Consider the following 191,932-nt stretch of genomic DNA (forward strand, 5'->3'; position numbering starts at 1 on the left):
GAGTTCTCTCGCAACGTAAACCCAAATTCATCGGCCCTCAAGGCCAAAAACCGAAAGGACGCCCATCATGGCGAAGCTCAGCAACGAAGAGCTGCTTTCCGCATTCAAGGAAATGACCATCATCGAACTGTCCGAGTTCGTTAAGGAATTCGAAGAGACCTTCGACGTAACCGCTGCTGCTGTTGCAGTTGCTGGTCCAGCTGGCGGCGGCGAAGCTGCTGCTGAAGAGAAGACCGAATTCGACGTAATCCTCGAATCGGCTGGCGACAAGAAGATCGCAGTCATCAAGGAAGTTCGCGGCATCACCTCCCTGGGTCTGAAGGAAGCTAAGGAGCTCGTTGACGGCGCTCCAAAGGCTCTGCTGGAAGGCGTTGCCAAGGACGCAGCCGAGAAGGCTAAGGAAGCTCTGGAAGCTGCCGGCGCAACCGTCACCGTTAAGTAAGTTCAGCGGTCACTCGCAACTTATTGCCAAAGGCCCACAGACGAAAGTCTGTGGGCCTTTGGCCGTTAAGTTGGGAAATTGATACCAATAGTTTTATAACGTTTCTATTAACAGGGTTCATTCAAGTTCATTGTTTACAGTGAAAATGTGCCAAAAACCGTCGCTACCCAGACCCAGAAGCCAGCACCGCGCCTAGGGCTCCTAGACGCCCTGAGAATCACTGCTGCGCTGATTGTCGTGCTCTACCACTACACCGCATGGGGACACGATCATTGGGGAACGCAAGCTGCCGAGTTCTGGCCGGTGCTTTCCGAATTCACCCGCTATGGACAGCTGGGCGTCCAGCTGTTCTTCCTGATATCGGGCTTCGTGATCCTGATGTCCCTCCAGGGGAAGAACGTCATTGGCTTCATCGGTTCGCGCGTCGGAAGGCTCTACCCGGCGTACTGGCTCGCGGTGATCGCAGCGGCAGTACTCTCCCTTCGCATCTGGCCCTCCGGTAACGAAGGCAGGTCAGCCAGCGATATTCTTCCCAACCTGACCATGATGCAGGCTGGATTCGGCATCACCGATATGGACGGCGTCTACTGGACACTGTGGGTCGAGTTGCGTTTCTACGTGCTGCTCGCCGTGCTCTTGTCCTTGGGCTTCGTGAAGAACAAGCACATCCTTGTGCTTTCGGCTGTTTGGCCAGCATTGGGCCTGTACCTGCATTTCACCAGCTTGGACAAGCTTCAGGAATGGATCGCAGGACAGTATGCGGCATTGTTCGCGGCCGGTATGGTGCTCTTCTTGATCTATCAAAGCGGCCATAGCCTTCTGCGGTGGTTCATGGTCGTTGCCAATACGGCCATCGCAGCATTCTTTACCGGCATCAAGGGGCGCAATGACGCGGACTTGCTCTCAGGCCTGGATATCCCCGCTTGGCATTTCCAGCTGCTGACCGTACTGTGCGTGGCCCTGCTGGCAGCGTGTACCCTGACCCCGCTCAAGAACGTCCAGGGCAAGTGGCTCGCAGTGGCAGGTTCCCTGACCTACCCGTTGTACCTGGTGCACCAGTTGTGGGGTTGGTGGCTGATCGACCAGCTGCACGGTGCCGTGAACAAGTACGTCCTGCTAGCCGGTGTGCTGGTGCTGATGCTGGTCATCGCCTACCTGGTGGCACGCTTCGTCGAGCAGCCATTGGGGCTGCCGCTGCGCAACGCAACGATCAGGGGATTGACTGCAGCGCAGGCTTCGACCAAGAAAATATTTGCCAAGCCTGGGCTGGTTATTCCGGAGTCGAAATATCAGCAATCGTGGCATCAAATCCGCTAACCAAATCCTTGGCGCGAACGAGTAGCCCATGAGCGCGGTCTCCGCTGCCCAATCCGATCTGTTCTGGAACAGGCTCTTCGAAGACGCTGGCATCGACGTATACCGGCAGTACCGTGTGGGAGCCGAAAGGAGTGATCGTTCCGCTCTCGTAGTGCGTGACATCCCAAGCGATATCGGAGGATGGCAGCGAGAGCTTGTTGACTCCCATGACGCCACGAAGCTTCGCCCAATCAAGTTTCCGTCCACCGGGAATGAGCGCGAAGACGAAGGTGCCATCCGCGCGTTTGATCACCAGTGTCTTGAGCAGTGCCGAGGTCGAGATACCCATGGCGTCCGCTGCCTCTTCCAGAGAACGGACCTTGTCGCGAGGGACAATCTCAATCGGGATGTTCCTGCGCGAGGCGTCGAGGGTGACTCGGGTCAGTGCTTCATCTGATTGCAGCTTATTCACTTCGTCTCCTAACCGTGGATGTTTGCTCGATCATAGCTAGTGGCCCTGGAAGAAGCCACCGGACACACGACGGCGTGGACGCTTCTTACCTGCTCGGGAAAAAGCGGTACAACGTTCCCGGATGACCAGGTAAGGTTCGCAGCGAAGCTTACCGGGACGCTGGAATCCCGGATCTTGATGGTTTTGGAACTCTTCGAACTTGGATGTGACAAAACGCATAGCGATGCCGGATGTCCGGAATATGAATCATGCTTTCAACGCATCCCGAGCCTCAGCTTTTCTGGGCAACCGGCGCAAACTCGCGCATCAGTTGGGAAAATGCGTGAGGTTCCCGTGGAACGATCACGCCAGGATTCGTGACGGAGCTGAGGCGAGGCGACGAAATGGGGGACTGGGCGAAAGTGGGGGCGAAAACTATAGCACGAATTTCTGCACCGAGTATCGACAACCGGATTTTCCTCCGGTAGAGTAGAAATTTGCGCCTTGCTGTTTGCGCGCGCGGCCTTCATATAGCGGTGGGTTCGTGCGGACGAAAAAGAGGAACTGTCCTATGGCAGGAACCTTAGCACGGTAAGCGTTCGGAAACCTGACGGTCTTTGGAAGGATCCATCTTGGTCGCCTCGAGCAACCCTAACAACCAAACCGCTAGTTCGGCTCGCGATGCTGCATACGCTGGCCGACTTTCTTTTGCAAAGATTCACGAACCCCTTGAAGTGCCTAACCTGCTGGCATTGCAGACCGAGAGCTTTGACCGCCTCGTCGGCAACCAGAACTGGGTAGAGCGCCTGGCCAAGGCAGAAGCCGCTGGCGACTTCAGCGTGCCCAACACCTCGGGCCTGGCAGAAATCTTCGAGGAAATCTCCCCGATCGAGGACTTCCAGGACACCATGTCCTTGAGCTTCTCGGATCCGGAGTTCGCTGATCCAAAGTACTCGATCGCTGAGTGCAAGGACCGCGACGCCACCTACGCGGCACCGCTGTATGTCAAGGCCGAATTCATGAACAATGAAACCGGCGAAATCAAGCAGCAGACCGTGTTCATGGGCGATTTCCCGCTGATGACCGAAAAGGGCACCTTCATCATCAACGGCACCGAGCGTGTCGTTGTTTCCCAGCTGGTTCGTTCCCCAGGCGCATACTTCGAGTCCGCGCCGGACAAGACCAGTGACAAGACGATCTTCTCGGCACGCATCATCCCATCGCGTGGTGCTTGGTTCGAGCTGGAAATCGACAAGCGCGACCAGATCGGCGTACGCCTTGACCGCAAGCGCAAGCAGTCGGTCACCGTCTTGCTCAAGGCCCTGGGCTGGAGCGAAGAGCAGATCCTGTCCGAGTTCGGCCAGTACGATTCGATGCGCGCTACCTTGGAAAAGGACAGCATCAAGGATCAGAACGAAGCCCTGCTGGACATCTACCGCAAGCTGCGTCCAGGCGAGCCTCCTACGGTTGAGGCTGCCCAGGCACTGCTGAAGAACATGTACTTCGAGCCAAAGCGCTACGACCTGGCAAAGGTCGGCCGCTACAAGCTCAACCGCAAGCTGGGCGTGGAGACTCCGGTCAACGCCGAGAACGCTTCGGTGCTGTCGCTGGACGACCTGGTGGCCATGATCCGCTACCTCGTTGCACTGCACGCAGGCGAGAAGACTGTCCAGGGTACCCGCAAGGGCGAGATCGTCGATATTCCTGTGAACGTCGACGACATCGACCACTTCGGCAACCGCCGCATCCGCGCTGTGGGCGAACTGATCGAGAACCAGGTCCGCACCGGCCTGTCCCGCATGGAGCGTGTTGTGCGCGAGCGCATGACCACGCAGGACGTCGAGGCGATCACACCGCAGACCCTGATCAACATCCGCCCTGTGGTGGCAGCGATCAAGGAGTTCTTCGGTACTTCGCAGCTCTCGCAGTTCATGGACCAGAACAACCCGCTGGCCGGCCTGACCCACAAGCGCCGCCTGTCGGCTCTGGGCCCGGGCGGCCTGTCCCGCGACCGCGCAGGCATGGAAGTCCGAGACGTGCACCCTTCGCACTACGGACGCATGTGCCCGATTGAAACCCCCGAAGGCCCGAACATCGGCCTGATCGGTTCGTTGGCTACCTACGGCCGCATCAACGCCTTCGGCTTCATCGAGACCCCGTACCGCAAGGTTTCCAACGGCCTGGTGTCCAATGAGGTCGAATACCTGACCGCGGACGACGAGCTGCAACACTACATCGCGCAGGCCAACGCGCCGCTGGATGAGAACGGCCGCTTCGTCGAAAACACCGTGCTGGTTCGCGAAAAGGGCGGTGGCGGCGAACCTGTCATCGTCGACGCCGATGAAGTGACCTTCATGGACGTTTCGCCTCGCCAGATGGTGTCGGTCGCTACCGCGCTGATTCCATTCCTCGAGCACGACGACGCCAACCGCGCACTGATGGGCGCCAACATGCAGCGCCAGGCTGTGCCGCTGCTGAAGTCCGAGCGCCCGCTGGTGGGTACCGGCATGGAGAAGTTCGCCGCAGTTGACGCCGGCGACTCCGTGGTCGCATCCAAGCCTGGCGTGGTCACCGAGGTTTCGGCTGACCTGGTTGTCGTCATGAACGATGACGGCACCGAGTCGATGTACCCGATCATGAAGTTCGCCCGCTCCAACCAGGGCAACGCCTACAACCAGCGCGTGCGCGTTTCGGAAGGCGACCGCCTGGAGTACCAGTCGATCATCGCCGACGGTCCGTCGACCGACTCGGGCGAGCTCTCGCTGGGCAAGAACCTGCTCGTGGCATTCATGTCCTGGGAAGGCTACAACTACGAGGATGCGATCATCCTCTCACAGCGCATGATCTTCGACGACGTGCTCACCTCGATCCACATCGAAGAGCACGAGGTCGACGCCCGCGATACCAAGCTGGGTGCCGAGGAAATCACCCGCGACATCCCGAATGTCTCGGAAGACATCCTCTCGCAGCTCGATGACCGCGGCATCGTCTACATCGGTGCAGAGGTCGAGGCCGGCGACGTGCTGGTTGGCCGTGTCACCCCTAAGGGCGAGACCGAGCTGACCCCGGAAGAACGCCTGCTGCGTGCCATCTTCGGCGAGAAGTCCCGCGAAGTGCGCGACACCTCGCTGAAGGTTCCGCACGGCGAGTCCGGCACCGTGATCGGCGTGCGCATCTTCGACCGCGACAACGACGACGACCTGTCGCCTGGTGTCAACCAGCTGGTCCGCGTTTACGTTGCGCAGAAGCGCAAGATCTCCATTGGCGACAAGCTTGCAGGCCGCCACGGCAACAAGGGCGTCATCTCGCGCATCATGCCGCTGGAGGACATGCCATTCCTCGAAGACGGCACCCCGCTGGATGTCATCCTGAACCCGCTGGGTGTTCCAGGCCGCATGAACGTCGGCCAGGTAATGGAAATCCACCTGGGCTGGGCTGCCAAGCAGGGCTGGAAGATCGAGGGCGAGCCTGAATGGGTCAGCGCGCTGCCGAACCTGCCTCGCGAAACCGGTTCCACCACCGTGGCAACCCCGGTCTTCGATGGCGCTTCGGAAGAAGAGATCCGCGGCATCCTGGATTCGACCAACAAGACCCGTGACGGCGTGCGCCTGATTGGCAACTCCGGCAAGGCGAAGCTGTTCGACGGCCGCTCCGGCGACCCGCTGCCGGATCCGGTATCCGTGGGCTACATGTACATCTTGAAGCTGCACCACCTGGTGGACGACAAGATCCACGCCCGTTCCACCGGTCCATACTCCATGATCACCCAGCAGCCGCTGGGCGGTAAGGCCCAGTTCGGTGGCCAGCGCTTCGGTGAAATGGAAGTTTGGGCACTGGAAGCATACGGTGCCGCTTACACGCTGCAGGAAATCCTGACCATCAAGTCGGATGACATCCACGGCCGCGTGAAGGTCTACGAAGCTATCGTCAAGGGCGAGAACGTTCCAGAGCCTGGTGTTCCAGAATCGTTCAAGGTGCTCATCAAGGAAATGCAGTCGCTGTGCTTGAACGTCGAGGTACTCGGTACCGACGGCAACACTATCGAAATGCGTGAGTCGGACGAGGAATCGTTCCGCGCCGCTGAAGAGCTGGGCATCGACCTTTCACGGTCGGAGCCGAACTCCGTAGAGGAAGTGTAATCTGGCGCCCTGCCTGCAGGACCTGCAGGCAGCGGCGGCACATTTCCAACCTCATTCGTATCGACTTCAGACACCACAGAAGAGAGAAAAGGACCATATGTCCAGCGATTCCTCATTCGGCCTCATGCGAATCAACCTTGCCACCGCGGATGAAATCCGTGGCTGGAGCTACGGCGAGGTCAAGAAGCCGGAAACCATCAACTACCGCACCCTGAAGCCGGAGAAGGACGGTCTTTTCTGCGAAAAGATCTTCGGCCCTTCCCGCGACTGGGAATGCTACTGCGGCAAGTACAAGCGCGTGCGCTTCAAGGGCATCATCTGCGAGCGTTGCGGCGTCGAGGTGACCCGCGCGAACGTACGCCGTGAGCGCATGGGCCACATCGAGCTTGCAGCCCCAGTGACCCACATCTGGTACTTCAAGGGCGTTCCATCGCGCTTGGGCTACCTGCTTGATCTGGCTCCGAAGGACCTCGAAAAGGTCATCTACTTCGCTGCCTACATGATCACCAGCGTGAACGAGGAACGTCGTCACGCCGAGATGCCGAACCTGCAGGCCCAGCACGACCTGGAGCTGCGCAACCTTGCGAACAACGCGGAAGCCGACAAGAAGGCTGTTGCAGCCGACCTGGAAGCCGAGCTGGAGCGCATGGAAGCAGAAGGCGCCAAGAACGCCGAGCTGAACAAGGCACGCACCCTGGCCGAGAAGACTGTTCTGCAGATCGACAAGCGCGCCAAGGCCGAGGCCGAGCGCCTGCGTGCGGTTTGGGAGCGCTTCAAGAACCTGAAGGTCGCCGACCTGGAAGGCGACGAGGGCCTGTACCGCACCATGCGTGAGAAGTACGGACTGTTCTTCGAGGGCTCCATGGGTGCAGAAGCCATCCAGAAGCGCCTGGAGAACTTCGACCTGGCGGCCGAAGCTGAAGAGCTGAAGACCGTGATCGAGAACGGCAAGGGCCAGAAGAAGGCCCGCGCCCTCAAGCGACTGAAGGTCGTCAACGCGTTCCTGGCCAACGGCAACTCGCCCAAGGGCATGGTCCTCGACGCTGTTCCGGTGATCCCGCCAGAACTGCGCCCAATGGTCCAGCTCGACGGTGGCCGTTTCGCCACCTCGGACCTGAACGACCTGTACCGCCGCGTGATCAACCGCAACAACCGCCTCAAGCGCCTGCTTGATCTCGGCGCGCCTGAGATCATCGTGAACAACGAAAAGCGCATGATGCAGGAAGCTGTTGACTCGCTGTTCGACAACGGCCGCCGCGGCCGTCCGGTCACCGGTCCAGGCAACCGTCCGCTGAAGTCCCTGAGCGACATGCTCAAGGGCAAGCAGGGCCGCTTCCGCCAGAACCTGCTGGGCAAGCGCGTCGACTACTCGGGCCGTTCGGTCATCGTGGTCGGCCCGCAGCTGAAGCTGCACCAGTGCGGCCTGCCGAAGCAGATGGCGCTGGAGCTGTTCAAGCCGTTCGTGATGAAGCGCCTGGTTGACCTCAACCACGCACAGAACATCAAGTCGGCTAAGCGCATGGTTGAGCGCTACCGTCCGCAGGTGTGGGATGTCCTTGAAGAGATCATCACCGAGCACCCGGTACTGCTGAACCGTGCACCGACCCTGCACCGCTTGGGCATCCAGGCCTTCGAACCACAGCTGATCGAAGGCAAGGCCCTGCAGCTGCACCCATTGGTCTGCGGCGCGTTCAACGCCGACTTCGACGGCGACCAGATGGCAGTGCACCTGCCGCTGAGCCCAGAAGCCCAGGCTGAAGCACGCATCTTGATGCTGTCCTCGCACAACATCTTGAAGCCTTCCGATGGCCGCCCAGTGGCACAGCCTTCGCAGGATATGATCATCGGCTTGCACCACTTGACCACCAAGCGTCCAAACGAAAAGGGCGCCGGCCGAGTATTCGCCACCGTTTCCGAGGCCATCATGGCCAAGGATCTGGGCGAGCTGCACCTGAACGCACCGATCAAGGTCCGCGTGGAGAACTTCGTTCCTTCCGCAGACCAGCCAGCCCCTGAGGGCTGGGAGCCAGGTACCCCGGCACTGCTGGAGACCTCGCTCGGCCAGGTGCTGTTCAACGACACCCTGCCTGCGGACTACCCATGGGTTGCCACCGTGGCCGGCAAGGATGCGCTTTCGGAGATCGTGAACGATCTGGCAGAGCGCTACCCGAAGATCGTTGCAGCTGCCACCCTGGACAACCTGAAGGACGCCGGTTTCTACTGGTCGACCCGTTCGGGTGTCACCGTGGCGATCTCGGACATCACCTCGAACATGGACAAGACCGCAATTCTTGCTCCATACGAGGAGAAGGCCGCCAAGGTCCAGGCTTCCTACGACAAGGGCCTGATTGCCGATACCGAACGCCGCCAAGACCTGATCGACATCTGGACCAAGGCTACCGACGAGGTTGCCGAGGCGATGAAGAACGGCATGGAAGAGCTGAACACCATTAACCGAATGGTGACTTCCAAGGCTCGCGGTAACTACCTGCAGCTGCGTCAGATCGCGGGTATCCGTGGTCTGGTGTCCAACCCCAAGGGCGAGATCATCCCGCGCCCGATCAAGTCCTCGTACCGCGAAGGCTTGTCGGTTCTGGAGTACTTCATCGCTACCCACGGCGCCCGCAAGGGCCTGGCGGATACGGCGCTGAAGACCGCGAACTCGGGCTACCTGACCCGTCGCCTGGTCGACGTTTCGCAGGATGTCATCGTTCGCGAAGAGGACTGCGGCACCAAGCGCGGCCTGACCGTTGCCATCGCGGACAACTCCGCCGGCATCCGTGTCAAGCACGAGACCGTGGAGAACTCGGCGTACACCCGTACGCTGGCTGCCGACGTGAAGGACGCCGAAGGCAACGTGCTGGCTACCGCCGGCTCGGATGTCGGAGACGTGCTGATCGACGAGCTGTACGCTGCAGGCGTGGACGAGATCCGCGTCCGCTCCGTGCTGACCTGCGACTCGGCTGTTGGAACGTGTGCGCTGTGCTACGGCCGTTCGCTGGCCAGCGGCAAGACCGTGGACATCGGCGAGGCTGTGGGCATCATCGCCGCGCAGTCCATCGGCGAGCCTGGTACCCAGCTGACCATGCGTACCTTCCACACCGGTGGTGTGGCATCGGCTGACGATATCACCCAGGGTCTGCCTCGTATCCAGGAATTGTTCGAAGCCCGTACCCCTAAGGGTGTGGCTCCGATGTCCGAGGTCGCCGGTCGCGTGTCGATCGAAGACGACGAGAAGCAGCTGCGTGTTGTGGTCACCCCGGACAACGGCGACGAGAAGCAGGCCTACCCGGTTCTGCGTCGAGCCCGCCTGCTGGTTGAAGAGGGCGAAAGCATTGCTGCCGGTACCCAGCTGACCAGCGGTACCCTGGATCCGAAGCAGGTTCTTCGAGTCCTCGGCCCGCGTGAGGCACAGAAGTTCCTGGTCCGCGAGGTCCAGGATGTGTACCAGTCGCAGGGTGTAGGCATCCACGATAAGCACGTGGAAGTCATCGTCCGCCAGATGCTGCGCCGCGTCACCGTCATCGAGTCCGGCGACACCGACCTGCTTCCAGCCGAGCTGGCCGATCGTTCGCGCTTCACCGCTGCGAACCGCAAGGCTGTCTCGGAAGGCAAGCGTCCTGCTGCCGGCCGTGACGAGATGATGGGCATTACCAAGGCCTCGCTGGCCACCGATTCGTGGCTGTCGGCTGCTTCCTTCCAGGAAACCACTCGCGTCCTGACCCAGGCCGCGATGGAAGGCAAGGAAGATCCGCTGCGCGGCCTGAAGGAGAACGTGATCATCGGTAAGCTGATCCCGGCCGGTACCGGTCTGGACCGCTACACCCAGGTCAACGTCGAGCCAACCGATGAAGCAAAGGCAACTTTGTTCACCGGCACCTCGGCCTTCTCCTCCGGCCTGTACGACGATGCACTGGAAGGCGGGCTGTCGCCTGAATTCCGTGCCATCTCGATGGACGACTACGACCACGGCTCGGACTTCCGCTAAGCCGGAAGCCGGGACGCCGTAAGGTAGCCTGAACCAATGCCTGCCCGCACACTGTGCGGGCAGGCATTGGGCGTTTAACCGGGACTGCAGCCGTCTACTGGGGGAGAAGTGGGCTGCGGGCAGCGCAGATAATGAGGTGATGAATCTTCTGGATGATTTGACTACCGGTTTACGGTGACGATAGAACCGGCGGCCGGTAGCAGGTGGTCAACAAGCAGTCGCCAGCGCCGGGTTCAGGTAGTTTTCACCTGGCGGCCCAGTGGCGTTCAGCTGCGGCAGATAGCGTGGTCACTACCCAAACCGGCTCGATGGCGGAAGGGCGAGCGGGGCCTTCGCGGTGAGTTAGCTTACTGTACATGGTGGCTCGGTGGATTAATGCTAGACTGAGATCAATTGTTTTATGTGTGGCAAAATGGACTCCGTCCGGGTTGCGGGTAGGTTGCGCAACGAATGCCACACTTTCGCACGCCTAGGGACTTTTGATTCTGAGTGCGCGGTAAAGCAAGCAGCTAGCTACATTGCGAAGCGCTAAAACTTTTCTAGGCTTAGGCGTTTTCGTCGTGTTGCCGAAGAACTTAGACAATGGAAGGACACGAAAGTGCCTACTATTCAGCAGCTGGTCCGCAAGGGCCGCTCGCCTAAGGTCGTCAAGACCAAGGCCCCTGCCCTTAAGGGCAACCCAATGCGCCGTGGCGTGTGCACCCGTGTGTACACCACCACCCCGAAGAAGCCAAACTCGGCTCTGCGTAAGGTCGCACGTGTGCGCCTTGCCGGTGGCGTCGAAGTTACCGCTTACATTCCAGGTGTCGGACACAACCTGCAGGAACACTCCATCGTGCTCGTTCGCGGTGGTCGTGTGAAGGACCTTCCAGGTGTCCGCTACAAGATTGTTCGTGGTGCTCTGGATACCCAGGGTGTGAAGGATCGTAAGCAGGCTCGTTCCCGCTACGGTGCAAAGAAGGATGGTAAGTAATGCCTCGTAAGGGTCCGGCGCCAAAGCGCCCACTAGTTTCTGATCCAGTCTTCGATTCCCCATTGGTCACCCAGCTGATCAACAAGGTTCTCGTAGACGGCAAGAAGTCCACTGCAGAGCGCATTGTTTATGGTGCACTCGAAGGTGCCGCGGCAAAGTCCGGCACCGATGCTGTTTCGACCCTCAAGAAGGCCATGGACAACATCCGTCCAGCCCTCGAGGTTCGTTCCCGCCGTGTCGGTGGCGCTACCTACCAGGTTCCTGTTGAGGTCAAGCCAGGCCGTGCAACCGCACTGGCTCTGCGCTGGCTGGTTGGCTACTCGAAGGCTCGCCGCGAGAAGACCATGATCGAACGTTTGATGAACGAGATCCTGGACGCATCGAACGGTCTGGGTGCCGCTGTGAAGCGTCGCGAAGACACTCACAAGATGGCTGAGTCCAACAAGGCCTTCGCCCACTACCGCTGGTAAGAACCGCTCGGAAAAGCTGGGCATCAACCGATGCCCAGCGATTCCGGCCTCACCTTATAGGGAGACAACGTGGCACAGGACGTGCTTACTGACCTTAACAAGGTCCGCAATATCGGCATCATGGCTCACATTGACGCCGGTAAGACCACTACTACTGAGCGCATCCTTTTCTACACGGGTGTGAACCACAAGCTCGGTGAAACCCACGACGGTGCTTCGACCACCGACTGGATGGAGCAGGAAAAGGAACGCGGTATCACCATTACCTCCGCGGCCGTGACCTGCTTCTGGAACAAGAACCAGATCAACATCATCGATACCCCGGGCCACGTTGACTTCACCGTTGAGGTGGAGCGCTCGCTGCGCGTGCTCGATGGCGCCGTTGCCGTCTTCGATGGCAAGGAAGGCGTTGAGCCTCAGTCCGAGACCGTTTGGCGCCAGGCTGACAAGTACAACGTTCCACGTATCTGCTTCGTCAACAAGATGGACAAGCTGGGTGCTGACTTCTACTTCACCGTAGACACCATCATCAACCGCCTGGGTGCCAAGCCGCTGGTCATGCAGCTGCCAATCGGTTCCGAGTCGGACTTCATCGGTGTTGTCGACCTGCTGACCATGAAGGCTTTCGTTTGGGAAGGCGACGCCAAGGGCGACGTTTCGCTGGGCGCCGCTTACGAGACCCGCGAAATCCCTGCAGACCTGCAGGAAAAGGCTGAAGAGTACCGCGCCAAGCTGGTTGAAGATGTCGCTGAGGCATCTGAAGAGCTCATGGAGAAGTACCTCGAAGGCGAAGAGATCTCCCTCGAGGAACTGAAGGCTGGCATCCGCAAGCTGACCGTGAACTCGGAAGCTTACCCGGTATTCTGTGGTTCGGCGTTCAAGAACCGCGGCGTGCAGCCAATGCTCGACGCTGTTGTCGACTTCCTGCCAAGCCCGCTCGACGTGGGCGCAATGGTCGGTCACGATCCAAAGAACGAAGAAATCGAGCTCACTCGCGAGCCTTCCGAGGATGCACCATTCTCGGCACTGGCATTCAAGATTGCCGCTCACCCATTCTTCGGCCAGTTGAACTTCATCCGCGTTTACTCCGGCAAGGTAGAGTCCGGCGCGCAGCTGCTGAACTCCACCAAGCAGAAGAAGGAACGCGTTGGCAAGCTCTTCCAGATGCACTCCAACAAGGAGCAGCCGGTAGATGAGATCCACGCAGGTCACATCTACGCTGTGATCGGCCTGAAGGACACCACCACCGGTGACACCCTGTGCGATCCGCAGAACCCAATCGTCCTCGAATCGATGACCTTCCCGGATCCAGTGATCTTCGTGGCCATCGAACCAAAGACCAAGGGTGACCAGGAAAAGCTGTCGACCGCTATCCAGAAGCTGTCCGCAGAAGACCCAACTTTCACCGTGTCCCTGAACGAAGACACCGGCCAGACCGAAATCGGCGGCATGGGCGAGCTTCACCTGGACATCCTCGTTGACCGCATGAAGCGCGAATTCCGCGTTGAGGCCAACGTTGGCAAGCCGCAGGTTGCATACCGCGAAACCATCAAGAAGGCTGTGGAGAAGGTCGACTTCACCCACAAGAAGCAGACCGGTGGTTCGGGCCAGTTCGCAAAGGTCCAGGTCTCGTTCGAGCCTCTGGAAGTTGTCGACGGCGTAACCTACGAGTTCAAGAACGCTGTTACCGGTGGTCGCGTTCCTCGCGAGTACATTCCTTCGGTCGACGCAGGTATCCAGGACGCAATGCAGTACGGTATCCTCGCAGGCTACCCACTGGTTGGTGTCAAGGCTACCCTCATCGATGGTGCTTACCACGATGTCGACTCCTCGGAAATGGCCTTCAAGATCGCTGGTTCCCAGGTATTCAAGGAAGGCGCACGCCGCGCTAACCCTGTTCTGCTTGAACCACTGATGAGCGTTGAAGTCCGTACCCCAGAAGAGTACATGGGCGACGTTATCGGTGACTTGAACTCCCGCCGTGGTTCCATCCAGGAGATGTCCGACGCTGCTGGCGTCAAGGTCATCCGCGCTGGTGTGCCGCTGTCCGAGATGTTCGGTTACATTGGTGACCTGCGTTCCAAGACCCAGGGTCGCGCAGTTTACTCGATGACCTTCGACAGCTACTCTGAGGTTCCGAAGGCAGTAGCCGACGAGATCATCCAGAAGTCCCGCGGCGAGTAATCGTCTCGGAATAAACCTGGCCGTGACCCCCATTGCGGGGAAGTGGCCGATCGCGGGCCGGTTCCGTTGGGAAACGGAGCCGGCGCCGCAAACGGCCAACGAGGGATTTGCATCACAATGCAGGTCCCGCAGAGGACCGGAATTTCCTAAATTATCCAAGCCCCCAGTAGACTATTTCTAGTTCGTTTGCGAACCGCGCAGACGAAGAATGTCTTCTGTAAATGTTTCTAGGAGGAACTTGTGGCAAAGGCAAAGTTCGAGCGCAACAAGCCGCACGTCAACATTGGTACCATCGGTCACGTTGACCACGGTAAGACCACTCTGACCGCGGCTATCTCCAAGGTTCTGGCTGACAAGTACCCAGACCTGAACGAACAGCGCGACTTCGCTAACATCGACTCGGCACCGGAAGAGCGCCAGCGCGGTATTACCATCAACATCTCGCACATCGAGTACCAGACCGAGAAGCGCCACTACGCACACGTAGACGCTCCAGGTCACGCTGACTATGTCAAGAACATGATCACCGGTGCTGCACAGATGGACGGCGCAATCCTCGTTGTTGCCGCCACCGATGGCCCAATGGCTCAGACCCGCGAGCACGTTCTGCTGGCCCGCCAGGTTGGTGTTCCAACCCTGATGGTCGCACTGAACAAGTCGGACATGGTTGAGGACGAAGAGCTGCTCGAGCTCGTGGAGATGGAAGTTCGCGAACTTCTGTCCTCGCAGGGCTTCGATGGCGACGACGCTCCAGTGATCCGCGTTTCGGGCCTGAAGGCTCTGGAAGGCGATCCAAAGTGGGTTGCAGCAGTTGAGGAACTGATGGACGCAGCTGACAGCTTCATCCCGGATCCAGTTCGCGACCGCGACAAGCCATTCCTGATGCCAATTGAAGATGTCTTCACCATCACCGGCCGCGGTACCGTTGTTACCGGTCGCGCCGAGCGTGGCACCCTGGCAATCAACTCGGAAGTTGAGATTGTCGGCATCCGCCCAATCCAGAAGACCACCGTTACCGGTATCGAGATGTTCCACAAGCAGCTCGACGAAGCATGGGCAGGCGAGAACTGTGGTCTGCTGCTTCGCGGTCTGAAGCGCGACGATGTTGAGCGCGGCCAGGTTGTCGTAGCCCCAGGCTCGATCACCCCGCACACCAACTTCGAAGCTAACGTCTACATCCTGTCGAAGGACGAAGGCGGACGTCACAACCCGTTCTACTCGAACTACCGTCCGCAGTTCTACTTCCGCACCACCGACGTTACCGGCGTTATCACCCTCCCAGAGGGCACCGAAATGGTTATGCCAGGCGACAACACCGAAATGTCGGTTGAGCTGATCCAGCCAATCGCTATGGAAGAGGGCCTCGGCTTCGCAATTCGCGAAGGCGGCCGCACCGTTGGTTCGGGCAAGGTTACCTCCATCACCAAGTAGTCATTACTTGACGGTGTAGTTCCCTAGCGGACTGAGAAAATCCCCCAGCACTTATGTGCTGGGGGATTTTTTTGGTTAATTGAGAGCGTCAGCTAGTGAATATATCTAGAAGGTGGTCTAATTGGAGAGCGCACCAATTCATTAACTGGGGGAGTGGCTTCAATGATCGGCTGGGTCATCGTATCTATCATCTTGATCCTGCTGGCCTTCGGCCTTGGCCGACGCCAAGGAAAACGGGCTGCTTCGCACAGCCCGCAACAGCTGGATGCTCTGGGTGAAGCCTGGCAGAGAGGCTACGACGAGGCCGTCAGATACTTGGGGCAATCCGGTGGGAAGGCTCCCGCGGAGCCAGCCGTCGACGAAGCCCTGGGGGCCCCAGGGGGCCCGGTACCGCCGGATAATGCGCAACCCGCGCAGCCGCAACAAGCAGCCGTCAACGACGCCGCGCCGGTCGTATCAGGGGCCGAGGCGGTTCGTGGCAGCCAGCCGTACCTCCAGCGAGTTCCTGCTAATGCAGCTTCCGCCTACCGCGCTCCTGCCCCCGCGGCGGCGACCGGGTCTGCGGTGCCGGCAAAGCCGATGAAGGCCCTGACCAAGCGCGAGCGCGAATTGCGCAATATCAATATCACGCTCTACGTCGCGGCTCTGATGATCGTTGCTGCCGGCGCGCTATTCCTGAGCTTCGCGTTGCCACCGCTCTCCAAGCTCATTGCCCTCTTCCTGCTCTCGGCTGCGTTCTACGGCGGCGGTCTGATCACCTATTCTGTAAAGCCTTCCTTGCGGCCAGCGGGTGCCGCTTTCGCCGGCACCGGTTTGGCCTTGCTGCCGTTGTGCGCCATCGCCACGCATAGCACGCTGGAGCTCTCCGGGCCAGCGACCTGGCTGATATTCTCGGCCATCGGCACGGTAGCAGTGGGCTATGCGACGCTGGCGCTCAAGTCCCGTGTTTTGGCCTGGGTGGCCGTGCTGATTCTGGTCAGCACCGCCATGGCAGGCGCGGCCACCATGCAGCGCGGAGTCCTCTACTACATGCTGATCCTTCTGGTGCTCTCGATCGTGCTGATGCTTCTCGCCGCACGCAGCGAAAGGATCCGCGCGTCGATCTTCTTCCAAGCGCTGATCGGCACCGCGCAGCTGCTGCCTGCGTTCGTCTTCGTGCTGGCGGCGATCCTTGTCGAGATGCTCACCAGCCGGGATCTGTTCTGGATCTTCGCCTTGCTCACCGCCCAGTTGCTGATCAGTGTCAGGCTGCTCGTCAACCGGCGTTTGCTTCGCACGTATGCTGCCCGCGCCTCGTTCATGGCCATGCTCGTGTCCGGCTGCAACTATCTTGGCTTGACCGCAACGAGCACCTGGCTGGTGCTTGCCTGCGCATTGGGACTCCAGGCCGTGGCAGTCCTGCGCTGGGCTACCGGCTATCGGCAGAGATTGGGATTGGCACTCAAGCACTTGCAAATTGAACGCGCGGTGCTGTGGAGCGCCGGGATTGCGTCCGTCTTCTTCGCGTACTTTGCCGCAGAGGGCTTCGAAGCCTTCATGCTCAGCTGCATCGCGGTCCCCGTCTTCATGGCGTTGGCAGTCCCGGGCCTGCTGCGCGGAACCAAGCTGGAAATTGGTGCCATTGCGGTACTTCCGCTCGTGACGCTGGTGGATCTGCAGAATTACAGCTGGCGTCCGCTGCCGGCTTTCGTGCTGGCACTGGTCGGTCTTTCGCTGGCGCATCGCCGCACTCGCAGCCTGCTTAAGGAAATCACCGGCCACGTGCGCTGGGTACTGGAGCTGATTGGCGCAGGAGTGCTCGGCGCGGCGCTCCAGGAGCTCACGACCGATGGTGACGGATCTGCGAATGGCACCGCCTCGTTGATTGCAGTGCTCCTGGTGATGTTCATCTTGTGGGTGGCGAATCTGGCGAGCCGATCCTTGCTGGAACGAGGATTGGCGCAGGCGCACCGGCTGGGGCGTGTGGGTGCTTCGGCGCTGCTCGGCGTGGTACTGCTGCTCGGCCTGAGAATCCTGTCAACCAGGGGCGAAGATGGCTACGGTGCAAGTTCCATGGCGTTCCTCGGGCTCAGCTCGCTGGCTTGGTTCATCGTCGGCTTGGTGGTTGCAGCGGGCCTGGTCATTGCCTCGGGGTGGCGGCTTCGAGACCTTGCTGTCCAGCGACCCGAGCTGGGACAGTCGATCAGCCTGGGGGCAGCCGGACTGCTGCTGGGGCTCTATGCGCTCAGCTTCGGCAGGCATTTCTGGCCGCTGGCGATTTTCATCGGGGCGGCTTCCTTGGGTTATTTCATCTGGTGCCTGCGCCGCAGCAGCAATCAGCGGTGGAAGGTCATCTACGCCGCGTTGGCCCAAGTGCTCTTCAGCTCCATGGTGTGGTGGCTTGCCTACAGCATGGAATTCGATATCCACGGCCGGTTCTGCCTGCTGCTGGTTTCGGTGGCCATCCCGCAATTGGTCCGGTTGCTGGCCAGCATCCGCAGAGGCAATGCGCTGCGTAGCGAATTGCGGTGGATGGCAGTTGGCCTGCTGGCGGGCATTCCAGCGGCAACGTTGGCTTACGGGCAGTTCGCCGGCGGCTTGGATCGGGGAGCGGTTCTCCTTGCCTGCTTGTTCTTCGGGCTGCACGGACTGGCTGCATTCAAGGCTGAGACCGGTCTGGCGATAGTGAAGCGGCAGCTCTATCTGCTGGCCCCGATTCTGTCGCTGATCCTGCTGATCAGCATTCCGGCGCTGGCGATGCCCGATGCGACCGGGTGGGTCCGCACCATCTGGTGGAGTTCGCAAGCTGCTTGCGCCATGCTGCTGGCGGTGGGCCTCGGCGCACTCATCCTTGAATGGCGTTTGCGTGCCAAGAAGCAGTATTCGCTGGCCGTGGCGCTGGCTATCTTCCTTCCTGCGGTATGGGCCGCCGCATGGCAGGCAGGTTCTTGGTGGGCAGTTGCTGCGCACTTGTTAATGGCTTGCGCGTTCATCCTCATGGTGCACACGCGTTCGAGTGCCTGGTATGCCGCCGGATCGAGCATCATGCTGGCTGTGGCAATCCTGCGTGCGGTCTTCGAAGTGCGGCAAGCTGGTGGCGCCTTGATGATGGAACTGATGGATGCCGCATGGGCGCTGGCGGGCACGGGCATGGTGCTGTATCTGCTTGCCATCTTCCATGGGCGAATGAAGGAACCAACACCGGGATATCCTCGCTTCGGCCGCCTTCATGCGGATCCGCCCGGTGCTGCTTCGCGATTGTATTTTGCTGGCATGCTCTTCGCGTTGCTGCTGGCAGGTGGGATCGGCCACCTCGACGCTGGCGCAACATGGCAGGTGGTCGGCGGTGGGCTGCTCATCTTCGGTGTTGCGGTGCTGGTGCGGCTCTACGAGCTTCCCCAGGCGCTGGTGACTTTCGGAGTGGACGGCTTCATTCTCCTCGGGGCCCTGCTCTCGCTCAGCAGCTATGCGCAGATCGCCGGCGCACCGCGGGCCAGCAGCGTGGCAGCCTATGCCTGCATTGTTGCAGTAGTGCTGGTGGTGTGGCGCAATGTCAGAGCCGATGCGCGATTGCAGAAGATCTACCTGCTGGCTGCATCGGCCGCCGGCAGCCTGGCTTTGCTGACGGCGCTGGTCGAATCCAATGGTGCAGCCCAGGTGATCGGCCTGGTCTTCTTCGGCGCACTGGTGGCGTGGGGGCTGAAGCTGGGGGAACGGCTGTTCATCTGGTGGGGTGCGGCAGCCATCACCCTGGCAGTCTTGTGGTTCCTGCGTGACCTGGCGTTCCTCTGGCTGGTGGTCATCGGCCTGGGGCTGATTGCCGCCGCGGTCTTCAAGCTGGTGAAGGTTGACAAGCAGGAATCCGTGCCGGCGAAGCAGGGGAGCCTGGCAGATCCACCGATGCCTGCGGGGCCGGAGCGGACCGGACAGGATGGGCCAGAGCCGTCGTGAGGTCAAGATCACGGGCACGGATAGGCATAAAAGATTTGCGCGATCGTGGCCGACCTGTCAGACTAGATAAGTTGCTTCAGTGCAACCCGGTCCCCATTTATAGGGTAACCGGATCTGGTTTGAACGACCGGGATCGACTCTCACGCAGGATAATGCCTGGGGTTCGGGATCGATACAACTGCTTCAAATTATAAGGCCCCTCGATAAGGTGAAAACTTTGTGGGTGTTTTGTGACTGAAATTTTCACGACACGCCCGAGCGCGGGGGTCGGAGCCTCCTGCGGGTGAGGAACCCGGATCTGATCCGGATTCAGCCGCAGAGCAAGGCGTGCCGGTCCGGAAGGACCCGTATATAGGCACAGAAACTTTAGATAGTGCTAACAGAAAGAGGCATGACGCCATGGCGGGACAGAAAATCCGCATCCGGCTGAAGTCGTATGACCACGAGGTCATTGACGTTTCGGCCCGGAAGATCGTTGAGACGGTCACGCGCGCAGGCGCAACCGTAGTCGGCCCAGTGCCGCTGCCAACGGAGAAGAACGTGTACTGCGTTATCCGTTCGCCACACAAGTACAAGGACAGCCGTGAGCACTTCGAAATGCGCACGCACAAGCGTCTGATCGACATCGTTGATCCGACCCCGAAGGCTGTTGATTCGCTGATGCGTCTCGACCTGCCAGCGGATGTCAACATCGAAATCAAGCTTTAAGGGGAGGTGGCGAGAAAACTATGACCGCAACCCGTAATTTCAAGGGCCTGCTGGGCACGAAGCTCGGCATGACCCAGGTTTGGGATTCGAACAACAACCTGATCCCTGTCACCGTCGTGCAGGCTGACAGCAACGTTGTCACCAAGCTCATCACTGAAGAGCGCGATGGCTACACCGCAGTTCAGATCGGCTACGGCCAGATCGATCCTCGCAAGGTCACCAAGCCAATGGCTGGCCACTTCGAGGCTGCTGGCGTTACCCCACGTCGCCACCTGGTAGAACTGCGCACCGCAGACGCTGCCGAGTACACCGCAGGCCAGGAGCTCTCCGTAGAGGTCTTCGAAGCCGGCCAGAAGGTCGACGTCGTAGGCACCTCGAAGGGTAAGGGCTTCGCCGGCGTTATGAAGCGCCACAACTTCTCCGGTGTTGGCGCATCGCACGGTGCTCACAAGAACCACCGTAAGCCAGGTTCCATCGGCGGCGCATCGACCCCAGGTCGCGTATTCCGCGGACAGAAGATGGCCGGTCGCATGGGTGCTGAGCGTGTTACCACTCAGAACCTGACCATTCACGCTATCGACGTTGAGAAGAACCTCCTGCTGATCAAGGGTGCCGTTCCAGGCGCCCGCGGCCGCGTCGTTCTCGTACGCAACGCCGTGAAGGGAGCATAAGTAAATGACTAAGGCACTTAACGTCGAACTGCCTGCAGAGATCTTCGACGTACAGACCAACGTCCCGCTGCTGCACCAGGTTGTCGTCGCACAGCTTGCTGCTGCCCGCCAGGGTACCCACAAGACCAAGGACCGCTCCGAGGTTTCGGGTGCAGGTCGCAAGCCGTTCAAGCAGAAGGGTACCGGCCGCGCCCGCCAGGGTTCGATCCGTGCTCCGCACATGACCGGCGGTGGCATTGTCCACGGTCCAACCCCACGTGACTACTCGCAGCGTACCCCGAAGAAGATGAAGGCTGCTGCACTGCGCGGCGCCCTGTCTGATCGCGCACGCTTCGATCGCGTCCACGTGATTGAGAACCTGGTTGCTGGCGAAACGCCTTCGACCAAGGAAGCTCTGGCTACCTTGCGTTCGCTCACCGAGCGCAAGAACCTGCTTGTCGTCATCGATCGCGCCAACGATGTTGCTGCCCTCTCGGTTCGCAACCTCGTCAATGTGCACGTTCTGTACGTCGACCAGCTGAACACCTATGATGTTCTGGTTTCGGATGACGTAGTCTTCACCAAGGCTGCCTTCGATGCCCTGGTCCAGAAGGAGGAAGCCAAGTGAGCGCGTTCTCAAAGGCTCCACACGACGTGGTCATCGCACCTGTCGTATCGGAAAAGAGCTACGGTCTGATCGACGAAGGTCAGTACACCTTCGAGGTGGCACCAGGCTCCAACAAGTCGGAAATCAAGTACGCCGTTGAAGCCATCTTCAACGTCAAGGTTGACTCCGTTAACACCATCAACCGAGCTGGCAAGCGCAAGCGCACCCGCTTCGGGTGGGGTGCGCGCAAGAACACCAAGCGCGCCATCGTCACCTTGAAGGACGGCTCGATTGACATCTTCGGCGGTCCGCTTTCCTAAGCGGAGACCACTTTAACGAGGAATATAAATAATGGGAATTCGTAAGTACAAGCCGACTACCCCGGGCCTTCGCGGCTCGTCGGTAGCCGACTTCGCAGAAATCACCCGATCGACTCCGGAAAAGTCGTTGGTTCGTCCACTGACCAAGTCAGGCGGCCGTAACAACTCCGGTAAGATCACCACCCGTCACAAGGGTGGCGGACACAAGCGCGCCTACCGCGTGATCGACTTCCGTCGTCACGACAAGGACGGCGTTCCGGCAAAGGTCGCTCACATCGAGTACGACCCGAACCGTACCGCACGCATCGCGCTGCTCCACTACGTGGACGGCACCAAGCGCTACATCATCGCACCGAACAACCTGAAGCAGGGCGATGCTATTGAGGCCGGCGCAAACGCCGACATCAAGCCAGGCAACAACCTGCCACTGCGTAACATCCCGGTTGGTACCGTGATCCACGCTGTTGAGCTCCGCCCAGGCGGCGGCGCCAAGATGGCTCGTTCCGCTGGTGCATCGATCCAGCTGGTAGCCCGCGAGGGCCGCTACGCTCAGCTGCGTTTGCCTTCGGGCGAAATCCGCAACGTTGATGTGCGCTGCCGCGCAACCATCGGCGAAGTTGGCAACGCTGAGCAGATCAACATCAACTGGGGCAAGGCCGGCCGTATGCGCTGGAAGGGCGTACGCCCAACCGTTCGCGGTGTTGTCATGAACCCAGTTGACCACCCACATGGTGGCGGTGAAGGCAAGACCTCCGGTGGTCGTCACCCGGTCAACCCTAACGGTAAGCGTGAGGGACGCACCCGTCGTCCAAACAAGGAAAGCGACAAGCTCATTGTGCGTCGCCGCAAGACCGGCAAGAACAAGCGATAGGAGCCTGGAAACATGCCACGCAGCCTGAAGAAAGGCCCCTTCGTCGATCAGCACCTGTTCCTGAAGGTCGTTGCTGAAAACGAAAAGGGCACCAAGAACGTCATCAAGACGTGGTCCCGCCGTTCGATGATCATCCCGGACATGCTGGGACACACCATCGCCGTACACGACGGTCGCAAGCACATCCCAGTGTTCGTCACCGAATCGATGGTTGGACACAAGCTCGGAGAGTTTGCCCCAACCCGTACGTTCCGTGGCCACGTGAAGGACGACAAGAAGGGCAAGCGCCGCTAGGCCCCGCGAGGGTACTAGTATCGCTTAGCACTTCTTCGATAGACGAGAGAAGGATAGCAATGGAAGCCAAGGCAATTGCGCGTCACATCCGCGTAACGCCTATGAAGGCCCGGCGCGTCGTCAACCTTGTTCGTGGTCTGCAGACCAACGAGGCACTGGCCATCTTGAAGTTTGCCCCACAGGCAGCTTCGGAGCCGGTATACAAGGTTGTCGCATCGGCAGTGGCTAACGCCCGTGCCGCCGCGGACCGCGCAGGTGAAGCATTCAATGAGGACGAGCTGTTTATCAGCGAAGCGTTTGTTGACGAAGGTCCGACCATGAAGCGGTTCCAGCCGCGTGCACAGGGTCGCGCATTCCAGATCAAGAAGCGCACCAGCCACGTGACTGTGGTTGTTTCAACCACGCAGAAGGGTGGGGAGAACTAAATGGGACAGAAGATTAACCCGAACGGTTTCCGTCTCGGCATCACCACCGATCACGTTTCCCACTGGTTCGCTGATTCCAGCAAGCCAGGCCAGCGCTACGCTGACTACGTGAAGGAAGATGTCCAGATCCGCGCCCTGCTGTCTAACGGCATGGACCGCGCTGGCATCGCCCGCGTCGAGATCGAGCGTACCCGTGACCGCGTACGTGTGGATATCCACACTGCACGTCCAGGTATCGTCATTGGTCGTCGCGGCGCAGAAGCTGACCGCATTCGCGGCGAGCTGGAAAAGCTCACCAAGAAGCAGGTTCAGCTGAACATCCTCGAGGTCAAGAACCCTGACATGGAGGCCATGCTGGTCGCCCAGGGCATTGCCGAGCAGCTTGCTTCCCGCGTGGCTTTCCGCCGTGCGATGAAGAAGGCAATGCAGTCGGCAATGCGCGCTGGTGCCAAGGGCATCCGCGTTCAGTGCTCCGGTCGACTTGGCGGCGCAGAAATGTCCCGCAAGGAGTTCTACCGCGAAGGCCGTGTGCCGCTGCACACCCTGCGCGCGAACATCGACTTCGGCAAGTTCGAAGCCAAGACCACCTTCGGCCGCATCGGCGTGAAGGTCTGGATCTACAAGGGTGACGTTACCGCCAAGGAACTGGCTGCACAGCAGGCTGCTGCTCCAGCTCGTGGAGGCCGTGGCGGCAACGACCGTCCACGTGGCGGCGAACGCCGTCGTCGCAACGATCGCAAGGGCGCTGCAGCTCCGGCTGCGGAAGGAGGACAGGCTTAAATGCTTATCCCACGTCGTGTGAAGTTCCGCAAGCAGCACCACCCGAAGCGTTCGGGCGCTGCTAAGGGCGGCACCACCGTAGCATTCGGTGAGTTCGGTATCCAGGCGTTGACCCCGGCTTACGTGACTAACCGTCAGATCGAAGCCGCTCGTATCGCCATGACCCGTTACATCAAGCGTGGCGGTAAGGTCTGGATCAACATCTACCCAGACCGTCCGCTGACCAAGAAGCCTGCCGAAACCCGCATGGGTTCCGGTAAGGGTTCGCCGGAGTGGTGGGTCGCCAACGTCAAGCCAGGACGAGTCATGTTTGAACTCGGTGGCGTCAGTGAAGAGGTAGCTAAAGAGGCATTGCGTCTTGCAATCCACAAGCTGCCAATGAAGGCACGCATCGTGCGTCGTGAAGGTGGTGAATAGGGATGTCTATCGGTTCGAAGGACCTTAGCATTGAGTCCCTGGACGGCTTCGATACCGCTCGTTTGAACGAGGAATTGAAGAAGGCCAAGGCAGAACTGTTCAACCTGCGTTTCCAGTCGGCTACCGGCCAGCTGGAATCCCACGGGAACCTGAAGGCAATCAAGCGCGATATCGCCCGCATCTACACTGTGCTGCGCGAGCGCGAGCTGGGCATTCGTGAGGATGTCGTTGTTCCGGTTGAAGAAACCAAGAAGGATTCCAAGTAATGAGCGAGAAGGAGAACGGTGTGGATAACGCTACCGAGCGTAACGACCGCAAGACCCTCCGTGGTTACGTGGTATCCGACAAGATGCAGAAGACCATCGTCGTAGACGTTGAGGACCGTGTGAAGCACGCCCTCTACGGCAAGGTTATGCGTCGCAACAAGAACGTAAAGGCTCACGACGAGAACAACGAAGCCGGCATCGGCGACTTGGTTGTCATCGCTGAGACCCGCCCGCTGTCCGCTGACAAGCGCTGGCGTCTCGTTGAGATCGTAGAGAAGGCTAAGTAAGCTTCCCCGCGATTTCACGGATCTCGTGATTGACGAAACGCCCCGGACTTTTCGCAAGAAGAGTCCGGGGCGTTTCTGTATTCAATGCCGTGAATGGCATCTGGCACCGACCCACAGAACGGGACGTGCACTAATTGACCGCAGCTGACGGCTACCTGACCGCCAATAGTAACTGCGGTGTTGGCAGGCTAGATTCTGCCCTGCCGATAAGTTCGAGGGGAATAACCCAGCACCTTCCGGAAATCGGCAGCGAGATGGGCTTGATCTGAATATCCCAGCTCCGCGGCAATGCCAGCGATGGAGGCCCCAGGGTCATCGCGCAGCCTACGGGCTGCTTCTTGCAAGCGATAGCGCCGAATCACTGCCAACGGTCCCAGACCCAAATACCGTTCCGACATCCGTTGCAGGCTGCGCGAACTGAGCGACAGGTGTTGGGCCAATTGGGAAACCCTCACGATCCCACGTTCCATGGCGACGGCGTCGAGCAATTCATTGGCACGCAGGCCTTCGCGCGACACGTGTGGAAGATGGGCGTTGAACCACGAGCTGAAGGCATCAGCACAGGCGGCCCCGTTGCTTTCGTGGGGGCCCCGCGTTTTGATCTCGGTGATCGCGGCCAGCAGCTCAGGCGCGTTGAACTGGATTTCCTGGTCCAGCAGCTGCACAGGCTCCACGCCCAGAGCCTGAGCAGCTGCGTGCCGGAGCAAGGCTGCAACGGCCCATCCGCTGCCGGACAAGTCGCGGTGCGATGCTCCGCTGGCCGGGCCGGAAAGCGTTACCCCCTCTGCCTGAACGACCAGATTCATTTGCGGAAAGGGCAGCAATTCCTGCCTTGAGGTGCGTCCCGGGGCAATATCCCATTCCACTAGCCAAAACCACGAGACCAACTGGCTGAGGCACGGATCGGGCGAGTAGCGCTCGATTGCCGGTAAGCGGGCGGGATACAAAACGCCGCGCGGATCTGCTGCAGCTTCCTCCATGGCCTACCACCCGTACAAGTTGTCGCATATTTACAAGATCCAGCGTGCCACACACTCCTAGGCTGAAGATATGGAAAATCTCGAAGAAGCCACGCACGGCGTGACAGGAAGGCATACCACTGCTGGCGTGCCGCATGGGGTCACCAGCTTGACGCCATTCTTGGCGGTACCCAACGCAAGGGCAGCCCTGGACTTCTATGCAGAAGTCTTTGGCGCCACCGTATTGGATTCGACCGAAATGGGCGGGGCAGTAGTCCACGCGGAGATAGATTTCGGCAATGGCCACTTGCAGATTGGCGAACCGTCACCTGCCTATGGATTGGTCGGGCCACCGGCCGTCCCGAACGCCTGCTATTCCTTGCGATACTACTGCGAAAATGCAGATGCGGTAGTGGCCAGGGCCAAAGCCGCAGGTGCCGCGATTCGAGAGCCACTGAGCAACTTCGTCTCGGGGGACCGCTTTGCATCAATCCTCGATCCCTTTGGCGTCCGCTGGTCCATCATGTCAAGGGTTCAGGATCTGTCGACGGAAGAGAGCGCACGGCGTGTAGCGCAGTGGGCATCGCAGCAATCGTGAATTGGACAAAGGCTTAGCTGGACGCGAACCGACCAGCAACGAACGGATGGGAAAGCGTCCTGACCGGAATCACAATTCGGATCGCGTAGGCTCGGGGCGTGATGATTCGACGACGAATGCCGTACTTTCGGTGGTCTGCCGGTGCGGTTCTGGTTCTCGCCCTGGCTATTGGAGCCCTTCCGTATCTGGGTTTCCTCAGCGGCGGATGGATTCCAAAGCTCCAGGCCTTCCAGCCTTACCTCCTGCTCCTTCTGGCAGCGGGCCTCGTTATGGGCCTGCTGCGCAAGACGTGGATGATCAGCGGATGCCTGTTCGTGCTCCTGCTTTGCGGGACAGTGCCCAACGTGCAACTGAACGCTGTCGAGGGGCAGTCGGGAAACGGCAACTCCGAGCTGGTCGTCTTATCGTTCAATGCGTTGAAAGCCGGAGCGGACCCTGAACAGCTCGCGGAAGTGATCAGCAGTACGAAACCGCAGATTCTCGTCCTGGTGGAAACCAGCGAACCATTGCACCGGCAGCTCGCAGGGCGCGGCGCCCTGGACGACCTCGGCTATCGGAGCCACGAGGCGCCCAGTGGGGGAGAACGGGATACCGTGATCTTTTCAAAGTATCCATTGCAGGAACGCGCCAGCGATCTGGATGCAGAAGCCACGGGTTGGTATTCCTTGCCTGTCGTCGATGTGCAGGCACCTGGCGGCCTCGTGAGCGTGGCCGGCATCCATATCTATCCGCCAGTCGGCGATGCGCAAAGGTGGGAGCGGGGCTTGGCTTCAGTCATCGACTGGTCGGAACAGCAGAAGAACAATCCGGTGATCCTTGCCGGCGACTTCAACTCCGTTCGCTCGCATCCTGCATTCCGTGCCCTGGGGGAAGGATTAGTGCAGGCTGGCGGCTTCTTGCCCCGCCCGACCTGGCCAGCTGGCCGGAGCTTCCCGCCGCTGATCGGCATTGACCATATATTGGCGAAGGAACTCACTGTTACGGGGTCTTCTTCCCATGCGGTCGGAGGTTCGGATCACCTGGCGGTAAGCGCAACGTTCGAGTTCTTGGATTGAACCGAAAAATAATCCCACTTATGGCAATCTGCCCGACTTTCGTCCGCGAGAGCGCTCGGAGGGAACTCGAAAGGCAGACGGAAGCCGCTGCAAGCGGCGAGCTGCCTCAACCGATGCCAGCACCAAAACCCCGGAATTCAGGGATTCTGGAGTGCCAACGGTGTGACGAACGACGCTCGCCTTTCTCATACCACACCATTTCGGATTCGCGCCACTCTAGGCTAGACTTAAGAATCTGTGCGCATGATGTTCGAGGACTATCCACCTTCGGCATAATGCAGTGCGGTCCAAATCCGTTTGGCCGCGCAAGCGCAGCCTCGATATTTTACGCCTCGGCCCTGCCGGCAATTGGGATCAGCATTCGGTGCGCCCGCGCCAGTGGGGGTAAGCGATACGTATCGTGGAGACCATATCCGTTCCGCAAGGCTCATTCATGAGAACCAGCGAGACGACAGGAGTAAGAAGTGATTCAGCAGGAGTCGCGACTGAAGGTTGCCGATAACACCGGTGCCAAGGAAATCCTTGCCATTCGTGTTCTTGGCGGCTCGAAGCGTCGCTACGCAAGCATTGGCGACACCATTGTCGCTACCGTCAAGGATGCAATTCCTGGCGGCAACGTGAAGAAGGGCGACGTCGTCAAGGCAGTCGTCGTTCGCACCAAGAAGGAAATCCGTCGTGCAGACGGTTCCTACATCAAGTTCGACGAGAACGCTGCAGTGATCCTCAAGGGTGACGCTGCCGATCCTCGTGGCACTCGTATTTTCGGCCCAGTGGGCCGCGAGCTTCGTGACAAGAAGTTCATGAAGATCGTTTCCCTGGCTCCGGAGGTGCTGTAACCATGGGCGCAAAGATCAAGAAGGGTGACCTGGTCCAGGTCATCGCTGGCAAGGATCGTGGCCTGCAGGGCAAGGTCCTGAAGGTCATCACCGAGACCAACCGCGTGCTGGTCGAAGGCGTCAACCGCGTCACCAAGCACACCAAGGCAGGTCAGACCGAATCCGGTTCGGCCACCGGCGGCATCGAGGTTGTCGAGGCTCCAGTGCACGTTTCCAACGTTGCAGTGGTTGACCCAGAGACCAAGAAGCCAACCCGCGTCGGCTTCCGCGAGGAAACCGTTGAAAAGAACGGCGTGTCCAAGACTGTACGCGTCCGTTACGCCAAGGCTTCCGGAAAGGATCTGTAATGACTGAAGCAGCCACCAAGATCCAGCCACGTCTGAAGGCTAAGTACGCAGCTGACATCCGCCCTGCCCTGCAGGAGCAGTTCAACTACGCCAACCCAATGCAGGTACCATCCCTGACCAAGGTTGTCGTGAACATGGGTGTTGGCGAAGCGGCCAAGGACTCGAAGCTCATTGAAGGCGCCGTACGCGACCTGACCGCAATTACCGGTCAGAAGCCAGTGGTTACCAAGGCCCGCAAGTCGATCGCTCAGTTCAAGCTGCGCGAAGGCATGCCAATCGGTACCCACACCACCCTGCGTAACGATCGCATGTGGGAATTCGTCGACCGCCTGATCACCCTGGCACTGCCTCGTATCCGCGACTTCCGCGGCCTGAGCGACCGCCAGTTCGATGGCAATGGCAACTACACTTTCGGTCTGACCGAACAGTCGATGTTCCATGAAATCGATGTGGACAAGGTTGACCGCGTACGTGGTATGGACATCACCGTCGTTACCACCGCCAAGACTGATGACGAAGGCCGTGCCTTGCTCAAGGCTCTGGGCTTCCCATTCAAGACCAACAACTAATCTCACTACGTTACAGGTCCGCTAAGGAAACCGTAACGAGGAAGGGCTGAAGCCCACATGTCTATGACAGATCCAGTCGCAGATATGCTGACTCGTCTGCGCAACGCCAACTCGGCTTACCACGACACTGTGTCGATGCCGTCGAGCAAGCTGAAAGTGCGCATTGCAAACATCCTCAAGGAACAGGGCTACATCGCCTCGTTCGAGGAAGTAGCAGCAGAAGTCGGCAAGACTCTGACTATCACTTTGAAGTATGGCCCATCGCGTGAGCGTTCGATCGCTGGCGTACGCCGTATCTCCAAGCCAGGTCTTCGCGTTTACGCAAAGTCCACCAACCTGCCTCACGTGCTCGGTGGCCTTGGCATCGCTATCCTGTCCACCTCCTCCGGTCTGCTTACCGACCGTCAGGCTGCAAAGAAGGGCGTGGGTGGGGAAGTCCTCGCCTACGTCTGGTAACGGGAAAGGGGAAACATACAATGTCACGTATTGGACGTCTTCCGATTTCCGTACCTGCCAACGTTGAGTTGAATGTCGACGGCCAGCTGGTCGCCGTCAAGGGTCCCAAGGGTGAACTTTCGATCACCGTCAAGGCTCCAATCACCGTTGCCAAGGACGAGAACACTGTTACCGTCAGCCGCCCGAACGACTCCCGCGAGGCTCGTTCGCTGCACGGTCTGACCCGCACCCTGATCAACAACATGATCGTTGGTGTGACCGAGGGTTACGAGAAGAAGCTCGAAATCCACGGTACCGGTTACCGCGTACAGGCTAAGGGTGCCGACCTGGAGCTTGCTCTGGGCTACTCGCACCCAGTGAAGGTTGCTGCCGTTGACGGCATCACCTTCTCGGTCGAGGGCAACAACAAGATCACCGTTGCTGGTATCGACAAGCAGCACGTCGGTGAGGTTGCCGCTAACATCCGCAAGCTGCGCAAGACCGAGCCTTACAAGGGCAAGGGCATTCGCTACGCTGGCGAGATCATCCGCCGCAAGGTCGGAAAGGCTGGTAAGTAAACATGGCTATCGGAATCAAGGGCAAGAGCAAGTCCGCTCAGCGCGGTCGTCGTCACCAGCGTTTGCGCAAGCACATCGTTGGTACCTCCGTTCGTCCACGCCTGGTTGTCAACCGCTCGGCTCGTCACATCTTCGTACAGATCGTAGACGACTCGCAGGGCATCACCCTGGCCAGCGCATCGACCATGGAAGCAGATCTTCGCGCAAGCGATGCCGACAAGACCGCAAAGTCCAAGCGCATTGGCGAGCTCGTTGCAGAGCGCGCCAAGGCTGCTGGCATCGAAGCAGTTGTCTTCGACCGCGGTGGCAACAAGTACCACGGTCGCGTGGCTGCTGTTGCTGAAGGCGCACGTGAAGGTGGGCTGGCACTGTGAGCGAAGCAACTAACAAGAAGGAAACTCAGGTGTCTGAAGCTACTGAAGCAGTCGAGACTGCATCGGCTCCCGCTACCGAGAACGCAGGATCCCGTCGCGGCGAAGGCCGCGGTCGTGGTGAAGGCCGTGGACGTGGCGAAGGCCGCGGTCGTGGTCGCGACCAGAAGGATAACCGCAACGAAGACAAGGACAAGTTCCTTGAGCGCGTTGTAGCTATCAACCGCGTCTCCAAGGTCGTCAAGGGTGGTCGTCGCTTCAGCTTCACCGCACTTGTGGTCGTTGGCGACGGCAACGGTCTGGTTGGCGTTGGCTACGGTAAGGCCAAGGAAGTTCCTGCTGCTATCGCCAAGGGCGTTGAAGAGGCCAAGAAGTCCTTCTTCCGCGTTCCACGCGTTGGCACTACCATTCCACACCTGGTCAAGGGTGAGGCCGCCGCTGGCGTCGTCTTGCTCCGCCCAGCAGCTCCTGGTACCGGTGTTATCGCCGGCGGTCCAGTGCGCGCCGTGTTGGAGTGCGCAGGCATCCACGACATCCTGTCGAAGTCGATGGGTTCCCAGAACCAGATCAACATCGTTCAGGGCACCATTGCTGCACTGAAGGCTCTGGAAGAGCCCCAGGCTGTTGCTGCTCGCCGCGGTCTTCCGCTGGACGAGGTTGCACCAGCAGCAATGCTGCGTCACATCCAGTCCCAGAAGGCAGGTGCTTAATCAATGGCTAAGAACATTGTTCCAAGCGACGCCAAGCTGGCAATCACCCAGGTCAAGTCCATCATTGGTGGTAACCAGGGCCAGCGCGACGTTGTTCGCTCGCTGGGTCTGAAGCGCATCGGTCACACCGTTGTCCGCACCGCCGATCCTGTGACTGTTGGCATGGTCAACAAGGTCCCACACCTGCTGAAGGTCGAGGAGGCGAAGTAGAGATGGCTGAAGAAAAAGCACTTAAGGTTCACCACCTGCGCCCAGCTGAGGGTGCCAAGACCGCTAAGACCCGCGTGGGTCGCGGTGAGGGCTCGAAGGGCAAGACCGCAGGTCGCGGTACCAAGGGTACCAAGGCTCGTTACCAGGTGAAGGCAGGCTTCGCAGGTGGTCAGCTTCCGCTGCACATGCGTCTGCCAAAGCTGCGCGGCTTCAAGAACCCGTTCCGCGTCGAGTTCCAGGTTGTAAACCTGGACAAGATCTCGGAGCTGTTCCCAGAAGGCGGCGAAGTCACCGTCGAGGCACTGGTTGCCAAGGGCGCCGTTCGCAAGAACCAGCCTGTCAAGGTCCTGGGCACCGGCGACATCACGGTCAAGGTTGACGTGAAGGTTGACGCCTTCTCGACTTCCGCAGCCGAGAAGATTGCTGCTGCTGGCGGCTCGGCAAACACCCTCTAATACAGGGTCAAGCCTTTGAATAGTCCCGGTTCGGGTTGAGCAATCAACGCGAACCGGGACTTTCTTTTACTCTCGGCGAAACATTCTAAGATTTCTAATAATTGCTTGGCTGATTAGTCAGTTTAGTCCCAATTCTGCAAACATTCCTGCGCTTTTCGTGTGGCGCATTTGGCAGGATTGCCTAACTGACCGCTAGAATCGTTAGGTCTGGGAAGAATCTCTTCCCCAGACTCAAGCACTTACTTCAGGAGGACGCTTGTTCAGCGCCATAGCCCGAGTTTTTCGGACGCCTGATCTGCGCAACAAGTTGCTGTTCACGCTTGGGATCATTGCGATCTATCGTGTGGGCGTATTCATTCCCGCACCGGGCATTGATTACAGCAACGTTCAGCAGTGTCTGGCAATGGGTGAAACCACCGGTGGACTTTATTCATTCGTGAACCTGTTCAGCGGCGGAGCCCTGTTGCAGGTATCGGTTTTCGCAATGGGAATCATGCCGTATATTACTGCGGCAATTATCGTCCAGTTGCTGCGTGTGGTGATCCCGCACTTCGAGGCACTGCACAAGGAAGGCCAAGCCGGCCAGGCCAAGATGACGCAGTACACGCGTTACCTGACCATCGCCCTGGCACTGCTGCAGGGAACCACCTTGGTCACCCTGGCGCGCACCGGCAGCCTGTTCCCAAGCTGCACCCTTCCGCTGATCCCGGATGACTCGCTGATCGTCATCTTGCTGATGATCATCACCCTCACGGCAGGCACCGGCCTGATCATGTGGATGGGCGAGCTGATCACCGAACGCGGCATCGGCAACGGCATGTCCATCTTGATCTTCATCTCCATCGCTTCGGGCTTCCCATCCTCGATGGGCGCGATCTTCCAGGCACAGGGCATCATGACCTTCATCGGCGTACTGCTGGTGGGCCTGCTGATTGTGGCCCTGGTGGTCTTCGTTGAGCAGTCCCAGCGCCGTGTCCCGGTGCAGTACGCCAAGCGCACTGTGGGACGCCGTACCGTGGGCGGCACCTCCACCTATATTCCACTGAAGCTGAACATGGCGAACGTGATCCCAGTGATCTTCGCCAGCTCCATCCTGGCGTTGCCGCAGATGATCGTCCAGTTCAACCAGAACGACGACGGCACCCTGCCCGAGTGGGCGATGTGGCTGCAGGAGCACTCGGCGACGTCCTCGCCGTGGTACATGCTGGTGTACACCCTGCTGATCATCGGCTTCACCTACTTCTACGTAGCGATTACCTTCGACCCTGAAGAGGTCGCAGACAACATGAAGAAGTACGGCGGATTCATCCCGGGCATTCGCGCAGGTCGTCCGACCGCGCAGTACCTGCAGTACGTGATTTCCCGTATTACCTTCCCGGGCGCCCTGTATCTAGCGTTCGTTGCGTTGATTCCACTGATTGCCTTCGTGCTGTTCAACGCTGATCAAAGCTTCCCATTTGGCGGTACATCGATCCTGATTATGGTTGGTGTGGGTTTGGAAACCGTCAAGCAAATCAATGCTCAAATGCAGCAACGGAACTATGAAGGGCTTCTGCGATGAGTCGACTGCTAATTATTGGACCTCCCGGTGCCGGCAAAGGCACCCAGGCCGTAAAGATCTCCGAGCGCTTGGACATTGTTGCCATCTCGACCGGTGACATCTTCCGTGCCAACGTCAAGGGCGGAACCCCGCTGGGCCTCGAAGCCAGCAAGTACATTGACAACGGGGACTTCGTCCCTGATTCGGTCACCAACAACATGGTTGAAGACCGCCTGAACCAGGACGACGTAGCCAACGGCTTCCTGCTGGACGGCTACCCGCGCACCAGTGCGCAGGTCGATGCACTGGATGCGATGCTGGCCAACAAGGGCATTGCCCTGGACGCAGTGCTGCAGCTGACCGCCGATGATGACGAGCTGGTTGCCCGCCTGCTGAAGCGTGCCGAAATCGAAGGCCGCGCCGATGACACCGAAGAGGTCATCCGCCACCGCCTGAGCCTGTACAACGAAGAAACTCGCGTCGTTGTAGAGCGCTACGAGGAACGCGGCATCGTGCGCAAGGTCGACGGCCTGGGCGCTATCGACGAAGTCACCGAACGTGTTCTTGCGGCGTTGAACGTCAACGCCTAGGCACAAGCGTTACAACGCGCAGGGACCGTGCAGCAACAATGGATGTTGCAGCCCGGTCCCTGCGCACTTTTTGCATTGATGGACCTTGCAGATGCCGGCAACGGCACAGGGCGGGACATCACACTTTAAGGCAGGGGAATCACATTGGCATTAGGACAGCCGAAAATCGAGTACAAGTCCAACTCCGAGATCTTGAAAATGCGCAAGGCCGGGTTGGTTCTGGCTGAAGCACTGGACGAAGCTGTCGCGATGGCCCGCCCGGGCGTGCGGACCGAAGCTATCAACGAGGTTTTCGGCAAGGTGCTGGAACGCCACAACGCAACCAGCAACTTTCTCGGCTACCACGGTTTCCCAGCCAACATCTGCGCGTCGGTCAACCATGAGGTAGTCCACGGCTTCCCGTCCGACTACGAGCTGAAGGACGGCGATGTGCTGAAGATCGATGGCGGCGCCGTCGTGGAGGGCTGGCACGCCGACTCGGCCCGCACCGTCCTGGTCGGGGAAAACATCGACCCGGCCGACCAGCGCCTGAGCGATATCACCGAGCAGGCCATGTGGGCCGGCGTTGCTGCCGCAGCCAACGCACGTTTCGTCGGCCAGATCGGGCAGGCCATCGATGACTACGTCACCAGCCAGCCAGGCGACGAGCTTGGCATCCTCGAAGACTACTGCGGCCACGGCATCGGCTCGCAGATGCACATGGCACCGGACGTGCTCAACTACAACTCCGGACACCGCGGCCCACGGATCAAGCCAGGTATGTGCTTGGCCATTGAACCAATGCTCGTACGCGGCGGCATCGAGACCTCCGTGCTTGAAGATGACTGGACGGTAGTCACCAACGACAAGTCCAACGCCTCGCAGTGGGAGCACACCGTAGCCTTCCACATGGGCGGCATCTGGGTGTTGACCGCGCACGACGGGGGAGCGGCGGGCCTGGCCCCATTCGGCGTGACACCATCGCCGATCCAGGGCTAACGCCACCCCGGAATCCAAGGGATCCAGTACGCCACCGCGTTGTGGCGTGCTGGATCTAACATTTTAAATATCGATGAACGATTGGCACTGCGAGAACTAATGCCGTATCGTTGTTTGTTGGTTCTTGATTTAATTGCGCCTAAAACCCTTAGGTTTTCGGTACAGGGATCAAGAGCCGGAACCAATTACTTGTTGGTGGAAATTGCCAACAAAAAAAGTTAGCGGGGAAAATGGGCAAGAAGGAAGGCGTCATCCAGGTAGAGGGCACCGTCTCGGAGGCACTGCCGAACGCGATGTTCCGCGTGGAGCTGCCAAATGGACACGTAGTGCTCGCCACTATCTCGGGTAAGATGCGTCAGCACTACATTCGAATCCTCCCAGAGGACCGAGTGCAGGTTGAAATGAGCCCATACGATCTCAACCGAGGTCGCATCGTCTACCGCTACAAGTAAATCTGCACAACCCAAGACTTTCCCAGCAGGCCAAAGCGCAGTCATGCGCAACAACCGCTGGATGATTGTTCTTGGGCGAAGCTATTTACTGCTCCACATTTAACTGCAACCGCAAAAGGACAAAGCCTTGAAGGTTAACCCTAGCGTGAAGCCGATCTGCGACAAGTGCAAGGTGATCCGTCGTAACGGCGTGGTCATGGTGATCTGCGAGAACCCACGCCACAAGCAGCGTCAGGGCTAATTCCGTTCTTACGGGATTCCCACGCGTAGTCAATTAGGCAGTATCAGCCAGGACAGTAGTTCTGGTGCACCCCCGGATTCGGAGGCCGGGGCCGTGAGCAATCACGGAAGATGCTGCTCCAGACCTCCGTTCGTTGAAAGGTAGCCACTTGGCTCGTTTAGCAGGCGTGGATATTCCACGCGAGAAGCGCGTAATCATCGCGCTGACTTACATCTACGGCGTGGGCAAGACCCGTGCAGAAGAGACCATCGCAGCGACCGGTATCAACCCGGACACTCGCGTCAAGGATCTCACCGATGACCAGCTCGTGCAGCTGCGCGACTTCGTCGAAGGCACCTACAAGGTAGAAGGTGACCTGCGCCGCGAGGTTCAGGCCGACATTCGCCGCAAGGTAGAGATCGGATCCTACGAAGGTATTCGTCACCGTAAGGGCCTGCCGGTCCGCGGTCAGCGCACCAAGACCAACGCACGTACCCGCAAGGGCCCGAAGCGTACCGTCGCCGGTAAGAAGAAGACTCGCTAAATCTTAGCGATCTAGTTCAAATACTTTTTTCGTAGGAGAAGAAATGCCCCCAAAGACTCGTGGAGCGGTACGTAAGCCGCGTCGCAAGGACAAAAAGAATATTGCGCAGGGACAGGCGCATATCAAGAGCACCTTCAACAACACCATCGTATCGATCACCGATCCGACTGGCGCTGTGATCTCGTGGGCTTCGGCCGGCGAGGTAGGCATGAAGGGTTCGCGCAAGTCGACCCCATACGCTGCCCAGATGGCTGCCGAGTCCGCTGCAAAGCGCGCTCAGGAGCACGGCATGCGCAAGGTTGACGTTTTCGTCAAGGGCCCAGGCTCGGGACGCGAAACCGCGATCCGTTCGCTGCAGGCTGCTGGCCTTGAGGTTGGATCCATCCAGGATGTTTCCCCAAGCGCTCACAACGGTTGCCGCCCATCGAAGCGTCGCCGCGTCTAATTGATTCGCTAGGCTTAGCCTAAGAAGTCACCGAAGCATTCACTCGTGGGTGCTCCGGTGACTATCTTGGACTTATTAGCCTGCAAAAGACGAACGGCCACCTCAGGCTACCGTCGTTTCCACCCCCGTGAGGCGTCATATAGCGGACGCTCGCTGAAAGGAAATGTAAGTGCTCATTACGCAGCGCCCAACCCTGACCGAAGAAGTAGTTGCCGAAAACCGCTCCCGGTTCGTTATCGAACCATTGGAGCCAGGCTTTGGCTACACCCTTGGTAACTCGCTCCGCCGTACCCTGCTCTCTTCGATTCCTGGTGCTTCCGTCACCAGCATTCGAATTGACGGTGTACTGCACGAGTTCACCACCGTAGCCGGTGTCAAGGAAGACGTCACCGAACTGGTCTTGAACATCAAGAACCTGTCGGTATCTTCCGAGCACGACGAGCCAGTCGTTGCCTACCTGCGCAAGCAGGGCCCGGGCATCGTTACTGCAGCGGACATCACCCCTCCAGCAGGTGTGGAGTTCCACAACCCTGATCTGCACATCGCCACCCTCAACGCCAATGGCAAGTTCGACATGGAACTGACCATTGAGCGCGGCCGTGGCTACGTGTCTGCCGCTCAGAACAAGAACATCGATGGCGAGATTGGCCGAATCCCAGTTGATTCGATCTACTCCCCAGTTCTGAAGGTGACCTTCCGCGTGGAAGCAACCCGTGTTGAGCAGCGCACCGACTTCGATCGCCTGATCGTTGACGTGGAGACCAAGGAATCGATCACCCCGCGCGATGCAGTTGCATCCGCAGGTACCACCCTGGTTGAGCTGTTCGGTTTGTTCCGCGAACTGAACACTCAGGCTGAAGGTATCGAAATCGGTCCATCGCCAACCGATGCAGCCATGGCTGCTGACATGGCGCTGCCGATCGAGGATCTGGAACTCACCGTTCGTTCGTACAACTGCTTGAAGCGTGAGGGCATCCACTCCGTGGGTGAACTCGTTACCCGCTCCGAGGCCGACTTGATGGACATCCGCAACTTCGGTGCAAAGTCCATTGACGAAGTCAAGGCCAAGCTGGTTGAACTGGGTCTGGCCCTGAAGGATTCCCCTCCAGGCTTCGATCTGGCCGCTCGTAGCGCCATCGACGATGGCGACGAATACGACGAAGGTCTGTAAGACCCGCGTCTAGCGACACACTACTTCATCCGACTGGACGACAGATTCGTCCAGTACGGGTTATTCATCTAGGAGAACTACCATGCCTACCCCTACCAAGGGTCCGCGTCTCGGCGGCAGTGCAGCACATGAGCGATTGATTTTCGCTAACATGTCGGCACAGCTCTTCGAGAACAAGAAGATCACCACCACCCTGACCCGTGCCAAGCGTCTGCGTCCACACGCAGAGCGCCTGATCACCTTCGCAAAGCGCGGAGACCTGGCTTCGCGTCGCCGCGTCCAGGCCGTCATCGCTTCGCGTTCGCGCACCAACAAGTCGATCGTTCACGAACTGTTCGAGAACATCGCACCAGCAATGGCAAACCGCGAGGGTGGCTACACCCGCATCACCAAGATCGGCAACCGCAAGGGCGACAACGCTCCTATGGCTGTTATCGAGCTCGTGATGGAGCCAGTTTCGCCGAAGCAGGCTGTCGTCAAGGAAGCCACCCAGGCTGCCGAGAAGGCTGCTGAGACCGAAGAGGCCTAAGCTTCTTCGAGCTGAAGCTCCCTCGCCTGCAAGGGCAAAAAGAGTCCCGTTGGATCCGCAAGGAACCAACGGGAATCTTTTGTTTAAGCCTGTTCAGTGATGCATGCCGGAGCGCGTGCCTGTCAGATGGCGCGTCTCGAGCATCCGCAACGTGGAATTTCCTAGCTGAACGAATCCATGTCCGGGCATGCCGTATTCAGGTATTCAGTAGCCTCTGAGGCTTCGGCAGTGTCGAGCTCGGCGACTTTTTGCGAAATCTCCATCATATTGGTGCCGTCTGCTTCAGCCAACAAGTCTGCCATTTCCTTGTTCTGCCCGGCAGCTGCGTTCAAGGACGTGGCAAGCTTGCTGTCCTTGGTATTTTCAGCGGCTTCACCCAAAATGGCATTGAACTCATGCATGACCTCGACGTATGCCGAAGTTTCGCCCACCATGAGCTTTGCGCTGGAATCATCCGCCTTCTTTTGCAGATCGCGCTGGACTACCTGGTCATTGATAAAGGAGCAGGTGTCCTCGGTGGACATTTTTCCAGCACCGCAACCAGTGAGCATGAGTGAAGCGAGCGCGAGCGCAGCGGCAGGTGCCGCGAACTTTTTCAGCATGGAGATCCTTAGATGATGAACCGCTGGTCTAGCAGGGTAGCCATTGATGACTACTTGATTATTCTATAGTCAGGATTTACTGCAGGCGGTGTGTGACGTGCTTGGGTCTGCGGACGAATCGTATTTACGGTTCGACCGTGCCGGATTCCTCACCGGAAATTGGGCAGGTCTGATCCACATAGTCCGAATATTGATCTGTCAGATCGACCGCGGCCGCTTCAAGGTCTGCCCCGAACGTTGGATCATCGAAAGCGCGGCCCTCAATGAGGTCGACGAAGTCTTGGAACCTGCTGATTTCTGAGTCCAATGCAGTGCGCAGTTTCCCATTGCTGGTCTGCTCGGAAACTTCTTGGTAGATGCCGATGGTGGCTTCCATGGCATCTACGACAGGTTGCGTGTCTTGCTCAATAGCGCCCATATATGCCAGCCCCCACTTGTCCCCGATCGATTGATCGATAGCCAATTCATGAAGCAGGTCGCATGACTGCTCGGTGTTCAGCTGGCCGGAACTGCAGCCACTCAAGCAAAACCCAAAGGCGGTTGATGCTCCAATGATGCTTGCGGTAGTCCTTCGCATGGGAAGTCCTTAGAACGGTGATGATGGCTTTGCCGCCTAAGCGGCAGGACGTTGGATGCACACAGGCTACCTCCGCGGGAGTCCCGCGTTTTTGCGCCTGTGGATAACCGGCCGGAAGGCGGCCATTGATTCGACGGTTGCGCAGGTCCTTACGCATAATTGAATGCATGAGTATCCAGCCAGAGAGCATCGATCCCATGGGCACCAACGCATTGGGGGCTACTGCCGCACCAGCGTGGATCCGGATGCGCATGGTCCTCGGATACGACGGCGCCGCCTACAGCGGTTGGGCGCGCCAGCCCAATGTCCTAGGCGTGCAGCAGCTGGTTGAGGAAGCATTGGAAATGCTGGTCCGCCGCCGTGTGCGAGTAGTTGTCGCCGGCCGCACCGACGCAGGCGTGCATGCGCGCCACCAGGTGGTGCATTTCGACCTGACAGATGACGAATACGCGGGCCTGCCGCGCAAGGCGCCCCTGGCTCCCGGCCCAGCGCTCGTACGCCGCATCAATGGCATTCTTGGCCGCCAAGAGGGTGCCGTGTGGGTCCATGAAGCCGAGCGTGCTCCAGAAGGCTTCGACGCCCGGTTCTCGGCGCTGGCCCGCCGCTATTCCTACCGGATCGCCGATGGCCAGCAGCGCTGGGATCCGCTGACCCGACACCTGACCGCATGGCACCGCGAAGAGCTCGATGTCGAGGCCATGAATCGCGAGGCGCAAAGCGTGCTGGGCCGCCATGACTTCTTGTCCTACTGCAAGCCTCGTCCGCACGCCACGACCATTCGCACCTTGCAGGAATTCTCCTTCACCCGCGGTGCCGACGGCCTGGTGCTGGCGCACCTGAAGGCCGATGCCTTCTGCCACAATATGGTCCGTGCGCTGATTGGCGCCGCAATGATGGTGGGGGACGGGCGTGAGCAGCCGGGCTTCTTGGCCCAGCGGCTGGGGCAGATGGTCCGTGACTCGAAGACCAAGCTTTCGCACCCGCGGGCGCTGGTTCTCGAAGAGGTCTATTATCCGGAAGCGGGAGAGCTGGCAGAGCGGGCACTTAGAACCCGCGCGCTGCGCACCGATGATGAAGCAGATACGGCCCGCTCGGAAGGCTGATTGGCGTTGAGCCCCGGAATCTTAAGGGTGTTGTTGCTCACGGCATGCATCCTTTTTTGGCCGGAAACACTTTAATCCGCTAAACTTTTATGAGTTGTGTATGTCCACGTTCGACACTACACGCCCAAGCGTGACGGCTTAGTTGCATAGTCGCTGGTCTGCTGGGTGTGCGAACAGCTTATGGACGGCCGGTTATCATCAGTCCTCACCTGACGTACTGGTCTAAACACAAGAACAACACGACAGTGCCTGTCACTGGGGGATCTCACCGCCTTCAGCCAAGCGACTGTTTGACCAGAAACGAATCAACGTAAGGCAATTACTGTGCGTACGTACACCCCAAAGCCGGCTGACCAGACTCGTCAGTGGTATGTCATTGACGCCACCGACGTAGTGCTCGGCCGTCTCGCCGTCCAGGCCGCAACCCTGCTGCGCGGCAAGCACAAGCCAACCTATGCTGCACACATGGACATGGGCGACCATGTCATCATCATCAATGCAGACAAGGTTGCACTGACCGGTAAGAAGCTGCTGAACAAGCGCGCTTACCGCCACTCCGGTTTCCCAGGTGGCCTGAAGAGCATCAACTACGCAGACCTGCTGGAAAAGAACCCAGTACTGGCTGTTGAGAAGGCTATCAAGGGCATGCTGCCTAAGAACAAGCTTTCGGATGCCCAGCTGTCGAAGCTGAAGGTATACCGCGGCGCAGAGCACCCACACGCTGCTCAGTCGCCGAAGGCACTGGAAATCACCCAGGTCGCTCAGTAGTCCTGGCCCCGAGAAGAAATACTTAATAGGAGATTATCGTGGCTCAGAACGCTGAAGAAACCACTGAATTCGAGGGTGAGACCCCTTCGACCTACACTACCGAGACCGCAGCTTCGACTGTTGTTGCTGACACCGAGCGCGCTCCACTGACCGTGCCAGGTGCGGCTGTTGGCCGTCGCAAGCAGGCTATCGCCCGCGTTCGCCTGGTACCAGGCTCCGGCAAGTGGACCGTAAACGGTCGCGAGCTGGACAACTTCTTCCCAAACAAGCTGCACCAGCAGGATGTTAACGAACCATTCAAGGTTCTGGGTCTGGAAGGCGCATACGACGTTATCGCACGCATCAACGGCGGCGGCATCTCCGGTCAGGCTGGCGCACTGCGCCTGGGCATCGCCCGCGCCCTGAACGAGATCGACCGCGACGCGAACCGCGCCACCCTGAAGAAGGCCGGTTACCTGACCCGCGACGCACGCGTCATCGAGCGTAAGAAGGCTGGTCTGAAGAAGGCACGCAAGGCTTCGCAGTTCTCGAAGCGCTAAACCTTACTTCAAGGTCTTTCCAAGGGCCCTGTCATCCTGCAAAGGATGCCAGGGCCCTTGGGCATTTAACGCCGAGGAACGCAAAATGCTATTAAACTTTTCTCATATCACTGTTATTCCGGGGCTTTGAGCCATTTAAATCAATGCAGAGGGCATATGATTGAATGCGATGGCAAGGTTATTTGGGACCGATGGGGTCCGAGGAAAAGCAAACGAACTGTTAACTCCCGAGCTCGCGCTGGAACTGGCGCAGGCGGCATCCGTGGTGCTGGGCTTGAGCCAACCAGAGGACGGCTACAAGCCAGTCGCAGTGGTTGCCAAGGATCCGCGCATCAGCGGTGACTTCCTGTCCGCCGCAATCGAGGCCGGCCTGGCTGCCTCCGGCGTCGACGTGATGGATGCCGGCACGCTGCCCACTCCCGCGGCGGCATTCCTGGTGGGGGACTTGAACGCTGACTTCGGCGTCATGATTTCCGCCTCGCACAACGCGGCTCCGGATAACGGTATTAAGTTCTTGGCCCGTGGCGGCAAGAAGCTGGATGATGCGCTGGAAGACGCCATCGAAGCCTGCTTGAAGATGCCAAAGCCACGCCCAACCGGCGGCGAAGTAGGACGAGTCTCGCGTTTCGCCGACGCTGAAGACCGCTACATCATGCACCTGCTGCAGGCACTGCCTAACCGGCTCGAGGGCTTGAAGGTAGTCCTGGACTGCGCCCACGGCGCTGCTTCGGGATGCTCCCCGGAGGTCTTCAAGGCTGCCGGCGCCGAAACCATCGTCATCGGCGCAGATCCGGATGGCATCAACATCAATGACGGCTACGGCTCCACCCATCTGGAGAAGCTGCAGGCCGCTGTGCTGGAGCACGGAGCGGACTTGGGCATCGCCCACGACGGCGACGCCGACCGCTGCCTGGCCGTTGACCATGAAGGCACGATCGTTGACGGCGACCAGATCATGGCCATCATGGCACTGGACATGAAGGACCGCGGCGAGCTGAAGGACAACACCCTCGTTGCCACTGTGATGAGCAACCTCGGCCTGACCCTGGCCATGGAAGCTGCAGGCATCACCGTCAAGCAGACCGGCGTGGGTGACCGCTACGTGCTCGAAGGCATGCGTGAAGGCGACTTCTCCCTGGGCGGCGAGCAGTCCGGCCACGTGATCTTCTCCAAGCACGCCACCACCGGCGACGGTGTCCTGACCGGCCTGATGATCGCGGCTCGTGTGAAGGCTACCGGCAAGACCTTGAAGGAACTTGCTGCTGTGCTGACAGTCCTGCCGCAGGTCCTGATCAATGTACGCGGCGTCGACAAGGCCGGAGTTCCGGACTGCGATCCGCTGCAGGACGCTGTTGCCGCCGCCGAGGCCCGCTTGGGCACCACCGGTCGAGTGCTCTTGCGCCCATCGGGGACCGAACCTGTAGTCCGCGTCATGGTCGAGGCGGCTACCCACGACCAGGCCCAGACAGAAGCTGAAACCCTGGCCGAGTCGGTCAAGGAGCACCTGTCCCTCTAGGCTCTGCAACTGCCCAGCAACCACTACGTAAATATCAAGAAAACTCACACCCCCGCAGCGCGTTCCATACCGGAACACGTTGCGGGGGTGTGGCATGCTAACTAGTAGGAACCGATCTGGGTTCGCGTTCTCGGAGAGAAGGACTTTCGTGACTCTACGCATCAGCGTGATCGGCACCGGCTACCTCGGTGCAACCCATGCCGCCTGCATGGCTGAACTGGGCTATGAAGTCATTGGACTGGACGTGGACACGGCCAAGCTCGAAGCCTTGGCCGCTGGTGTTCTGCCTTTCCACGAGCCGGGCCTGCCCGAGCTGCTGCGCAAGCACGTGGCCTCCGGGCGCCTGCGGTTCACCGACAGTTACGCAGAAGTCGCTGCCGGCGCGGATATCCACTTCATCACCGTGGGAACGCCGCAGCGTGCTGATTCGCAGTCCGCAGACATGTCCTACGTCGATGGTTCCGTGGACTCCCTGCTGGAGCATATCACCGGCGAAGCGCTGATTGTCGGCAAGTCCACCGTCCCGGTAGGCACCGCACGAAGGCTGAGCGAGAAGATTGCCCAATCTGCCAAGCAGGGAAGCGACATAGCGCTGGCCTGGAATCCAGAATTCCTGCGTGAGGGTTTTGCTGTCCAGGACACCCTGCGCCCCGACCGGCTGGTCTATGGATTGCAGGATGGGCGAGGCCTGGAACTGCTGCGCAAAGTCTATGCTCCGATCCTCGCCTTGGACACGCCGGAGATCGCCACGGATCTGGAAACCGCGGAACTGGTCAAGGTCGCGGCCAACGCCTTCCTGGCTACCAAGATTTCCTTCATCAATGCTTTTGCCGAAGTCACGGAGACCGTGGGTGGCGACATCAAGGTCCTCGCCGACGCCATTGGGCACGATAAGCGCATTGGACGCCGCTTCCTGAACGCCGGGGTGGGGTTTGGCGGTGGATGCCTGCCGAAGGACATCCGCGCGCTCCAAGCCCGGGTCAGCGAGCTTGGGTTGAGCCAGACCATGGGCTTCTTGGCAGAAGTCGACCAGATCAACCTGCGCCGCCGCGACCGCGTGGTCTCGCTCGCCTCGCACATGCTCGGCAACGAGCTGGCAGGCAAGCAAGTGTGCGTACTCGGCGTGACCTTCAAGCCGGACAGCGACGACGTGCGCGACTCTCCAGCCCTGGATATCGCCGTACGCCTGTACAACGAAGGCGCTGAAGTCTCGGTCTACGACCCAGAAGGCAACGCCAACGCTGCCCGGCGCTTCCCGCGCTTGAACTATGTGGACTCCTGCAAGGAAGCCGCGCAGAAGGCAGATTTGACCTTGGTGCTGACCGAATGGAACGAGTTCCGGGAAATGAACCCGTCCGACCTTGCCGACGTGGTTGCAAGCAAGCAGCTAATCGACGGTCGCAATGTCCTGGACCGCCCAGAATGGCGGAAGCAGGGCTGGACCATCACCGGCCCGGGAGAGTACTTCGAGCTGGGCAACATGGCTCCGGCGACCACCTCGATTCCGGCGCAGGCCTGAACGGTGTAGCCGGACATGGAAGGGGCGGTTCTCCGCATTAGGAGAACCGCCCCTTCTACGTGTTGCCTACGCAGGCTAGAAGCCGAACTGCTTCATGACCTTGGGAAGATTATCGATCAGGCGAGAAGCATTCACGGTGCCGTCCGCGGCGGTCACCCGGCCCAGATGGCCGTGGATGTACGCCGCGCACGCAGTCAACTCCATCATGCGGCGGTTGGGCACGGTTCGCAGGCCTTTAGTGCCCGTCAGCGAGCTGTCGGAGAGCATGTAGCCGAGGATGCCGGTCAAGACATCTCCGCTGCCCGCAGTGGCCAGTTCCGGTGCTGAGTGGCTCACCATCAGGCTGTCGCCATTAGGCGCAACAATGTAGCTGGTGGGGCCCTTGAGCAGGACTACAGCGTTGTAAGCCAGGGCGGCCCAACGGGTCCAGCGAATCGGGTCCTGGGAAAGCTCATCAGGAGTGATCTTCACGCCCGCGCGGCCGAGCAGCATACGAAGTTCCTTTGCATGGGGCGTCAGCACGCGGGGCTGCTCGCTGGGCCCGGCAGGAACCACATCCAGGCCGGATGCGTCGATGACAGCTGGCTGGGGGCTTGCGAAGACATCAGCGATGGCACCAGTCGGGGGAGTGCGTCCGTCCAATCCCGGTCCAATAGCCCAAGCCTTGATCTTGGCGCTCTTGCCGTGGATCTGGCGGCGCGAGAATGACAGCGCTTCCTTGATCTGCTCATCATCCAACGGCACGGACTCCGGCACGGAGACTGCCATAAGCGGCTGGATGGAATCGGGTACGTGCGTGCGGAGCAGCCCGACCCCGCAAGCCACGGCGGCCTTGGCAGTCAGCTGGGCAGCTCCGGGATACAGGTCGGAACCGGCGATGAGGCCAAGGACTCCACGCTGGTATTTGTGGCGTCCGGCATCCCGCCAGGAGCGGTGCTGGTCCAGCAGCTCGCGGGCAGCCTGCTCGTCCACTAGCTGGGTGCCGGGCTGGACGGAAGAAAAGTCGAATTCCAGATCAGCCACGGTGATCTCGCCGGTAACCAGCGGTCCATCCACGGACAGCAGGCCGGCCTTCATGGCGCCGAAGGTCACCGTGCGTTCAGCTCGGAGAACCGAGTCCTGCGCAACGCCGGTTTCAGGGTCCAACCCTGAGGGAACATCGCAAGCCAGCACCCGTACGCCAGCCGGAACCGACGGCACGTCGGAACCGGCTCGATATCCAAGACCATAGATGGCGTCGATAACGAGCGAGGCATTCGCTAGTTCGCCGCCGCCATCTGATAGATCCAGTATGGTGCCGCCGGCGGCTTGGTACGCTGCAGCAGCCTCTGCGTTAATCTGCTCGTGGCATTGCAGAGCCAGCGTGGAAATCTTTTGCTGCTGAAGCTCTGCCAGTGCATACAAGCCATCGCCACCGTTGTTGCCCGGGCCGATCAGTCCGACCACGAACGCCGGTTCGGTGCTGTGTCCTTCGGCCAGCATGGCGACAGCCGTTGAAGCCAAATGGGCGGCGGCTTGCTTCATTAAGCTGGTCTCGCCCCGCTTGGATTTCTCCTGGGCTTCAACCGCACGAATTTGCGCAACACTGTAGACAGGAATCATAAGACAAACAATACTCAAGGCTTCTGTGCGATGCCCTATTTAATGAGATACGTGTCGTTATTCCTTCGTCGTGGCGTTGGTGCTCAGCGTTCGGCAACCACCATTGCGATCGCCATGTCGCCATCGTGGGACATGGTCAGGTGCCAGGATTTGATGCCGCGCAGCTCGCTGGCTGCGGCCACTGAGCCGGTGTTGTGAATCTGGGGATCACCGGCTTCGTCCTTGCGGATGGTGCAGTCCTGCCAGTTCATCCCGGCAGGAGCGCCCAGTGCTTTGGCGATTGCTTCCTTGGCTGCGAAACGGGCTGCAAGAGAACGCAGGGGCAGGTCCCGTTCTTCTTCGGTGAAGAGCCGGTCGCGCAACCGTGGAGTCTTCTCGAGCTGACGACCGAAACGTGGCACATCAACGATGTCCACTCCAATACCTGCAATCATGCCTATCAGTTTAACCAGTGCCTGCCAAGGCAAAAAAATTACAGACTAGTAGGGAAACAATTCAGATTGTCGGTGGTGTGATGTTTTATTGATCTTGGAGAAAGAACCGAATCTGATGAAAGCGCCTGATGGAAACTCACACACGCAGCCCACGCGACCTTTTTGAAGGAAAAGAGCACTACGAAATCCCGGCTTTTCAGCGTCCTTACGTATGGACGGAAGAAGATCAATGGGCACCTTTATGGGACGATGTTCGAAAGGTTGCAGAAACCTACATCGCAGTGAAACAGGCAGATTCCGAGGCGGAGCCTGAAATCCAACACTTCATGGGTGCTGTAGTTTACGAGTCAAAAAAGCCGATTGCAGGCGATGTTACTCGCCACGATGTCATTGATGGTCAGCAACGAATGACCACAATCCAGATCCTTCTTGATGCTGTGCACGTCGTCCTAGAGCATCGCGGACACATTGATCAGGCTGAATCCTTGGAAGAGCTGATAATCAATGGCGCGGCGCGGTTCAAAGGTAAGCGGGAGAGATTTAAGTTGTGGCCTTCTCAGACTGACCGCAAAGCATTTGAATTTGCTATGGATCCTGCGTCGGATGACAGCGTCGAGCACAGAATCGTTGAAGCGCACAAGTTCTTTCACAATGAAGCCAAAGATTGGATCCTAGGGACTTCAAATGAAGATGCGATCGTCCCGCCTGGAGACGAATCCTTACGAGTTGAAGCCTTGAGCTCAACGCTTCAAGACAGATTGCTCCTGGTCGCGATAGATCTAACCGGGCACGATGATTCTCAGCTCATTTTTGAGACACTGAATGATCGCGGCACTCCGCTGCTCAAAGCAGACCTAATCAAGAACTGGGTTTTCCGGAAAGGCGAGCAAATTCAGGCCGACGTAACTAGGTGGGCCGACGACCTTTGGGCCGAATTCGACGGAGAATGGTGGCGATCTGAGGTCCGCCAGGGCCGACTCACACGTTCTAGGGTCGATATCTTCTTGCATTATTGGATGACCATGCGCATGCAAGATGAATTTAAAGCAGATCAGGTTTTCCGCGCATTTAAAGAATACGCAGAGCCGTTTATGCGGACCGCGACTGACGCAGAGCGTTTGCTGAACGAACTTCGGAAAGATGCTGATACGTTCCACGAGTTCTCGATACTTGAAAAAAGCACTCCGGAAGGTCAGTTCTACGTTCGCGTGATTGATCGTCTGGATATGGCCGCAACTACTCCGGTTTTCCTCTGGATGCTATCGGCGAACCACGCTGTACCCGCCGAGCAACGTCGCATCGCGTTGGAGGCACTGGAAAGTTGGGCGATCCGACGTATGCTACTTCGGTTGACTTCTAAGGATATGAATAAGTTTGCCATTGTAATTCTCAAGATGCTGGAATCCTGTAGCAAAGATGAAGTGGGCGACAAGCTGGTCGAGTTCCTCGCCAACCAAACATCTGAAACGAGAAGGTGGCCAGTTGATTCTGAGATGCAATCAGTTCTCTCAACTCAACGTGTTTATGGTTTTATCCGGCAGGACCGTCTGCGTGTTATTTTCATTGCTATTGAGCAGCACCTTAGGACGCAAAACTCGAAATACGAAGCCATTAGTCTGCCAGAAAAACTCGAAATTGAGCACTTAATGCCACGAGGCTGGCGTACTCATTGGGACACTGACCCGAAAATGGAACTGGAGCGTGCACAAGAACGCGATGTGCTCGTCAATTCTCTTGGAAACCTAACTCTAATTACGAAATCGTTGAATGGTTCCTTATCTAACCGTCCTTGGACCGATCAAGAAGCGAAAGGCATGAGGGACGGTGGAGCGCCGGGTACTGGAAAGCACAGCCTTTTGGATGAATATAGTCTGCTGGTTTTGAATAAGAAGATACTCTCTAATCATGTAGAGGGCTGGAACGAGAACGATATTACAGCCCGTTCGGCATCATTGGTCGAGAGCATTTGTGAAGTTTGGAAAAGGCCGAATTAACAAGAACTCTCGACTGTCGACCACTTTTCCAAAGAACCGTAAATAAAAATGCGGCGTCCTCTAAGAGGACGCCGCATCTACTTGATACTGGGTGGATTACTCCACGGTCACCGACTTGGCCAGGTTACGTGGCTGGTCAACATCGAAGCCCTTCGCGGATGCCAGCTCGCAAGCGAAGATCTGCAGTGGCACAGTGGCCAGCAGCGGCATCAGCAGGGTTGGGGTTTCAGGTACGTAGAAGACCCACTCGGAGAAGTCCTTGACGGCGGAATCGCCGTCTTCGGCAATAACCAAGGTCTTGGCGCCACGGGCGCGGACTTCCTGGATATTGGAGACAACCTTGGAGTGCAGCGAGTCGCGGCCACGAGGGGAAGGAACTACCACGAACACCGGCTGGCCATCGTCGATCAGCGCGATAGGACCGTGCTTCAGCTCGCCGGCGGCGAAGCCTTCGGCGTGGATGTAGGCGATTTCCTTGAGCTTCAAGGCGCCTTCCATTGCCACCGGGTAGCCGACGTGGCGGCCCAGGAATAGCACGGAGTTGGCTTCCGACATGTTGCGTGCCAGATCCTTGATCTCGTCCGCACGGTCCAGGATGTCCTGGATCTTGGAAGGGATCTTGCCCAGATCGGCAAGGATGTCCTTGATCTGGCCCTGGAACAGGTTGCCGCGCAACTGCGCCAGGTACAGGCCCAGCAGGTAGGTCGCGGTGATCTGCGCCAGGAATGCCTTGGTGGAAGCCACAGCGATTTCTGGACCCGCGTGGGTGTACAGCACTGCATCCGACTCGCGTGGGATGGTCGATCCGTTGGTGTTGCAGATCGACATGGTCTTGGCGCCCTGCTCCTTGGCGTAACGCACGGCCATCAGGGTGTCCATGGTTTCGCCGGACTGGGAGATCGAAACGATCAGGGTCTTGTCGTCAACGATTGGCTCGCGGTAGCGGAACTCGTGGGAGAGCTCGACCTCGACCGGGATACGGCACCAGGACTCGATCGCGTACTTGGCAACGGAGCCGGCGTAGGCCGAAGTGCCGCAAGCAAGAACCACGATCTTGGAGATGGCAGCCAGCTCTTCCGGAGCGATTCGCAGTTCGTCCAGGGTCAGACGGCCATCGGCGTCCGAGCGGCCCAGCAGGGTATCGGCAACAGCTGCCGGCTGGTCGAAGATTTCCTTCTCCATGAAGGATGGGAAGCCGCCCTTTTCAGCGCTGGCTGCGTCCCAGTCAACGGTGAATTCCTTGCCTTCGGCAGGGTTGCCTTCGAAATCGGTGATGGAGTGGGTATCCGGGGTGATGGTAACGATCTGGTCCTGGCCCAGCTCGACGGCGCGACGGGTGAAGTCGATGAAGCCGGAGACGTCCGAACCCAGGAAGTTCTCGCCTTCGCCCAGGCCCAGAACGAGAGGGGAATTGCGGCGGGCCGCGACGACAACGCCTGGGTGGTCCTGGTGAACGGCCAAGAGGGTGAAAGCACCTTCCAGCTGCTGAACAGCAAGCTGCATGGCGCGGGTCAAATCGCCCTCCGCCTCGGTGCTGTAGAGCTTGCCCAGCAGCGCTGCGGCAACCTCGGTATCGGTATCCGAGAGGAATTCAACGCCCTCGGCTGCCAAACCGGCCTTGATGCCGGCGAAGTTTTCAATAATTCCGTTGTGGATCATGGCAAGCTTGCCACCATCGGCCAGGTGAGGGTGAGCGTTCTGATCGCTCGGTCCACCGTGGGTTGCCCAACGGGTATGCCCAATGCCGGTCATCGACTGAGGCAAAGGGGACTCGGCAATTTCATTTTCAAGGTTGACCAGCTTGCCGGCCTTCTTCCGAGAATGAATGGCGCCGTCGGCAACTACCGCGACTCCAGCCGAGTCGTAGCCTCGGTATTCCAAACGACGCAAACCTTCAATTAGAACGTCGAGGGCGCCGTGCTCGGCGATCTGGCTCGAGGTTCCTGCATATCCAACAATTCCGCACATGGGAAAAATCCTACCGGTTCAATCCCCATCGATGGGAATAATCGTGGCACAGCACTCAAAATTACCTATGTCTTAGCTCACCAGGCCGCCGTATTTGACCGAAACTAATTGCCTTGTTGATTTTGTTAATTGGGATGTGGAGCATATTCTTGGCAGAATTTACCCTCGTGGAACCACACGGAACACTAGAATCATCCATCTCGCCGTTTGTTGAACTTGAACGAGAGACATGGGCGCGACTGTCCAACAAGATGGAACAGCCGCTGAACTACTCCGACATCGAACGTCTTCGCGGCCTCGGCGATCAGCTGGACCTCCAGGAGGTCCGCGACGTCTACCTGCCACTGAGCCGCCTGCTGTCACTGTACGTGGAGGGAGCCGGTGCAACGCATCAGGCGACTACTACCTTCCTGGGTGAGCAGACCAATCGGACGCCTTTTGTCATTGGCGTCGCCGGATCCGTTGCCGTGGGAAAATCCACGACCGCTCGTGTATTGCAGGAAATGCTGCGCCGCTGGCCGCATACTCCTGATGTCCAGCTCATCACCACTGACGGTTTCCTGTACCCCAATGCGGAGCTTGAGCGCCGCGGCATCATGCACCGCAAGGGTTTCCCTGAATCCTATGACCGTCGTGCATTGCTGCGCTTCGTCTCGGCAGTGAAGTCTGGTGCCCCAGAAGTCAGTGCCCCGGTGTATTCGCACCTGACCTACGACATCATCCCGGGGGAGCGCAATGTAATCCGCTCGCCGCAGGTGCTCATTGTCGAGGGATTGAACGTGCTGCAGCCGGCGCGAACTCGTTCCGATGGAACCGTGGGACTCGCGCTGAGCGATTTCTTCGACTTCTCCGTATATGTCGATGCACGTACGGCGGATATCGAAGAGTGGTACATCAAAAGATTCATGCGCCTGCGCTCGGGAGCCTTCTCCGACCCGGCGAGCTACTTCCATCGCTATTCCCAGCTCACCGATGTGGAAGCGCGGGAAACCGCGCACGGCATTTGGAAGCGCATCAATGAACCGAATCTCAAGGAGAACGTCTTGCCCACGCGAGGACGGGCGCAATTGGTACTGCGCAAATCAGCCGATCATTCGGTGCGGCGAATGCTGTTGCGGAAAATCTAGGCTTCTTCAGCCGATTTTTAAGCAAACGAATTCTGTGAATTTGCCGAACTATTGGAAATCGCTCCACAAAATTGTATCGGTGCTGTGATTTTCCTGTGTATGCTCTAACCATGCTAAAAGGTTTCCGCGATTTTATTATGAAGGGCAACGTTGTCGATTTGGCCGTTGCCGTTGTTATCGGCGCTGCCTTCGGCGCCGTAGTTACCGCCTTGGTCGACAATGTGCTGATGCCGTTGATTGCCGCCCTGGTTGGTTCACCAAGCTTCGACGACTTCCTGTTGCTCACTATTAACGGGGTAGAGATCAAGTTCGGCGTCTTCCTGACCGCGCTGGTCAACTTCCTGCTGATTGCCGCAGCCGTTTACTTCGCGTTGGTTCTGCCAATGACCAAGCTGAACGAGCGCATCGCAGCGCGCCGTGCTGCAGGTGCAGAAGAGCCTGAGGAAGAAGTAGATCCACAGCTGGAGCTGCTTGCCCAGATCCGCGATGAGCTGAAGACTCTTCGCTAACCCCCGATAAAACATCCGTCTTCAAGGAGCGGGTTCGAACAGCAAAGTTGTTCGTACCCGCTCCTTCCGGCTTTAACCAGCATCATGTGCCGAACTGCGCATGGGTGAACAAGGCAAGTGGTTCAGAAAAGTGCGAAGATGAATGGGTGAACTCCGAAGCGCTTGAAGAAAGCAACCTGACAAACAGCACCAGCAGTGCACAGGCGATCGGCTTTGAACGCCGCGCAGTCATTGACCTGTCGGCCATCCGCAACAACGTCAAGCAGATTTCTGATGTTGTGGCCCCAGCTGCAGTCATGGCCGTCGTCAAAGCTGACGCGTACGGGCACGGTGCCATCCCGGTAGCCAAGGCTGCCTTGGAAGGCGGAGCCCGGTGGATAGGTTGCGCCCATGTCACTGAAGCACTCGCCCTGCGCGACGCGGGAGTCGATGCGCCCATGATGGCTTGGCTGCATACCGAAGACACCCCGTTCGAGGCCGCCATTGACGCCGGTCTTGACCTCGGTGTTTCAGGCTGGGAACTTGAATACGTTGCCGCCGCGGCTCGTGCTGTGCAGACTCCGGCACGGATCCATATCAAGGTAGATACCGGGCTTGGCCGCAATGGCTCCACCATGGATGCCCTGCCGGATCTGCTGAACCGCGCCAGCGATTTCCAGGAAGAAGGGTTATTGCGTGTAGTTGGCATCTTCTCCCACCTGGCGGTGGCAGATGAACCTGAACGCCCGGAAACCGATGAGCAGCTGGAAGTCTTCGACAGGGCCATAGAACTGGTGGAAGCTGCTGGCTTCGATTTGGAAGTGCGTCATATCGCCAACACTCCTGGCATCCTTTCTCGACCGGATTCACATCACGAAATGGTGCGCCTGGGTCTGGGCCTGTATGGACTTAGCCCGTTTGACGGTGAATCGCCAGAGAGCTTCGGGCTGCGCCCAGCCATGACAGTGAAGACCCGGGTTGCGAATGTCAAGAAGGTTCACCCGGGGCAGGGTGTTTCCTATGGCCTGAATTACAAGACCGAAGGGGAAACCTACCTCGGCCTGATCCCCATGGGTTATGCCGATGGACTGCCAAGGATCGCAACCGGTGCTCCGGTGACTGTCAATGGGCGCACCTATCCAGTACGTGGTCGCATTGCCATGGACCAGTGCGTCATCGATTTGGGATCAGATATCAACCCAGAAGAATTCCTGGGAGCTGAAGCAATTATCTTCGGTGACGGCGGGCAGTCGGTCAACACCTGGGCTTACGCAGCGAACACCATCAACTACGAAGTGGTAACCCGCATCTCGCCACGTGTACCTCGCTACTACATTGAAGGCAGCTGGGGTGAGGCCGGTGAATAACCCGGTATCGGAGTTCTCCTGCCAGCTCGATGACCTCACCGTCACCGAAGCAATGGGCGAAGCCTTGGGTGCTCAGCTCAAAGCCGGCGACCTCGTCATCCTTACCGGTGCCCTTGGCGCTGGCAAGACCACGCTGACCCAGTCGCTGGGCGTGGGACTGAACGTCCGTGAAGGAATCATCTCCCCGACGTTCGTACTGGCTCGCCAGCATCCATCACTTGGGGATGGACCCGGTCTGATCCACGTAGATGCCTACCGTCTCAAGGACCATGATGACGTGGACACCCTGGATCTTGAATCCACGCTGGCAGATTCAGTTACCGTCGTGGAATGGGGCTTGGGGAAGGTCGAACACCTTACCGATTCACGCTTGGAAATCCAGCTGGATCGCGAAGCCCTGGCCGCACCAGTCGGCAATCCATGGGAAGAAGCTGAAGAGGAACTGGATGAGCCGCGGTTGTTCAGCCTAAAAGCTATCGGCCCGCGCTGGGACGAAGATGCCTTTGCCCAGCTGAAAGATTCATTGCTGTCTGCGGTTGCTGCACAGCGCACGGAAGAAAAACATGTCTAATTACTTAGCAATCGACACCTCTGCCAACGCATCGGTGGCACTAGTTGACGAAACCACCGGTTTACTTGTCGACAAGCGTGTTTCCTCCAAGGGAAACGACCAGACCGAAACCTTGTCGGCATACGTCAAGGAGCTATTGGACACCCACGGCCAGAAGGGCCAAGACCTTGCGGGCATCATCGTCGGCGTTGGCCCGGGTCCTTTCACCGGCCTGCGCGTTGGCTTGGTGGCCGCGCGTACCTTCGGATTCGTATGGCAAGTACCTGTGCACGGAGTGATGTCGTTGCATGCGCTCGCCGAACAGGTGCTGGAGTCCAGCGATGTTCCTGCTGAATTCGTTGTCGCCTCGGACGCACGACGCAAAGAAGTCTACTGGGCACGCTACGACAATTCCGGAACCATGGTTGGAGGGCCGCACGTTTCGGCAGCGTCAGCTCTTCCAGCGATGCCAGTTTTCGGTGTTGGGGCCGGCATCTACGCCGAGCAGCTTGAGGAAGCCGGTGCCAAGCCAATGCCTGAGTCCTTCGAATGGATTGCCGACGCCGGCTTCCTGGCCCGCCGGGCATTGAGCGACCTCGCTGGAGGCAAGGACCTCTCAGATACTTCGCCTCAGTATCTGCGCGAATCCGATGCCCAGATTCCTGCCTTCATGAAGCAGGCCAAGGCGTGAGCGAGCAGCACGAGGTTCTCCTGCGCCGCATGCAGCCAGATGATCTGCAAGCCGTCCATGATCTTGAGCAGCAGCTTTTTCCCGAAGATGCATGGCCCCTTGCCGGTTTCGAATCCGAGCTGGCGCAACGCGATACCCGCACCTACTGGGTCTATGAAGACGCTGGTCGAGTTGTCGGCTATGCAGGGCTTTGCGTGGTCTTGCCGATAGCCGATGTCCAGACCATAGCCCTGCACCCGGATTACCAAGGCCGGGGCTTGGGCCGCAAGCTGTTGTCATTGCTTGTCCAGACGGCCGGTGAGAAAAATGCACTGGATGTGATGCTCGAAGTTCGCTTTGACAACCCCACCGCCATTGGCCTGTATGAATCCTTTGGATTCACCACTATCCACCGCCGCAAGGGGTACTACAAGGGCGGGGTCGATGCACTAATTATGAGACTCCCGCTGGATGCACAGCACGGACAAGAGGAAGAACGCAACGCATGAGATTCAACGAACCCGTAGTACTAGGCATTGAGTCCTCTTGCGACGAAACCGGAGTAGGCATCGTGCGCGGCAACAAGCTTCTGGCCAACGCTGTCTCCAGTTCCATGGATGAACACGTGCGCTTTGGCGGTGTCATTCCCGAGATCGCGGCCCGTGCGCACTTGGAAGCATTCGTGCCAACCTTGCAGTCCGCGTTGGACACAGCCGAACTGGCTCTTGACGATATTGATGCCATCGCCGTAACCAGTGGTCCGGGCCTGGCCGGTGCCCTAATGGTAGGCGTTTCAGCGGCCAAAGCCTTGGCCCTGGCAACCGGCAAACCGCTCTACGGCATCAACCACCTGGTTGCCCACGTTGGCGTAGGTGTTCTCGAAGGAACCGTATTGCCACCGACCTTCGGTGCTCTGCTGGTCTCGGGCGGGCATACCGAAATCTTGAAAGTCACTTCGCTGACCAACGATGTGCAACTGCTGGGCTCGACCATTGATGATGCGGCCGGCGAAGCCTATGACAAGACTGCTCGTCTGCTGGGCCTGGGGTATCCCGGCGGGCCAGCCATCGACAAAGCGGCCAAGGACGGAAACCGCAAGGCATTCCGCTTCCCTCGCGGCTTGTCCTTGCCGAAGTTCGTCGGCAGCGCCGCGAATCCTGGCAAGCACCGCAACAACTTCTCATTCTCAGGGCTCAAAACTGCTGTAGCCCGCTGCGTAGAGCACTTCGAGGCCAATGGCGAAGAAGTCCCAGTCGCCGACATTGCTGCGTCCTTCCAGGAAGCAGTCGTGGATGTCATCACCTCGAAGGCCGTGCGTGCCATGCAAGAACAAGGCCTGAAGACCTTGCTTTTGGGCGGGGGAGTGGCAGCTAACACCCGCTTGCGCGAACTGCTGGCAGCGCGTTGCACCTCGGCGGGAATCGAACTCGTGGTTCCGCCGTTCAGCCTCTGCACGGATAATGGCGGCATGGTCGCGGCGCTCGGCGCACAGTTGGTCGCTGATGGTGTGGCTCCGTCGGGCCTGGATTTCGCTACTGACTCGTCGCAGCCGGTCACGCAGATCACCTTGCGGTAAGCGCAGATCTGCATTTCTTAGAACCGGATACTCGTACTGGTCCTCTAGTCCCTGGGAGGCTTAGGCAAATACCGGAACGCCATTATGCCTGTGCTTTCCGGTTCAGATGGCCTGCTGCACGCTGGTTATTCAGCGTCCAGCAGGCCTCACTGCTATGGAAGAGGAAGCGGCTCGTCGATCGGCTGGGCCTTGGTGCCCATATCGATGCCCAGATCCTTGGCAAAGATGGTGCGGGTTCCGGTATAGACCCCGTCCCTATTCTCGTCGAGTTCGAAGACGCGGGCGCCACGAAGCTCGTGGTTCTCGGTACCGCCTAATCCGTAGGTGCCGAATCCGGTACCTGGCGCGTAGCCCAGCTCGATGCCGTAGTAGTCGCCCTTGAAGGTGTTGATGTGGTCGTGGCCGCAGTACACGCCACGCACATCTCCGCGTTCCTGCAGAGCAGTGAACATGCCCGAGTTGAACGCTGCGGTGTAGATGCCCTCGTTCTTGACTCCCTCGATGGAGTGTTTCTTGACGGCCTTCTCATGGTCGGCATCATTCGAAGTGAACTGGGCTCCGTACCACATGTGGTGGTGCTCCCACAGCGGGATGTGGAAGAACATCAATGACTGGACCTTGCCGTAGCGTAATTCGGTGGCCTTGGACGCGTCGCGGTACCACGCGATCTGCTCCGGACGTATCCAGTCGTAGGACATGAGCCCTTCGAAATCCTGGCCTCCAATGGCATCTGGCGCGTAGCGATTCGAGTCGAGCAGCCAAATGCCGAAGGCGGGCTTGGCGTTCTTGGACGAAGCGATCAAAAGCTGGGAGTTCGACTCGCCCTGGATCTTGTCATTCTTCGCGTTGACATTGAACTCGTACCCGCGAATGAAATCGAGGATCTTGGCATCGGACATATTCGTGCCGTTGGGCATCGAATCCTCGTCATGGTTGCCAAAAGTCAAAGCCCAGGGGATGCCCCGCGATTCCATTGGCTGCACCACGTTGTTGATAGCTTGCTTGACCTCAGTGACGGTTTTCGGCGAACCGTTGATGACGTCGCCGTTGATGAGTGCGAAGCCCGGCTTCTCGGTATCGAGCACCTTGTTCATCAGTTCAAGCGTGCGTCGGTCGGTGCGTGGCCCATCCTGGGTGTCATTGAACTGGACGATCTTGAATTTGCCGTCGGCAGCGAACTTGAGCTTCAGGGCAGATGCCGTGGACTTCTTGGCTGGAGCAGCAGCTGCTGCGGTGCCGCTGGCAGCGAACAGACCGGTAACCGCGGCAGCGGTGCTGCCAATCAATACTCCACGACGGGGGACAGGAGACGAAGTGCTCAAAGAACTGCCTTTCACATGAAATTAGTAGCCAGCTGCAAAGTGGACCGGCTGATAACTCCTAGAGCGTATGGATGTCTAGTGACCGGTTGGTGAACATTGGTAGTCCGCAGGCATTGTTGTGCATAAATAAAATGGGCGAACTTGCGTCTTTCGCGCTTGTGCCGGTCAGAACGTGGAACGAGTCACATGATTCGCTAAGCTAAACATCAAACGTCTAATGTTTAAACGTGATCGACAACTCCTCTGAATCAGTGCTTCCGCCAGGGGCCAACCTTCCGCGCAAATCCCCATGGCTGGCTGGTGCACTCGCTGTAGCAGCCGTTATTCTCGTGGGCCTGAACCTGCGCATGGGCATTGCCTCGGCATCGCCGCTATTCCATGACCTGCAGGAGATGATGGGGTACGGGACATTCGTCGCTTCGTTGCTGCCCACCATCCCGGTTTTGTGCTTTGCCGTAGCTGGCGCGGCAACGAGCCTGGTGATCCGCTGGACAGGCCTGGAATTGGGCATAGCGCTGTCCTTGCTGCTGCTGACCGCGGGCTTGGCCTTGCGTGTCGTCGATTCAACCTGGGCATTGCTGGCCGGCACCGTGGTAGGCATGTGCGGCTTGGCCATCTGCAATGTGGCAATGCCATCGTTCATCCGTGAGCACCACAGGAATCGTGCTGCGTCGATGACTGCTGCTTACACGACAACCATGTCCATCGGCGCGACGCTGGCCTCGGCGGTCAGCGTTCCACTGGCGGTTCAGGCGGGTTCTCCGACAACCGCCTTGGCCTTGTGCGCTATTCCCGCAGGCATGGCTTTGCTGGTCATGGTGCCGCTTTCCATTTCCGGGAAGGGTTCAGCCGTTGAAAAAGGCGCGCATGTTTCCCCGTGGCCGTTGCTGGCCACGCGCAAGGGCTTGCTGTTCACAACCGTTTTCGCCCTCCAGTCGCTGCTGGTCTACACCGTGGTCAGCTGGCTGCCGCACATTCTCATTTCGCGTGGGTTGGAGCCAGTTGATGCCGGATTGATGCTGGGCATCGTGCAGGGCGTCAGCATTCCGGCAGTCATGATCATGCTCTGGATGGCGTCGAAGCCGAATCTGCTGCGCAGTGCCTTCCTGCTGACAACCAGTTGCTCTGTCCTTGGCTTTATCGCGTTGCTGCTGTTGCCCGTGGGGCTTTCCTTGATCAGCTCGATCTTCATCGGCCTGGGTTTCGGGGTGTTCCCGCTGGTGATGCTCATGATCAGCCGCAGCGGCGGCAGCGCAGCGGAAACCACTGCACTGTCCACCGTGGCCCAATCTGTCGGCTACCTGCTTGCGGCCCTCGGCCCTTTCGCACTGGGACTCATGCAAGGCGCTTTGGGGTCGTGGACGGCTGGCCTGGTGATCATCATTGGCTTCTCCGTGATGCAGCTGTTGTTCTGCTTCAAGCTCGGCGGCTTGCGTACCGAAACCGATGAGCACCAGCTGATTGAAGTCGACAGCGATGCCGAAGTGGAGCGCTCATGAGCAAGACCCCGTTGCGTCCGCCGTTGTCCGAAGAGGTCGGAGGGAAGTTGCAGGCCGCCGTAGCCCAAGGCCGCTGGAAGGTCGGGGAACGGATACCGGCAGAGCCCGAGCTGATGGCTGAAATGGGTGTCTCCCGGGGGACCGTGCGCGAAGCCATCAAGGCGCTGGCCAGTACTGGCATCTTCGAGGTTCGCCGCGGTGATGGGACCTATGTGCGTGCGACCAGCGAGATCAGCGGCACCGCTCAACGCGTGTTTCGAGACCACTCAGACCAGGACGTGCTCCAGGTGCGCTTCGCCCTCGATACCCAGTCGGCCCGGCTCGCAGCGAAAGCTGCTGATGCGAAAGTCATCGAAAAGCTGCGCGCGCTGCTGAGCCAGCGAAGCGAGGCGTGGAAAGCCCGGGACTATCCGGCCTGGGCGCAAGCCGATTGGAAGTTCCATTTGGAAGTGGCGCGGGCATCCGGAGTTCCGCTGATGAGCGATATCTATGAGAGCTTCGGGGATGTCTTCCACGGAACCAAGATGGTCCAGCGGCTTTCCGATGGATTCGATGGCTGCCTGCACGAGGGCCACGAATCATTGGTGGACGCAATCCAGGCAGGCGACCCTGAAGCCGCCGCCAGAACCGTCATCAAGAACCTCGACTACTGCATGAGCTGGATGCCGTAATTTGCGACCATTGCGGTCCTGCCCAAGCTAGACGGCCTTCATTCGGCTCACGTTTTCCTGCACCACGGCCTTGAAGTCCCCGCCCGCAGCCGCAAAAGTATTGCGCTGCAGCTGGTATTCGGCACCGCGCTCGATCAAGCGGATGATGCCCTGCAATTCTTCGGAGCACCCCAGCTGCTCGGCGATCGGCGCCAGTCGCTTGACCTCTGAGCGCAGGTGGTCGGTCACCAGCATCTCATCGCCCTGCGCATTGAGGATGATGATGGCATCCAGTCCGTAGCGGGCGGCGCGCCACTTGTTCTCCACACGGAACCAGGCCGGCATGACCGGAATCTTGTAGCCGGCTTCGATGGACAGCGACATGTCGTGCACCAGGCACTGGGTCAGCGCGGTGATCGCGGCAATGTCCTCCAGCGAGCTGACGCCATCGCAGATGCGCATTTCCACGGTGCCCAAACGCGGCACCGGTCGCACATCCCAACGGATTTCCGAGACATCGTCAATGACCCCGGTGTGCAGCATGTCTGCCACGTGGGCTTCGTACTCGGACCACGAATCGAAGTGGAAAGGAATCCCTGCCGCCGGCAGCTGCTGGAACATCAGCGAACGCTGCGACGCGTAGCCGGTGTCTTCCCCGCCCCAGTAGGGGCTGGAAGCGCTGAGGGCCTGGAAATGCGGCTGGTAGTTGATCAGCCCGTCGGTGATGGGCAGAGCCTTCTCGCGGTCATCGAGTCCCACATGTACGTGCACGCCGTAGATCACCATCTGCCGTCCCCACCACTGGGTACGGTCAATCAGCTTGGCGTAGCGGTCTTTGTCCGTCACCGGCTGCAAGGTCGGTGCGGCAAACGGATGCGAACCTGCAGAGTACAAGTCCACCCCGTGATTGCCCGCCACCTCGTTGAGCATGCGCACATTGGTGCGCAGTTCCTCGGCCGCATCGGCCACGGTGGTGTGGACGCCGGTGACTACCTCGACGGTATTCATCAGCAGCTCCGGCTTCACCGTGGGATGCTCTTCATCATGGGGGAGGCCGGCCTCGTCCTTAAGCTGGTTGAGAATGTTCTCGGCAACCGAGCACAAGTCCGCACTTTCGCGATTGACCAAGGCAATTTCCCACTCGACACCGATGGTGGATTGGGAAGACTGGGCGAACTCGATTTTCTGCACGGCGCTCCTATTGATGACATCTCGGACGGACTGCTCCGGAGCCGAACCAAACGGATGGAGTACGCACCGATTGCCCGGTGATTCTCCATAATTATTGTATGTATTGCGCCGCTCCCGCCAGGGCAATGTTCCGGTGGGACCTGCGTCACCCCAGATTAGTGCGGGATGACCTCGAATGCTACGCGCTTGTCTCCCAGACGGGCCAGGATCAGCGTGGCCTTGTTCTTGGCGCTCTTGGGAGTGCCCGCTAGCAGAATGCGCCGCAGTTCTTCCGGAGTGACGTCGACTCCGCGCTTCTTGATATCCAGCGTGCCGATGCCGTTCGATTTCACCCAGCTGCGCAGCTTCTTGACGTTGTAGTCGTGGACTGCCAGGACTTTGTAGCCGCGCGCAAACGGCGTGGAAATCTGCTGCTCATGGGTGAAGTAGGCAATATGCTCATCGAGCAGATGACCGCCAGTCTGCTCCAGCAACGTCGAAATCAGGTGGGAGCGGATCACTGCGCCATCTGGTTCGTAGATGTGCGCTTCCAAGTCGCCTACCGGTGCAGGCTGGTCATTCTCTGCAGTTTCAGCACTGGACAATTCGTGGGCGCCGTCCTTGTCAATCACCAGCGCGGCGCGGGCAATGTCCTTGCGCTTGAGCTTGCCGAACCAGAGGCAGGCCTCGATGACCGATCCATGGTCCGAGATCCAGACCGCCTCGGCATTCTCCGGGATCGCTTCATGAGGAAGGCCAGGGCCCAGCTTCACTCCGACATCCAGCCCCGAGTCCACCAGTTTCTCCACGAAAGACAGCGGAGGGGAGAACGCCTCGGGGTCGAAGAGCCGACGGGTGCTCCCTTTCACGTCGGTGCGCCGCGCAGGATCCAGCCAGACACCATCAATGCCGGTCAGGTCCGTATCCTCGGCACTGCCGTGGATTACTTTGGCGTTGTCAAAGGGCATCAGGTTCAAGGTTGTGGCGGCCGCAGTCGTTTCATCCAGCTCAACGGCGGTGACCTGCAGTCCTGCGCTGGCAAGCGCAATCGAATCGGTGCCGATGCCGCATCCGAGGTCTGCCACATGGGTGGATCCGGCATTCGTGTAGCGGCGTGCATGCAGCCCTGCAATGGTCAGGCGGGTCGCTTGCTCCAATCCGGCCGGGGTCAGGACCAGCGAATCGGCGAATGGGCCGAATTTCACCCGAGCCCTGAATCGCAGCTCGGCCTGGGCCATGACAGCGCGGACCACCTTGGGGTCGTGGCCCTCCTTGCGCAGCTTCTCGTTAAGCGTCCAGGCGGCATCCTTTGAAGCCACCATGGATGGATCGATGGTGGAAAGCAGCTTCCAGCCATCTTCCGAAAGCAGAGCGGCGAATTGTTCAATCAGCGTGGAGTCATTTGAAGCCTGGGCCATGAACCAAGACTATCGTCGATGAGCCTCGGGCATGTGCGGGCATCGTGGTGCGTCCAGCCCGCAAAGAACGTGATCTATGTGACAAAAGCGCGTCATATTCGGAATTCACAGAATCACCGAGAAGGCATTGCCACGACTTGGTACGCGGGCCGGGAGCACCCGGGAAAGAAGCATCTTGAAGCCGGAGGATCTGAAATCCGAAACGCGCTAGAGAAAGGGATGCTTTTCCATGAGCATCAAATTGGTTAGAAAGCGTAATCCTTATTGCCATCTGGTGCATCCGACTAACAAGTAGAGCTCTCGCTGTTCTACAGTTCACCGTCGCCGTGCACGGGTTATCTGGACCGCGGAGCAGTATTGCCGGCAAGCGGGCAAACGCCTTCCGCAAAACGTGAAGTGATCCGCGTCGCATTCCGTCGCGCGACTGGTGTTGTATGGCATCTGTGATGAAACCTATGCAGCGAACGACAACGACGTCGACTATCGACCAAAAGACCGCGGCCGCTACGCCGGGGGATCCGGCGCCTCAGGCGCAGAACCAGCTCAAGCGCGGCATGAGCAGCCGCCACCTGCAGATGATCGCCATTGGCGGTTCCATCGGCACCGGGCTGTTCGTGGCCTCGGGCGGCACGATTGCCCAGGCGGGACCCGGCGGCGCATTGCTGGCCTATGCGGCCGTAGGACTCATGGTCTACCTGCTCATGCAGTCCCTGGGCGAGATGACCGCGAAGATCCCGGTGGCAGGATCCTTCCAGACCTTCGCCACCCGCTTCGTCTCTCCGTCCTTCGGATTCGCCATTGGCTGGAACTACTGGTTCAACTGGGCCATCACCGTCGCGGCGGAACTGGTCGCAGCCGGCATCGTGATGAGCTTCTGGCTGCCCGATGTTCCCGGTTGGGTCTGGGCAGGAGTCTTCCTGGTTGCGCTGACCGCATTGAACGCCCTGTCTGCCAAGGCCTTTGGCGAGGGGGAGTTCTGGCTGGCGCTGATCAAGGTGGCCACCGTCATCGCCTTCCTGGCCGCCGGCGTGCTGATGATCTTCGGCGTCCTCGGATCGCACGCCAATCCGCTGGCGAACTGGCACGAAGGCAAGGATGTATTCCATGGCGGCTGGCTGTCCATCGTCTCGGTATTCATGATTGCCGGTTTCTCCTTCCAGGGCACCGAGCTGGTGGGTGTAGCCGCCGGCGAAGCCAAGGATCCGCGACGCGAAGTGCCCAAGGCCATCCGCCGGGTGTTCTGGCGCATCATGCTCTTCTACATTGGCGCCATCTTCATCATCGGCTGCCTGATTCCCTTCACAGACCCGAGCCTGCTGGCCAGCGGCGAAGCGGACGTGGCATCCTCGCCGTTCACCCTGGTCTTCGAGCGGGCCGGCATCGCCTTTGCCGCGGCTGCCATGAATGCCGTCATCCTCACCGCCATCCTGTCAGCCGGCAATTCCGGGCTCTACGCGTCGACCCGCATGCTCTATGCCATGGCCCATGACGGCAAGGCGCCGAAAATCTTCGGGCGCACCAACTCTCGCGGCGTGCCGATCATGGCGCTGCTGGCCACCGCGGCGGTCGGCCTGTTCGGATTCCTCACCGCGCTGGTGGGCCAGGGTGCGGCCTATACCTGGCTGCTGAACGTCTCGGGCCTGTGCGGGTTCATCGTCTGGGTGGGCATCGCCGTCTCCCATTACCGGTTCCGCCGCGGCTACCTCGCGCAGGGCTACAGCGCAAAGGACCTGCCCTATGTGGCCCCGCTCTTCCCGCTGGGGCCGATAGTCGCGTTCCTGATGCTCATCGCAGTGATCATCGGGCAGAACTACCAAGCGGTGCTCGCAGGCCATGCCCTGGAAGTGCTTTCGGCCTATATCGGCTTGCCGCTGTTCCTCGGGCTGTGGCTGGTGCATCGCATGGTGACCAAGTCCAAGCTGGTCAAGCTCACCGAGATGGACCTGAATGCTCCGGAGGACATCGAGGAGTCCGCGGCTGTGCGCTCTGCGCGAACCGGTATGAAGAACTAGGGCAATGATTAGCACTCACCTTGACCGAGTGCTAAAGCTCGTCCTAAAGTCATGTGTGGGTGTCGCATTGGAAGTTGCATCTGCAGCTTGCAGCGTGGCACACCGCCTGACTGGATACCACCAACTGGCACCGCGACGACGGTTGGTCCAATGCCATAGGGCGCACCCCTACAACCATTGGTTCATACACGAAAAGGAGAGACCATGTCTGTCTCCATCAAGCCGCTCGAAGACCGCATTGTCATCAAGCAGGTCGAAGCCGTAACCACCACTGCTTCGGGCCTGGTCATCCCAGACTCCGCTAAGGAAAAGCCGCAGGAAGGCACCGTAGTTGCAGTAGGCCCAGGCCGCATCGACGACAACGGCAACCGCATTCCTCTGGATGTCGCAGAAGGCGACGTAGTCCTGTACTCGAAGTACGGCGGAACCGAGGTCAAGGTCGGCAACGAAGAGTACCTGGTGCTCTCGGCTCGCGACGTACTGGCAGTCGTCGTAAAGTAACGCCAACCTCTCTAAAGTTTCAGGAGAAAATGCATGGCTAAGCAGCTAGCATTCAACGAGGATGCACGACGCGCCCTCGAAGCGGGCATCGATAAGCTCGCAAACACGGTGAAGGTCACCCTCGGCCCACGCGGCCGCAACGTGGTGCTTGCCAAGACCTGGGGCGCCCCGACCATCACCAACGACGGTGTCACCATTGCGCGTGAGATCGATCTGGAAGATTCATACGAGAACCTTGGCGCGCAGCTGGCCAAGGAAGTAGCCACCAAGACCAATGACGTAGCAGGCGACGGCACCACCACCGCCACCGTGCTCGCCCAGGCCCTGGTCAAGGAAGGCCTGAAGAACGTCGCCGCTGGCGCCGCTCCAGGCGATGTCCGCAAGGGCATTGAACTGGCTGTCGAGATCGTCTCTGACGCACTGGCAGCAAACGCCGTGGCCGTCGAGGACAAGGTTGCCAACGTTGCCGCGATCTCCGCGCAGTCGGATGAAATCGGCGAACTGCTGGCCAAGGCCTTCAAGACCGTGGGCACCGATGGCGTAATCACCATCGAAGAGTCCTCTACTACCGCCACCGAGCTGGTCCTGACCGAAGGCATGCAGTTCGACAAGGGCTACCTCTCGCCGCAGTTCATCACCGACCAGGAGCGCCAGGAAGTTGTCCTGGAAGACGCGCTGATCCTGATCAACCCGGGCAAGATCTCCACCGTGGCAGAATTCCTGCCGCTGCTGGAAAAGGTCCTGGAAGCGAAGAAGCCGCTGCTGATCATCGCCGAGGACGTCGAGGGCGAAGCCCTGTCCACCCTGGTGGTCAACAAGCTGCGTGGCCTGCTGAACGTGGTAGCCGTCAAGGCTCCAGGCTTCGGCGACCGCCGCAAGGCCATGATGCAGGATCTGGCCATCCTCACCGGTGCCCAGGTTGTCTCCTCGGAACTGGGCCTGTCCCTGGACCAGGTTGGCACCGAGGTGCTCGGCTCGGCACGCCGCGTGACCATCACCAAGGATTCCACCACCATCGTTGATGGCGCTGGCACGGACGAGGATGTGGCAGAGCGCGTAGCCCAGCTGAAGGCTGAGCTGAACCGCACCGATTCGGAGTGGGACCGCGAGAAGCTCTCCGAGCGTCTGGCCAAGCTGTCCGGCGGCATCGGCGTAATCAAGGTGGGCGCTTCCACCGAGGTCGAGCTGAAGGAACGCAAGCACCGCATCGAGGACGCAGTGTCCTCGACCCGTGCGGCGCTGGAAGAAGGCATCGTTGCCGGTGGCGGTACCGCCCTGGTCGATGCCCTGGCTTCGCTGGATACCGATGCCCGCATCGCCGCCACCGAAGGCGACGTAGCAGCAGGCGTAGCGATTGTTCGCCGCGCCCTGGTGCAGCCGCTGTTCTGGATCGCTACCAACGCAGGCTTCGACGGTTCGGTAGTTGCCTCCAAGGTCGCAGAGTCCGGCGCCAACGAAGGCTTCAACGCCAAGACCGGTGTATACGAGAACCTGCTGCACGCAGGCGTCATCGACCCGGTCAAGGTCACCCGTTCGGCACTGCGCAACGCAGCGTCGATCGCGGCCTTGGTGCTGACAACCGAGACCCTGGTGGCAGAGAAGGCCGAAGAAGCAGACGAAGAAGCGCACAGCCACTAAGGCCAAGCGTGAAGCATGGGCATTGTGCCCGTGCGCGAAAGCCGCCGCCGGGACCAGCCTCAAGCTGGTTCCGGTGGCGGCTTTCTCCATGCTGCCTTCAGATAGCGAGACAGGTTGGAAAGCATGGAACCGGAAAAGCACGCTGGGTCCAAGCTGTGGCCAGGTAGTACCCTTGGCCAAGCTTCGAGCGGAGCGCCATGCATCTGGCAGAGTACATGCATCTTCCTGTCCTGAGCCGTAGCAACTGCCTTTTCGGCATCCCAATTGCGCCGCGTCGGGCCCAAGGCAAATTGCGCCATTGCATGTTGGCATAGCCCGAGATGCGTGGTTTTGAGCATGAACCGCCGGAATTCCGGTGACATTTTTCCAAGGAGCCGCAACTAAACCATCACAAGTCAGCACTATGGGAGCTTTCTGCACTCGAGGCAGAACAGTTGTGGAAAACGCTAGATGGGGAAGAACGCGTGGTGCGGATTGATAAGATGGTTGGTTGTCTGACGTGATTCGAGAAGAAAGCGCCGAGGACCATTTCCTGTTCCCGACGAAAGCGCAGCCAGTGACCCATACCTTGGATCAACCTCGGAAAACCACGGAACGTGCCGGTTTCCGAGTTGATTTGCAGGGACTTCGCGCCCTCGCAGTCCTGCTGGTGATGTGCTATCACATCTGGTTCTCCCGGGTCTCCGGCGGTGTGGACATCTTCTTGATGCTCTCCGCTTTCTTCCTGACTTCCTCCACTGCCCGGCGCATTGCCCGCGGGCAGCGCCCGCCCCTGCTGGACGGCTGGCTGCATCGATTTTCCCGCCTGATCCCGCAAGCCGCGGTGGTCATCATAGGCGTGGTCATCGCTGCGTGGATCATCCTGCCAAGCACCCGTTGGCTGGAACTGATTGACCAGTCCAATGCCTCCCTGTTCTATTGGCAGAACTGGTACCTCTCGAACCACCAGGTGGACTACTACGCCTTCAACACCGCTGCCGCCTCGCCGCTTCAGCATTTCTGGTCCTTGTCGGTCCAGGGCCAGATCTTCATCATCTGGCCGCTGGTGCTCGCCGGCAGCGCACTGGTCTGGAAGAAGTTCTTCTCCCGCCGCAGCTTCGCGCTGGTAGCCGGCAACGCCTTCGGTGCCATCTTCGTAGGCTCGCTGGCATATTCCATCCACATCACCGCCACCAACCAGCAGGTCGCGTATTTCCACACTGGCGCGCGACTGTGGGAATTCGCGCTCGGCTCGCTGCTGGCTTTGGCCCTGCCATGGCTGTCCACCCTGCCGGAGAAGATCCGCCGCATTGGCGGCTGGGCAGGACTGGTCACCGTGATCGGCAGCGGTGCCGTGCTCGATGTGCAGGGACAGTTCCCGGGCTTCATGGCGCTGGTTCCCACCGTCGCCGCCGCGCTGGTGATTGCCGCCCCGGCTCCGCGCAGCTGGGCCAACCCATCCGGCCTGCTTTCCCTGCCCCCGCTGGTCAAGCTGGGCGACCTGTCCTACGGCATGTACCTGTGGCACTGGCCCATGCTGGTCTTCTACCTTGAGGTCTCCGGCAATGAGAAGGCCTCCTTCCTGGCTGGTGCCATCCTCATCGCGGCATCCATCGGCGCCTCGTGGTGCACCACCAAGTTCATTGAGAAGCCGGCCATCGCCTGGCAGGCCAGCCCAAGCTTCTCGCGCTTGATACCGCAGGCCGGCTTCAAGCTGATCGCCCAGTTCGCGGTTGTTGCATTGGGAATTGGCGTAGCCAGCCTCCCTGTACTGGCATGGGAGAACAATGTCGAGCACCGCCGTGCCCTGGCTGCGGCGCAGACCGATACTGACAACCCCGGTGCCAACGCGACCGAGGACTGGGATCCATCGCCTGCTGCCTTGACCTTGCCGCTGGCCACCGAGCTGGATAGCGAGTGGCAGACCCCGGGCATCGCCTGCGAAGGGCCCAACGCCCCCGAGGATAAGCGGATCCACTTCTGCGAGCAGGGCGGCGACTTTGACGGGGGAGCACCGGACCTGGTGCTGCTCGGCGATTCCCACATGCAGCACTGGTCTGCGGCGGCATCGGCAATGATCGAGGAAGCCGGCGGAAGCTGGATCCTGGTCTACGAGCCAGGATGCCGCTACGGTTCCGATGCGGATCGCGTGGATGAAACCTGCTCCGACTTCCAGGATGCCGCGCAGGACTATGTCGCGGATTTGGCGCCGCAAATGGTGCTGACCACCGCCAGCAAAACCGTTGCTGCCCCGGATGCCATGCTGCGCAGCCCGGGAGAGCAGGAAACCTTGGTGGACAACTACGCCGAGATGATCCAGCCGCTGCTGGATGCGGGAAGCCGCGTCATCGCGATGCGCGATACCCCGCGCTACACCTACTCCATTCCCGAATGCGTGGATTCCAACAAGGGCGAATTGGACAACTGCGATGGCTCGGCCGGCTACGCCTTGAATAGCGTGAACCCTGTAGAGCAGTTCCTGGATTCGAAGGATTACGGGAACCAGGTTGTTTCCCTCGACATGACGGGGTTGCTCTGCCCCGACGGGGTCTGCAAAGCTGTCATTGGAAATGTCCTGACGTATCTGGACGATTCGCACCTGTCCAAGACCTTCGTGCTCAGCGCCAAGCGCCAGTTCACCACCTCCTTCAAGGAAGCAACAAACTGGGAATAAGTCACCATGGATACGGTGCGAAGCATGAGCTTGAACACAGTGCACCACGAAGGAATAACTGGAACGCCAAAAGAGCTCTACCATTTAACCAACCTCCGCTGTCGCCCCGAAAGGTTTCCACGTGACTGAGTTCAACCCCTTTGCTTTTGAAGGACTCACCTACGACGACGTTCTGCTGTTGCCTGGCCCGACGGATGTGATTCCTTCGGAGGCGGACACCACCACTCGCTTCACCAAGCGCATCAACATCCAGGTGCCAATCAGCTCCGCCGCCATGGACACCGTGACCGAGGCTCCAATGGCCATTGCGCTGGCACGCCAGGGCGGCATCGGCGTGATCCACCGCAACCTGTCCATCGAGGACCAGGCTAAGCAGGTTGACCAGGTCAAGCGCAGCGAATCGGGCATGATCACCGACCCGGTCACCGTCCACCCGGGTGCCACCTTGGCCGACTGGGATGAGCTGTGCGCCCAGTACCGCGTTTCCGGCCTGCCGGTAGTCGACGAGAACCGCAAGCTGATGGGCATCATCACCAACCGCGACACCCGTTTTGTTCCGCGCGAGCAGTACATGACCACCAAGGTCTACGAAGTCATGACCGGCATGCCGCTGATCACCGCCAAGGAAGGCGTATCGCGCGAGACCGTTATCGAGCTGCTGTCCAAGAACCGCATCGAGAAGCTGCCGCTGATCGATGACGAGGGCAAGCTGACCGGCCTGATCACCGTCAAGGACTTCGACAAGGCAGAGCAGTACCCGTTGGCCACCAAGGACGAGGACGGCCGCCTGCGCGTAGCCGCAGCCGTGGGCTTCTTCGGCGAAGGCTACGAGCGCGCCATGACCCTGATCGACGCCGGCGTTGACGCATTGGTTGTCGACACCGCCAATGGTCACTCGCAGGGCGTGCTCGACATGATCGCCCGTCTGAAGAAGGACCCAGCCGCTGCGCACGTGGATGTCATCGGCGGCCAGGCAGCAACCTACGACGGTGCCAAGGCGCTGATCGATGCTGGTGCCGACGCGATCAAGGTCGGCGTTGGCCCAGGCTCCATCTGCACCACCCGCATTGTTGCCGGCGTGGGCGTCCCGCAGGTAACCGCGATCTACGAAGCAGCCAAGGCCGCGATTCCAGCTGGCGTGCCAGTGATCGCCGACGGCGGTCTGCAGCATTCGGGCGACATCGGCAAGGCACTGGTTGCCGGCGCCGACTCGGTCATGCTCGGCTCCCTGCTGGCAGGCACCGCAGAATCCCCCGGCGATCTGGTCTTCATGGGCGGCAAGCAGTTCAAGGCCTACCGCGGCATGGGTTCGCTGGGCGCCATGGAAACCCGCGGCAAGAACACCTCGTACTCCAAGGACCGCTACTTCCAGGCGGATGCCCCATCGAACGAGAAGCTGATTCCTGAAGGCATCGAAGGCCAGGTGCCTTACCGCGGCCCGCTGTCCGCAGTCACCCACCAGCTGGTTGGCGGCCTGCGCCAGACCATGTTCTACGTTGGCGGACGCACCGTTCCGGAGCTGAAGGCACGCGGCAAGTTCGTCCGCATCACCGCTGCAGGTCTGAAGGAATCCCACCCGCACGACATCATGATGACCGTTGAGGCTCCGAACTACCGTTCGCGCTAAACGCATCTGATAGGGAAACCCCACCAAGCAAAGAGTTCTGCTTGGTGGGGTTTTCGTTGCAGCTTTCGCCGGAGTTCTCACGACCACATGCCAATGTGCCAGTGGCAGCTAGGAGGTCGGTTGCCCAATGCCAGGAGCAATACGGTTCGCAGCGGGGCACGAGCCGAGGTGCCCACGGGCGCAACGCCGCAGGCAATGCGTTCAGAAACGAATCAGGCTAGGGATGTTCGTGTTTCCTAGAGGTCTGGTGGCCGATGGGGTTCGTCTTCAGCTTTCGAATGGAGGCCAATCTTCACGAGTTGCCACGTATTTGAATTCTCCATCTTGTGTAACCACTGTGACAGAGCGAAGGTTCTTGTCCTGTTCTCCGACGCGGAGCATCGTGTTGCTGCCTACGTAGGCCAAATCGGACCGGGCGTCGACTTCCCACTCATAGGGTTCAAGGGTAATCAGCAATTCACCGTATTCGGGCGCTTCAAAGGGAAGCATATGCCCATGTGGATCCGTTGGGTACCACTTCAAGAAATCCTCCGGCTCATCGATGTCCATGACAACGTCCTCCCAGCCCTCATTGATTTCGTCCATCCATTGCTGCATCTTTTCATCGGCCCAGTCCTGCAGCTCTTTGTCCGAATAGTCCTCGGATGCTTTCGAAGCCGTCGGTTCTGCAAGTGCTGGCAGTTCGGATGTTTCCTGTTGCCCAGGAGCAGGCTCGACTGCAGTTGTAGAGGCCCGGACCTGCTCAAATCCGGCAGAAGTGCAAGATGCCAAAGCCAGAGCTGCGATGGCAAGCAGAGGCAAACAGGTCAGCGATTTGCGCACGGTTATCTTTCTGAAGAGGAGGGGAGTGATGCTAGACGTCAGGCTAAGGGAACACAGGGACAAAGACGCCTCATCGCGATCTAGTGGACTCATGCGTGGGACTGACTTGTCCAGAAGCACAGTGCACAAGGCATCCAGTACCAGCGACCCCACGTAGAATGAAAGCTCGGCAATACCTCTCGGTGCGCGGGAACCACCCGCAAGTGAGCGAACGTCAACGAAGGACATCAATTTGGGCCAGCCAGCCAATCTGAAGAAGCAAACTCGCCAGCGAATGGAGCGCACGGGGGAGAGCTACACGACCGCGCGCAAGAACATCCTGGCCGGCAAGCCTGAAAGCCCGCGGGCAGCCCGCGCCGCGGCCGCACGCGACTACGCGAAGGAAGCACGCGAGAAAGCCAAGGCGCAAGCCAAGAAGGACAAGGAAGCTCCGGCAGCTTCGCCGGCTGACGAGTTGCCTGAATACCCGGCCCCAGAAGATGTCATCCAATACGATGCCGCGCTGTGGCACCGCGTGCTGGTTCAAGCTGGCGTCACCAACAAGCACACCGGCCAACCGCTGAGCCAGGCGCTGCTCGCCGGTCTTGCTGGCGGCATTGGCTTCATGGCCTTCACCCACGAAGGCGGCGAAGAAACCGCAGTAACCCTGGTGACTCGGCACAACCCGGAGCCGTACACCCAGAACCTGCTGGCCCGCTGCGGTGCCACGGTCACCGAACGCACCACCGGCTCAGCTGAACGCGCCGCCGAATACATGGACGCCGCCCTGGACGCAGGCCGCGCCGTCGTGGTTCGCGTGGCAATCAGCGCGCTGCCATGGATCGACGGCACTACGGTGGATGAAGCCGAGACCCTGGACCTCGCCGTGGTTGGCGAGCACAAGAAAGACCTGCTGGTTGATGACGGATCCGGTGCCCTGAACCTGATCAGCCCCAAGGAGCTGGCCATCGCCCGTGCGATGCGCAAGAAGGAAAAGCACTGGCAGGCGTGGATCCCGTCCACGCGCTCGCCGAAGACCGAAACCCTGGCCGCCAACGCTGTGGAGGCTATCGAGGAAACCACCGCTCGGTTGCTGGGCACCAGCGAGCTGTCCGGGGTCCCGGTGCACTTCGCCAAGAATTTCGGCATTACCGGAATGCGCACTTTGGCCACGCGACTGCGCGATTCCGAGTCCAAGACCGGCTGGTCCCAGATCTTCGCAAGCCAGCAAGCGCTAGCCAATGGCCTGGACCAGCTGGCCGGGTTTTTCTCTGATACGCGCTTCAGCGGTGAAGGCGCATTGCGCGGGCTATACTCCGACTTCCTTGCCGAAGCAGCCGTACTTCCGGGTCTCTCGGCGTTGGCAGCGCACGTGGATGCGTATCAGCAGTTGTCTGCGCAATGGGACGAATTCGCTGACCTGATCGATCCAGAGATCGAATTCTCACAGCGCGCAGAGCACTTCGCATTACTGGCAGACGCGATAGAGCGGATCGCCGAAGCCGAGGAGCAGGCCGCGACCGCCTTGGCCGCAACAGCAAAGCAGTTGGCCGCCAAGACGGCGAAGTAAATCTGGCTCGACATTCGCTCCGGCATCGGGTGATATTGCTCACGGAATGCCGGGGCATTGTTGTCCCGGTGCGCATCCAGCCGCCGGATGACTCGAAGCTGTCGACGCCGCATCATCTATGGCCAGCGCACTGCCAAAAGCGGGATTATCCCGGAATCTTGGTAACCTAGTTAGGTGAGTAACGAGATTGAGATCGGCCGCGGCAAGCGGGCAACTAAGGCATATTCCCTGGACGACGTAGCGATCGTACCGAATCGCCGTACCCGTGATCCGAAGGACGTATCGGTGTCCTGGCAGATCGACGCCTTCCAGTTCGACACCCCTATCCTGGGCGCACCAATGGATTCGGTGACCTCCCCGGCGACCGCCATTGCACTGGGCAAGCTCGGCGGACTGGGCGTGCTGAACCTCGAGGGCCTGTGGACCCGCTACGAGAATCCGGAAGCAGTGCTGGCTGAAATCGCCGGCCTGGAGTCCGAGGCGGCGACCCGCAACGACCCCAAGATCACCGCCAAGCTGCAGGAACTGTATGCGGCTCCAATCCAGCCAGAGCTGATCACCTCGCGTATCTCCGAGATCCGCGACTCGGGTGTTGTCGTTGCCGGCTCGCTGACTCCGCAGCGCACGCAGGAGCACTACAAAACCGTGGTCGCCGCTGGCGTTGACATCTTTGTCATCCGCGGCACGACCGTCTCGGCCGAGCACGTCTCTAAGACCACCGAACCGCTGAACCTGAAGCAGTTCATCTATGAACTCGACGTCCCAGTGATCGTCGGCGGCGCAGCTGGCTACACCCCGGCCATGCACCTGATGCGCACCGGCGCAGCAGGCGTGCTGGTCGGCTTCGGTGGCGGCGCATCCTCGACCACCCGCCGCACCCTGGGCATCCATGCCCCGATGGCTACAGCAATTGCCGACGTGGCAGCTGCCCGCCGCGACTACATCGAAGAGTCCGGCGGACGCTACGTCCATGTCATCGCCGACGGCGGCATGGGCAACTCCGGCGACATCGTCAAGGCCATCGCCATGGGCGCCGACGCAGTGATGCTTGGTACCGCGCTGGCCCGCGCCGATGAAGCGCCAGGCGCTGGCTACCACTGGGGCATGGAAGCTGTTCACGAGGCCAGCCCACGCGGCGACCGCGCCAAGGTCGGTACCGTCGGCTCGCTGGAGAAGGTACTGCACGGCCCATCGCATGAGACCAACGGCACCTCGAATCTGGTTGGCGCGCTGCGCCGCTCGATGGCCACCACCGGCTACTCGACGCTGAAGGAGTTCCAGCGCGTCGATGTCGTGCTTTCCCCTTACGAATCGGATCGCTTCTAGCGGATCTCGATCTGGCCCCGTTCTTCTGCTGAAGGGCGGGGCCAGTGCCATGTGCACGCTGGGTCTCAACGAATGGATAAGCAAGTTGGTTCCACCAGCGGAAAATAAGGCAACAGGGCTAATCTCACGCCCTTGCATTTCGAGTTCTACGCCAAATAGAAGTACCGTTAGAGTGTGCTTAAAACCGCTCTGAAGCCCAAATGGATCGCCGCCCTGCTTGCCGCGCTAGCGATCGCCACCGGATTCGTCCTGCTCTCCGGATGGCAGTTTGGCGCCTCCGAAACCGAGCCGCCGGTCAAGATCGACAAGACCGAGAAGCCGGTTGCGCTGATCGAGCATCAGGAAGTCGGCAAGGAACTGCTGGGCATCAAGGCAGACCAGATCATCACCATGGAGGGCGAATTCGTCCCCGGCACCGATCAGCTGATTTCGCCGCGGCTCAATGGGGAACAGCGCGGTGTCTGGGTGGTCACCGAGTTCAAGGTCGAGGGCGCGGACAAGGACGCCGGCATCGCCGTGGTACGCGGCTGGCAGCCTGAAGCAACCAAGCCTGCACCGGCACCGGAGGGCGATCTGGAAATCACCGGCCGCCTGCTGCCAAGCGAAGGCCCGGAATTCCGCGTGGACCTGCGCAGCCCGACGCTGCCTACGGTCGCCTCGGCGCAGCTGGCGAATATCTGGGATTCGATCCTCTATGAAGGATTCGTCTCGGCCCACGAAATCACCACGGCCAAGGGCGAGGCCGCAACGCAGGCGGGCCTGGAGCTCGTCCATGTCGGCCCGCAGCCCCAAGAAGGCCAGATCAACTGGCTGAACGTCTTCTACGGCCTGGAATGGGTTCTCTTCGCAGGCTTCGCCATCTTCCTCTGGTACCGCATGGTGCGCGATGACTACCAGCGAGACCTTGACGAGATTGCTGAGCGCGCCGCCGAAGCACATCACAAGGGCGGCAATGCCACCCAGGCTGGCAACAGCAACGAATAGCATTTCACGCACACCGCACTTCTTACCGAAATCGGAAGGAACCACCAACGATGTCCAGCACCACCCCGGCACCGAAGCCCCGGAAATTCGGCGGCACACCTAAGCAGATCCGTGCAGCCGCGAACTTCTACAAGGTCTTCGCCTACGTCACCGGCGTGATGCTGCTGCTGCTCGTGCTGGAAATGATCTTCAAGTACTTCTGGTCCTTGGAACTGTTCGTGGGCGGCACCCTGGTGGATGGCACGTCCAACGCCATCGGAATGTACAACCGCGCAGAGGTGGCCGGGGGACTGAACCTCTCGCTGGGCATCCTGATTGCGCACGGCTGGCTCTACGTGGTGTACCTGTTTGCAGACTTCCGCCTGTGGTCGCTGATGCGCTGGCCGTTCATGCGCTTCATTACGATTGCGCTGGGCGGCGTGGTTCCATTCCTGTCCTTCTGGACCGAAGCCAAGGTGCACGCTGAAGTTGATCGCGAGCTGGCGGCCCATCCGAAGGCGGCCAAGCGCTACTGACACTGCAGCGCAGTGCATTGCAAGGGCGGATCGGTTCATCCCAGGTGAACCGATCCGCCCTTGCTTTTGCCAAAAATGCACTTGGTGACGCTGATGACATCACCTTGGCTGTTTCGCGCGCAGTGAACCGCGTAGACTGTAACGGTGACTACTGCTCCCCTCAATCCAGAACATAAGCCGGTTCTGGTCGTCGACTACGGGGCCCAATACGCGCAGCTCATTGCTCGCCGCGTACGCGAGGCCCGTGTGTACTCGGAGATCGTTCCGCACACCCTGTCCACCGAAGCCATCCTGGCCAAGAACCCTGCTGCGATCATCCTTTCCGGTGGTCCTTCCAGCGTCTATGCCGATGGCGCCCCTTCCGTAGGGGCCGACCTGTTCGAGGCCGGCGTCCCGGTCCTGGGCATCTGCTACGGCTTCCAGGCCATGGCCAACGCCCTGGGCGGCACCGTGGCCGAGACCGGCCTGCGCGAGTACGGCCGCACCGCAACCACCTTCGAGGGCGAAGCCCGCTCCATCCTGGCAGGCGCCGCACAGGCGCCTACCGTCTGGATGAGCCACGGCGACGCCGTCTCCCAGGCGCCGGAAGGCTTCGAGGTCCTGGCCACCACCGCCGGTGCTCCAGTGGCGGCGTTCGCCAACGAAGCCAAGCGCCTGTACGGCGTGCAGTGGCACCCGGAGGTGAAGCACTGCGAGTACGGCCAGGACGTCCTGGAGAACTTCCTGTACAACGGTGCTGGCCTGAAGGGCGACTGGACCGCGGACAACATCGCTGACGAGCAGATCGAGCGCATCCGCGCTCAGGTCGGCACCGGCAAGGCCATCTGCGGCCTGTCCGGCGGCGTGGACTCCGCTGTGGCAGCTGCCCTGGTGCAGCGCGCCATCGGCGACCAGCTCACCTGCGTGTTCGTGAACCACGGCCTGCTGCGCGAAGGCGAAGCCGAGCAGGTTGAGAAGGACTTCGTCGCTTCCACCGGCGCCAAGCTGTACATTGCCGACGAGCGCGAGCGCTTCCTGACCGCTCTGGACGGTGTCACCGACCCGGAGACCAAGCGCAAAATCATCGGCCGCGAATTCATTCGCGCGTTCGAAGCAGCCGAAGCTGCGATCATCGCCGAGGCCGCTTCCGAGGGCGAGCCGGTGAAGTTCCTGGTCCAGGGCACCCTGTACCCGGACATCGTCGAGTCCGGCGGCGGCGAAGGCACCTCCAACATCAAGAGCCACCACAACGTGGGCGGCCTGCCAGAGGATCTGCAGTTCGAACTCGTCGAGCCGCTGCGCACCCTGTTCAAGGACGAAGTGCGCGCCGTGGGCCGCGAGCTGGGCTTGCCTGAGGAAATCGTTGGCCGCCAGCCGTTCCCCGGCCCGGGCCTGGGCATCCGCATCATCGGTGCGGTCAACGAGGAGCGCCTGACCATCCTGCGCAAGGCCGACGCGATTGCCCGCGCCGAGCTGACCGCCGCAGGCTTGGACGACGAGGTCTGGCAGATGCCGGTAGTGCTGCTCGCCGACGTGCGCTCGGTTGGCGTTCAGGGCGATCACCGCACCTACGGCCACCCGATCGTGCTGCGTCCGGTATCCTCCGAAGATGCCATGACCGCCGACTGGTCGCACCTGCCATACGATCTGCTCTCGAAGATCTCCAATCGCATCACCAATGAGGTCGATGGGGTGAACCGCGTGGTGCTGGACGTCACCTCCAAGCCACCAGGAACCATCGAGTGGGAGTAATCCCGTAGCCTGGAATTCCCCTGCCTGCTGCCGCGCTTGCGGCAACAGGCAGGGGATTTTTTTGTGTTCTGACGCGCGGAACCCTCTTGAGTGTCAAGACAGCGTCGCGAAGCAGACATCGTAATTGTAGGGGGCCGCAAGCGCAACATGGCCAATGGGCGCAGATCGTGCACGAGAGCGCTGGCCACGCGCCACGGCTTCATGAAATCGCGCATCCAATATTCGCAGTTTGCTGAGCGAGGCCCATAAGCGAACACCGCGAGCATGAGCTTGCGCATCCCGCGGATAAAACGTGTTTCGCGCACCGGTTCTGCACTGTCGGTGCACTACGTTAGAAAGAGGCGTATCTGCACCTGTGGTGCGCCCGAATGTGGTCGGTTCAGTGAAGGGAATGACTGTCGTGACTAGTGGACAGAATGCTGCCGCCGAGCGTGTAGCTGCCTGGGTTAAATCGCTGGGGCAGAGTGCCGGGGCGGATACGACCCTGCGGTTTGCTCCGTCGACCTCCAATAGCATCGACATAACCCATGCCAATCCATCGGGCTTGGCCCAGTTCCTTGCCGGGCGGAGAACCCGCCTGTCCACCCTGCTGCATGATGCGGACCAGTACGCCACCGCGCGCCGCACCGCCCGTGCGCTGTCGGCCAAGATCAGTGAACTGTGGGAAGAACGCGGCATCGATGTCGGCTACCTGGCCGCCGGTGTCGCCAACTGGCGTGCCGTCCATGATGGCAAGAGCGAGCCGGTTTCCGCTCCCATCATGCTCGGACGCATCACCCTGGCCAAGCACGTGGATGCCGACGACTACGACCTGCAGCTCGTTGGACGCGCTACCGTATCCCCGGCGTTCGTGCGACAGTTCGAGGCCGACCACAACGCCAAGGTCGACGTCGACGCCGTTGATGCTGCCGCCTATTCCATCGCCCGCTTTGATCCGGTCCGGGGCATGGATGCCCTGCGCCACCAGATGGCCGAGGTCCCCGGCGTAGTCGTGGGCCACCGCCTGCTGCTCTCCACCTTCTCCGAACTGATGGACCCGGCAGACCCGGCGAAGCTCAACGGCTCCCACCCGGTTATCGAGGCACTGATCCGCTATGACACCGTGGTAAAGCAGGCAGGGAACAGCCAAAGCAGCAAGACTTCGGAGGCGCTGGCCAACCTGGTGGCTTCAAAGCCGGGCGCCGCGAAGCCCGAGGATTCGAAAGCCGAAGGATCGAAGCCCGAGGACGCCACCGAGGATCCTGCTGCAAAGAAGCAGGACGGGCAGCCAGCCGCGCAGGCTGCCGAGGCCAAGGGCAATGAAGGCTCCGGTTCGAGGCTGAGCCGCGTGAAGAACATCCTTAAGGAAAGCGCTCGCTCGCGGAAGCAGGGCGCAGTCTCCGAGGAATCGTCGGCCCGCAAGGTCCACACCGGAACCACGACCATTGCCAAGTCTTCTGACGACCGCGATCCGGAAGACGAGCTGTTCCTGCTGGACGCCGATGAATCCCAGTCCAAGATGCTCGACTACATCGCCGCCGGCGAATCGGTGGCCATCAATGCCGCCGCCGGCACCGGTGCCACCCAGACCGCATTGAATGCAGCCGCGCTGCTGGCTGCCCAGGGCAAGCGCGTGCTGGTCGTTGCCGAGCAGCGCTCCGCCGCCGAGGAATTCGTGTCTCGCTTCAACGAGCAGCTGGATGCCGGCAGCATGCTGCTGGAACCGAATGAGGATCCCGAAGCGCTGCGCGCCATGCTCACCAAGGCGATCCTGCGCAATGAACGCGCCGCCGAGCCGCAGCTGGGCTCCATGTTCAAGCGCCTGCGCGAATCCCGCCATGCGTTGCACGAGCATGTGAAGTCGCTGCACTCGGTCCGCAGCCGCTGGGGCTGCTCGCCGTACCAGGCGATGCAGGAGCTGGCACGCCTCTCCGCACTGGAACCAGCGCCATCCACCACCGTGCGCCTGAAACGTTCGGTGCTCGATTCCATGGGCCAACGCGGACATGTTGCCGCGCAGCTCAAGCGCGCCGCCCAGCTCGGCGCCTTCTCCAAGGTGCACACCACCAGCCCTTGGCACGGTGCTCCGCTGCGCAACACCGAAGCCACCGAGAAGGCCCTGAACCTGGCCAGCGGCCTGGGTCGCGACCTGCCAATCCTGCATGACCACATGCTGCAGATTGCCGAGCGTTCGCAGATCCGGCTGGAAGAAAGCTACGACAAGTGGGGAGACCAGCTGCAGCTGCTGGTCGCCGTCCGCGGCTCGCTGGACAAATTCGAAGCCGATATCTTCGAGGGCGATATCGACGATTTGATCGCCGCCACCGCAACCAGCGCATGGCGCCGTGAACACGGCGTCGAGATGGGTTCGATTGTCCGTTCCCGGCTGCGCAAGATCGCCAAGGAATACGTCCGTCCAGGCATGCACGTCGCCGACCTGCAGTCCGCACTGCAAGCCGTATCGGTCCAGCGCGATGCGTGGCGAGCCATCGCCACAAGCCAGCGCAACCCCCAGGTCCCGGGCGGACTGCTGGATGTCGAGGCCGGCTACCATGACGCCGGTGCCCGCATCGACAAGCTGGCCGAAATGCTGCCATCCTCCCTGGGCTCGCGCCTGCGCGAAATGCCGATCAAGGAACTGCTCTCGGTGATCGCCTCGCTGGTTGAACGCCGCGAGGACCTGGGAGAGCTGCCCGAACGCACGCTGACCTCCGAGCAGCTGGCCGAAGCCGGTCTCGGCGATTTGCTCGATGACTTCGCCGAACGCGAGATCGACGCCGACCAGGTAGACAGTGAATTGGAACTTGCCTGGTGGCAGTCCGTGCTGGACGCCATGATCTCAGGCGATGACTTCCTTGCCATGAACGACGGATCCAAGCTGGAGAAGATCGAAGCGGACTACCGGCTGGCTGACGGTGCGCATATCGCCGCCGGACCGCAGCGCATCCGCTGGGCGCTGGCCCGGAACTGGAAGGCCGCGCTGGCTGACCACCGTGCCGGATCGCGGGCGCTGCGCGAGATGCTCAAGGGCGGAACCCCGAGCATTGCAGGGTTGCTGGATCTTGGCGCGCCGCTGGCCAATTCGCTGACTCCTGTCATCGTTTCGGCTCCGCTGCTGCTGGGCAGCGCTCTGCCGGAGGACACGAAGTTCGATGCCGTCATCCTGCTTGAAGCCAACTACCTGACCCTGCGGGAAGTCCTGGATGCGATCCGCCGCTCCGAGCAGGTCATTGCCATCGGCGATGAAATGCTCGGTGGCCCGAAGCGCTTCGAAGTCTCCGTGGACCCCACCGCCCGTGTTCGCGAGCAGGGCGTGGACCGTTCCGCGCTGGAAGCGCTGAACAAGGTGCTGGTCACCGGTTCGCTGTCCACCGTGTACCGCGGAATCGACGAAGGCCTGGTGGAACAGCTGTCCACCACCTACTACGACGCTGCGCTCTCGCGCCTGCCAATGGCGGTGAACCTCACCGGCAACTCGTCGCTGCTGCGCGGCGAATATGTCCCGGATGCCACCGGATCGCTGTCCAGCAGCGAAGACGGCGTGCAGACCACCGCCGCTGAAGTGGCGCGGGTAGTGGATTTGGTCTTCGAGCATTTCAAGAACCACGGCGGAGAATCGCTGGCGGTCATTGCCTCGAACCGCAGCCATGCCTCGGCCATCGCCGAAGCGATCCGTGTCCAGCTGCCAAACCACAAGTACGCGATGGAGCACCTGCGCTCCAAGCGCGAACCGTTCGTGGTGACCACCATGGACCGGCTGATCGGCCTGCGCCGGGATTCGGTGATCTTCGCCTGGGGCTACGGACGTACCCCGCACGGCAAGACGCTGCACGAATTCGGCGCCTTGTCCCGCGAGGGCGGCGAGCAGCTGTTCGTCGCCGCGATGACCCGATCGCGCACCCGCATGACCCTGGTTTCCAGTCTGCTGCCGGAAGACGTCGACCTGAACCGCGTCTACCGCGGAGCCCGCCAGTTCTTCGAGCTGTTCGGACGCGTGCAGGCCGGGGATTCCGGAGTCAGCTCGATGCGAAACCCGCGCTTCGACCCATTGGTCTCGGATCTTGCCCGCCGCTTGCGCGAAAGCGGTGCGATCGTTTCCGAGGACTACCGTGGCGTGCTGGATTTGTCGGCACATGCCTACGACTCGGCGCACACCGGCATCCGCCCGCTGGCCGTGGTCTACGACGGCACCGAGCACTATGCGGGCCTGACCGTGCGTGAGCGCAGCCGCCTGCGCCCGGAATTCTTCGAGAAGCACGGCTGGCGTTATGTTCCGCTGTGGACCATCGATGTCTTCACCGACCCGGGTGCTGTCGCCGATCGCCTGGCCCATGCCCTGGGCCTGAAAAAGACGACGGCTGCTGAACAGCCATCGGCCCGCAGCGGCATGGCCGCCGCTCGACCAGTCTCGGCCCGTGAAGTCACCACCGAGCCGGAGGCGCCGAAGGAAAAATCGAAACTGCTGAAGTCCACCAAGACGCGCCAGGAACCCAAGGCAGAGAGCAAGCAGGAAGCAGCGGTTGCTGACAGCGCGGCCAAGGCCGGAACCGAGTCGCCTGCCAAGGACAATGCAGGCAAGCCGGTGACCCCAGCACCTGTGCCAGCCACCAGCAAGATCGATGAATCGGAACCGAAGAAGCCATGACTTCTGAGCAAGAACCAACGCGCGGCCGCCGCAAGCGGCCGCGCGTTGTGGCACCGCCGCAGCATTTGGCTGCACGTGTCGAACTGACCGGCAGCTACACACCGGTGCCACATTCAGAATCCGTCAACCGTGCGCTGGCGGGCCCGCAGAGTGCCGGTGCGCCCGAGAACACGATGGCGGCAGCAGCCAAGAAGCGCACCACCGATCCGCTGGCTGATTTGCTCGCCAAGGACCAGGACCCGCGAAATTGGGGCGACTCCAAGGAAGATCTTGCTGAAACGATGAAGCGCGAGAAGCCGCCGCACTGGGGCTGAACGCCTAATTCACCAAGACGGCTGAAACCTTGCCGCGCGATACCGCCCCTGCCAGATCATCCGAGAGGCTGTTGGCCGCCGCAACCACGACAATCCCCTCGCCGGTCGGGGCAGCGCTGCTGAGCATGCCGAATTCAGAACCAGTGGCATTATCCGGAACCCAGAGCACCGGCACCGCTTTGGCGATGGTCTGCGAGCTGATTTCCTTCTCAAAACCGTCGCCGGTGGTCAATACAATATCCACCAATTGCCCAGGATGCAGCAGCGTCACCGTGGCCGGGTCGCTCAGACGCAGCGGAACTGCGACGGTACCTTCCGGTGATCCGTGCAAAAGCTGCGGTCCCACCAGCGAATAGTCGCGCAGCACCGTTCCTGCACGCAGTGCCACGGCCGCGCGTTGCCCTGCTACGGCCTCAATGCCTTCAAAGACCTCGGCATCATGCGGGTCGAGCCGCACAGTTTGCACCTGCAGCTGGTTGGCGGATATCCGGGAACCGGCAGGAATGTCGCTGAGCGCCACTACGACCTCGCGTTGGGCCAATTGCCCGGAGGAAAATACATTGAGCATGCCTGCCAAGGCGAGCAATGCGCAGGCAATGGCCAATGGCTTTCGATAGCGGCGCAACAGCTCATTGCGATTACGGACCGGCCTGATTTTCGGCTTGGGAATCACCGGAGGACGGGGCGCGGCTTGGGTCCTGGAGAAGTAGCTCATATCCCCATGCAACCTGCCAGCACGGGAACCCGTGGCCCGCCGCCCGCGAGCTGTGGGTAAATCAGATGATCTGATGCACCTGCTGTGGCGTGAACACCAAGTCCACCGGCTGGTCATGTTCGTCAATCCGGAAAGCACCGGGTGGAACATACTCATGCTCGTACACCACCGCAGCTACCCGTACCGGGGCGTCTTCGATCAACGGCAGGAAGCGATCGTAATAGCCACCGCCCTGGCCCAGGCGCAATCCGTCCTCGTCGATGGAAAGGGCTGGCATGATCAATGTATTGATCTCGTCGAAGAGTTCCGTGCCGATCCGTTCGCCCACAGGTTCCATCACCGGGGCCAAAGCGCTCGGTGCGAATTCCATGCCGGGGGTGTACTCGACCCATGACAGCGCATAATCCGGTTCGCACACCGGCAGATAGACGTCAATGCCCTCATTGACCAGTGCATCCAACAACGCCTCGGTTGGCGGTTCATCCGGACCGGAGCAGTAGGCCGCGACCTTCTGGACGACTCCGGTGCTTTGGCTCAGGTAGCCGATCACCGTGCGGGCCAGATCCTGGCCGAGCTGCTCGCGCTGGATCGGATCAAGCGCCCTGCGCCAACTGCGGACGGCGGCACGTGCGGCCTTCTTGTCGGATCCAGGATGCTGGTCAGCGGTGAGGTTCATGCCTACAGCTTACGCGTACGCAATGAATCGCTGCCCGCTGGTGCCGTTGCCGGCTGCGGGCATGACGAAGTAATACGATGTGCACATGTTCATCTCTCGTCGGGCAAAGCACCTGGTTCCGGATCTGGCCTCGGAACGGCTGCTGCTGCGCCAGCTGACCGCGCGGGATGAGGCCGAGTGGATCAATCTGCGCTATGCCAATGCCAAATGGCTCAAGCCATGGGATCCCACGAGTCCCTTGGGCCCGCCGGAATCCATGACCTTTCGGGAGATGCTCAGGGCAAGGGACGAATCGGCAATTGACGGAAGCGGATACTCCTGGGCACTGGCCCTTCCCCAGCTGCATAGGGGGCGCCCGCCACTGATCGGGCAGGTTTCCGTGTCTTCCGTGCAATACGGGGCCGCACGCACAGCGTCCATCGGTTATTGGATTGACCGCAATCATGCCGGGTTCGGCCTGATGCCGGAAGCCTGCGCCTTGGTCATCGACCACTGCTTCGAGCAGTTGCAGCTGCACCGCATGGAAATCAATATCCGTCCGGAGAATGCCGCCAGCCTTCGCGTTGTGGACAAGCTCGGTTTCCGCGATGAGGGCCTGCGCAAGGGTTATCTGCACATCGACGGGCAGTGGCGGGATCACCGCACCTTCGCGTTGACCCGCGAAGAGCTGAAAACTCCGATGCTCGAACGCATCTACGAATACTGACCCGGATTCCGTGCTATTTCGATCAATCAAGCTCTGATATGAGCGAACCGGATCGAAAACATGCGGACACGCCTAGGGATGTGCGTGAGCGCGCACCCAAGGTTGCATAGTGTTGATTTGACGGAACCATATTTGGTTCCACAAGGATTTGACCGAATCAATCGGTGATGGAGGACCCACATGGCTGGCACGTCACAGAGCGCTCCGCAGGAAAGTGCTGCGACCAAACTCAAGATTCGTGTGCGCTATGGCCGGTTGTCCGTCGCACTCGTTGGTGCCTTGGCAGTCATCGCGACCGTTGTCGGTCTCATCCTGGCTCCGTTCACGGCCCTGACCTTTGGTGCCGTCGGCTTGTTCGCGCTGGTTGCCGTCGCTTCCTTCGCCACCCTGCGCGGCCTGGCTGTGCGCGACCGCAACCGCAAGCTGCTTGAGCACCTCGAAGCCACCCGGCAGAAGGCGCTGCAGACCCCGGCCTTCGACGACGCCGCCAATCAGGTCGTCTCGCGCAAGCATGAAAAGGACGAGGTCTTTGACGCCCGACCAGGTTCTTCCCGCCGTGCTCCAGCAATTACCGCTGAAGAGCTGCGTGCCGAAGCGCTGCGCGTGGCGCACGGCCACGGCGGCGTGAAGCAGCCGGAGACCTGGGAGCCAACGCGTGTCCCTAAGCCTACCTATGTGGAAGCCACTGAGCGGATTGCCAAAACTGCGGAAAAGGCAGCTGAGCAGGGTGCACATCGTACCCACAAGCCTGCGCTTCATGTCCAGCAGCAGTTGCGCCCGAGCAAGCAGATCAGCCTGAAGGCATCGGAGGACGCCAAGCGCCTGGCTGCCGAGGTATCAGCTGAAGAGCGCGCAGCAGTTCCATCGGTTGCTGCCAAGCGTTCCGAGAGCGCTCCGGCAGACAAGGAAGCCGTTGCTCCGGTGGCTCCGGCGCCAGAAGCCGCGCCGGCTGTTTCCGCAGGGTCCACGCCTCGCCTGAACCTAGATGCGGTCATGCAGCGCCGTCGCGCATAACATCCAAGCTCAAAGACGTGTGGCCCGGACCTTTCCCAAGGTCCGGGCCACACGTCTATGAATTGCCGTCAGCTGATCATGTCGTCGAATGGCAGCGGTCCGCGATTGCCGCGGTGATGAGCGAAGACCAAGGTGGTTTCGGTATGGCCCACCGACTCATCGGTCGCCAGGTTATCAAGCACCCAATCCCGCAGCGCATCGGTGGAGCCAACCGCGATATGCAGCAGGTAGTCGGTGCCGCCGGATACATGGAACATGGAGAGGACCTCAGGCAGCTGCGGAATGCGTGCCACGAACGCATCGATTTTCTCGCGATCGTGCGCCCGCAGCTTGACCGAGATCAATGCCTGCACGGTACGGCCGACAGCTGCCAATGACACCTCGGCGTGGTAGCCGGTGAGGATGCCGCGTTCGACCAGGGAACGGGTACGCAGCAGCGCAGTGGATGGTGCGATGCCGGCACGCTGTGCGAGGGTTGCGTTGGAGATACGCGCATTCGCGACCAATTCGTCGATGATGATTCGATCGATTCCGTCCAGATCGACGTTTGATGAAAGCTCTGATTGCTGGGCCATAATAATATTTCATCATATTCGCAAGGCATCAGCGGGATCTTTGAGGTAAAAATCGGAGTATGCCGTCCGCGTACGAACAAATAATCGGTGAACAAACGGATATATTGGGGATATGACACGTCGTTCTGAGCACACCGGTGAATCCTTCGATACCAGGCTGGCAGCCTATTGCTTGGTGGAACACGAAGGAAAGGTACTGCTTACGCTCTGGGATATGCGTCATCGCGATCCGCGCTTCACGCCGCGCTGGTCCCTTCCAGGTGGCGGTATCGACTTGGGGGAGCCTATCGAGGAAGGCGCCCGCCGTGAGGTCTATGAAGAGACCGGCTACGCCGTAGACGCATTGGAGCTCCTGGATGTCACCACGGGAGTTATTCCCGGTTCGAAACGCTACTCGGGCGAAGGCCACGCCATGCAAACGGTGGCCGTCACCTATCGTGCCAGGCTGACCGGTGGCGAATTGCGCCATGAAGTCAACGGCTCGACCAGCCAGGCGGCCTGGTTCACGCGCGAGGAGATTGCCAAGCTGAACTGCATTGAACGCGTCGAGAGCATTTTGCGACTGACCGCACCCGGCAAGTAGCAACGGATCGCAGGTGACCTGCCCTAGAATCAATAGGGACATGAACTTGCGAAATTCCATCACCGTCGGCATGCTCAGCGCAGCACTGCTGCTCACCCTGTCTGCGTGCACTGAAGACGAAACGCCAACAACAGAGCCGAGCAAGGAGATCACCTTGCGGATTGCTGCCGGCACCCAGCCGGCTGACCAGGCCCTGGCCCATGTCTACGCCAACGCCCTGAAAGCCGAAGGCTATAAGGCATCGCTGAACGAGCCAGCGGCGAATCCCTACCAGCAGGTTGTTGATGGAAAAGCCGACCTGGCGTTGGACCGAGCGGCCAAAGCACTGTCCCTCGCTGCTGATCCGGCAGCTATCACCGGCGAAGACCAGCTGCTCAGTGCCGAGGAATCCCAAAGCCTGCGCAGTGCCATCAATGACGCTGAGGGTAAAGTGACTGCTTTGGAGCTCAGCCCTGCTGATGCCGGCAAGATCCTGGTCATGAGCCAAGCTCAGGCAACCCTGCACAAGGTCGATTCCGTAGAAACCCTGATTGCTGCCTGCGCTGATCTGACGATCATCAGCGATGAAGCCAGCTCCGAATCCTTGAAAACTGCATTGAAGGATGCGGGCTGCGAGAAGCCAAAAGTCGTAGAAGAACAGACCGCGAACTTGGCAGGCAAGCTGCGCACTTCGGTGGACAGCGCGGTGGTGCTGAGCGCCGGAAATGCAGTCATCTCGGATGAGGGCTTCTACAGCATTCCGGGAAGCGCAAGCTTCTTCAACGCGGAGAATTACATGCTGCTGGCCGATAACGACGTGGATGACAAAGCTCGGGCGCAGTTGAACAGCATCACCGGTGAATTCTCGCAACAGTCGCTCGTTGACCTGAATCGGATGGTCAGCCAAGAAGACGGCCTGAGCCCGGAACAAGCGGCCGCCCGTTGGGAATGGATCATTGAAGAGTAGGCCCTAGCCAGCGCTCCCAAGATTTCGGCCGCTGACCATAGCGGTCGAGTAATAAGGTGTGTGGATCGCACCTGACGTGAGAAAGTGTAATCATGGCAGAATTCAAGCAATCAACGAAACTGCACAATGTCCTCTACGATATCCGTGGCCCGCTGTTGGAGCATGCCACGCGCATGGAGTCCGAAGGACACCGCATCCTGAAGCTGAACATCGGCAATCCCGCGCCATTCGGCTTCGAGGCGCCTGATGCGGTGCTCGTTGACATGATTCGCAACCTGCCTAATGCCCAGGGCTACTCGGATTCCCGGGGTATTCTCTCGGCACGCACCGCCGTCTCCCAGTACTACCAAACCCGTGGCATCCAGACCATCGGCGTTGACGACATCTACCTGGGCAACGGCGTCTCCGAGCTGATCACCCTCTCGCTGAACGCGCTGCTGAACAACGGCGACGAGATCCTGATTCCAGCCCCCGACTACCCGCTGTGGACCGCATCGGTTTCGCTGGCTGGCGGCACCCCGGTGCACTACCTGAATACCGAAGAAGAAGGGTGGCTTCCAGATCTTGAAGATATGGAAGCGAAGATCACCGATCGCACCAAGGGCATTGTGATCATCAACCCGAATAACCCCACCGGTGCGGTGTACCCGAAGGAAACCCTGGAGGGCATCCTCGAACTGGCGCGCAAGCATGGGCTGATCGTGTTCTCTGACGAGATCTACGAAAAGATCCTCTACGACGACGCAGTGCACATCAATACCGCTTCGTTGGCAGATGACGTGCTGATCCTGACCTTCTCCGGCCTGTCCAAGGCCTACCGCGTGTGCGGCTTCCGTGCGGGCTGGATGGCGATCTCCGGGCCCAAGCACCAAGCCGGGGATTACATCGAAGGCATCAATCTGCTGACCAACATGCGGCTGTGCGCCAACGTGCCGGCGCAGCACGCAATCCAAACCGCCTTGGGCGGCTACCAGTCGATCAACGACTTGATCCTGCCTGGCGGACGCCTGCTCGAACAGCGCGACGCGGCCTACAACTTGCTGACCGCAATTCCAGGAGTGAGCGTGCAGAAGGCCAAGGGTGCGCTCTACATGTTCCCAAAGCTGGATCCAGAGGTATACCCGATCCACAATGACGAGACTTTTGCCCTTGAACTGCTTAAGGCGCAGAAGATCCTGATTTCCCAGGGCACCGCCTTCAATTGGGTCCGTCCTGATCACTTCCGCTTGGTCACTTTACCGAACGTGCGCGACCTGACTGATGCGGTTGGACGCATCGGACAGTTCCTGGAGGACTGGCGTACTCGCGCCTAACTTGCCTCGAACCGAACCGGCCCAGAATCGCTGACGTGATTCTGGGCCTGTTGTAATTAAAGGGAGCGCCAGGAGAGCAAGGTCCCGGGAGGTCCGGGGTGCTTCGTGGAGGCAACTGCGGCAGGGGGAGCGTTGGCCATTCCCTCTTCTCACCATGCCACCAGCGACAGTAGGCTGACTACAACGAAGAGCAGTACTTCCACACATGCTTGAGGAGTCATTGATGAGCGCTTACCCTGCAAACCTGATCGAAGCGTTGCGTGCAGAACCCGGCCTGAAGCTTTCTCAGCGTGCGACCAAGGATGCTCAGTGGTGGCCCGCGGATGCCCCGCAGGACAAGAAAGCTGCAGAGAAACGCATGGTCGAGCTGGCACCGCTGCTCTCGGAATTGCAGGAACGGTTGTTTGCCGCCTCGGTATCTGGCGGGACGGCGCCTGCAGTGCTGCTCATGCTGCAAGGAATGGATACTTCGGGCAAGGGCGGGATTGTCCGCCATGTCCTGGGCATGCTGGATCCGCAGGGCGTCGAGCATCATGCCTTCAAGGCGCCTACCGAAGAAGAAGCGGCGCATGATTTCCTGTGGCGCATCACCAAGCAGTTGCCTGCCGGGGGATTGGTAGGAGTCTTTGACCGTTCCCACTATGAAGACGTGCTGGTCGCCAAGGTGAAGGGTTACGCAAGCCCGGATGTGATCGAATCACGTTACGGGAAAATCGTCGACTTCGAGAAGCAGCTGCTTGAGCAGGAAATCCTTCCGATCAAGGTGATGCTGCACATCAGCCGCGAGGAACAATACGAGCGGCTCGCGGAGCGCTTGGAGCGTGCCGACAAGCATTGGAAGTATTCGCCCGGCGATGTCGACGACCGGCTCCTGTGGGATGATTTCCAGGCAGCATACGAGGTGGCGATCAACCGCACCGATAACCAGAATGCACCATGGCATATCGTTCCCGCTGACCAGAAGTGGAAGGCCCGCTTGTGCGTCGCCGAGCTGCTGCTGGCGGCCTTGGAGCGCGTGGCTCCGGACTGGCCTGCTGCTACCTTCGATGTGAAGCGCGAACAGGCCCGGCTCGAAGCGGCGAAGTAATCCGCAGCAATGCGACGCTACTCGCCGGCTGCCTGCTCGTGGTTGGCACGGGCCTGCTCCAGGCGCTGCGATACGCCGTTGAGCCAGTTCTCGCAGTGGGCGGCCAAGGCTTCGCCGCGCTCCCACAACGCCAACGAGGCTTCCAACGCCACGCCGCCGGTTTCCAGCTGGTTGACCACTGTCAGCAGTTCTTCGCGAGCCTGCTCGTAGGAGAGCTTGGCAATGTCTTCAGGGATCTGTGCAGTCATGATTACTCCAGTTTGGTATGTGGGGCGGCTAGTTTGCGTGCTCGCCGGCGGGGACGGATTCAAGGGTTTTCGCGACCAGTTGTCCTGATGCCACCCGGATGAACAGCTTGCTGTCCGCTGGTGCCTGGGTGGCTTCGCGTACGATGCTCCCGTCTTCCAGCTGGGTGACCGAATAGCCTCGGTCGAGGGTTTGCTGCGGGGAGAGCGCACGCATCTGGTTCTTCAGGTGGTTGATCTCGTCGCTGGCGCGCATCACGCGATGGCGCAGCAGATCCGTGGAACGCTGTTTCCAGCGCTCCAGATCTTCGGCGCGGGAGGAGACCATCACCTGGGGGTTGGCCAGAACGGGGCGTTCGCGTACCGATGCCAGCATCTGGGCCTCGCGTTGCAGCAGGTTGTTGATGGAACGGTCCAGGCGGCTGCGGGCCATTTCCAAGCCGGCGAACTCCTCATGCAAATCAGGGACAATCCGCTTGGCCGCATCAGTAGGGGTCGAGGCGCGAAGATCAGCCACATCATCCAGGATCGGGCGGTCCGCTTCGTGCCCGATGGCCGAGACGACCGGTGTGGCAGCGGAGAAGACAGCACGTACCAGATCCTCATTGGAGAAGGGCAACAGGTCTTCCAACGCGCCGCCGCCGCGGGCGATCACGATGACATCGATCTCCGGGTCCGCATCCAGCTGCTGCAACGCGGCGATGACCTGGTTGGCGGCATCCACGCCCTGCACTGCGGTATTGATGACCTTGAACTGCACCGATGGCCAGCGCAGAGTGGCATTGCGCAGCACGTCCTTCTCCGCATCCGAATCCCGTCCGGTTATCAGGCCAATGCGGTTGGGAAGCACAGGCAACGGGCGCTTGTGCTCAGGGGAGAAGAGGCCTTCTGCCCCCAGGGCTTGCCGCAGGCGTTCCAGGCGCACCAGCAGCTCGCCCAAACCAACCGGGCGCAGATCCGTGGCATTCAAGGAAAGCCGGCCGGTTTTGGCGTAGAAGCTCGGCTTGACCTGGGCTACCACGCGCGATCCAACCTGCGGGGTGGATTCCAGCCGGCGCATTGTCGAGGCCCAAATGGTCACCGAGAAGGAGAAGTCCGCATCGACATCGCGCAGCGTGATGTACGCGTGCCCATTGCGCACATTGGCTTCCAGCAGCTGGCCCTCGACCCAAACCACCGGCGAGTTCTCAATGTGGATTCTCAGCTTCTCCGAGAGCAGGCGCAACGGCCAAGGATTGTCCGCCGTAGTTTGACCAGCGGTGGCCGGCAAACTGGCGGGGGCTTGGTGATCCATAGGGGCCGCTCCTTGGAAAATCGAATCTCTGGTGCATCTGTGAGATTACCGCATGGCACCGACGGCTGGCCGGATTGCCGGTAGCCGGGCCCGGTGGCAACCGGTGTAGAGCAGGTTTCGCTATGGGAGATTTTCAACACTGCTGGGCCTTGCTGGGCCGGGGGAAATGGGGTTTTTCAACGATTCGGACAAGCCCGACTCCGGGCATTGCGAGGGGCACTGTGCGGGTGGACACTATTGAGCATCGGGGAAGATTTCGAGAAGGATTCATGGCCATGCTTGGGGCATTGGGGAATAGGACTATTGGACGTTCGGGGTGGATTTGGGTGGCAGCATTCAGCTTGCTTACCGGTTCCATTCCGTTGCCCGCCGCGGCCTCGGTGCCCGCACCGGTAGTTGCGGCGGTTCCCGCCGCAACGGTGTCGCTTGCCGGCGCCCTATCCATCGATTGGCCGGTGCGGGTGCGCACGACGGCGAACCTGAATCTGCGCACCGGTGCTTCGACCGCGTACCGGATCCTGGCGCAGATACCCAAAGGGACCTCGGTCCCGGTCTCGGGGCGTGCGTCCAACGGCTGGTACAAGGTCAGCTACAACGGGTACACCGGCTACGTGAGCGACTACTACGTGGTCGCTTCAACGGTGCGCACGCTCGATGACTTGAACCTGCGCACCGGACCATCCACCAGCTACCGGATCCTGCTGAGCATCCCGAAAGGCAAATCGGTGCCTGCCTACGCCCGCGCTTCCAACGGGTGGTACAAAGTCAGTTATGCAGGGTACACCGGCTGGGTCAGCGGCAGCTACGTGACCAGTTATCCGAAGCCGCCGTCGGCACCGCAGTCCACCGGGCCAAACCGGACATCCAGGGTAGTGCTCACCTTCGATGACTGCCCGCGAACGCTCAGCTCCTTCACCTCGGTGGTGGACTACGCAGCCAGCAGCAATATCGGCCTGGTGATAGCTCCCACCGGCGATTGCCTCGGATCGTTCAAATCGCGCTATGGTGTGGATTTGGCCGCCCTGGCCCGGGCCAAAGGCCAATGGGTGATCAACCATTCGGTCAGCCACCCGGACCTGCGTCCGCTGTCCTGCCAGCAAACCGGCGCGCAGCTGGGCGGTTCAGGGGTGCACACTAACTTTGGGCGCCCGCCCTACGGGGCCATCGACGGTTCGGTGCGCTGCGGCTACGACAGCCGCGGCATGGCTATCTGGACCTGGTCGCGGGACACCCGGGACTGGGACGTGAAATCAAAGTCGATAACGGTGTCCCGGGCTTCGGCAGCGCTACCCGGGGATACCGTGCTGATGCACATGCAGTGGTACGGCTTCTCGCCCGATGCGCTGCGCCAGATCAAGGCGAACCTCGGCGCCCGTTCCGTGGGCGTTTGCCGGGCCTACCGCGGGTCCGATGGCACCGGAGCCGTGGTGCGCACCCCGGTGCTGCTGCCCAGTTCCCTGCCGTGCTGAACCGGCAGGCACGCTGCGGAGGCAGATCTCACAGTCGCGGGAGGGTGGCGCGCATCATATGAGCATGGGCTAACTTGCATGCACTTCGTAGAATGGAGGTATGGCTACTTCCACTTCCACAACGGTTTCGCTGTCAATGCCTCGGATCCCGCGGGTGCGCCGCACCCCGGCCGAAATTGCAGCCGCCTCTCCGACGGTCACCGAGCGCAAGGTCCTGCTGGCCGCTCCTCGCGGCTACTGCGCAGGCGTGGACCGGGCAGTGGTTGCCGTTGAAAAGGCGTTGGAGCACTACGGTCCGCCGGTGTACGTGCGCAAGCAGATCGTGCACAACCTGCACGTCGTTTCCGAACTGGAGTCCCGCGGCGCAATCTTCGTCGAGGAGAACGAGGAAGTGCCCGAAGGCGCACTGGTGGTCTTCTCCGCCCACGGCGTTTCCCCGGCAGTGGTGCAGTCCGCCGCGGACCGCAACCTGCAGACCATTGACGCCACCTGCCCGCTGGTCACCAAGGTGCACCGCGAGGCCGTGCGCTTTGCCAAGAACGACTACGAGATCCTGCTCATCGGCCACGAAGGCCATGAAGAGGTCGAAGGCACCTACGGCGAGGCTCCGGAAGTCACCACCATCGTGAACAACCCCGAGGAAGCCGACACCGTCCAGGTGAAGAACCCGGACAAGCTGATCTGGCTCTCGCAGACCACGCTGAGCGTGGACGAGACCATGGAAACCGTGCGCCGATTGCGCGAGCGCTTCCCGAACCTGCAGGATCCGCCCAGCGATGACATCTGCTACGCCACCACCAACCGCCAGGCAGCGATCAAGAACATTGCGCCGCAGTCGGATCTGGTGATCGTGGTCGGGTCGGCGAACTCCTCGAACTCGGTGCGCCTGGTCGAGGTGGCGCTGGACCACGGCGCCAAGGCCGCCTACCGGGTGGACTTCGCCAATGAGGTGGACGAGGCCTGGTTCGAGGGCGTCTCCACCGTCGGCGTGACCTCCGGCGCCTCGGTGCCCGAGGTGCTGGTCCGCGAGGTCGTGGCGCTGCTGGCAGAGTACGGCTTCACCGACGTTTCCGAGGTCACCACCGCGCAGGAAGACATCATCTTCTCGCTGCCCAAGGAAATCCGCGGCAAGCTCAAGGAAGCCGGGGACGAGGATCGCGCCCTGGGCGGCCACGCTCGCCCGCAGGCCTGATTTCACCCTAAGAATTCAAGCGCCAGTACACCATTGCGCGCTCATCACTAGTAAAAGGTAGAATTTTCTCCCGTGGCTCTTACTATCGGAATCGTCGGACTGCCCAACGTCGGCAAGTCCACCATGTTCAACGCGCTGACCCGTGCCCAGGTGCTGGCAGCCAACTACCCGTTCGCAACCATTGAACCCAATGTCGGTGTCGTGCCGTTGCCCGACGAGCGCCTGAAGGTGCTCGCCGGAATCTTCAACTCGGAGCGCATCCTGCCGGCAACCGTGTCCTTCGTGGACATCGCCGGCATCGTCAAGGGCGCCTCGGAGGGCGAAGGCCTGGGCAACAAATTCCTCGCGAATATCCGCGAAGCCGACGCCATCTGCCAGGTGACCCGCGCGTTCGTGAACGATGACGTGATCCACGTGAACGGCAAGGTCGATCCGGAGTCGGACATCGAGACCATCGCCACCGAGCTGATCCTCGCCGACCTGCAGACCATCGAGAACCAGCTGCCGCGCCTGGAGAAGGAACTGCGCAGCAAGAAGATCGAGAAGTCCTTCATGGACAACCTGCTCGCAGCCCAGAAGGTGCTCGAGGACGGCAAGACCCTGTTTGCCGCCGGCAAGGCCGCCGGCATCGACATGGACGAGCTGGCACCGATGCAGCTGATGACCACCAAGCCGTTCATCTACGTCTTCAACACCGACGAGGCCGGCCTGGCCGACAAGGACATGCAGGCCAAGCTCTCCGAGCTGGTGGCCCCTGCCGAGGCGATCTTCCTGGACGCCCAGTTCGAGGCCGAGCTGGCCGAGCTGGAAGAAGACGAGGCCGCCGAGATGCTGGAGGATGCCGGTATCGAGGAATCCGGCCTGGACAAGCTGGCCCGCGTCGGCTTCGACACCCTGGGACTGCAGACCTACTTGACCGCAGGCCCGAAGGAATCGCGCGCCTGGACCGTCCGCAAGGGCGCTACCGCACCCGAGGCTGCAGGCGTCATCCACACCGACTTCCAGCGCGGCTTCATCAAGGCCGAAGTCATCGGCTTCGACGACCTGGTCGCCGCAGGTTCGGTGGCCAACGCCAAGTCCGCCGGCAAGGCGCGCATCGAAGGCAAGGACTACATCATGAAGGACGGCGACGTCGTGGAGTTCCGGTTCAACGTCTGATGCGTGGTGGCGCTTGTCGCGCGGCTAGAAGGACTGGGGATCGTGGTCATGTGCATGAGGCATGGTCGATGGTTCGCCCGCCCCGCCCGCTTTCATGCGCCGTGGACTGACGAAATGCGGCGGTGGGTACGACAGGTTCGGCATCCTTACGCGGCTGGCGTTGACCACACCCGGATAACCTTCTCGTCGGGACCGAAGAGTGCGGTCACGACGCTTTCTTGATGCAGATCCTCGTCTTCGGAGTCAGTCGCGGGCAGGTGTGCCGAGAGGCGCCATCGAACGGTATCTCCCTCCTGCTCGAAATCTCGTGCTTCGATGTGCCGGGATCGTTGCGGGGTCGCCCGCACCGTGGTTCCTATGACGACAAGATCCTCACGGCTGAGCGTCTGCTCGCCCGTGCGATAGACAAGGTCGGCGGCGAACAGGCTTTCGACGTTCTGTCGGACATCGCCTTCGTCCGAGACATACTGGCGGTCGATGAACCTCGCGATAAGCGCAACTCTGTCCATGCAACAATGGTACTGCCCAGCGAATGTCCCGCCGGGAACTGCACGTTGCGCGGTCGTCGCTTCGGACGGTGCGGCTTCTCCGCACAGCGCTAGCGCTGATGCAACGTGGTGGAATTTCGTTTTGCGCTCTAACCTCTGGATGTGCATCCCTCTGGATGTGCATTGCCAGGTCCGCTCCGTCTGCGAGCGTTCAGTGATCGCCGAAGGATGAGACGGCAGTGCTGAGGTGGCCGCATTAGGGCGATGGGGCCATGGCCGCTCCATCGCGTTCGCGTCATCTGGCGCGTAAGTAGTGCCCTCAGCACTCTCTGCTCTAATGGATGGATGGATGCTCGTGAAGTCGTTTGAATCTGTTCCCAAAGCTCGTCCGGGTGATCGCGTTGCGGTGATCTCGCCGGCATTCGCGGCACCAGCGGTTTCGCCTGCCGTACATGAGCAGGCGATGCGGCGCTTGACTGAGGCAACGGGGCTGATTTCTGTCGAGTACCCGACCACTCGGCAGCTCGGTGCGAGCGCGAAGGCTCGTGCCGCTGACGTCACCGCGGCGTTCGCCGACCCGAGTATCCGTGCCGTGCTCGCCACGATCGGCGGCGATGACCAGGTGACCGTTATCCCGCACATCGATGCTGCCGTGGTCGCTTCGAATCCGAAGCCATTTCTCGGCTACAGCGACAACACGAACCTGCACAACTTTCTCTGGAACCTCGGCATTACGAGCTTCTACGGTGGGTCCACCCAAGTGCACCTCGGCGCGGGTCCGCACCTCGATGACATCCATGTGAAGTCGCTTCGCGCGGCTCTGCTCGATGGAGGCACCCTTGAGCTCACCGAGCCGGGGGAGTCGGAAGACTTCGGGCGACCGTGGGAGGATCCGCGCGCGTTGGTCGAGTTCGGCGATCGCGAAGCTACCGACCCCTGGCGGTGGGCGGGGCCAGAAAGGGCCGTCTCGGGTCGAACCTGGGGTGGCTGTATCGAGGTCATCGACCAGATCGCCGTCGCTGACCGGATGCCTGATCTCAGCGACCTTGCAGGCGCAATCCTGCTCCTCGAGACCAGCGAGGACACGCCGTCGGCGGATGACGTCATGCGCTGGGTGCGCGCACTGGGCGAGCGAGGCGTGCTCGAAGTGGTCGCCGGCGTACTTGTTGCACGCCCACCGGCCAGCGCCCTGGGCGCACCCGTGCCGCCCGCATCCGAGCGTTCCCGCTTCCGTGCTGACCAACGGGACGCCATCATCGAGCAGGTCACACGCTACAACTCCGACGCGGTCGTATGCGTCGGCCTGCCCTTCGGGCACACTCGCCCGCAGTGGATCGTCCCCCACGGAGGCAGGATCACTCTCGATGGAGCAAATCGAACCGTTGTAGGCGAGTACTAGTAGGCGCGATTCGGCAAAGCGCACCACAGTGGACTTTCAGAGGTTGGTATGTGCGGCGACGCGGTCGAATTTAGATTTAATGTGTAATTGACTCGGCCCAATGCCCCGGATTCTTTCAATAAGTCCGGGGTATTTGTGCATTCTGGCTTGCTGCGAAAAGTCTCATCCAGCGATGTATTCTTGGCGGACGGTACCGTTCGTGGCTGTCTCGATGTAGCCGAAGTCTTGATCTGAGTTCAGGACAACTGCGTCATTGACGACGGCGTAGGCGGCAATGAGGCAATTGCATGCTGCTGCGGCACGCATAAGTCCGTTGTCCCAGAGGACTTGCTGGATGTCCAGTACGGTGGATTCGTTCGGGTGCTTCCAGGCTCCCAGCAGCTCATCCATGTCTTTCCTGAGTTCGTGGTACTCCTCCGCGGTCCTGGCGGAGTAGCAGTACTCGAGTATCTGGGGTGGACATGTGATGATCAAAAAAGTGCCCTGCTCATAATTCCAATTGTCATTGCCGGGATTCTCTTTCTCATCGCCTTGTTCGGCATTTTTAGCGGGGAGGGCTTGATCAGCGTGATCACCTTTATCCTGGCTCTCGTCTTTGCCGCCCCCTCGGCACTTTACGCGACTAAGAAATTCAACGAAGCATCGGCCGAACATACCGAAAACGTCGTCGAGCCCATGGTGGCGCGGCTTATCGAAGAACCACGTGTTTCATCGGTGACCGGACAGCAATCCGCACTGGATGCCACCTATGATCCCAAGGGTTCGATTCCCTTGGGCATGATCATCACGCCCGAAGACGAGGAACACATGACTCGCTGACCCTGGGACCGGCTTGTGCCCCAGTCATGTGGCGTTCGTGGTCAACGCGTAGGACTGTGCACAGTGTCCTGTGGCTGGACATGGTGCTGCACAATCTGTACGAGGTGCCCGTCCGGATCCTCGACCCACGCGATGAGCAAGCGATCGAGCCATGGAGACGGAGCCTTAATAGGCTTCGCACCGAAGCCGATGAGACGGTCATAGCCTGCCGGGACATCATCGGTCCAAAGTATCACCGCGGCGCGCTGGCCGTCGGCGACCGGGCTGAGCCCATGGTCTTTGCGGGTGCTGCTTTCGGTGGCTAGGCCGAGCCTGTACCCGTCGAGGGCGAGGTCAACATGGATTGGCGTTCCCGCTTCGGGCGTGCGGAACACTTCCCGAAAGCCCAGCGCACCATAGAATGCTGTCGCGCGGTCGATATCACGCGTGAATAGAACAACTTGAGGAGTCCGGAAGTGGCCCATGCCCCAAGTGTGGTCCAACCCGACGCTTCCCGCAACGGATACGGCCTGTCTTTCGTATGCAGTTTTCGTTTGCCGGACCAATCAGTTGACCTGGTGCCTGATAGCTCAACGTTCATCTTCTTGATGATCGAGTCCAGACCGAGCCTCGGCCGGACGGGCAGAGGCCGAACCCTTCCCGGGAATTTCGGCTGATGCATTCAGTATTCGAACGTGGAAGCGCCCAGTGCCTCATCCCGCAGAATCTGAAATGATCCACGGTATAGAGAAAATGATTGGAGAACTAATGCGGAGGCTTTCCAAGTCTGCCTGGAAACGAGTCGCGGTGTACCTCGGCGTCTCGGTCGCGGGTCTGGCCTTGTTCCTTGCGACCTATTGCCTCATTTCAGGTAGGCCAGTGCTTGAAGCTCTTGACAGTTTTTGGATCGCCATAGCGATTTCATTGGCCGTTTCAGCCGTTACTGCAGTTCGCGACCAACGGGAGGAGTCCGGAACGACGCCTGGCGATCAGGATCTTTAGCTTTCGCGTTTGGCTCACTTGGACGGCTTCGTCGCGATGCCGTCGAGCCAAAGCACATCTGATTCGTCGTTGTGCGTGCCACCGGATCCAACATGTTTGCTGGAGATGCCAGGTCCCTTCTGGATGACATGCACCAATGCCATGCCATGTCCTCTTCCCAGTTCGTAGTCATCCTTGAGCCAAGCCAGGACTTCCCCGGCTTTGACACCTTCCTGGTCTAGTCCTTTTTCGTGGGCGATACCGACTAGCTGGCGCGGAGTAAGTCTGGTCTTTTTCTCGATGGTGTCCAGATAGGCCTGGAATGAAATGGCGAATCCTCTCGAAGGCCTGAATATGTGCCACGAATACTACTACCGAAGCGAAGCGCCGGACAACAGAGTTATCAGGCTCGTGCCGGCCAAGCCTTGTCGAGAAGGTTAGTTCCGTCCGACGAATTCCAACGTGTAATTTTCGGAAGTTGGCAGGTGCCCGGGGTCATCTTCAAAAGGCATGTAATCCACCGAGTGAAGGTATCCGTCAACAACCCAAAGAGTCAGTTGCCCAAGGTGTTCTCCACCTTTTCCAACGTCAACGGTGGAGAACGGGCCACCGCCATGCCGGATACTGCGGCAATCCCGCTTGCTAATGAACGAAATCAAGAAGCACTCGCAGTCCTCGAACTCGTAGCCGCCCCAACGTGCAAACTCCAACTGCTGCCGGGCTAGAGCCGATTCAGCATCTGTGCCGCTGCAGAGCAAAGCCAGCAGCTCTAGTTCAGCAGGCCTAAGTTCTTCGCCTGGCGTCCGGGGCGGTCGATGATCCATGAGGAAAGTCTATATTGGCCTGTGACTAGTGCTCGAATCGCTGCTTGCCTACAGGTGCAGCATTGAATCAGCAACCTGGGAGAAGGCAGAAGTCGGTATGGCAGTCGAAGCGTTTTCAAGCACGAGCAAGGAAGCGTTCGGTATCTCCCTGGCCAGCGCTTCGCCATTGCCGACGGGGAAGAACGGATCCTTGGCTCCGTGTACGACCAGTGTGGGGATAGCTAACTCGGGAAGCCGTTCGCGCCAGCGTGGAGTGCAGTCCAACTTGGAAAAGACAATCCCGATCTGGTTTGCCATGTGGACTTCTGGCTCTGCGCTCGCCGTACGGTCCCAGATGCGGGAGGCCAGATCCAGGGCGGCTTCCGGATCGTTGCCAAGGATTTGGGAGCCCTCGGCGGAGTGCTGGGCAACGGACTCGCGGTCTGCCCAATCTGGCATTGGGCGGGAGAACAGCTTGCCCATGGTTGCTTGGTCATGGTCTGGCAGATCATTGTCCACCGGTCCTGGCGCTACCGGCCGTGTGCCAACCAATGTCAGGGCGCTAAACTTGTCAGGATAATCCAGCGCCGCCACCTGGGCGATCATCCCGCTGACCCCGATACCCGCCACATGTGCTGGACGGTCATCCAGCAGTTCAGCCAATGCCGCGGCATCGGCAGCTAAATCACGCAGGTTGTAGGCGGGTTTCATCGGGTTCCCAGCGGTTGATTCTCCGCAATCCCGAAGGTCGTAGCGCACCACATGGCGCCCACCAGCAGCCAATGCCTCGCATAGGGCCTCGGGCCAGGCAAGCATGGTGGTGCAGCCAATGAGGAGAATCAATGGATCGTTTTCGTTTCCGAAGGATTCGACACCGAGGTCTACCTTGTTTGCCTTGACCGTTCCCATGCGCGACCTGTCCTTTGCTATCCGACTCCTAGAATGGCTTGCAGGCTGCCCTGCGGTCAACAGAAAACTGCGTGCTAGAAAAGCGGCCAGGGCACGGCAGGCATCTGCCCGCGATGCGCAGGGAATCGCCCTTCACTGAGCAGATCCGTGCAGCGGTCGGCGAGCGCGGCGATTTCTTCACCGGTCAACAACGCGGCCAGTTCTTGCCCAAGATCCGCGTCCAGCGCATCGCTGACCCTCTGGACACCGGCCAGTTCGTCGTCGGTCAGCGGCTGGCCAACCCATCCCCAAAGCACGGTGCGCAGTTTGTGCTCTTCATTGAAGCAGAGGCCGTGGTCGACACCGTAGCGGTGGCCATCTGGCATGGCTAGCACGTGATCGCCTTTGCGGTCGGCATTGTTGACCAGCACATCGAAGACCGCCATGCGTCGCAGTGCAGGAGTATCTTCGTGAAGCAGAGCCATCTGATGCCCCGATTCGTCCTCTCCGTGCAGGACGGTCTTCCAGCCGTCTTCAGGCACATTGTCCGCGGCTACGATGTCTACTGGGTGCTGTTCCCGATCAATGTCTTGCCATAGCTGCACCATGCCTTCGCCGAATCGCCCGTTGCGCAGCCACGTCTGGGGGACGAGGTTCCATCCCAGGGCTTCAGATACTCGAAAGGCGGCAACCTCGCGGTAGGCCAGTGATCCATGGGGAAAGTCCCAAAGGGGTTTCTCTCCAGCGACGGGCTTGTAGACAACGCTTTTTTCACCGATGCTGCCCAAGAACGTCGCGTTGGAAGCGGTGGTGATGCGGCCGGTCAGTTCCAGCTGCGCAGTCAGCAGATCGGGCGCATTCACTGTCCGTTCTCGTCTCTGCAGGTATGCCCATCCGGATCAATCGGATAACCGCAGTTGGCGCACATCGGCCTTCCAGCGGCCACGATCTCGTGGGTGCGCATCGCGAAAGCGCGTGCGGTGCCTACGGGCATGCGCACGCGCATGACTGCGCCCGGTCCATCCGGATCGAAGTTCTCGTCATCTTCGTCATTCAGGGAGAAAGCTTCCAGAACTACCTGCGCTACGGTTGCGTCCCATCCGAGATTCATGGATCCGACGCGGAATGATTCGTTCACTTCTTCCAGCGGATCGTTGTCGACCAGTTCCACCGGGGTATGTTCGGGAACGTTGAAGGGGTTGCCCTTGACGGTGGAAAGCTGATCCAGCATCTCGTCAATCATCTCTGCAACCACTGCGGCTTGCTGCTTTTCCAAGGCGATGCTGGAAAGCTCCGAACCGGCTCTAGCCTGGAGATAGAAGGTTCGGGACCCTGGCGCGCCGATGGTGCCGATGACAACGCGATCCGGCCAGTTGAATTCGTTGACTGTTGCCGTCATTTCAGTCTCCTTAGTGTCCTGCTCCGCCGCCGACCGGGGCATCGGTTGTCTTGAGGCCGGGGGCTAGCCACGAGAGGTCTCCGGCGTCGGTGTTGATGGAGTACACGCGGGGCGTGCCGGGCCCGTAGTGCACAATCGATGCGGACGCCGGGCCCACATTGATGCGTTGGAACAGATCCAAATGCATGCCCAGCGCGTCAGCCAGTACCGACTTGATGATATCGCCATGGCTGAATGCCGCCCAGACTGCTTCAGCACCATGCTCGGCTTCGATCGCCGCGTCATGGCGCCTGATGGCTGCTACAGCCCGGGATTGCATTCCGGCCATGGCTTCCCCGCCCGGGAAGGTCACCGCTGACGGCGCGGACTGCACTGTTTTCCAAAGTTCCTCGGCAGCCAAGTCCTGCAGCTTGCGGCCCTGCCACAGGCCGTAGTCGCATTCCGAGAGTTCTGGCTCAATCAGCAATTGTGCGGCTTTGCTTTGCTGTTGCATGGCGAATTCCGCTGTCTGCACGCAGCGTTCCAGCGGGCTTGAGACGATGCCAGCCAGGGGGATTGCCGCTAGCCGCTCGGCGGTGCGGATCGCCTGTTCTTCCCCGGTATCGTCGAGGAACACGGAGGGCGTGCGTCCAGCCAGTATGCCGGTGGCGTTGGCGGTGGTACGTCCGTGCCGTACAAGTATTACTGTGGCCATGAACCCAGCCTAGTCATCGAGAAGAAGCGAGGCGACTATTGGACCGGCATCCTTTGTGCTATTTCAAAGGGCCGCCAGGATCGGCAGTTGCTCCGCGCCATGTTCATCACGGCCTGATAGCTCCTGAAGATTTTGTGAGTTCAGACCTCCTGCCTGTTGCTTCACTCGTGCAGGATCACGGCGTCGGGGTACGATGAAGGTTGGCCAATTCGGGGCGGCAGGCTCCCGGAAGTCCCTTGAGAATGACCCGCAGTGAGCGGCGACGCCATGATCCACCACTGGATATGGCCCCTAAATGGAGTGATAGTTCTTGCCTGGAGTCTTCCAGCATCCAGCGGCAGAAGTGCGGTCTGATTCCCAGGCGCGCACCATTGTCATCGACGGCGAGCACGCCGGCCGGCGTATCGAAAAGTTCCTGAGGACCCGGCTCAAAACGGTGCCGGCAGGGCAGCTTTTCCGGCTCATGCGCAAGGGTCATTTGCGCGTCAACGGCAAGAAAGTCCAAGAAGGCTACCGGCTGGCCGAAAATGACAAGATTACCTTGCCGGCGCTGCATGCAGCACCGGGCCGGGAGCCAGCCCCCGACGTCCCGGAGTACTTGGTCAAGCGGCTGCGCAACACTGTGGTGCACGAGGACCAGGATGTGCTGGTCATCGACAAGCCTGCCGGCATCGCCGTGCACCAAGGTACCGATAATCCTGCGGGCGTGATCGAAGTTTTCCGCCAGTTGCGCCCGGAACTGCCGGATCTGGAATTGACTCACCGTCTGGATCGCGACACTTCAGGGCTCCTGGTGCTGGCGAAGACCCCAAGCATGCTGCGCTATCTGCATGAGTTGCTCCGGGACCGGGAAGACGAAATTGAACGCCACTACCTGGCGCTCGTGGCAGGGCACTGGAAGCAGGGCATCGAATCGATCCACGCGCCGCTGCTGCGCCGCGCCGACAAGGTCGTGGTTGACCCGCACGGGCAACGAGCCGAGACCCGCGTCGAGGTAAGGCAACGCGTAGGACAGCGCGCCACCATCTTGGATGTGCAACTGATGACCGGACGCAAGCACCAGATCCGTGTCCACCTGCAAAGCCAAGGGCATCCGATTGCCTGTGATGACCGGTATGGATTTGCGAAGTTCAATCGCCGTGTTGAACAGCTAGGAGGCCGCGGGCTGTTCCTGCATGCGACTAAGCTAGTGATTCCCAAGCCCGATGGCCAGGAACTGGTGGTCGAGGCACCCATGCCGCAGCGCTGGAAACAGTTGCTGAAGGCAGGACTCTAGCCAAGCAGAACCGGCAGGACGGTCAATGATTATTGAAGGAATCTGGAACCAGGTAGCCCCGGGGGTATTCCAGAGGCGTTATGATCCGTTGGATATTTCCGTTGGCGCGGTGCTCGGCGGACACGGCGTGACGATTATCGATACCCGCAATAACGAACGCGAGGCACGAGAAATCATCGACGAGGCCGCAGCGCAGTTTGGTCTTCCAATAGTTGCGGTGATCAACACGCACGCCCACTACGACCACACCTTCGGCAATCAGCTCTTTGCCCAGCAGGGAATCCCGATTTACGGCCATCACCGGATCCCTGCGCATTTCGAGCAATTCGAGAAGCCCCGGCTTGAGTTGGTTCGGCGCTCGCCGGAACTCGAACCCGACATGGATTGGGACGGTGTGCAGGTGACACCGCCGAGCCACCTGCTGGAACAACCCTGCATGCTGAGTCTCGGCGGGCGGGACATCCGGATAATCCCGTTGGGAGCAGGGCACACCGACACCGACCTGGCGATCCATATTCCTGATGCCAAGACCTGGTTCCTGGGCGATATCATCGAGCAGTCGGGCCCGCCGATGTTCGGGTCGGGCGCCCATCCAATGGGCTGGCCGGGAGTGCTCGAATTCCTGCTAAAGCACATCCAGCCCGGTGACGTGGTAGTTCCTGGCCACGGGGAACCTGTGGGAAGGGAATTCGTGATCCAGCAACTGCACTGCTTCGAGCAGCTCGCAGCGACCCTGGGTGCGGCGCTTCAGAACGGCACAGCCATCAAGGACATCGTGTTCCCGGCTGAAGTGCGCGCGTTGTGGCCTGCTGATTTCCTGCTAGAGGCAGCCAAGGATGCCTACGCGCAGTTGCCGGGTGCCCAGTAGGATCCACGAAAGCGCGGGGCAGCAGTCCATTCTTCGAAAGGTCAGTATTCGTTCTTGATCACGAAGTAGGAGCCGCGGATGGTTCCTGCCAGCTTGGACTTCTGCCGCGCGAACTTGAACTTCTCTTGCAGCTCATCTGGCACCTCCATGCCATCACTGAGCTTGAAGCCGACGGCGCGCTTTTCACCGGGTTCCAAGCCGTAGAGGACATTTATGGACAGGCCTGACTCATAGAAGACGTAGGCGCGCTTGGCCCCGTCGGCCTCGAAGATGGTCGCCTGCAGCGGCGTGGATGCGATGTGCAGGTCGCGTTCTTCGGCAAGAATCTTGTTCACCCACGCAATGGTGTCCTGAGCGTCGGCCGCTTGCTCGACGGCAAAGTCGTGGTTGAACTTGTTCTTCAGATAACGCGCTTCGTTGGGGCGCAAGCCTGCGAGTGCATCGGCAACGGGCGAGGACTCAAGGCCCTGGGTGGAGACGTCCTTGAAATCGACTAGGTATGGCATGGGCAGTCCTTCGGTCGTTGGCCAAGCGGTAACGCAAGATTCATCATTATCGTACTCCGCGGTACTAGCTGAAGGCGCTGAAGCCGGTCAGATCCCTGCCGAGAATCAATGCCTGGACCGACTCCGTTCCCTCGTAGGTGTGCAGCGCCTCGATGTCCCCGACATGGCGAATGACATGATTTTCCAGCAGGATTCCATTGCCGCCCAGCAGATCGCGCGCGGTGGATGCGATCCTGCGGGCAGCGCGGGTGTTATGGAACTTCAGCAATGATGCCTGAGTGTCCTTCAACTGGCCGGCGGCCTGGATGCCGGCGACGGCGGCACACTGCAACTGCATGTTGGTGATTTCGGCCAGCATCTGCGCCAAGCGTTCCTGGATCATCTGGTGTGCGGCGAGCGGTTTGCCGAACTGCGTGCGCTGCTTGGCATACTGCAGTGCAGCTTCAAAGAGGAACTGCGCATGGCCCAGAGCCGACCAGCCGACATTCACCCGGGTATCAACCAGCGCCCGCGAGACTTCCTTGAACGATTCCGCCCCGGTGAGACGGGCGGACTCCGGGACGCGAACATCCGTCAGCCGGATCTCTGCCTGCTCGATGGCGCGCAGCACGCCCTTGCCGCGCACCGGGGCGGCCTCGTAGCCGGGGGTGCCCTGGTCGATAATGAACCCCTTGACCTGCGAATCGGCAACATCCCGCACCCACACGATGGTGATGCCGCCGGCAGCTCCATTGCCGATCCATTTCTTGTGCCCATTGATGATCCAGTGCTTCCCGTCGCGCCGGGCGCTGGATTCCAGGCCCACAGCGTCCGAACCATGGTGAGGTTCGGTCAGCGCGAAGCCACCGAGCAACTTACCTGAAGCCACCGGTTCCAGGTATTGCTCCTGCTGTTCGGGGCTGCCGAAGAATTTTAGGCTGCGCAAGACCAGACCGCCCTGCACTGCAGCTGCCGCGGCCATCGAGCCATCGGCACGAGACAGCTCCATGGCTACGAGTCCTGCGGCCAGCGGGGAGAAGTGTGCGTGGCCGGGGATCCTCAGCCCGTCTGTGAACAGATCGAGCTCGCCCATGCGCCGGACCAGGTCCAGCGGGTAATGCCCGTTCTCCCAGTGCTCGTTGATGACCGGCAGGATCTCTTCGCCGTATTGCCGGGTGCGAGCCCAATGCCTGCGATCCTCGTCGGTGGCAGTCGCGAAAGCGGACAGGTAGTCGACATCCACCGCGGTGGCGAGCTCGTAGGGTGCCCACGGGTCGCGGTTCATTGGGCGCCGCCCGAAGCCGTGTTGCGTTCAGCGCGCGACTTGCGCTTGAGCAATTTGCCCGATTGGTTGCAGCGCATGAGCGCACCAATGGTGTTCGGGTCATCGGGTTTCATCGGCGTAGTGGCGGGCAATGCGCTCATGGGTGGTGTCCTTCGTGGCCGGTGCCGGAAGCTAGAGGCGTTCGATGATGGTGACGTTGGCCTGGCCACCGCCTTCGCACATGGTCTGCAGGCCAAAGCGGGTATCGCTGCGTTCCAGCTCGTGCAGCAAGGAGGTCATCAGCCGTGCGCCGGTGGCGCCAATGGGATGGCCCAGGGCGATGGCGCCGCCGTTGACATTGACCTTGGACATGTCGGCGCCGGTTTCCTGCTGCCAGGCCAGGACCACCGCGGCGAAGGCTTCGTTGATCTCAATGCGGTCCATGTCCTCGATGCGCATGCCAGCGCGGGCCAGAGCATGCTGGGTGGCGCGGATCGGCGCTGAAAGCATCATGACCGGGTCATCGCCTCGGGCAGAGATGTGGTGGATGCGGGCGCGGGGCTTGAGCCCATAGCGCTTGACCGCGGACTCCGAGGCAATGAGCAGCATGGCGGCGCCATCAGACATCTGCGATGCGGTAGCCGCTGTATGCACTCCGCCGTCGATGATCGGGGCCAGTGATTGCATCTTGGCGCGGTCCACAGGGCGCGGGCCCTCGTCGGCGGCCAAGCCATCCAGGGCCAGGATCTCGCGGTCGAAGTATCCCTGCGCTTGGGCGTTCAACGCGCGCTCATGGGAACGCACGGCAAAGTCCTCCAACTGGGTGCGGTCCAGGCCCCAGCGCTCCGCCATCATTTCTGCACCGCGGAACTGGGAAATTTCCTGCTCGCCGTAGCGTGCAGCCCATCGCTTGGAGCCGGAGTAGGGGTCAGGGAAGCCGAAGTCCGTGGCGGCTGCATTGGAGTAGGAGAGCGGGATGCTGGACATGGATTGGACGCCGCCGGCAATGACGAGGTCACTGGTGCCGCTCATGACCGCCTGCGCCGCGTGGGAGACCGCTTGCTGCCCGGATCCGCACTGGCGTTCCACCGTGGTCCCGGGTACGTGCTCCGATAGGCCGGCAGCCAGCCATGCGTTGCGGGCAATGTCCATGGCTTGGGGCCCCAGCTGGTCGATGCAGCCGAGGATGATCTCATCGTATTGCTCGGAGTCAATGTTGTTGCGGGTCACCAGCTTCGCCAGCGGTGCCGCAGCGAGATCCAGTGGATGGATCTGTGCCAGCGATTTCCCCCGGCGTCCAACCGGTGTACGCAGCGCATCAATGATGTAGGCCTCGGCCATGGAGCTCCTCCATTAGGGGTTTCGAGCAGACCGGAAACGTCTGTTGAACCAACAATGCCCAATTCACCATCAGTTGTCTAGGTCACAATTGATGTGGTTGGCTTGGGGATACGCATGTTGTGCCGGAGCGACTACTGATTAGTAGGAGCGGCTGGGGCAAAGTTCCATGCGAAGAATTATTGCGCGATTGGTGCGGACCGTAGGATGTCTGACGGGACAGTGCATGCCGGCAGCGAAGCAACCGGCAATGAGCCGGCTTCACCTAGGCAAGGCAAGAATTGTTGCGCACCCCCGCACTTCGACCGAAAACTCTGGGAACAGAAGAGGACCACGTGAGCATGGCCGACTATGATCCACGAATCACGGAACTCTACGACACGGATAATCCCGATGGTCCGGATCATGATTATTACCGTGCACTTGCGGCTGAAACCCAAGCCGAACGGATCCTGGATCTAGGCTGCGGCACTGGGCTCTTGACGGTAACGCTTGTTGGCGAGCGAAGAACTGTCGTAGGCGTTGACCCCTCACCGGTAATGCTTTCCTACGCCAGGCGTCGGCCCGAAGCTGGGAGAGTCACCTGGATCGACGGCGATTCTTCGGCTATCGAAGGCGGGCCCTTCGACTTGATGGTGATGACTGGGAACGTCGCCCAGCACATCCCTGGCCAGCAGTGGGAACGAACCTTGAAACAACTGCGCGAAGCTGCGAGGCCCGGCACGGTGCTGGCTTTTGAAAGCAGGAACCCGTCGACGCGTGCCTGGGAAAAGTGGGATGCTGAAGAGTCCACCACTCGGCAGACGCCATTCGGCCCGCTGACCGAATGGTTCGATGCCGACGAAAGCAGCCCGGGAGTCGTCCGCCTAATGTCCTACGCCAAGTTCGAGCAGTCGCAGGAAGTAGTGGTCGAAAAATTGGAGTTGGCCTTCCGCAGCGCCGAGCAGATCAGTAGAGATCTTTCCGCCGCAGGGTTCGAGGTTCGCGCTATCTGGGGCGACTGGACGCGAGAACCATTCAACGGCGAGCAGCCGCTGATGATCTTCGAAGCTGAAGCGGCCAAGGGAAAAACCGGGGAGACGGCTCATGGATAAGCGGTCTTCGCAGCTCCAGGTAACCAGGTTTTCCATCGAACAGGCAGCCTGCTTGCAGCGGTTGATGGAAAGCAACCCGGGGTATTCGCAACGTGTTACCAGCGCAGTTCCCGCAGCTGATGCCGCAATCGAGGCATTGACCGCCCTGCCGCCGACGGCGCGGGCCGAGCAGAAAATCGATCTTGGCCTTTGGCTGGATGCAGAACTCGTCGGATTCGCTGATCTGATTGTCGGCTGGCCGAGAACGGACACGGTCCACATCGGATTGCTCATGATTGACGGCGCAAGGCAAGCAGAGGGGTTGGGGAAGCAGCTCCATGAAGAGGTACTCGCGCTGGTGCAGGATTATCCGTCGATCACCACCTGCCGGATAACGATTGTCGATACGAACGCCGCCGAAGCGGAACCGTTCTGGACGAGCCTTGGCTACAGGCCTACCGGGGAGGCCAGCAACCATGCGGCAGGGGACCAGAAGTCATGCGCATGGACGCGTCCGGTGACCAGCACGAGAAAGGAATAGCTGGATGAGCAGATCCCCAGATAACATCCTGTTGCGCTTCTCGGCCGAGCAGGAGCAGCAAGTGCGGGAAATCTTTGCCCAGCTGGAAAAGCGAGGGTTTCCAGCACAACACCAGACTCCGCATATCACCATCACCTTTTCGCCCAGCATGAGCGATGCTGTAGCGCAGCGGGCCGCAGAACTGCTCCCAGATCTCATCCCCGCCTGCTTCCACCGGGTGGGCACGATTGTTTTCGGTACCAAGCGCAAGCAGACGGTTGCCTGGCTGCTGGAAACGACCGACGCCCTGGAAATGGCGGCCCGGGAAATCAGCGCCGTGAATCCCGACGGACGAGGACCCAGATGGACCCCGCATCTGACCATGGGCCTGCGCCTTCCACGCGAGATCGTTCCCGACTATATCCGTGCACTGGATGAGCTGGCGGCAGCGCAGCTCAGGGAACTGACTGCTTGCAGGGCAGCACTGTGGAAGCCCCGGCTGCAGGAATTGACGCTCTTGGCCGGTGACATGGAGCACAACGGCCGTGACTAGCTGGCCGAGGACCTCTGCGTTTTGGCCGAAGCACGCATAATGCGCAGATAGCCGAAGCCGACAAATAGATGCAGCACCGTGCCGGCTGCCAAAATGGCTACGCCCGGTGCGGCCAGCACCGTAAATTCGGGGATTCTGCCAAAGGCCACGCAGGCCAGGCCCAGCATCATGATGGCAGTGCGGATCTTTCCCAGCCATGTGGAAGCCGGCGGGGATTCAAGGCGCAAGAAGAAATAGGTGCACAGCAGAACCAGGTCAGTGACGAAAACGGCCAGGCCAACCCAGACCGGGATCGCTCCGCTAATTACCAGCGCGATAGCGATAGCCACGATGCCCAAGCGATCGGCAATGGGATCCAGCAGGATGCCAAGCTGCGAGACCTGGTTGAACTTGCGGGCGATAAACCCGTCAACCCAGTCACTGAGGCCGAAGGCAAGAAGCAGCACCGCAGTCAGCACCGGTTCGGTATCGGCCACCAGAAAGCCAACGATGGGAAGAACCAGGAGAAAACGAATGATCGTGATGGCGTTCGGAATCGTCGCCCATTCATGTTTGCGTACCGCGCGCGTTTCCACTGTTTTCCCCTTTCCCTTAGTTGAACGATGACGCACGGAGCCGCAATATACAAGGCTGCGAGCCAGCTGGCCCGGGAAAAATATCCGTCCAGTTGGCCGAGGTAATTTGTTAAAGAACTGCGGGGGCCGTCCCGAAGGACGTCCCCCGCAGCCAAAGCTAAAGGGCAGGGTGCGGCATTAACCCTGTTCGAGAAGCTGGAAGCTCACGCCGCCCTGCTCGTCTACTGCCGCATCGAGTACTTTGCTATCCAGTGCGTCGGCAATCGCCTCGTCCACATAGACAGGGCTGCCTTCGGTATCCACCACGCCATCGGTGCTTTCGGGCGCGGGGACAATCTGCAATCCGAAAGCTGCATCTTCAGGGTGGGTGCTGTCTGCCTGCATGATGCGCAGGCCAGCGGTTTCTTCCTCGGCTTGGTTGGTGACGATCGCGGTCACGATCGATGCTGCTTGGTCGGTCAGTGCGAGCACGATGGCTCTCCTTCCGGTTGAGGACATGCCAAGTTCAGGGCATGTGCGTGCCACGATTCCAAAAATGGCAATGAAACTCAACACCGCTTAACAGCTGCGCAACATGCTTGGACTTGAACCCAGCCCAGCGATAGGGTCCGCCCCAATGCATTGATAGGAATTGAACCGCGAAGGAGAAAACGAATGAGCAACAATCCGCCAGCCCACGGCGTGACTACCACGGAGCCTGAATTGCGCTTGACTGACTTCCGTGCTCAAGACCTGTCTGCGGTGCACAACTTCGCTGCTGACCCACTGGTGTGCCGGTACTCGACGTGGGGCCCTAACCAGCTGGCCGATACCCAAAAATTCCTTGCCGATGCACTAATCGAGCAACTGCACCGTCGCTTGCGAGCGATCATGCTTGGCGATGTGCTCATTGGTTCTGCGTCAGTGTGGGCAACCGACCGGAAGGCCAAGGCCGGAGAGCTTGGCTACACGCTGAATCGGGAATACTGGGGCAACGGATACGCCACGGCTGCCGTGGGACACCTGCTCCGACTGGGGTTCGAAGATCTTGGTTTGGAACGAATCAGTGCAACGTGCGATGCCAGGAATGCAGCTTCCATCCGCGTCCTTGAGAAATCCGGTTTCAAGCTCGAAGAGCGCCGCACCGAAGACCCGGAAAACAACAAAGGACGGGTTGAAACCCTGGTCTTCGGATTGCACCGAACCTAACTGTGGTCAAGCGCCTTGCAGGTACACTGGCAGTTCTGCGATGAGCACGTCTAGAGACGAGGAAACCTGAATGAGACTCCATCACGTTCAGATATCAATGCCACGTGGTGAAGAATCCGAAGCTCGACGATTCTACGGTGAAGCGCTGGGACTTGCCGAAGTTCCCAAGCCTGCCTCCCTCGCCGGAAGGGGAGGATGCTGGTTTCGTGCTTTCAAAGCGGATGCCGTGGTGGCGGAAATCCATCTTGGCGTAGACGATTCATTCGTACCGGCCAAGAAAGCGCATCCGGGATTAGTTTGCGACTCGATCCACGAGCTGGAAACTCTCGCTGAACGCATCGGCTCCATGGGCTATGAACTGTCTTGGGCTGAGCGTGAAACCTTTGAAGGATATCTGCGGTTCCACGCGCGTGACGGATTCGGGAATCGACTGGAAATCATGACTCCGGCAAGCTAGCACAATCACATTACGTTCGGGAGGCCTTGTGGAACCGATGACTTTCGCAGCAACCAGGGATCAAGCCGTGCCAGATGATGTCGCGCGATTGCTTGCCTCTGTTCCCGAGTGGTTTGGCCAACCTGAATCCAACGCGGAGTACATCCAAGCCGCGCGGAGCAAGGAAACCTGGACCGTGCGCAATGCCGCCGGCACGGTACTCGGTGTTCTCTTGGTCGACCGGCACTACGCCCACAGCATCGAGATCCATCTAATGGTGGTCGACCGCGAACTCCATGGAACTGGAATCGGGTCGGCCTTATGCTCAGCCATTGAAGCCGACGCGCTCGCCGGGGGAGTTCAGCTGCTGCAGGTCAAGACCTTGGGGCCTTCGCACCCGGATGCAGGCTATGCGAAGACTCGTCGGTTCTATGAAAGCCAGGGATTCCTGCCGCTGGAGGAAACTGACCTCTGGGGACCCGAAACGCCCTGCCTGATTATGGTGAAACCACTAGCCGGCAAGCAGCGAGGGAAGCGAAATAGCGCTTGATTTCGGGCCGAATGGGGGAAAGCTGGGAGTTCATCTTGCGGTTGTTTCGCTAGGGGGCCTGGAGCCGTAGACTGGGCGCAATCCGCCACGACGTTAGGAGATCTCCTTGTCTGATATTTCAGCACTTGCCCAGAACCTCGCCCAGGAGCATGCTTCAGGGAAGCTGTTGGTGATGCCCACCGTGTGGGATACCTTCAGCGCCAAGGTGGCGGTGGAAGCCGGGTTCGAATCCCTGACCATCGGCAGCCATCCGGTCGCCGATTCCATAGGCAGCGCTGACGGCGAGCAGATGGACTTCGCAGACTACTTGGCTGCGGTGCAACGCATCACCAGCAGCGTCGACGTGCCGGTCAGCGCCGACGTCGAGTCCGGCTACGGACTGGACCCCAGAGAACTCTTCGAACGCGTCGCCGCAGCGGGTGCAGTTGGAGTGAATATCGAAGATGTCCTCCATCGGGAAGGAGGCCGTGTGCGCGAACGCCAGGAGCATGCGGACTACATCCACGGCGTCCGCCAAGCGGCGGATGCTGCTGGCATCGACTTCGTGATCAACGGACGCACCGATGCTGTGAAGCTGGCCGACAAGTTCGCCGACCCGCTGGGTGAGGCTATCGAGCGCATCAAGCTGATGGAGCAGGCCGGTGCGCGCAGCGTGTATCCGGTGGCGCTGGCCGATGCGGATCAGGTAAGGCAGGCCGTGCAATCGGTTGGAATCCCGGTGAATGTCACTGCCCACCCGGTCACGGCGCACGCCGCCGGAGACTTGGCGGCCTTGCGAGAGCTGGGAGTTCGCCGGGTGAGCTTCGGACCGCTGTGGCAAATGTGGCTGGCGGAGGTCTCCGGCAGGCAGCTCGGGGAGTGGCTCTGAGCTCTTGCCAGATCGTGTAATTGCACCTCGCTGAGGCAACAGTCGTACGCTGGAGGCATGGACGATCGGCAAACCCCGCATGAAACGGCACCCTCCAGACCTCGGGTTTTCCGTGAGATCATGGAGAACCTGTCGCCAGGGTATTTCGCCCTGACGATGGGCACTGGCATTGTCTCCATTGGCCTTCACGAAGCCGGATGGGACCTTCTCTCCGGGATCCTGCTGTCGTTTGCCGTGCTGTCGTATGCAGTGCTGTGGGTGCTGTACATCTGGCGGGCAATTGCCTTCAGCGGAGCCATGAGGGCTGAACTTCGCCGACCGGAAATGGCCTTCGGGTACTTCACCGTCGTCGCCGGCACCGATGTTCTCGCGGTGCGATTGAGCGCCGAAGGATTCAGCGCGATCTCCATAGTGCTCGTGGCCCTGGCCGCCATTCTGTGGTTCATCTTCGGCTACGTGCTGCCGTGGCAGGTTTTCCTGAGCCGGGACGGAAAGCCGATCCTCTCCCGGGTCAACGGCACCTGGTTCATCTGGGCGGTGGCCAGCCAATCCTTGGCCATCGGCCTGAGCGTTATCCAGCCGCATGTTGCGAACGGGCAATCACTGATCGGCTTGCTTGCCGTGCTGACCTGGTCGGTGGGCGTCGCGCTCTATGCTGGCATCGCCGTGCTGGTGCTGCTGCGGATCGTGCACTTCGGGATGACTCCGAAAGAATTCGAACCACCGTATTGGGTGGCCATGGGAGCCATGGCCATAGCCGTTGTTGCGGGCAGCAAGATTGTCGGCATGGATTCCACTCCAATGGTTGATGCCACCCGTGCGCTGATTGCGGGGACAGTGGCGGCTTTCTGGAGCTACTGCCTCTGGCTGATTCCAATCCTGGTGGGAGCTGGCGTGTGGCGGCATGTGGTGCACCGCGTTCCGCTGGTGTACGTGCCCACGCTATGGTCAATCGTCTTCCCTGTCGGAATGTTCGCAGTCGCCTCGATCAACCTTGGAAGGGTCGACTCGTTGCCGGTGGTGGAAAGCATCGGCCACGGGTCGCTGATCGCCGCGGTGCTGGTGTGGGCTGTGGTCTTCGTTGCGATGATCCGCCACTATGTGCTGCTCGCTTGGCGCAGCCGCACCCGCAGCTAATAACTGATTCGGTAGGCTTTGCCGATGCTGTGGTTGTCCTCAATGGTTGCAGCATGAACGCGGACAGATCGGCACGCGGTATGGTTCCGCGCAACCGGCCGGGTTCGCCATGCCGTGTGCGACCGTTTCGCGGCCGCGGCTGGGGCAGCGGGGATCGAACCGAGCAGCTGCCCCGACAGGCCGAAAATCATTCTCCGCATTCCCCGTTCCCGTTAAGCATTATTCATGGTCGGCGAGTTGATGAAATGCTAACTTAGGCCACAGGCGGCTATATCAACCCAAAGCACCGAGGCGCGTCTTGATGAATGATTTTCCTGCTCAACCTCCATCTGGCATGAAGCAACGACGAAGAGCATTCGCGTGGCAACCCGAATCCGATACGCTCATTGCTCTGGCCACCTTGCTGGCGTTTTCCCTGTGCTACTACGCGGGAACCTCGATCAACAGCCTTTTCCTCTGGCTTGGCATTCTGGTCTTCGGCACCGCCATCCCACTGTGGACGGTGCTGTGCCAGCGGCGTGAAACCTTGGCCGGGGTGGGGATCACGAGAAAATTCCTGCTGACGTCCCTGGCTGTCTCTCTGGTTCTGGGTGCCGGATCCGCCTACCAATTGTTTGCCTTGTCCAATGCCATGGGTGCCGATTTTGCAAGCCACCTGGTGGCGAACTTCCTGGTCCTGTGGGAACCATTCTTCGTCTTCGGCTGGCTGTATCTGCGGTGGGAACGCGCCTTCGGATGGTTGCCCGCTATTGTGCTGACCGGACTTGGCTTCATGATCCAGCACCTCGGATCGGTCCAGTTGGAAGCGGCAGCAGGCTTCGGTGTTTTCGCAATCATGTTCGCGATTGCCTTTGCCCTGGTGCGCAACCTCGCCGTGCTGTGGCCGCTGTTCTATCCTGTAGCCAGCGGGATCGGGACCTTGCAGGCGGGGTTTGTGATGGGATGGGGCGATGCCGGCATTTCGGCCATCGTCCTGGTGCTCCAGCTGGCGATTTTCTGGTGGATCAACAAGAAGGCCAAGAGTCTGCCTGCGGCTTAGATCATCGTGCCGGCAGCGTAGGCTGCCTGCCCGACATGCACGGACGCATCGTCGATGATCGATACCAAGCGCACCGCACGCGTTACTGCTGGATTCCAGCTGCGATCGATGATTTCGTCCAGTTCTTCCTCGCCCAGCGTGGCGGCGTAGCCGCTGAGCCCGGACAGGCACGCGGCCAAGTAGTCCACGAGCAGCTGCTGGTCGGTCACGGTAATCTGGCGGGCCTGTTCGGCACTATGCCCGTAGCCCATCGAATCACCGAGCTCGCCCAGGTTGAAGCGTGCACGGAACTGCGCCCAGCGTTCGGGTTGGCCGCTCAGCGCCGAGAGCTGGGTATCGGCTTCGCGTCCGGCATGCCACAGCAGCCAGGCAATCGAGTTGGGATGGTTTCCCGGATGGGCATTGAGCTGTTCGGCGCTCAGCTGCGGCAGGGCCTGCGCCGCATCAATTGGGCGCTGGGCCAGATCGGCCAGAATCTCGGAGGCGTTCATGATTCCACCGGTTCCTCTTCCCCGCGATGCCAGTCGCGGTCTTCGGTATCGGCAACGAACCCGGCGGCGAGATAAGTGGCAACGGCTGCGCGGTTCTCGCTGGGCGTGCACACCAAGGCACTGGACGCACCCATTGACCGCAGCTCTGCGGCGGCGGCCAGGCTGATCGCCGTGCCGAACCCCTGGCCGCGAAAAGCCGGGTGCACCGCAATGGGTTCCAGCAGTCCTGGCCGCCCGGAACCAGCGGACCAGACCCCGGCGACGGCCAGCGGGTTCATCTCCCCGTCGTAGGCGGTGAGGCATTGGCCCTGTTCATAGATCGGAGTGCTGGCCATGGTGTGCCAGCGCTGCAGCGCACGGGCTAGATCCTCCTGCGTGAAATCGCTGCCGCGAAAGGCGTTGAGGTGCACTTCCATCCACTGGCCGGCCAGGGAAGCATCAATCCGCCGGAAGGCCAGTTCAGGCAGCCGCACCGGAGCATCCAGGGCACGGCGCAGGGGAGTCCAGGCTTCACCGGGCATCCAGCCATGGGCCTGCAGGATCTTGCCCAGTGCCGTTGCGCCGCGGGCTTCGATGCTGGCACTTCCGGCCGGGAAGATCTGGTTCTCCGCAGAGCTGAGGTCGGCATGGATCTGCTCGGCCAGGGGCTGGATGTCGACAAAGTCGGGATGCAGTGCCATGCGAATCAGGTTCGGTCCATCGAGCAGGCCGATGGCATAGATGGATTCGCGGTCCGCCCAGGCCCGCAGGCCTTGTGCGGCGGCTTCCATGCCCCGCATGGCGTACCAGCCCACATCGCCTGGATGCAGTTGCACCGGCAGGCCGTCACGTTGCCAGCTGGCGAGCTCGTCAACGAGGTCGGCAACCTGCGCCGCGGCGGGAGTATGCATTCGAAGGCCCATTGGCCTATTCAAGCACCGGGCCTGCCCGGCGGACAAGGGTACGCAAAGGGCAGCGGGATGGCAGCTTCCCCAGGATGCTGCGCTCCCGCTGCCCATGCGTGCGAGTGCCTCCGGCCTACAGTTCGACGGTGGCTTCCCAGGCCGAGTGGATGGCGCCGTGGATGTAGTTCACGGCGCCGGCATCGCCGACCACGTCGACGCTGAAGCCTGCGCCGCGCAGCTCGTCGGCCACTGGTGCGGCGGCGGTGGTGCCGTCCGCGTAGACCACCATGTCGGCCGGGGCGCTCTGCGCCTCGCCGTTCACGGTGAACTCCACGGACTTTTCGGTGATGCGGTCCACCGTGGCGTTGCGGTGGATCTGCACGCCGTGGGCCAGGTTGTCCTTGACCGCGGTCCAGCGGCGTGGCATGGCCAGCGGCAGGCCCAGCTGCTGCTTCTCGTGCACCAAGGTGACCTTGCGGCCGCGTGCGGCGAGGAACTCGGCCAGCTCCAGGCCTACCAGCGAGCCGCCGATCACCACGACGTTCTTGCCCATCGGCAGCCAGTACTTGGTGAACTGGCGGACGAACTCCGGGGACTTGGTCAGCCCGGACAGGCGTCCCAGCTTGCCCATGGTGCTCAGCACCAGGCCGGCCTCGGCGGCGGTGGCGGTACCCAGCATCATGGCGCGCAGGGTGTCGCCGGTCTGCACGTTCGGCAAATCGCCGCCGGGCATGTCGGGCTTCGGGCGCACTGCGCCGGTGGCAACGATGATGTGGTCCGGGTTCAGCGCGCGGATGGTCTCCACGGTGGCAGGGGTGTTCAGCTTGACCGCCACGCGCAGGCGCTTGAGCTCGGACTTCAGCCAGCGCAGCAGGCGCTCGTTGTCCGGGGTGGTCATGGTGGAGAACCACATGGTGCCGCCCAGGCGGTCGGCCTTGTCGATCAGGGTGGCGCGGTGCCCGCGTTCGGCCAGCACGCGGGCCGACTCCATGCCCGAAGGTCCGGATCCGACAACCACGATGTGCTTCGAGGCGCTGGCAGGCTTCAGCGGCAGCAGCTTCTCATTGCCCAGCGCCGGGTTCACCGCGCAGAACGGGGTGTCGTCGAAGAAGTTCTCTCCCACGCACAGGTAGCAGTTGATGCATGGGCGGACCTGGTCGAACTTGCCCTCGCGCAGCTTGTTCGGCAGTTCCGGGTCGGCCAGCAGCTGGCGGCCCATGGCGGCGAAGTCGACCTTGTTCTCGGCAATGGCCTTCTCCGAGATCTCCGGAAGCATGCGGCCCACGGCGATGACCGGGATGGAGACGTGCTTCTTGATCTCGGCGGCGTTTTCCAGGTAGGCGCCGACCTTGTTCGGCAGCGGGCCGTCGGTGAAGTTGTCGAACGGGTTGCGGCCCCAGCCGGTGACATGGATGGCATCCGCGCCGGCGGCTTCGAACAGCTTGGAAGCTTCGATGGACTCCTGCAGGCTCAACGCGCCTTCCTGGCCGTATTCCTCGCCGGCCACGCGCACCAAAATCGCCAGCTTGTCGCCGACGCGTTCCTTGACCGCGGAAATGACTTGGCAGGCCAGGCGGGCGCGGTTCTCCAGCGATCCGCCGTACTCGTCGGTGCGCAGGTTGTCGCGCTGGTTCAGGAACACACCCAGGATGTAGCCGTGGGCCACATGGATCTCGATGGCGTCGGCCCCGCCCTTGGCCACGCGCTCGGCGGCGTCGGCCCAAGAGGTGATCAGCCAGTCGATGTCTTCCTTGGTCATCGTGTGGTAGGTGGTCTGCTTGCCCGCGGTGGCGGCGCCCATCTTGGCGAGCTCTTCTGGGGTGCAATCGGCCAGTGCGTCCATCGAGTAGCGGTAGTCCGGCTCATTCGGGGCGAGGACCGGACGGTCATTGGCGGTGTCGACTCGGGCCACCTTGCCGTGGTGGGTCGACTGGATGCACAGCTTGGAGCCGGCAGCGTGGATGGCGTCGGCCAGTGCCTTGATGCCGGGGATGAACTTGTCGTCAGACAGTCCCGGTTCCTTCATCGACGCGGCGCCGTAGGGGAAGGCGATGGCGCAGGCGCCGGTGATGATCAGGCCGGCGCCGCCAGCGGCGCGAGCGGCGTAGTGATCGATTTCCGACTGCTCAATCTCGCCGCCTTCGGACACATTCATGTCCATCGCCGGAAGCACGATGCGGTTCGGGGTGCCCATGGACCCGATCCGGCCTTCTGACATTAGATGGGGAAATTCCTTGTTGCTCATGACAACATGGTACCGGTGGAAAACACTCCGATTTGCGTCAGGGTACCAGATTGACTGCGATAAAAGCAGGTAAAATTAATGACTAGCGTAAATACAATCAGTCCACCTAAGTAATCTAATCTTTGGTTCGATCTACTATCGACAGAGAATTACTGAAAAGAATTCTATTTATATTGCCTAAGTCAACGATAATTAATTTCCATATGCGGAGATTAAATGTGCGCCCCAATCCCATTGCAAAGTGATGGGCATCACTGTCGCGGTAGGCTTGAAGCATGTACTGGGAAAATATCGTCTTCGATGCCGAGAACCCGCGGCGGCATGGGGAATTCTGGGAGGCTGCGCTCAAATGCCAGATGCTCACCGATAACCAAGGGGGCTACGAAACACGCTTGCAGTTGCCTGGGGAGCGTTACCTGGATCTGTGTTTCCCCATCGTCCGGGATCCGGATCGTGCCCGGCAGCGCGCGCACCTGATCCTCGGCAGCGGCGCCCCTCCTGCCGAAGACCTTGGTGCGGAGCTGCTGGATGCTCTGGAAACCCGGCTCGACGCCGCAGGAAACGAGTATCTGCTCCGAGCCGACGGCAAGCCGGCAAGTGGCTTGGTGCTCGAAGCCTTCCAACTTGCCTGCGCTGACCCGGCAGGTGATGCAGAATTCTGGAAGCAGCTGCTTGGCTGGGAAATCGTAGCGCGATCCCCGATGGTGCTGGCCGACCCAACCGGCGTGGGCCCGCGTCTGGTTCTCGTCCGCGAAGCGTCGCCCAAGACAGCGGCGAAGAATGCGATCCACCTTGATTTGCGTCTTGAGCAGGCGGAGAGCATGGATGACGCGCTTGCTGCGATCTGCGCATCGGGTGGAGCTGAGCTGGATGGGCCGTGGGAGGGATTGCCATGGCGGGTATTCCAGGACCGCTCAGGAAACGAATTCTGCGTCTTGGCGCCGTCGGCTTCCTCTGATGACTGATCCGGAGACGTCCGGGGTGGCCAGCCGGAAGCATCGATTCTACGCAAGGAAAAACGTGCAGCTGCATCTCGGTACAGAGCACTCCCACGCAATGGTCCCAGGACGGCCACGTCGTGGAATCGTGGTGCTGGCGCTGCTGCTGGCCACTTTGGCTCATTTGCTGGCCCAGCTGTTCTGGCCTTCCGGGTTGCTGGCCGATGCCACGCAGATCCTGCTGATGCCGCTTTTGGCAGGAGCGGTTATCTCCTTCACCACTTCGCCGCGCGGCAGGCTGATCCGGCTGGTGCTGGCAGCGCTGTTCTTCTCCTGGGTCGGTGATGCCCTGCCGCGGTTCATGGATGGAGACCCGGCATTCCTGGCCATGGTGGGCGCGTTCCTGGTCGCGCAGTTCTTCTACATTGGCGCTCTGGCAAGATACTGGAAATCTTCGATACTGCGCCGATGGTGGATGCTGTTTCCCTATCTTGCGGCATTCGCAGTGCTGCTGGTCCTTTGCTCACCCGGTGCCGGAGCGCTGCTTGCCCCGGTGATCATCTACGGCTTGGCATTGATGGTGATGGCCATCCTCAGCACTGAGCTGGGACCCGTCGGGGGTTCCGGCGGCGCAATTTTCTTCCTTTCCGATTCCTTGATCGCACTGCGCTCATTTACGGACATTGGCATTCCCGGCATGGGATTCTGGATTATGCTCACCTATGTGGCCGGGCAGGCCATGATCAGCTATGCCGCGAGCCAGCGCGATGCACAGGAGAAAAGCACGACGACATGCAGGTAAACCACCTCAGCAGAATCCCGTTGTTCATGGTGCATGGCAACGGCGTAGACCACCGGATTCTCAAGCCGCTAGAAGCAACGCTGGAGAAAATGCGGATTTTCGACTTGCACTACATCGACTTGCCTGGCTTCGGCACCTGCCCGCCGCTTGAAAATTCCGGTGGCCTGCCAGAACTGGCAAGCTGGTTGGAAGCGCTGATCCGGCAAACCGCGGGCGAGGGAAGATTTGCGCTGCTGGGCAATTCCCTTGGCGCCTTGCTCTGCCAAGAGATGGCCGACAAGTTTCCTGGCCAAGCTCAAGGGCTTTTCCTCCTGGCGCCAGTAGTCTTTCCTGATGCCGCTCGGCGTACCGTGCCAGAGCAGCAGGTGTCAGTAGCAGACCCTCTGCTTCTGGCTGAGCTTGATCCACACCATGCGCAATTATTCTCTGACGTAGCAGTGGTTCAATCACCAGAAGCATGGCGGAAGTTCGCGCAGTGGGTGCTGCCCGGGTTGGACTGCGCGAACTTGCGAGCCATGGCTAAGCTGTCACGGCGGTACTTCCTGGACCCGCTGCCCGTCGAGCGTGGAAACCAGCTGGATATTCCGGTCACGATCGTGTGCGGGAAGCAGGACCATGTCACCGGATACCTGGATCCCGAGCGGCTCGTCCACCGGTATCCCCTGATGAAGCTCTGCGTGCTTGAACCAGCGGGCCATAACGTGCACCTTGAGCAGCCCGAACAGGTCTTGGCCGAATTGCGGGACTGGGCGCAACGTACCGGCGGCCTGCAGGAACGATCTTGATCCGGAAGGAAAGGTCCAATCCGATGACGCGCAACGCTCGATTGGGACTTGAGGAAATGCCGGCATCCGGCTACATTTCGAAGCAGCAACTACGGTTTTGCCTGAGCAAGAAGGAACTTGGCATGGACGAAGCTCTCGTGCTGCGCGAGTTGGCGAGCATTGATGAAGTGCCTGACCTATTGGATATCTGGCGCAGTTCGGTGGAACGCCGGAGGGACTTCCTCTCAGCTGCAGACATTGATGCAGTGGCAACCGCCCTGGAAGCAATCTATAGCCAGTCGGTGACCGTCAGAATCGCCCAGCAAGGCCAGCGCATCATGGGCTTCGCAGCCTGGAGCGATACACGCATTGAGCTGCTCTGGGTGCGGCACAGCGATCGCCACAAGGGTGTAGGCCGTGTTCTGCTGGAAGCAATCGTCGCGCACACTCCCGGCATCAGCGTGCATCTGGATTGCCAGCGACAGCCTGCCATTTCATTCTTTGGCGACTGCGGATTCTTGGCAGTCGACGGAGGTCCAGAACTGGTGCCGCAACGGATCACGTTGCGCCACACAGAATCTTTGCCCCGAATCGTGGCACCATAGTTCCATGAGTGAAAAAAGCCGTGAAATACGGGAAGTCAGCATCAAACGCGTCGAATCACGCAAGTACCAGGCCACCAGCCTGGAATCCGGCGCCAGCCTGGAATTCGGCCAGGGCGAAGGGCTGCTGACGCCGGTGGAGCTTCTGCTGGCTGCCATTGCCGGGTGCTCAGCGATCGATGTTGATGTGGCGACTACCCGCAGAAGCGAGCCTGAGAACTTCGAAGTCAAGGCGAGCGGCTACAAGGTCTCCGAGGACTCGGCTAGCCGAATGGAAGACATCCGCCTTGGCTTTGATTTGAAGTTCCCCGATACCGAGGAGGGGCGCAAAGCGGCCGGCATGGTTGAACGCATCGTCAAGCTATCCCATGACAAGTACTGCACGGTTTCTCGCACCGTTGAGCTAGGTGCCTCAGTGCAGAGCGAAGTCCTCAACCAGGCCTGATGCATTTCGTGCGGATCCCAGATTGATAATGGCCAATGGCTGACTCCGCAACAGCTTCCAAGGCAATTCACGGATTCGAGCGCGACACGAATTTCCCAACATTGCGTGAATCAGTTGTCGTTATGGCTTGATTGTTCGAAAAACGTTGAATCCAGTGTGAATGAATCATGCATCCGCAATTCGGGGTATGAAAGTCCATCGATTCAAGCTGGCAGTACGGGTCTTTGCCCTAGTCAGCGGAGAACCTTCATCGTAGGGTCAGATTGTCCCTACGTTGAAGGAGCAGCAATGCAGTCTGAGAACGTTTTAGGCAATATCGACTGGGCGTCGATGCTACAAAAGGTTGGCATCGCGCTAATCATCCTCATCATTACGTGGCTTCTCGCGCGCATCGTTCGGTGGGCTGCCGCCAAATTGGTGACCAGGGTGAAGTTCCTGCAGAAGCAGGGCAATGACGGAGAGCAAATAGGCCAATCTCTGGGCAAGGTTGCGGGACTGATCGTCTGGCTGTTCGGCCTCGTGGCAATCCTGCAAGTATTCGCGCTATCTGAAGTGCTATCGCCGGTGCAGGGCCTGCTCGGCGGCGTCATGGCCTTCATCCCCAACCTCATCGGTGCGGGCTTCATCTTCTTCATCGGCTACGTGATCGCCAATATCGTTCGCCAGCTGCTGAAGACCGGTTTGGGAACTGTCGACTTCAGCGGGCTGGTCCGCAAATTGACCCCAGGCGATGAACCGGTTGACGAAGTCCAGTCTCGCGAGTCCCAAGCGAAGATCGTTGACATCATTGCCAATATCGTCTTCGCCTTGATCCTGCTCGTCGTTGCCATTTCGGCACTGCAGGTCTTGGGCATCGCGGCAATTTCGGACCCTGCCCAGCAGATGCTGCAGCTTGTCTTCACCGCAATACCGCAGGTCATCATGGCCTTGGTGCTCTTGGCCGTCGGTATTCTGATTGCCAAGTTCGTCGGCCAGCTGCTTGAATCAACCCTTCACGGGGTGGGCACCGACTCCGTTGTTGCCCAATGGGGTGTTGTTCCCGAAGGCAAGAGCGCTTCGGGAATCATCGCTGGCATCGTCAAGATTGCCATCGTGCTGTTCTTCGGCGTGATGGCGGCCCAGATGCTGAACTTCCCGGCGATCACCAACATCCTCAATGAAATCCTGGCCTTGGGCGGCAAGATTCTCTTCGGCGCAGCAATTATCGCCGCAGGTTTCGTCATCGCCAACGTTATTGGCCGTTTCTTGGGCGACACCACCGCTTCAAAGATCATCCGCTACACGGCAATTGCGTTGTTCGTGGCAATGGGCTTGAAGTACATGGGTATCGCTGATTCGATCATCAATATGGCCTTCGGTGCAATCGTCATTGGCGCGGCTTTGGCCGCGGCGCTGGCCTTTGGACTTGGTGGCCGCGATGCTGCGGCTCGCACGCTGAAAAAGATCGAGGCCAATCAGGCCACCGACGGCCCGGATTCGACGCCGCCGGCATCAACTCCAGGCATCTAGCCAATATCACTAAACCTGAGGGACAGAGAAAAAGTCGCGGAACCCGAAACCGGATTCCGCGACTTTTTGTTGCCCGCCAAGCTACGGCTGCGTGCTCCACGGCAACGGCACTACGTCGGGGACCTGATCAGTCCGCAACCGCGCGTAGGCGTACACGTCAACGCGTTCTCCAGCAACCAGGAACTTACCGCGCTCGACACCCTCGCGCAGGAACCCGTTGCATTCGGCAACACGCTTCGATCCAGGATTGTTCGCCCGAAGACCTAGTTCCAAACGGTACAAACCGAGCTCGCCAAACAGGTGGTTCACCAAAGTAGCCACTGCGCGAGTGGCCAGAGACCTCCCGCGGTAGTCCTGGTTCATCCAATACCAAACGCATGCGTTCTGATTGGCTGGATCGACAGTACCGCAGACCAAACCGACCAGCCGGTCCCGATAGGCGACGGCCAAAGCCTGCTGCCGTTCGCCGGCCTCCATCAGGGCACGCACGTACGATGCGGCCTTTTCCGGAGTGTCGGCATCTCCTTGGCGATCCATATCGGCATTGGAGGAAAAGGCTTCGAAAACAGCTTCGGCATCCGATTGGCGCAGCCTGCGAACCGAGAAATCGTCGTCGACTAATGCGGCCTTGTTCGGTTCTGCAAAAGAAAGCTGCCGCGCAGCGGGCGTGCCCTGATGGAACAGCAGCTGCCAGCGATCCTGCTCATGGATCCACAGCGAACTGCGCTCGCTGGCGGATCCCGATAGTAACCTCCAGCGCAGAAGCACCGCTTGATCGGCAACCTGGATTGCCACGGGGCTTCCGACTTCCCGAGATCCGGAATCCCGTTCCGGCTCCTGGGCCAGCTGGGCAATGATCGCCTCGCGATCGTAGACACGGCCGCTGGCACCCACTTCGGAGAACTGCGGATGCAAGTACCGTTCCAATTGCCTGCGGCTATGGCGCTGGCTGGTTTCCAAGAGCTCCTGCTCCAACGAAATGATCGTGTTGGACAACACAGATCCCTGGGGAAGCACGCGGGGGAAGTCATGAGATGCCATGTCAACTAGTACATCACAGAAGATGACGGAGCTGCGGTTACTCAAGTTCGACTTTATGAGCTGGATCATGCCTATAATCGCAGTACTCCGCGGGAGCCTGAATCGACCAGGCTGAGAGGGCACCGAGCCGACCGCTACACCTGATGCGGGTCATGCCGCCGTAGGAAGGATGCGTGCTCTCGTGCATGTGAATATTGTTGGCGCCGGAATCATCGGCCTGTCCGTTGCGTTCGAACTGGAATCACGGGGACATACTGCCACCCTCATCGATCCAGCACCAGGCCAAGGTGCAAGCTACGCGGCAGCCGGAATGCTGGCCCCGGCAGCTGAAACGGTCTGGGGCCATGGCCCGCTTCACGAGCTGCTTGCCGCCTCGAATGCCGCCTATCCAAAGTTCATTGAGCGCATCGAATCCGTGACCGGGCAACGCCCGGACTACCTGCAGAACTCAACCCTCGTCGTCGCGGCCGAACCGGCTGACCGCGAAGCCCTGCATGAGCTGGCCGAACTGCAAGCTTCCCTCGGCCTGTCAGCGGAAAAGCTCTTGCCCAGCCAAGCCCGCAAACTCGAACCAGCCTTGGCCGCGAATATAGCAGGCGCAGTCCTATGCCAAGATGACCACCAAGTCGACCCACGGTCAGTCGTCAAAATCCTGCTTGATCACCTGCGTGGCCGCCTGATCGAGGAGCGGGCGCAGGCGCTGGTGGGCGACGGGAGCCGAACCAACGCGGTACGCACCGCATCGGGCAAGATCCTCGAAGCGGATCAAACCATCGTGGCCACCGGACTGGGCACCATTGACGGCCTGGACCGGGTGCCGGTGCGCCCCGTCTACGGAGATATTCTCCGGATCCAGGGGCCAGCCGGTCCGCCATTGATCACCCGGACCATCCGCGGCATCGTGCACCGGGAGCCGGTGTATCTCGTGCCGAGAAAGGACGGCAGCCTCGTGCTTGGAGCCAGCGTCCGGGAAGACCGCCAGCCTGCAGTGAACATCGGAGCCATGCATTTGCTGCTGGACAATGCACGAAAGCTCATACCCGGCATCAGCGACTGCACGCTGAACGAGGCAACTGCCCGGGCCCGTCCCGCCACTCCCGATGACCGTCCGCTGCTGGGGCGCATTGACCCGGGACTGGTGCTTAGCACCGGATACTCCCGGCACGGAGTGCTGCTGGCTCCGCTGGGCGCAACACTCACCGCTGAACTCATTCACGGCCCTGAAACCCATCCGTTGCATCAGGCTGTGAATCCACACCGCTTCGCCACAGCAACCCAGACCACCCACCGAACGGAGCAGCACCCATGAAAAGCATTGGCATCAAGTTCAATTCCCGGGAACTGAACCTGGACGAAGGAATCACCCTTCGCGAATTCATCAGCATGCAGATCGGCAAGGATCTGGATAGCAACTCGGCGGCCGTGGACGGCAGCAAGCTTGGAATAGCCGCCGCGGTCAATGGCGCTGTCATCCCGCGCAGCGCCTGGAACAGCTACACGCTGGCCGAAGGGCACAGCATCGAACTCGTTACCGCAGCCCAGGGAGGCTAGGCGTGGACACGCAAAACATCACCGAACTGGACATCAACAGCGATCCATTCCAGGTTGCAGGACGCACCTTGTCTTCGCGCTTGATCCTCGGCACCGGGGGAGCGAGTTCGCTGACCACCCTGGAAAGCGCATTGCAGGCCTCTGGAACCGAACTGACTACCGTGGCCATCCGACACTTTTCGGCGGCAGGCGAGTCCAACGTGTATGACTTGCTGCAGCGCAACAACGTGATTGCGCTGCCGAATACCGCTGGATGCTTCACCGCCCGCGACGCGATCCTCACCGCGCACCTGGCCCGCGAAGCGCTGGAAACGAACTGGATCAAGCTCGAAGTGATTGCGGACGAGCACACGTTGCTGCCTGATCCGCTGGAGCTGCACGCTGCCACCGAACAGCTGGTCGCCGACGGATTCCAGGTCTTCGCCTACACCAACGATGATCCTGCCCTTGCCCAGCGCCTCCAGGACGCCGGTGTTGCGGCCATCATGCCAGCCGGCGCACCAATCGGATCCGGCCTGGGCATCTTGAACCCGCACAATATTTCCACCATCGTCTCCCGGGCCCAGGTGCCGGTCATCCTGGACGCCGGAGTCGGCACCGCCTCGGACGCTGCTCTGGCCATGGAGCTCGGCTGCGATGCCGTGCTGCTGGCCAGTGCGGTGACCCGGGCGCACAACGCGCCGCTGATGGCGATGGCCATGAAGGATGCGGTGCGTGCAGGACGAGCCGCACGGCTCGCGGGCCGGATCCCGCGCCGCGACACCGCCCTGGCATCCTCGCCCACCGAAGGCATGATGCAGACCCTGGTCGGTGACTTCTCGTGAACCAGCCAGCATTAGTAGCCCCGGGGCCGGAGCTGGCATCTGAAGAATTGGCGCGTTATTCCCGGCATCTGTCGCTTCCCGGCGTCGGCGAAGAAGGGCAACGCAGGATCGCCAATGCCAAGGTGCTGGTAATCGGAGCCGGGGGACTGGGCAGCCCCATTGCCACCTACCTGGTCGCCGCGGGGATCGGCACCCTCGGGGTCGTGGACGACGACACGGTTGAACTGTCCAACCTGCAACGCCAAACCATGCACAGGCAACAGGACGTAGGCCGCTTGAAGGTGGAATCGGTCCGCCGGATGGCCCACGAGCAGAACCGGAATGTCCGGGTTATCGCCGTGGATGGCAAACTGGATGAGACCAACGCAGTGGCACTTTTCAGCGACTACGACCTGGTCATCGACGGCAGCGACAACTTCGCCACGCGCTACCTGTCCAACGACGCCGCGGAAATCACCGGCACGCCATTGGTCTGGGGGACGCTGTTCCAATTCTCCGGGCAGGTGTCCGTCTTCGATCCGCGCACCGGTCCGATGCTGCGCGACCTTTTCCCTGAGATCCCCGATGCGGACTCCGTGCCCAGCTGCGCCGAGGGCGGGGTCTTTGGCGCCCTGTGCGGCGTCATCGGCTCGGTGATGTGCACCGAGGCCCTGAAGCTCATCACTGGAATCGGCACCACGCTCAGCGGAAAACTGTGGCTCTACGATGCACGGGAAGCCAGTGTGCGAACACTCAATTTTGCCAGGGACCCGCAACGCGAACCGGTGAGCCGGCTGGGCGAGTACCAGCCAGCGTCCTGCGCTGTCGATGGGCATGTTCCGGAAATTTCCGTTGAGCAACTGGCGGACCTTGAAGCGGAGGAACCGGTGCTGCTGGTGGATGTGCGTGAAGCCTGGGAACGCGAGATCATTGCGATCCCGCACAGCCAGCCCCTCCCGCTCGCGCAACTGGAAGAACAAGGACTGGGAGGGCTCGCGCAGGGTGCCTCGGCGGTCGTGTTCGTCTGCAAAACGGGTGTCCGTTCACTGCGGGCGGCGCGGATTGCCAGGCCGGATCTGCAGCCAGCCGTCCAGGTGTACAGCCTCAGCGGCGGCACCGTGGAATGGGCCAGGCAGGTTCAGGGGCAGCAGGTGGCCTACTAGCGCCCGGCCTTGCAGTGCCTGCGCTTCTTGGATCCGGCCCAGCTCTGGCATACTTGCGCCATGGCTATGGGAATTGCGCTGGAGATCCGTGAATTGGAGATCGGCGACGAACAGCAGGCAATCGATGCCCATCATTTGATGCTTGGCGAAGATTTCGAGTTCTTGCCCACCTGGACTTCCGCTGAGGCGTGGGAGGACTATGCCTACCGGATGAAGGCAGGGCGCCGTGGCGAGCACATCCCCGAAGGATGGGTTCGCTCGGCGCTGTTTGCCGCCTTCGACGACGGGGAACTGGTGGGCCGTGTATCTGTGAGGTATGAGCTCAACGAGGGCCTGCTTCATTACGGCGGGCATATCGGCTATGGTGTAGTTCCCGAGTATCGTCGCCGTGGTGTGGCACAGCAACTGTGCAGATTCGGATTGCAGGAACTGCGCGAATCAGGAATTGAGCGCGCACTGGTTACCTGTGCTTCCGATAACATCGGTTCAAGATCGACCATTGAAAAATGCGGCGGATTGCTGGACGCCAAGCTTCCGGAAATTGAAGCCAGCCATGGCGCCGGCACGCTGCGTTTTTGGATACCTACCCAGTCGATCCGCTGAATTTCTCGCGACCGGTACATGAAATTCCTGTATGTTCTGACACAGATCAACAGACTATTAGTCTCGAGAGCGTAAACTGGATTGTTGGGTCGACTTTGGCCCCGACTCCACAGACCCAAATTCTCGAGCGGAAGTGAGCCTTCACGCATGTCAGCAAACACCATTACTCGCGATGAACTTCGCAATGTAGCCATTGTGGCGCACGTTGACCACGGCAAGACCACCCTGGTCAACGCCATGCTCCAGCAGACCGGCGCATTCGACAGCCATGGTGAAACCGAAGACCGCGTGATGGACTCAGGTGAGCTGGAACGCGAGAAGGGCATCACCATTCTTGCCAAGAACACCACCGTGTTCTACAGCGGCCCAGCGGCCGAGGGCAAGAAGATGACCATGAACATCATCGACACCCCGGGCCACGCCGACTTCGGTGGCGAGGTTGAACGCGGCCTGTCCATGGTCGACGGCGTTGTTCTGCTCGTCGACGCATCCGAGGGTCCGCTGCCGCAGACCCGCTTCGTGCTGCGCAAGGCGCTTGGCGCCAACCTGCCAGTGATCATCGTGGTCAACAAGACCGACCGCGCCGATGCCCGCATCGACGGCGTCGTCTCCGACTCCATGGATCTGCTGCTCGGCCTGGCCTCCGACCTGGCTGACGAAGCTCCGGACCTGGATCTGGATGCCATCTTGAACGTTCCCGTGGTCTTCGCTTCGGGTAAGGCCGGCTATGCATCGATGAACCAGCCAGTTGACGGCACCCTGCCTGACAACGAAGATCTTGAGCCGCTGTTCGAGACCATCATCAAGCACGTTCCTGCGCCGACCTATACCGAGGGCGAAGTCCTGCAGGCCCACGTCACCAACCTTGACGCTTCGCCATTCCTCGGCCGTCTTGCACTGCTGCGCATGATCAACGGCACCCTGCGCAAGGGCCAGCAGGTCAACTGGGCACGCCAGGACGGCACCATGAAGCAGGTCAAGATCACCGAACTGCTGGCCACCCAGGGCCTGACCCGCGTTCCAGCTGAAGAAGCCGGACCGGGCGAGATCGTTGCAGTCGCCGGTATCGAAGACATCATGATCGGCGAAACCCTCACCGACCTGGAGAACCCTAAGCCGCTGCCGCTGATCACCGTTGATCCACCTGCGATCTCCATGACCATCGGCATCAACACCTCGCCACTGGCTGGCAAGGTCAAGGGCGCCAAGGTCACCGCACGCCAGGTCAAGGATCGCCTGGACAAGGAACTGATCGGCAACGTTTCGCTGAACATCCTGCCAACCGAGCGTCCAGACGCTTGGGAAGTCCAGGGCCGTGGCGAACTGGCACTGGCCATCCTCGTTGAGCAGATGCGCCGCGAAGGCTTCGAGCTGACCGTTGGCAAGCCGCAGGTTGTCACCAAGATGATCGACGGCAAGGTCCACGAGCCAATGGAGCGCATGACCATTGACGTGCCGGAAGAGTACCTGGGCGCTATCACCCAGCTGATGGCATCGCGCAAGGGCCGCATGACCGACATGGCCAACCACGGTACCGGCTGGGTTCGCATGGAATTCATGGTTCCAGCACGTGGCCTGATCGGCTTCCGCACCCGATTCATGACCGAAACCCGTGGTGCCGGCATTGCCGCTTCGCTGGCCGAAGGCTACGAGCCGTGGGCAGGCGCCATCGAGTACCGTATCAACGGCTCGATCGTGGCCGACCGTGCCGGCGTGGTGACTCCATTCGCGATGATCAACCTGCAGGAACGCATGAGCTTCTTCGTGAAGCCAACCGAAGAGGTCTACGAGGGCATGATCGTGGGCGAGAACTCGCGCGCCGATGACATGGACGTGAATATCACCAAGGAAAAGAAGCTCACCAACATGCGTGCAGCTTCCTCGGATTCCTTCGAGAACCTGACCCCGCCACGCACCCTGACCCTGGAAGAGTCGCTTGAATTCGCTCGCGAAGACGAGTGCGTTGAGGTCACCCCGGAAGCAATCCGCATCCGCAAGGTCCTGCTGAACGCCAACGACCGTGCCAAGGCCAGCCGTGCACGCGCACGCTCCTAATAATCGCAATTCCCTCGGAGGCAACTTCTCCGCGCTGTGGCGCGGTGCGGTTGCCGCCGTGGCTGCAGGATTGTTCGGCACGGCAATCCACGCCTCCATCAGCTATATCGGCAACGATTTCCCGCTGGTTTGGGGCGTGCTCGTTGCCTGGCTCCTGCTCGGAGTACTGGTGTACTGGGCTGCGGTTTCCTCCGCGAAGCTGTGGGCCGGTGCGGTGGCGTTCATCGGATGCTATGTGACTGTTGGCCTGATTTCCTATGTGGGCGACGACCAGCTGATCTTGGGCATGCAGTACTACGAGTACCTGCCCGGACCGGCGTTGGCCTCTGCACTGTGGATGTACGGAATGGTCATTCCATCGGTGATTGCCTTGCTGTGCTCCTTGCGGGTGTTGCGCAAGCAGCAACGGCAGAATTGAAAAACAGTAGGAGTTCTTCCCCAACGGGAGGAACTCCTACTGTTTTTAATAAGGTTTTGGGGAAGCGGTGACCGGCCTACTGGCCGTCACGCGCATTGCCGGTGATATCCAGATGGTGGGCCAAGAACAGCGAGGTGGCCACGCCATCGGGATCCGGGTCGCGTACTGCGTAGTCCTCGATAACCGCCCGCAGCCGGCTCATCAGTTCCTTCTGGTTTTCTTCATTGAGTTTCAGACCCAAGCGGATGACCTGTATTTCCTGCGGATCAAGTCCCTCGATTTCCTGCAGGAAGGTGTCCACGAGCATCGGAGCCGCGTCGGGAATGCGGGTGCCCCAGGACTGCTTGGTGCTTCGATAGGGCACTTCTTTGGCACCGCGGTTGCCTCGGCGCGGTTCTTCCGCGGCGAGGTAGCCGTTGCTGACCAGGGTACGCACGTGATGCAAGGACGTGGCGGGATTCAAATCCAGAATGTCCGCAATTTCCTTGTTCGTGCGTGACTCATGGAGGCACAAGCGCAAGATGCGAAGCCTCAGCGGGGAGCTGAGGGCTCGTGCTCGCGATTGGACAAGTTTATCGGAGGGCATGAAAACAGCATACGCGAAAAGTGTTAAGTGATTGGAAGATTCAAATCGCATGTCTTCCCAAGCCGGATCAACGCAGCTGCGACCCGGATAAGTGGCATCGTGAAAATCTTGCGGCTTGCTAGGACGCTATTCGCTGCGCGGGACGCGGGGCCTGCGGCGCGTCGGAGCCTGCGGTACCCGCTTGGCGTGGGTGATCGCCGCGCGGGGGATGCGTACCAGCTCGGTGCGGGTCTGGATGCTCACCGATTCCTCGGTCACTTCCCTCAGCTCTCCCAACGCGTCGGAAAAATGTCCGCCGGCCTGGCCCTCGGCCAATCGGTAGCGGACAACTAGCCGTTCACCGGGCGTCACATCACTAAAACTAAGCATTTGGAAGCGTCATCTTTTCGTAAGAAGAATTCATTTGCACCACGGGAAGCTGAAATGTGAATGGTCGATTACGTCACAGCGCGCCGATAGGCGGTTCGATGAATGGTTATACAGGACTAGACTGTAGTTTGAGCTGGTAAAGGATTCAAAGAGCATCTGCTGAAACCACTAGCTCTGTTGAAACCACCCAGTGCAAGGAAAGGTCTCGGCCCTCGTGACTTACATCATCGCTCAGCCGTGCGTCGACGTGAAAGACAAGGCGTGCGTCGAAGAGTGCCCGGTAGATTGTATCTATGAAGGTGAGCGCTCGCTCTACATTCATCCCGATGAATGTGTTGACTGCGGCGCCTGCGAACCTGTCTGCCCCGTCGAAGCCATCTACTACGAAGATGATGTGCCGGACGAGTGGGCCGACTATTACAAGGCAAACGTCGACTTTTTCGACGAACTTGGATCCCCGGGCGGCGCCGCTAAAATTGGTAACACCGGCACTGACCACCCACTGATCAGCGCCTTGCCACCTCAGAACCAAGGCTAGGTTTTCACTTTCATGCTTGAACTCCCCGATTACCCCTGGAACCAGCTTGCCCCGTATCGCGAGCAAGCGTCCGCACATCCGGGGGGAGTCGTGGACCTGTCGATCGGCACGCCCATCGACAGCACGCCGCAGGTCATCCAGCAGGCGCTGGCCGACGCTGCCAACTCGCACGGCTACCCGACCACGCACGGGACCATTGAGGTCCGCCAAGCCATCGTCGACTGGTTCGCCCGCCGACGCAACGTCACCGGATTGAGCACCGATGATGTCATGCCGACGGTTGGCTCCAAGGAAATGGTGGCGTGGCTGCCGTTGTTCCTGGGCCTGGGCGCTGGCGATATCGTGGTCCGCCCCGAAATCGCCTACCCGACCTATGACATCGGTGCCCAGCTGGTCGGCGCGACCCCTATCGCCACCGACGACCTCTCGGAATTGACTGCTGAGCAGCGCGAGCGCGTGAAGCTGATCTGGGTTAACTCGCCTGGCAACCCGACCGGAAAGGTCCGCGATACCGCCCAGCTGGCAGGCATCGTGGCTCAGGCCCGCGAAATGGGTGCCGTCGTCGCCTCCGACGAGTGCTACGCGGAACTGGGGTGGGATGAATACGAGGGGCAGGTGCCCAGCATCCTGGACCCGGCGGTCAACGGTGGAAACCTCGATGACCTGTTCGCGCTGTATTCGCTGTCGAAGCAGTCCAACCTCGCCGGATACCGCGCCGCCTTCGTTGCCGGTGCTCCCAATCTGATGCCGTCTCTGGTCAATAGCCGCAAGCATGCTGGCATGATCGTTCCCGGCCCAATCCAGCACGCCATGGTGGTGGCCCTGAATGACGACGAGCATGTCGCGGCGCAGCGCGAGCTGTACCGGGCACGCCGTGACATGCTGCGGCCGGCGCTGGAGAATTTCGGCCTGGCCATCGAGGATTCGGTGGCGGGCCTGTATCTGTGGTGCACCGCTGGGCGTCCGAGCTTTGAAACCATCGGGGCGCTGGCGGAACTGGGCATCGTGGCCGGTCCCGGGGCGTTCTACGGCACCGCCGGGGAACGCCACGTGCGCGTGGCGCTGACTGCATCCGACGAACGGATCGCGGCTGCCGTTGAACGGTTGAATTCTTCCGCCAATCGGTGAAGATGACGCCCTAATTAGCTTGAATGGGTCAAATCGCGGTATGTTCTACGGTGACGACTGACCTTTCGGAACTACACGCTTTCCGGTTAGGAGATGCAATGACAGATACTACGTCTGCACAGCTACACTTTGGAGAATCCAGCCTCGAGCTGCCGGTAATTCAGGCAGCAGAGGGCAACGACGGATTCGGCGTAGCCCCACTTTTGAAGACCACCGGGAACGTGACTTACGATCCCGGCTTCATGAATACCGCGGCCACCAAGTCCGCGATTACCTACATCGACGGCGACGCAGGCATCCTGCGCTACCGCGGGTACCCAATCGAGCAGCTGGCCGAGTTCGACAACTCGTTGCGCCGCCACACCCTGTTGCACGAAGAGCTCAAGGGCTTCTTCGGCGGCTTCCCTCGCGACGCGCACCCGATGCCGGTGCTGTCCTCGGCTGTTTCGGCCCTGTCAACCTGGTACCAGGATTCGCTGGATCCGAAGGATGACGCACAGGTTGAGCGTTCGACCCTGCGCCTGCTGGCAAAGCTTCCGGTCTTGGCAGCGTACGCGCACAAGAAGTCCATTGGCCAGGCGCTGCTGTACCCGGACAACTCGATGAACATGGTCGAGAACTTCCTGCGCCTGTGCTTCGGCACCGCTGCCGAGCCGTACATCGTGGATCCAGACGTGGTCAAGGCTCTTGACCTGCTGCTGATCCTGCACGCTGACCACGAGCAGAACTGCTCGACCTCCACCGTGCGCCTGGTTGGCTCCTCGGAAGCCAACATGTTCGCTTCGGTTTCGGCAGGCATCCACGCGCTGTCCGGTCCGGCCCACGGCGGCGCCAACGAAGCCGTCCTGAAGATGCTGCGTGAAATCCAGTCTTCGGGCATGACCCCTGAAGAGTTCATGACCAAGGTCAAGAACAAGGAGGACGGCGTACGCCTGATGGGCTTCGGCCACCGTGTGTACAAGAACTACGATCCACGCGCCAAGATCATCAAGAAGACCGCTCACGACCTGCTGGCAAAGCAGGGCAAGAACGAGCTGCTTGATATCGCGATGAAGCTGGAAGAAACTGCGCTGAACGATGAATACTTCATCTCGCGCAAGCTCTACCCGAACGTGGACTTCTACACCGGCCTGATCTACACCGCCATGGGCTTCCCGGAGAAGATGTTCACCGTGCTGTTCGCCATCGGCCGCCTGCCAGGCTGGATCGCGCAGTGGCGCGAAATGATCAAGGACCCGGAGCTGAAGATCGGCCGCCCACGCCAGCTGTACATGGGTGAAACCGCTCGCAACTACCCGGGCTACCAGGCCTAGGCTAGCTGCCGGATTCCTGCGGCAGGACCTGTCTTCCCACGATAGTGGGGGACAGGTCCTTCCCTGTTTTAAGCGGTATTTCGGGAGTATCCTTTGAGGCAGAGGAAACGACAAGTGTGCCGAAGAATCAGGTGGTATGCATGTACTTACGTCGTGGAAATAATTGGTCGCTGGCCATAAATACCAATCAGAATATGCTGATGGCGTTGTACCTGCGCGAACTCTCAGGCGTCCACCCCGCGGAGGCCGGACCCAATAGCCGGCTTGCTTCCAATATCAAGAACCGCAACACGATTGACGACTCGCACGGACAGCTCAAGCAGGAATGGAGTTCCTGGTGGGATTCGCTGACCGCGGTGGCGCCAGCCAGTGAACCGGAGGCCAGCGATGCACTGATCAAGCGGCTGGACGACGAGGGCTACCCGGCCCTGGCCCGGCTGGCGCGGGCACACTACGGCCAGGCCACGGTGTTCGCCCAGCAGCATGCCCAGGACTTTGCAGAAAACAGCGGCAAGTACGTGCCGCACCGCATGGATGAGCTGGAGCGGATCCTGATTGACCACGGCGTGGAACACGATATGCAAGCCACTCGGCAGGAGATCCACCTCATCGACGTGCCCTTGGACGAGCCCAGGGCTTGGCTGACTGGCCGGGCAACCATCGTGGCCAGCACGTCGCTGCTGCGCGACTCCAAGGCTTTCCACGGCTTCATCCAGCCGATGGTGACCATCATCTTTCCCGGCGGGTAGCCGAGCAGCAAGAAACTGGGCAATAAAAACTGGCAGACCACTTTCGTGATCTGCCAGTTCGAATGCAACAGGAGAATTAGTTGGCGTGAAGCGCGCTGTTCAGCTCAACGGTCTGGCCTGCGCGCGGCAGGGCCTCAACAGCGCCGGTGATCGAATTGCGGCGGAAGAGCAGGTTTGGCACGCCGGAAAGCTCCAGTGCCTTGACCTGCTTCTCGCCCAGCACCACACGCGTGCCGGCGGTGACGTACAGGCCAGCTTCGACCACCGAGTCATCGCCGATCGAGATGCCCACACCGGCGTTTGCCCCCAGCAGCACGCGTTCGCCGATGACAATGCGTTCCTTGCCGCCGCCGGACAAGGTGCCCATGATCGATGCGCCGCCTCCAACGTCCGAGCCATCGCCAACAACGACCGATGCCGAAATGCGGCCTTCCACCATCGAGGTGCCCAAGGTGCCGGCATTGAAATTGACGAACCCTTCGTGCATGACGGTGGTGCCCGAAGCCAGGTGGGCGCCGAGGCGCACACGTCCAGCGTCGGCAATGCGCACGCCGGCCGGAACCACATAGTCGACCATGCGCGGGAACTTGTCCACGCCGTACACGGTGACCGCACCACGAGCGCGCAACTTCAACCGGGTCGTTTCGAAGCCCTCGACCTGGCAAGGACCGAAATTCGTCCATACGACGTTTGCCAGATGGCCGAAGATGCCGTCGAGGTTGATGCTGTTCGGCTGGACCAGGCGGTGCGATAGCAAGTGCAGGCGCAGCCACACATCGGCGGTGTCAGCCGGAGCTACATCAAGATTAATGGTCAGTGAAACTACCTTCTGGGTGGTGCCGCGGGCTGCATCATCCTGCGCGGCGGCAGAGAGTTCACCGGAGAGCTCTTCAGCTTGGGCGAGTTCGCCCAAGACTGGAGCCGGGTACCAAACATCAAGGATCGTTCCATCGGATGCGACCGTTGCAAGGCCATGCGCTGAGGCTAAACGGACAGATGATTCGCTGGATGTCACAGATTCTGAAGTCATACACTGATCGTATCTTTGCTGACCGGAGTAACGTTGATAAATGACAAAAAAGTGAAGCTAGAGACTCAGGATGTAGCCAGCCGTGAACGAATTGGACCTGCAACAAGACGTTGCCCTGCTCACCGAGCAGATCATGAACATTGAATCCGTTTCCGGCAATGAGCAAGAGCTGGCCGACAAGGTGCACCACGCGCTGCAGCAGCTGGCGCATCTTGAGGTCCATCGGGACCAGGACGCCATCGTGGCGCGCACCAGCTTTGGCCGCGAACGCCGCGTCGTGCTGGCCGGGCATCTGGACACCGTGCCGTTGCCACGCACCGAGGGCGCCAAGGGCACCGTCCCCGCACAGGTCATCGGCGGGGTGCTCTATGGCCGCGGTGCGACGGACATGAAAGGCGGGGTTGCCGTGCAGCTTGCCCTGGCGGCAGAGCTGACCGACGCCAAATACGATGTCACCTACGTCTTCTACGACCATGAGGAAGTTGAAGCGGCCAAGTCCGGATTGGGCCGGCTGGCCAAGAACAGCCCGGAACTGCTGGAAGCTGACTTCGCGATCCTGCTGGAACCGACCAACGGCACCGTCGAAGGCGGGTGCAACGGAACCAGCCGCTTCGTCATCCGCACCCGCGGCAAGGCGGCCCATTCGGGACGCGCATGGATGGGGCATAACGCGATCCACGACGCGGGGGAGATCCTGCAGCGGCTGGCTGCCTACCAGCCCCAGAGCATCACCGTCGAAGGCCTGGACTACCGCGAGGGAATGAACGCAGTCCGCATTGCCGGCGGCATCGCGGGCAACGTGATTCCGGATTACTGCGAGGTGGAAGTGAACTACCGATTCGCCCCGGACAAGACGCTGGCCGAGGCTGAGGCCGTTGTCCGCGAGCTTTTCGCTGGCTTCGATATCGAGCGCACCGATGGCGCCGATGGAGCCAAACCGGGATTGGACCAGCAGATTGCCGCGGACCTGATCAAGGTGCTGGGCCAGGAACCCAAGCCGAAGTACGGCTGGACCGACGTGTCGCGCTTCTCGGCCTTGGGAGTTTCGGCAGTGAACTTCGGCCCAGGAGATGCGCTGCTAGCACACAGCGATGATGAGCATGTACCGCAGCAGGCTATCCGTGATTGCCTGCAGAGCCTGCGCGCGTGGCTGCGCTAGCGATGCCCTGTCACTGAGCAATTGTCGTGGCAAGAAAAAATCTCCGTACCGTGTGGTTGATGCCCAAGCGGTACGGAGATTTTTCTGTTGCGGTGGCTAGGCCTTGGGATCTTCGCGATCCTGGCCCGCTTGCGTGCCCAGATCCGCGGGGGCTCCAACCACTGCCGCCGGGTTGGCGGCTGCAGTCTTGTCCTTCTTCACCCGGCTGCTCAATCGGCGCGAGACGATCACTGCCAGCTTGCTCAGGGTGAAGTTGATGATGATGAAGATCGCCGCCGCCACGATCAGAGCCTGCAGCACATTGCCGTTCGGCGAGGAGTAGGTGCGGGCGAAGAACAGCAGCTCGTTGAAGCTGATGATGTAGCCCAGGGCCGAGTCCTTCAAGATCACCACGAACTGGCCGATCAGCGCTGGCAGCATGGCCACCAGTGCCTGCGGAATCTCGATGTAGCGCAAGGACTTGCCGCGGGTCAAACCGATCGCGATACCGGCTTCGCGTTGGCCCTTGGGCAGATTGTGCACTCCGGAACGGACCAGCTCCGCAACGACCGAGCCGTTGTAGAAGATCAGTGCCGCGACCACGGCCCACATCGCGGTATCTCCTGGCAGCTGCAATGAGCGGGAGAAGAAGACGTTGAAGAACACGATCATCAGCAGCACTGGAACCGCACGGAAGAATTCGACAATCACGGTGGATACACCGTTGATCAGCTTGTTCTGCGCCAGGCGTCCAACACCGAAGATCAGGCCGAATATCACCGAACCGACAATGCCAAAGATGGCGGCCTTGACGGTGTTCCACAAGCCGGGCAGCAAGTAGTTCTTCCAGGTGCTCGACTCGATGAAGTCATCCCACTGGGAAGCCTGCATCTGGTCCTTGGCGGCGAGGCCCAAAATGATCCAAGCAACGATGCCCAGGGCAATCAGGGCACCGATGATGTTGACAGCCAGGATGCGGCGCCGGGCCTTGGGCCCGGGCGTATCGAAAAGAATCGAGGCGCTCATCGTGCCACCGCCAGTTTCTTCGAAGCCCACGTGGTCAGCAGGCCCACTGGAATAACGATGATCACGAAGCCCACCGCGAAGGTCAAGAAGATCGGGATGACGATATCGGCACGGAACTCGATCATGGTCTTCATGACCGAGGAGGATTCGGTGGCTACCGAACCGACCGCCGCGACCGTGGAGTTCTTGATCAAGGCGATCAGGGTGTTGCCCAGCGGCACGATGGCTCCGCGGAAGGCCTGCGGCAAGATCACCATGCGTGCTGCGGGCAAGAAGCTCAAACCGATGGCACGGGCAGCTTCCGCCTGTCCCAGCGGAACCGTGTTCACGCCGGAACGGATGGCTTCGCACACGAACGCCGCGTGGTAGACCGCAAGGCCAAGGACGGCCAAGCGGAAGAAGTTGTTCTGGAAGTCTGAGCTGAGCACGAATCCGAGCTGGCCATAGAGCGCCAGCACGCAGAACAGGATGATGATGGTCAGCGGCGTATTGCGGATCAAGTTGACGTAGCTGGTGCCAATGGCCTGGAAGCTCCCTACGGGGGAGATGCGCAGCAGGGCCAGAATAGTGCCCAGAACGAGGGCGCCAATGGCAGCCCAGAACGTTAGTTGGATATTGACCCAGAAAGCTCCGGGAATGTCGTACTCAGTGAATATGGATAAATAGTTCTCCACTGCAAGCCTCTGTCTCGATGGCCGGAAGACCGGCCAAGTGGCTATGGGTCCGATACCTGCATCAGCCGGTTACCGGAGTAACGCAGATTGCAGATGGGGGCCAAACACGCTGCGTTTGGCCCCCATTGCATCAGGTGCTGCTAGGCGCAGGAATCCGAAAGGGTTGGCGGGTTGGTCTCAGCGTTTGGCTTGTAGCCGGTGCCTTCGGTGTTCTTGTCCAGGGCCTTCTGCCATTCGCCGGACTCGATCATCTTGGTGATCGCCGCGTTGATGTCGGCGCACTTGTCGGTGCCATCAGGCAGGCCCACGCCGTAGTTCTCTTCCGAGAACGGCGCGCCAACTACCTTGAACTTGCCCTTGTAGGCTGGCTGCGCAGCCAGACCCGCGAGGATGATGTCATCGGTGGTCACCGCGTCAATGGTGCCGCCGCTCATCTGGGTGGTGCACTCTGCGTAGCCCGGAAGCTCCTGCAGGTTGGTGTTCTGGGCGTAGTTGTCCTTGACCTTCTGGGCCGAGGTGGAACCGGTGACCGAGCAGAGGTTCTTGCCGTCAAGATCTTCCGGGCCGGCAATATCCGAGTCGGCTGGAACCAGCAGGTCCTGGCCGGCAACGAAGTACGGGCCGGCGAAGTCGACGACCTTGTTGCGCTCATCGGTGATCGAGTAGGTCGCGAAGATCATGTCGACCTGGTCGTTCTGCAGCATGGTCTCGCGGTTGGCCGAAGGGGCCGAAACGAATTCGATCTGTTCCTCGGTGTAGCCCAATTCGTTGGCTACGTACTTGGCGACGTCCACATCGAAACCGGTGTAGTTGTCGCCGTCCTTGAAGCCGAGGCCTGGCTGGTCGAACTTGATGCCGATGCGGATCTTGTCGCCGTCGGCTTCGCTATCGCCGGAGCCGCCGCATGAAGTCAGGGCCAGGGCTGCGACGGCGGCCATTGCGGCTACGGTACCGAAACGAGTCTTGCGCATTGTTCCTCCTAGTGGATGCGTGATGATGAAATCAGTGGTTGGTGATCAGCTTGCCAAGGAAGTCCTTGGCACGGTCGGATTTGGGATTGGTGAAGAATTCTTCCGGTGCGGCCTGCTCGACGATCTGGCCGTCGGCCATGAAGATCACGCGATCCGCGGCCTTCCGCGCGAAGCCCATCTCGTGGGTGACCACGAGCATGGTCATGCCTTCCTTCGCCAGTCCGACCATGGTGTCCAGGACCTCGTTGATCATTTCCGGGTCCAGGGCGCTGGTCGGTTCGTCGAAGAGCATGACCTTCGGCTTCATGGCCAGTGCGCGGGCGATCGCCACGCGCTGCTGCTGGCCGCCGGAAAGCTGTGCCGGCAGCTTGCCGGCCTGGTTGGCCACGCCGACCCGCTCCAGCAACTGCATTGCCAAGTTCTTCGCTTCGTCCTTCTTCATGCCCTTGACCTTGATCGGTCCGAGGGTCACGTTTTCCAAGATCGACTTGTGGGCGAAGAGGTTGAACGACTGGAAGACCATGCCGACATCTGCACGCAGATTGGCCAGCGCCTTTCCTTCTTCGGGAAGGGTCTTGCCGTCAATCTTGATGGTGCCTTCATCGATGGTTTCAAGCCGGTTGATGGCGCGGCATAACGTCGACTTGCCCGAGCCGGAAGGGCCGAGGATCACAACGACCTCGCCCTTGGTGACTTCGAGATTGATGTCATTGAGCACATGCAGCGCACCGTAGTGCTTATTGACCCCAGTCAGCTGGACGATAGGGCCGTCAGAAGAAGCCTGAGCCTGATGATCGCTTTTCATGTTGTAGACATTACTTGATGTGACGTCGACTATGCGAGCCTTCGACCACGTCACATCGAGTTGTTATCAAACTGTTCTTCAAGCAGCGGTAGGTCACATCCAAGGATGGGCAGAACTAACCGATAGAGTGAAGGCATGGTTCATCAGCGTAAGAGTGAAGAAAATGCCCGGATCGGGCAAAAGCACCACATCGAAGCAAGCTGGCCAGGGAAGCAGCCGGAAGATCAGCTTGACCACTATCTCCTGGACAGTCCGCAGGCCGACGTCACGCACACCGATGTGTGGCGCGTGCTGCGGATCCAATCGGAATTCGTCAGCGGCTTTGGAACCATGGCCGATACCGGACCCGCCATTGCAGTTTTCGGTTCGGCGCGCACCGACCGGAACAGCCCTTACTACGCGATGGCCGAGCGTGTCGGCAGCCGCCTGGCCGAGGAAGGCATCACCACGATCACCGGTGGCGGCCCTGGCGCAATGGAAGCCGCCAACAAGGGTGCCGCCGAGAAGGACGGGATCTCGGTGGGCCTGGGAATTGAGCTTCCCTTCGAGACCGGGCTGAATGCCTCGGTGAACAAGGGCCTGAACTTCCGCTACTTCTTCGTGCGCAAGACGATGTTCGTGAAGTACTCGCAGGGCTTCATTGTGCTGCCTGGCGGTTTCGGCACCCTTGATGAACTCTTCGAAGCGCTGACCCTTGTGCAGACCAAGAAGATCACCAGTTTCCCGATCGTGCTTGTGGGCAGCGAGTACTGGGGAGGCTTGGTGGAATGGATGGCCAGCACGCTCGTTGCCGAAGGCACCATATCGCCGGCTGATATGGACCTGTTCACGATCACGGATGATCCTGACGAAGCGGTGGATCTGGTGCTGCGCGCACATCAGGAGAACCAGAAGGTCGGCAACTTGGCGAAGGGGCAGTAACCGATGCCAACGCTCCTGATTGCCATTGCGGTATTGCTGGTCGGCGCGGTCGCGCTGCTGCTCTCCAGCCAGCGGAAGAGCGTGCCAGCCGGCCGCCACTTCGAATCCACCGGGGAGGCCATCACCGGATTGGTCGAGCACCAGGCGTCGCTGCCACCGGTGCTGCTGCCCAAGAATCCGCGCGCCGAGGACGTGGACAAGGTCCGCTTCTCCCTGGGCTTGCGCGGCTACCGTTGCGACCAGGTCGATGATGTGCTCGATGTCCTGGCGGCCGAAATCACCAACCTCGAGAATACGATTCGTGACCTGGAGTCACGGCGTGTGGTTAGCGACACGAACGAAAATTAGTAATAATAAGAGATAAGTGTCCCAACTCAGCCGGGATTCCTTGCTGAGGATGGACTAGGCATTCGGTTGCATGCGTGGCAGGCGCCAACGCATGCGTTAGCCACAGACGAAGGGAACAGCTTAATGGCTGCTATGAAGCCACGCACCGGTGACGGGCCAATGGAAGTCGCTAAGGAAGGCCGCTGCCTCATCTTGCGCCTGCCAATCGACGGAGGCGGACGACTGGTGGTCGAGTTGAACAACGACGAGGCAACCGAATTGCGCGAGTGCCTGCTCAAGGTCACCGAGTAGGGTTGCTCAAGTTCCAGCTTGGCCGCACGAGGTGCTCGTGCGGCAATTGAGGACCGGCAGAAATGTCGGTCCTTCGTTTTGCCTGAAAATGGCTCCTAGCGCCGCGTGGCCGGCCTGGCCGGAAGGACAGTAGCCACGAACAATCCCTGCTCGGTTGGGACAAGGTGAGTTTGCAGCCGCGGATCCTCGCGCATCATGCGCAGTGCATCGCGGGTCGTGACGGTGGAAGGCCGTCGCACTGCGGGCTTGGCCAGGCGGTGCTCGTCGAAGGCATTGTTCACGATGATCACGCCGCCGGTTCCCACCAGCCGCTTGGCTTCGGCTACATATTCGAGCAGCAGTTCGGCGCCGGCATCGATGAGCACCAGATCGTAGGCGTGGTCCGCCAAGCGCGATAGGACGTTCTCCGCACGCTCATTGATGATGCGGGCGCGGGCCGAAGGTATTGACGAGTCGCGCAGGCCCTGCCGCATCGCATTGGCGTGTTCCAGATCCGGTTCGATCGCGGTCAGCGTCATGGCGCTGCCCATGGCTTCCAGCATTGCCAGGGACGCGACACCCACGCCGGAACCGATTTCCACGACGTTGCGCGGCTGGCGCAGGGTGCACAGCAGCTGCAGCATTGAGCGGCCCGCCGGGTCAATGCACCGCACGCCCAGGTCTTCCGCGCGCTCGCGAACCGCGGCGACATGCTCCGGCTCGTTGACGTGGGTCTGGGCGTAGGTCCAGCTCGCAAAGAGTTCTGGATTCATCGAAGGCATCTGCGGTGGTCCTCAAGAGTTGAATTGGCGTGGCCAGTATCAATCGTACCTACGCCGTTACCCGAAATTGTTGAACTTGCAGGTTCTCGCGCAGAGGATTCTTAGCTTCAGCTCAGCTTCCCATTTCATACTTGGAGTGTGAACAATGCACGAAGTGAATCTGTTTCTGCCGCTGCGACTGGCGAAACCGCGACCCCGACCTGGGACCAGATGGTCCAGGAGCATGGGCAGCGGGTTTTCCGTTTGGCCTACCGGTTGACTGGCAACCGCCAGGATGCCGAGGACCTTTCCCAAGAGGCATTTGTTCGCGCGTTCAAGGCACTGGAGAACTACACCCCGGGAACCATGGGCGGGTGGCTGCACCGCATCACCACCAATCTGTTCCTGGACCAGGCGCGGCGCAAGAGCAAGATCCGCTTCGACCGTTTCGCCGAGGGAAGCGAAGACCGGATGCCCGGTACCGCGGTGACCCCGGAACGCTATTTCGAATTCAACAACCTGGATGTCGACGTGCAAGAGGCCTTGCGCGCCCTGTCCCCGGAGTTCCGTGCGGCCATCGTCCTGTGCGATATGGAAGGCTTCTCCTACGAGGAAGTCTCGCGCATATTGGACGTGAAGCTAGGCACGGTGCGCTCGCGGATCCACCGTGGCCGAGCCATGCTGCGAGACGCGCTGGCTCACCGCAATCCGGCAAATCGTCCAGCCAAGACCATGTCGTTGCCACGCATCCCGCGAGGCCTGCGCGCCGCAAGCTAACCCCGTTCACCGGGTGTTCACCGTTGGCATGGCGCGGTGACTTCGTCAGTGGCTCTGGAACAAGGTAATCTTCTTACGTGGATCTTTTTGGTATTAATGGTGGCGAGTTTGTCGTTCTCGCCGTGCTTGCGGTCGTCATTCTGGGCCCCGAAAAGCTTCCCGAGTACGCCAAGAAGCTAGCGAACCTGGTCAAGGAAGTGCGGCGCATGGCCAATGGGGCCAAGGAGCAGCTGCGCGAGGAAGTCGGCGACGAAGTTGCCGATATCGACTGGAAGAAGCTGGACCCGCGCCAGTATGATCCTCGCCGAATCATCAAGGAAGCGCTTATCGATGAATTCGATGACGCCGTGAATGTTGCCAAGGGCGCCCCCGCCAAGACGGTGGCACCGGCTCCGGTGCGAACCGCGGTCCCTTCCATCACCACGCAGCAGCAGCTGGGCGCCAATGAACCGGCTCCGTTCGACTCCGAAGCAACCTAAGCCTGCAACCCACCTTAGAAAGTCATTGGCAGCGATCGCCCGGCAAGTCCGCGCGGTCGCTGTTCCAGTTTTCCTGCAAGCTCCCGCATCGCCGCGGCGGCAGGAGCATCCGGGGTGCTGAGCACCACCGGCTGGCCTTGATCCGAGCCCACGCGTACGGATTCTTCCAATGGAATCTGGGCCAGCAGCTCCACCGGATATCCCAGTTGCTGGCTCAGCGAGTCGCTGAGCTTGGCGCCGCCGCCGGAACCGAAGACCTCCATGCGCGTGCCGTCGGGCAGCTGCAGGAAGCTCATGTTCTCCACCACGCCGATCACCTTCTGCTTGGTCTGCAAGGCGATGGTGCCGGCGCGTTCGGCAACCTCTGTCGCAGTGGACTGCGGGGTGGTGATCACCAGGAGCTCGCTATTGGGCAGCAGCTGGGAAACTGAGATCGCCATGTCCCCGGTGCCGGGCGGCAGGTCGAGGAACAGGTAGTCCAGGTCGCCGAAGTAGACATCCGAAAGGAACTGTTCCAAGGCGCGGTGCAGCATCGGTCCACGCCAGATCACCGGCTGGTTGGAATCCAGGAACATGCCAATGGAAATAACCTTCACCCCGTGCGCTACCGGAGGCAAGATCATCTCATCCACCCGGGTGGGGTTCTGCGAGATTCCCATCAACGAGGGAATGGAGAAGCCGTGCACATCGGCGTCGATCAGTCCGACCTTCAGCCCCTGGGCTGCCAGCTGGCAGGCAAGATTCGCGGTCAGCGACGACTTGCCGACTCCGCCCTTGCCGCTGGCCACCGCGATCACCCGGGTCAAGGACGCAGGGTCGGAGAACGGCGTGCGGCGGCTGGCCAGGGACTCGCGCAACGCTGCCCGCTGGTGCGGATCCATGACACCCAGCTGCACCTCGACGTGCTGCACGCCGGCGACGGCCAGCAGGGCCGCGGTGGCGTCCTGCTCGATGGTGGAGCGCATCGGGCAACCGGCGATGGTCAGCAAGATTTTCACCGTGGCCGTGCCATCGGCCAATTCAGCGGATTCCACCATGCCCAATTCGGTGATGGGCCGGCGAAGCTCCGGGTCGTTGACTTGTGCGAGGGCGGCGAGGAGTTCTGGGGTGTTGCTCAATGCTCAGTGGTTCTTCCGGTGCTGGCTCTGCTGGGGCTTGACGGTTTCGATCATCCCGGTTTGCGGCTGGGAGTTCTTGTTGCCGCCTTTTTTCTTGGCGCGCAGGTGCAGCTCTTCGCCGTCGGTGGTTTCCAGCAGCTCTTCAAGGACATTGCGCAATTCTGAACGGACGTAGTCGCGGGTGGCGACATCGCGCAGGGCCAGACGCAGGGAAGCCAGCTCGCGGGTCAGGTACTCGGTGTCGTACAGGTTGCGTTCTGCACGGGCGCGGTCCTCGGACAGCGAGACGCGGTCGCGGTCATCCTGGCGGTTCTGCGCCAGCAGCAGCAGCGGAGCCGCGTAGGAAGCCTGCAGGGAAAGCATCAGCGTCAGCGCGGTGAAGCCGATGGTGGCATCGTCGAAACGCCAATTGATCGGCGCGACCGAATTCCAGATCAGCCAGAAGGCGCAGAATACCGTCATGTACAGCAGGAACTGCGGGGTGCCCATGAAGCGGGCGAACTTCTCCGTGGCCGAACCGAAGAGGTCGGGGTTCGGGGAGAACCGCGGCCAGAAGCGTTGCCGTGCTGCAAGCGGGGTATCCAGGCCGTTACTCTTGCGCTGCTCAGCCATAGCTGGAACTCCTTTGCTGCTGGTGGGTAGTTGGGGCGTTGGCTAGTCCTGGGAACGCCAGTCATCCGGAAGGATGTGGTCCAGCACGTCATCCACGGTGATGGCGCCGACCAGCCGGCCCTCCTTGTTGGTCACGCCTACACTGGTGAGGTTGTAGGTGGCCAAATGGCGAACCACTTCGGTGATATTGGCCAGATCCGACATCGGTTCCAGCTCGGTATCTAGGATATCGCCCAGCGGTTCCGGGGGAGCGGCACGCAGCAGAGCCTGGATGTGAACTTGGCCCAGGTAGCGTCCGGTGGGGGTTTCCAGAGGCGGGCGCACCACATACACGGTGGAAGCCAGCGCGGGGCTCAACTCCTCCAGACGCACCGAGGCCAAAGCTTCCGCGACCGTGGATTCCGGGGTGAGGATGACCGGAACAGGGGTCATGATCGATCCGGCGGTGCCTTCGGGGTAGGCGAGCAGGCGGCGGACGTCCTTGGCCTCTTCCTCGTTCATCAGATCCAGCAGCTGGTGCTTGGTCTCTTCGCTGACTTCGGCCAGGAGGTCGGCCGCGTCATCCGGGTCCATTTCCTCAAGCACGTCCGCGGCGCGTTCCAGCCCCAGTGCGGAGAGGATTTCCACCTGCTCGCGGTCCGGGAGCTCCTGGAGCACGTCAGCCAAGCGCTCATCTTGCAGATGGGCGGCAATTTCCAGGCGTCGCTTCTCATTCATTTCGTGCAGGGCGTCGGCGAAGTCTGCGGGCTTCATCTCGTCGTGGGCTGCCACGAAGGTGTCAGCGGACTGCGGTTCGCTCTTCGAACCGTGGCTGACCTCGTCCCAGGAGACCAGCACCTTGTTGCGGCGGCGCGAACGCAGGCCCAGCAGATTGGCGGTCGGTTCGCCGCGCTGGACATAGTATTCGTTGATTTCCCAGTCGCCGCGACGGGTCTGCGCAAGGCCGATATCCTCGATGACGCCGCGGCCGGACCCGTCAGTGAAGGTGATGGTGCGGTCGAACATTTCGGCGGCCACCAGAATTTCCTGGCCGCGCTGCTGGAATCGGCGCATGTTCACCAGGCCGTTGCAGATCACCTGGTTGGCTTCCATGGACTGAATGCGGGTCATCGGAACGAAGACCCGCCGCTTGCCGGGGACCTCGACGACCAGGCCCACGCAGGCGGCGGGTTTCTTGGGGCCGCGGGAGACCACCACGACATCGCGTAAACGGCCCAGGCGGTCGCCCAAGGGGTCAAAGACATCAAGCCCGAGCAGCCGGGCGACGAAGATTTTAGACACTTGTGCGCTCACCTTCCTAGACTATCGCGTTCACGGCCTGTTCCCGGTGTGCCAAGCCACAGGCGACGCCCTGTTTCTTTCACCCACAGCGATAGTTGCTTCACAACTATGCAGGCTCACAGTAAACCCGTGCACAATATAGATATGACCTCGCCTCATGGAGTAAATTCGATTAGCACCAGCGGCCTGCCGCGCGGAGAACTGCTTGGACGTTACACCAGCTATCTCGATGCCCAGAAGCTCGTGGATTACCTGGCCGATAATGATTTCCCGGTTGCTGCGGTAAGCATCGTCGGCAACGACGTGCGCACCGTGGAGCGGGTCACCGCGAAGCTTTCCTACCCGCGCGTGGCGCTGGCCGGTGCGGCCCAGGGCGGCATGATGGGCCTGTTCGTCGGCCTGCTGCTGACGCTCTTCGGGGGCGGCGGAAACGGGCTGTACCAGATTCTCTCCGCAATCGGCCTGGGCATGGCTATCTGGATGATCGCTGGCGTGATCAGCTATTCGACCCGTCGTGGCAAGCGCGACTTCGCGTCTTCCAGCCAGTTCGTGGCCACCAGCTTCGACGTAGTGGTTGATTTCGAGCATGCGCAGGCTGCCCGCACCCTGGCCTCCAAGTTGCCTATGCGCCCGCAGCAGGCCCCGGCGCACCCAGCGTCCCAGGCCCCGCAGCAGCAGGCGCCTGCCGTCCCCGCCACGCCTCCAGCACAGCCTGCCGCGGCAGCACCGGCCAGTGGTGCGCAGCCCGCAACGGGCGCGGAGCGCAGCTCGCAGTTCCCCGACCTGCCAGATGGCCGCCCGCGCTATGGCGTGCGAGTGAACGAGGCCCAGCCAGCAGCTCCAGCGGCACAGCCGGCCAAGGAGGAAGCCCAAGCACCGGCATCCGAGGCCAAGGAAGCGCAGGACCTGTCGGAAGTCGAGCCGAAGGTTGATACCTCGCAGCAGCCGCAAGCCCAAGCCGAAGAACCTGACCAAGACCCGGCATCCCGCAAGGATTCGGAAGGCTAGGCGACAGCCGGGCACAAGCAAGGCCTGGGTGCAGTTACCACGGTAACCGCACCCAGGCCTTCGCCGTTTAACGCTGCCGGAGGACTCAGCCGCGCAGCTTAGCCATCCACGCTTCGACCTCGTCAGGCTTGCGCGGCAGGGCAACGCTCAGGTTCTCGGCGCCATCGGCGGTGACCAGAATGTCATCCTCGATGCGCACGCCCAGGCCGCGGTATTCTTCGGGGATCGCCAAATCCTCGTCCTTGAAATACAGGCCAGGTTCGATGGTGAAGACCATGCCTTCTTCCAGCTTGGCATCCAGGTACAGGTCGGCGCGTGCCTGCGCGCAGTCGTGCACGTCCAGACCCAGGTGGTGGCTGGTGCCATGCGGCATCCAGCGGCGGTGATGCTGGCCTTCTGGATCCATTGCTTCTTCCACGGAGACCGGCAACAGGCCCCACTCGGACAGGCGCTCGGCCAGGACGCGGGTAGCGATCTGGTGCAGGTCGCGGAACTTCAGCCCCGGCTTGGCCGCGGCGAACGCGGCATCGGCGGCATCCAGCACGGCCTGGTAGACCTTGCGCTGTACCTCTGTGTACTTGCCTGACACCGGCAGCGAACGGGTGATGTCCGCGGTGTACAGCGATTCGGCCTCGACACCGGCGTCCAGCAGCAGCACCTCGCCCGGCTTGACGGATCCGGTGTTGCGGATCCAGTGCAAGATGGTGGCGTTGTTGCCCGAGGCGGCGATGGTGTCATAGCCCAGCTCGTTGCCCTCAAGGCGGGCACGGGCGAAGAAGGCGCCTTCGACAACGCGTTCGCCGCGTTCGTGGGCGACGGCCTTGTCCAAGTTGCGCACCACATCTTCGAAACCGTTGATGGTTGCGGCAACCGACTTGCGCAGCTCCGCGATTTCGTATTCGTCCTTGATGAGGCGAAGCTCGGAAACGAACTCGGACAGCTCGGTATCCAGGGCGTCGCTGGCTTCCAAGTCCTGCCCGGTGTTGATGCGCGAGGTGTCCACCAGCGCCTCGATGTTCAGGTCGACTTCGCGCACCAGGCGGATGCGGATGCCGCCCAGGGCCTGCGGGCCGGAGTTCTTGGTGATGGCCATTTCCAGCTGTTCCAGCGAGTCGGTAGGCATCCCGGTGCGTGCCGACAGCGAGGAGAGGGTAGGGCGCGGGCCGACCCAGAATTCGCCGGACCGCGAGTTCAGGTAGAAGTCGGTGGTGTCGCGGCCGGCCATCGGCGCGAAGTACAGGGTGGAGACGTGGTTGGAGCCGTGCTCGCCTGCGCCGTCATCGGTTGGTTCCATGACCAGTACTGCGTCGGGCTCGTGGTCGACGCCCAGACCGGTGAGGTGGGCGAAGGCCGAATGCGGGCGGAAGCGGTAGTCGGTGTCGTTGGAACGGACCTTGAGCGGGCCGGCCGGGATTACGATGCGTTCGCCTGTGAAGTTTTCCGAGAGCTTGGCACGACGGGCCGCCGCGTAGCTGGCAGCGGCATCCTGCTCTGGCAAGTCCGAGGTGTCCTGGGCCCACGAGGAGGCCATGAATTCCTGGAATGCCTTGGACGTTGGACGCTGGGAACGGTTGTTCACGCGGTCTTCCAACGGCTGATCTGTGCTTGGTGCAGTTGAATCTTGATTGGTCATGCTCCAAGTGTGTCACCATCAGCTGTATCCCAGCAAAGAATCAGCGCAGGGGATAACCTAGGCATATGCGAATTGACCTGCACACCCACTCCAATGTGTCCGACGGAACTGAAACTCCGTCCGAGCTGATGCGCGCAGCGTCGGCTGCCGGCCTGGATGTCGTGGCGTTGACAGATCATGACCAGACCAGCGGTTGGGACGAAGCCGCGGCGCAGGCGCGGAAGCTGGGACTGGGGTTCGTTCCGGGCATGGAAATCACCTGCCAGGATGCCCACGGCATCAGCGTGCACCTGCTCAGCTACCTGCACGACCCCACCTACCAGCCACTGCTCGATGAGCTGGACCGTGCGCTGAACTCGCGGATCATCCGCGCCCGCCGCATTGTCGATCTGTTGGCCGAGGACTATCCGATCAGCTGGGATCTGGTGGGGGAGCATTGCCTTCCGGGCTCCACCGTTGGCCGCCCGCATATTGCCGATGCGCTGGTGACCGCGGGGGTGGTGGAGAACCGCAACGAGGCGTTTGCCAACATCCTGTCCTCGCGTTCGCGCTATTACGTGTCGCATCCAGCGGTGAATCCGGCCACTGCCGTGCAATTGGTACGGGAAGCTGGCGGCGTTCCGGTGTTCGCGCATCCCAAGGCCTCAGCCCGGGGACGGGTGGTTCCCGACTCGACCTTCTACGAGATGATCGATGCCGGTCTGGCCGGGGTTGAAGTGCACCACCGGGACAATACCGCAGAGGGGAAATCCTGGCTGCTCGAGCTGGCCGCCGAGCACGATCTGATCGTTACCGGCTCGTCGGACTACCACGGGACCGGAAAGCTGAACCGGCTCGGTGAGAATCTCACCGAGCCGGACATGCTGCAAAGAATAATCGCCGAGGGGACTGGGACTCAGGACTCGATGTAAGTGGTGCCTTCAGGCAATCGGGCCTTCATCACCTCGATGGCTTCGACGTTCTGGTCAATCAGCACATACTGGCGTCCCAGCTTCGCCGCCACCGCACCGGTGGTGCCGGAAACGGCGAAGAAGTCCAGCACCCAATCGCCGGGGCGCGAGGACGCGGCCACGATCCTGCGCAGCACGCCTTCGGGCTTCTGCGTCGGATAGCCGGTCTTTTCCTTGCCAGTAGGCGAGACGATGGTGTGCCACCAGACATCCGTGGGAAGCTTGCCCAGGGCGCGCTTCTCCGGGGTCACCAGTCCGGGAGCCATATACGGTTCGCGATCCACCTCGGCCGAATTGAAGTGGTACTTCTTCGGATCCTTCACATAGACCAGGATGGTGTCGTGCTTGGCCGGCCAGCGGCTCTTGGCACGAGCCCCATAGTCGTAAGCCCAGATCAGTTCGTTCAGGAAGCACTCCCGGCCGAAAATCCCGTCGAGCAGCACCTTCACATAATGCACCTCGCGGTAATCCAGGTGCACGTAGAGCGTGCCGTCCTCGGCCAGCAGGCGGTGGGCCTCGCGCAGCCGCGGCTCGATGAAGCTGAGGTAGTCGTCAAAGGCATCGTGATACGACCGGGCGATCCCCAGCTCGGTGTTGTACTCGCGCCCCTTGAATCCGGTGCGGTCGCCTTCGCCTTCGGCAGCGCGGACCATGGTGCGCTGGGCGCGGGTCTGCTTGCGTCCGGTGTTGAATGGCGGGTCCACGTAGATCAGGGTGAAGCTCTGATCGGGCAGGGCGCCGAGGATGGAGAGGTTGTCGCCGTGGTACACGGTATTGCCCGAGGCTGGAACGCCGGACGCGTGGGCGTCTGGTGTTCCAGCATCAGGCAAAGCTGGTTCTTCGGGTAGAGCGAGCACCGCTGGTGTGAGTTCCTTTCGGAAAAGTTGACTGGCCGATTGGACTGGGATCAGTCCTGGCCGCCTGCTTCGGTGCTGCGGGTGCGGCGGCGCGGACGGCGGCGGCGTGCCGGTGCTGCGCCCTCGGCCGCTGCATGTTCCTCGCCGGCCACATGGGTTTCGCGGTGGCGCTCGTTTTCGCGTGCCGGACGATCCTGCTTGCCCTTGGAATGGCCGTGGCGTGCGCCGTCCTGCTCGGCACCGGAGCCCTGCCCGCCGCGCTGGCGCGTCTGCACGCCGTTCACGGTGCGGGTGCGGGTGCGCGAATTGCTGCGGCGGCGCGGGGTGCGCGCTGATTCCTCGCGGCGCGGCGAACCATCGCCCTCGGCGGCGGCAGTCTTCTTGGCACGCTGCAGCCGGCCTTTGGTGCCCTTGGGGATATCCAGGTCGGTGAAGAAGTGCGGCGACGAGGAGTAGGTTTCCACCGGCTCGGGAACGTTCAGGCCCAGCGCCTTGTTGATCAGCGACCAGCGCGGCACCGAGTCCCAGTCCACGAAGGTCACCGCGGTGCCGGTGTTGCCGGCACGGCCGGTGCGGCCCACACGGTGCAGATAGGTGTTCTCGTCATCCGGGCACTGCAGGTTGACCACGTGGGTGACGTCATCCACGTCGATGCCGCGGGCCGCGACGTCGGTGGCGACCAGGATGTCGACCTTGCCCGAGCGGAAGGCCTTCAACGCCTGCTCGCGGGCGCCCTGGCCCAGATCGCCGTGCAGCGAACCGGCATTGAAGCCGCGGTCCACCAGCTCATCAGACAGCTTGGCAGCCGAGCGCTTGGTCTGGGTGAAGATGATGGTCTTGCCGCGGCCTTCGGCCTGCAGCAGGCGAGCGACCATCTCGTCCTTGTCCATGTTGTGCGCACGGTAGACCAGCTGGCGGATGTTGCGTTTGGTCAGCGAATCGTCATCGCCCGGGTCCTGGGCGCGGATGTGCGTAGGTCGGGTCATGTAGCGGCGGGCCATGGTGATCACGGCGCCGGGCATGGTGGCCGAGAAGAGCATCGCCTGGCGTACCGGCGGCAGTGCGGCCAGGATGCGCTCGACATCCGGCAGGAAGCCTAGGTCCAGCATCTCGTCAGCCTCGTCCAGCACCACGGTGCGCACCTGCTTGAGGTTCAGCACGCGCTGGCGGTTCAGGTCGATCAGGCGGCCCGGGGTGCCCACAACCACGTCGGTGCCGGCCTTCAGCGCGGCAATCTGCTCCTCGTAGGGGCGCCCGCCGTAGATGGTGGTGATCGAGATGTTCGAGTGCTTCGAAGCCTGAGCCAGGTCGGCGCCGACCTGGATGGCCAGCTCGCGGGTCGGTGCGACGATCAAGGCCTGCGGGGCACCGGGGAATTCAAGATCCCCGTAGCCCTTGTCGCCCTCGCGGATCACGCGCTGCAGGGCAGGAATGCCGAAGCCCAGGGTCTTTCCGGTACCGGTCTTGGCCTGGCCGATGATGTCGTTGCCGCCCAGGGCAACTGGCAGGGTCAGCGCCTGGATCGGGAAGGGGTACTCGATCCCGGCTTCCGAGAGCGAAGCAACAATGTCTTCGCGAACGTTCAGATCGGCAAAACTCTGCTTGGCCGGTTCTGCGGGGGTTGGCTCGTTGTCTTGTGGTTCGGCAGCTGCGGCCGAAAGCGTCGTGTCAGTCACGATGTCCGTGTTCTCGTTTCATGCGGGCACGGCACCTGTTCCCTTCCGGCTTGGAAGAAGCCGGGAGCATGCAGGGTGCCGTACGAATCCAGCGGAGCCGATCGCTGCTTTCACGCTCGGTAGCTTGGTCAAGCACCTGCGGGATGGCGACCGCTGGGAAGTCGCCATAAAACTGTTTCATCTATCAGCCCATTGCGATCGGGCATCCTAATTGCTAATAGGCCAAGCATAGCCGGTTTTGACCGGAAACCCGGGCTTAGGAGTCCGAAGCCACGATTTCGAAGCTGATCTTGCGCACTTCGGGATCGGCCTGCACCAGCTTCACGCGCACCAAGGTGCCTGGCTGGGCGGATCCGGTAAAGGATCCGGTAATCGGTTCATCTGCCAGCTGGAGGACACCGGGACGAATCTTGCCGTCCTCTTTCTGCTCAGCGGACTTCAGCACGATGGCCTGGAATTCTTCCCCGACCCGTGTTTTGAGCACATAGGCTTCGAGCAGGTCAACGGCCGCATTGTTCACCCGGTTGGCGGCAATGCTGCTGCTGCGCATCAGCCCGGGCAGATCCTCCAACGCCGAGCTGAGCTGTGCCGGGAGCGGCTGGCCGGTGGACAGCAGGTTGCAAGTGAGCAGCACGAAGCGGTCCACGAGACGGCGCAGCGGCGCGGTGGTGTGCGCGTAGGGCGCTGCCAGTGCCGCCTGGATGAGTTCTTCCTCGGGCTGCCCATTGATGACCTGGTAGTCCGCGCCGCGGAACAGGGCGGCGGCGCGATGCATGATGACCAGCTGCTTCGGGTCGCTGACGTCCAATGCATGCAGGTACTGCCCGTAGCTGAGCGATTCATCCCACGGAGTGCCGAGTAGCTGTGTTTGGGTACGGAATTCGCGCTGGTCTGCGTCGTCCGGGGCAGGCATGGTGCGCAAGATGCCCACGCCGGCTTTGAGCATGATGCGGGCCGCGGCAATGCCGGTGAGCAGGGAAATCTGCGCGTTGTGGCCTTCCAGCGGCAGGGGAGTGCGGCTGACCAGCTTGTAGCCCTCGCCTGCTTCTTCAATTTCCTGATCCGGCAAGTTCAAGGAGGCGCCGCCGCGCAGTTGCTCTTGGCGCAGGCGGGCCGCGCCGATTTCGGCGAGCAGCTCGAGCTGCTCATCGGGTTCTCCCGAATCCAGCCGGGCCTGGGCCGAGGCGTAGTCCAGCTGCGCCCTGGAACGGATGCGCGCGCGGTTCAGTTCGACCTTGCCGAGGGCGCCATCGGCGTCCAGGGAAATTTTCCAGTGGAATGCCGGTCGTTCCTTGCCCGGCAGCAGCGAGCCCTGGTCCTCGGAGATCAGCGGCGGGTGCAAGGTGATCTTGCGGTGCGGCAGATAGTAGGTCTGGCCGCGTTGGCGGGCCACCGCATCAAGCTGGCCGCCCAGGGCAACGAAGGCTGGCACGTCGGCGATGGCGTAGTGCACTGTGTAGCCGTCGCCGTGCCGTTCAAGGAACATCGCCTGGTCGAGATCGGTGGCGCCGGGTGGATCAATGGTGAAGAAAGGGATGCCGGTCGCGTCCTGGTCGGGGAGCTGCAATTGGGCTACCGCCTGCTCTGCGGCTTCCAAAGTCTGCTCGTCGAAAGGTGCCGGCACCTCGAACTCCGCTTCCAGGCCGAGCAGCAGCTGGGCCAGCGAGTTGGCGGGAACCGGGCGGGGGCTTCGGATTCTTCGTTCAGTCACACCCAAGGAATATCACGACTCGGTGACTCGAATCACTATTTGGGCAAAGAAATAGCCGGTTTCGCATTCGGGCGAAACCGGCCACCAGCTGCCAAGGCGGGGCCTTGGCGAGCTGCAAGCGCTACTGTGCGAAGCCGACGCGGCGCACTTCTTCCGGGCCAACCTCAACGTAGGCGATGCCAGCGGAAGGCACCAAGACCTCGCGGCCCTTTGGATCCTTCAGTGCCAGAACGGTTCCGTCGGCGATAGCCTTCGCTACCAGCTCGTTGACTTCGGCGTTGCTCAGCTCGGAGTCAAGCACTACTTCGCGGGCTACATTCTGAATGCCAATGCGGATTTCCATGTTTGTCGCACATCCTCTCGAACGAAATAGGTGTCCCGTATGGGGCCTCTGGTCACTAATTTAACTAGTTTTCCTTCGGGAACTGCGAAATTCCGCGCCAAGCTAAACGGGAGATCAGCTCGACTGCTGCCTCCTGGTCCACCGAGGACTCGCTGGTGGCCCAATAGCGAGCCGAAACCTGCGAGAGCCCGGCCAGTGCGCGGCCTGCCAGCAGGCCTTCGTCCTCGCTCATATCGGTATCCTCGACGACGACGCGGGCGATGGAGGAAGCCAGCGAGCTGTTGAACTGCTCGATGCGATGGGCGATCAGCGGATCGGAGAGGACATCGGATTCGAAGATCAGGCGGTAGGCCTGGGATTCGCCCTTGATGTAGCTGTAGTACGTGTTGATGGTGGCGAAGACACGCTCGCGGTTGTCATTCGTGGAGCGGATCGCTTCATCGAGCTGCCGGCTGAAGTCGGCCAGGTGGGAATCGAGCAAGGCGAGATACAGTTCGCGCTTGCCGGGGAAGTGCTGGTAGAGGACCGGCTTGGAGACCAAGGCGACTTCAGCAATTTCGTCCATCGACGCGCCATGATAGCCGTGGGCCACGAAAACCTGGTGCGCTGCCTGCAGCAACTGGCGCCGACGCGCTTCACGTGGCATCCGTTGGGGGCGGGTGCCTTTGATATTTTCGAGTTCCGTCATGTCGTATGGGGCCTTTCCAGCTGCAGAGTGATCAGCTCCCAAGTCATCGAAGGAATTGTCGGGAGAGTAATCTACTTGGAAGTAGTATTCCATGCTTCTGTGCGGAAAGTGGAAAAAACCGACGGGAAATCAGATTTTCTACGCTGATTTGACTTCAGGCGCGGCAGGGCAGTTGCCCTGGGCCTGCAGTGCTTCCGATTTCTCGGCAACGGGCTGGTCAAGTTCCAAGCCGTAGAGGGTTTCCAAGGCCGCGACATACTCGCTGGTGCGGCCTTCGCCTGCCAGCTCGCGGGCGCGCATGGTCGGCACGTGCAGCAGCTGGCGCACCATGCGGCGCATGGCGAGTTCCACTTCCTCGGCGGCGGCGCTGCAGCCGTGCTGTGCGCGGACCTTGGCGATTTCCGCATCCAATACGGTCTTGGTGTGCTGGCGCAGGGCGACAATCGCGAAGTCGGCTTCGCGTTCCCGCTGGGCTGCGGCGAACTCAGCGGTGGCCTTCTTGACGATCCGGCTCGCCGCGTGGACGGCCATCGCCTGTTCGGTCGGGGCAGCCATGCGCACCGATTCCAAGGTAATCAGCTCGACATCCGGCAGTTCCACCAGGGTCGGGTCGAAGTCGTGGGTGAGCGCCATGTCGATGGCGATCAGCGGGTGGTTCTTCACCCGCAGGGCTTCGAGCTCTTCGCGGGCCAGCTGGTGCCCGCCTCCGGAGCAGCCCACGATGATGTCGGCTTCGCGAAGGGCCTGCGGCAGCAATTCGTCGTTCAACGGGAATCCGCCGCGCTTGGCGGTGAAATCTGCGGCGCGTCCGGAATGCGAGTAGACCGAGATGCGCTGGACCCCGCGTTCCTTGAGCAACGCCATCGTGGCGCCAGCGTAGGAACCGGTGCCAAAGAGCACGACGTCCTGTTCGGACCAGTCGCTGGCTTCATCGCGCAGCTCTTCGGCCAGATCGAGGGCTACCGAAACCACGGACTTGCCCTGGGTGCCGAGGTTGGTGTTCGAACCGACATCCTTGGCTGCGCGGGTGGCGTTCTGGAACAGCCGGGTGAGGTTGCTGGTCGTGGTCTTCTCCTGCTGCGCCTGGGTCAGCGCGCGACGCACCTGCCCAGCGATTTCGCGTTCGCCGACCACGGCAGAGTCCAGGCCGGCGCCGACGGAGAAGAGGTGCTCGATGACCGGGTCGCCTTCCAGCGTGGTCAGGCGGCGGGACAGGAATTCGGGGGAGAGGCCTGCGTTGGCGGCCAGCTCGTTGACCAGATGTTCCGCTGCATCCTCCGCATGGTCCACGTCTGCGTAGACTTCGAAGCGGTTGCACGTAGCAAGCACGACGGCACCATTGATAACTGCCGATCCGTTAACGGAGGCAGCTGCCAGCCCATCGGCCGAAGCACTGATCTGTGCCACGGTCTCCAGATCGAGCTGCGAATGCGATGCGACAAGAGATAAGAAAACCACAGTGACCCCAGAATAGGCCGGAAAATACCGGCAGACAACGCAGGTGTGCCTAATATGGCATGGTTCCGTGGGGTTAGTTTGCTCACCTTCACCTGCGGGCGAACGCCGTAAATGGGCTTTTAATCCCAAGACTTGGCAGAATTGGGGCATGACCCTGTCGCAGAACCATCCGATGCTTGATGGACGTACCCAAGATTCCGCTTTGATCCAAGCCTTGACCGGCAAGAAGCCTTCGCATCACCCGGTGTGGTTCATGCGCCAGGCCGGCCGCTCGCTGCCTGAGTACCTGAAGCTGCGCGAAGGGGTGAGCATGCTCGATTCCTGCCTGGATCCAGCCATGGCCAGCGAGATCACCCTGCAGCCGGTGCGCCGCCACAAGGTGGACGCTGGCATCTTCTTCTCGGACATCGTCATCCCGCTGCGCCTGGCAGGCATCGGCGTGGACATCGCGCCAGGAGTCGGCCCGGTGCTGGACACCCCGATCCGCACCATGGAACAGGTCGCGGCGCTTCCCGAGCTGACCGACGAGTCGCTGGAACCGATCCGCGAAGCGGTGCGCCTGACCGTAGCCGAGTTGGGCAAGACCCCGCTGATCGGTTTCGCCGGTGCCCCGTTCACTGTGGCCGCCTACATGGTCGAGGGCAAGCCGAGCCGCGACCACCTGGGCCCGCGCACCATGATGCACACCGATGCGGAGGTCTGGGACGGGCTGATGACCTGGGCAGCTAACGCCTCGGGCCAGTTCCTGCGCGCGCAGGTCGAGGCCGGCGCCTCGGCCGCCCAGCTCTTCGACTCGTGGGCCGGGTCGCTGTCGCTGCCGGACTACCAGAAGCATGTCGCCCCGTACTCGGTGAAGTCCCTGGACTACGTCCGTGATCTGGGCGTGCCGCTGATCCACTTCGGCACCGGCACCGGCGAGCTGCTGACCGCGATGCGCGATGCCGGCGTGGATACAGTCGGCGTGGATTACCGCATCCCGCTTGCAACGGCGATCGAGCGTTTGGGCCAGGACGTTTCGGTACAGGGCAATATCGACCCGGCACTGCTGGCAGCCCCATGGGAAGTCCTCGAAGCGCACGTGCGCGAGGTGGTTGCGGCCGGCAAGAAGGCCCGCGGCCACGTGTTGAACCTGGGCCACGGTGTTCCCCCGACCACCGACCCAACCGTGCTGACCCGTGTGGTCGAGCTCATTCACTCGCTGTAATTCAACAGGTCTAAGCTAGGTTTAACGCCGTGTCCCACTGGCCCTCGACGCCACGGCCAGCGGGACAGGGCCTCGGCATATCGTGAAGGTGGAAGGTGCAAGGCACGTGAGCAAGGAACAACGCAATGTGCGCGCAGGGGAATCAGCGCAAGCCACCGGTGCATCCAAGCCGCGACGGGATTTTGCCAACGATGCCGCGGCGCACGCCTTGCGCCTGCTGGAAAAGGTGCGCAGCGCCAGCGAAGCACGCCTAGCGAAAACCGGATCAGCGGACCAGGCTGAGAAGCCATCGGCACCGCATGCGGTAGTGGTCGGCGGCGGCATCGCCGGGCTGGTCGCTGCCCGTGAGCTTCGCCAGACCGGACACGAAGTAACCGTGCTGGAAGCAACCGGTACCTTCGGCGGCTGCGTGCGCACCACCGAAGTCGCCGGGCTGGCCATCGATGCCGGCGCGGAATCCTTCGCGCTGCGCGGAGGCATTGTTGCCTCCTACCTCGACGAGCTGGAGTTGGGCGGGCAGATCGCCAAGACCTCAGGTGCGCGGGCCTGGCTCGTCCCGGGCGAGGAGCAGGACATCCTGGCCCACCCGATGCCTGAAACCGCCTTGCTGGGCATCCCGGGCAATGTGCGCACCGACGAGGTGCGCTCGATCATCGGCCGGCCCGCCACCGTGCGCGCCGCGGCGGACCTGATCACTCCGGTGAACAAGAAGTGGGCTACCGAGCCGCTGTCCATTGCCGAGGTGGTTCGTTCCCGCATGGGCCAGGCGGTGCTGGACCAGCTGGTGGCCCCGGTCGTCAACGGGGTCTATTCCACCGACCCCGCCAAGATTTCCATTGACGCCGCTGCCCCTGGTCTGCGCCAAGCGATGCTGGAGACCGGTTCGCTGGCTCGCGCCGTCACCAAGCTGCAGGAATCGGCGCCGGCAGGCTCCCGGGTCGCCGGCCTGAACGGCGGCATGTACACCATGGTCGAAGCCCTGGTTTCCCAGCTGGGGGAGGCAGGCGTGGCGCTGGTGCGCAATTCGCCGGTCACCGCGGTGCGCCACGACGGGCAGTCGCCAACCCCGTACACGGTGAGCACCCTGGGCCAGGAACTGCACGCGGACCGGGTCGTCCTGGCAACGCCCGCGGCGTCGGCACTTGCGCTGCTGAACCCGCTGCTGGCACCCGAAGACCAGCTGGCCAGCGAAGGCGGCGACAACGCCATCGCCTTGGCGATCCTGGTGGTCGACAAGCCCGAACTCGACGACGCCCCGCGCGGTTCCGGCGTGCTGGTCTCCAAGGGAGCCCCGCTGACTGCCAAGGCGCTGACCCACTCCACGGCCAAGTGGCCATGGCTGGCGGACGAGGCAGGGCCCGGCACCCACGTGCTGCGCCTGTCCTTCGGGCGCATCGGCGAACATGATGCACTGGTCGAATCCGGGGATGACTCGGCTCTCATCGAACAGGCAATCAAAGACGCTTCAAAGATTCTCGGTGTTCAATTGCATCTTGATGATGTCTTGGGAAGCACCGTTTCACGCTTCAGCGACATGGTTCCGCTGCAAGGCCAGGCCGCTGCCGCGCGCCGCGGCCAGCTGCAGCGCAGCCTGTCGGACTTCGAAGGGCTCGATGTGGTTGGCGCATGGATCGCCGGCACCGGATTGGCACGAGTGATCAGCCAAGCCCGCAGTGCCGTCGCGATCAGCGCCCGCTAACCGCGCCCGGGACAACCAACCTGGACTTTTGTCCGAAACCAGATCAAGGAGAATATCAAGTGAGCAACGCACCGGAGCATAATTCCCCAGTTATTCGCGAACGCGAAAACGCAGGAGAAAACCCGACGTTCTTCTACACTCTCTGGACCATTTTCAAGCGTTCCGACATCGTTGAGCGTTCCGAGGCGGCTGCCGCTGAATTCGATGCACTGGTCTCCGAGCTGGCCGCCGAAGGCGCCACCGTCCGCGGCATCTACGACGTATCGGCCATGCGCGAAGACGCTGACCTGATGGTCTGGGTGCACGGGCCATCGGCCCAGCTGCTCCAGGCTTCGATGCGCAAGATCCGCCGTTCGGCCCTGCTGGCAGGCACCGAGATCGTGTACTCCACCATGGCCGTGCACCGCGAAGCTGAATTCGCCAAGGACCACTCGCCCGCGTTCGCCCGCGGGGTGGCCGCCAAGGAATGGATGACCGTCTACCCGTTCGTCCGCTCCACCGAGTGGTACACCCTGGACCCGGCGGCCCGCGGCAAGATGCTGCGCGACCACGGCATCCTGGGCCGCGAATTCCCCAACGTGCTGGCCAACACCGTGGCCGCGTTCTCCTTCGGCGACTACGAATGGCAGATCTGCCTGGAAGCCGATGACATGATCGACCTGGTCGACATGATGCGCCACCTGCGCTACACCGAGGCCCGCCACCACGTGCGTGAGGAGACTCCGTTCTACACCGGCCGCCGCATTTCGGCAGCCGAAGCGCTCGAGGTGCTGAAGTGAGCCAGGCCTTCGATCCCCGCGAGGGATATGACAGCAGCGGCCAGATGATTCCCAAGGCCTACGACGCCATCCTGCTGGCATCCTTCGGCGGCCCGGAGGGGCAGGATGATGTCATCCCGTTCCTGCGCAAGGTCACCGCGGGCCGCGGCATCCCGGATGAGCGGCTGGAAGAAGTGGCGGTGCACTACCGCAAGAATGGCGGCGTCTCGCCCATCAACGCCCAGAACCGCGCGCTGAAGGCAGCGCTGGAAGCCGAATTGGCCGACCGCGGCATCGACCTGCCGATCTACTGGGGCAACCGCAACTGGCATCCGTTCATCGACGACACGCTCAAGCAGCTGGCAGCCGACGGCCACCGCAAGGTGCTGCTCATGGGCACCGGCGCATACTCCGGCTACTCGGCCTGCCGCCAGTACCGCGAGGATGCCGGCATGGGCCTGGTCAACACCGGCCTGGACGGCGTGGTGGAAGTGGACAAGCTGCGCCAGTTCTTCGACACCCCTGCCTTCATTGCTCCTTTTGTGGATTCCTTGCGCACCTCGCTGGCCAACGTGCGCGCCCAGCTGGCCGAAGCAGGCAAGGAAGACGGGGCGATCAAGATCGTCTTCGTCACCCACTCCATTCCGATGTCCGATGCCGAGGCCGCTGGGCCCGAAGGCATCCGGGGCGAGGGATACGAGAATCTCTACACCCGCCAGCACCAGGCGGTAGCCAACGGCATCCTGTCCCAGGTGGAAGAAGCCCAGGGACTGGAGCACAGCCTGGTCTACCAGTCCCGCTCCGGGGCACCGCATGTGCCATGGCTGGAACCGGATATCAACGACGCGCTGGAAGAAGATGCCGCAGCCGGCATCGCCGGTGTCGTGGTGGTGCCCATCGGCTTCATCTCCGATCACATGGAAGTCATGTGGGATCTGGATACCGAAGCCAAGGACACCTGCGCGGAACTGGGCCTGGCCTTTGACCGCGTCGCCACCCCGGGCACCCACCCCGGGTTCATCTCCGGCCTGGTCGACTTGGTCGAAGAACGCCTCGCCGGTCCCGACGGCAAGGCCTTGCGCGCAGGACGCGCCTCGGTGGTCGAGGGCGGCCCATGGTTCGACGTCTGCCGTCCAGGCTGCTGCGAAAAGCGCGCGCTGGATGGAACCCTGCGCCCGACCATCGGCGCCGTCGACTCGGAAGTAGGTGTGCCGGCACCATGAGCGAAGCATTCCGCGTAGGAACCCGCGGCAGCGCGCTGGCAACCACCCAGACCGGGTGGGCCGCCCAGCAGCTGGCCGAGATCTCGGGCCTGGAGGTGCAGACCGTGCTGGTCAAGACCGAAGGCGATGTGGTGACCGGTTCGCTGGCCACCCTCGGCGGCACCGGGGTCTTCGCCGCCGCGTTGCGCCAGCACCTCCTGGATTCCGGGTGCGACCTGGCCGTGCACTCGCTCAAGGACCTGCCCACCGCGCAGCCCGAGGGCCTGGTGCTGGCCGCCATCCCGCCGCGCGAGGACGTGCGCGATGCGTTGTGCTCGCGCGACTCGCTGGGCTTGGACCAGCTGCCGCAGGGCGCGAAGATCGGTACGGGTTCGCCGCGCCGCGCCGCCCAGCTGCTGGCCTACCGCAGCGATTTGCAGATTGTCGATATCCGCGGCAATGTCCCCACCCGCTTGGGACGAGTCAAGGGTGTCGGGGAGACCTTGGATGACGGCAGCGTGGGACGCAGCACCCAGGGCGACCTGGACGCGGTGATCCTGGCGGCAGCCGGCATGCGCCGGTTGGGCTTGGAGAAGCACATCACCGAGTACCTGGATCCTGCCATCATGCTGCCGGCCCCGGGGCAGGGCGCGTTGGCGCTGGAAACCCGTACCGCCGGCTCCGGCCACAAGTCACTGGATGCGGCGTTGGCGCAGTTCGACGATGCCGCCACCCGCATGCAGGTCGAGGCCGAACGCGCGCTGCTGGCTGAACTGGAAGCCGGGTGCGCCGCCCCGATTGGCGCCTTGGCGCATATCGAAGGCGATGAGCTGATCCTCGAAGCTGTGGCCTGCAACCCCGACGGCTCGCAGACCATGCGCCGCAGCGCCCGTACCGAGGCCAGCTCTGTTCAATCGGCGCAGCAGCTGGGCCGTTCGCTGGCGCAGTCGATGATCGCTGACGGCGCGGCCGTCGTCGCCGGACTGGCCTAGTCCCAGCAGATGGCCTACCAAGCACTGATCCTGCGCAACCCGGCACGCGCCGCGGCCACCGTGCAGGAATTCGAGCAGCTGGGCATCACCTCAAGGTGTGCCCAGCTGATCGATACCGTCTGGCCCGAGGACCGCAGCCAGCTGCACCGCATGGGCGAAGAACTGGTGGCCGGCCGCTTCAGCTGGCTGGTGTTCACCTCGGTGAATACGGTCCATGTTGTTGCACAGGTGCTGGATGGCCGGCAGCTTCCCGCAGATCTGCGGATTGCCTCGGTAGGCCAGAAAACCACGGGCGCAATTGCCCGGCTGCTGGGCCGGTCGGTGCACTTCCAGCCGGCCGAGCAGTCTGCGGCCGGGATGGTGGCCGAATGGCGCCTGGAAGCAGGGGCGCGGATCTGCTATCCGCATGGGGACCTGGCCAGTTCCACGCTGGCTGACGGGCTGGCCGAGCATCCGGTCGAGGTCAGCGAATGCATCGCCTATGAAACCGTTGATGCCGGCCGTGGCGGCCAGCCGGTCACCGAAGCAGTGGCCGCCCCGGGGATCAAGATCCTACCGGCGGAGCAGATCGGTGCCACACTGGAAGAGCTGGACCTGGTGGTCTTTTCGGCCCCGAGCGTGGTTCGCCGCTTCATCCAGCTGGCAGGCAGCCGCTTGCCGTCCCGGACGCAGTCCATCGCCATCGGCAAGCCGACGGCCGCGGCCATGGAACGCGCCGGGCTGCCCGTGCATGCGATTTCCGCGCAGCCCACGCCGCAGGGCCTGGCCCGTGCGGCCCAAGATTTGCTCCGGCGCGCCGGTCCTTCCGGTGCCGCGGAGCGTACCGCAGAATAAGAAGTTATTGAGAACTGGAGAAAGAGGAGCCATGGGTTTCCCCCAGCATCGCCCGCGCCGGTTGCGGCAGAATCCTGCGATCCGCCGTCTGGTGGCCGAAAACGAGCTTTCGGCCCGGCAGCTGATCCTGCCCGCCTTCGTGCGCGAAGGGCTGAGCCAGCCCAACGAGATCACCTCCATGCCTGGGGTCTACCAGCACACCATGGATTCGCTGAAGGCGGCCGCCAGCAACGCGGCCGAACTCGGGCTGGGCGGCATCATGCTCTTCGGCATCCCCGAGGAACGCGATGAGAACGGCTCGGCCGGAATCGACCCGCAGGGCATCCTGAACCAGGGCATCGCCGCGGTGCGCGCCGAAGTGGGGGACGAACTGGTGGTCATGTCCGATGTGTGCCTGGATGAATTCACCTCGCACGGCCACTGCGGCGTGCTCGACGAGCACGGCATCGTGGACAATGACGCCACCCTTGAAATCTATGGCCAGATGGCCGTGGCGCAGGCCGAGGCCGGCGCCCACATGCTGGGTCCCTCGGGCATGATGGACGGCCAGATCGGCGTTATCCGCCAGGCCCTGGACACTGCCGGACGCCAGGACGTCTCGATTCTCGCCTACAGCGCCAAGTACGCCAGCGCCTTCTACGGCCCCTTCCGCGAAGCCGTGGACTCCCAGCTGGTGGGGGACCGCCGGACCTACCAGATGGATTCGGCCAACCGGAGCGAAGCAGTGCTGGAGGCAGAGCTCGATATTGCCGAGGGAGCCGACATGATCATGGTCAAGCCGGCCATGAGCTACCTGGACATCGTGCGCGACATTGCCGATATCTCCCCGGTTCCCGTTTCCGCCTACCAGATTTCCGGCGAGTACTCGATGATCGAGGCTGCCGCGGCCAACGGCTGGATCGACCGCAAGGCCTCCGTGCTCGAATCGCTGCTGTCGATCAGGCGCGCCGGTGCCCAGCAGATCCTCACCTACTACGCAGCCGAAGTTGCCGGCTGGCTCAAGGAAGGCAAGTAATAAATGTCGAACTCTGAAAAGCTCTTCGCCGAGGCCCGCGAGGTCATGCCCGGCGGCGTGAATTCCCCGGTGCGTGCCTTCGGCTCGGTCGGCGGCGTTCCACCGTTCATGGTCGGCGCCAAGGGCGCGTACCTGAGAGACGCCGACGGCAAGGAATATGTCGACCTGGTCTGCTCGTGGGGTCCGGCACTGCTGGGCCACGCCCACCCGGAAATCCAGGCAGCCGTGCACGCGGCCGTGGACCGCGGCCTGTCCTTCGGCGCATCCACCCCGGATGAGGCCAAGCTCGGCGCGCTGATCAAGTCCCGCATGGGCGGGGTGGACCGCGTGCGCATGGTCTCCACCGGCACCGAAGCCACCATGACCGCGGTGCGCCTGGCCCGTGGCTACACCGGCCGCGACCTGGTCATCAAGTTCTCCGGCTGCTACCACGGCCACCTCGACGGCCTGCTGGCCGACGCCGGCTCAGGTGTTGCCACCCTGGCCCTGCCGGGTTCCGCCGGGGTCACCGCAGCCACGGCGGCAGAAACCCTGGTCCTGCCCTACAACGACCGATCGGCCATCGAGGCGGCCTTCGCGGAGCACGGTGCGAACATCGCCGCGGTGATCACCGAATCGGCTCCGTGCAACATGGGAGTTGTCGTTCCCGGAGACGGCTTCAACAAGTTCCTGAAGGAAACCACCGCCAAGCACGGCGCGCTGCTGATCCTCGACGAGGTGCTTACCGGCTTCCGCGCATCTTCCTCGGGCTACTGGGGTTTGACCGGAAAGGAAGAGGGCTGGAACGCAGACCTCTACACCTTCGGCAAGGTCATCGGTGGCGGCCTGCCTACCGCTGCCTTAGGCGGACGTGCCGAGGTCATGGACTACCTCGCTCCGCTGGGCCCGGTCTACCAGGCAGGCACCCTGTCGGGCAACCCGGTGGCCATGGCCGCCGGCATCGCCCAGCTGACCCACGCCACCGAGGACGTCTACGCGCACCTGACCAAGCAGTCCGAGGCGCTGCAGACCGCGATCACCGAGTCCTTCAACGCCGCAGGCCTGGATCACTCGATCCAGCGCGCAGGCACCTTGTTCTCGGTAGCCTTCGGCACCTCCGAAAAGGGCGTGCACAACTACGCCGATGCGCAGGGACAGGAAGCGTTCCGCTACGCACCGTTCTTCCACTCGATGCTGGACTCCGGTATCTACCTGCCGCCTAGCGTCTTCGAGGCATGGTTCGTCTCGGCAGCCCATGATGATGCGGCGATGGAGAAGATCTTCGCTGCCCTTCCAGCAGCGGCCCAAGCTGCTGCTGCCGCTACGGCTTGATCGCAGTCACTGGAACAAAAGGCTAGGCCTGGCAGGCACCGCACGGTGCCTGCCAGGCCTAGCCTTTTAATTACTGCTGTTCCATCCCGGACAACGGCGGGAAACGCGACTGCCCGAGTTCCTTGCAAGGAACTCGGGCAGTCGCGGATCACGCAGGGACTACGCCCCGTGGCTGGAAAACCGGACTAGAAAGCGGCGATAACGCTGCCGTCGGTCCAGGTCTTCTCGATGTAGTCGCGGACCTCATCGGAGTGCAGCAGCTCTTCGAGCTTCGCAATTGCAGGAGTTTCTTCACCGTCGCGCCAGGTCAGGAAGTTGGCGTTCGGGTTGTTCTCACCGGATTCCTGGGCAAGAATTTCGTCCTTGTTCAGCTTCGCCTGGACGATGAAGTTGCCGTTGATGACAGCCAGGCCGATGGAGTCATCGGACTTGTAGTACTGGACGACCTGCTCTGCGTTGGCGTCAGTGATTTCCAAGTTCAGCGGGTTCTTGTCCTTGTTGCCATTCACCGTCAGCAGGGAGTCGTCATCGCTGAGGTTCTGCAGCAGGCCAGCTTCTTCCAGTACACGCATGCCGCGGATCTGGTTCACCGGGTCGTTGTTCAGCAGCACCTTGGTGCCCTCGGCGACATCCTTCGGGTCCTGGAACTTCTTCGAGAAGACGGTCATCGGTTCCACGTGCACGCCCGCGCCGTGCGCGAACTCGTAGCCCTTTTCCTTCATTTCGGTAGCCAGGTAGGCCTCGGTCTGGAAGTAGTTGGCATCCAGCGAGCCGTCGGCAAGTCCGGTGTTCGGGGTGACGTAGTCGTCGATTTCCATGACGTCCAGGTCGATGCCGGCATCCTTGGCCAGATTCTCATCGATGAAGTTCAGGATGTCTGCCTGCGGGACCGGGCTGGCGCCCACCTTGATCACCGTAGGGTTTGCTGGATCCAAGGTAGCTGCGGTGTCTGCAGTTGGTTCGCTGCTGCCGCAAGCGGCCAGGGCGAATGCAGTGGCGACACCGGTGATGGCGAGTGCGAGTTTCTTGCGCATAACTTGTCTTTCCTTAGGTAGAGCCGTGAGGCACAATGCGAGTGGTTTGCCGTGTCCTCAGCGATTCGACGGCTCCGCCGGATCAACCGGCGGAAGTTCTAATTAGCGGTGATCAACCTTGCGGGCGATGGCATCGCCGATTACTTGCACCAGCTGGACCATGATCACGATAATCACGATGGTCGCAAGCATGATGGGCATGTTGTAGCGGACGTAGCCGTAGTTGTAGGCCAGACGGCCCAAGCCGCCGCCGCCTACGAGGCCGGCCATGGCGGAGTAGCCGATCAGGGTCACCATGGTGGTGGTGACCGCCGAGATGATGCCGGGCATGGCTTCCGGAACCAGGACCTTGCGAATGGTTTGCAGCTTCGTCGAGCCCATGACCAGTGCGGCATCAACCTTGCCGCTATTGACATCGCGCAGGGCGGTTTCCACCAGGCGGGCAAAGAACGGGATGGTGCCGATAGTCAATGACACGGAGGCGGCGATCGGGCCCAGCGCGGTGCCGATGAGCATCGCGGCGAAGGGGATCAGGGCAACCATCAGGATGGCGAATGGGATGGAACGGGTGATGTTTACGATCACCGTGGAGAGAATCGCGTTCAGCCAGCGCACGGGCGCCAGTCCGCCCTTGCCGGTCACATGCAGCAAAATGCCCAGCAGAAGGCCGATGACGACGGTGATCACACCAGAAATCAATACCATCTGCAGGGTTTCGACGGTCGCTTGGCCAACGGCCTTGAGCACGGTGGGGGTGAAGAAATCCATTGCTTACTTGGCTCCCTTCACGGTGACGGCGATGCCGCCGGATTTCAGGTGGTTCACGATTGCCTCCAGGTCCGCGTCGGGAGCCAGTTGCAGGCGAAGGTGCGCGTACTGCTGCTGGCCGAGCTGCTCAACGGATCCAGCCAAGACATTGACATCGGTGTTGAACATGCGCGAAATGGAAGAGATGACCGGCTGGGTCGCCTGGTCGCCGGTGTAGAGCAGGTCGAGGATCGAGCCCTCGCCTTCCACACGTGGTGCATCGCCCGGAAGCGGGAGCAAAGTGGAAGCCAGGCTTCCTGCGGCGTTGGTAATGACCTGCTCGATGTTGCCGTGCTCCACGATCTTGCCGGCTTCAAGCAGCGAGACGGAATCGCAGGCCTGCTTCACGACATGCATTTCGTGGGTAATGATCAGCACGGTGATATTCAATCGATCGCGCAGCTTCTTGACCAAATCGAGAATTTCGTCGGTGGTCTTCGGATCCAAGGCACTGGTTGGCTCATCGCAGAGCAGGACATCCGGATCAGTTGCCAGCGCCCGGGCGATGCCCACGCGCTGGCGCTGGCCACCGGATAGCTAGGATGGGTAGCCCTTGGCGAACTTGGACAGTCCCACGAGCTCCAGCAGTTCGGCGACCTTTGCGTCGATTTCCGCCTTCGGCGTGCCGACAAGCTCTAGCGGGTAGGCCACGTTCTGCTCGGTGGTGCGCGAATCGAAGAGGTTCGCGTGCTGGAACACCATGCCAATTCGACGCCGCGCGTTCCGCAACTCGTCGGGGCTGACGTTGGTCAGCTCCTTGCCGTTTACGGCGACGGTCCCGGAGGTGGGCTGGTCGAGCAAGGTCAAGCAGCGGACGAGAGTGGATTTACCCGCTCCGGAATGTCCGACAATGCCATGAATTTTCCCGGTAGGGACTTCAAGGCTGACACCATCAAGGGCAACAACATCTTTGCCGTCTTGCTGGTAGACCTTGCGCAGGTCACTAACTGTGATCACTAGGCGTGTTCCTTCAGATTCTCATAGGGTGTAGAGAGTACCCTCTATTGAATCACTATCGAACAAAATCGCCCGAATCAAGGGAAAACCGCGGTCAAGATTCTTAGTATGAGGACTTAGTAGGCAAGCCTTCGAATATAATTTGCTGAATTGTGACAGAAAATGAACGATTGACTTCCGCATAGTGGTCCTCGCGCCCAGCGTGACCTATGTGAAATGGCGCACAGGAAGCAGGATCTCTCGAAGTTACGATTCCGTGATGGGCCACGCACCATCGACAACCGCTTCGGGCTTCGTCTTGCGCAGGTATTTCTGGAAACTTTCGGCCTGCTCTTTTGCCCAGCCAATCTGCCAGCCGTGCAGCACCATCGGATCCACTTGCAGCTGCGGGTAGCGTTCTCCCAATTGGCGGGCAACCTCCACGCAGGCGATGGCATCAGCCAGAGACGTGTGCGCGTTTTCAAGGACTACACCGTAGAACTCGCACGCCGCGGCCAGGGTGCGCTTGCCCTTGCGGAATTTGTCGACCTGCTTGTCAATGATGAACGGATCGATGACATTGCCCGGGAAGAACGGTTCAAGGTCGTAGCGAACGGCTTCGCTATAGAGGACCGAAAAATCATAGGAAGCGTTGAATGCAACAATCGGCGCTTGCTCAGAGGCGAACTTCAGCAAATTCAAGATCTCCTGCACCGACTGTTTCGCCGGAGAGCCTTCAGCACGAGCTTTCTCGGTAGAGATTCCGTGAACCGCCGCTGCAGCCTCCGGGATCTCGACCCCGGGGTTCACCAGCCACTCGCGGTTGTTCACCACCTTGCCCTCAGCGTCGAGCAGCACCACCGAAGCGGTCACGATGCGAGCCGTATTGGTATCAACGCCAGTAGTTTCCAGATCAAAGCCAATTGCCAGGCCCTTATGCCATTCAGTCATGGATACAACGCTACAGCCAACGCAGGATAGGACAGCCCCGCGCATTGCGTGTTGTGGAGGACTGCAAGCTAATTGGCAGAATAGGGCTATGACATCTGACGCAGCCGAAAAGCCTCTGGATTATTCCGAGGCGGTGCATCGACTCGCGGCGCTGGTCCCCGCCGGTGCGGTGATCAGCTACAAGGACGTAGCGGAACTACTCGGTAGCGGGGGAGCACGCCAGGCCGGAAAGGCGATGGCCAGTGCTCCGGCCGGGACGCCGTGGTGGCGGATCATCCGTTCCAACGGTTCCATGACCGAGGCACTTGCCGAAGCGGCAGAACAGCACTGGATTTCCGAGGGGCTGGCGGTGCCAGGTCGGCACGTGAACATGGCCAAAAACCGCTGGAACCCCAGCGAAACGGCCTGGGGAAAAATAGATGCACTGCGTGCCGCGCTGGGCAACCCCAAAATGTCCGAGATGGATGATCAACTATGAGTATGGAAGAAACCCGAACCCATTCCCGAGAGGACACCGCCAAGCTGCGTGGCCACCTGCATTCGGTGAAAAGCCCGGTGCTGGTCACCGGGGCGCCGGGTACGGGAAAAACCAGCCTGCTCATTGACACGGCGGTTGCGCATCTGGACACCGGGCTTGACCCGCAGTCCCTGCTGATCGTTGGCCCAACTCGACTGACCGCAGCCTCGATCCGCGACGAGCTCAGCCGCCGAGCCGAGCGGACCTTCACCGAACCGGTGGTCCGCACCTGGTCGGCCTATGCCTTCGATTTGATCCGCCGTGCTCGCGTCGAAGGGCTCTTGCCCCAGCTTGAACGCGTTCCCCGACTGCTCTCCGGACCGGAACAGGACACCTTGATCGGGCACCTGCTGGAAGGCCATGCCGCGGGGCTTACCGAAGGACCGCAGTGGCCAAGCGAGCTGGAACTGGCAGTGGAGACCCGCGGATTCCGCAAGGAAATCCGCGAGTTCTTCGACCGTGTCTCGGAGCTCGGTTTGGAACCTGCCGACATCGCAGACCTCGGCCAGAAAGCCAACCGCCCCGAATGGCACGCTGCGGCGCTGTTCTACCAGGAATACCGCGACCTGCTGGATTTGGGCAGTGCCGAGGCATTCGACCCGGCCGGACTGATTACCCGTGCAGCGGAAATCCTGGAAGACAACGAGGCCTTCCTGCACGCAGAACAGGATCGGCTGGCCCTGATCCTCGTGGACGACCTGCAAGAAGCCACCCTGTCGCAGCACCGCCTGCTGTCGCTGCTCGGCAAGGACCGCGCGCTGGTTGCCTTCGCAGCACCCGACAGCGTAGTCCAGGGATTCCGCGGTGCACGCACCGACGAATTGCACCGTTTCGCACAGAACTACGCGAGCACTGGCGAAGCAACGAGCCTTGAACTGACCCATGGTTATCGCATGTCTGGACCGATCACCGAGGCCTGGCAGCGAATCGTCAGCCGCGTACCGCTGGCAGCAGGCTTGAGCGGACGCGCCATCGAGCCGATGAACACCCCGGAGCATGCGCTCTGCCAGGGACTGGTCTTCGAGAATTCCACCTTGGAAGAACGGTTCATCGCCCAGCGGATCGTACAGCTTAACCTCTTCGAAAACCGCAGCCTCGCAGATATTGCGATCGTGGTGCGCAACGGCTCGCAGGTGCGATCCTTCAGCCGATTCCTTGAAGGCCAGGGCATCGCGGTGCAAGTGCCACCGGCTGAAATTCCGTTAAAGGACGAGGGGGCGGTTCGCCCGCTGCTCGACCTGTTGTCATTGGCGTTCAGTGATTCTGTTGCGGATGATCCGCTGCTGATGCAGAACCTGCTGCTCTCGCGCTACGGGATGAGCACCGCGTTGGAAATTCGGCGGATCCGCCAGCTATTGCGCCAGCAGGAAGCCACGGCAGGCGGACGCCGCTCCAGCCAGGAACTGCTTGAAACCTGCCTGCGTGAACCGGCCATGGCCGAGAATCTGGGAAAGCCGGGGTACGGGCTGCAGCGCCTGCTGAAAATGTACGCTGCCCTGCAAGCGGAACTGGCCAGCGGAACCGCTACACCGGAAACCGCGCTCTGGGCAATGTGGGAAGCTTCGGGCCGTGCGAAAGCCTGGCGCGACGAGGCTCTGGGGGCCGGAACCGCCGCCCGCCGGGCTGACCGTGACCTGGACGCTGTCCTGTCGCTATTCCAAGCCGCAGAGCGTTTCGTGGACCAGCTCCCCGGAGCCAGCGTCCAGCAGTTCATTGAACACATCCTGCACCAGGAACTGCCCATGGACTCATTGGCCACCCGCGCCGCCGGAGGGCAAACCGTCACGGTGCTCACCACCGCGGCAGCCGCAGGAAAGCAATGGCCGGTGGTGTTCATTCCGGGACTGCAGGAGGGCTCCTGGCCCAACCTGCGGCTTCGCGGCGAGCTGCTCGGCTCCAACGCGCTCGCCGATGCCGCGGAGCACGGCATTGATTTCCTGGCCACGCGAACGCCAACGCAACTGGTGCGCCAAATCCGCAACGACGAATTGCGCAGCTTCAGCAATGCCGTCTCCCGTGCCGCCGACCAGCTGATCTGCACTGCGGTGGACAACGAGGACAGCCAGCCATCCTCCTTCCTGGACCTGGTCGAGCCGCCGGGGCCAGACGGGCGGAAACCTACTGCGGTTCCGCGCATCCGCTCGCTACCGACCCTGGTGGCTGAGCTGCGCAGCACCGCCGAAAGTGCCAAGGCAGCAAGCCTCGGGGCTGTGCCGGCCCCGGATGACGCCGATGCCCAGGGCCTGTACCATGACGCCGTCCACGTGCTGGGGCGCCTGGCCCGCGCGCAAATTCCTGTGCGCGGAGCGCATCCCGACACCTGGTGGGGACTGCGCGAGCTGTCCACCCAAGGCCCGGTGATTCCGGAGGACCAGCCCCGGCGGGTATCGCCATCCAAGGTGGAAACCCTGGTCAAATCGCCGCTGAACTGGTTCGTGCAAAGCGCCGGTGGCACCGCCGCCCACGATTTCGCGGCATCCCTGGGCACCCTGATCCACTCCATTGCCGAAGAGCACCCGGAGGCCAGCGGACACGAATATGAGCAGATCCTCGAACAGCGCTGGCCGGAACTGGAAAAACCGGAAAACTGGGAGGGCCAACGGGACTTCGACCGCGCCAACGCCATGCTCAAGAAGTTCGCAGCCTACTGCGTGACCATGCGCCAAGAAGGACGCGAATTGGTAGCCCGGGAAATGCCATTCCAGCTGGAGGTACCAGCCCCTGACGGCACGCAGATCCAGCTTCGCGGAATCATTGACCGCGTGGAAGCCGGCGCCGACGGGAACGTTCGGGTCGTGGACCTGAAAACAGGGTCCACCGCACCAACCAAGGACGCGACCTTGGAGCACCCGCAGCTGGGCGTCTACCAAACCGCAATCCAGCTGGGCGCATTGCAAGAGCACGAGGCAACTGCAGGGCTTTCCGATGAGCCGGCCGGCGCGTCCTTGGTCTACGTGGGTACCAGCACCAAGAGCGCCTCGGTGCGAGAGCAACCATCCATCGGCGAAGCGGACTGGGCCCGCACGCTCATCTTCGAAGCCGCCGCCCTGATGGGCAACAGCGAATTCATCACCCGGCACGTTTCGGGAGCCGCCGGGATCCTCGGCAACTGCACGCTGCCTGAAATCTGCCCGTTATGCGCCCAAGGACGACAGGTTACCGAACCATGAGCAATATCAGATTCACCCCGGAAGAGCTCTCAGCAGCGCTCGGCGAGCAATTCCCGCCCACCGCCCAGCAGTCCGAAATTGTCGCCGCGCCGCTGGAACCCATGCTGGTCATCGCCGGCGCCGGCTCGGGCAAGACCAAGACCATGGCGGACAAAGTCGTCTGGCTGGTCGCCAACCAGTTGGTCAGGCCGGAACAAATCTTCGGCGTGACCTTTACACGAAAGGCCGCCGGAGAGCTGTCGGTCCGCATCCGCGCCAAGATCGCCCAACTGGTGTCCACCGGGCTGCTCAGTGCCGAAGAAACCCGCGACTTCCTCGATCCTGCGGTATCCACCTACCACTCCTACGCCAACACGCTGGTCCAGGACCATGGGCTGCGGCTTGGCCTTGAGGAAGACAGCGCCTTGCTGGGCGCGGCCCAGTCGTGGCAGGTGGCGCACTCGGTGCTGGAACGGTACACCGGCAATTACGAGCATCTGAACAGCGCCACCAGCACGTTGATTGATGCCATCGTCTCCTTCAGTTCCGAAGCCTCCGAGCACCTGGTCACCGCACCACAGGCGCACCAGTGGATCGATCAGCTGGTGGCACGCCTGCGCAGCCTGCCGATGGACGCAGAAAAGCCGAAGAAGCCGACCCAGGCAGCCCTTAAGCTCATCGACAAGCTGGCCTCGCGTGCCACGATCGCCGAGCTTGCAGAGGAGTACGCGCAGGAAAAGAAGCGCCTCGGGGTGATGGACTATGGCGATTTGGTAGCCCACGCGGCGCGTATCGCCCAAGAGGTGCCGGCGGCTGCGCTCGCCGAACGGGAGAGCCACAAGGTGGTGCTGCTCGATGAATTCCAAGACACCTCGCACGCGCAGATGGTGCTCTTCTCGCAACTCTACGGCGAGGGCCATCCGGTTACCGCAGTAGGCGACCCCAACCAGTCAATCTACGGATTCCGCGGGGCCAGTGCCGGACAGCTGTTCCGATTCCCGGAAGTCTTCCCGATTGTCCGGGACACTGGCCGGGAAGTTGCCCATGTAAAGCACCTGACCATCGCATGGCGCAACACCGTCAACGTGCTTGCCGCAGCGAATAGCATCACTGCTGGCGGACCGCAGCATCAAGGTCCGGTCTCGGTCAAGCCGTTGGATTCCTCCGCGCATGCCAAGGCCGGCCGGGTGGTGCTCAACCGCTGTGCGACGGTTCGCGAAGAAGCGGAAGCCATAGCGGACATGATTGTTGCCGAGAATCGGTCAACTTCCGAGCCGAAAACCAGTGCAGTGCTCTCGCGCAATCGCACCCAGCTGAGCATCATGGGCGAGGTGCTTGCCGAGCGCGGCATCAAGTACCAGCTCGTGGGACTTTCGGGATTGCTCAGCACCCCTGAGCTCACCGACCTGGTCGCATGCCTGCACGTGCTGGTGGACCCGCTGCGCTCGGATAAGCTCATGCGCCTGCTGGCAGGAGCCCGCTGGCGCCTGGGCGCCTCCGACCTGATGGCTTTCGCAGATTGGTCCCGCCAGCTGGAACGGCGGCGGGCCCGCGGCCTGCAGCCAGATCCGGCCGAAGACGAAGAAACGCCAACCCCGGACGAAGCAGCCGCTGAAGCTGCCCGCGCCGAACTCAACGATGCCGCTAGCCTTGTCGAAGCATTGGACTTCCTGCCCAAGGAAGGCTGGAAAAGCAATGACGGCCGGAGCATCAGCGCTGCCGGCTACGAACGGCTGGCTGCCTTGCGCGATGAATTGGCAAGCTTGCGGCTGCTGGCCAATGATGACCTGGAGACCCTGATTCGCGAGACCGAACGCGCCATGAACCTGGACATCGAGGTGGCCGCCCGCCCGTGGATTTCCCGAGACAAGGCACGCGCCAATCTCGACGCCTTCGCCGATGTGGTGCGCGAATACTGCCGCAATGCGCCACGTGTCGAGCTGGCTGGATTCCTGATGTGGCTGGAACAGGCCGCCGAAAAGGAAAAAGGCCTCCCGCTGCCCAGCGAAGATGCGGATCCGGCCGCTGTACAGTTGCTGACGGTTCACGCTTCCAAGGGATTGGAATGGGACATCGTGGCGGTGATGACCCTGAACGACGGGGTGTTCCCGGGTGCCAAGTCGGATCGCTGGACCAGCGGCGACAAGGCGCTGCCCTGGGAACTTCGTGGCGATGCCCGCGACCTGCCCCAATGGGACACCGAGCAGCCGGCCCTGAAGGAGCTGCTGGAAGCCGAATCGATCTTCAAGGACCAGGTCGAGGACCATTATATTGCTGAAGAACGCCGCCTGGCCTATGTCGCGGTAACCCGCGCCAAGTCCTTGCTGATTTGCAGCAGCAGCGTCTGGACGAGCACCCGCACCAAGCCCACCGAGGCCTCGGAATTCTTCAACTGCCTGCTTCCGCTGGCCGAAGGCGAAGACCCCCAGGCTGAAATCGGCCTCTGGGTGAAGGATGAGGAAGCTCCGGAACAAAACCCGAGCACGTTGACACCCCTCGAAGCGCTGTGGCCCTACGACCCGTTGGAAGGCCCCGTGGTCACCGGGGGAGTGCAGAAGACTCCCTATCCGTACTCACGCCGCAAGATCATTGCGGATGTGGCGGAGGATCTTGAATCCATTCCAGCCGACTATGAGCCGTTGACCGGTGTTGGCCAGCAGTGGGCTGAAGAAGCGGAGAAACTTCTAGGCCAGCGAGAGTTCTTGGCTGTTCGTGAGCGCAGCATCGAGGTACCAGAGCATGTGCGAGCTTCATTGTTTGTCGAGCTGGCCGAAGACCCGGTAGGCGTGCTGGAAAACCTTCGGCGCCCGGTGCCACGTCGCCCGGGCCTGGCGGCACGGCGAGGTACCGCGTTCCACGCCTGGATCGAGGAGTTCTACGAGAAGACCTCCATGCTGGATCTGGGAGACCTGCAGGAACCAGCCGATGGCTATCTTGACGAGGCACTGGACCTCGAAGCTATGAAGGAAGCGTTCCTGGCGAGCGAATGGTCCAAGCTGCAGCCCGCCTACGTCGAGGTGCCCTTGGAGACCCGTGTGGGTCCGGTCGCTGTGCGCGGCCGCATAGATGCCGTCTTCCAGATGGATGACGGGACCTGGCTGATGCTGGACTGGAAAACGGGCCGGGTACCGAGCGGCAAGGATTTGAGGAGCAAGCTGGTCCAGCTCGCAGTGTATCGCTTGGGCTGGTCACGCCTGCACGGAATCCCGCTGGAGGAGATCAAGGCCGCCTTCTACTATGTGTCGGCGGGCATCACGATCCACGCGGAGCATCTCTCCGATGAGCAAGAACTGGAACAGATGATCAGCAGTGCATTCGAACAGCTCAACGGCTAGCGGCCGGAGGATGCCGGGAAGTGCCTACTTCCCGGCATCCTTGGCAGGCTCGTTCTCGTCTCGAGCAGGCGTCTGCGCGTCGGCTGTCCCATCTGCAGACGGCTGTGCTTCCGCTGCCTCTTTCTCCTGATCGGCGGGCTTTTGCGCGGGCTCCTGCTTCGATGGGGTGCTGCTATCTGAACCAGCCTCGTCAGCATCCGCAGTTGGCTGATCCGCCGATTCTCCGGAATCCTGCTGGTCCTGTGGCGAGGCGCCCTGGGGCGTTGCGGACTTCGGCGGTTCGGCGGCCAGGGCAGTGACCTTGTCGGTGTTGATGCTTGGGGCGGTGATCGCCACCGGTTTTTCCGGAACCTTCTGGGACGAAGTTTCCGGCTGGGCAGCCAACGGACGCGGGGCCTCCACGACCGACAACGGCTGGCCGCCATACTCGGCAATGTTCTGGTCCAGTTCTCGAAGCATCTCCTCGGCCTCGGCGATGCGTTCGTAGTCCTTGGAATCCAAGGACTTCACTAGCCACTGCGCCAAAGCGAATTCTGCGGCCAGCGCGGCGCGGCGCATGATGTGCGGATCGGCGGCCTTCCCGCGAGCTTCGACGTAGGCGGAGAACACGCGCTCGCTGAAGCTCTGGTCTTCGATGGCTGAGAGCCAAGCGAAGTCATCTGCTGGGTCGCCGACATGCAAATCGGTCCACCCTTTGACCGCAGTGATGCTGGAATGCGAAATCTGCAACTGCTCTTCATCGAAGTCGCCGTGAACTACGGCAGCGTTGAAACGCCACAGTGCCACGTCCTCCATGGCGTGTTCCCAGCGGCGCAGCAAACGGCTTGGCACCTTGCCGGTCGCCGCTGCGGTATCCAGCTCGTTGAGCTTGCGCTGGCGGATCTCGTCGGCGGTATAGGTCGGCAAACCTGCAACTTCGACTGCTTCATCGGGAATCTGGTGGATGGCAGCCATGCAATTGCCCAAGGACTTGGCCAGGTTGCTGCCCACATCAACCAGTTCGTCGAGGCTAGGAACATGACCGGGCATGTCCTTGTAGACAAAGGTCCGCAGTGGGCCCTGGCGCACTGTACCGGCTACGGCTGGCAAGGAAAAAGGCAGTGAAGCGCGGACCTTGGCTGAAAAAGCGCGCAAGGCCGAAAGTTCGGCTTCCAAGCGCATGCTTGCTTCATCGTGGCGAGGTGAACGGACGCGCCAGCGATGCTTGAGTGCGTCGACGACCAATGCTGAATCAAAGTCTTCCGCATCGTCGGACAGCGCCGCGAAGCCAACCGGGGTCAATCCGGGGACGGCGGCGGTGGCAATTGCGGCGAGTTCCATGGCAGTGCGTTTCACAAGTTCCACCGTATGCGAGATTCTCTTTTCTATCGTTGAATGACGCACGGAATATGGCGGGATTCACCGGCAACGTTCAGAGTTGCGATGAATCTCATTCATCAACAGCAATCCACAATGAGAATGCATCAAGATTCTGGGGTGTAATGTGCATTAGGTTAGAGGTATGGCTCTGGCAGAAATTTATCGAACCCCGCTTACCGGACTTCACTTCGGGCAGTCGCTGATCGAGCGACCGCTGACCGAAAAGCAGGATCCGACGCTTGTGCCGAACCTGTTGAATCAACCCAGTACCAAGGTGCTGCTGATCAGTGGCGGTGGCGCGGCAACTTCCGGAACTGAACTCTTCTTCCTCGACGGAACGCAGTATCGTGCGAAAGACTCTGAACGCCAGGTGTATTTGGGGCGCGCGGCAGGCACCGAATACGTGTTGGCTATCGTTGATGCCGAAGATTATGCCACCAGTGGTATTGACCGCTGGGTGACCTTGCGTGAAGGTTTCACCGTGCTTCGCGAACTGCATGCAGAACTTTTCGTGGAAGCGCAAGCGATCGCCAACTGGATTCGTTCGGAGAAGTTTTGTCCGCGTTGCGGATCGCCAGTCGTGGCAGCCACCTTCGGCTGGGGCCAGCGCTGCGTAGAGAATGACCACGAGCTTTTTCCACGCACCGACCCGGCAATCATTGCCTCGGTGATAGACAGCCAAGATCGACTTCTGCTGGGATCCAATGCCACCTTCAAGCACCGGATGTATTCGGTGCTGGCAGGGTTTGTCGAGGCGGGGGAGTCCCTGGAGTCTGCCGTGCGCCGCGAGATTTATGAGGAATCTGGCGTGCGCGTTGGCGATGTCGCCTACCGTGGTTCCCAGCCCTGGCCAAAGCCGCGTTCTCTGATGCTTGGCTTCGCGGCTGAAGCCCTGAGCGAAGAGCTGGTTCCCGACGGCGCAGAAATCATGGACCTTCGCTGGTTCACACGAGCTGAACTGCGTGAGGCCCTGGAATCAGGAACAATAGATATACCGCGTGGAGTCTCGATAGCCCACGCATTGATCCGTACGTGGTACGGCGAACCCCTTCCGGAGGCCCTGAGCAAGTGACCGAATACGACAATCCGCCAGCAACCGATTTGCTAGCGGGACTGGATGCTGAACAGCGGCAAGCAGCTGAAACCCTCAGCGGTCCACTGTGTATTCTGGCAGGCGCAGGAACCGGAAAGACCAGAGCCATTACCCACCGGATTGCCTACGGCGTGCATACCGGCATCTACAACCCGACCAGCGTTCTGGCTCTGACCTTCACCACTCGTGCTGCCGCGGAAATGCGCACCCGCTTGCGTCAGCTCGGCGCCCCCGGCGTGCAGACGCGAACGTTCCACGCGGCGGCGTTGCGCCAGCTGCAGTACTTCTGGCCGCAGGCCATTGGCGGAACCCTGCCGAACCTGGTTGAGCATAAGGCCCCGTTGATCGCAGAAGCAGCGCGTCGCCTGCGCATTTCCAGCGACCGTGCCATGGTCCGTGATCTTGCTGCCGAAATCGAGTGGGCCAAGGTGTCCATGCACACACCTGAGAGCTATGCCAAGATCGCAGCATCCCGCGAACTGCCCAACGGTCTTGAATCAGTCAGCATGGCTCGAATCTTCCAGACCTACGAAGAGCTTAAAGATGACCGCGGTGTGATCGACTTCGAGGATGTGCTGCTGCTGACCATTGCGATTCTGGAAGACAACGAAAAAGTCGCAGCCAGTGTACGCCAGCAGTACCGTCACTTTGTCGTGGATGAGTACCAGGACGTGTCGCCGCTGCAGCAGCGGCTCCTGGATCTCTGGCTCGGACAACGCAACGAGCTGTGCGTGGTGGGCGATGCCTCCCAGACCATTTACTCGTTTACCGGTGCGCGCCCTGACTACTTGCTGAACTTCAGTGCACGCTTCCCGGAGGCGAAAGTCGTGAAGCTGGTCCGCGATTACCGTTCCACACCTGAAGTGGTCAATTTGGCTAACAAGGTGCTGGCTAACCGGCGCATTGAATCCCAGGTCCCAGACCGCCACGTCACCTGGCCAGAACCGCTGGAACTCATCGCGCAACGCGACCACGGTCCAGCCCCCGAATTCTTTGAAGCGACTGACGACGAAAACGAAGCCGATGAAGTCGCACAGCGGATCAAGCAGCTGCTCAAAAACGGCCAGGACATTTCCGAAATTGCCATCCTGTACCGCACCAACGGACAGTCCCAGGCCTTTGAGCAGGCTCTGACGGGACATTCCATTCCCTATGTGATGCGTGGCGCAGAACGATTCTTCTCCCGCCGCGAGGTGAAGGAAGGCATGCTCGCGCTGCGGGCCGGCTTGAGTGTTGCCGCGGATGCTCCGGTCGCGCAGATGGTACGCGATATCCTTTCCTCGCATGGCTACTCGGTGAACGCTCCGAGCGGCGGCACCGGTGCAGTGCGCCAGCGTTGGGAGTCGATGTCGGCACTGGTTCGCCTGGCCGATGAAGTCGTTGCTTTCAAGAAAGAACAGGACGTCGATGCCACGCTGCACGATGTGGTCAAGGAGCTCGAAGACCGCGCGGCGATCCAGCACGCGCCGACGCTAGATGGCGTCACTTTGGCGTCCTTCCATGCGGCTAAGGGGTTGGAGTGGGACGCCGTATTTCTTGTCGGGTTGAACGAAGGCTTGGTCCCGATTTCCTATGCCAAAGACCAAGCGGGCTTCGACGAAGAACGGCGCTTGCTGTACGTGGGCATTACCCGTGCACGGAAGCACCTGTACCTGTCCTGGTCGCTTGCCAGGACGCCGGGTGGACGTGCGCACCGTTACCCATCGCGATTCCTGGATGGGATTAAATCAGTACGCCAGGCCAGCAGCAGGCAGCAGACCAGCTATCGCAAGCGTGAACAGAAAATCACGCCAGCCGTCTGCATGACCTGCGGCTCGTTCTTGACCAGTGCGAAGGAGAGAAAGCTCAAGCGTTGCGCCTCATGCCCGGCTGCTTACGATGAGGCACTGTTCGAGGACTTGCGTGAATGGCGATCGGAAGTTGCCCAGTCCAATGCGGTCCCGGCTTTCGTCATCTTCACCGATGCAACCCTCATGTCTATCGCGGAGCACCAGCCGGATTCAATCCAGGGATTGTCGAAGATTCCAGGAGTGGGTCGCAACAAGCTTGAACGATATGGCGAGGCGGTATTGGCGGTCGTTGGCGAGCGCCGCGCCTAGGGTTCTCCACAGCCGGTGTACCGGAGGCGAAGTGCTTCGGGCCCCGGGCTTAGCTTAATGAGATGACTCAGTGGGTGGATAGGACGATCCGCTTCACTGCCATAATCGAGGAATGGGGCGCTGTGCCATGCCAGCTTTTCCAAATACTGTCGACTTCGTAGCGCCGGACGAAATTCCCGTGCGGATTCTCCGTTCAGCCAAGCGCAAGAAAACTATTTCATCCCAATGGCGCGATAATCGGCTGATTATCCAGGTTCCTGCGGCGCTGGACGAAAGAACGGAACGTGCCTTCGTTGAAGAGATGATCGCGAAGTATCGCAAGGGACGCCAGGCACGCACAGCTGGTCTTACCGATGACGCGCTGGCACACCGTGCTGCGTCGCTCGACCAGCAGTATTTTGCCGGCAAGGCCGCGCCGCAATCGGTGCGCTGGGTAGCCAACCAGAACAAGCGCTGGGGCTCGGCTTCATATCGGCAGCGCAGCATCCGCTTATCGGTCACGTTGCAGCATATGCCCAGCTGGGTGCAGGACTATGTGCTCGTCCATGAATTAGCGCATCTCGTGGCTCCTAGTGCCGGCCACGGACCAGGATTCCAGGCGTTGCTGAACCGATTCGAACGCAGAGCGCATGCGGATATTTTCTTAGAGGCCTTTCACGCCGGATACAACGCCCACGCCAAGGAACTGGGCCGTGACGAAGATGAGCTGTCTGGTTTCGGCCATGACGAGGAACAGTAGTCCAACACAAAAGGAGGGGTGTGCACGTGTGCACATCCCTCCTTCGATGTCTTAGCCTAGTCAGCTCTTTGGATTCTCTGGCTTGCCAGGATCGTCGTCCTCGGAATCGGATTCGACATTGTCGAAACCGCCGTCCAAGAGCTTGCCCAACGCCGCGTCGAAGTCATCGAACTCGGTTGCGGCAACTTCACGGCGATGCGTAAACCCCTTGGGATCGGTGAGATCTTCTGCAGTAGGCATCAGGTCAGGGTGGTCCCATACGGCGTCACGGCCGTCGATACCACGCTCATCGTACAGATGCTCCCAGAGTGCAGCCGCTTCACGAAGCTTGCGCGGGCGCAGTTCAAGGCCAACCAGAGATGCGAAAGCGGTCTCCGCCGGACCACCGGATGCACGGCGGCGACGCATCGTCTCGCGCAGGTGGCCGGCAAATGGCAAGTTCTGGGCAGCCAAGGAAACTACGTGGTCAACCCAGCCTTCGATCAATGCCAACGTCAGCTCGAGGTTCTCAAGAGCTTTCTCCTGGGCTGGGGTGCGCTGCGGGGTGAATATCCCTTCGCCCAGCATCGACTGCAGGGCTTCCGGGTTGGACGGATCAATGCCGCGTACGGCATCTTCGATTCGCGACATGTCGATGTGGATGCCGCGAGCGTAGGATTCGACGGCGCCAATCAACTTGGAGCTCAGCCATGGCACCCGGTTGAACAATCGCGTATGTGCGTTCTCGCGGAGAATCACATACAGCAGGACTTCCTGCTCGGGGATTTCAAGGCCGTCGCCAAACTTGCTGACATTGGTCGCGATAATTCCGGGAGTGGTTCCTGCCAGCGGCAAGCCGATATCGGTGCCGCCAAGAACATCGGTTGCCAAGCCGCCCAAAGCAGTACCCAGCTGCATGCCGAACATGCTGGCCCCGAGGTTGCGGAACATGCCATCGGCGTTGCCGAGCATGCCCTTCATCTCTTCGGGAATCTGGTCTTTCATCGCGGTGGTGATGGCCTTGGCCACGGACTCGGCAACAGGTTCGGTGACCTGCTTCCACGTGGCCAAAGTCTTGTCGTACCATCGTTTGCGAGTCCACACCTCTGTCGCGTGGCCGTTCGACTCGAACACCGTGGCGTTATCCAGCCACAATCCCGACAGGTTTGAAGCATCGCTGATGGCGCTGTTCCGCGCTTCGGAAACAGCAGGATCATCGCTGGCATATGCCTGCAACGCTGTGTCGGATGCAAGCTTCCAGTTCACCGGACCAGAAGAAGCGTTATTGCTCATCATCGCGGACATCATGGCCTGGGCCTGCTGCATCATTTTCTGCATCGCAGCCGGATCGCCTTGAGCGCCAAGGGCATCACGAAGCTGCGGCGGGAGGTCATTCGGGTCGAATCCGCCACCGAAGAGCTGACCAAACATCGCAGAAAATGGGTCCTGCGGATTGTTTTCGTCGTCATCGCCGTTTGGGCGGTTGTTCGGGGGGTTCTGTGCCATGCCTTTAAAAATACCGCGAGCGCCTGATAGTTCCCATGAATCTGGGCTCCAGTTCGCTTTCGGCACATCGAATACGCCTTGGTGCTGATGTTTTTAGACCCATGGCTTCAGTAGGCTAAGAGTGGGGATGTCTGCGAGGACGGATCCGCGTATTTTTTGACAGTTGGCGGGAGCAAGATCAGTGCACGTACGGGAACCACAAGACTCGACTCAGGAGCCAGGTAATTCCGGCCGTGCTCCTCAAGGTTCCAAAACCATGAAACGCACCAGTTCCGGCATCGTTGCACTGCTCCTGATCGGCGTAATGATGTTTCTCCCCACGCATTTCATGATCCGATCGCCGGGCCCCGTGTTCAACACGTTGGGCGAGGACAATGGACACGATGTGGTGTCCATCAAGGGGGCCGAATCATACCCTTCGGACAGTGTCTTGGACCTGTTGACCATTTATGTCCAGGGTGGCGGGCAGAACCGGATTACCATTCCTGTCGTGCTCGAAGCACTGATTAATCCGGCCAAGGATGTCGTCCCCGAAGAAACGATTATTTCCCGTGGAGTCTCCTCGGAAGAAAAGAATGAGCAAAACGATTTCCTGATGACTTCTTCGCAGGACTTGGCTGTAGCGGCGGCGTTGACCGAGCTCGGCAAAGACTTCACCGAATGGCTGACAGTCGCGGACTTCTCCGCCGACACGAATGAAAAGGTACTGGAACCGAAGGACCGCTTGCTGGAGTTCGAAGGGGAGAAGATTACTTCGCTGGAGCAGCTGAAGGAGAGCCTGAACGACCACGGGGCAAAACCAGCAACCCTTACCGTCGGCCGACCGGATAAGCATGGTGTCTACAGCAATGTGGACGTCACCGTGCATACCAAGGAGGCCGAGAATGGCGAACGCCAGTTGGGTGTCTTCTTGGGTAGTGAATACGAGTTCCCCATCGACGTGAGTTTCGGGTTGGAAAACGTAGGCGGTCCGAGCGCCGGGATGATGTTTGCCTTGGCGATCATTGACCGCTTGACTGAAGGCTCGCTGGCGGGGGACCACCACATTGCCGGCACCGGCGAAATTTCTGCCGATGGTGCGGTCGGTCCGATCGGTGGCATAGCCCAGAAGATGGTGGCAGCCAAGAACAATGGGGCGACGGTGTTCTTGGCACCAGCCGATAACTGTGCTGAAGTCATAGGCCGAGTTCCCGCCGGACTCGATGTCATCAAGGTAGCGACCCTGTCGGAGGCCCGCCATGCCTTAGAGAAAATCGCCAAGGGGCAAGACCCGGCGACTTTCACGACATGCGAATAGATTTAGCCGTGCATCAAAGGAAGAATTGATGCAAGGAAACCAATCTCGTGCATAACGCCCGTTCATGAATTAGGTACACGAGTTCTCCCGTTGGAAACGGCGGGAAGAACCCAAAGTAAGGAATAGATAGTGTCATTCGGATCGGATAGTCCGTTCGGGGGTCCTCCGCGACCCCAAGAGCCACAACGACCTTCCAACCCTTCAGGCAAGAAAGCGTCGCCGCTGACCCTGACCATCTTCGCGGTGGTCATCCTCGTCGCGGTCTTCGTTTTCTTGTCGAATTTCTACGCTGATATCCTCTGGTTCAACCAGCTGGGTTTCTCCGAGGTCTACTGGACTGAGCGGATCGCCAAACTAGTGATCTTCCTGATCGCTTTGGTGTTGATGGCAGTTCCCATGTGGTTCTCGATGCGCAGTGCCTACAAGCACCGCCCGGTCTATGCACCCAACTCGAACCGTCCCGATTCCATGTCGCGCTACCAGGCCCAGTTGGAACCAGTGCGCCGTTTCCTGATGGTGGGCATTCCACTGGTGATTGGCATTTTCGCCGCCGTTGCCGTGGCAGGACAGTGGCAGACGATCTTGCTGTTCTTCAACCAGGTCGGTTTCGGAAGCACTGACCCCCAGTTCAATATGGATCTGGGCTTCTTTGTCTTCTCCCTTCCCTTCATTGCGCTGGTCAACGGCTTCTTGATCTCGGTCGTGCTGCTCAGCGGCGTGGCCGGTCTGCTGACCCACTACCTCTACGGCGGAATCCGTGTCGAAGAACGCGGTGGCATTACTGTTGGCAAGGCTGCTCGCGTGCACACCGCAGTTGTTGTCGGAATCTTTCTGCTCTTCCAGGCCGTGAACTTCTGGATCGGCCAGTACGAGACCCTCACTGACCAGTCAGGCCGTGTCGCCGGTGCGCTGTACAAGGATGTCCATGCAGTCATCCCGGCGCAGATGATTCTGGCCATCGTGGCGATCCTGATCGCCATCACCTTCGTGATTGCGGCGATCAACGGGCGTTGGCGCTTGCCATTGATTGGCACCGCCATGCTGGTAGCAACGATGATTGTTGCCAGCGGCGTCTACCCGTTCCTAGTCCAGCAGTACAAGGTGGTCCCTTCGCAGAAGGCGCTGGAGAGCGAGTACATTGAGCGCAATATCGAGATGACTCGTTTGGCATTCGGCCTGGATGACGTGGAAGTGACCGACTACGACGCAAAGATCTCGACCGAGAAGAATGCGCTGGCGAAGGAAACTGCCACCACCGCGAACATCCGTCTGCTGGATCCGAACCTGGTTTCGGCTGCTTTCGCACAGCTGCAGCAGTTCCGTGGCTACTACACCTTCGCCGAGACCCTGAACGTTGACCGCTACGAGATCGACGGCAAGGTGGAAGATACCGTTATTGCCGCCCGTGAAGTGAACGTCGATCCAACCGACACCTGGGTGAACCAGCACATCAACTACACCCACGGCTACGGCCTGGTGGCCGCATACGGCAACCGTGTCGCTGCCGGTGGTCGTCCGGACTTCATGCTCGGTGGCATCCCGACCTCTGGCGATTTGATCACCGACAAGGAATACGAACCGCGGATCTACTTCGGTGAGAATTCTCCGTCCTATTCGATTGTGGGCGGACCGGATGAGGGATGGACCGACCAGGAACTTGACCGCCCGGGTACCGGTGGCGAGAACCAGGACACCCGCTATACCTTCAAGGGCGATGGCGGTCCGAACGTTGGCAACTTGTTCAACCGCTTGGTCTACGCACTGAAGTTCGCCTCCACCGACCTGTTGCTCTCACAGAACGTCAATAGCGAATCGCAGATCCTGTACGATCGCGACCCTCGCGATCGTGTCAGCAAGGTTGCACCGTACCTCACGTTGGATTCCCAAGCGTACCCTGCCATTGTCGATGGCCGGGTGCAGTGGATCATCGATGGCTACACGACCTCGAATGACTTCCCATATTCCCAGCAGCAGCAGCTGGATTCGGCAGTGACCGACTCGCTGACCAACGCGCAGGATCTGTCGCTGACCGGTCGCGTGAACTACTTGCGCAACTCGGTGAAGGCCACCGTCGACGCCTATGACGGATCGGTCAAACTCTACGCCTGGGACACCGAAGATCCAATCCTGCAGTCTTGGCAGAAGATCTTCCCTACGGCCCTGAACCCGCTGGATGATATGTCCGCTGAGCTGATGGAGCACGTGCGCTATCCGGAGGACATGTTCAAGGTGCAGCGTGAAGTTCTGACCACATACCACGTGGACAACCCGGATGCGTTCTACGAGTCCAACGATGCGTGGGCCGTGCCGGACGATCCAACCTCGTCTGCTGCCGGCGTGAAGCAGCCGCCATACTTCATGTCCTTGAAGATGCCTACCCAGGACGAAGCGTCGTTCTCGCTGACCTCGACCTTCATCCCGGCTGCGGCAGCCAATGGCCAGCAGCGCAACGTGCTCTTCGGCTTCCTATCGGCGAATGCCGATGCCGGCTCCACGCCGGGGGAGAAGGCCGACGACTACGGCAAGCTGCGGCTGCTTGAGCTGCCACGAGACACTGCCGTTCCTGGCCCGGGTCAGGCGCAGCAGAACTTCGATACCAACACCCGTGTGACCACCGAACTGAACCTGCTGCGCCAGGGTGCATCGGAAGTAAAGAACGGCAATCTGCTGTCCTTGCCAGTTGGCGGCGGTATCCTCTACGTCCAGCCTGTATACGTCCAGTCTTCGGGCCAGACTAGCTACCCTACCTTGCGCAAGGTTCTGGTTTCCTTCGGTGACAAGGTCGGCTTCGCCGATACGCTGGCTGAAGCACTGGATGAAGTCTTTGGTGGCGATTCCGGTGCGGTAACCGGTGAGACCGAAGGCGTGTCGCCGAGCGAAGACCCTGAGGGCGAGGCCGAACCGACCCAGACCGATACCGAGAAGCTGACTGAAGCTCTGGCGGATGCGAACGAAGCCATCAAGAATGGTCAGGAAGCATTGGCCAACGGCGACTTCGGCGCTTACGGTGAATCGCAGAAGCAGCTGGAGGACGCCTTGAACCGTGCGATGGAGGCAGATGCTGCCATCAACGGCACCGCGGTTGAGGGGGACGTGAAACTGGACGAAGGCCAGAATAACGATGCCTCCCAGTCGCCAGCGCCAACCGATGGCGCTGAAGGCTAGGAATAGCAGTAACTGCCGATTTGCTTTCACACCGCGATGATGCAAGAATTGTCTAGTCATCGCGGGGTGGAGCAGTTCGGTAGCTCGCCGGGCTCATAACCCGGAGGTCAGAGGTTCAAATCCTCTCCCCGCCACGAATGGCAAAATGGAGATCCGAAAGGATCTCCATTTTGCGTTAACCTGAAACTCTCCAGCCACCGAACCCAGAGGACGCCCGGGAAGCAATTGGGGGTCTGGACTCTGGACGCGTCGCTAATCCGTACGCAGGGAGATCGTCTGGTGGCACAAGACAACGTCTCTCTGACGCCACCTCGCGGTCGATGAATGCCCGTTACACGGCTACGGGCAAGGGCATCGGCAGATGCATTTGATTTCCCAGGTCCGAGCACGGCCGCTCGCGACTTTCTGGGCCGGGTGCAGTCAGTGCAAGAAATATGGGCAGCACCGAAGAGTAATTCGGGTCAGGTGGGACATTCGAGCGGAGTGGGATTAAGGACACGCTTTTCGATTCGCTATTGAGTTCAACAGTTGGTAATGTTGTATTTACCGA

The 191,932-nt window shown here is 60.8% G+C and carries 188 protein-coding genes, 1 tRNA gene, 2 pseudogenes and 1 riboswitch; of the genes and pseudogenes, 131 read left to right on the forward strand and 60 right to left on the reverse strand.

The window, feature by feature from the left end; all coding sequences use genetic code 11:
• Positions 1–67: 67 nt before the first annotated feature.
• The gene (rplL, locus tag ANI01nite_RS05280) at positions 68–442 is read left to right on the forward strand and encodes a 50S ribosomal protein L7/L12 (protein WP_066140753.1); all 375 of its coding nucleotides are present in this window, start codon (positions 68–70) and stop codon (positions 440–442) included.
• 147 nt (positions 443–589) lie between these two features.
• The gene (locus ANI01nite_RS05285; protein WP_141356559.1) at positions 590–1,759 is read left to right on the forward strand and encodes an acyltransferase family protein; all 1,170 of its coding nucleotides are present in this window, start codon (positions 590–592) and stop codon (positions 1,757–1,759) included.
• On the opposite strand, the gene ANI01nite_RS05290 is transcribed toward ANI01nite_RS05285, so the two are convergent.
• Positions 1,713–2,210, reverse strand: a complete 498-nt coding sequence (locus ANI01nite_RS05290) for an aminoacyl-tRNA deacylase (protein WP_073705895.1) — start codon at positions 2,208–2,210, stop codon at positions 1,713–1,715. The two genes, ANI01nite_RS05285 and ANI01nite_RS05290, sit on opposite strands and share 47 nt — an antisense overlap.
• Before the next feature lie 611 nt (positions 2,211–2,821).
• Here ANI01nite_RS05290 and rpoB point away from each other — a divergent pair.
• The 18 genes from rpoB (at position 2,822) to rpsQ (ending at position 24,929) form a co-directional block, all read left to right on the forward strand.
• Positions 2,822–6,328, forward strand: coding sequence for a DNA-directed RNA polymerase subunit beta (rpoB, locus tag ANI01nite_RS05295; protein WP_038992208.1), 3,507 nt, complete (start codon positions 2,822–2,824; stop codon positions 6,326–6,328).
• A gap of 97 nt (positions 6,329–6,425) precedes the next feature.
• Positions 6,426–10,316 (forward strand): DNA-directed RNA polymerase subunit beta', encoded by a 3,891-nt coding sequence (locus ANI01nite_RS05300; RefSeq protein ID WP_038992206.1) that lies wholly within the window; start codon positions 6,426–6,428, stop codon positions 10,314–10,316.
• A gap of 598 nt (positions 10,317–10,914) precedes the next feature.
• Complete coding sequence (rpsL, locus tag ANI01nite_RS05305) at positions 10,915–11,289, forward strand: 30S ribosomal protein S12 (protein WP_013349694.1); 375 nt, start codon at positions 10,915–10,917, stop codon at positions 11,287–11,289.
• The gene (rpsG, locus tag ANI01nite_RS05310) at positions 11,289–11,759 is read left to right on the forward strand and encodes a 30S ribosomal protein S7 (RefSeq protein ID WP_038992204.1); all 471 of its coding nucleotides are present in this window, start codon (positions 11,289–11,291) and stop codon (positions 11,757–11,759) included. The genes rpsL and rpsG overlap by 1 nt, the downstream gene beginning before the upstream one ends.
• 69 nt (positions 11,760–11,828) lie before the next feature.
• The gene (gene fusA / locus ANI01nite_RS05315; protein WP_038992202.1) at positions 11,829–13,943 is read left to right on the forward strand and encodes an elongation factor G; all 2,115 of its coding nucleotides are present in this window, start codon (positions 11,829–11,831) and stop codon (positions 13,941–13,943) included.
• Between the two features lie 240 nt (positions 13,944–14,183).
• Positions 14,184–15,374: an elongation factor Tu gene (tuf, locus tag ANI01nite_RS05320; protein WP_038992200.1), complete on the forward strand. Its 1,191-nt coding sequence runs from the start codon at positions 14,184–14,186 to the stop codon at positions 15,372–15,374.
• A 153-nt stretch (positions 15,375–15,527) separates the two neighbouring features.
• On the forward strand, positions 15,528–19,304 hold the full coding sequence (locus tag ANI01nite_RS05325; RefSeq protein ID WP_141356561.1) for a hypothetical protein: 3,777 nt from the start codon (positions 15,528–15,530) through the stop codon (positions 19,302–19,304).
• Positions 19,305–19,703: 399 nt separating this feature from the next.
• Positions 19,704–20,012 carry a 30S ribosomal protein S10 gene (gene rpsJ, locus ANI01nite_RS05330; protein WP_013349689.1) on the forward strand — a complete coding sequence of 103 codons (309 nt, stop codon included), beginning with the start codon at positions 19,704–19,706 and terminating at the stop codon, positions 20,010–20,012.
• Positions 20,013–20,032: 20 nt separating this feature from the next.
• On the forward strand, positions 20,033–20,683 hold the full coding sequence (rplC, locus tag ANI01nite_RS05335; protein ID WP_038992198.1) for a 50S ribosomal protein L3: 651 nt from the start codon (positions 20,033–20,035) through the stop codon (positions 20,681–20,683).
• 4 nt (positions 20,684–20,687) lie between these two features.
• On the forward strand, positions 20,688–21,290 hold the full coding sequence (gene rplD / locus ANI01nite_RS05340; protein ID WP_038992197.1) for a 50S ribosomal protein L4: 603 nt from the start codon (positions 20,688–20,690) through the stop codon (positions 21,288–21,290).
• Positions 21,287–21,589 carry a 50S ribosomal protein L23 gene (rplW, locus tag ANI01nite_RS05345; protein WP_038992196.1) on the forward strand — a complete coding sequence of 101 codons (303 nt, stop codon included), beginning with the start codon at positions 21,287–21,289 and terminating at the stop codon, positions 21,587–21,589. The genes rplD and rplW overlap by 4 nt, the downstream gene beginning before the upstream one ends.
• Positions 21,590–21,620: 31 nt before the next feature.
• Positions 21,621–22,460, forward strand: a complete 840-nt coding sequence (gene rplB / locus ANI01nite_RS05350; protein WP_038992195.1) for a 50S ribosomal protein L2 — start codon at positions 21,621–21,623, stop codon at positions 22,458–22,460.
• Positions 22,461–22,472: 12 nt separating this feature from the next.
• Complete coding sequence (gene rpsS, locus ANI01nite_RS05355) at positions 22,473–22,754, forward strand: 30S ribosomal protein S19 (protein ID WP_022874134.1); 282 nt, start codon at positions 22,473–22,475, stop codon at positions 22,752–22,754.
• A gap of 59 nt (positions 22,755–22,813) precedes the next feature.
• The gene (rplV, locus tag ANI01nite_RS05360) at positions 22,814–23,179 is read left to right on the forward strand and encodes a 50S ribosomal protein L22 (RefSeq protein ID WP_013349683.1); all 366 of its coding nucleotides are present in this window, start codon (positions 22,814–22,816) and stop codon (positions 23,177–23,179) included.
• Entirely contained in the window at positions 23,180–23,959 is a 780-nt protein-coding gene (gene rpsC, locus ANI01nite_RS05365) for a 30S ribosomal protein S3 (RefSeq protein ID WP_038992194.1), read from the forward strand. It begins immediately after the preceding gene.
• On the forward strand, positions 23,960–24,376 hold the full coding sequence (gene rplP, locus ANI01nite_RS05370; RefSeq protein WP_022874131.1) for a 50S ribosomal protein L16: 417 nt from the start codon (positions 23,960–23,962) through the stop codon (positions 24,374–24,376).
• A gap of 2 nt (positions 24,377–24,378) precedes the next feature.
• Positions 24,379–24,642 carry a 50S ribosomal protein L29 gene (rpmC, locus tag ANI01nite_RS05375; protein WP_038992193.1) on the forward strand — a complete coding sequence of 88 codons (264 nt, stop codon included), beginning with the start codon at positions 24,379–24,381 and terminating at the stop codon, positions 24,640–24,642.
• Positions 24,642–24,929, forward strand: a complete 288-nt coding sequence (rpsQ, locus tag ANI01nite_RS05380; protein WP_013349679.1) for a 30S ribosomal protein S17 — start codon at positions 24,642–24,644, stop codon at positions 24,927–24,929. The genes rpmC and rpsQ overlap by 1 nt, the downstream gene beginning before the upstream one ends.
• A 188-nt stretch (positions 24,930–25,117) precedes the next feature.
• On the opposite strand, the gene ANI01nite_RS05385 is transcribed toward rpsQ, so the two are convergent.
• Positions 25,118–25,909, reverse strand: a complete 792-nt coding sequence (locus tag ANI01nite_RS05385; protein ID WP_141356563.1) for a helix-turn-helix domain-containing protein — start codon at positions 25,907–25,909, stop codon at positions 25,118–25,120.
• Positions 25,910–25,979: 70 nt separating this feature from the next.
• Between ANI01nite_RS05385 and ANI01nite_RS05390 the strand changes: the two genes are divergently transcribed.
• The 20 genes and pseudogenes from ANI01nite_RS05390 to rplQ all read left to right on the forward strand — a co-directional run.
• The gene (locus ANI01nite_RS05390; protein WP_141356565.1) at positions 25,980–26,486 is read left to right on the forward strand and encodes a VOC family protein; all 507 of its coding nucleotides are present in this window, start codon (positions 25,980–25,982) and stop codon (positions 26,484–26,486) included.
• A 101-nt stretch (positions 26,487–26,587) separates the two neighbouring features.
• Positions 26,588–27,541 carry an endonuclease/exonuclease/phosphatase family protein gene (locus tag ANI01nite_RS05395; protein WP_255314432.1) on the forward strand — a complete coding sequence of 318 codons (954 nt, stop codon included), beginning with the start codon at positions 26,588–26,590 and terminating at the stop codon, positions 27,539–27,541.
• 464 nt (positions 27,542–28,005) lie between these two features.
• The gene (rplN, locus tag ANI01nite_RS05400) at positions 28,006–28,377 is read left to right on the forward strand and encodes a 50S ribosomal protein L14 (protein WP_038992191.1); all 372 of its coding nucleotides are present in this window, start codon (positions 28,006–28,008) and stop codon (positions 28,375–28,377) included.
• A 2-nt stretch (positions 28,378–28,379) separates the two neighbouring features.
• Positions 28,380–28,724 (forward strand): 50S ribosomal protein L24, encoded by a 345-nt coding sequence (gene rplX, locus ANI01nite_RS05405; protein WP_038992190.1) that lies wholly within the window; start codon positions 28,380–28,382, stop codon positions 28,722–28,724.
• Complete coding sequence (gene rplE / locus ANI01nite_RS05410; protein WP_038992189.1) at positions 28,724–29,293, forward strand: 50S ribosomal protein L5; 570 nt, start codon at positions 28,724–28,726, stop codon at positions 29,291–29,293. Before rplX ends, rplE begins: the two co-directional genes overlap by 1 nt.
• 57 nt (positions 29,294–29,350) lie before the next feature.
• On the forward strand, positions 29,351–29,749 hold the full coding sequence (rpsH, locus tag ANI01nite_RS05415; protein WP_013349671.1) for a 30S ribosomal protein S8: 399 nt from the start codon (positions 29,351–29,353) through the stop codon (positions 29,747–29,749).
• Between the two features lie 20 nt (positions 29,750–29,769).
• Complete coding sequence (gene rplF / locus ANI01nite_RS05420; RefSeq protein WP_038992188.1) at positions 29,770–30,306, forward strand: 50S ribosomal protein L6; 537 nt, start codon at positions 29,770–29,772, stop codon at positions 30,304–30,306.
• Between the two features lie 2 nt (positions 30,307–30,308).
• Positions 30,309–30,680 carry a 50S ribosomal protein L18 gene (gene rplR, locus ANI01nite_RS05425; RefSeq protein WP_038992187.1) on the forward strand — a complete coding sequence of 124 codons (372 nt, stop codon included), beginning with the start codon at positions 30,309–30,311 and terminating at the stop codon, positions 30,678–30,680.
• A gap of 29 nt (positions 30,681–30,709) precedes the next feature.
• Positions 30,710–31,387 carry a 30S ribosomal protein S5 gene (rpsE, locus tag ANI01nite_RS05430; RefSeq protein WP_174520608.1) on the forward strand — a complete coding sequence of 226 codons (678 nt, stop codon included), beginning with the start codon at positions 30,710–30,712 and terminating at the stop codon, positions 31,385–31,387.
• A 3-nt stretch (positions 31,388–31,390) separates the two neighbouring features.
• Positions 31,391–31,597, forward strand: a complete 207-nt coding sequence (rpmD, locus tag ANI01nite_RS05435) for a 50S ribosomal protein L30 (RefSeq protein ID WP_038992184.1) — start codon at positions 31,391–31,393, stop codon at positions 31,595–31,597.
• A 2-nt stretch (positions 31,598–31,599) separates the two neighbouring features.
• Entirely contained in the window at positions 31,600–32,052 is a 453-nt protein-coding gene (gene rplO, locus ANI01nite_RS05440; protein ID WP_038992183.1) for a 50S ribosomal protein L15, read from the forward strand.
• 256 nt (positions 32,053–32,308) lie between these two features.
• Entirely contained in the window at positions 32,309–33,613 is a 1,305-nt protein-coding gene (secY, locus tag ANI01nite_RS05445; RefSeq protein ID WP_141356569.1) for a preprotein translocase subunit SecY, read from the forward strand.
• On the forward strand, positions 33,610–34,182 hold the full coding sequence (locus tag ANI01nite_RS05450; RefSeq protein ID WP_038992181.1) for an adenylate kinase: 573 nt from the start codon (positions 33,610–33,612) through the stop codon (positions 34,180–34,182). The genes secY and ANI01nite_RS05450 overlap by 4 nt, the downstream gene beginning before the upstream one ends.
• A 144-nt stretch (positions 34,183–34,326) precedes the next feature.
• On the forward strand, positions 34,327–35,160 hold the full coding sequence (gene map, locus ANI01nite_RS05455) for a type I methionyl aminopeptidase (protein WP_141356571.1): 834 nt from the start codon (positions 34,327–34,329) through the stop codon (positions 35,158–35,160).
• Between the two features lie 230 nt (positions 35,161–35,390).
• Complete coding sequence (gene infA, locus ANI01nite_RS05460) at positions 35,391–35,612, forward strand: translation initiation factor IF-1 (RefSeq protein WP_013349662.1); 222 nt, start codon at positions 35,391–35,393, stop codon at positions 35,610–35,612.
• A gap of 127 nt (positions 35,613–35,739) precedes the next feature.
• Complete coding sequence (rpmJ, locus tag ANI01nite_RS05465; RefSeq protein ID WP_013349661.1) at positions 35,740–35,853, forward strand: 50S ribosomal protein L36; 114 nt, start codon at positions 35,740–35,742, stop codon at positions 35,851–35,853.
• Positions 35,854–36,001: 148 nt separating this feature from the next.
• Positions 36,002–36,376, forward strand: coding sequence for a 30S ribosomal protein S13 (gene rpsM, locus ANI01nite_RS05470; protein ID WP_022874115.1), 375 nt, complete (start codon positions 36,002–36,004; stop codon positions 36,374–36,376).
• Between the two features lie 43 nt (positions 36,377–36,419).
• On the forward strand, positions 36,420–36,821 hold the full coding sequence (gene rpsK / locus ANI01nite_RS05475; RefSeq protein ID WP_038992179.1) for a 30S ribosomal protein S11: 402 nt from the start codon (positions 36,420–36,422) through the stop codon (positions 36,819–36,821).
• 169 nt (positions 36,822–36,990) lie between these two features.
• Complete coding sequence (locus tag ANI01nite_RS05480) at positions 36,991–37,992, forward strand: DNA-directed RNA polymerase subunit alpha (RefSeq protein WP_038992178.1); 1,002 nt, start codon at positions 36,991–36,993, stop codon at positions 37,990–37,992.
• Between the two features lie 82 nt (positions 37,993–38,074).
• Positions 38,075–38,515, forward strand: a pseudogene (gene rplQ / locus ANI01nite_RS05485) (50S ribosomal protein L17); the annotation flags it as partial.
• Positions 38,516–38,682: 167 nt separating this feature from the next.
• Here rplQ and ANI01nite_RS05490 read toward each other — a convergent pair.
• On the reverse strand, positions 38,683–39,045 hold the full coding sequence (locus ANI01nite_RS05490) for a hypothetical protein (protein ID WP_066140717.1): 363 nt from the start codon (positions 39,043–39,045) through the stop codon (positions 38,683–38,685).
• Positions 39,046–39,247: 202 nt separating this feature from the next.
• Positions 39,248–39,499: a hypothetical protein gene (locus ANI01nite_RS05495; protein ID WP_141356573.1), complete on the reverse strand. Its 252-nt coding sequence runs from the start codon at positions 39,497–39,499 to the stop codon at positions 39,248–39,250.
• 368 nt (positions 39,500–39,867) lie between these two features.
• Between ANI01nite_RS05495 and truA the strand changes: the two genes are divergently transcribed.
• The 5 genes from truA (at position 39,868) to ANI01nite_RS05520 (ending at position 45,145) form a co-directional block, all read left to right on the forward strand.
• Positions 39,868–40,803, forward strand: coding sequence for a tRNA pseudouridine(38-40) synthase TruA (truA, locus tag ANI01nite_RS05500; RefSeq protein WP_255314419.1), 936 nt, complete (start codon positions 39,868–39,870; stop codon positions 40,801–40,803).
• 324 nt (positions 40,804–41,127) lie between these two features.
• Entirely contained in the window at positions 41,128–41,571 is a 444-nt protein-coding gene (gene rplM / locus ANI01nite_RS05505) for a 50S ribosomal protein L13 (RefSeq protein WP_038992172.1), read from the forward strand.
• 38 nt (positions 41,572–41,609) lie between these two features.
• Positions 41,610–42,110, forward strand: coding sequence for a 30S ribosomal protein S9 (gene rpsI / locus ANI01nite_RS05510; RefSeq protein WP_052253868.1), 501 nt, complete (start codon positions 41,610–41,612; stop codon positions 42,108–42,110).
• 169 nt (positions 42,111–42,279) lie between these two features.
• Positions 42,280–43,626, forward strand: a complete 1,347-nt coding sequence (glmM, locus tag ANI01nite_RS05515) for a phosphoglucosamine mutase (RefSeq protein ID WP_066140711.1) — start codon at positions 42,280–42,282, stop codon at positions 43,624–43,626.
• Positions 43,627–43,774: 148 nt separating this feature from the next.
• Positions 43,775–45,145: a UDP-glucose dehydrogenase family protein gene (locus ANI01nite_RS05520; RefSeq protein ID WP_073705904.1), complete on the forward strand. Its 1,371-nt coding sequence runs from the start codon at positions 43,775–43,777 to the stop codon at positions 45,143–45,145.
• A gap of 75 nt (positions 45,146–45,220) precedes the next feature.
• Here the strand turns inward: ANI01nite_RS05520 and ANI01nite_RS05525 are convergent, their stop codons facing one another.
• Both ANI01nite_RS05525 and ANI01nite_RS05530 read right to left on the reverse strand, forming a co-directional pair.
• Positions 45,221–46,669, reverse strand: a complete 1,449-nt coding sequence (locus ANI01nite_RS05525; protein ID WP_170214572.1) for an NAD(P)H-hydrate dehydratase — start codon at positions 46,667–46,669, stop codon at positions 45,221–45,223.
• 161 nt (positions 46,670–46,830) lie between these two features.
• A complete protein-coding gene (locus ANI01nite_RS05530; protein WP_066140694.1) occupies positions 46,831–47,181 on the reverse strand; it encodes a holo-ACP synthase in 351 nt (116 codons plus the stop codon).
• Between the two features lie 128 nt (positions 47,182–47,309).
• On the opposite strand from ANI01nite_RS05530, the gene ANI01nite_RS05535 reads away from it, so the two are divergent.
• Positions 47,310–49,175 carry a DUF262 domain-containing protein gene (locus ANI01nite_RS05535; RefSeq protein WP_141356577.1) on the forward strand — a complete coding sequence of 622 codons (1,866 nt, stop codon included), beginning with the start codon at positions 47,310–47,312 and terminating at the stop codon, positions 49,173–49,175.
• Positions 49,176–49,271: 96 nt separating this feature from the next.
• On the opposite strand, the gene glmS is transcribed toward ANI01nite_RS05535, so the two are convergent.
• Positions 49,272–51,143, reverse strand: coding sequence for a glutamine--fructose-6-phosphate transaminase (isomerizing) (gene glmS / locus ANI01nite_RS05540; RefSeq protein WP_038992166.1), 1,872 nt, complete (start codon positions 51,141–51,143; stop codon positions 49,272–49,274).
• A 167-nt stretch (positions 51,144–51,310) separates the two neighbouring features.
• On the opposite strand from glmS, the gene coaA reads away from it, so the two are divergent.
• The 7 genes from coaA to tsaD all read left to right on the forward strand — a co-directional run bounded on the left by coaA (position 51,311) and on the right by tsaD (position 56,921).
• A complete protein-coding gene (coaA, locus tag ANI01nite_RS05545; protein ID WP_038992165.1) occupies positions 51,311–52,270 on the forward strand; it encodes a type I pantothenate kinase in 960 nt (319 codons plus the stop codon).
• A gap of 110 nt (positions 52,271–52,380) precedes the next feature.
• Positions 52,381–52,779 carry a large conductance mechanosensitive channel protein MscL gene (mscL, locus tag ANI01nite_RS05550; protein WP_038992164.1) on the forward strand — a complete coding sequence of 133 codons (399 nt, stop codon included), beginning with the start codon at positions 52,381–52,383 and terminating at the stop codon, positions 52,777–52,779.
• A gap of 146 nt (positions 52,780–52,925) precedes the next feature.
• A complete protein-coding gene (alr, locus tag ANI01nite_RS05555) occupies positions 52,926–54,125 on the forward strand; it encodes an alanine racemase (RefSeq protein WP_038992322.1) in 1,200 nt (399 codons plus the stop codon).
• Entirely contained in the window at positions 54,118–54,696 is a 579-nt protein-coding gene (gene tsaE / locus ANI01nite_RS05560) for a tRNA (adenosine(37)-N6)-threonylcarbamoyltransferase complex ATPase subunit type 1 TsaE (protein ID WP_038992163.1), read from the forward strand. The genes alr and tsaE overlap by 8 nt, the downstream gene beginning before the upstream one ends.
• Positions 54,689–55,366 (forward strand): tRNA (adenosine(37)-N6)-threonylcarbamoyltransferase complex dimerization subunit type 1 TsaB, encoded by a 678-nt coding sequence (tsaB, locus tag ANI01nite_RS05565; RefSeq protein WP_038992161.1) that lies wholly within the window; start codon positions 54,689–54,691, stop codon positions 55,364–55,366. The genes tsaE and tsaB overlap by 8 nt, the downstream gene beginning before the upstream one ends.
• Complete coding sequence (gene rimI, locus ANI01nite_RS05570) at positions 55,363–55,854, forward strand: ribosomal protein S18-alanine N-acetyltransferase (protein WP_038992160.1); 492 nt, start codon at positions 55,363–55,365, stop codon at positions 55,852–55,854. Before tsaB ends, rimI begins: the two co-directional genes overlap by 4 nt.
• The gene (gene tsaD, locus ANI01nite_RS05575) at positions 55,851–56,921 is read left to right on the forward strand and encodes a tRNA (adenosine(37)-N6)-threonylcarbamoyltransferase complex transferase subunit TsaD (RefSeq protein ID WP_141356579.1); all 1,071 of its coding nucleotides are present in this window, start codon (positions 55,851–55,853) and stop codon (positions 56,919–56,921) included. Before rimI ends, tsaD begins: the two co-directional genes overlap by 4 nt.
• 152 nt (positions 56,922–57,073) lie before the next feature.
• On the opposite strand, the gene ANI01nite_RS05580 is transcribed toward tsaD, so the two are convergent.
• Positions 57,074–58,243 (reverse strand): metallophosphoesterase family protein, encoded by a 1,170-nt coding sequence (locus ANI01nite_RS05580; protein ID WP_255314421.1) that lies wholly within the window; start codon positions 58,241–58,243, stop codon positions 57,074–57,076.
• A 227-nt stretch (positions 58,244–58,470) separates the two neighbouring features.
• Here ANI01nite_RS05580 and ANI01nite_RS05585 point away from each other — a divergent pair, with 227 nt between their 5' ends.
• Both ANI01nite_RS05585 and ANI01nite_RS05590 read left to right on the forward strand, forming a co-directional pair.
• Positions 58,471–59,742 carry an MFS transporter gene (locus ANI01nite_RS05585; protein WP_141356583.1) on the forward strand — a complete coding sequence of 424 codons (1,272 nt, stop codon included), beginning with the start codon at positions 58,471–58,473 and terminating at the stop codon, positions 59,740–59,742.
• Positions 59,739–60,413, forward strand: coding sequence for a FadR/GntR family transcriptional regulator (locus ANI01nite_RS05590; protein WP_141356584.1), 675 nt, complete (start codon positions 59,739–59,741; stop codon positions 60,411–60,413). The genes ANI01nite_RS05585 and ANI01nite_RS05590 overlap by 4 nt, the downstream gene beginning before the upstream one ends.
• A 27-nt stretch (positions 60,414–60,440) precedes the next feature.
• Here the strand turns inward: ANI01nite_RS05590 and ANI01nite_RS05595 are convergent, their stop codons facing one another.
• Together ANI01nite_RS05595 and ANI01nite_RS05600 are read right to left on the reverse strand one after the other, a co-directional pair.
• On the reverse strand, positions 60,441–61,583 hold the full coding sequence (locus ANI01nite_RS05595; RefSeq protein ID WP_141356586.1) for a glutamate--cysteine ligase: 1,143 nt from the start codon (positions 61,581–61,583) through the stop codon (positions 60,441–60,443).
• A gap of 155 nt (positions 61,584–61,738) precedes the next feature.
• Entirely contained in the window at positions 61,739–62,980 is a 1,242-nt protein-coding gene (locus ANI01nite_RS05600) for a THUMP-like domain-containing protein (protein ID WP_141356588.1), read from the reverse strand.
• 455 nt (positions 62,981–63,435) lie between these two features.
• On the opposite strand from ANI01nite_RS05600, the gene ANI01nite_RS05605 reads away from it, so the two are divergent.
• From ANI01nite_RS05605 to guaB, 5 genes are all read left to right on the forward strand, one after another.
• The gene (locus ANI01nite_RS05605) at positions 63,436–64,992 is read left to right on the forward strand and encodes an amino acid permease (RefSeq protein WP_174787670.1); all 1,557 of its coding nucleotides are present in this window, start codon (positions 63,436–63,438) and stop codon (positions 64,990–64,992) included.
• A 204-nt stretch (positions 64,993–65,196) separates the two neighbouring features.
• Positions 65,197–65,493, forward strand: coding sequence for a co-chaperone GroES (gene groES / locus ANI01nite_RS05610; protein WP_013349608.1), 297 nt, complete (start codon positions 65,197–65,199; stop codon positions 65,491–65,493).
• Positions 65,494–65,526: 33 nt separating this feature from the next.
• Positions 65,527–67,131 (forward strand): chaperonin GroEL, encoded by a 1,605-nt coding sequence (gene groL / locus ANI01nite_RS05615; protein ID WP_038990688.1) that lies wholly within the window; start codon positions 65,527–65,529, stop codon positions 67,129–67,131.
• 499 nt (positions 67,132–67,630) lie between these two features.
• Positions 67,631–69,784, forward strand: a complete 2,154-nt coding sequence (locus tag ANI01nite_RS05620; protein WP_255314434.1) for an acyltransferase family protein — start codon at positions 67,631–67,633, stop codon at positions 69,782–69,784.
• A 121-nt stretch (positions 69,785–69,905) separates the two neighbouring features.
• Positions 69,906–71,411: an IMP dehydrogenase gene (gene guaB, locus ANI01nite_RS05625; protein WP_038990687.1), complete on the forward strand. Its 1,506-nt coding sequence runs from the start codon at positions 69,906–69,908 to the stop codon at positions 71,409–71,411.
• Between the two features lie 267 nt (positions 71,412–71,678).
• On the opposite strand, the gene ANI01nite_RS05630 is transcribed toward guaB, so the two are convergent.
• Positions 71,679–72,233: a hypothetical protein gene (locus ANI01nite_RS05630; RefSeq protein ID WP_141356594.1), complete on the reverse strand. Its 555-nt coding sequence runs from the start codon at positions 72,231–72,233 to the stop codon at positions 71,679–71,681.
• Between the two features lie 274 nt (positions 72,234–72,507).
• Here ANI01nite_RS05630 and ANI01nite_RS05635 point away from each other — a divergent pair, with 274 nt between their 5' ends.
• The 7 genes from ANI01nite_RS05635 to ANI01nite_RS05665 all read left to right on the forward strand — a co-directional run bounded on the left by ANI01nite_RS05635 (position 72,508) and on the right by ANI01nite_RS05665 (position 83,276).
• The gene (locus ANI01nite_RS05635) at positions 72,508–73,782 is read left to right on the forward strand and encodes a BtrH N-terminal domain-containing protein (protein WP_255314422.1); all 1,275 of its coding nucleotides are present in this window, start codon (positions 72,508–72,510) and stop codon (positions 73,780–73,782) included.
• A gap of 174 nt (positions 73,783–73,956) precedes the next feature.
• Positions 73,957–75,108: a GuaB3 family IMP dehydrogenase-related protein gene (locus ANI01nite_RS05640; protein WP_066140656.1), complete on the forward strand. Its 1,152-nt coding sequence runs from the start codon at positions 73,957–73,959 to the stop codon at positions 75,106–75,108.
• Positions 75,109–75,282: 174 nt separating this feature from the next.
• The gene (locus tag ANI01nite_RS05645; RefSeq protein ID WP_141356598.1) at positions 75,283–76,092 is read left to right on the forward strand and encodes an SURF1 family cytochrome oxidase biogenesis protein; all 810 of its coding nucleotides are present in this window, start codon (positions 75,283–75,285) and stop codon (positions 76,090–76,092) included.
• Positions 76,093–76,142: 50 nt separating this feature from the next.
• Entirely contained in the window at positions 76,143–76,607 is a 465-nt protein-coding gene (locus tag ANI01nite_RS05650; RefSeq protein WP_141356600.1) for a DUF3817 domain-containing protein, read from the forward strand.
• Between the two features lie 144 nt (positions 76,608–76,751).
• Complete coding sequence (gene guaA, locus ANI01nite_RS05655; protein WP_038990680.1) at positions 76,752–78,338, forward strand: glutamine-hydrolyzing GMP synthase; 1,587 nt, start codon at positions 76,752–76,754, stop codon at positions 78,336–78,338.
• 391 nt (positions 78,339–78,729) lie between these two features.
• Positions 78,730–82,962 carry a DNA helicase gene (locus ANI01nite_RS05660; RefSeq protein WP_255314423.1) on the forward strand — a complete coding sequence of 1,411 codons (4,233 nt, stop codon included), beginning with the start codon at positions 78,730–78,732 and terminating at the stop codon, positions 82,960–82,962.
• Entirely contained in the window at positions 82,959–83,276 is a 318-nt protein-coding gene (locus ANI01nite_RS05665; protein ID WP_141356604.1) for a hypothetical protein, read from the forward strand. The genes ANI01nite_RS05660 and ANI01nite_RS05665 overlap by 4 nt, the downstream gene beginning before the upstream one ends.
• A gap of 4 nt (positions 83,277–83,280) precedes the next feature.
• Here the strand turns inward: ANI01nite_RS05665 and ANI01nite_RS05670 are convergent, their stop codons facing one another.
• Both ANI01nite_RS05670 and ANI01nite_RS05675 read right to left on the reverse strand, forming a co-directional pair.
• Complete coding sequence (locus ANI01nite_RS05670; RefSeq protein WP_170214573.1) at positions 83,281–83,991, reverse strand: RcpC/CpaB family pilus assembly protein; 711 nt, start codon at positions 83,989–83,991, stop codon at positions 83,281–83,283.
• 61 nt (positions 83,992–84,052) lie between these two features.
• Entirely contained in the window at positions 84,053–84,667 is a 615-nt protein-coding gene (locus ANI01nite_RS05675) for a 5-formyltetrahydrofolate cyclo-ligase (RefSeq protein ID WP_038990677.1), read from the reverse strand.
• A gap of 85 nt (positions 84,668–84,752) precedes the next feature.
• Between ANI01nite_RS05675 and ANI01nite_RS05680 the strand changes: the two genes are divergently transcribed.
• The gene (locus tag ANI01nite_RS05680) at positions 84,753–85,373 is read left to right on the forward strand and encodes a GNAT family N-acetyltransferase (RefSeq protein WP_141356608.1); all 621 of its coding nucleotides are present in this window, start codon (positions 84,753–84,755) and stop codon (positions 85,371–85,373) included.
• A gap of 180 nt (positions 85,374–85,553) precedes the next feature.
• Positions 85,554–86,387 carry a hypothetical protein gene (locus ANI01nite_RS05685; protein WP_141356610.1) on the forward strand — a complete coding sequence of 278 codons (834 nt, stop codon included), beginning with the start codon at positions 85,554–85,556 and terminating at the stop codon, positions 86,385–86,387.
• A 68-nt stretch (positions 86,388–86,455) separates the two neighbouring features.
• On the opposite strand, the gene ANI01nite_RS05690 is transcribed toward ANI01nite_RS05685, so the two are convergent.
• A complete protein-coding gene (locus ANI01nite_RS05690; protein WP_141356611.1) occupies positions 86,456–86,962 on the reverse strand; it encodes an Lrp/AsnC family transcriptional regulator in 507 nt (168 codons plus the stop codon).
• A gap of 112 nt (positions 86,963–87,074) precedes the next feature.
• Between ANI01nite_RS05690 and ANI01nite_RS05695 the strand changes: the two genes are divergently transcribed.
• The 4 genes from ANI01nite_RS05695 (at position 87,075) to ANI01nite_RS05710 (ending at position 90,891) form a co-directional block, all read left to right on the forward strand.
• Entirely contained in the window at positions 87,075–87,545 is a 471-nt protein-coding gene (locus tag ANI01nite_RS05695; protein ID WP_038990672.1) for an NUDIX hydrolase, read from the forward strand.
• A 40-nt stretch (positions 87,546–87,585) separates the two neighbouring features.
• Positions 87,586–88,491 carry a glycine betaine ABC transporter substrate-binding protein gene (locus ANI01nite_RS05700; RefSeq protein ID WP_141356613.1) on the forward strand — a complete coding sequence of 302 codons (906 nt, stop codon included), beginning with the start codon at positions 87,586–87,588 and terminating at the stop codon, positions 88,489–88,491.
• Positions 88,492–88,583: 92 nt separating this feature from the next.
• Positions 88,584–89,804: a pyridoxal phosphate-dependent aminotransferase gene (locus ANI01nite_RS05705; RefSeq protein ID WP_038990670.1), complete on the forward strand. Its 1,221-nt coding sequence runs from the start codon at positions 88,584–88,586 to the stop codon at positions 89,802–89,804.
• Between the two features lie 223 nt (positions 89,805–90,027).
• A complete protein-coding gene (locus ANI01nite_RS05710) occupies positions 90,028–90,891 on the forward strand; it encodes a PPK2 family polyphosphate kinase (RefSeq protein ID WP_141356615.1) in 864 nt (287 codons plus the stop codon).
• A gap of 17 nt (positions 90,892–90,908) precedes the next feature.
• On the opposite strand, the gene ANI01nite_RS05715 is transcribed toward ANI01nite_RS05710, so the two are convergent.
• Together ANI01nite_RS05715 and xseA are read right to left on the reverse strand one after the other, a co-directional pair.
• Positions 90,909–91,139 (reverse strand): exodeoxyribonuclease VII small subunit, encoded by a 231-nt coding sequence (locus ANI01nite_RS05715; protein WP_038990668.1) that lies wholly within the window; start codon positions 91,137–91,139, stop codon positions 90,909–90,911.
• 28 nt (positions 91,140–91,167) lie between these two features.
• Positions 91,168–92,430, reverse strand: a complete 1,263-nt coding sequence (gene xseA, locus ANI01nite_RS05720; RefSeq protein ID WP_141356617.1) for an exodeoxyribonuclease VII large subunit — start codon at positions 92,428–92,430, stop codon at positions 91,168–91,170.
• A 326-nt stretch (positions 92,431–92,756) separates the two neighbouring features.
• Here xseA and ANI01nite_RS05725 point away from each other — a divergent pair, with 326 nt between their 5' ends.
• The 3 genes from ANI01nite_RS05725 (at position 92,757) to ychF (ending at position 96,249) form a co-directional block, all read left to right on the forward strand.
• Positions 92,757–93,899, forward strand: coding sequence for an SH3 domain-containing protein (locus tag ANI01nite_RS05725; RefSeq protein WP_170214574.1), 1,143 nt, complete (start codon positions 92,757–92,759; stop codon positions 93,897–93,899).
• A gap of 100 nt (positions 93,900–93,999) precedes the next feature.
• Entirely contained in the window at positions 94,000–95,091 is a 1,092-nt protein-coding gene (locus ANI01nite_RS05730; RefSeq protein WP_038990665.1) for a 4-hydroxy-3-methylbut-2-enyl diphosphate reductase, read from the forward strand.
• A gap of 72 nt (positions 95,092–95,163) precedes the next feature.
• Positions 95,164–96,249, forward strand: a complete 1,086-nt coding sequence (gene ychF, locus ANI01nite_RS05735; RefSeq protein ID WP_038990663.1) for a redox-regulated ATPase YchF — start codon at positions 95,164–95,166, stop codon at positions 96,247–96,249.
• A 146-nt stretch (positions 96,250–96,395) separates the two neighbouring features.
• Here ychF and ANI01nite_RS05740 read toward each other — a convergent pair whose 3' ends face one another.
• Positions 96,396–96,758 carry a hypothetical protein gene (locus ANI01nite_RS05740; protein WP_141356621.1) on the reverse strand — a complete coding sequence of 121 codons (363 nt, stop codon included), beginning with the start codon at positions 96,756–96,758 and terminating at the stop codon, positions 96,396–96,398.
• A gap of 328 nt (positions 96,759–97,086) precedes the next feature.
• Here ANI01nite_RS05740 and ANI01nite_RS05745 point away from each other — a divergent pair, with 328 nt between their 5' ends.
• Positions 97,087–98,136: a S66 family peptidase gene (locus ANI01nite_RS05745; protein WP_141356623.1), complete on the forward strand. Its 1,050-nt coding sequence runs from the start codon at positions 97,087–97,089 to the stop codon at positions 98,134–98,136.
• 162 nt (positions 98,137–98,298) lie between these two features.
• On the opposite strand, the gene ANI01nite_RS05750 is transcribed toward ANI01nite_RS05745, so the two are convergent.
• Positions 98,299–98,526 (reverse strand): PIN domain-containing protein, encoded by a 228-nt coding sequence (locus ANI01nite_RS05750; protein ID WP_141356625.1) that lies wholly within the window; start codon positions 98,524–98,526, stop codon positions 98,299–98,301.
• 15 nt (positions 98,527–98,541) lie between these two features.
• On the opposite strand from ANI01nite_RS05750, the gene ANI01nite_RS05755 reads away from it, so the two are divergent.
• Positions 98,542–98,955 carry a hypothetical protein gene (locus tag ANI01nite_RS05755; RefSeq protein ID WP_141356627.1) on the forward strand — a complete coding sequence of 138 codons (414 nt, stop codon included), beginning with the start codon at positions 98,542–98,544 and terminating at the stop codon, positions 98,953–98,955.
• Between the two features lie 41 nt (positions 98,956–98,996).
• Here the strand turns inward: ANI01nite_RS05755 and ANI01nite_RS05760 are convergent, their stop codons facing one another.
• From ANI01nite_RS05760 to ANI01nite_RS05790, 7 genes are all read right to left on the reverse strand, one after another.
• Complete coding sequence (locus tag ANI01nite_RS05760; RefSeq protein WP_038990656.1) at positions 98,997–99,419, reverse strand: VOC family protein; 423 nt, start codon at positions 99,417–99,419, stop codon at positions 98,997–98,999.
• A gap of 531 nt (positions 99,420–99,950) precedes the next feature.
• A complete protein-coding gene (locus ANI01nite_RS05765) occupies positions 99,951–100,244 on the reverse strand; it encodes a DUF4287 domain-containing protein (protein ID WP_141356630.1) in 294 nt (97 codons plus the stop codon).
• A gap of 108 nt (positions 100,245–100,352) precedes the next feature.
• Complete coding sequence (locus tag ANI01nite_RS05770) at positions 100,353–100,739, reverse strand: hypothetical protein (RefSeq protein ID WP_141356632.1); 387 nt, start codon at positions 100,737–100,739, stop codon at positions 100,353–100,355.
• A 48-nt stretch (positions 100,740–100,787) separates the two neighbouring features.
• Positions 100,788–101,627 (reverse strand): alpha/beta fold hydrolase, encoded by an 840-nt coding sequence (locus tag ANI01nite_RS05775; RefSeq protein WP_141356634.1) that lies wholly within the window; start codon positions 101,625–101,627, stop codon positions 100,788–100,790.
• Between the two features lie 74 nt (positions 101,628–101,701).
• Positions 101,702–102,469: an SCO1664 family protein gene (locus ANI01nite_RS05780; protein WP_141356636.1), complete on the reverse strand. Its 768-nt coding sequence runs from the start codon at positions 102,467–102,469 to the stop codon at positions 101,702–101,704.
• Positions 102,466–103,005, reverse strand: a complete 540-nt coding sequence (locus tag ANI01nite_RS05785; protein ID WP_141356638.1) for a DUF3090 domain-containing protein — start codon at positions 103,003–103,005, stop codon at positions 102,466–102,468. The genes ANI01nite_RS05780 and ANI01nite_RS05785 overlap by 4 nt, the downstream gene beginning before the upstream one ends.
• Positions 103,006–103,015: 10 nt before the next feature.
• The gene (locus ANI01nite_RS05790; protein ID WP_141356640.1) at positions 103,016–103,699 is read right to left on the reverse strand and encodes a histidine phosphatase family protein; all 684 of its coding nucleotides are present in this window, start codon (positions 103,697–103,699) and stop codon (positions 103,016–103,018) included.
• Between the two features lie 310 nt (positions 103,700–104,009).
• On the opposite strand from ANI01nite_RS05790, the gene ANI01nite_RS05795 reads away from it, so the two are divergent.
• Entirely contained in the window at positions 104,010–104,975 is a 966-nt protein-coding gene (locus ANI01nite_RS05795) for an RluA family pseudouridine synthase (protein ID WP_141356642.1), read from the forward strand.
• A 25-nt stretch (positions 104,976–105,000) separates the two neighbouring features.
• Complete coding sequence (locus tag ANI01nite_RS05800; protein WP_141356644.1) at positions 105,001–105,843, forward strand: MBL fold metallo-hydrolase; 843 nt, start codon at positions 105,001–105,003, stop codon at positions 105,841–105,843.
• A gap of 41 nt (positions 105,844–105,884) precedes the next feature.
• Here the strand turns inward: ANI01nite_RS05800 and ANI01nite_RS05805 are convergent, their stop codons facing one another.
• The 4 genes from ANI01nite_RS05805 to ANI01nite_RS05815 all read right to left on the reverse strand — a co-directional run bounded on the left by ANI01nite_RS05805 (position 105,885) and on the right by ANI01nite_RS05815 (position 108,933).
• The gene (locus tag ANI01nite_RS05805) at positions 105,885–106,349 is read right to left on the reverse strand and encodes a DUF8821 family protein (protein WP_141356646.1); all 465 of its coding nucleotides are present in this window, start codon (positions 106,347–106,349) and stop codon (positions 105,885–105,887) included.
• 64 nt (positions 106,350–106,413) lie between these two features.
• Positions 106,414–107,613, reverse strand: a complete 1,200-nt coding sequence (locus tag ANI01nite_RS05810) for an acyl-CoA dehydrogenase family protein (protein WP_141356648.1) — start codon at positions 107,611–107,613, stop codon at positions 106,414–106,416.
• Positions 107,610–107,753, reverse strand: coding sequence for a hypothetical protein (locus ANI01nite_RS16650; RefSeq protein WP_170214575.1), 144 nt, complete (start codon positions 107,751–107,753; stop codon positions 107,610–107,612). Before ANI01nite_RS16650 ends, ANI01nite_RS05810 begins: the two co-directional genes overlap by 4 nt.
• A gap of 31 nt (positions 107,754–107,784) precedes the next feature.
• Positions 107,785–108,933, reverse strand: a complete 1,149-nt coding sequence (locus ANI01nite_RS05815; protein ID WP_141356650.1) for an acetyl-CoA C-acetyltransferase — start codon at positions 108,931–108,933, stop codon at positions 107,785–107,787.
• Positions 108,934–109,271: 338 nt separating this feature from the next.
• Between ANI01nite_RS05815 and ANI01nite_RS05820 the strand changes: the two genes are divergently transcribed.
• From ANI01nite_RS05820 to ANI01nite_RS05830, 3 genes are read left to right on the forward strand one after another with little or no spacing between them, the layout of a single operon-like run.
• Positions 109,272–110,024, forward strand: a complete 753-nt coding sequence (locus ANI01nite_RS05820) for a class I SAM-dependent methyltransferase (protein WP_141356652.1) — start codon at positions 109,272–109,274, stop codon at positions 110,022–110,024.
• Entirely contained in the window at positions 110,017–110,544 is a 528-nt protein-coding gene (locus ANI01nite_RS05825; protein ID WP_141356654.1) for a GNAT family N-acetyltransferase, read from the forward strand. Before ANI01nite_RS05820 ends, ANI01nite_RS05825 begins: the two co-directional genes overlap by 8 nt.
• A gap of 4 nt (positions 110,545–110,548) precedes the next feature.
• Positions 110,549–111,076, forward strand: a complete 528-nt coding sequence (locus ANI01nite_RS05830) for a 2'-5' RNA ligase family protein (RefSeq protein ID WP_141356656.1) — start codon at positions 110,549–110,551, stop codon at positions 111,074–111,076.
• On the opposite strand, the gene ANI01nite_RS05835 is transcribed toward ANI01nite_RS05830, so the two are convergent.
• Positions 111,073–111,651 (reverse strand): CDP-alcohol phosphatidyltransferase family protein, encoded by a 579-nt coding sequence (locus ANI01nite_RS05835; protein ID WP_038990642.1) that lies wholly within the window; start codon positions 111,649–111,651, stop codon positions 111,073–111,075. The two genes, ANI01nite_RS05830 and ANI01nite_RS05835, sit on opposite strands and share 4 nt — an antisense overlap.
• 177 nt (positions 111,652–111,828) lie before the next feature.
• On the reverse strand, positions 111,829–112,122 hold the full coding sequence (locus ANI01nite_RS05840; protein ID WP_038990641.1) for a hypothetical protein: 294 nt from the start codon (positions 112,120–112,122) through the stop codon (positions 111,829–111,831).
• A 183-nt stretch (positions 112,123–112,305) separates the two neighbouring features.
• Here ANI01nite_RS05840 and ANI01nite_RS05845 point away from each other — a divergent pair, with 183 nt between their 5' ends.
• From ANI01nite_RS05845 to ANI01nite_RS05870, 6 genes are all read left to right on the forward strand, one after another.
• Complete coding sequence (locus tag ANI01nite_RS05845; protein WP_141356658.1) at positions 112,306–112,839, forward strand: GNAT family N-acetyltransferase; 534 nt, start codon at positions 112,306–112,308, stop codon at positions 112,837–112,839.
• Between the two features lie 70 nt (positions 112,840–112,909).
• Positions 112,910–113,296, forward strand: coding sequence for a VOC family protein (locus ANI01nite_RS05850; RefSeq protein WP_038990639.1), 387 nt, complete (start codon positions 112,910–112,912; stop codon positions 113,294–113,296).
• 37 nt (positions 113,297–113,333) lie between these two features.
• Positions 113,334–113,825: a GNAT family N-acetyltransferase gene (locus tag ANI01nite_RS05855; RefSeq protein ID WP_038990638.1), complete on the forward strand. Its 492-nt coding sequence runs from the start codon at positions 113,334–113,336 to the stop codon at positions 113,823–113,825.
• A gap of 106 nt (positions 113,826–113,931) precedes the next feature.
• Entirely contained in the window at positions 113,932–114,693 is a 762-nt protein-coding gene (locus ANI01nite_RS05860) for an isocitrate lyase/PEP mutase family protein (RefSeq protein WP_141356660.1), read from the forward strand.
• Between the two features lie 57 nt (positions 114,694–114,750).
• Complete coding sequence (locus ANI01nite_RS05865) at positions 114,751–115,830, forward strand: tellurite resistance/C4-dicarboxylate transporter family protein (protein ID WP_141356662.1); 1,080 nt, start codon at positions 114,751–114,753, stop codon at positions 115,828–115,830.
• A 334-nt stretch (positions 115,831–116,164) separates the two neighbouring features.
• Positions 116,165–116,869: a hypothetical protein gene (locus ANI01nite_RS05870; protein ID WP_141356664.1), complete on the forward strand. Its 705-nt coding sequence runs from the start codon at positions 116,165–116,167 to the stop codon at positions 116,867–116,869.
• Here the strand turns inward: ANI01nite_RS05870 and ANI01nite_RS05875 are convergent.
• The 3 genes from ANI01nite_RS05875 to ANI01nite_RS05885 form a co-directional block, all read right to left on the reverse strand.
• The gene (locus ANI01nite_RS05875; RefSeq protein ID WP_141356666.1) at positions 116,866–117,360 is read right to left on the reverse strand and encodes a DinB family protein; all 495 of its coding nucleotides are present in this window, start codon (positions 117,358–117,360) and stop codon (positions 116,866–116,868) included. The genes ANI01nite_RS05870 and ANI01nite_RS05875 overlap by 4 nt on opposite strands.
• Entirely contained in the window at positions 117,357–118,262 is a 906-nt protein-coding gene (locus ANI01nite_RS05880) for a GNAT family N-acetyltransferase (RefSeq protein WP_170214576.1), read from the reverse strand. Before ANI01nite_RS05880 ends, ANI01nite_RS05875 begins: the two co-directional genes overlap by 4 nt.
• Positions 118,263–118,377: 115 nt before the next feature.
• Positions 118,378–120,462 carry an oxidoreductase gene (locus tag ANI01nite_RS05885; protein WP_218024305.1) on the reverse strand — a complete coding sequence of 695 codons (2,085 nt, stop codon included), beginning with the start codon at positions 120,460–120,462 and terminating at the stop codon, positions 118,378–118,380.
• A gap of 302 nt (positions 120,463–120,764) precedes the next feature.
• On the opposite strand from ANI01nite_RS05885, the gene ANI01nite_RS16655 reads away from it, so the two are divergent.
• The 6 genes from ANI01nite_RS16655 to ANI01nite_RS05910 all read left to right on the forward strand — a co-directional run bounded on the left by ANI01nite_RS16655 (position 120,765) and on the right by ANI01nite_RS05910 (position 125,549).
• Complete coding sequence (locus ANI01nite_RS16655; RefSeq protein WP_073705951.1) at positions 120,765–121,454, forward strand: VOC family protein; 690 nt, start codon at positions 120,765–120,767, stop codon at positions 121,452–121,454.
• 55 nt (positions 121,455–121,509) lie between these two features.
• On the forward strand, positions 121,510–122,229 hold the full coding sequence (locus ANI01nite_RS05890) for a lysoplasmalogenase (RefSeq protein WP_170214577.1): 720 nt from the start codon (positions 121,510–121,512) through the stop codon (positions 122,227–122,229).
• Positions 122,230–122,255: 26 nt separating this feature from the next.
• Complete coding sequence (locus ANI01nite_RS05895; protein WP_255314435.1) at positions 122,256–123,014, forward strand: alpha/beta fold hydrolase; 759 nt, start codon at positions 122,256–122,258, stop codon at positions 123,012–123,014.
• A 122-nt stretch (positions 123,015–123,136) separates the two neighbouring features.
• On the forward strand, positions 123,137–123,598 hold the full coding sequence (locus ANI01nite_RS05900; protein ID WP_038990627.1) for a GNAT family N-acetyltransferase: 462 nt from the start codon (positions 123,137–123,139) through the stop codon (positions 123,596–123,598).
• Positions 123,599–123,602: 4 nt separating this feature from the next.
• Positions 123,603–124,040 (forward strand): OsmC family protein, encoded by a 438-nt coding sequence (locus tag ANI01nite_RS05905; protein WP_141356674.1) that lies wholly within the window; start codon positions 123,603–123,605, stop codon positions 124,038–124,040.
• A 288-nt stretch (positions 124,041–124,328) separates the two neighbouring features.
• The gene (locus ANI01nite_RS05910; RefSeq protein ID WP_073705954.1) at positions 124,329–125,549 is read left to right on the forward strand and encodes a mechanosensitive ion channel; all 1,221 of its coding nucleotides are present in this window, start codon (positions 124,329–124,331) and stop codon (positions 125,547–125,549) included.
• Between the two features lie 81 nt (positions 125,550–125,630).
• Here ANI01nite_RS05910 and ANI01nite_RS05915 read toward each other — a convergent pair whose 3' ends face one another.
• Positions 125,631–126,545 carry a GNAT family N-acetyltransferase gene (locus ANI01nite_RS05915; RefSeq protein ID WP_170214578.1) on the reverse strand — a complete coding sequence of 305 codons (915 nt, stop codon included), beginning with the start codon at positions 126,543–126,545 and terminating at the stop codon, positions 125,631–125,633.
• A gap of 124 nt (positions 126,546–126,669) precedes the next feature.
• Positions 126,670–126,774, forward strand: a riboswitch (TPP riboswitch).
• On the opposite strand from ANI01nite_RS05915, the gene thiO reads away from it, so the two are divergent.
• The 7 genes from thiO to ANI01nite_RS05950 all read left to right on the forward strand — a co-directional run bounded on the left by thiO (position 126,772) and on the right by ANI01nite_RS05950 (position 133,183).
• The gene (gene thiO / locus ANI01nite_RS05920; protein WP_170214579.1) at positions 126,772–127,899 is read left to right on the forward strand and encodes a glycine oxidase ThiO; all 1,128 of its coding nucleotides are present in this window, start codon (positions 126,772–126,774) and stop codon (positions 127,897–127,899) included. Its footprint overlaps the riboswitch before it by 3 nt.
• A complete protein-coding gene (gene thiS, locus ANI01nite_RS05925; RefSeq protein WP_052253651.1) occupies positions 127,896–128,141 on the forward strand; it encodes a sulfur carrier protein ThiS in 246 nt (81 codons plus the stop codon). The genes thiO and thiS overlap by 4 nt, the downstream gene beginning before the upstream one ends.
• 2 nt (positions 128,142–128,143) lie before the next feature.
• A complete protein-coding gene (locus tag ANI01nite_RS05930; protein WP_073705957.1) occupies positions 128,144–128,965 on the forward strand; it encodes a thiazole synthase in 822 nt (273 codons plus the stop codon).
• The gene (moeB, locus tag ANI01nite_RS05935) at positions 128,962–130,107 is read left to right on the forward strand and encodes a molybdopterin-synthase adenylyltransferase MoeB (protein ID WP_141356680.1); all 1,146 of its coding nucleotides are present in this window, start codon (positions 128,962–128,964) and stop codon (positions 130,105–130,107) included. Before ANI01nite_RS05930 ends, moeB begins: the two co-directional genes overlap by 4 nt.
• Before the next feature lie 66 nt (positions 130,108–130,173).
• Complete coding sequence (locus ANI01nite_RS05940; protein WP_170214580.1) at positions 130,174–130,710, forward strand: GNAT family N-acetyltransferase; 537 nt, start codon at positions 130,174–130,176, stop codon at positions 130,708–130,710.
• Between the two features lie 147 nt (positions 130,711–130,857).
• Positions 130,858–132,765, forward strand: coding sequence for a translational GTPase TypA (gene typA / locus ANI01nite_RS05945; protein ID WP_066140514.1), 1,908 nt, complete (start codon positions 130,858–130,860; stop codon positions 132,763–132,765).
• Positions 132,746–133,183: a hypothetical protein gene (locus tag ANI01nite_RS05950; RefSeq protein ID WP_038990620.1), complete on the forward strand. Its 438-nt coding sequence runs from the start codon at positions 132,746–132,748 to the stop codon at positions 133,181–133,183. The genes typA and ANI01nite_RS05950 overlap by 20 nt, the downstream gene beginning before the upstream one ends.
• A gap of 76 nt (positions 133,184–133,259) precedes the next feature.
• On the opposite strand, the gene ANI01nite_RS05955 is transcribed toward ANI01nite_RS05950, so the two are convergent.
• Together ANI01nite_RS05955 and ANI01nite_RS05960 are read right to left on the reverse strand one after the other, a co-directional pair.
• Entirely contained in the window at positions 133,260–133,769 is a 510-nt protein-coding gene (locus tag ANI01nite_RS05955; RefSeq protein WP_073705959.1) for a helix-turn-helix domain-containing protein, read from the reverse strand.
• Positions 133,770–133,895: 126 nt separating this feature from the next.
• Entirely contained in the window at positions 133,896–134,120 is a 225-nt protein-coding gene (locus ANI01nite_RS05960; RefSeq protein WP_255314426.1) for a putative acetyltransferase, read from the reverse strand.
• A gap of 232 nt (positions 134,121–134,352) precedes the next feature.
• On the opposite strand from ANI01nite_RS05960, the gene fdxA reads away from it, so the two are divergent.
• The 4 genes from fdxA to ANI01nite_RS05980 all read left to right on the forward strand — a co-directional run bounded on the left by fdxA (position 134,353) and on the right by ANI01nite_RS05980 (position 137,866).
• Positions 134,353–134,676, forward strand: a complete 324-nt coding sequence (fdxA, locus tag ANI01nite_RS05965; RefSeq protein ID WP_013349521.1) for a ferredoxin — start codon at positions 134,353–134,355, stop codon at positions 134,674–134,676.
• 12 nt (positions 134,677–134,688) lie between these two features.
• Positions 134,689–135,804, forward strand: coding sequence for a succinyldiaminopimelate transaminase (gene dapC, locus ANI01nite_RS05970; protein WP_038990616.1), 1,116 nt, complete (start codon positions 134,689–134,691; stop codon positions 135,802–135,804).
• 98 nt (positions 135,805–135,902) lie between these two features.
• Positions 135,903–137,117 carry a citrate synthase gene (locus ANI01nite_RS05975; RefSeq protein ID WP_141356686.1) on the forward strand — a complete coding sequence of 405 codons (1,215 nt, stop codon included), beginning with the start codon at positions 135,903–135,905 and terminating at the stop codon, positions 137,115–137,117.
• Positions 137,118–137,257: 140 nt separating this feature from the next.
• Positions 137,258–137,866: a hypothetical protein gene (locus ANI01nite_RS05980; protein ID WP_141356688.1), complete on the forward strand. Its 609-nt coding sequence runs from the start codon at positions 137,258–137,260 to the stop codon at positions 137,864–137,866.
• Between the two features lie 76 nt (positions 137,867–137,942).
• Here ANI01nite_RS05980 and dapD read toward each other — a convergent pair whose 3' ends face one another.
• Entirely contained in the window at positions 137,943–138,896 is a 954-nt protein-coding gene (gene dapD / locus ANI01nite_RS05985) for a 2,3,4,5-tetrahydropyridine-2,6-dicarboxylate N-succinyltransferase (protein WP_141356690.1), read from the reverse strand.
• Between the two features lie 82 nt (positions 138,897–138,978).
• Here dapD and dapE point away from each other — a divergent pair, with 82 nt between their 5' ends.
• Entirely contained in the window at positions 138,979–140,055 is a 1,077-nt protein-coding gene (gene dapE / locus ANI01nite_RS05990; protein ID WP_038990611.1) for a succinyl-diaminopimelate desuccinylase, read from the forward strand.
• A gap of 96 nt (positions 140,056–140,151) precedes the next feature.
• On the opposite strand, the gene ANI01nite_RS05995 is transcribed toward dapE, so the two are convergent.
• From ANI01nite_RS05995 to ANI01nite_RS06010, 4 genes are all read right to left on the reverse strand, one after another.
• Positions 140,152–141,060, reverse strand: coding sequence for an amino acid ABC transporter permease (locus ANI01nite_RS05995; RefSeq protein ID WP_141356692.1), 909 nt, complete (start codon positions 141,058–141,060; stop codon positions 140,152–140,154).
• A complete protein-coding gene (locus tag ANI01nite_RS06000) occupies positions 141,057–141,734 on the reverse strand; it encodes an amino acid ABC transporter permease (protein ID WP_038990609.1) in 678 nt (225 codons plus the stop codon). The genes ANI01nite_RS05995 and ANI01nite_RS06000 overlap by 4 nt, the downstream gene beginning before the upstream one ends.
• 140 nt (positions 141,735–141,874) lie before the next feature.
• Positions 141,875–142,705 (reverse strand): glutamate ABC transporter substrate-binding protein, encoded by an 831-nt coding sequence (locus tag ANI01nite_RS06005; RefSeq protein ID WP_141356694.1) that lies wholly within the window; start codon positions 142,703–142,705, stop codon positions 141,875–141,877.
• Positions 142,706–142,736: 31 nt separating this feature from the next.
• Positions 142,737–143,468 (reverse strand): amino acid ABC transporter ATP-binding protein, encoded by a 732-nt coding sequence (locus tag ANI01nite_RS06010; protein WP_038990719.1) that lies wholly within the window; start codon positions 143,466–143,468, stop codon positions 142,737–142,739.
• A gap of 177 nt (positions 143,469–143,645) precedes the next feature.
• Here ANI01nite_RS06010 and ANI01nite_RS06015 point away from each other — a divergent pair, with 177 nt between their 5' ends.
• The 3 genes from ANI01nite_RS06015 (at position 143,646) to ANI01nite_RS06025 (ending at position 145,070) form a co-directional block, all read left to right on the forward strand.
• Positions 143,646–144,431 carry an LOG family protein gene (locus ANI01nite_RS06015; RefSeq protein ID WP_141356696.1) on the forward strand — a complete coding sequence of 262 codons (786 nt, stop codon included), beginning with the start codon at positions 143,646–143,648 and terminating at the stop codon, positions 144,429–144,431.
• Between the two features lie 3 nt (positions 144,432–144,434).
• On the forward strand, positions 144,435–144,779 hold the full coding sequence (locus ANI01nite_RS06020) for a DivIVA domain-containing protein (protein WP_141356698.1): 345 nt from the start codon (positions 144,435–144,437) through the stop codon (positions 144,777–144,779).
• 123 nt (positions 144,780–144,902) lie between these two features.
• Positions 144,903–145,070, forward strand: a complete 168-nt coding sequence (locus ANI01nite_RS06025) for a DUF3117 domain-containing protein (protein WP_141356700.1) — start codon at positions 144,903–144,905, stop codon at positions 145,068–145,070.
• A 95-nt stretch (positions 145,071–145,165) separates the two neighbouring features.
• Here ANI01nite_RS06025 and ANI01nite_RS06030 read toward each other — a convergent pair whose 3' ends face one another.
• Positions 145,166–145,831, reverse strand: a complete 666-nt coding sequence (locus ANI01nite_RS06030) for an O-methyltransferase (protein WP_083586583.1) — start codon at positions 145,829–145,831, stop codon at positions 145,166–145,168.
• Between the two features lie 138 nt (positions 145,832–145,969).
• Between ANI01nite_RS06030 and sigE the strand changes: the two genes are divergently transcribed.
• The gene (sigE, locus tag ANI01nite_RS06035) at positions 145,970–146,587 is read left to right on the forward strand and encodes an RNA polymerase sigma factor SigE (RefSeq protein WP_038990605.1); all 618 of its coding nucleotides are present in this window, start codon (positions 145,970–145,972) and stop codon (positions 146,585–146,587) included.
• A 77-nt stretch (positions 146,588–146,664) separates the two neighbouring features.
• Positions 146,665–147,066, forward strand: coding sequence for a sec-independent translocase (locus tag ANI01nite_RS06040; RefSeq protein WP_038990604.1), 402 nt, complete (start codon positions 146,665–146,667; stop codon positions 147,064–147,066).
• A 14-nt stretch (positions 147,067–147,080) separates the two neighbouring features.
• On the opposite strand, the gene ANI01nite_RS06045 is transcribed toward ANI01nite_RS06040, so the two are convergent.
• The 3 genes from ANI01nite_RS06045 to ANI01nite_RS06055 are packed head-to-tail and all read right to left on the reverse strand — an operon-like array spanning position 147,081 to position 150,089.
• Positions 147,081–148,184, reverse strand: a complete 1,104-nt coding sequence (locus ANI01nite_RS06045; RefSeq protein WP_121867065.1) for an Mrp/NBP35 family ATP-binding protein — start codon at positions 148,182–148,184, stop codon at positions 147,081–147,083.
• A gap of 3 nt (positions 148,185–148,187) precedes the next feature.
• Positions 148,188–148,796, reverse strand: a complete 609-nt coding sequence (locus ANI01nite_RS06050) for a DUF1003 domain-containing protein (RefSeq protein ID WP_073705968.1) — start codon at positions 148,794–148,796, stop codon at positions 148,188–148,190.
• Positions 148,797–148,838: 42 nt separating this feature from the next.
• Positions 148,839–150,089, reverse strand: coding sequence for a magnesium transporter MgtE N-terminal domain-containing protein (locus ANI01nite_RS06055; RefSeq protein WP_038990601.1), 1,251 nt, complete (start codon positions 150,087–150,089; stop codon positions 148,839–148,841).
• 132 nt (positions 150,090–150,221) lie between these two features.
• Here ANI01nite_RS06055 and ANI01nite_RS06060 point away from each other — a divergent pair, with 132 nt between their 5' ends.
• Complete coding sequence (locus ANI01nite_RS06060; protein ID WP_066140472.1) at positions 150,222–151,085, forward strand: YflT domain-containing protein; 864 nt, start codon at positions 150,222–150,224, stop codon at positions 151,083–151,085.
• Between the two features lie 85 nt (positions 151,086–151,170).
• Here ANI01nite_RS06060 and ANI01nite_RS06065 read toward each other — a convergent pair whose 3' ends face one another.
• A complete protein-coding gene (locus tag ANI01nite_RS06065) occupies positions 151,171–152,718 on the reverse strand; it encodes an aminopeptidase P family protein (protein ID WP_121867064.1) in 1,548 nt (515 codons plus the stop codon).
• A gap of 65 nt (positions 152,719–152,783) precedes the next feature.
• Here ANI01nite_RS06065 and ANI01nite_RS06070 point away from each other — a divergent pair, with 65 nt between their 5' ends.
• Positions 152,784–153,629 (forward strand): PHP domain-containing protein, encoded by an 846-nt coding sequence (locus tag ANI01nite_RS06070; RefSeq protein ID WP_141356702.1) that lies wholly within the window; start codon positions 152,784–152,786, stop codon positions 153,627–153,629.
• On the opposite strand, the gene ANI01nite_RS06075 is transcribed toward ANI01nite_RS06070, so the two are convergent.
• From ANI01nite_RS06075 to ANI01nite_RS06100, 6 genes are all read right to left on the reverse strand, one after another.
• The gene (locus tag ANI01nite_RS06075; protein WP_371858942.1) at positions 153,614–154,498 is read right to left on the reverse strand and encodes a DNA-methyltransferase; all 885 of its coding nucleotides are present in this window, start codon (positions 154,496–154,498) and stop codon (positions 153,614–153,616) included. The genes ANI01nite_RS06070 and ANI01nite_RS06075 overlap by 16 nt on opposite strands.
• A 77-nt stretch (positions 154,499–154,575) precedes the next feature.
• Positions 154,576–156,201: a DEAD/DEAH box helicase gene (locus tag ANI01nite_RS06080; protein ID WP_141356706.1), complete on the reverse strand. Its 1,626-nt coding sequence runs from the start codon at positions 156,199–156,201 to the stop codon at positions 154,576–154,578.
• 256 nt (positions 156,202–156,457) lie between these two features.
• A complete protein-coding gene (locus ANI01nite_RS06085) occupies positions 156,458–157,912 on the reverse strand; it encodes an RNB domain-containing ribonuclease (RefSeq protein WP_121867061.1) in 1,455 nt (484 codons plus the stop codon).
• Positions 157,913–158,033: 121 nt separating this feature from the next.
• Positions 158,034–158,255: a DUF3107 domain-containing protein gene (locus ANI01nite_RS06090; protein WP_038990596.1), complete on the reverse strand. Its 222-nt coding sequence runs from the start codon at positions 158,253–158,255 to the stop codon at positions 158,034–158,036.
• A 64-nt stretch (positions 158,256–158,319) separates the two neighbouring features.
• Positions 158,320–158,943, reverse strand: coding sequence for a TetR/AcrR family transcriptional regulator (locus tag ANI01nite_RS06095; protein WP_052253668.1), 624 nt, complete (start codon positions 158,941–158,943; stop codon positions 158,320–158,322).
• A 138-nt stretch (positions 158,944–159,081) separates the two neighbouring features.
• Positions 159,082–160,401, reverse strand: coding sequence for a glutamyl-tRNA reductase (locus ANI01nite_RS06100; protein ID WP_141356708.1), 1,320 nt, complete (start codon positions 160,399–160,401; stop codon positions 159,082–159,084).
• A 148-nt stretch (positions 160,402–160,549) separates the two neighbouring features.
• On the opposite strand from ANI01nite_RS06100, the gene hemE reads away from it, so the two are divergent.
• The 8 genes from hemE to hemL all read left to right on the forward strand — a co-directional run bounded on the left by hemE (position 160,550) and on the right by hemL (position 169,416).
• Entirely contained in the window at positions 160,550–161,605 is a 1,056-nt protein-coding gene (gene hemE / locus ANI01nite_RS06105) for a uroporphyrinogen decarboxylase (RefSeq protein ID WP_141356710.1), read from the forward strand.
• 106 nt (positions 161,606–161,711) lie between these two features.
• Positions 161,712–163,304 carry a protoporphyrinogen oxidase gene (hemG, locus tag ANI01nite_RS06110; protein ID WP_174787671.1) on the forward strand — a complete coding sequence of 531 codons (1,593 nt, stop codon included), beginning with the start codon at positions 161,712–161,714 and terminating at the stop codon, positions 163,302–163,304.
• A gap of 92 nt (positions 163,305–163,396) precedes the next feature.
• Positions 163,397–164,083, forward strand: coding sequence for a hydrogen peroxide-dependent heme synthase (gene hemQ / locus ANI01nite_RS06115; protein WP_141356748.1), 687 nt, complete (start codon positions 163,397–163,399; stop codon positions 164,081–164,083).
• Positions 164,080–165,285: a ferrochelatase gene (locus tag ANI01nite_RS06120; RefSeq protein WP_141356714.1), complete on the forward strand. Its 1,206-nt coding sequence runs from the start codon at positions 164,080–164,082 to the stop codon at positions 165,283–165,285. The genes hemQ and ANI01nite_RS06120 overlap by 4 nt, the downstream gene beginning before the upstream one ends.
• Positions 165,282–166,256 carry a hydroxymethylbilane synthase gene (gene hemC / locus ANI01nite_RS06125; RefSeq protein ID WP_141356716.1) on the forward strand — a complete coding sequence of 325 codons (975 nt, stop codon included), beginning with the start codon at positions 165,282–165,284 and terminating at the stop codon, positions 166,254–166,256. The genes ANI01nite_RS06120 and hemC overlap by 4 nt, the downstream gene beginning before the upstream one ends.
• Before the next feature lie 9 nt (positions 166,257–166,265).
• The gene (locus ANI01nite_RS06130; protein ID WP_141356719.1) at positions 166,266–167,090 is read left to right on the forward strand and encodes a uroporphyrinogen-III synthase; all 825 of its coding nucleotides are present in this window, start codon (positions 166,266–166,268) and stop codon (positions 167,088–167,090) included.
• Between the two features lie 31 nt (positions 167,091–167,121).
• The gene (gene hemB / locus ANI01nite_RS06135; protein WP_038990587.1) at positions 167,122–168,105 is read left to right on the forward strand and encodes a porphobilinogen synthase; all 984 of its coding nucleotides are present in this window, start codon (positions 167,122–167,124) and stop codon (positions 168,103–168,105) included.
• 3 nt (positions 168,106–168,108) lie between these two features.
• Complete coding sequence (hemL, locus tag ANI01nite_RS06140; RefSeq protein ID WP_141356721.1) at positions 168,109–169,416, forward strand: glutamate-1-semialdehyde 2,1-aminomutase; 1,308 nt, start codon at positions 168,109–168,111, stop codon at positions 169,414–169,416.
• A 185-nt stretch (positions 169,417–169,601) separates the two neighbouring features.
• Here the strand turns inward: hemL and ANI01nite_RS06145 are convergent, their stop codons facing one another.
• The 5 genes and pseudogenes from ANI01nite_RS06145 to ANI01nite_RS06160 all read right to left on the reverse strand — a co-directional run bounded on the left by ANI01nite_RS06145 (position 169,602) and on the right by ANI01nite_RS06160 (position 173,144).
• The gene (locus ANI01nite_RS06145; protein WP_141356723.1) at positions 169,602–170,450 is read right to left on the reverse strand and encodes a MetQ/NlpA family ABC transporter substrate-binding protein; all 849 of its coding nucleotides are present in this window, start codon (positions 170,448–170,450) and stop codon (positions 169,602–169,604) included.
• A gap of 102 nt (positions 170,451–170,552) precedes the next feature.
• Positions 170,553–171,218: a methionine ABC transporter permease gene (locus ANI01nite_RS06150; RefSeq protein WP_141356725.1), complete on the reverse strand. Its 666-nt coding sequence runs from the start codon at positions 171,216–171,218 to the stop codon at positions 170,553–170,555.
• A gap of 3 nt (positions 171,219–171,221) precedes the next feature.
• Positions 171,222–171,614, reverse strand: coding sequence for an NIL domain-containing protein (locus ANI01nite_RS17150; protein WP_307723204.1), 393 nt, complete (start codon positions 171,612–171,614; stop codon positions 171,222–171,224).
• Positions 171,615–172,214 (reverse strand): annotated as a pseudogene (locus ANI01nite_RS17155) (methionine ABC transporter ATP-binding protein); the annotation flags it as partial.
• Positions 172,215–172,460: 246 nt separating this feature from the next.
• Positions 172,461–173,144, reverse strand: a complete 684-nt coding sequence (locus ANI01nite_RS06160; protein ID WP_038990580.1) for a 3'-5' exonuclease — start codon at positions 173,142–173,144, stop codon at positions 172,461–172,463.
• Positions 173,145–173,232: 88 nt separating this feature from the next.
• Between ANI01nite_RS06160 and ANI01nite_RS06165 the strand changes: the two genes are divergently transcribed.
• The 3 genes from ANI01nite_RS06165 to ANI01nite_RS06175 are packed head-to-tail and all read left to right on the forward strand — an operon-like array spanning position 173,233 to position 180,145.
• The gene (locus ANI01nite_RS06165) at positions 173,233–173,622 is read left to right on the forward strand and encodes an MGMT family protein (protein WP_038990579.1); all 390 of its coding nucleotides are present in this window, start codon (positions 173,233–173,235) and stop codon (positions 173,620–173,622) included.
• Positions 173,623–173,624: 2 nt separating this feature from the next.
• Positions 173,625–176,831, forward strand: a complete 3,207-nt coding sequence (locus ANI01nite_RS06170; RefSeq protein WP_255314428.1) for an ATP-dependent helicase — start codon at positions 173,625–173,627, stop codon at positions 176,829–176,831.
• Positions 176,828–180,145, forward strand: a complete 3,318-nt coding sequence (locus ANI01nite_RS06175; RefSeq protein ID WP_141356727.1) for an ATP-dependent helicase — start codon at positions 176,828–176,830, stop codon at positions 180,143–180,145. The genes ANI01nite_RS06170 and ANI01nite_RS06175 overlap by 4 nt, the downstream gene beginning before the upstream one ends.
• Before the next feature lie 24 nt (positions 180,146–180,169).
• On the opposite strand, the gene ANI01nite_RS06180 is transcribed toward ANI01nite_RS06175, so the two are convergent.
• A complete protein-coding gene (locus tag ANI01nite_RS06180; protein ID WP_255314429.1) occupies positions 180,170–181,480 on the reverse strand; it encodes a phosphotransferase in 1,311 nt (436 codons plus the stop codon).
• 166 nt (positions 181,481–181,646) lie between these two features.
• On the opposite strand from ANI01nite_RS06180, the gene nudC reads away from it, so the two are divergent.
• From nudC to ANI01nite_RS06195, 3 genes are all read left to right on the forward strand, one after another.
• Positions 181,647–182,576, forward strand: a complete 930-nt coding sequence (gene nudC / locus ANI01nite_RS06185; protein WP_141356729.1) for an NAD(+) diphosphatase — start codon at positions 181,647–181,649, stop codon at positions 182,574–182,576.
• Positions 182,573–184,696: an ATP-dependent DNA helicase UvrD2 gene (locus tag ANI01nite_RS06190; protein WP_141356731.1), complete on the forward strand. Its 2,124-nt coding sequence runs from the start codon at positions 182,573–182,575 to the stop codon at positions 184,694–184,696. The genes nudC and ANI01nite_RS06190 overlap by 4 nt, the downstream gene beginning before the upstream one ends.
• 127 nt (positions 184,697–184,823) lie before the next feature.
• On the forward strand, positions 184,824–185,435 hold the full coding sequence (locus tag ANI01nite_RS06195; protein WP_245858329.1) for a M48 family metallopeptidase: 612 nt from the start codon (positions 184,824–184,826) through the stop codon (positions 185,433–185,435).
• A 60-nt stretch (positions 185,436–185,495) separates the two neighbouring features.
• Here ANI01nite_RS06195 and ANI01nite_RS06200 read toward each other — a convergent pair whose 3' ends face one another.
• Positions 185,496–186,920 carry a zinc-dependent metalloprotease gene (locus ANI01nite_RS06200; protein WP_073705984.1) on the reverse strand — a complete coding sequence of 475 codons (1,425 nt, stop codon included), beginning with the start codon at positions 186,918–186,920 and terminating at the stop codon, positions 185,496–185,498.
• Between the two features lie 181 nt (positions 186,921–187,101).
• Here ANI01nite_RS06200 and ANI01nite_RS06205 point away from each other — a divergent pair, with 181 nt between their 5' ends.
• The 3 genes from ANI01nite_RS06205 to ANI01nite_RS06215 all read left to right on the forward strand — a co-directional run bounded on the left by ANI01nite_RS06205 (position 187,102) and on the right by ANI01nite_RS06215 (position 191,516).
• On the forward strand, positions 187,102–188,217 hold the full coding sequence (locus tag ANI01nite_RS06205) for a YlbL family protein (RefSeq protein ID WP_141356733.1): 1,116 nt from the start codon (positions 187,102–187,104) through the stop codon (positions 188,215–188,217).
• A 129-nt stretch (positions 188,218–188,346) separates the two neighbouring features.
• Positions 188,347–191,382: a UPF0182 family membrane protein gene (locus ANI01nite_RS06210; protein WP_141356735.1), complete on the forward strand. Its 3,036-nt coding sequence runs from the start codon at positions 188,347–188,349 to the stop codon at positions 191,380–191,382.
• A 60-nt stretch (positions 191,383–191,442) separates the two neighbouring features.
• Positions 191,443–191,516, forward strand: a tRNA-Met gene (locus ANI01nite_RS06215).
• Positions 191,517–191,932 lie beyond the last annotated feature (416 nt).

Source organism: Glutamicibacter nicotianae, assembly GCF_006539525.1.
Taxonomy (GTDB): domain Bacteria; phylum Actinomycetota; class Actinomycetes; order Actinomycetales; family Micrococcaceae; genus Glutamicibacter; species Glutamicibacter nicotianae.

What these genes read in the sequence shown, in the direction of transcription:
- rplL (WP_066140753.1), top strand. Translation starts at nt 68, where the DNA reads ATGGCGAAGCTCAGCAACGAAGAGCTGCTTTCCGCATTCAAGGAAATG.
- ANI01nite_RS05300 (WP_038992206.1), top strand. Translation starts at nt 6,426, where the DNA reads ATGTCCAGCGATTCCTCATTCGGCCTCATGCGAATCAACCTTGCCACC.
- rpsG (WP_038992204.1), top strand. Translation starts at nt 11,289, where the DNA reads ATGCCTCGTAAGGGTCCGGCGCCAAAGCGCCCACTAGTTTCTGATCCA.
- rpsJ (WP_013349689.1), top strand. Translation starts at nt 19,704, where the DNA reads ATGGCGGGACAGAAAATCCGCATCCGGCTGAAGTCGTATGACCACGAG.
- rplC (WP_038992198.1), top strand. Translation starts at nt 20,033, where the DNA reads ATGACCGCAACCCGTAATTTCAAGGGCCTGCTGGGCACGAAGCTCGGC.
- rplD (WP_038992197.1), top strand. Translation starts at nt 20,688, where the DNA reads ATGACTAAGGCACTTAACGTCGAACTGCCTGCAGAGATCTTCGACGTA.
- rplB (WP_038992195.1), top strand. Translation starts at nt 21,621, where the DNA reads ATGGGAATTCGTAAGTACAAGCCGACTACCCCGGGCCTTCGCGGCTCG.
- rpsS (WP_022874134.1), top strand. Translation starts at nt 22,473, where the DNA reads ATGCCACGCAGCCTGAAGAAAGGCCCCTTCGTCGATCAGCACCTGTTC.
- rplV (WP_013349683.1), top strand. Translation starts at nt 22,814, where the DNA reads ATGGAAGCCAAGGCAATTGCGCGTCACATCCGCGTAACGCCTATGAAG.
- rpsC (WP_038992194.1), top strand. Translation starts at nt 23,180, where the DNA reads ATGGGACAGAAGATTAACCCGAACGGTTTCCGTCTCGGCATCACCACC.
- rplP (WP_022874131.1), top strand. Translation starts at nt 23,960, where the DNA reads ATGCTTATCCCACGTCGTGTGAAGTTCCGCAAGCAGCACCACCCGAAG.
- rpmC (WP_038992193.1), top strand. Translation starts at nt 24,379, where the DNA reads ATGTCTATCGGTTCGAAGGACCTTAGCATTGAGTCCCTGGACGGCTTC.
- rpsQ (WP_013349679.1), top strand. Translation starts at nt 24,642, where the DNA reads ATGAGCGAGAAGGAGAACGGTGTGGATAACGCTACCGAGCGTAACGAC.
- ANI01nite_RS05385 (WP_141356563.1), bottom strand. Translation starts at nt 25,909, where the DNA reads ATGGAGGAAGCTGCAGCAGATCCGCGCGGCGTTTTGTATCCCGCCCGC.
- ANI01nite_RS05390 (WP_141356565.1), top strand. Translation starts at nt 25,980, where the DNA reads ATGGAAAATCTCGAAGAAGCCACGCACGGCGTGACAGGAAGGCATACC.
- ANI01nite_RS05395 (WP_255314432.1), top strand. Translation starts at nt 26,588, where the DNA reads ATGATTCGACGACGAATGCCGTACTTTCGGTGGTCTGCCGGTGCGGTT.
- rplX (WP_038992190.1), top strand. Translation starts at nt 28,380, where the DNA reads ATGGGCGCAAAGATCAAGAAGGGTGACCTGGTCCAGGTCATCGCTGGC.
- rplE (WP_038992189.1), top strand. Translation starts at nt 28,724, where the DNA reads ATGACTGAAGCAGCCACCAAGATCCAGCCACGTCTGAAGGCTAAGTAC.
- rpsH (WP_013349671.1), top strand. Translation starts at nt 29,351, where the DNA reads ATGTCTATGACAGATCCAGTCGCAGATATGCTGACTCGTCTGCGCAAC.
- rplF (WP_038992188.1), top strand. Translation starts at nt 29,770, where the DNA reads ATGTCACGTATTGGACGTCTTCCGATTTCCGTACCTGCCAACGTTGAG.
- rplR (WP_038992187.1), top strand. Translation starts at nt 30,309, where the DNA reads ATGGCTATCGGAATCAAGGGCAAGAGCAAGTCCGCTCAGCGCGGTCGT.
- rpmD (WP_038992184.1), top strand. Translation starts at nt 31,391, where the DNA reads ATGGCTAAGAACATTGTTCCAAGCGACGCCAAGCTGGCAATCACCCAG.
- rplO (WP_038992183.1), top strand. Translation starts at nt 31,600, where the DNA reads ATGGCTGAAGAAAAAGCACTTAAGGTTCACCACCTGCGCCCAGCTGAG.
- ANI01nite_RS05450 (WP_038992181.1), top strand. Translation starts at nt 33,610, where the DNA reads ATGAGTCGACTGCTAATTATTGGACCTCCCGGTGCCGGCAAAGGCACC.
- infA (WP_013349662.1), top strand. Translation starts at nt 35,391, where the DNA reads ATGGGCAAGAAGGAAGGCGTCATCCAGGTAGAGGGCACCGTCTCGGAG.
- rpsK (WP_038992179.1), top strand. Translation starts at nt 36,420, where the DNA reads ATGCCCCCAAAGACTCGTGGAGCGGTACGTAAGCCGCGTCGCAAGGAC.
- ANI01nite_RS05490 (WP_066140717.1), bottom strand. Translation starts at nt 39,045, where the DNA reads ATGTCCACCGAGGACACCTGCTCCTTTATCAATGACCAGGTAGTCCAG.
- ANI01nite_RS05495 (WP_141356573.1), bottom strand. Translation starts at nt 39,499, where the DNA reads ATGGAAGCCACCATCGGCATCTACCAAGAAGTTTCCGAGCAGACCAGC.
- truA (WP_255314419.1), top strand. Translation starts at nt 39,868, where the DNA reads ATGAGTATCCAGCCAGAGAGCATCGATCCCATGGGCACCAACGCATTG.
- glmM (WP_066140711.1), top strand. Translation starts at nt 42,280, where the DNA reads ATGGCAAGGTTATTTGGGACCGATGGGGTCCGAGGAAAAGCAAACGAA.
- ANI01nite_RS05525 (WP_170214572.1), bottom strand. Translation starts at nt 46,669, where the DNA reads ATGAAGCAAGCCGCCGCCCATTTGGCTTCAACGGCTGTCGCCATGCTG.
- ANI01nite_RS05530 (WP_066140694.1), bottom strand. Translation starts at nt 47,181, where the DNA reads ATGATTGCAGGTATTGGAGTGGACATCGTTGATGTGCCACGTTTCGGT.
- ANI01nite_RS05535 (WP_141356577.1), top strand. Translation starts at nt 47,310, where the DNA reads ATGGAAACTCACACACGCAGCCCACGCGACCTTTTTGAAGGAAAAGAG.
- glmS (WP_038992166.1), bottom strand. Translation starts at nt 51,143, where the DNA reads ATGTGCGGAATTGTTGGATATGCAGGAACCTCGAGCCAGATCGCCGAG.
- mscL (WP_038992164.1), top strand. Translation starts at nt 52,381, where the DNA reads ATGCTAAAAGGTTTCCGCGATTTTATTATGAAGGGCAACGTTGTCGAT.
- tsaB (WP_038992161.1), top strand. Translation starts at nt 54,689, where the DNA reads ATGTCTAATTACTTAGCAATCGACACCTCTGCCAACGCATCGGTGGCA.
- tsaD (WP_141356579.1), top strand. Translation starts at nt 55,851, where the DNA reads ATGAGATTCAACGAACCCGTAGTACTAGGCATTGAGTCCTCTTGCGAC.
- ANI01nite_RS05590 (WP_141356584.1), top strand. Translation starts at nt 59,739, where the DNA reads ATGAGCAAGACCCCGTTGCGTCCGCCGTTGTCCGAAGAGGTCGGAGGG.
- ANI01nite_RS05600 (WP_141356588.1), bottom strand. Translation starts at nt 62,980, where the DNA reads ATGGCCCAGGCTTCAAATGACTCCACGCTGATTGAACAATTCGCCGCT.
- ANI01nite_RS05605 (WP_174787670.1), top strand. Translation starts at nt 63,436, where the DNA reads ATGCAGCGAACGACAACGACGTCGACTATCGACCAAAAGACCGCGGCC.
- groES (WP_013349608.1), top strand. Translation starts at nt 65,197, where the DNA reads ATGTCTGTCTCCATCAAGCCGCTCGAAGACCGCATTGTCATCAAGCAG.
- groL (WP_038990688.1), top strand. Translation starts at nt 65,527, where the DNA reads ATGGCTAAGCAGCTAGCATTCAACGAGGATGCACGACGCGCCCTCGAA.
- ANI01nite_RS05635 (WP_255314422.1), top strand. Translation starts at nt 72,508, where the DNA reads ATGGAGCGCACGGGGGAGAGCTACACGACCGCGCGCAAGAACATCCTG.
- ANI01nite_RS05650 (WP_141356600.1), top strand. Translation starts at nt 76,143, where the DNA reads ATGTCCAGCACCACCCCGGCACCGAAGCCCCGGAAATTCGGCGGCACA.
- ANI01nite_RS05660 (WP_255314423.1), top strand. Translation starts at nt 78,730, where the DNA reads ATGACTGTCGTGACTAGTGGACAGAATGCTGCCGCCGAGCGTGTAGCT.
- ANI01nite_RS05665 (WP_141356604.1), top strand. Translation starts at nt 82,959, where the DNA reads ATGACTTCTGAGCAAGAACCAACGCGCGGCCGCCGCAAGCGGCCGCGC.
- ANI01nite_RS05670 (WP_170214573.1), bottom strand. Translation starts at nt 83,991, where the DNA reads ATGAGCTACTTCTCCAGGACCCAAGCCGCGCCCCGTCCTCCGGTGATT.
- ANI01nite_RS05675 (WP_038990677.1), bottom strand. Translation starts at nt 84,667, where the DNA reads ATGAACCTCACCGCTGACCAGCATCCTGGATCCGACAAGAAGGCCGCA.
- ANI01nite_RS05680 (WP_141356608.1), top strand. Translation starts at nt 84,753, where the DNA reads ATGTTCATCTCTCGTCGGGCAAAGCACCTGGTTCCGGATCTGGCCTCG.
- ANI01nite_RS05685 (WP_141356610.1), top strand. Translation starts at nt 85,554, where the DNA reads ATGGCTGGCACGTCACAGAGCGCTCCGCAGGAAAGTGCTGCGACCAAA.
- ANI01nite_RS05690 (WP_141356611.1), bottom strand. Translation starts at nt 86,962, where the DNA reads ATGGCCCAGCAATCAGAGCTTTCATCAAACGTCGATCTGGACGGAATC.
- ANI01nite_RS05695 (WP_038990672.1), top strand. Translation starts at nt 87,075, where the DNA reads ATGACACGTCGTTCTGAGCACACCGGTGAATCCTTCGATACCAGGCTG.
- ANI01nite_RS05700 (WP_141356613.1), top strand. Translation starts at nt 87,586, where the DNA reads ATGAACTTGCGAAATTCCATCACCGTCGGCATGCTCAGCGCAGCACTG.
- ANI01nite_RS05705 (WP_038990670.1), top strand. Translation starts at nt 88,584, where the DNA reads ATGGCAGAATTCAAGCAATCAACGAAACTGCACAATGTCCTCTACGAT.
- ANI01nite_RS05710 (WP_141356615.1), top strand. Translation starts at nt 90,028, where the DNA reads ATGAGCGCTTACCCTGCAAACCTGATCGAAGCGTTGCGTGCAGAACCC.
- ANI01nite_RS05715 (WP_038990668.1), bottom strand. Translation starts at nt 91,139, where the DNA reads ATGACTGCACAGATCCCTGAAGACATTGCCAAGCTCTCCTACGAGCAG.
- xseA (WP_141356617.1), bottom strand. Translation starts at nt 92,430, where the DNA reads ATGGATCACCAAGCCCCCGCCAGTTTGCCGGCCACCGCTGGTCAAACT.
- ANI01nite_RS05730 (WP_038990665.1), top strand. Translation starts at nt 94,000, where the DNA reads ATGGCTACTTCCACTTCCACAACGGTTTCGCTGTCAATGCCTCGGATC.
- ANI01nite_RS05740 (WP_141356621.1), bottom strand. Translation starts at nt 96,758, where the DNA reads ATGGACAGAGTTGCGCTTATCGCGAGGTTCATCGACCGCCAGTATGTC.
- ANI01nite_RS05745 (WP_141356623.1), top strand. Translation starts at nt 97,087, where the DNA reads ATGCTCGTGAAGTCGTTTGAATCTGTTCCCAAAGCTCGTCCGGGTGAT.
- ANI01nite_RS05750 (WP_141356625.1), bottom strand. Translation starts at nt 98,526, where the DNA reads ATGGATGAGCTGCTGGGAGCCTGGAAGCACCCGAACGAATCCACCGTA.
- ANI01nite_RS05760 (WP_038990656.1), bottom strand. Translation starts at nt 99,419, where the DNA reads ATGGGCCACTTCCGGACTCCTCAAGTTGTTCTATTCACGCGTGATATC.
- ANI01nite_RS05770 (WP_141356632.1), bottom strand. Translation starts at nt 100,739, where the DNA reads ATGGATCATCGACCGCCCCGGACGCCAGGCGAAGAACTTAGGCCTGCT.
- ANI01nite_RS05775 (WP_141356634.1), bottom strand. Translation starts at nt 101,627, where the DNA reads ATGGGAACGGTCAAGGCAAACAAGGTAGACCTCGGTGTCGAATCCTTC.
- ANI01nite_RS05785 (WP_141356638.1), bottom strand. Translation starts at nt 103,005, where the DNA reads ATGACGGCAACAGTCAACGAATTCAACTGGCCGGATCGCGTTGTCATC.
- ANI01nite_RS05790 (WP_141356640.1), bottom strand. Translation starts at nt 103,699, where the DNA reads ATGGCCACAGTAATACTTGTACGGCACGGACGTACCACCGCCAACGCC.
- ANI01nite_RS05800 (WP_141356644.1), top strand. Translation starts at nt 105,001, where the DNA reads ATGATTATTGAAGGAATCTGGAACCAGGTAGCCCCGGGGGTATTCCAG.
- ANI01nite_RS05805 (WP_141356646.1), bottom strand. Translation starts at nt 106,349, where the DNA reads ATGCCATACCTAGTCGATTTCAAGGACGTCTCCACCCAGGGCCTTGAG.
- ANI01nite_RS05810 (WP_141356648.1), bottom strand. Translation starts at nt 107,613, where the DNA reads ATGAACCGCGACCCGTGGGCACCCTACGAGCTCGCCACCGCGGTGGAT.
- ANI01nite_RS16650 (WP_170214575.1), bottom strand. Translation starts at nt 107,753, where the DNA reads ATGAGCGCATTGCCCGCCACTACGCCGATGAAACCCGATGACCCGAAC.
- ANI01nite_RS05815 (WP_141356650.1), bottom strand. Translation starts at nt 108,933, where the DNA reads ATGGCCGAGGCCTACATCATTGATGCGCTGCGTACACCGGTTGGACGC.
- ANI01nite_RS05820 (WP_141356652.1), top strand. Translation starts at nt 109,272, where the DNA reads ATGGCCGACTATGATCCACGAATCACGGAACTCTACGACACGGATAAT.
- ANI01nite_RS05825 (WP_141356654.1), top strand. Translation starts at nt 110,017, where the DNA reads ATGGATAAGCGGTCTTCGCAGCTCCAGGTAACCAGGTTTTCCATCGAA.
- ANI01nite_RS05830 (WP_141356656.1), top strand. Translation starts at nt 110,549, where the DNA reads ATGAGCAGATCCCCAGATAACATCCTGTTGCGCTTCTCGGCCGAGCAG.
- ANI01nite_RS05845 (WP_141356658.1), top strand. Translation starts at nt 112,306, where the DNA reads ATGAGCAACAATCCGCCAGCCCACGGCGTGACTACCACGGAGCCTGAA.
- ANI01nite_RS05850 (WP_038990639.1), top strand. Translation starts at nt 112,910, where the DNA reads ATGAGACTCCATCACGTTCAGATATCAATGCCACGTGGTGAAGAATCC.
- ANI01nite_RS05855 (WP_038990638.1), top strand. Translation starts at nt 113,334, where the DNA reads ATGACTTTCGCAGCAACCAGGGATCAAGCCGTGCCAGATGATGTCGCG.
- ANI01nite_RS05865 (WP_141356662.1), top strand. Translation starts at nt 114,751, where the DNA reads ATGGACGATCGGCAAACCCCGCATGAAACGGCACCCTCCAGACCTCGG.
- ANI01nite_RS05870 (WP_141356664.1), top strand. Translation starts at nt 116,165, where the DNA reads ATGAAGCAACGACGAAGAGCATTCGCGTGGCAACCCGAATCCGATACG.
- ANI01nite_RS05875 (WP_141356666.1), bottom strand. Translation starts at nt 117,360, where the DNA reads ATGAACGCCTCCGAGATTCTGGCCGATCTGGCCCAGCGCCCAATTGAT.
- ANI01nite_RS05880 (WP_170214576.1), bottom strand. Translation starts at nt 118,262, where the DNA reads ATGGGCCTTCGAATGCATACTCCCGCCGCGGCGCAGGTTGCCGACCTC.
- ANI01nite_RS05885 (WP_218024305.1), bottom strand. Translation starts at nt 120,462, where the DNA reads ATGTCAGAAGGCCGGATCGGGTCCATGGGCACCCCGAACCGCATCGTG.
- ANI01nite_RS16655 (WP_073705951.1), top strand. Translation starts at nt 120,765, where the DNA reads ATGTACTGGGAAAATATCGTCTTCGATGCCGAGAACCCGCGGCGGCAT.
- ANI01nite_RS05895 (WP_255314435.1), top strand. Translation starts at nt 122,256, where the DNA reads ATGGTGCATGGCAACGGCGTAGACCACCGGATTCTCAAGCCGCTAGAA.
- ANI01nite_RS05900 (WP_038990627.1), top strand. Translation starts at nt 123,137, where the DNA reads ATGGACGAAGCTCTCGTGCTGCGCGAGTTGGCGAGCATTGATGAAGTG.
- ANI01nite_RS05905 (WP_141356674.1), top strand. Translation starts at nt 123,603, where the DNA reads ATGAGTGAAAAAAGCCGTGAAATACGGGAAGTCAGCATCAAACGCGTC.
- ANI01nite_RS05910 (WP_073705954.1), top strand. Translation starts at nt 124,329, where the DNA reads ATGCAGTCTGAGAACGTTTTAGGCAATATCGACTGGGCGTCGATGCTA.
- thiS (WP_052253651.1), top strand. Translation starts at nt 127,896, where the DNA reads ATGAAAAGCATTGGCATCAAGTTCAATTCCCGGGAACTGAACCTGGAC.
- ANI01nite_RS05940 (WP_170214580.1), top strand. Translation starts at nt 130,174, where the DNA reads ATGGGAATTGCGCTGGAGATCCGTGAATTGGAGATCGGCGACGAACAG.
- typA (WP_066140514.1), top strand. Translation starts at nt 130,858, where the DNA reads ATGTCAGCAAACACCATTACTCGCGATGAACTTCGCAATGTAGCCATT.
- ANI01nite_RS05955 (WP_073705959.1), bottom strand. Translation starts at nt 133,769, where the DNA reads ATGCCCTCCGATAAACTTGTCCAATCGCGAGCACGAGCCCTCAGCTCC.
- dapC (WP_038990616.1), top strand. Translation starts at nt 134,689, where the DNA reads ATGCTTGAACTCCCCGATTACCCCTGGAACCAGCTTGCCCCGTATCGC.
- ANI01nite_RS05975 (WP_141356686.1), top strand. Translation starts at nt 135,903, where the DNA reads ATGACAGATACTACGTCTGCACAGCTACACTTTGGAGAATCCAGCCTC.
- ANI01nite_RS05980 (WP_141356688.1), top strand. Translation starts at nt 137,258, where the DNA reads ATGTACTTACGTCGTGGAAATAATTGGTCGCTGGCCATAAATACCAAT.
- dapD (WP_141356690.1), bottom strand. Translation starts at nt 138,896, where the DNA reads ATGACTTCAGAATCTGTGACATCCAGCGAATCATCTGTCCGTTTAGCC.
- ANI01nite_RS05995 (WP_141356692.1), bottom strand. Translation starts at nt 141,060, where the DNA reads ATGAGCGCCTCGATTCTTTTCGATACGCCCGGGCCCAAGGCCCGGCGC.
- ANI01nite_RS06005 (WP_141356694.1), bottom strand. Translation starts at nt 142,705, where the DNA reads ATGCGCAAGACTCGTTTCGGTACCGTAGCCGCAATGGCCGCCGTCGCA.
- ANI01nite_RS06015 (WP_141356696.1), top strand. Translation starts at nt 143,646, where the DNA reads ATGGTTCATCAGCGTAAGAGTGAAGAAAATGCCCGGATCGGGCAAAAG.
- ANI01nite_RS06020 (WP_141356698.1), top strand. Translation starts at nt 144,435, where the DNA reads ATGCCAACGCTCCTGATTGCCATTGCGGTATTGCTGGTCGGCGCGGTC.
- ANI01nite_RS06025 (WP_141356700.1), top strand. Translation starts at nt 144,903, where the DNA reads ATGGCTGCTATGAAGCCACGCACCGGTGACGGGCCAATGGAAGTCGCT.
- ANI01nite_RS06030 (WP_083586583.1), bottom strand. Translation starts at nt 145,831, where the DNA reads ATGCCTTCGATGAATCCAGAACTCTTTGCGAGCTGGACCTACGCCCAG.
- ANI01nite_RS06050 (WP_073705968.1), bottom strand. Translation starts at nt 148,796, where the DNA reads ATGGCTGAGCAGCGCAAGAGTAACGGCCTGGATACCCCGCTTGCAGCA.
- ANI01nite_RS06060 (WP_066140472.1), top strand. Translation starts at nt 150,222, where the DNA reads ATGACCTCGCCTCATGGAGTAAATTCGATTAGCACCAGCGGCCTGCCG.
- ANI01nite_RS06065 (WP_121867064.1), bottom strand. Translation starts at nt 152,718, where the DNA reads ATGACCAATCAAGATTCAACTGCACCAAGCACAGATCAGCCGTTGGAA.
- ANI01nite_RS06070 (WP_141356702.1), top strand. Translation starts at nt 152,784, where the DNA reads ATGCGAATTGACCTGCACACCCACTCCAATGTGTCCGACGGAACTGAA.
- ANI01nite_RS06090 (WP_038990596.1), bottom strand. Translation starts at nt 158,255, where the DNA reads ATGGAAATCCGCATTGGCATTCAGAATGTAGCCCGCGAAGTAGTGCTT.
- ANI01nite_RS06095 (WP_052253668.1), bottom strand. Translation starts at nt 158,943, where the DNA reads ATGACGGAACTCGAAAATATCAAAGGCACCCGCCCCCAACGGATGCCA.
- hemE (WP_141356710.1), top strand. Translation starts at nt 160,550, where the DNA reads ATGACCCTGTCGCAGAACCATCCGATGCTTGATGGACGTACCCAAGAT.
- hemC (WP_141356716.1), top strand. Translation starts at nt 165,282, where the DNA reads ATGAGCGAAGCATTCCGCGTAGGAACCCGCGGCAGCGCGCTGGCAACC.
- ANI01nite_RS06130 (WP_141356719.1), top strand. Translation starts at nt 166,266, where the DNA reads ATGGCCTACCAAGCACTGATCCTGCGCAACCCGGCACGCGCCGCGGCC.
- hemB (WP_038990587.1), top strand. Translation starts at nt 167,122, where the DNA reads ATGGGTTTCCCCCAGCATCGCCCGCGCCGGTTGCGGCAGAATCCTGCG.
- hemL (WP_141356721.1), top strand. Translation starts at nt 168,109, where the DNA reads ATGTCGAACTCTGAAAAGCTCTTCGCCGAGGCCCGCGAGGTCATGCCC.
- ANI01nite_RS06145 (WP_141356723.1), bottom strand. Translation starts at nt 170,450, where the DNA reads ATGCGCAAGAAACTCGCACTCGCCATCACCGGTGTCGCCACTGCATTC.
- ANI01nite_RS06150 (WP_141356725.1), bottom strand. Translation starts at nt 171,218, where the DNA reads ATGGATTTCTTCACCCCCACCGTGCTCAAGGCCGTTGGCCAAGCGACC.
- ANI01nite_RS17150 (WP_307723204.1), bottom strand. Translation starts at nt 171,614, where the DNA reads ATGCATGTCGTGAAGCAGGCCTGCGATTCCGTCTCGCTGCTTGAAGCC.
- ANI01nite_RS06160 (WP_038990580.1), bottom strand. Translation starts at nt 173,144, where the DNA reads ATGACTGAATGGCATAAGGGCCTGGCAATTGGCTTTGATCTGGAAACT.
- ANI01nite_RS06165 (WP_038990579.1), top strand. Translation starts at nt 173,233, where the DNA reads ATGACATCTGACGCAGCCGAAAAGCCTCTGGATTATTCCGAGGCGGTG.
- ANI01nite_RS06170 (WP_255314428.1), top strand. Translation starts at nt 173,625, where the DNA reads ATGGAAGAAACCCGAACCCATTCCCGAGAGGACACCGCCAAGCTGCGT.
- ANI01nite_RS06175 (WP_141356727.1), top strand. Translation starts at nt 176,828, where the DNA reads ATGAGCAATATCAGATTCACCCCGGAAGAGCTCTCAGCAGCGCTCGGC.
- nudC (WP_141356729.1), top strand. Translation starts at nt 181,647, where the DNA reads ATGGCTCTGGCAGAAATTTATCGAACCCCGCTTACCGGACTTCACTTC.
- ANI01nite_RS06195 (WP_245858329.1), top strand. Translation starts at nt 184,824, where the DNA reads ATGCCAGCTTTTCCAAATACTGTCGACTTCGTAGCGCCGGACGAAATT.
- ANI01nite_RS06200 (WP_073705984.1), bottom strand. Translation starts at nt 186,920, where the DNA reads ATGGCACAGAACCCCCCGAACAACCGCCCAAACGGCGATGACGACGAA.